The organism is Bacillus sp. WMMC1349 (assembly GCF_013155385.1).
In the GTDB taxonomy this organism is placed as follows: domain Bacteria; phylum Bacillota; class Bacilli; order Bacillales; family Bacillaceae; genus Bacillus.
Window position 1 is genome coordinate 3,110,858 of sequence record NZ_JABJUQ010000007.1, and the last position, 230,686, is coordinate 3,341,543.

The 230,686-nt window shown below is 38.5% G+C and carries 212 protein-coding genes, 1 tRNA gene, 1 other RNA gene, 11 pseudogenes and 1 riboswitch (2 of these 226 cut by a window edge); of the genes and pseudogenes, 40 read left to right on the forward strand and 185 right to left on the reverse strand.

Annotated elements, in window-relative coordinates; translation table 11 throughout:
* A protein-coding gene (locus HOO54_RS18410; protein ID WP_172297825.1) for an amino acid permease crosses the window boundary here: on the reverse strand, positions 1–1,120 show its 5' portion. 275 nt of this gene lie to the left of the window's left edge; the window shows 1,120 of its 1,395 coding nt (coding positions 1–1,120); its start codon is at positions 1,118–1,120; its stop codon lies off the left edge, out of view.
* 107 nt (positions 1,121–1,227) lie between these two features.
* Positions 1,228–1,404: riboswitch (Lysine riboswitch) on the reverse strand.
* A gap of 302 nt (positions 1,405–1,706) precedes the next feature.
* Here HOO54_RS18410 and HOO54_RS18415 point away from each other — a divergent pair.
* Both HOO54_RS18415 and HOO54_RS18420 read left to right on the forward strand, forming a co-directional pair.
* On the forward strand, positions 1,707–3,563 hold the full coding sequence (locus HOO54_RS18415; protein WP_172297827.1) for an LTA synthase family protein: 1,857 nt from the start codon (positions 1,707–1,709) through the stop codon (positions 3,561–3,563).
* A gap of 131 nt (positions 3,564–3,694) precedes the next feature.
* Positions 3,695–5,122: an MDR family MFS transporter gene (locus HOO54_RS18420; RefSeq protein ID WP_172297829.1), complete on the forward strand. Its 1,428-nt coding sequence runs from the start codon at positions 3,695–3,697 to the stop codon at positions 5,120–5,122.
* A gap of 81 nt (positions 5,123–5,203) precedes the next feature.
* On the opposite strand, the gene HOO54_RS18425 is transcribed toward HOO54_RS18420, so the two are convergent.
* Both HOO54_RS18425 and HOO54_RS18430 read right to left on the reverse strand, forming a co-directional pair.
* Positions 5,204–6,043 carry an aldo/keto reductase gene (locus tag HOO54_RS18425; RefSeq protein WP_172297831.1) on the reverse strand — a complete coding sequence of 280 codons (840 nt, stop codon included), beginning with the start codon at positions 6,041–6,043 and terminating at the stop codon, positions 5,204–5,206.
* 25 nt (positions 6,044–6,068) lie between these two features.
* Positions 6,069–6,929, reverse strand: coding sequence for an ROK family protein (locus HOO54_RS18430; protein WP_172297833.1), 861 nt, complete (start codon positions 6,927–6,929; stop codon positions 6,069–6,071).
* Between the two features lie 121 nt (positions 6,930–7,050).
* On the opposite strand from HOO54_RS18430, the gene HOO54_RS18435 reads away from it, so the two are divergent.
* The gene (locus HOO54_RS18435) at positions 7,051–7,497 is read left to right on the forward strand and encodes a DUF5412 domain-containing protein (protein ID WP_216664804.1); all 447 of its coding nucleotides are present in this window, start codon (positions 7,051–7,053) and stop codon (positions 7,495–7,497) included.
* Between the two features lie 5 nt (positions 7,498–7,502).
* Here HOO54_RS18435 and helD read toward each other — a convergent pair whose 3' ends face one another.
* The 6 genes and pseudogenes from helD to HOO54_RS18465 form a co-directional block, all read right to left on the reverse strand.
* A complete protein-coding gene (gene helD, locus HOO54_RS18440) occupies positions 7,503–9,833 on the reverse strand; it encodes an RNA polymerase recycling motor HelD (RefSeq protein WP_172297835.1) in 2,331 nt (776 codons plus the stop codon).
* 177 nt (positions 9,834–10,010) lie between these two features.
* Entirely contained in the window at positions 10,011–10,619 is a 609-nt protein-coding gene (locus HOO54_RS18445; RefSeq protein ID WP_172297837.1) for a trimeric intracellular cation channel family protein, read from the reverse strand.
* Positions 10,620–11,050: 431 nt separating this feature from the next.
* Positions 11,051–11,534: pseudogene (locus tag HOO54_RS18450) on the reverse strand (N-acetyltransferase family protein).
* A gap of 21 nt (positions 11,535–11,555) precedes the next feature.
* Positions 11,556–11,969, reverse strand: a complete 414-nt coding sequence (locus HOO54_RS18455) for a disulfide oxidoreductase (RefSeq protein WP_172297839.1) — start codon at positions 11,967–11,969, stop codon at positions 11,556–11,558.
* Complete coding sequence (locus tag HOO54_RS18460; protein WP_172297841.1) at positions 11,959–12,663, reverse strand: thioredoxin domain-containing protein; 705 nt, start codon at positions 12,661–12,663, stop codon at positions 11,959–11,961. Before HOO54_RS18460 ends, HOO54_RS18455 begins: the two co-directional genes overlap by 11 nt.
* 93 nt (positions 12,664–12,756) lie before the next feature.
* Positions 12,757–14,868, reverse strand: a complete 2,112-nt coding sequence (locus HOO54_RS18465) for a heavy metal translocating P-type ATPase (protein ID WP_172297843.1) — start codon at positions 14,866–14,868, stop codon at positions 12,757–12,759.
* A gap of 549 nt (positions 14,869–15,417) precedes the next feature.
* Here HOO54_RS18465 and HOO54_RS18470 point away from each other — a divergent pair.
* The 3 genes from HOO54_RS18470 to HOO54_RS18480 are packed head-to-tail and all read left to right on the forward strand — an operon-like array spanning position 15,418 to position 17,967.
* Positions 15,418–16,161, forward strand: a complete 744-nt coding sequence (locus HOO54_RS18470) for a metal ABC transporter ATP-binding protein (RefSeq protein ID WP_172297845.1) — start codon at positions 15,418–15,420, stop codon at positions 16,159–16,161.
* Complete coding sequence (locus HOO54_RS18475; protein WP_172297847.1) at positions 16,161–17,021, forward strand: metal ABC transporter permease; 861 nt, start codon at positions 16,161–16,163, stop codon at positions 17,019–17,021. Before HOO54_RS18470 ends, HOO54_RS18475 begins: the two co-directional genes overlap by 1 nt.
* 19 nt (positions 17,022–17,040) lie before the next feature.
* Positions 17,041–17,967, forward strand: a complete 927-nt coding sequence (locus HOO54_RS18480) for a metal ABC transporter substrate-binding protein (RefSeq protein ID WP_172297849.1) — start codon at positions 17,041–17,043, stop codon at positions 17,965–17,967.
* A 209-nt stretch (positions 17,968–18,176) separates the two neighbouring features.
* On the opposite strand, the gene HOO54_RS25250 is transcribed toward HOO54_RS18480, so the two are convergent.
* The 5 genes from HOO54_RS25250 to HOO54_RS18500 form a co-directional block, all read right to left on the reverse strand.
* Entirely contained in the window at positions 18,177–18,446 is a 270-nt protein-coding gene (locus HOO54_RS25250; RefSeq protein ID WP_375335814.1) for a DUF6007 family protein, read from the reverse strand.
* 261 nt (positions 18,447–18,707) lie between these two features.
* On the reverse strand, positions 18,708–21,128 hold the full coding sequence (locus HOO54_RS18485) for a heavy metal translocating P-type ATPase (protein WP_172297851.1): 2,421 nt from the start codon (positions 21,126–21,128) through the stop codon (positions 18,708–18,710).
* A gap of 29 nt (positions 21,129–21,157) precedes the next feature.
* Positions 21,158–21,370, reverse strand: coding sequence for a copper chaperone CopZ (gene copZ / locus HOO54_RS18490; protein WP_172297853.1), 213 nt, complete (start codon positions 21,368–21,370; stop codon positions 21,158–21,160).
* A gap of 62 nt (positions 21,371–21,432) precedes the next feature.
* Positions 21,433–21,732 (reverse strand): metal-sensing transcriptional repressor, encoded by a 300-nt coding sequence (locus HOO54_RS18495; protein WP_172297855.1) that lies wholly within the window; start codon positions 21,730–21,732, stop codon positions 21,433–21,435.
* 234 nt (positions 21,733–21,966) lie between these two features.
* The gene (locus tag HOO54_RS18500; protein WP_172297857.1) at positions 21,967–22,518 is read right to left on the reverse strand and encodes a DJ-1/PfpI family protein; all 552 of its coding nucleotides are present in this window, start codon (positions 22,516–22,518) and stop codon (positions 21,967–21,969) included.
* A gap of 636 nt (positions 22,519–23,154) precedes the next feature.
* Between HOO54_RS18500 and HOO54_RS18505 the strand changes: the two genes are divergently transcribed.
* Positions 23,155–23,676: a hypothetical protein gene (locus HOO54_RS18505; protein WP_172297859.1), complete on the forward strand. Its 522-nt coding sequence runs from the start codon at positions 23,155–23,157 to the stop codon at positions 23,674–23,676.
* Positions 23,677–23,749: 73 nt separating this feature from the next.
* On the opposite strand, the gene HOO54_RS18510 is transcribed toward HOO54_RS18505, so the two are convergent.
* Positions 23,750–24,976 carry an MFS transporter gene (locus tag HOO54_RS18510; RefSeq protein ID WP_172297861.1) on the reverse strand — a complete coding sequence of 409 codons (1,227 nt, stop codon included), beginning with the start codon at positions 24,974–24,976 and terminating at the stop codon, positions 23,750–23,752.
* Between the two features lie 434 nt (positions 24,977–25,410).
* Between HOO54_RS18510 and HOO54_RS18515 the strand changes: the two genes are divergently transcribed.
* The gene (locus HOO54_RS18515; RefSeq protein ID WP_172297863.1) at positions 25,411–26,166 is read left to right on the forward strand and encodes a tRNA-dependent cyclodipeptide synthase; all 756 of its coding nucleotides are present in this window, start codon (positions 25,411–25,413) and stop codon (positions 26,164–26,166) included.
* The gene (gene cypX / locus HOO54_RS18520; protein WP_172297865.1) at positions 26,163–27,380 is read left to right on the forward strand and encodes a pulcherriminic acid synthase; all 1,218 of its coding nucleotides are present in this window, start codon (positions 26,163–26,165) and stop codon (positions 27,378–27,380) included. The genes HOO54_RS18515 and cypX overlap by 4 nt, the downstream gene beginning before the upstream one ends.
* Before the next feature lie 39 nt (positions 27,381–27,419).
* Here cypX and HOO54_RS18525 read toward each other — a convergent pair whose 3' ends face one another.
* The gene (locus HOO54_RS18525; RefSeq protein ID WP_172297867.1) at positions 27,420–27,893 is read right to left on the reverse strand and encodes a MarR family transcriptional regulator; all 474 of its coding nucleotides are present in this window, start codon (positions 27,891–27,893) and stop codon (positions 27,420–27,422) included.
* 154 nt (positions 27,894–28,047) lie between these two features.
* Here HOO54_RS18525 and HOO54_RS18530 point away from each other — a divergent pair, with 154 nt between their 5' ends.
* A complete protein-coding gene (locus HOO54_RS18530) occupies positions 28,048–29,097 on the forward strand; it encodes an oxidoreductase (protein WP_172297869.1) in 1,050 nt (349 codons plus the stop codon).
* A gap of 218 nt (positions 29,098–29,315) precedes the next feature.
* Here the strand turns inward: HOO54_RS18530 and HOO54_RS18535 are convergent, their stop codons facing one another.
* The 4 genes from HOO54_RS18535 to HOO54_RS18550 form a co-directional block, all read right to left on the reverse strand.
* The gene (locus HOO54_RS18535; protein ID WP_172297871.1) at positions 29,316–30,500 is read right to left on the reverse strand and encodes an MFS transporter; all 1,185 of its coding nucleotides are present in this window, start codon (positions 30,498–30,500) and stop codon (positions 29,316–29,318) included.
* Between the two features lie 74 nt (positions 30,501–30,574).
* Positions 30,575–31,621 (reverse strand): Gfo/Idh/MocA family protein, encoded by a 1,047-nt coding sequence (locus tag HOO54_RS18540; protein ID WP_172297873.1) that lies wholly within the window; start codon positions 31,619–31,621, stop codon positions 30,575–30,577.
* 15 nt (positions 31,622–31,636) lie between these two features.
* Positions 31,637–32,482, reverse strand: a complete 846-nt coding sequence (locus tag HOO54_RS18545; RefSeq protein ID WP_172297875.1) for an HAD-IIB family hydrolase — start codon at positions 32,480–32,482, stop codon at positions 31,637–31,639.
* Positions 32,469–33,782, reverse strand: a complete 1,314-nt coding sequence (locus HOO54_RS18550; protein WP_172297877.1) for a DegT/DnrJ/EryC1/StrS family aminotransferase — start codon at positions 33,780–33,782, stop codon at positions 32,469–32,471. The genes HOO54_RS18545 and HOO54_RS18550 overlap by 14 nt, the downstream gene beginning before the upstream one ends.
* Before the next feature lie 100 nt (positions 33,783–33,882).
* On the opposite strand from HOO54_RS18550, the gene HOO54_RS18555 reads away from it, so the two are divergent.
* Entirely contained in the window at positions 33,883–34,872 is a 990-nt protein-coding gene (locus tag HOO54_RS18555; RefSeq protein ID WP_172297879.1) for a LacI family DNA-binding transcriptional regulator, read from the forward strand.
* Between the two features lie 247 nt (positions 34,873–35,119).
* Positions 35,120–35,236, forward strand: a pseudogene (locus tag HOO54_RS18560) (IS3 family transposase); the annotation flags it as partial.
* A 293-nt stretch (positions 35,237–35,529) separates the two neighbouring features.
* Here HOO54_RS18560 and HOO54_RS18565 read toward each other — a convergent pair.
* The 12 genes and pseudogenes from HOO54_RS18565 to HOO54_RS24480 all read right to left on the reverse strand — a co-directional run bounded on the left by HOO54_RS18565 (position 35,530) and on the right by HOO54_RS24480 (position 44,103).
* Positions 35,530–35,856 carry a hypothetical protein gene (locus HOO54_RS18565; protein ID WP_172297881.1) on the reverse strand — a complete coding sequence of 109 codons (327 nt, stop codon included), beginning with the start codon at positions 35,854–35,856 and terminating at the stop codon, positions 35,530–35,532.
* Between the two features lie 69 nt (positions 35,857–35,925).
* Positions 35,926–36,522 (reverse strand): hypothetical protein, encoded by a 597-nt coding sequence (locus HOO54_RS24460; protein ID WP_172297883.1) that lies wholly within the window; start codon positions 36,520–36,522, stop codon positions 35,926–35,928.
* Positions 36,523–36,792: 270 nt separating this feature from the next.
* Positions 36,793–37,092: a contact-dependent growth inhibition system immunity protein gene (locus tag HOO54_RS18575; RefSeq protein ID WP_172297885.1), complete on the reverse strand. Its 300-nt coding sequence runs from the start codon at positions 37,090–37,092 to the stop codon at positions 36,793–36,795.
* A gap of 16 nt (positions 37,093–37,108) precedes the next feature.
* Positions 37,109–37,942, reverse strand: a complete 834-nt coding sequence (locus tag HOO54_RS18580) for an RNase A-like domain-containing protein (protein WP_253907713.1) — start codon at positions 37,940–37,942, stop codon at positions 37,109–37,111.
* A gap of 341 nt (positions 37,943–38,283) precedes the next feature.
* A pseudogene (locus HOO54_RS18585) lies at positions 38,284–38,433 on the reverse strand (hypothetical protein); the annotation flags it as partial.
* A gap of 218 nt (positions 38,434–38,651) precedes the next feature.
* A pseudogene (locus HOO54_RS25405) lies at positions 38,652–38,973 on the reverse strand (T7SS effector LXG polymorphic toxin); the annotation flags it as partial.
* A 101-nt stretch (positions 38,974–39,074) separates the two neighbouring features.
* Positions 39,075–39,617: a T6SS immunity protein Tdi1 domain-containing protein gene (locus HOO54_RS18595; RefSeq protein ID WP_172299701.1), complete on the reverse strand. Its 543-nt coding sequence runs from the start codon at positions 39,615–39,617 to the stop codon at positions 39,075–39,077.
* Between the two features lie 31 nt (positions 39,618–39,648).
* Complete coding sequence (locus HOO54_RS25410; RefSeq protein WP_172297887.1) at positions 39,649–41,829, reverse strand: T7SS effector LXG polymorphic toxin; 2,181 nt, start codon at positions 41,827–41,829, stop codon at positions 39,649–39,651.
* A 20-nt stretch (positions 41,830–41,849) separates the two neighbouring features.
* Positions 41,850–42,110: a DUF5344 family protein gene (locus HOO54_RS18605; protein ID WP_172297889.1), complete on the reverse strand. Its 261-nt coding sequence runs from the start codon at positions 42,108–42,110 to the stop codon at positions 41,850–41,852.
* Positions 42,107–42,547, reverse strand: a complete 441-nt coding sequence (locus tag HOO54_RS18610) for a DUF5082 domain-containing protein (protein ID WP_172297891.1) — start codon at positions 42,545–42,547, stop codon at positions 42,107–42,109. Before HOO54_RS18610 ends, HOO54_RS18605 begins: the two co-directional genes overlap by 4 nt.
* A 414-nt stretch (positions 42,548–42,961) precedes the next feature.
* Complete coding sequence (locus HOO54_RS18615) at positions 42,962–43,840, reverse strand: manganese catalase (RefSeq protein ID WP_172297893.1); 879 nt, start codon at positions 43,838–43,840, stop codon at positions 42,962–42,964.
* 92 nt (positions 43,841–43,932) lie between these two features.
* Positions 43,933–44,103: a hypothetical protein gene (locus HOO54_RS24480; RefSeq protein ID WP_253907714.1), complete on the reverse strand. Its 171-nt coding sequence runs from the start codon at positions 44,101–44,103 to the stop codon at positions 43,933–43,935.
* A gap of 1,396 nt (positions 44,104–45,499) precedes the next feature.
* On the opposite strand from HOO54_RS24480, the gene HOO54_RS18625 reads away from it, so the two are divergent.
* Positions 45,500–46,615 carry a delta-aminolevulinic acid dehydratase gene (locus HOO54_RS18625; protein WP_309244886.1) on the forward strand — a complete coding sequence of 372 codons (1,116 nt, stop codon included), beginning with the start codon at positions 45,500–45,502 and terminating at the stop codon, positions 46,613–46,615.
* A 20-nt stretch (positions 46,616–46,635) separates the two neighbouring features.
* Complete coding sequence (locus tag HOO54_RS18630) at positions 46,636–47,586, forward strand: DMT family transporter (RefSeq protein ID WP_172297895.1); 951 nt, start codon at positions 46,636–46,638, stop codon at positions 47,584–47,586.
* Between the two features lie 30 nt (positions 47,587–47,616).
* Here HOO54_RS18630 and HOO54_RS18635 read toward each other — a convergent pair whose 3' ends face one another.
* Entirely contained in the window at positions 47,617–48,252 is a 636-nt protein-coding gene (locus HOO54_RS18635; protein ID WP_172297897.1) for an FMN-dependent NADH-azoreductase, read from the reverse strand.
* A gap of 194 nt (positions 48,253–48,446) precedes the next feature.
* Between HOO54_RS18635 and HOO54_RS18640 the strand changes: the two are divergent.
* Together HOO54_RS18640 and HOO54_RS18645 are read left to right on the forward strand one after the other, a co-directional pair.
* A pseudogene (locus HOO54_RS18640) lies at positions 48,447–48,728 on the forward strand (cupin domain-containing protein); the annotation flags it as partial.
* 88 nt (positions 48,729–48,816) lie between these two features.
* Positions 48,817–50,256, forward strand: a complete 1,440-nt coding sequence (locus HOO54_RS18645) for an alpha/beta hydrolase family protein (RefSeq protein ID WP_172297899.1) — start codon at positions 48,817–48,819, stop codon at positions 50,254–50,256.
* A gap of 422 nt (positions 50,257–50,678) precedes the next feature.
* Here HOO54_RS18645 and ssrA read toward each other — a convergent pair.
* The 7 genes from ssrA to HOO54_RS18680 all read right to left on the reverse strand — a co-directional run bounded on the left by ssrA (position 50,679) and on the right by HOO54_RS18680 (position 55,833).
* Positions 50,679–51,036: a transfer-messenger RNA gene (gene ssrA, locus HOO54_RS18650) on the reverse strand.
* Positions 51,037–51,146: 110 nt separating this feature from the next.
* Positions 51,147–51,620 (reverse strand): SsrA-binding protein, encoded by a 474-nt coding sequence (gene smpB, locus HOO54_RS18655; protein ID WP_172297901.1) that lies wholly within the window; start codon positions 51,618–51,620, stop codon positions 51,147–51,149.
* A gap of 89 nt (positions 51,621–51,709) precedes the next feature.
* Positions 51,710–54,001 carry a ribonuclease R gene (rnr, locus tag HOO54_RS18660; RefSeq protein WP_172297903.1) on the reverse strand — a complete coding sequence of 764 codons (2,292 nt, stop codon included), beginning with the start codon at positions 53,999–54,001 and terminating at the stop codon, positions 51,710–51,712.
* Positions 54,002–54,014: 13 nt separating this feature from the next.
* Positions 54,015–54,761 (reverse strand): alpha/beta hydrolase, encoded by a 747-nt coding sequence (locus HOO54_RS18665; protein ID WP_172297905.1) that lies wholly within the window; start codon positions 54,759–54,761, stop codon positions 54,015–54,017.
* A gap of 155 nt (positions 54,762–54,916) precedes the next feature.
* Positions 54,917–55,150 carry a preprotein translocase subunit SecG gene (gene secG / locus HOO54_RS18670; protein ID WP_172297907.1) on the reverse strand — a complete coding sequence of 78 codons (234 nt, stop codon included), beginning with the start codon at positions 55,148–55,150 and terminating at the stop codon, positions 54,917–54,919.
* 107 nt (positions 55,151–55,257) lie between these two features.
* A complete protein-coding gene (locus tag HOO54_RS18675; RefSeq protein WP_172297909.1) occupies positions 55,258–55,563 on the reverse strand; it encodes an AbrB/MazE/SpoVT family DNA-binding domain-containing protein in 306 nt (101 codons plus the stop codon).
* Positions 55,564–55,578: 15 nt separating this feature from the next.
* Entirely contained in the window at positions 55,579–55,833 is a 255-nt protein-coding gene (locus HOO54_RS18680; RefSeq protein ID WP_172297911.1) for a helix-turn-helix domain-containing protein, read from the reverse strand.
* A 132-nt stretch (positions 55,834–55,965) separates the two neighbouring features.
* Here HOO54_RS18680 and HOO54_RS18685 point away from each other — a divergent pair, with 132 nt between their 5' ends.
* Positions 55,966–56,370 carry a helix-turn-helix domain-containing protein gene (locus HOO54_RS18685; RefSeq protein WP_172297913.1) on the forward strand — a complete coding sequence of 135 codons (405 nt, stop codon included), beginning with the start codon at positions 55,966–55,968 and terminating at the stop codon, positions 56,368–56,370.
* 500 nt (positions 56,371–56,870) lie between these two features.
* On the forward strand, positions 56,871–57,263 hold the full coding sequence (locus tag HOO54_RS18690) for a helix-turn-helix domain-containing protein (protein WP_172299705.1): 393 nt from the start codon (positions 56,871–56,873) through the stop codon (positions 57,261–57,263).
* A gap of 189 nt (positions 57,264–57,452) precedes the next feature.
* Here HOO54_RS18690 and HOO54_RS18695 read toward each other — a convergent pair whose 3' ends face one another.
* From HOO54_RS18695 to HOO54_RS18705, 3 genes are read right to left on the reverse strand one after another with little or no spacing between them, the layout of a single operon-like run.
* Positions 57,453–58,136 carry a hypothetical protein gene (locus HOO54_RS18695; protein WP_172297915.1) on the reverse strand — a complete coding sequence of 228 codons (684 nt, stop codon included), beginning with the start codon at positions 58,134–58,136 and terminating at the stop codon, positions 57,453–57,455.
* Positions 58,111–59,007 carry an ATP-binding cassette domain-containing protein gene (locus HOO54_RS18700; protein WP_172297917.1) on the reverse strand — a complete coding sequence of 299 codons (897 nt, stop codon included), beginning with the start codon at positions 59,005–59,007 and terminating at the stop codon, positions 58,111–58,113. Before HOO54_RS18700 ends, HOO54_RS18695 begins: the two co-directional genes overlap by 26 nt.
* A complete protein-coding gene (locus HOO54_RS18705; protein ID WP_172297919.1) occupies positions 59,008–59,376 on the reverse strand; it encodes a GntR family transcriptional regulator in 369 nt (122 codons plus the stop codon).
* 231 nt (positions 59,377–59,607) lie between these two features.
* Between HOO54_RS18705 and HOO54_RS18710 the strand changes: the two genes are divergently transcribed.
* A complete protein-coding gene (locus HOO54_RS18710) occupies positions 59,608–60,495 on the forward strand; it encodes a zinc ribbon domain-containing protein (protein WP_172297921.1) in 888 nt (295 codons plus the stop codon).
* Positions 60,496–60,541: 46 nt separating this feature from the next.
* Here the strand turns inward: HOO54_RS18710 and HOO54_RS18715 are convergent, their stop codons facing one another.
* The 5 genes from HOO54_RS18715 to HOO54_RS18735 all read right to left on the reverse strand — a co-directional run bounded on the left by HOO54_RS18715 (position 60,542) and on the right by HOO54_RS18735 (position 66,297).
* On the reverse strand, positions 60,542–61,723 hold the full coding sequence (locus HOO54_RS18715) for an ATP-grasp domain-containing protein (RefSeq protein WP_172297923.1): 1,182 nt from the start codon (positions 61,721–61,723) through the stop codon (positions 60,542–60,544).
* Complete coding sequence (locus tag HOO54_RS18720) at positions 61,689–62,924, reverse strand: MFS transporter (RefSeq protein ID WP_172297925.1); 1,236 nt, start codon at positions 62,922–62,924, stop codon at positions 61,689–61,691. The genes HOO54_RS18715 and HOO54_RS18720 overlap by 35 nt, the downstream gene beginning before the upstream one ends.
* Positions 62,921–64,120 carry an ATP-grasp domain-containing protein gene (locus tag HOO54_RS18725; RefSeq protein ID WP_172297927.1) on the reverse strand — a complete coding sequence of 400 codons (1,200 nt, stop codon included), beginning with the start codon at positions 64,118–64,120 and terminating at the stop codon, positions 62,921–62,923. The genes HOO54_RS18720 and HOO54_RS18725 overlap by 4 nt, the downstream gene beginning before the upstream one ends.
* A gap of 33 nt (positions 64,121–64,153) precedes the next feature.
* Positions 64,154–65,071 carry an ATP-grasp domain-containing protein gene (locus HOO54_RS18730; protein ID WP_172297929.1) on the reverse strand — a complete coding sequence of 306 codons (918 nt, stop codon included), beginning with the start codon at positions 65,069–65,071 and terminating at the stop codon, positions 64,154–64,156.
* Between the two features lie 113 nt (positions 65,072–65,184).
* Positions 65,185–66,297: a PLP-dependent cysteine synthase family protein gene (locus HOO54_RS18735; RefSeq protein ID WP_172297931.1), complete on the reverse strand. Its 1,113-nt coding sequence runs from the start codon at positions 66,295–66,297 to the stop codon at positions 65,185–65,187.
* A 417-nt stretch (positions 66,298–66,714) separates the two neighbouring features.
* On the opposite strand from HOO54_RS18735, the pseudogene HOO54_RS25255 reads away from it, so the two are divergent.
* Together HOO54_RS25255 and HOO54_RS25260 are read left to right on the forward strand one after the other, a co-directional pair.
* A pseudogene (locus tag HOO54_RS25255) lies at positions 66,715–67,680 on the forward strand (PDC sensor domain-containing protein); the annotation flags it as partial.
* Between the two features lie 123 nt (positions 67,681–67,803).
* On the forward strand, positions 67,804–68,622 hold the full coding sequence (locus tag HOO54_RS25260; RefSeq protein WP_375335846.1) for a methyl-accepting chemotaxis protein: 819 nt from the start codon (positions 67,804–67,806) through the stop codon (positions 68,620–68,622).
* 505 nt (positions 68,623–69,127) lie between these two features.
* On the opposite strand, the gene HOO54_RS18745 is transcribed toward HOO54_RS25260, so the two are convergent.
* The 15 genes and pseudogenes from HOO54_RS18745 to lacA form a co-directional block, all read right to left on the reverse strand.
* A complete protein-coding gene (locus HOO54_RS18745; RefSeq protein WP_172297935.1) occupies positions 69,128–69,289 on the reverse strand; it encodes a hypothetical protein in 162 nt (53 codons plus the stop codon).
* Positions 69,290–69,390: 101 nt separating this feature from the next.
* A pseudogene (gene eno / locus HOO54_RS18750) lies at positions 69,391–69,660 on the reverse strand (phosphopyruvate hydratase); the annotation flags it as partial.
* A gap of 186 nt (positions 69,661–69,846) precedes the next feature.
* Entirely contained in the window at positions 69,847–70,983 is a 1,137-nt protein-coding gene (locus HOO54_RS18755; protein ID WP_172297937.1) for an MFS transporter, read from the reverse strand.
* Positions 70,980–71,492, reverse strand: coding sequence for a peptidogalycan biosysnthesis protein (locus HOO54_RS18760; RefSeq protein WP_172297939.1), 513 nt, complete (start codon positions 71,490–71,492; stop codon positions 70,980–70,982). Before HOO54_RS18760 ends, HOO54_RS18755 begins: the two co-directional genes overlap by 4 nt.
* A 730-nt stretch (positions 71,493–72,222) precedes the next feature.
* A complete protein-coding gene (eno, locus tag HOO54_RS18765) occupies positions 72,223–73,515 on the reverse strand; it encodes a phosphopyruvate hydratase (protein ID WP_172297941.1) in 1,293 nt (430 codons plus the stop codon).
* Positions 73,516–73,541: 26 nt separating this feature from the next.
* Positions 73,542–75,077 carry a 2,3-bisphosphoglycerate-independent phosphoglycerate mutase gene (gpmI, locus tag HOO54_RS18770; RefSeq protein WP_172297943.1) on the reverse strand — a complete coding sequence of 512 codons (1,536 nt, stop codon included), beginning with the start codon at positions 75,075–75,077 and terminating at the stop codon, positions 73,542–73,544.
* Complete coding sequence (tpiA, locus tag HOO54_RS18775) at positions 75,070–75,831, reverse strand: triose-phosphate isomerase (RefSeq protein ID WP_172297945.1); 762 nt, start codon at positions 75,829–75,831, stop codon at positions 75,070–75,072. The genes gpmI and tpiA overlap by 8 nt, the downstream gene beginning before the upstream one ends.
* 30 nt (positions 75,832–75,861) lie before the next feature.
* Positions 75,862–77,046, reverse strand: coding sequence for a phosphoglycerate kinase (locus tag HOO54_RS18780; protein WP_172297947.1), 1,185 nt, complete (start codon positions 77,044–77,046; stop codon positions 75,862–75,864).
* Between the two features lie 140 nt (positions 77,047–77,186).
* On the reverse strand, positions 77,187–78,194 hold the full coding sequence (gene gap / locus HOO54_RS18785; RefSeq protein WP_172297949.1) for a type I glyceraldehyde-3-phosphate dehydrogenase: 1,008 nt from the start codon (positions 78,192–78,194) through the stop codon (positions 77,187–77,189).
* 35 nt (positions 78,195–78,229) lie between these two features.
* On the reverse strand, positions 78,230–79,270 hold the full coding sequence (locus tag HOO54_RS18790) for a sugar-binding transcriptional regulator (protein WP_172297951.1): 1,041 nt from the start codon (positions 79,268–79,270) through the stop codon (positions 78,230–78,232).
* Between the two features lie 277 nt (positions 79,271–79,547).
* Complete coding sequence (locus HOO54_RS18795; RefSeq protein WP_216664806.1) at positions 79,548–80,300, reverse strand: DeoR/GlpR family DNA-binding transcription regulator; 753 nt, start codon at positions 80,298–80,300, stop codon at positions 79,548–79,550.
* A gap of 145 nt (positions 80,301–80,445) precedes the next feature.
* Complete coding sequence (gene lacD, locus HOO54_RS18800; RefSeq protein WP_172297953.1) at positions 80,446–81,456, reverse strand: tagatose-bisphosphate aldolase; 1,011 nt, start codon at positions 81,454–81,456, stop codon at positions 80,446–80,448.
* A gap of 14 nt (positions 81,457–81,470) precedes the next feature.
* The gene (locus HOO54_RS18805) at positions 81,471–82,406 is read right to left on the reverse strand and encodes a hexose kinase (protein WP_172297955.1); all 936 of its coding nucleotides are present in this window, start codon (positions 82,404–82,406) and stop codon (positions 81,471–81,473) included.
* A 28-nt stretch (positions 82,407–82,434) separates the two neighbouring features.
* Positions 82,435–82,953, reverse strand: a complete 519-nt coding sequence (gene lacB, locus HOO54_RS18810; RefSeq protein WP_172297957.1) for a galactose-6-phosphate isomerase subunit LacB — start codon at positions 82,951–82,953, stop codon at positions 82,435–82,437.
* Between the two features lie 13 nt (positions 82,954–82,966).
* On the reverse strand, positions 82,967–83,395 hold the full coding sequence (gene lacA / locus HOO54_RS18815; RefSeq protein WP_172297959.1) for a galactose-6-phosphate isomerase subunit LacA: 429 nt from the start codon (positions 83,393–83,395) through the stop codon (positions 82,967–82,969).
* Positions 83,396–84,300: 905 nt separating this feature from the next.
* Here lacA and HOO54_RS18820 point away from each other — a divergent pair.
* Positions 84,301–85,149, forward strand: a complete 849-nt coding sequence (locus tag HOO54_RS18820; protein WP_172297961.1) for a Cof-type HAD-IIB family hydrolase — start codon at positions 84,301–84,303, stop codon at positions 85,147–85,149.
* A gap of 69 nt (positions 85,150–85,218) precedes the next feature.
* Entirely contained in the window at positions 85,219–85,425 is a 207-nt protein-coding gene (locus HOO54_RS18825; protein WP_172297963.1) for a hypothetical protein, read from the forward strand.
* Between the two features lie 333 nt (positions 85,426–85,758).
* Here the strand turns inward: HOO54_RS18825 and HOO54_RS18830 are convergent, their stop codons facing one another.
* From HOO54_RS18830 to lutR, 4 genes are all read right to left on the reverse strand, one after another.
* Entirely contained in the window at positions 85,759–86,481 is a 723-nt protein-coding gene (locus tag HOO54_RS18830; RefSeq protein WP_172297965.1) for a LutC/YkgG family protein, read from the reverse strand.
* Complete coding sequence (locus HOO54_RS18835; RefSeq protein ID WP_172297967.1) at positions 86,478–87,914, reverse strand: LutB/LldF family L-lactate oxidation iron-sulfur protein; 1,437 nt, start codon at positions 87,912–87,914, stop codon at positions 86,478–86,480. The genes HOO54_RS18830 and HOO54_RS18835 overlap by 4 nt, the downstream gene beginning before the upstream one ends.
* A 38-nt stretch (positions 87,915–87,952) precedes the next feature.
* A complete protein-coding gene (locus HOO54_RS18840) occupies positions 87,953–88,669 on the reverse strand; it encodes a (Fe-S)-binding protein (protein WP_172297969.1) in 717 nt (238 codons plus the stop codon).
* A gap of 244 nt (positions 88,670–88,913) precedes the next feature.
* Complete coding sequence (lutR, locus tag HOO54_RS18845) at positions 88,914–89,666, reverse strand: L-lactate utilization/bacilysin biosynthesis transcriptional regulator LutR (protein WP_172297971.1); 753 nt, start codon at positions 89,664–89,666, stop codon at positions 88,914–88,916.
* Positions 89,667–89,832: 166 nt separating this feature from the next.
* Here lutR and HOO54_RS18850 point away from each other — a divergent pair, with 166 nt between their 5' ends.
* A complete protein-coding gene (locus HOO54_RS18850; RefSeq protein ID WP_172297973.1) occupies positions 89,833–91,524 on the forward strand; it encodes an L-lactate permease in 1,692 nt (563 codons plus the stop codon).
* A 127-nt stretch (positions 91,525–91,651) separates the two neighbouring features.
* Here the strand turns inward: HOO54_RS18850 and tnpA are convergent.
* Together tnpA and rpoN are read right to left on the reverse strand one after the other, a co-directional pair.
* A pseudogene (tnpA, locus tag HOO54_RS18855) lies at positions 91,652–91,977 on the reverse strand (IS200/IS605 family transposase).
* 184 nt (positions 91,978–92,161) lie between these two features.
* The gene (gene rpoN / locus HOO54_RS18860) at positions 92,162–93,457 is read right to left on the reverse strand and encodes an RNA polymerase factor sigma-54 (protein WP_172297975.1); all 1,296 of its coding nucleotides are present in this window, start codon (positions 93,455–93,457) and stop codon (positions 92,162–92,164) included.
* 76 nt (positions 93,458–93,533) lie between these two features.
* On the opposite strand from rpoN, the gene yvfG reads away from it, so the two are divergent.
* Positions 93,534–93,740: a protein YvfG gene (yvfG, locus tag HOO54_RS18865; RefSeq protein WP_172297977.1), complete on the forward strand. Its 207-nt coding sequence runs from the start codon at positions 93,534–93,536 to the stop codon at positions 93,738–93,740.
* A 13-nt stretch (positions 93,741–93,753) separates the two neighbouring features.
* Here the strand turns inward: yvfG and HOO54_RS18870 are convergent, their stop codons facing one another.
* From HOO54_RS18870 to HOO54_RS18940, 15 genes are all read right to left on the reverse strand, one after another.
* Positions 93,754–94,722 carry a polysaccharide pyruvyl transferase family protein gene (locus HOO54_RS18870; RefSeq protein ID WP_172297979.1) on the reverse strand — a complete coding sequence of 323 codons (969 nt, stop codon included), beginning with the start codon at positions 94,720–94,722 and terminating at the stop codon, positions 93,754–93,756.
* A 15-nt stretch (positions 94,723–94,737) separates the two neighbouring features.
* Complete coding sequence (locus HOO54_RS18875) at positions 94,738–95,883, reverse strand: DegT/DnrJ/EryC1/StrS family aminotransferase (protein ID WP_172297981.1); 1,146 nt, start codon at positions 95,881–95,883, stop codon at positions 94,738–94,740.
* Positions 95,884–95,888: 5 nt separating this feature from the next.
* Positions 95,889–96,530: an acetyltransferase gene (locus tag HOO54_RS18880; RefSeq protein WP_172297983.1), complete on the reverse strand. Its 642-nt coding sequence runs from the start codon at positions 96,528–96,530 to the stop codon at positions 95,889–95,891.
* Positions 96,531–97,133: a sugar transferase gene (locus HOO54_RS18885; protein ID WP_172297985.1), complete on the reverse strand. Its 603-nt coding sequence runs from the start codon at positions 97,131–97,133 to the stop codon at positions 96,531–96,533.
* A 20-nt stretch (positions 97,134–97,153) separates the two neighbouring features.
* A complete protein-coding gene (locus HOO54_RS18890) occupies positions 97,154–98,710 on the reverse strand; it encodes an MATE family efflux transporter (protein WP_253907715.1) in 1,557 nt (518 codons plus the stop codon).
* A 3-nt stretch (positions 98,711–98,713) separates the two neighbouring features.
* Positions 98,714–99,727: a glycosyltransferase gene (locus tag HOO54_RS18895; protein WP_172297989.1), complete on the reverse strand. Its 1,014-nt coding sequence runs from the start codon at positions 99,725–99,727 to the stop codon at positions 98,714–98,716.
* Positions 99,724–100,803, reverse strand: a complete 1,080-nt coding sequence (locus tag HOO54_RS18900; protein WP_172297991.1) for a polysaccharide pyruvyl transferase family protein — start codon at positions 100,801–100,803, stop codon at positions 99,724–99,726. The genes HOO54_RS18895 and HOO54_RS18900 overlap by 4 nt, the downstream gene beginning before the upstream one ends.
* Positions 100,804–100,814: 11 nt before the next feature.
* Positions 100,815–101,846 carry a glycosyltransferase family 2 protein gene (locus tag HOO54_RS18905; protein ID WP_172297993.1) on the reverse strand — a complete coding sequence of 344 codons (1,032 nt, stop codon included), beginning with the start codon at positions 101,844–101,846 and terminating at the stop codon, positions 100,815–100,817.
* Between the two features lie 25 nt (positions 101,847–101,871).
* Positions 101,872–102,975, reverse strand: a complete 1,104-nt coding sequence (epsG, locus tag HOO54_RS18910) for a biofilm exopolysaccharide biosynthesis protein EpsG (protein ID WP_172297995.1) — start codon at positions 102,973–102,975, stop codon at positions 101,872–101,874.
* A gap of 1 nt (position 102,976) precedes the next feature.
* On the reverse strand, positions 102,977–104,134 hold the full coding sequence (locus HOO54_RS18915) for a glycosyltransferase family 1 protein (protein ID WP_172297997.1): 1,158 nt from the start codon (positions 104,132–104,134) through the stop codon (positions 102,977–102,979).
* Complete coding sequence (gene epsE / locus HOO54_RS18920) at positions 104,127–104,969, reverse strand: glycosyltransferase EpsE (protein ID WP_172297999.1); 843 nt, start codon at positions 104,967–104,969, stop codon at positions 104,127–104,129. Before epsE ends, HOO54_RS18915 begins: the two co-directional genes overlap by 8 nt.
* Positions 104,966–106,117 (reverse strand): glycosyltransferase family 4 protein, encoded by a 1,152-nt coding sequence (locus HOO54_RS18925; RefSeq protein WP_172298001.1) that lies wholly within the window; start codon positions 106,115–106,117, stop codon positions 104,966–104,968. Before HOO54_RS18925 ends, epsE begins: the two co-directional genes overlap by 4 nt.
* A 10-nt stretch (positions 106,118–106,127) precedes the next feature.
* On the reverse strand, positions 106,128–107,945 hold the full coding sequence (locus HOO54_RS18930; RefSeq protein WP_172298003.1) for a polysaccharide biosynthesis protein: 1,818 nt from the start codon (positions 107,943–107,945) through the stop codon (positions 106,128–106,130).
* A gap of 251 nt (positions 107,946–108,196) precedes the next feature.
* Positions 108,197–108,886, reverse strand: coding sequence for a CpsD/CapB family tyrosine-protein kinase (locus HOO54_RS18935; protein ID WP_172298005.1), 690 nt, complete (start codon positions 108,884–108,886; stop codon positions 108,197–108,199).
* Positions 108,876–109,628, reverse strand: coding sequence for a YveK family protein (locus HOO54_RS18940; RefSeq protein WP_172298007.1), 753 nt, complete (start codon positions 109,626–109,628; stop codon positions 108,876–108,878). The genes HOO54_RS18935 and HOO54_RS18940 overlap by 11 nt, the downstream gene beginning before the upstream one ends.
* 233 nt (positions 109,629–109,861) lie before the next feature.
* Between HOO54_RS18940 and slrR the strand changes: the two genes are divergently transcribed.
* Together slrR and HOO54_RS18950 are read left to right on the forward strand one after the other, a co-directional pair.
* Complete coding sequence (gene slrR, locus HOO54_RS18945) at positions 109,862–110,320, forward strand: HTH-type transcriptional regulator SlrR (RefSeq protein ID WP_172298009.1); 459 nt, start codon at positions 109,862–109,864, stop codon at positions 110,318–110,320.
* Positions 110,321–110,499: 179 nt separating this feature from the next.
* Positions 110,500–111,027 (forward strand): NAD(P)H-dependent oxidoreductase, encoded by a 528-nt coding sequence (locus tag HOO54_RS18950; RefSeq protein ID WP_172298011.1) that lies wholly within the window; start codon positions 110,500–110,502, stop codon positions 111,025–111,027.
* Between the two features lie 40 nt (positions 111,028–111,067).
* Here HOO54_RS18950 and arcC read toward each other — a convergent pair whose 3' ends face one another.
* The 4 genes from arcC to arcA all read right to left on the reverse strand — a co-directional run bounded on the left by arcC (position 111,068) and on the right by arcA (position 115,781).
* Positions 111,068–112,012 (reverse strand): carbamate kinase, encoded by a 945-nt coding sequence (gene arcC / locus HOO54_RS18955; protein ID WP_309244914.1) that lies wholly within the window; start codon positions 112,010–112,012, stop codon positions 111,068–111,070.
* 16 nt (positions 112,013–112,028) lie between these two features.
* A complete protein-coding gene (gene arcD, locus HOO54_RS18960) occupies positions 112,029–113,429 on the reverse strand; it encodes an arginine-ornithine antiporter (protein WP_172298015.1) in 1,401 nt (466 codons plus the stop codon).
* A 78-nt stretch (positions 113,430–113,507) separates the two neighbouring features.
* Positions 113,508–114,500, reverse strand: coding sequence for an ornithine carbamoyltransferase (gene argF, locus HOO54_RS18965; protein WP_172298017.1), 993 nt, complete (start codon positions 114,498–114,500; stop codon positions 113,508–113,510).
* 48 nt (positions 114,501–114,548) lie between these two features.
* The gene (gene arcA, locus HOO54_RS18970) at positions 114,549–115,781 is read right to left on the reverse strand and encodes an arginine deiminase (RefSeq protein ID WP_172298019.1); all 1,233 of its coding nucleotides are present in this window, start codon (positions 115,779–115,781) and stop codon (positions 114,549–114,551) included.
* An 838-nt stretch (positions 115,782–116,619) separates the two neighbouring features.
* Between arcA and HOO54_RS24485 the strand changes: the two genes are divergently transcribed.
* A complete protein-coding gene (locus HOO54_RS24485) occupies positions 116,620–116,868 on the forward strand; it encodes a hypothetical protein (protein ID WP_253907716.1) in 249 nt (82 codons plus the stop codon).
* On the forward strand, positions 116,837–117,130 hold the full coding sequence (locus HOO54_RS18980) for a hypothetical protein (protein WP_253907717.1): 294 nt from the start codon (positions 116,837–116,839) through the stop codon (positions 117,128–117,130). The genes HOO54_RS24485 and HOO54_RS18980 overlap by 32 nt, the downstream gene beginning before the upstream one ends.
* 297 nt (positions 117,131–117,427) lie before the next feature.
* On the opposite strand, the pseudogene HOO54_RS18985 reads toward HOO54_RS18980, so the two are convergent.
* Positions 117,428–117,796, reverse strand: a pseudogene (locus tag HOO54_RS18985) (peptidoglycan-binding domain-containing protein); the annotation flags it as partial.
* A 155-nt stretch (positions 117,797–117,951) separates the two neighbouring features.
* Positions 117,952–118,027: transfer RNA gene (locus HOO54_RS18990), tRNA-Arg, on the reverse strand.
* A gap of 252 nt (positions 118,028–118,279) precedes the next feature.
* Here HOO54_RS18990 and clpP point away from each other — a divergent pair.
* Complete coding sequence (clpP, locus tag HOO54_RS18995) at positions 118,280–118,876, forward strand: ATP-dependent Clp endopeptidase proteolytic subunit ClpP (RefSeq protein ID WP_026588863.1); 597 nt, start codon at positions 118,280–118,282, stop codon at positions 118,874–118,876.
* 40 nt (positions 118,877–118,916) lie between these two features.
* On the opposite strand, the gene HOO54_RS19000 is transcribed toward clpP, so the two are convergent.
* The 20 genes from HOO54_RS19000 to HOO54_RS19095 form a co-directional block, all read right to left on the reverse strand.
* Positions 118,917–120,860 carry an FtsX-like permease family protein gene (locus HOO54_RS19000; RefSeq protein ID WP_172298021.1) on the reverse strand — a complete coding sequence of 648 codons (1,944 nt, stop codon included), beginning with the start codon at positions 120,858–120,860 and terminating at the stop codon, positions 118,917–118,919.
* The gene (locus tag HOO54_RS19005) at positions 120,835–121,614 is read right to left on the reverse strand and encodes an ABC transporter ATP-binding protein (RefSeq protein ID WP_172298023.1); all 780 of its coding nucleotides are present in this window, start codon (positions 121,612–121,614) and stop codon (positions 120,835–120,837) included. Before HOO54_RS19005 ends, HOO54_RS19000 begins: the two co-directional genes overlap by 26 nt.
* A gap of 84 nt (positions 121,615–121,698) precedes the next feature.
* Positions 121,699–122,769 carry a sensor histidine kinase gene (locus tag HOO54_RS19010; protein ID WP_172298025.1) on the reverse strand — a complete coding sequence of 357 codons (1,071 nt, stop codon included), beginning with the start codon at positions 122,767–122,769 and terminating at the stop codon, positions 121,699–121,701.
* Positions 122,762–123,478, reverse strand: a complete 717-nt coding sequence (locus HOO54_RS19015; RefSeq protein WP_172298027.1) for a response regulator transcription factor — start codon at positions 123,476–123,478, stop codon at positions 122,762–122,764. The genes HOO54_RS19010 and HOO54_RS19015 overlap by 8 nt, the downstream gene beginning before the upstream one ends.
* Before the next feature lie 2 nt (positions 123,479–123,480).
* Positions 123,481–124,245: an arylamine N-acetyltransferase gene (locus HOO54_RS19020; RefSeq protein ID WP_172298029.1), complete on the reverse strand. Its 765-nt coding sequence runs from the start codon at positions 124,243–124,245 to the stop codon at positions 123,481–123,483.
* Positions 124,246–124,358: 113 nt separating this feature from the next.
* On the reverse strand, positions 124,359–124,616 hold the full coding sequence (locus tag HOO54_RS19025) for an HPr family phosphocarrier protein (protein WP_172298031.1): 258 nt from the start codon (positions 124,614–124,616) through the stop codon (positions 124,359–124,361).
* Between the two features lie 24 nt (positions 124,617–124,640).
* On the reverse strand, positions 124,641–125,591 hold the full coding sequence (gene whiA, locus HOO54_RS19030) for a DNA-binding protein WhiA (RefSeq protein WP_172299709.1): 951 nt from the start codon (positions 125,589–125,591) through the stop codon (positions 124,641–124,643).
* A 26-nt stretch (positions 125,592–125,617) separates the two neighbouring features.
* Entirely contained in the window at positions 125,618–126,571 is a 954-nt protein-coding gene (locus tag HOO54_RS19035) for a gluconeogenesis factor YvcK family protein (RefSeq protein WP_172298033.1), read from the reverse strand.
* A gap of 1 nt (position 126,572) precedes the next feature.
* The gene (gene rapZ / locus HOO54_RS19040; RefSeq protein WP_172298035.1) at positions 126,573–127,460 is read right to left on the reverse strand and encodes an RNase adapter RapZ; all 888 of its coding nucleotides are present in this window, start codon (positions 127,458–127,460) and stop codon (positions 126,573–126,575) included.
* A gap of 18 nt (positions 127,461–127,478) precedes the next feature.
* Complete coding sequence (locus HOO54_RS19045; protein ID WP_172298037.1) at positions 127,479–127,952, reverse strand: 8-oxo-dGTP diphosphatase; 474 nt, start codon at positions 127,950–127,952, stop codon at positions 127,479–127,481.
* Positions 127,953–128,319: 367 nt separating this feature from the next.
* The gene (trxB, locus tag HOO54_RS19050; protein ID WP_172298039.1) at positions 128,320–129,270 is read right to left on the reverse strand and encodes a thioredoxin-disulfide reductase; all 951 of its coding nucleotides are present in this window, start codon (positions 129,268–129,270) and stop codon (positions 128,320–128,322) included.
* A gap of 328 nt (positions 129,271–129,598) precedes the next feature.
* Entirely contained in the window at positions 129,599–131,050 is a 1,452-nt protein-coding gene (locus HOO54_RS19055; protein WP_172298041.1) for a tetratricopeptide repeat protein, read from the reverse strand.
* Positions 131,051–131,223: 173 nt separating this feature from the next.
* Positions 131,224–131,844 carry a bifunctional phosphoribosyl-AMP cyclohydrolase/phosphoribosyl-ATP diphosphatase HisIE gene (hisIE, locus tag HOO54_RS19060; protein ID WP_172298043.1) on the reverse strand — a complete coding sequence of 207 codons (621 nt, stop codon included), beginning with the start codon at positions 131,842–131,844 and terminating at the stop codon, positions 131,224–131,226.
* Positions 131,841–132,599 (reverse strand): imidazole glycerol phosphate synthase subunit HisF, encoded by a 759-nt coding sequence (gene hisF / locus HOO54_RS19065; protein ID WP_172298045.1) that lies wholly within the window; start codon positions 132,597–132,599, stop codon positions 131,841–131,843. The genes hisIE and hisF overlap by 4 nt, the downstream gene beginning before the upstream one ends.
* Positions 132,596–133,333 (reverse strand): 1-(5-phosphoribosyl)-5-[(5-phosphoribosylamino)methylideneamino]imidazole-4-carboxamide isomerase, encoded by a 738-nt coding sequence (gene hisA, locus HOO54_RS19070; protein ID WP_172298047.1) that lies wholly within the window; start codon positions 133,331–133,333, stop codon positions 132,596–132,598. Before hisA ends, hisF begins: the two co-directional genes overlap by 4 nt.
* Positions 133,330–133,968 (reverse strand): imidazole glycerol phosphate synthase subunit HisH, encoded by a 639-nt coding sequence (gene hisH / locus HOO54_RS19075; RefSeq protein WP_172298049.1) that lies wholly within the window; start codon positions 133,966–133,968, stop codon positions 133,330–133,332. The genes hisA and hisH overlap by 4 nt, the downstream gene beginning before the upstream one ends.
* Positions 133,969–134,553: an imidazoleglycerol-phosphate dehydratase HisB gene (gene hisB / locus HOO54_RS19080; RefSeq protein ID WP_172298051.1), complete on the reverse strand. Its 585-nt coding sequence runs from the start codon at positions 134,551–134,553 to the stop codon at positions 133,969–133,971.
* Positions 134,553–135,833, reverse strand: a complete 1,281-nt coding sequence (hisD, locus tag HOO54_RS19085; RefSeq protein ID WP_172298053.1) for a histidinol dehydrogenase — start codon at positions 135,831–135,833, stop codon at positions 134,553–134,555. The genes hisB and hisD overlap by 1 nt, the downstream gene beginning before the upstream one ends.
* The gene (gene hisG, locus HOO54_RS19090; RefSeq protein WP_172298055.1) at positions 135,830–136,468 is read right to left on the reverse strand and encodes an ATP phosphoribosyltransferase; all 639 of its coding nucleotides are present in this window, start codon (positions 136,466–136,468) and stop codon (positions 135,830–135,832) included. The genes hisD and hisG overlap by 4 nt, the downstream gene beginning before the upstream one ends.
* Entirely contained in the window at positions 136,461–137,633 is a 1,173-nt protein-coding gene (locus tag HOO54_RS19095) for an ATP phosphoribosyltransferase regulatory subunit (protein ID WP_172298057.1), read from the reverse strand. Before HOO54_RS19095 ends, hisG begins: the two co-directional genes overlap by 8 nt.
* A 215-nt stretch (positions 137,634–137,848) precedes the next feature.
* Here HOO54_RS19095 and HOO54_RS19100 point away from each other — a divergent pair, with 215 nt between their 5' ends.
* Positions 137,849–138,562: a C39 family peptidase gene (locus tag HOO54_RS19100; protein ID WP_172298059.1), complete on the forward strand. Its 714-nt coding sequence runs from the start codon at positions 137,849–137,851 to the stop codon at positions 138,560–138,562.
* Between the two features lie 26 nt (positions 138,563–138,588).
* Here the strand turns inward: HOO54_RS19100 and HOO54_RS19105 are convergent, their stop codons facing one another.
* From HOO54_RS19105 to HOO54_RS19125, 5 genes and pseudogenes are all read right to left on the reverse strand, one after another.
* Positions 138,589–139,104, reverse strand: a complete 516-nt coding sequence (locus HOO54_RS19105) for an acyltransferase (protein ID WP_172298061.1) — start codon at positions 139,102–139,104, stop codon at positions 138,589–138,591.
* Positions 139,101–139,748, reverse strand: coding sequence for a pyrophosphatase PpaX (ppaX, locus tag HOO54_RS19110; RefSeq protein ID WP_172298063.1), 648 nt, complete (start codon positions 139,746–139,748; stop codon positions 139,101–139,103). The genes HOO54_RS19105 and ppaX overlap by 4 nt, the downstream gene beginning before the upstream one ends.
* Positions 139,749–139,784: 36 nt before the next feature.
* On the reverse strand, positions 139,785–140,597 hold the full coding sequence (gene lgt / locus HOO54_RS19115) for a prolipoprotein diacylglyceryl transferase (protein WP_172298065.1): 813 nt from the start codon (positions 140,595–140,597) through the stop codon (positions 139,785–139,787).
* 11 nt (positions 140,598–140,608) lie between these two features.
* Positions 140,609–141,541 carry an HPr(Ser) kinase/phosphatase gene (gene hprK, locus HOO54_RS19120; RefSeq protein WP_172298067.1) on the reverse strand — a complete coding sequence of 311 codons (933 nt, stop codon included), beginning with the start codon at positions 141,539–141,541 and terminating at the stop codon, positions 140,609–140,611.
* 137 nt (positions 141,542–141,678) lie between these two features.
* Positions 141,679–142,166: pseudogene (locus tag HOO54_RS19125) on the reverse strand (site-specific integrase); the annotation flags it as partial.
* Between the two features lies 1 nt (position 142,167).
* Here HOO54_RS19125 and HOO54_RS24805 point away from each other — a divergent pair.
* Positions 142,168–142,764: pseudogene (locus HOO54_RS24805) on the forward strand (peptidoglycan recognition protein family protein); the annotation flags it as partial.
* Between the two features lie 92 nt (positions 142,765–142,856).
* Here HOO54_RS24805 and HOO54_RS19135 read toward each other — a convergent pair.
* Both HOO54_RS19135 and HOO54_RS19140 read right to left on the reverse strand, forming a co-directional pair.
* Positions 142,857–143,222, reverse strand: a complete 366-nt coding sequence (locus tag HOO54_RS19135) for a hypothetical protein (protein WP_172298069.1) — start codon at positions 143,220–143,222, stop codon at positions 142,857–142,859.
* Positions 143,223–143,233: 11 nt separating this feature from the next.
* Positions 143,234–144,892 (reverse strand): ribonuclease YeeF family protein, encoded by a 1,659-nt coding sequence (locus tag HOO54_RS19140; protein WP_172298071.1) that lies wholly within the window; start codon positions 144,890–144,892, stop codon positions 143,234–143,236.
* Between the two features lie 238 nt (positions 144,893–145,130).
* Between HOO54_RS19140 and HOO54_RS19145 the strand changes: the two genes are divergently transcribed.
* The 3 genes from HOO54_RS19145 to HOO54_RS19155 all read left to right on the forward strand — a co-directional run bounded on the left by HOO54_RS19145 (position 145,131) and on the right by HOO54_RS19155 (position 149,130).
* Positions 145,131–146,246 carry a RapH N-terminal domain-containing protein gene (locus HOO54_RS19145; RefSeq protein WP_172298073.1) on the forward strand — a complete coding sequence of 372 codons (1,116 nt, stop codon included), beginning with the start codon at positions 145,131–145,133 and terminating at the stop codon, positions 146,244–146,246.
* Positions 146,247–146,907: 661 nt separating this feature from the next.
* Positions 146,908–147,390: a MarR family transcriptional regulator gene (locus HOO54_RS19150; RefSeq protein WP_172298075.1), complete on the forward strand. Its 483-nt coding sequence runs from the start codon at positions 146,908–146,910 to the stop codon at positions 147,388–147,390.
* Between the two features lie 228 nt (positions 147,391–147,618).
* Complete coding sequence (locus HOO54_RS19155; RefSeq protein WP_309244887.1) at positions 147,619–149,130, forward strand: MFS transporter; 1,512 nt, start codon at positions 147,619–147,621, stop codon at positions 149,128–149,130.
* Positions 149,131–149,182: 52 nt separating this feature from the next.
* Here the strand turns inward: HOO54_RS19155 and HOO54_RS19160 are convergent, their stop codons facing one another.
* From HOO54_RS19160 to HOO54_RS19175, 4 genes are all read right to left on the reverse strand, one after another.
* Positions 149,183–152,977 (reverse strand): lamin tail domain-containing metallophosphoesterase family protein, encoded by a 3,795-nt coding sequence (locus HOO54_RS19160; protein ID WP_172298077.1) that lies wholly within the window; start codon positions 152,975–152,977, stop codon positions 149,183–149,185.
* Positions 152,978–153,087: 110 nt separating this feature from the next.
* Positions 153,088–153,447 carry a phage holin family protein gene (locus HOO54_RS19165; protein ID WP_172298079.1) on the reverse strand — a complete coding sequence of 120 codons (360 nt, stop codon included), beginning with the start codon at positions 153,445–153,447 and terminating at the stop codon, positions 153,088–153,090.
* Positions 153,448–153,645, reverse strand: coding sequence for a PspC domain-containing protein (locus tag HOO54_RS19170; protein ID WP_172298081.1), 198 nt, complete (start codon positions 153,643–153,645; stop codon positions 153,448–153,450).
* Between the two features lie 4 nt (positions 153,646–153,649).
* Positions 153,650–154,744: a DUF4097 family beta strand repeat-containing protein gene (locus tag HOO54_RS19175; RefSeq protein WP_172299713.1), complete on the reverse strand. Its 1,095-nt coding sequence runs from the start codon at positions 154,742–154,744 to the stop codon at positions 153,650–153,652.
* Between the two features lie 419 nt (positions 154,745–155,163).
* Here HOO54_RS19175 and HOO54_RS19180 point away from each other — a divergent pair, with 419 nt between their 5' ends.
* Positions 155,164–155,385, forward strand: coding sequence for a hypothetical protein (locus HOO54_RS19180; protein WP_172298083.1), 222 nt, complete (start codon positions 155,164–155,166; stop codon positions 155,383–155,385).
* Between the two features lie 28 nt (positions 155,386–155,413).
* Here the strand turns inward: HOO54_RS19180 and uvrA are convergent, their stop codons facing one another.
* The 40 genes from uvrA to degS all read right to left on the reverse strand — a co-directional run bounded on the left by uvrA (position 155,414) and on the right by degS (position 196,069).
* Complete coding sequence (uvrA, locus tag HOO54_RS19185) at positions 155,414–158,311, reverse strand: excinuclease ABC subunit UvrA (protein ID WP_172298085.1); 2,898 nt, start codon at positions 158,309–158,311, stop codon at positions 155,414–155,416.
* A 7-nt stretch (positions 158,312–158,318) separates the two neighbouring features.
* On the reverse strand, positions 158,319–160,304 hold the full coding sequence (gene uvrB, locus HOO54_RS19190; protein ID WP_172298087.1) for an excinuclease ABC subunit UvrB: 1,986 nt from the start codon (positions 160,302–160,304) through the stop codon (positions 158,319–158,321).
* Between the two features lie 147 nt (positions 160,305–160,451).
* Positions 160,452–160,682 carry a CsbA family protein gene (locus HOO54_RS19195; protein ID WP_172298089.1) on the reverse strand — a complete coding sequence of 77 codons (231 nt, stop codon included), beginning with the start codon at positions 160,680–160,682 and terminating at the stop codon, positions 160,452–160,454.
* A 468-nt stretch (positions 160,683–161,150) separates the two neighbouring features.
* Entirely contained in the window at positions 161,151–162,359 is a 1,209-nt protein-coding gene (locus HOO54_RS19200) for a PDZ domain-containing protein (RefSeq protein WP_172298091.1), read from the reverse strand.
* 168 nt (positions 162,360–162,527) lie between these two features.
* Entirely contained in the window at positions 162,528–162,881 is a 354-nt protein-coding gene (locus HOO54_RS19205; protein ID WP_172298093.1) for a swarming motility protein SwrAA, read from the reverse strand.
* 348 nt (positions 162,882–163,229) lie between these two features.
* On the reverse strand, positions 163,230–164,660 hold the full coding sequence (ctpB, locus tag HOO54_RS19210) for a carboxy-terminal processing protease CtpB (protein WP_172298095.1): 1,431 nt from the start codon (positions 164,658–164,660) through the stop codon (positions 163,230–163,232).
* Between the two features lie 195 nt (positions 164,661–164,855).
* Complete coding sequence (locus HOO54_RS19215) at positions 164,856–166,103, reverse strand: murein hydrolase activator EnvC family protein (RefSeq protein WP_172298097.1); 1,248 nt, start codon at positions 166,101–166,103, stop codon at positions 164,856–164,858.
* A 45-nt stretch (positions 166,104–166,148) separates the two neighbouring features.
* Entirely contained in the window at positions 166,149–167,039 is an 891-nt protein-coding gene (gene ftsX / locus HOO54_RS19220) for a permease-like cell division protein FtsX (protein WP_172298099.1), read from the reverse strand.
* The gene (ftsE, locus tag HOO54_RS19225; RefSeq protein WP_172298101.1) at positions 167,032–167,718 is read right to left on the reverse strand and encodes a cell division ATP-binding protein FtsE; all 687 of its coding nucleotides are present in this window, start codon (positions 167,716–167,718) and stop codon (positions 167,032–167,034) included. Before ftsE ends, ftsX begins: the two co-directional genes overlap by 8 nt.
* Positions 167,719–168,050: 332 nt before the next feature.
* Positions 168,051–168,374 carry a cytochrome c551 gene (gene cccB, locus HOO54_RS19230; protein WP_172298103.1) on the reverse strand — a complete coding sequence of 108 codons (324 nt, stop codon included), beginning with the start codon at positions 168,372–168,374 and terminating at the stop codon, positions 168,051–168,053.
* A 45-nt stretch (positions 168,375–168,419) separates the two neighbouring features.
* Positions 168,420–169,262 (reverse strand): YitT family protein, encoded by an 843-nt coding sequence (locus HOO54_RS19235; RefSeq protein ID WP_172298105.1) that lies wholly within the window; start codon positions 169,260–169,262, stop codon positions 168,420–168,422.
* A 169-nt stretch (positions 169,263–169,431) separates the two neighbouring features.
* Positions 169,432–170,533, reverse strand: a protein-coding gene (gene prfB / locus HOO54_RS19240; RefSeq protein ID WP_172298107.1) for a peptide chain release factor 2 whose coding sequence is annotated in 2 segments (ribosomal slippage) — positions 169,432–170,460 and positions 170,462–170,533 — 1,101 coding nt in all. Because the reading frame shifts where the segments join, the coding sequence is not laid out codon by codon here.
* A gap of 60 nt (positions 170,534–170,593) precedes the next feature.
* Positions 170,594–173,119: a preprotein translocase subunit SecA gene (gene secA, locus HOO54_RS19245; protein ID WP_172298109.1), complete on the reverse strand. Its 2,526-nt coding sequence runs from the start codon at positions 173,117–173,119 to the stop codon at positions 170,594–170,596.
* Positions 173,120–173,282: 163 nt separating this feature from the next.
* Positions 173,283–173,837, reverse strand: a complete 555-nt coding sequence (hpf, locus tag HOO54_RS19250) for a ribosome hibernation-promoting factor, HPF/YfiA family (RefSeq protein ID WP_172299715.1) — start codon at positions 173,835–173,837, stop codon at positions 173,283–173,285.
* Between the two features lie 146 nt (positions 173,838–173,983).
* Positions 173,984–174,361: a DUF8042 domain-containing protein gene (locus HOO54_RS19255; RefSeq protein ID WP_172298111.1), complete on the reverse strand. Its 378-nt coding sequence runs from the start codon at positions 174,359–174,361 to the stop codon at positions 173,984–173,986.
* A gap of 9 nt (positions 174,362–174,370) precedes the next feature.
* Complete coding sequence (fliT, locus tag HOO54_RS19260; RefSeq protein WP_172299717.1) at positions 174,371–174,712, reverse strand: flagellar protein FliT; 342 nt, start codon at positions 174,710–174,712, stop codon at positions 174,371–174,373.
* The gene (gene fliS / locus HOO54_RS19265; RefSeq protein WP_172298113.1) at positions 174,712–175,113 is read right to left on the reverse strand and encodes a flagellar export chaperone FliS; all 402 of its coding nucleotides are present in this window, start codon (positions 175,111–175,113) and stop codon (positions 174,712–174,714) included. The genes fliT and fliS overlap by 1 nt, the downstream gene beginning before the upstream one ends.
* A gap of 21 nt (positions 175,114–175,134) precedes the next feature.
* Positions 175,135–176,613: a flagellar hook-associated protein 2 gene (locus HOO54_RS19270; RefSeq protein ID WP_172298115.1), complete on the reverse strand. Its 1,479-nt coding sequence runs from the start codon at positions 176,611–176,613 to the stop codon at positions 175,135–175,137.
* A 19-nt stretch (positions 176,614–176,632) separates the two neighbouring features.
* Positions 176,633–176,974 (reverse strand): flagellar protein FlaG, encoded by a 342-nt coding sequence (gene flaG / locus HOO54_RS19275; RefSeq protein WP_172298117.1) that lies wholly within the window; start codon positions 176,972–176,974, stop codon positions 176,633–176,635.
* A gap of 168 nt (positions 176,975–177,142) precedes the next feature.
* Entirely contained in the window at positions 177,143–177,988 is an 846-nt protein-coding gene (gene hag, locus HOO54_RS19280) for a flagellin Hag (protein ID WP_172298119.1), read from the reverse strand.
* A 245-nt stretch (positions 177,989–178,233) separates the two neighbouring features.
* The gene (hag, locus tag HOO54_RS19285; protein ID WP_172298121.1) at positions 178,234–179,079 is read right to left on the reverse strand and encodes a flagellin Hag; all 846 of its coding nucleotides are present in this window, start codon (positions 179,077–179,079) and stop codon (positions 178,234–178,236) included.
* Between the two features lie 489 nt (positions 179,080–179,568).
* Positions 179,569–180,393, reverse strand: coding sequence for a flagellin Hag (gene hag / locus HOO54_RS19290; RefSeq protein WP_172298124.1), 825 nt, complete (start codon positions 180,391–180,393; stop codon positions 179,569–179,571).
* 246 nt (positions 180,394–180,639) lie between these two features.
* Positions 180,640–181,464: a flagellin Hag gene (hag, locus tag HOO54_RS19295; protein WP_172298126.1), complete on the reverse strand. Its 825-nt coding sequence runs from the start codon at positions 181,462–181,464 to the stop codon at positions 180,640–180,642.
* Positions 181,465–181,814: 350 nt separating this feature from the next.
* On the reverse strand, positions 181,815–182,651 hold the full coding sequence (gene hag, locus HOO54_RS19300) for a flagellin Hag (protein ID WP_172298128.1): 837 nt from the start codon (positions 182,649–182,651) through the stop codon (positions 181,815–181,817).
* A 503-nt stretch (positions 182,652–183,154) separates the two neighbouring features.
* Entirely contained in the window at positions 183,155–184,003 is an 849-nt protein-coding gene (gene hag, locus HOO54_RS19305) for a flagellin Hag (protein WP_172298131.1), read from the reverse strand.
* A gap of 108 nt (positions 184,004–184,111) precedes the next feature.
* Positions 184,112–184,954, reverse strand: a complete 843-nt coding sequence (gene hag, locus HOO54_RS19310) for a flagellin Hag (RefSeq protein ID WP_172298133.1) — start codon at positions 184,952–184,954, stop codon at positions 184,112–184,114.
* 349 nt (positions 184,955–185,303) lie between these two features.
* A complete protein-coding gene (csrA, locus tag HOO54_RS19315; RefSeq protein ID WP_172298135.1) occupies positions 185,304–185,534 on the reverse strand; it encodes a carbon storage regulator CsrA in 231 nt (76 codons plus the stop codon).
* A complete protein-coding gene (gene fliW, locus HOO54_RS19320; protein WP_172298137.1) occupies positions 185,528–185,959 on the reverse strand; it encodes a flagellar assembly protein FliW in 432 nt (143 codons plus the stop codon). Before fliW ends, csrA begins: the two co-directional genes overlap by 7 nt.
* Before the next feature lie 16 nt (positions 185,960–185,975).
* Positions 185,976–186,545, reverse strand: a complete 570-nt coding sequence (locus HOO54_RS19325; protein ID WP_172298139.1) for a DUF6470 family protein — start codon at positions 186,543–186,545, stop codon at positions 185,976–185,978.
* A 51-nt stretch (positions 186,546–186,596) separates the two neighbouring features.
* The gene (gene flgL, locus HOO54_RS19330; RefSeq protein ID WP_172298141.1) at positions 186,597–187,505 is read right to left on the reverse strand and encodes a flagellar hook-associated protein FlgL; all 909 of its coding nucleotides are present in this window, start codon (positions 187,503–187,505) and stop codon (positions 186,597–186,599) included.
* Positions 187,506–187,515: 10 nt separating this feature from the next.
* A complete protein-coding gene (gene flgK / locus HOO54_RS19335) occupies positions 187,516–189,036 on the reverse strand; it encodes a flagellar hook-associated protein FlgK (RefSeq protein ID WP_172298143.1) in 1,521 nt (506 codons plus the stop codon).
* Positions 189,037–189,053: 17 nt separating this feature from the next.
* The gene (locus HOO54_RS19340) at positions 189,054–189,536 is read right to left on the reverse strand and encodes a flagellar protein FlgN (RefSeq protein WP_309244916.1); all 483 of its coding nucleotides are present in this window, start codon (positions 189,534–189,536) and stop codon (positions 189,054–189,056) included.
* Between the two features lie 14 nt (positions 189,537–189,550).
* The gene (gene flgM / locus HOO54_RS19345) at positions 189,551–189,817 is read right to left on the reverse strand and encodes a flagellar biosynthesis anti-sigma factor FlgM (protein WP_172298147.1); all 267 of its coding nucleotides are present in this window, start codon (positions 189,815–189,817) and stop codon (positions 189,551–189,553) included.
* A gap of 80 nt (positions 189,818–189,897) precedes the next feature.
* A complete protein-coding gene (locus HOO54_RS19350; RefSeq protein WP_172298149.1) occupies positions 189,898–190,317 on the reverse strand; it encodes a TIGR03826 family flagellar region protein in 420 nt (139 codons plus the stop codon).
* Positions 190,318–190,377: 60 nt separating this feature from the next.
* Complete coding sequence (locus tag HOO54_RS19355; RefSeq protein WP_172299719.1) at positions 190,378–191,067, reverse strand: double zinc ribbon domain-containing protein; 690 nt, start codon at positions 191,065–191,067, stop codon at positions 190,378–190,380.
* 1 nt (position 191,068) lies between these two features.
* Entirely contained in the window at positions 191,069–191,353 is a 285-nt protein-coding gene (gene comFB, locus HOO54_RS19360) for a late competence protein ComFB (protein WP_172298151.1), read from the reverse strand.
* A 55-nt stretch (positions 191,354–191,408) separates the two neighbouring features.
* Positions 191,409–192,830: an ATP-dependent helicase ComFA gene (locus HOO54_RS19365; RefSeq protein WP_309244888.1), complete on the reverse strand. Its 1,422-nt coding sequence runs from the start codon at positions 192,828–192,830 to the stop codon at positions 191,409–191,411.
* Between the two features lie 121 nt (positions 192,831–192,951).
* Complete coding sequence (locus HOO54_RS19370; protein WP_172298153.1) at positions 192,952–193,794, reverse strand: DegV family protein; 843 nt, start codon at positions 193,792–193,794, stop codon at positions 192,952–192,954.
* 338 nt (positions 193,795–194,132) lie between these two features.
* The gene (gene degU / locus HOO54_RS19375; RefSeq protein WP_172299730.1) at positions 194,133–194,825 is read right to left on the reverse strand and encodes a two-component system response regulator DegU; all 693 of its coding nucleotides are present in this window, start codon (positions 194,823–194,825) and stop codon (positions 194,133–194,135) included.
* Positions 194,826–194,911: 86 nt separating this feature from the next.
* The gene (degS, locus tag HOO54_RS19380) at positions 194,912–196,069 is read right to left on the reverse strand and encodes a two-component sensor histidine kinase DegS (protein ID WP_172299731.1); all 1,158 of its coding nucleotides are present in this window, start codon (positions 196,067–196,069) and stop codon (positions 194,912–194,914) included.
* Between the two features lie 206 nt (positions 196,070–196,275).
* Between degS and HOO54_RS19385 the strand changes: the two genes are divergently transcribed.
* Together HOO54_RS19385 and HOO54_RS19390 are read left to right on the forward strand one after the other, a co-directional pair.
* Positions 196,276–196,914 (forward strand): YigZ family protein, encoded by a 639-nt coding sequence (locus HOO54_RS19385; protein WP_172298155.1) that lies wholly within the window; start codon positions 196,276–196,278, stop codon positions 196,912–196,914.
* A gap of 14 nt (positions 196,915–196,928) precedes the next feature.
* Positions 196,929–198,008 carry an LCP family protein gene (locus HOO54_RS19390; protein WP_172298157.1) on the forward strand — a complete coding sequence of 360 codons (1,080 nt, stop codon included), beginning with the start codon at positions 196,929–196,931 and terminating at the stop codon, positions 198,006–198,008.
* 311 nt (positions 198,009–198,319) lie between these two features.
* Here the strand turns inward: HOO54_RS19390 and HOO54_RS19395 are convergent, their stop codons facing one another.
* The 14 genes from HOO54_RS19395 to HOO54_RS19460 all read right to left on the reverse strand — a co-directional run bounded on the left by HOO54_RS19395 (position 198,320) and on the right by HOO54_RS19460 (position 214,546).
* Positions 198,320–199,384: a glycosyltransferase family 4 protein gene (locus tag HOO54_RS19395; protein WP_172298159.1), complete on the reverse strand. Its 1,065-nt coding sequence runs from the start codon at positions 199,382–199,384 to the stop codon at positions 198,320–198,322.
* A gap of 112 nt (positions 199,385–199,496) precedes the next feature.
* The gene (tuaH, locus tag HOO54_RS19400) at positions 199,497–200,732 is read right to left on the reverse strand and encodes a teichuronic acid biosynthesis protein TuaH (protein WP_375335815.1); all 1,236 of its coding nucleotides are present in this window, start codon (positions 200,730–200,732) and stop codon (positions 199,497–199,499) included.
* Positions 200,701–201,459: a teichuronic acid biosynthesis protein TuaG gene (tuaG, locus tag HOO54_RS19405; protein ID WP_172298161.1), complete on the reverse strand. Its 759-nt coding sequence runs from the start codon at positions 201,457–201,459 to the stop codon at positions 200,701–200,703. Before tuaG ends, tuaH begins: the two co-directional genes overlap by 32 nt.
* Before the next feature lie 27 nt (positions 201,460–201,486).
* Entirely contained in the window at positions 201,487–202,167 is a 681-nt protein-coding gene (tuaF, locus tag HOO54_RS19410; protein WP_172298163.1) for a teichuronic acid biosynthesis protein TuaF, read from the reverse strand.
* The gene (gene tuaE / locus HOO54_RS19415) at positions 202,158–203,651 is read right to left on the reverse strand and encodes a teichuronic acid biosynthesis protein TuaE (RefSeq protein WP_172298165.1); all 1,494 of its coding nucleotides are present in this window, start codon (positions 203,649–203,651) and stop codon (positions 202,158–202,160) included. The genes tuaF and tuaE overlap by 10 nt, the downstream gene beginning before the upstream one ends.
* Before the next feature lie 64 nt (positions 203,652–203,715).
* The gene (locus tag HOO54_RS19420) at positions 203,716–204,645 is read right to left on the reverse strand and encodes an NAD-dependent epimerase/dehydratase family protein (RefSeq protein WP_172298167.1); all 930 of its coding nucleotides are present in this window, start codon (positions 204,643–204,645) and stop codon (positions 203,716–203,718) included.
* Positions 204,646–204,662: 17 nt separating this feature from the next.
* Complete coding sequence (tuaD, locus tag HOO54_RS19425) at positions 204,663–205,994, reverse strand: UDP-glucose 6-dehydrogenase TuaD (protein ID WP_172299733.1); 1,332 nt, start codon at positions 205,992–205,994, stop codon at positions 204,663–204,665.
* Between the two features lie 96 nt (positions 205,995–206,090).
* Complete coding sequence (tuaC, locus tag HOO54_RS19430; RefSeq protein ID WP_172299734.1) at positions 206,091–207,278, reverse strand: teichuronic acid biosynthesis protein TuaC; 1,188 nt, start codon at positions 207,276–207,278, stop codon at positions 206,091–206,093.
* A 20-nt stretch (positions 207,279–207,298) separates the two neighbouring features.
* On the reverse strand, positions 207,299–208,738 hold the full coding sequence (gene tuaB, locus HOO54_RS19435) for a teichuronic acid biosynthesis protein TuaB (protein WP_172298169.1): 1,440 nt from the start codon (positions 208,736–208,738) through the stop codon (positions 207,299–207,301).
* Between the two features lie 22 nt (positions 208,739–208,760).
* A complete protein-coding gene (locus HOO54_RS19440; protein WP_172298171.1) occupies positions 208,761–209,420 on the reverse strand; it encodes a sugar transferase in 660 nt (219 codons plus the stop codon).
* A gap of 221 nt (positions 209,421–209,641) precedes the next feature.
* Entirely contained in the window at positions 209,642–210,190 is a 549-nt protein-coding gene (locus HOO54_RS19445; protein WP_172299735.1) for a GNAT family N-acetyltransferase, read from the reverse strand.
* Between the two features lie 165 nt (positions 210,191–210,355).
* Complete coding sequence (locus HOO54_RS19450) at positions 210,356–211,843, reverse strand: N-acetylmuramoyl-L-alanine amidase (RefSeq protein WP_172298174.1); 1,488 nt, start codon at positions 211,841–211,843, stop codon at positions 210,356–210,358.
* Positions 211,844–211,940: 97 nt separating this feature from the next.
* Entirely contained in the window at positions 211,941–214,079 is a 2,139-nt protein-coding gene (locus HOO54_RS19455) for a SpoIID/LytB domain-containing protein (protein ID WP_172298176.1), read from the reverse strand.
* Positions 214,080–214,108: 29 nt separating this feature from the next.
* Entirely contained in the window at positions 214,109–214,546 is a 438-nt protein-coding gene (locus HOO54_RS19460) for a hypothetical protein (protein WP_172298178.1), read from the reverse strand.
* 202 nt (positions 214,547–214,748) lie between these two features.
* Here HOO54_RS19460 and tagU point away from each other — a divergent pair, with 202 nt between their 5' ends.
* On the forward strand, positions 214,749–215,675 hold the full coding sequence (gene tagU, locus HOO54_RS19465; RefSeq protein WP_172298180.1) for a polyisoprenyl-teichoic acid--peptidoglycan teichoic acid transferase TagU: 927 nt from the start codon (positions 214,749–214,751) through the stop codon (positions 215,673–215,675).
* Between the two features lie 35 nt (positions 215,676–215,710).
* Here the strand turns inward: tagU and wecB are convergent, their stop codons facing one another.
* The 4 genes from wecB to HOO54_RS19485 are packed head-to-tail and all read right to left on the reverse strand — an operon-like array spanning position 215,711 to position 222,371.
* Entirely contained in the window at positions 215,711–216,853 is a 1,143-nt protein-coding gene (gene wecB, locus HOO54_RS19470) for a non-hydrolyzing UDP-N-acetylglucosamine 2-epimerase (RefSeq protein WP_172298182.1), read from the reverse strand.
* A gap of 22 nt (positions 216,854–216,875) precedes the next feature.
* A complete protein-coding gene (locus HOO54_RS19475; protein ID WP_172298184.1) occupies positions 216,876–218,789 on the reverse strand; it encodes a glycosyltransferase in 1,914 nt (637 codons plus the stop codon).
* 28 nt (positions 218,790–218,817) lie between these two features.
* Entirely contained in the window at positions 218,818–220,344 is a 1,527-nt protein-coding gene (locus tag HOO54_RS19480) for a glycosyltransferase (protein WP_172298186.1), read from the reverse strand.
* Positions 220,341–222,371 carry a glycosyltransferase gene (locus tag HOO54_RS19485; protein WP_172298188.1) on the reverse strand — a complete coding sequence of 677 codons (2,031 nt, stop codon included), beginning with the start codon at positions 222,369–222,371 and terminating at the stop codon, positions 220,341–220,343. The genes HOO54_RS19480 and HOO54_RS19485 overlap by 4 nt, the downstream gene beginning before the upstream one ends.
* Before the next feature lie 276 nt (positions 222,372–222,647).
* Between HOO54_RS19485 and galU the strand changes: the two genes are divergently transcribed.
* Entirely contained in the window at positions 222,648–223,526 is an 879-nt protein-coding gene (gene galU / locus HOO54_RS19490) for a UTP--glucose-1-phosphate uridylyltransferase GalU (RefSeq protein ID WP_172298190.1), read from the forward strand.
* Between the two features lie 213 nt (positions 223,527–223,739).
* Here the strand turns inward: galU and tagH are convergent, their stop codons facing one another.
* The 6 genes from tagH to HOO54_RS19520 all read right to left on the reverse strand — a co-directional run.
* Positions 223,740–225,320 (reverse strand): teichoic acids export ABC transporter ATP-binding subunit TagH, encoded by a 1,581-nt coding sequence (tagH, locus tag HOO54_RS19495; protein WP_172298192.1) that lies wholly within the window; start codon positions 225,318–225,320, stop codon positions 223,740–223,742.
* A gap of 19 nt (positions 225,321–225,339) precedes the next feature.
* Entirely contained in the window at positions 225,340–226,167 is an 828-nt protein-coding gene (gene tagG / locus HOO54_RS19500; RefSeq protein ID WP_172298194.1) for a teichoic acids export ABC transporter permease subunit TagG, read from the reverse strand.
* Between the two features lie 184 nt (positions 226,168–226,351).
* Complete coding sequence (locus HOO54_RS19505; protein ID WP_172298196.1) at positions 226,352–228,166, reverse strand: glycosyltransferase family 2 protein; 1,815 nt, start codon at positions 228,164–228,166, stop codon at positions 226,352–226,354.
* A gap of 13 nt (positions 228,167–228,179) precedes the next feature.
* Positions 228,180–229,325 carry a DegT/DnrJ/EryC1/StrS family aminotransferase gene (locus tag HOO54_RS19510; RefSeq protein WP_172298198.1) on the reverse strand — a complete coding sequence of 382 codons (1,146 nt, stop codon included), beginning with the start codon at positions 229,323–229,325 and terminating at the stop codon, positions 228,180–228,182.
* A gap of 3 nt (positions 229,326–229,328) precedes the next feature.
* Positions 229,329–230,612 carry an ATP-grasp domain-containing protein gene (locus HOO54_RS19515; RefSeq protein ID WP_172298200.1) on the reverse strand — a complete coding sequence of 428 codons (1,284 nt, stop codon included), beginning with the start codon at positions 230,610–230,612 and terminating at the stop codon, positions 229,329–229,331.
* Between the two features lie 12 nt (positions 230,613–230,624).
* A protein-coding gene (locus tag HOO54_RS19520) for a CDP-glycerol glycerophosphotransferase family protein (RefSeq protein WP_172298202.1) crosses the window boundary here: on the reverse strand, positions 230,625–230,686 show its 3' portion. 1,933 nt of this gene lie beyond the right edge of the window; 62 of the gene's 1,995 nt are visible here — the last part of the coding sequence; its start codon lies off the right edge, out of view; its stop codon occupies positions 230,625–230,627.

Here is a 230,686-nt window from a genome sequence, read left to right on the forward strand (position 1 = left end):
AGGCTTCACTGATTGTACCTGAAAGCACTGAAAAAATAAACAACTGTGACATCAGATTGGTCAAAATGAGTGAGTTAACAGGGCTGCCTTTTTTATTCGTTTTTGCAAAGAAAACAGGAAAATCACCATCTTTAGCTGCCTGATGGGGAACTTCAGAACCGACCAAAATCCAGCCGAGCATTGAACCAAATAAACAGATGATAGCAAGAATCGCCATAATAATACTTCCGGTATTACCAATAATGACATTTAATACATCAACGAACGGTTTATTAGATTGGGCAAGTTGTTCCTGTGATAAGACTCCCATTGTAATAAAAGTAATAATCATATAAATGCTGAGAGCGATTAAAAGTCCGGTAATTGTAGCTCGTTTTACATCACGCTGTGAAGCGGCGCGCCCTGATAAGATAACAGCTGATTCAATCCCAACAAACGCCCATAACGTTGAAATGGCTGCATTGTACACTTGACCACCGAGTCCGGTTGTTTTTCCATCTACTTCAACTGGAAAATAAAATGAATCAAAAAATGTAGTCTGAAAAACAAATAAACCTGCAACAATAAACAGAACAAATCCGAGTACTTTAGAAAAGGTTGTTAAAAAGTTGAGCTTTCCAGCACCATTTATACTCGTAACAAGAATAGCATGGGTCCCCCACAGAAGGATTGTACAAACGATAAACGTCATCAGCTGTCCTAATGTGACAAAGCGACCTCCAAGTTTAAACAGTTCGCGTCCGTCAGTTAAAATAGGTAGAAATGTGGTCAAATAACCAGCAAGGCTAGTGATGATTGCCACATTGCTAATCCAGCTTGCCAACCAGTAGCCCCATACAACAGTAAAACCTGCTGCATTTCCTTTTTTCCGATCGGTGAATAAAGCTCTAGCATAACTTTGTGGACCTGCTTTAAGATCAGGTCGGCGAATTGATAAATGTCCGAATACAAATGCAATCATTAACACACCACCGCCTGTCAACAACCAAGCCATCGTTACGCCGAGTGGACTTGCCTTTTGTGCAAGCGTACTTGGGAGCATAAATATTCCTGAAGCTATCATATTCCCGACAACGAATGCCGTTAATAGCCAGAAGCCCCATTTTTTTGTCTGTTCCATAGTAGAATACCTCCGAGCATTTTTAAAATATGCCGGACCAGACCGTGAGATCTAAACATAAAAAAGCATGAACAACAGTCCATGCTAAAGTTAACATACACTCTTGATCTCCGGATAGCCCTCCGCGAGAAAACCCGCGGCAGTCCTACACTTCTTCAATGCAGGCCCAGCACAAAGAAGGAATGGCTTCTTTATGCTTCGGCGCTGATGCCTTTTACACATGATCACAGGCTCCATCAACCTCACATATGTGACTCATCATCCACGCAACCTCTACCTCACTAAGAGTTAAGAGTGAGGATTTTTTCATATATATACTTATGGAAGATTACCAAAGAATGTGCATTCTGTCAAAGGGAACAGGTGGAAAAGCTCATTGACAGTTATGTTGCGATGTAACGAATAATGTGAGTATAATCAAATAAGAACAAATATTCGGATTCTTGATGGTCTTAACATCTCCTGTTATCATTTTTAATTATGTAGTAAAGACAAGGAACTCATGATCGCGTGATATTTGCCAGACGAAGTTTTTTTTAGTAGGTTAAACTTAAAGCTGGATTTTAATGTGAGGAGCTATTTTTCAATGAAAGAACATTTTTTTAAAAAGCAGTGGTTTTTATGCTTTTCTGTTTTTTTCATGTGGATGAAAACGTATTTCATCTACAAACTGGGCTTTCATTTACAAATGAACAATGGACTAGAAGAGCTGATACTCTTTATAAACCCGATCAGCTTTCTCATTCCCGTATTTGGCATCAGCCTCTTTTTCCGTGAAAAAACACAGCGACTGTTTTTAATCGGAGCCAATTTTATTCTGACTGGCATCCTCATCTCAAATAGTATTTTTTATGGTTTCTATATTGATTTTATAACGATTCCTGTGCTGTTTCAGGCAAAAAACATCGGTGGACTTGGAAGCAGTTTTCAAGAGCTGTTCAATCCTCTTTATATTGTTCTTTTTTTAGATTTAGGTCTGCTCTTATGGCTTTCAAAAACCTTTAAAAGAACCGCTGTAAAACGATCAGCAAAAGCAATCAAGATCTATTATACGGCTGCTTTTGGAGTTGCACTGTTTAACCTCACATTGTCAGAGTTTCAACAGCCCAAATTGTTAACCTACTCTTTTGACAGGGAAATGCTTGTTAAAAATATTGGTTTATACCCGTTCCATCTCCTTGATGGAATCTCACAGACATTTCTTTTAACACAAAAAGCAATTGCTGATGAAGACAACTTGGCAACGATTAAAAACTACACAGACTCGGATTACAATAAGCCAAACAAAGACATGTTTGGCATTGCAAAAGGGCGCAATGTCATTTTCGTTACGCTTGAATCGACGCAAAACTTTGTCATTCATCAAAAAGTCAATGGAAAAGAAATCACACCGTTTCTTAATCGGTTTATAAAGCAAAGTTATTATTTCGATCATTTTTACCAGCAGACTGAACAAGGAAAAACATCAGATTCCGAGTTTATTATTGCCAACTCGCTTTACCCGTCTTTAAGCGGCTCGGTCTTTTTCACAAAAAGTGAGAACCAGTATCATTCCCTGTACAAAACATTGGCAAAAAACGATTACAATACCTCAGTGTTTCATGCCAACAACAAAAAGTTCTGGAACAGGGATGTCATGTACAAAGCACTTGGAATTGACCGTTTTTTCGATGTCACACATTTTAAAGTGACGGCTGCTCAATCAACAGGTTGGGGACTGAAAGATCGGGAGTTTTTAACTCAATCTGCGGAGATGATGAAACATTTATCAAAACCGTTTTACAGTAACTTGATCACACTGACCAACCACTTTCCGTTTCAAATTGATGACAAGGATAAGCTTATTGATGAATATGATTCAGAAAGTGAAGTATTAAACCGTTATGTGACAACAGTTCGTTATCAAGATGAATCGTTAAAACATTTTATTGAAGAACTGAAACAAAACGGGCTTTATGATGATTCGGTGATTGTTTTTATGGGGGACCATTATGGTATTTCTGAAGCACATCAAGAAGCGCTGGGTCAACTTTTAGGAAAAGCAGAAATGACACCATATGATACGATTCAGCTGCAGAGAGTTCCATTGATCATTCACATTCCTGGTATTACAGATAAAAAACCGCGAATCATTTCTGAACCAAGCGGTCAAATCGATGTCAAGCCAACATTGCTTCATTTACTGGGAATTAACACAAAAGGAATGATTCATTTTGGTCATGATCTTTTTTCAGAAGAAAGAAAACCTTTTGTCGTCCTAAGAAATGGAAATTTCATTACGGATGACTACATCTATACAAAAAATACGCTTTACAATCAAAAAACGGGAGCTATTGAAAATACAAAAAATGAAATCAGCGATTTGAGAGAAAAGGCGAATGAAGAACTCTCCTTATCAGATCAGATTATTAATGGGGACTTACTAAGGTTTTATCAAAAATAATTCAGCTATAAGGTTGTTTAGCGGGTAGCATGGGGTTTTTAAACCTTTGTTACCCTTATGACTTGCATTTTATTTCGGGTCTCGATTATTTCATCAAGTGATATTAAAATTTTAATGAAGAAGGTTTTAGAATGAAACAAACAACAAATCATTTGCCGATCGTCGCTGTTCTGATTACTGGAACTTTTATTGCGATTTTAAATCAGACACTGTTAACAACCGCCATTCCACCAATAATGAGAGATTTGCAGATTACTCCGAATCTCGCTCAATGGTTGACAACCATTTTTATGCTTGTTAATGGGATTATGATTCCAGTGACAGCCTTTTTAATTGAGAAATTTACGACGAGAAAATTATTTATGACAGCGATGGGTTTATTCAGTACTGGAACATTAATCTGCGCTTTGTCAGCGAGCTTTCCATTTTTAATTGTCGGACGAATCGTTCAGGCTGCTGGAGCAGGGATTATGATGCCGCTTATGCAAACCGTTCTTCTTTTAATTTTTCCAAAAGAAAAACGCGGTTCAGCAATGGGGATGGTCGGGCTTGTGATTGCATTTGCTCCAGCACTCGGACCGACTTTGTCAGGCTGGGTAGTTGACCATTATCGATGGGAAGTCTTGTTTTATTTATTACTACCTTTTGCAGTGATAGACATGGTTGTAGCCTATTTTATTTTAAAAAATGTAACAGAACAAACATCACCAAAGCTTGATACACCATCCATTATTCTTTCTTCATTAGGGTTTGGCGGAATTTTGTTTGGTTTCGGCAGTGCAGGTGTTGATGGATGGACCAGTTTTGATGTGTTAGCTAGCTTTGCCTTTGGTAGTGTGGCACTCGTTTGGTTTATTAGAAGACAACTTCGCCTAGAAGAACCGATATTAGAATTCAGGGTATTCAAATACCCGATGTTTACCCTTGCAACAATGATTGGAATGGTCGTTTTTATGGCAATGATCGGAGCGGCTACTATTATTCCAATTTATATGCAAGATATGCGACACTTTTCTGCAATGGAATCAGGCAAAATGCTGTTTCCCGGAGCTGTTGCGATGGGTTTAATGTCACCGATCACCGGAAGAATTTTCGATAAAATCGGCGCACGGATTTTAAGTATCACAGGACTGACAGCGATCTTTATCACGACATTGTTATTAAGCCAACTTTCACAATCGACTCCTTTTGCTTATTTGTCTATCGTTTATGCGATTCGAATGATTGGAATGGGCATGGTGTTAATGCCTGTTACCACTGCAGGGCTGAATCAGCTTCCCCGCCACTTAATTCCACACGGGACAGCAATGAACAATACGATGAGACAAATGGCAGGTTCAATTGGGACAGCTATTTTGATTACGATTATGACGCAGCGGGCTCTTACCGACCCAGCAGGTCCAAGATCTGAAACAGCGATGATCCATGGAGTAAATTTGGCTTTTATGACTGCCGCCGGTTTAGCTGGACTTGGTTTAATTCTTTCATTGTTTATTAAACGAAATCAACGGAGGAGAGAACAACCGAAAAATCATTTGGCATTTGATGAGAATTCTTGAGAATAAACGTGAAAAGGGCGTCCAATCGTCAAAAATCGACTTACTGGACAGCCCTTTTCTTAGTTTTAAGCTTGGTATGTTTTATTCAAAGTCTTTCATCATCGAATCAGGATCTGAACCTACACGCTCATTATTGTTAAGTGCATTGATCTTTTCCATATCATCCTTTGATAATTCAAAGTCGAAAATATCCGCATTTTCAATAATTCTTGGTTCTTTAATAGATTTCGGGATGGTAATGACTTCGTTTTGTAAATCCCAACGTAAAATGACTTGTGCAACAGATTTATTGTATTGATGAGCGATTTTAGACAGTACTTCATGATCAAGCAGTTTTCCCCGCATTAAAGGAGACCAAGCTTCCACTTGAATTCCATGCTTTTTACAATAACTTCTTAATTCAAGCTGGGTCAATCTCGGATGAAATTCGACCTGGTTGACCATCGGTTTGATTTCCGCATCCTCCAATAAACTTTCTAAATGATGGATATTAAAATTACTAACACCGATAGCTCTGACTCTGCCGTCTTTATAAAGTTTCTCTAAGGCACGCCATGTCTCCTTATATTTATCCTTTCCCGGCCAATGAATTAAATATAAATCGAGGTAGTCACACTCAAGTTTTCTTAGACTTTCATCAAAAGCGGCCAATGTTTTCTCATATCCTTGATCACTGTTCCATACTTTTGAAGTGATGAAAAGTTGTTCACGGGAAATGCCTGACTCTTTAATTCCCTTGCCAACACCTTCTTCATTTTGGTAAATGGCAGCCGTGTCAATACTCCGATAGCCATTTTTAATGGCGGCTTTTACAGAATCAATTGCTTCTGAGCCCTCTTCTACTTTAAAAACACCAAGACCAAACCAAGGCATTTTCACACCATTATGTAATTCGACAGTATCCTGCAAACTGCTAACCATTTGAATGACCACCTTTCTTAAAAATTTATTTGGCTGTTTGTGCCAAAATGAGCGCTCCTGTAATACCAGCGTCATCTCCAAGACCTGGTGAGACAATGTATTGTTCAAGATCAGGAAGATCGAGGTATCCATTTAAATATGTTGTGAGTTTTTCACGAATGAGCGGAAATAAGTGCTGTTGCTTCATAACCCCTCCACCCATAATAATTTTTTCTGGGCACAAAATTAAAATATATTGCATGAGCCCTTGTGCTAAATAATCAGCTTCAAGTTCCCATACCTCTTGAACATCCGCTAAGTCTTTACCTTGTTTTCCCCAACGCTTCTCAATCGCGGGACCTGCTGCCATCCCTTCAAGACACTCCCCATGATAAGGGCAGTTACCTTTAAATGAATCACGCTCATGGCGTCTGATTAAAATATGGCCCATTTCAGGATGTGTCACACCTTGAACCAGTTCGCCACCAACAATCGCTCCGGCACCTATCCCTGTTCCAACTGTAATATATAAACAGCTATTTAATCCCTTTGCCGCTCCTTTTTTGATTTCTCCAAGAGCTGCTGCATTCACATCTGTTGTAAAAGAAACAGGAATACCGAGCCTTTTTTCCAGTTCCGGAATAAACGGATAGTTCTTCCATGCCAATTTTGGCGTACTTGTTATGTAACCATATTCAGCGCTTTCCTTATCCACAGATATTGGACCAAACGAACCAACACCTAATGACTCAAGCTTATGTTTTTCAAAAAAAGGAATCAGCCTGTCAATCGTCTCCTCAGGTGTTTCCGTCGGAATTGTCAGTCTGTCAATCATTTCTCCTGTCTCTGTTCCAATTGCACAAACAAATTTTGTGCCCCCTGCCTCAATTGCACCATAGTATTTCATGATTTTACTTACTCCTTTTGATGTGTTTTTAGTCTTTAATTGAATAATAAATGAGTCAAAGATCGAAAGCAACTCAAAAGAGAACATTAAGAGATGACCTTGCGGTGTTTTCAAAAAACTGTTGAAAGTTCACTTTCTTTTAATACTTGTTGAAAGAGAATGGATTTGGAACGATCCTGAATTACGAGCGTTTAAAAAAAGCATTCACCGAAAAATATTATTTATTCTTTTAGCCATTTTACTTGCAGCTGCTGTTCTCAGCAGCTATGTCGTATATACCCATTTCTATTCAATGGATCATTTGCCAGAGGGCAAATGGATTCAATCTTCGACATCTCCAAATCAACAATATAAACTAAACATCTATCTAGTCAATAAAGGCGGAGCAACTGTCGCTTATTCGATCAGAGGCGAATTGCTAAATGTCTCGAATGGTAAACGAAAAAATATTTATTGGGGCTACAGAGAACAGAAAGCGACCATCACCTGGAAAGACAACAACCATGTGTCCATCAATAATAGAGTGCTTGATGTACGTTCAGATACATATGATTGGAGAAGAGAGTAAGCTATTCACTCTCTTCTTGTATACATCTCATTTGGAATATCTTTTAAAAATGGGCTTGCTTCACCACATGAAAAAAGGTGGAGTTCATGCATCGCTCTTGTACAAGCTGTATAAAACAGATTCCGTTCCGTTTCATGCCCATATTGTTTTTTTGATCCGTCATAGATGATGACGGCATCAAACTCGATCCCTTTCGCTAAATAGACAGGTATGACCAACACACCCGATTGAAAAATGCGTGTTTCTTTGTCAATCAGTTTGAAAGTAACATCCTTCTTTAATTGATTTGCTGCTTCATGACATTCTTGCACCGTTTTACAAATAATAGCGATGGTCTTTTGCCCATTTTTTTGCAAATTGGTGATTCGCGAAACGATCTTGTTTCGGTGTACTGAGACATGGTTTGAAATGGTCAATGTTGGCTTTGTACCGCTTCGGTTAAAGGGTTCGATCTCATCGCCTCCCATGATAAGCCGCTTTGTAAATTCGACAATCTCTTTTGTCGACCTGTAACTCCGCCTTAATTGAACGATCTTTGTTTTCTCGACCTCATTTATATCTTTCGAATGAAGGGTTTTTTTGCGTAGTGTATGGGCGAGAATGGCTTGGTTTACATCACCCAAAATCGTCATTTTACTTGAAGGAAACAAACTTTTGAGGAAAGCAAATTGAAAAGGTGAATAATCTTGTGCTTCATCAATAAATAAATGACGAATCATCGTATTTTTTTTCCCGTCTTTCAACTGATTTTTCAGATAAAGAAATGGCATAGCATCTTCATATGGTAATCGGGTGAAACAAAACGTTTGATTCGTATATGAGCAAATCTGGTTCCAATCGTCCCGATTGAGATCTGGAGTAGCCCACCCTGAAAAAAGCTGTAAATAAACTTTCTTAAAATCAAGAAAGTTCAAAGCTTTTACCGCCTGTTTTAGTGGTTTAAACTTTTGGTTGACAATCATGTTAGAGAGCAGGTTTTGTTCTCTTTCATAATCATCAAATGTGTTTTCCGCAAACTGCTGTTCTTCCTGAAGATGTTTATAGGCTTTCAAATAATCCTCTTTATCCAAAAGCTCAATTTCCTCGATGACCCAATCTTTTTTTCTTTGCCGTTTTTCTTGCTCTTTTAATATTTGTAAAAGCCATTTTGCCGTTTGTTCGATCCGATATAGAAGCGGTCTTGAAACATCAAGTGATTGAAAGAAAATAGAAATCTCTTCAGCTGTGACAATTTTCTTCCCTCGAAACGTCAAATTTTTAAATAGCAAATTCCCATTTCCTAAAAAGGTGAGATAATCGTCAATATAACTTTTAAATGCCAGACTTGATTTATATTCAATTGATATCAATCGCTTCTGACCGTTTTTATTTTCTGAAGCTGTCAAACTATATTCCAACTGTTGAAACGGATTTTCACATATGATCTGCTTCCCAAGTTGTTTCTCTAAATATTCCTGAAATGTTGTCTGTTGGATGTTTTCCTCACCAAGCTCAGGTAGAACATTGGCAACATAACTGTTAAATAGAAGGTTCGGAGAAAACAACAGCATTTGATCGGCTGCTATTTTTCCACGTCCTCGATACAACAAATAAGCGGCACGCTGAAGTGCTGCCGAGGTTTTTCCGCTGCCTGCCGCCCCTTGCACAATTAAATAACGGCTTTTTTCATCTCGGATAATCTGATTTTGTTCTTTTTGAATCGTTGCGACAATACTTTTCATTTGAATATTAGCCTGGTGCCCTAGCACTTCCTGCAAAAGTTCGTCTCCAATTGCCATATCTGTATTAAACATCGCTTTCAACCGACCGGCCTTCATAAGAAACTGTCTTTTCAACTCGATCGTTCCGTGAATCGTTTCTTCAGGAACTTCGTACTCAGCCGGTCCAGGGACATAATTGTAATACAAACTGGAGATCGGTGCCCGCCAATCATAGATCAAAAAACGTTCTTCTTTTTCATCCATCAATGAACTAAGTCCAATATAGATAGATTCGGTTTTTTCAGTGACTTCTTCTAAAAAATCGATGCGTCCAAAATAAGGAGATTCTTTTATTTTTAAAAGCTTTTTTACTTGGCTATAAAACTGTTTATGACTCCTTTCTCTTTCTGATAAAAGCTCTGCCTGCTGTTTAATACTTGTAAAGGTTTCAACCGCTTCATTTTCATCGGCTAAATTCAGTGTGACATCATCCCAGAAGTTTTTTCTTAAATCAATGATGTCATGTTTTAATCCGCCAGTCTTTTCCTTTAGAGATTGAAGTTTTTTCTCCAATTCTTTTAACACCATTTTGACTCGGTTTTCTTCTTCAAGCCATTCTCGATCGATTTCCGGCATGTCATTCACTCCTTTAAAAAGATTTGACAAAGAAAATGATTGATGATATAATATAATTGGATATCTTTATAAAAAAACAATTTAATGTTAAAGCAGTCTTTATTTTACCATAAATTTTTGCGTCATACAACGCAAAAAAGCCGATTTTTCAGCTTGAAAAATCGGCTTTTTTCTCATTCAGCTATTTGACCGAATTGAACGGTTCGGCAACTTCCAGTTAAACATATAAGAACAAACTCGGCACACCACAAGGATGGCAAAAAGCATATATAATGTAATAGATTTCTCAGCCCAGCCAAGACCGATAATCAAACCACCTAAAGCAGCCCAAACGGCATAAATCTCCGTTTTAAAGACAAGCGGTTTACGTCCAGCCAAGAGATCTCTAATCATTCCCCCACCGCTTCCTGTCAAAACGGCAGCTACAATGACCGCACTAATCGGATGATTCATGTGAACAGCATATAGTGCTCCTTGAATGGCAAAGGCAGATAAACCGATCGCATCGGAAAAACTCCCCCAAACATTCCAGTGCTTTAACAATAGCATTGGAAACAAGAAGACAATGGTCACGGAAACTAAGGCAATCAGAAAAAGATCCCCTTGTTCCCATAAAGCAGATACCGGCACACCGATTAAAAGATTCCTAATCGCTCCCCCGCCAAACGCTGTAACAATACCTAATATATAAACTCCCAAAATATCATACTCTTCTTCCATCGCAACAATCGCACCGCTGATTGCAAAAGCGATCGTTCCAATGATACTCAGCACTTCCCAAGCCATCTATGTTGTCCTCCACACTCATGTTCAATCTTTTTGATTTTATAATGAGCCTCGTTTATAAATCAAGCTTAAAAAATGAAAATATCATTCCAGATTGTGAGAAAAGCTGGTTGGGATTAAAAAACAAGGGGCTGTCCAATAAGTCGATCTTTGATGATTGGACGCCCTTTTCATGTGTAATAAGAGGGAATAAAAATTGGGGAATTTGCTCGCTTCCCTCAGGATTCGCGCAATTCCACCTGATTTATGTTGAAAAAGGACGTTTTAGACAGCTCCATCTTGCATCATAATTTTTAACTATTTTGCTCTTTTTCGGATAACTTCTTACAATTATAGAAAGGAGTATCCAAAAAGCTCATTTCAATTATGACTACACTAATCATGGCTGTCTTATTATATTACGATGTACAATTTACAAAGTAGACCATAGATTATATGTCTAGAACCATTCTGATCGTTTCGAGGGTATGACCTTCAAAATCTTCCGTAAATTCAGATTCTTCCACAAAGCCTTTTGCCTTGTAAAAATGCTTTCCTATCTGATTGTCTTTTTCAACATGGACCAATACCTTTTTGACACCCTGAAGCCGCTTAATACCCTCTTCTAACAAAGCTGTCCCAATTCCTTTTCCCTGATCATCAGGATATATAAATTGCTACAAGTCCAGCTATTCCTTCATCATTAACAAAAGAAAAGTTGCTGAACCCAACGATTTTTCCCTCAATTTCTGAAACGAGTATTAATGAATATTGCTTCCGTCTTTGCATACGTTCATCGCTATATGCCGATTGCAAAAATTTATTTTGAATGTCTAAGGGAATGATCCCTTCATATGTATGATGCCAGCTAACTTTTGCTACTTCCTGTACTTGAGGGATATCGCGCTTTTCCATTTTCCGAATAATCACTTTTATTGATCAGCCTCCACTTATGCTTTATTTTCCTTTTTCATTCACAAAACACATACAAATGATAATTAACATAAATGCAGTAAGAGCAAGGAATGGAATCGTCATAAAACCGAACCAATTGACGTATTGCCCTGTGCAAGGCACTCCGGTGACACATGGTTTAATGCCGCTAAACCATGGAAGCTTCTGTTGCAAATAGTGTGTCAGGGAAATGATTGCACCGACTGCCGCCAGCGGGATTACGTATTTTTTAACACGCGCATCCCCTTGAAATGTTGCAATTCCAAGAATCAGTACCAGCGGATACATCATGATCCGCTGATACCAACATAGTTCACAAGGAATGAACCGCCGAATTTCACTGAAGTAGAGGCTACCAATTGTCGCTGTTAACGAAACGATCCAGGCACCGTACAGCCAGAGTTGTTTATTTTTCATCTGCCTTTTTACCTTTAAGTTCTTTGTCAATCGTTTCTTTTAGTTGGTCATAGTTAAAAGGTTCTTTCATTTTTACACCGTTTATCACGATCGTCGGTGTTGAATCAACATTGTTCTTCACTATAATCGATTCATCGGCTGCTACCTGTTTTGAATAGGTCTTGTCTTTTAAGCTTTTAATAAGCTTGTCTCCTTTAATTTTTGTTTTCGCTTCGACGATTTCAGCCAACTTTGCCGGAGTCGCCCACTCCGTTTTCATATCATCCCCGTCTGGCTGTGCATGATATAAAGCTTCATGGAAAGCCAAAAAAGAATCAGGGTCTTCTTTCCATACTTGTTCAGATGCTAGGGCGCTTAATTCAGAGCCAAGACCATGCTGCTTATTCACAAGATTAATATATGAAAAATTGGCCTTTCCTTTATCAATATAATCCTTTTTTAATTTCGGAAATATGGTTTTGCTCCATTCTTTACAAGGCGGGCATTTATAATCTCCGAATTCGATAATCTTTACAGCTGCATCCTTTTTACCAATGAGCGGTTGACTTTGATTTTCTGTTAACTGCTTATCATCAAATGTTTGTTGGTTATTTTTGAATTGTTGGTTGATCACAATCAATGCACCGACCAAAAACACGACAATAATTGTCAAAATCACAATTAATCTCATTGGTGACTTCTGGTTTTTTTTCACATAGACACCTCATTATTCTTTAATCATTTTTATTTTAACAAGACTATCTGTCTTCGTGAAGACACGAAAATAGATTTTTCCAGTTTCTTCACATTATTTTCCCTTAATATTTAATACCCGCATTGCATTTAAAACCGCCAAAAGTGTCACACCGACATCTGAAAATACCGCTTCCCACATTGTTGCAATACCAAAAGCACCTAATAGAAGGAAAATACCTTTGATGCCAAGAGCAAAGAAAATATTTTGCCAGACGATAGACTTTGTTCGTTTGGCAATCTGAATCGCTTCGGCAATTTTTGACGGCTGATCTGTCATGATCACAATATCGGCGGCTTCCACAGCTGCGTCTGAACCAAGTCCCCCCATCGCAATCCCAATATCAGCCCTCGCTAATACAGGTGTGTCATTGATTCCATCACCAGCAAACAGTAATTTTTCTCGGGGAAGTTTTTGGCTAGCAAGTTCTTCAATCCGGTCTACTTTATGTTGTGGAAGAAGTTCCGCATGTACTTCATCGATGGCAAGTGCCGCTCCGACAGCTTTGCCCACTTCTTTTGCATCACCTGTCAACATGACCGTTTTTTTAACTCCGGCTTTTTTCAAAGCTGAAATTGCCAGTTTTGCATCTTCTTTTAGATCATCTGCAATTAAAATCGATCCGATAAACTTCCGATCAACCGCTACATAAATAACAGTCCCAATTCCTTTTTCTTCTTGATAGAAAATGTTTTCTTTCTTCATTAGTTTGGCGTTTCCAGCCAATATCTGTTTTCCGTTTACAACAGCCTGAATTCCTAAACCTGATAATTCATTGTAATCGCTGATGTCTTCTGCACTTACCGGTTTTCCGTATGCTTCACGAATCGATTCGGCAATCGGGTGTGCTGAGTGATATTCAGCAAGTGCAGCATATTCAAGCAGTTTTTCCTCTTTGATTTCTTGATGAGCAGGTACAAGTTTGACAACCGCAAATTGGCCTTTTGTCAAAGTTCCTGTTTTATCAAAAACAGCGTATTTCACATCGTTCAGTGCCTCTAAATAATTGCTGCCTTTGACAAGTATACCCGCTTTTGATGCAGCTCCAATCCCCCCGAAAAACCCTAATGGAATGGAGACGACAAGAGCACATGGACAAGAAATCACCAAAAAGACAAGTGCCCGGTAAACCCAATCTGAAACAGTAGCCCCCTCAATCATAAACGGTGGGACAAATGCTAAAAGAAGAGCAGTCATCACCACAAAAGGTGTATAATATTTTGCAAATTTCGTTATGAAATTTTCTGTCTTTGCTTTTCTGCTGCTGGCATTTTCAACTAAGTCAAGAATTTTTGAAACAGTTGATTCATGATATTCTTTGGTGACTTCGACTTCCAGCACACCGTTTTTATTAATAAATCCGCTCATGACCTCTTTTCCAGGTGCAGCTTCCCTTGGCACAGATTCTCCTGTTAATGCTGATGTATCAACGAGTGATTTCCCGTCTAAAACCCGTCCATCTAATGGAATCTTCTCGCCTGGCTTGATGACAATCACATCACCTGTTCGAACCTTTTCAGGCGCCACCTTAACTGTTTCATGTGTCGTTTTCAAATTGGCATAATCAGGACGAATATCCATCAACTCGCTGATTGATTTTCGCGAACGATTGACTGCGGCTCCTTGAAACAGCTCTCCTATTTGATAGAACAGCATAACTGCGACCCCTTCTGGATACTGCTGTATGATAAATGCACCAGCTGTTGCGATCGTCATTAAAAAGTGCTCATCAAAAACACGACCGTGAAAAATGTTTTTGATTGCTCGATATACGACATCACCACCTATGATCAAATATGCTAAGAAAAACAACAGCAATTCCCAAATTTCATTTGCAGAAATCAGAAAACCGCATACCCCAAGAATTGTCCCTATAGTTAGTCTGCCAATCATCTTTTTAGAACGATGATCGTCTTGTTGTTCGTGTGAATTGGTTTGTTTTGGCACAACTTTGACATGTGGTTCAATGGCTTTTACTTTTTTGTTAATGTCTGAAGATATCATTTCGCTGCTACGCTTATTAAATGTTACAGTCAAGGTGCTTGTTGCAAAGTTGACCGAACACATGTCGATGTCTTTCATACTAGCAATTTCGTTTTCAATTTTCCGAGCGCAATTCCCGCAGTCAAGGCCGTTCAAAATATATTCCTGTTTTATCTTTTCCATCTTGCTTCACCTTCCTATCTAGGGCTGGCTTCTTTTTTCTTATATGAGCATGTATGCATATATACTTCTCCTTTATTATATGCACCAGATGAAATAGGTGTCAATCACATATTTAAATATTCCCGTTTTCTCTTTATTAAAATCAACATTTGGCATATTGAACATCATTCTAAGCACACTTGGTTTATCTGTTAAACTAACAAACACGTTCTCTGAGAAATACATTTTTATCTTTGTCTGATCTATTTCACATCCTATCGTAATGGAGATCAAAGTCGAGGATTATTTCAATGGTTAACAGCGAGACCTTGATCACGAGCTTGTTGATCAGATCATCAGTCACAAGACCGTTATCCGACACAGAACACATTTCCTTGCATGTTTTTTTCAGAAGATCTTAGACTTTACAACAAGAGAAAAATATATTAAAATGCAATAAAAGTTGCATTAGGTCAAAAAAATGTCTTTAGGCAATAAAATATTACTTATATAAAAATTTTGGATTTAAGTTAAATTTAAAATAGATCTAGAAAGGGGTTATTGATTACGATGAAACCCGCAATTACAGTAAAGGATTTGTATGTTTCTTATCACGGCTCAGAAGCTCTTCACAACATCAATTTTTCTATTGACCAAGGTAAAATGTACGGGATTATCGGACCGAACGGCGCTGGTAAATCCACACTTTTAAAAGCCGTTCTGGAGTTGATCCCCCGAGATAAAGGCGAAATACGCCTACTAGAAAAACCGCTTAAAGAGATTCGTAAAAAGATTGCCTATGTTCCTCAGCGAAATGACATTGATTGGACATTTCCCATCAATGTTCTCGATACGGTCATTCTCGGAACTTACCCTGAACTCGGTCTTCTTCGCCGTCCAAAAAAACATCATAAAGATTGGGCATTTCACTGTTTAGAAAAAGTCGGAATGGAGTCTTTCTATAAACGACAAATCGGTGAATTGTCAGGTGGACAGCAACAGCGCATTTTTCTCGCCCGGGCACTTGCACAAAAAGCAGAATTATTTTGTCTTGATGAACCGTTTGTCGGTATTGATGTCACAAGTGAAGAAATGATTGTTGCCATACTACAAGAATTACGCAATCAAGGGAAAACGATTCTTGTCGTTCATCATGATTTAAGCAAAGCAGACAGCTATTTCAACGAATTAATGTTATTAAATAAAGAGCTCATTCAAATAGGCTCGGTCTCTGACGTTCTTAAGCCAGATGTGATGATGAAAGCCTATGAATCTCAGCTTCCATTTTTGCAAATGAAACGGGGGGCAATTTAATGGAATTTATAAACGGCTTAATGGAATACTCTTTTTTACAAAAGTCGCTGTTCACCTCAATTATGGTGGGAGTGATCTGCGGAGTGATCGGTTGCTTTATCATTTTACGGGGGATGGCGTTAATGGGTGATGCGATCTCCCACGCTGTCCTCCCAGGTGTCGCGATTTCATATATACTCGGTATTAATTTTTTCTTCGGTGCTGTCTTGACTGGTGTTTTGACTGCTCTTGGCATCGGCTATGTCAGCCAAAATAGCCGGATTAAAAATGACTCGGCTATCGGTATTGTGTTTACCGCTTTTTTTGCAGTCGGCATCATACTGATCACACTTGTGAAAAGCTCAAGTGACCTATACCATATTTTGTTTGGTAATGTTTTGGCTGTTCGCTCATCTGATATGTGGATTACCCTTGTCATCGGAATCATTATTCTCACAGCTGTCGTTTTGTTTTATAAAGAACTATTGATGAGCTCATTTGATCCGACAATGGCTGCCGTTTCCGGTTTACCAAATCGGTTGATTCATTATTTCTTAATGACACTTTTGACAATGGTCACTGTTGCATCACTTCAGACCGTTGGAATTATCCTTGTCGTCGCTATGCTGATCACACCTGCCGCTACCGCTTATTTATTAACAGATCGGCTATGGGTGATGATCTATCTGGCCGCTTTCTTTGGCGCATTGTCTGCAGTTATTGGACTTGGATTAAGCTATACGTACAATCTGTCATCAGGAGCAGCGATTGTGCTTGTGGCAACGATTCTATTTGGTCTTGCTTTTATGTTTTCACCAAAACAAGGCATACTTTGGAGATCATTGAAATCTAGAAGACAAAGAGCTGCACTTCACAATTAATATTTAGGGGGAAACAATCATGAAACGAAAACTAGTTTTTTTTGCTGTCGTCATTCTGCTGCTAACCGCTACCGGTTGTTCTGGAAAAACGAACAGTGAGCAAAATGGAAAAATAAAAGTTGTGACAACCTATTCAATTCTCTATGACATCGTCAAACATGTCGGTGGAGAGCACATTGATCTATACAGTATTGTCCCTGTTGGCAAAGATCCGCATGAACACGATCCATTGCCAAAAGACGTCCAGAAGACTGCTGACGCTGATATTGTCTTTTATAACGGATTGAACTTGGAAGCTGGTAACGGCTGGTTTAACAAGCTACTTGAAACGGCAGAAAAATCTGGTGATGATGCCCCTGTTTATAAGTTAAGCAAAGGGGTTAAAGCAAAACATCTCACCTCTGAAGGAAAAGAAACAGAAGAAGATCCACATGCATGGCTCGATATTCAAAACGGAATTCAATATGCAAAAAACGCACGAGATGCCTTGATCAAACAAGATCCAGATCATAAAGCAGACTATGAAAAAAATACACAAGCCTATATTGAGAAACTGCAAAAACTTCATACTGAAGCAGTTAACCGCTTTAAAGATATTCCGAAAGAACGCCGTATCCTTGTTACAAGTGAAGGTGCCTTTAAATATTTTGCTTCAGCATATGGCGTAGATGCCCGCTATATTTGGGAAATTAATACCGAAAATGAAGGCACTCCAGGCCAAATGAAGAGAATTGTTGATACGGTGAAGAAAAAGAAAGTACCAGCTTTATTTGTAGAGACAAGTGTTGACCCGCGTAGCATGGAAAGTCTGTCAGCAGAAACCGACGTACCAATTAAAGGAAAAGTGTTTACTGATTCTATTGGCAAACCAGGTGAAGCCGGAGATTCATATTATAAGATGATGGAAGAAAATCTTGAGCGAATCCATAAAGGACTTGCTGAATAATGCCAAAACCTGCTGTCCAATTGGACAGCAGGTTTTTTGTATATCTCTACGACTCTTTATTTTATATCTCCTACAATATGACTATAAAAGGAGGTATTAATCATGAAAGACAGTGTATTTCAAGTAAACCTAGATACATATCAGATTTAAGCGGTTCTGTACGACGTGCTTCTCGTTTCATAATTGGACTCGTCATTTGATATAAGCTGTTAATTTTTTGGGGAAATCCACCCTTTCACAACATGATAGAATGTAGCAAATCCTATTACACACAATATGACTATCATTAAGTTTATAAAAATACTCAAAAAATTGGTTACAGGAAGATAGACAAATAAAAATCCGATTGGCAAGAAAAAAAGGACTTCCATCATACTGATGTGTCTGAATATGTCGTATAAGTCATCTTTATCGTTGTTTCTCATAACAGTACCACCTTTATCAATCAGCTTTTCTCCTAACCATTTTTCGTTTATCATACCATAGGATTTAGCTATTTTGTGAAAAAGTGTATGAATGCTGAGCCCCAATTAAAATAGATAAGGGGCTGTCCTGAAAGTCGTGTGGATGAATAAAAATTGGGGAATTTGCTCGCTTTCCGCGGGCGATCCGCGAGCCTCCTCGGAGCTCGTTCCTTGCTCCTCTTGGGTCTCGCCTAGCTCGCTGTTTCCGCAGGAGTCTCGCAATTCCCCCTGATTTATGTTGAAAAAGGACTTTTTAGACAGCTCCTCTTTTATGTCTTAAGTTAGTTTCACCTTTTGCAATCTGAGCGCATTCAGGACAACTGATACTGAGCTGAACGCCATAGCCGCACCTGCTACCCATGGGGCTAATAAACCCAACGCTGCTACAGGTACCCCAATACTATTATAAGCGAATGCCCAGAATAGGTTTTGCTTAATGTTTTTGATGGTCAGCTTGCTCATGACGATTGCATCAGCAATGCTGTTTAAGTCACCGCGGATTAATGTAATATCTGCTGCTTCCATTGCAACATCAGTTCCGGTTCCAATCGCCATCCCTGTATCAGCGGCTGCCAATGCTGGAGCATCATTAATACCATCACCGACCATGGCTACTTTTTTACCTCTTGCCTGAATTTTCTTCACTTCTTCGGCTTTTCCTTCAGGGAGAACTTCAGCGATCACTTCGTCTATCCCCGCTTCTTTCGCAATCGCTTCTGCAGTTTGTTTATTGTCTCCCGTGATCATGACGATTTCCAATCCCATCTCTTTCAACCGCTTAATTGCTGTTTGAGAGGTCGCTTTAATCGTATCTGCCACAGCTATTAACCCCGCAAATCGTCCATCGATTGCCACAATCATTGCTGTTTTCCCTTGTTTTTCTAGCTTTTCCATTTGAACTAAAATTGATTGAATATCAATTTGATGCTGTTCTAACAAACGTCTCGTACCGATCAGGACTTGTTTTTCTTTGACAACAGCTTTAATCCCATATCCCGGGACAGCTTCAAAATCACTACCATCGCTTAGCTCAATCCCTCTCTGTTTAATTCCGTCTACGATCGCTTCTGCAAGTGGATGCTCAGAGTTTTTTTCGGCTGTACCAGCTATTTTGAGAAACTCTGTCTCACTAAGCCATGATGCAGGCTGTATATCTGTCAGCTGTGGTTTTCCGTGTGTAACAGTTCCCGTTTTGTCGAGAATAATCGTGTTTAAACGATGTGCCGTCTCCAAATGCTCTCCGCCTTTAAACAAAATTCCGTACTCAGCAGCTCGTCCTGAACCCGCCATAATCGAGGTCGGTGTTGCTAATCCTAATGCACACGGACATGCGATCACAAGCACAGCAATCATTTTTTCAAGCGCTGTACCAAATTCGCCCGGACTTACGAGCGCATACCAAATAAAAAATGTGATGATGGCAATGGCAACAACAATCGGTACAAACACCCCTGAAATTCGATCTGCAAGGCGTTGAATCGGCGCTTTTGAACCTTGCGCCTCCTCAACTACTTTTATAATTTGTGCTAAAGCAGTTTCTTTGCCTACTTTTTCCGCTCTTATTTTCAAAAACCCGTTTTTATTGATTGTCGCACCAATAACCATATCTCCAACAGTTTTATCGACAGGTATACTTTCACCGGTGATCATCGATTCATCCAATGCTGAACGCCCTTCTACAATCTCACCATCTGCAGGAATTTTTTCTCCAGGTTTGACATACATCATATCTCCGGCCAATACTTCCTCGATCGGAATTGTCATCTCTTCGCCGTTTCTAACGACTGTTGCTGTTTTCGCCTGCAATCCCATTAATTTTTTAATCGCTTCAGATGAGCGGCCTTTTGCTTTAGCTTCAAACAGCTTTCCTAAAATAATCAATGTCAGCAAAATCGCGCTTGTTTCATAATAAAGACCGATGACATGGTGTTTTGTCATAAGACTTTCAATACTAAAATAAAGGCTATAAAAATAGGCGGCTGATGTTCCAAGCGCCACTAAGACATCCATGTTCGCACTTTTATTCCGCAACGCTTTGTACGCACCGATGTAAAACTGTTTTCCGACAATAAACTGAACAGGTGTAGCTAAGGCAAGCTGAACCCACGGATTCATAAATATGTCCGGCACCCAGATAAATGATGTGAACTCGAAATGGCTAACCATTGCCCAAAGTAATGGAAATGATAAAATAGCAGAAAAAATGAATTTTCTCTGCTGCTTATGAATATCTTTTTCTCTTTGTTCCGCTCCCTCATCCCGGTTTCGGTCTGCTTTTAATTCCAGTTGATAGCCCAACTTGTCCACTACCTGTTTCATCTCATCTATTGTTGTAGCACTTGGATTGTACTCAACCGTTACCGTTTCCAGAGCAAAATTGACCGGTGTGCTTTTGACACCGGATAGTTTAGATAACCTTTTTTCAATTCGGTTTGCACATGCCGCACAGGTCATCCCTTTAATCGCAAACTCTGCTTTTTCTGTTGCTACTTGATAACCAAGAGCTTCAATCTTTTCAGTTAATTGGTTGACTTCAATCTGCGCGGGATCATAAATGACTTTTGTGGTTTCCAAGGCAAAATTGACATTAACATCTTCAACACCATCAAGCCTCTTCAACCCTTTTTCAATTCGTGCAGCACATGCTGCACAGGTCATCCCCTTAATTTGAAGAGTGGCTTCTTTCATATTGTTCACTCCTTATACCCTGTATAGGTATATTAGACTCATTGTCCAGCAACATCATATCCCTGATCTTCAATCTCATCAATAATGTCTTTAAGAGCTGTTTTGTCTGAATCAAACGTAACATCCACTTTACCAGATTCTAAATGCACTTTTACAACCTCTACACCCTTTAGCCCCCCAACATTTTCCTCAATTGCTCGAACACAGTGACCACAAGACATTCCGTTTACATGAAGTGATATTTGTTCCATATTTAAAACCTCCTCGTTATTTGTTTTTATACTACCATACCCCTGTAGGGTATTTCAAGTCATTAAGATTTTGAAAACCGTTTAAATACATCAAGCAGTTCTTCAATTGCTTCTTTGCCTTCCCCACTTTTAATCACTGAAGCTACACAATGGTGTGTATGATTTTCCAGCAGATTGAAAGCTACTTTTTGCATTGCCGCCTGAACCGCCGATATTTGCACTAAAATATCAATGCAATAGCGATCATTTTCAATCATATTCTGGATTCCTCTTACTTGACCTTCAATTCTTTTTAAACGGTTTTTCAGTTTTTCTTTTTCCTTTGAACTTTTCGGGTTTAACATTTGTTCATGCTCCGACATTTGAACACCTCTCATCATTTATTCTGTACAAGAATGATGTTTTTATTATGATAAAACGTTAACAGAAACATTAACAAAAGAAAAGGGGTATCCTGAAAGTAGTGTGAATGAATAAAAATGGGGAAATTTGCTCGCTTTCCCCGGGCGATACGCGAGCCTCCTCGGAGCTCGTTCCCGCAGGAGTCTCGCAATTCCCTCTTGTTTATGTTGAAAAAGGACTTTTTAGACAGCTCATTACCCTTTTAAAATTGCGAAAAATTCCCTCATGAACTCAGGGAGGTTAGACCAGTCATGTCCTGAGACGAGGTTTCCCTCAACATGCAACTTCTGATCAATATAAGTCGCACCCGCCGCTTCAACTTCAGGCTTACAGGCAATGTAAGCCGTCAGCTCTCTGCCTTTCAAATGCTCTCTCAAACTTGTAAAAATCAAACTAGCATGACAGATGGCGCCGATTGGCTTGTTTTCTTTAAAAAAGTGGGTCACGATCTTTAATAAACGATCATCCATGCGAATATGCTCAGGTGCTCGTCCTCCTGGAATAATGATGCCATCGTATTCTGATGGATCAACATCAGCGAATGAAGCATGTGCTTCAATTAAATAGCCCGGTTTTTCAGTGTACGTATCCCAATCTAAGAAATCATGAACAACGGTATGAAGTTTTTTCTTTTGCGGTGCAGCAATCACTGCTTCAAAACCTTCTTCAAGACAGCGGAAATATGGATAATAGACTTCCAAAGCTTCCACTGCATCACCGGTCACAATCAATACTTTTTTCGTCATCAAACATCATCCCCTTTCCTTTCTCCCTTAATTTTAATCCACTTCTTGCTTTTTTTAAAATCAAGTGCTCATATGTTTTTCTTAGAGTCAAAAGGAAATATTTTAAGTAATGTAATGATGCACATCCTTGTAGAAAATAAATTTACAACAAGAGAACATTTCATCAATATTTAAAAATGCATCCTGTTACGCCTGAAATTCTCCCCGGTAGTTGCATTCACAGTACACTTTAAATGCTTCAAAAGCGGAGCTGGTCTGTTATAACAAACCTTCTAGGTAAGCACAATTGATGCTGTTTCAGAACTCATGATCAGGGAAATTACACCATTCTTTTTGTTAATGCAAACAGGGGCGGCTCTGTACTGGCAATTCCTCATAACATTGATTTATCTAATTTGGTAAAGAATTGGAATGATTGCGTCTCATGCCGTCTTCCTTCGCTCAAATCCAATCAGGTTGAGACTGTCTGACGACTCCAATCTTTCTATCATCTTGTATAAATTTACGGCTATAATTCATAAAATATTCAAAATTACAATTATTTTACATGTTATTTATTGTAATAAAAGGTTTTTTGATGTAGTCTTGAGGCAACCACACATCCAATGTTGTGTGGAAAAAAAGGAGGTAGTATAAATGAAATTTGCTGTCAGATTACTAGCTTTACTCAGTCTTCTAGGGATCACACTGTTTGGTACTATGAACAGTGGAGCACAGGCTCAAGAAGTTGGTGCAAAAGCCTCTCACTACCAAGTGTATACTCAAGATGAAAATGGAAAACAAATTTCAATTGATTTTGACAACGAGAGGACATTTAACCAATATTTAAAGACGCATCCTGTTAAACCGAAGAGTAAATTCAGTCTGGCAGCTCCTATTTACAGTACACTTTACGAACACACAAACGGCGGGGGTTGGTCTGTCAGAGCATATGCAAATGTCATGACAAACCTTGCTGGAAATGCCAATGATGCCGTATCATCTGTCAGAACCCATCCACATGGAAATTACACCTATGTTTATATACATGCAAACGGAGGCGGTAATGCATTAGCTTTGGCTAATACAGGTGGTCTCTATAATTTACTTGGACCTGTCGGTGATGGTTCAAAAACATGGAATGATGAAGTTTCTTCTGTCTTAGTTCGCTCAAATTAATTTAGGATGGAGGCTGCTTGACAGCAGCCTCCTATCCATTTCTAGGCCAAAAGCAAAAACCGATTTGTTATACCTATGATTTTGCAGCTTTTTTATTTACCACTTTTGGTGCCGCTTTTCGTAATCTATTTCCCATAATGGCAAACATCAGCAGGCTAACGACAGCATATAGCGCTCCAAGACAACTGAAAATCAGAACAGATGATAGTTTTTCTAAGAGATAGCCGGATATAACGGGTCCGCTCGCCATTCCTATATATCTGATAAAGTTAAATACCCCTATTGCACTACCGCGATTTTCTTCAAACTCGTTCGTTATCATTGTTGAGAACATCGGCGGAATAAGCCCCATTGTAATACCAAAAACAATGAGAGCTATGGACATGACAAACAAAGAGAACGTATGTGTGAGTCCAAAAAACACGATGCCGCCTGCAGCTGTTAGATTTCCATAAACGAATAAACGCTGTAATGATATTTTTTTTTGAATCGATTTGAACACCATACTCCCTACAATTGTACTTACTGCTATCGGTAAATAAAGCATCCCGACAATTTTCAAATCAAGATGATAGCTATCCGTCAACAAAATAGGCAAATAAACAATGATTGAAAAATAAACAAAAAAGATGATAAAACTTAAAATTAATATAGCATTCCCGATTTTATTTTTGAACATCTCACCATAGTGGGATAAAAGTCGTTTGGCATTAAAACGGTCTTTTTTCTTTGTTGGTTCTTTTGGAAAACAAATGGCATTTACTAAGAACAAAATGATTGAAATGCCTGTCAAAAACCAGAAAATTCCCCAATAGTTAAAACGTTCTCCAATAAACCCCCCAAGCAATGGAGCAACGGCTGGTGCCAAAGACAGTAACATTTGGTAAGTCCCCATTGCACTGCCCCGTTTTGTTCCTTCAAACAATCCGCCAATTGTGGTCGCCGCGATTAGAGGAAGTGCTGCTGTTCCCAGCGCTTGAAGTACTCTAAAAATGAGAAATACCGTAAAATCCTGTGCAAGAGCACAACCCATGCTAGCGAAAACGGTGATGATCATACTGACTAGCACGACAAACCTCGCACCTTTAAAATCAACAATTGATCCAATAATGATCTGCATAACTGCTGTAATGAAAATAAAAATGGAAACTGATAAGTTCACCATAGTGACAGAAACATGGAAAGAGTCTCTGATTAAAGGAATGATCGGTGAGTAAATGTTTTGATTTAACGAAGCAAAAAATGCACTGAGACATACCAAATACAAAATAAAAGTCGTACTTAGTTTTAAGGTTTTCACGAAAACCGCCTGCCTTAAATTAGTTTATAACACGATTAAATATTGTTAACCAGTTAACAAAAATATTGTAACGCCCCTTTCTTTTTTTGTCAATGTCTCAATTTTAATATTTCTTTACATACATTTTGTTTGTACTGATTTTGTAAGCATACAAATAGCATTTTTATGTATAAACAGACAAAATGTTACTATATTTTTCATATTTTGGACTTTGACCGTGTTGACATCTGGAAAAGTTCGGGATAGAATGACTATTGTTTACTAGTAAACTTTTATTTTTTCATAACCAGTCTTTAAAGCCTGCACTAGTGCGCAAACCACAGTCGTTTTTTATTCGCCACACTCCATTTGAATTCATCTTAGTCTATTCTAAGCTCTACTCACAGTAAGATATTCGCATTGATTGACAAATTGCCCACTGAGGAGTGAAATCAATGACAGAGCTTATGACCAAGAACAAACTCCATTCATTCAAAACAGAAACATTAACACAAAACTGCACTGAACTATTTGAACGCCGCCACCATGTTTTAATTGGGATTAGCCCGTTTAACAGTCAATTTTCCGAAGATTATATTTACCGACTGATCGGCTGGGCAATCAATGAATTCGAAAATGTAGAAGTCCTACTGGCAGGAAAGGAAGCAGCCAATCTGCTTGAAGCACTTGGAACTCCAAGAGGAAAAGCCGAACGCAAAGTTCGAAAAGAAGTCTCTCGAAATAAAAGGTTTGCAGAACGTGCGCTCAAAGCACATGGCGGCAATCCGGAAGCCATTCATACGTTTTCTGATTTTACAGAGCAAACCGCATACTGTCATTTGCGAAATGAGGTTGATGATGCGTTTTTTGAACAGCCCCATTTCCGTAAAGCATGCTTAGAGATGTCTCAAGCAGCAATACTAGGACGAGCCCGAGGCACTCAGACAGCGATTGATGAGGTTAGTGAAGCGATGCTGAATTTGGCCGTTGAGTACGTGATAGCAGAGTTACCGTTTTTTATCGGGGCACCGGATATATTAGGAGTGGAGGAAACACTCCTTGCTTATCACCGCCCCTGGAAGCTCGGAGAACAAATATCCAATCATGAATTTGCGATTAGAATGCGACCAAATCAAGGATACCTCATGGTTACCGAGCAATCCGAGGATGTTTGTGTGGAATCTAAAAACCTGCAGGAGGTCAAAAGATGAACCATTCTCTTAAAAGTTTTAGTGTGTTGTCTGAAAGCTACCATGAGGATCCATATCAATATTTTTCATATCTTCGTGAAACAGATCCAGTTCATTATGAAGAATCCCTTGACAGTTATTTTATTAGTCGTTATCAAGATGTTCGCCATGTTCTTCAGCACTCGGATATCTTTACGACAAAGCCATTGAGCGAACGGGCAGAACCGGTTATGCGCGGACCAGTACTCGCTCAAATGCATGGTAAAGAACACACGGCAAAACGAAGAATCGTTTTACGGCGCTTTGTCGGAAATCCTCTTGAACATCTTACTCCGTTAATCAAAGACAATGCCGAAAGACTTTTGGCACCATATCTTGAAAAAGGGCGCATTGACCTTGTGAATGATTTTGGTAAAACATTTGCTGTCTGTGTAACAATGGATATTTTAGGACTTGACAAAAAAGACCATGAAAAGATCAGATACTGGCACAGTGGTGTTGCTGATTATATTACAAGTTTGAATCAGTCACCTGAAGATCAGGCTCACTCTCTTAAATGCAGTGAACAGCTCGCTAACTATTTAAGCCCAATCATCGCAGAACGCAGAGGAGACCCTGGTCATGATTTAATTTCGATTTTATGCACTTCTGAGTATGAAGGTGTAGCTATGTCAGATCGGGACATTCGAGCACTAATTCTGAACATATTGCTTGCCGCAACAGAACCAGCAGATAAGACACTTGCGTTAATGATCTATCATTTGCTACATCATCCTCAACAAATGAAGGATGTGCTTGAAGATCGTTCACTGCTTTCTCGGGCAATTGCAGAAACACTACGTTATAAACCGCCTGTTCAACTTATTCCACGGCAACTTTCTCAAGATGCCGTCATCAGCAATGTTGAACTGAAAGAAGGTACAATCGTATTTTGCATGATTGGTGCAGCCAACCGTGATCCCGAAGCTTTTGAATGCCCGAATGAGTTTAACATTTACCGCGATGATCTTGATGTCAAAAGTGCATTTAGCGGAGCTGCCCGCCATCTTGCATTCGGCTCAGGTCTTCATAACTGTGTAGGAGCAGGCTTTGCAAAAACAGAGCTTGAAATTGTGGCCAACACCGTACTCGATCATATGCAAAACATCAGATTAGAGAAGGATTTCGTTTATCGCGAAACAGGACTTTATACGCGTGGTCCTGTCTCACTTCGAATCTTATTTGATGCCGTTTAAAAGCCTCCCTCCCCACAAGGGGGGGTTTCTTCATTAAGATTAGATCTGTTTGGACCATTCTTTTAGAAAGCGGGTAACGGTTTCAAGTTCAGATTCTGTGAATTGCTCGAACAGCTTGCTGTAACGTTTTTTGGCAATTTCGTGCATCCGCTCATGGACGATAGCCAACTTTTCGCCTTCTACTGTTAAGGTATAATACAATTCTTTATTGTTGTTTGGTTTTTTATGAGACTCGATCATATGATGGTTGATCAAAACATTAACTGCTTTCGTAATCGCAGCTTTTGACACTTGCAACCGTTCTGCGAGAGAAGTGTTGTTGAGCTGAGCTTCACTATCATGGATTAATGAAACAATATGAAGTTGTGTCAGAGTCCAATGCTTATGCATCATTTCTTCGCTTTTTAAAGCTTCTTTTGCAAATGTCTGTTGTTCATGCTGTGCTCGTTTTTCCCTCTTCACAATAAAATCTTGAACAGCTTGAAATGCCTGTTCATACGTATTGTTGTCCACTTTTCTTGCCTTCCTTTCTGTTAACTGGTTAACTATTTATAGTTTACCAGTTAACGAAATAAAATTCAATGATTCCATTTTATTTTTTTAAATAACCATATAAACAGGTTACAATAAAATAGACATCATTACATATCCAGAGAGGAGTATAGAGATGGATAAAATTCGTACTGGGTTATTAGGCTATGGACTGTCAGGTTCTGTTTTTCATGCCCCGTTATTATCGGTCTTAACAGAATTTGAAATAAAAAAAGTGATGACATCTCGAAAAGAACAAGTGCATCAAGACATTCCTGGGACGAAAACAGTCAGCTCGATTGATGAAATGACGAACGACCCAGACATTGATCTTGTGATTGTGACAACACCTAGTGGGCTTCATTTTGAAATGGCCAAACAATGCCTTCTCGCTGGTAAACATGTTGTTTTGGAGAAACCGATGACAACAAGTGCAGAAGAAGCCAAAACATTAATTGAAATAGCTAAACAACAAAACGTGGTTCTTAGTGTATTTCACAATAGAAGATGGGATAACGACTTTTTAACAATTAAACAGCTCATAAAAGAAGAGCAACTCGGAGAAATCAATACATTCCATGCATCTTTTGACAGGTATAGACCGAATGTCAGACAGCGCTGGAAAGAGCAAAAAGGCGCGGGGTCTGGATCTCTTTATGATCTAGGATCACATTTGATTGATCAAGCCCTTCATTTATTTGGAAAACCTAACGCTGTAACTGCTCAAGTGATCTCTCAGAGAAACAATGCAGAAACAGATGATTATTTTCATGTCGTGCTCAGTTATGACAAACTTCAGGTACTATTGCATTCTGGCTCGATTGTCCCGGCTAATGGTCCCCGCTATCAAGTGCATGGCTCAAAGGGGAGCTTTATTAAGTACGGCATTGATGGACAGGAAGAAGCGCTTAGAGCTGGTCAAAAACCAGTTGATGCTTCATGGGGAGCTGATTCACCTGAATATTATGGAGAATTAACATTAATTGAAGGTGAAAACATCAAGAAAGAAACAGTAAAAACACTCAATGGTTCTTATTTAACCTATTATAAGGAACTAGCTGCATGTATCCTTAAAGGCGGCAAACCGCCTGTTACTGCTGAGGAAGGCTTAGATGTCATCAGTATCATTGAGTCAGCCTGGAAAAGCAACGAATTGAAAAAAACAGTTTTCATCAACAATCTCTAAAACCACCTGAATAACTGCACCCCATTTGTTAGACCCCACCCTAATAATTGAAGGTGCAGTTTTCTTACATAATAGGAATATGGCTTTGTTGGGATCATTCGTTGCCACAATATCAACATGTGCCTGACCTTCTAACTATTTGCATATTGATGCTCCAGAAGTGTTCCTAACTGTTGTATTTACTTGAAGCACCATATTTCCAAACTACCTCTAAAAATTTACATATCCATATGGCTTTGTTTGTTTTTTTTCAAGCTAATGAACAAAATGATGCCGCTGATCACAATAAGCAAGATCCCCATTCCTGTAAATAACGACAATGGCAAAATAACATCTGTGCTAAAATCAATTGCCCAGCCAATTAGAAAAGCTAGAAGTGCTCCGCCTAGACTTGCCGAAGAAATAAAGAAGCTTGTCATTTCTTCTGTAAAAGGTTTTCCAGCTAATGATGTTAATGTAACAGCACAAGGGAAAATACCCGCTGCAGAAAACCCGATACAAAAGATAAGCAAAATCTGTGTTCCATGATGGGGAAGCCATGCCAAAGTAAACAGCAAGACGGTCAATATGCCGGTGCTGAATATGAGAAAGATAGCAGAAGTTAAACGATTGCCAAGCAGACTTAACAAAAATCGTCCGAACACCATCCCCATCCAAAAAAATGAAACACTGATAACGCTGATTTCATCAGCTCCCTTTTCACACATGAGTGCCGGCAGAAAATTGGCGAAATTCGTTTCAATCCCCGCATAGAGAAATGCAAAAATGAGAAAAAAAAGAATATTTTTTTCCTTCTTTCCTTTTTGAAAGATAGCTGTTGCAGTCGGTTTGATTTGACATGTGTTCTGACTTGAAGCAGGGTTATTGCCCTTCCCTTTTAGAAAAATGAACCATAAACCTGTAAGGATTGATACGAACAAAAAAAGAACATAAAGTGGTATATTCCAAGAATATTGCTCTACTAGGATAAAAATCAGAAAAGGAAACAACAAAGCACCTAAGCCAAAGAAAACCTCTAAGATATTCATCCCTTTTGCATTTTTATCTTGTGTAATCACATACGCTCCCATTGTTGTTTCCAAAGTACCAGCTCCAAAGCCCAGCAAGAAGCCCATGATCACAAAATAGAGGAAATTGTCAAAGATAAAAACCCCTAAAAGTGTCACCATAATGAGAAGTAGACCATACGTCAATACAGTGGTATGGGAGCTACGTCTGACAAATATCGGTGCCAACAAAACACCGTTTAAAAAACCAATGAATTGAAAAAAAATCAGGAAGGATAAATCGTGAAGATCCCGATGATATTCATGGATGATATACGGTGATAGGCTCCCCAAAAGTATGTGGATGATGCCGACAATAAAGTAAAATGAACAGCCAAATATAAAAATTTTTTTCACTAAATCCACTCCTTCATTTTCCAGAATAAAACCCTTGCGGCTGAGGTTAGAGCCGACAAGGGTTTTCACAATGCTCAGTTCGCTTGTTTTGAAAAGGATAACTGCTGACCTTTAGCAAAGAATTCATTTAAATAAAACTGTGTTTGATATCCATCTTCAAATGTAGCGAGCCGTGCAAAATTGTGATCTTGAATTCCTTTCATCCATTCGATTAACTGAGATCTAAAGGAATCCGCCCAACCATAAAATTCAGTTTGGGGATCAGTCAAAAAATTGTCTGGCAGAGCAACTCTTTGTTCTGTTAATCCATTCCTAAGCAGAAATTCATTCCCCTGGCTTGAGTGATAGTAAAAGACACCGTTCTGCCCATTAACCTCTATACTGAAACCGCAATCTTCCGTTTTTGTACATTTTGATGTGACCATTTTCACAAATACTTTATTCTCAAGCTGTCCGTATACTTCAGAATGATCATCGACATGTACCTGTTTTTGTTCTTTTTCTTTGACAACTGTCATCATTTTGACTTTTAAATGATCTAACTTAAATGGACTATTGAACAAATGTAGGATGAGATCAATTAAATGCACACCTAAATCTCCTAAGGCTCCACTTGTATTATTGCTTGTTGAGTGATCACGCCAAGTATATTTTTTTCTTCTAAGCGCACTGTTTTTCTTAAAATCGATTTTGACAGATAAAATGTCACCAAGCTCATTCTTGGACAACATCTCTTTTAACTGCTGAACAAACTTGAGATGCCGGTAATTAAAGCCCATAATCGGAATATAAGCAGATCGAACCGCTCTGTTTCTCATCTCCTCAGCTTCTTCCATAGAAACAGCCATAGGTTTTTCACATAACACATACTTTTCCGCAGCGAGCGCTTCTAGTGCATGTTCTTTATGACAGAAGTTAGGTGATGAAATGATAACTGCTGATGATGCACTCAGCAAATCCTGCATACTTTCAAATGCAGTACCTCCATATTCAAATGCAATTTTACGCGAGGTAAGCAAGTTAATATCAAAAAACCCTGATAGTTCTGCACCTTTAACTGTGGAGATCGCTTTTGCATGAGCCTTTGCAATGCCTCCTGCTCCAATAATTCCGATTTTCATATTAAACACTCCTTATCATTGGATATGAGCTTTTAATACTTCTAAAATGCCGGTCGTATATGAACCTTGCGTGATACGAGAATGGAGCAACTTCGCTTCAGCTGTCGCATTCCCTACCAGATATCCATGGTCTACCTTTTTAAGCATCTCCACATCATTACCGCTGTCACCGAATGCAAATGAATGTTCTTTTCTAATTTTAAATTGTTCTAAAATAAAATCGACAATATATGGTTTACCTGTCTGCAAAGGAATAAAATCCACATCATAGCTGTTTTCAGGATCTCCCGCTAAAGGATTGCAACGGTTTATATTCACCCCGATTTGATGCTCTGCGGCAAGATCTCTAATGACATCCAGAGCTCTTTGATCAGCACTTTCATTCACAGATGTATAATAATAATTCACTTTGTATCCAGAATAACCATGCTGTGTTTGCGGAATAAGGGTAATCCCGTACTTCTCATCTAGAATGTTCTTTAGTTGTTTGACCGTCTCATACGTGAAACCAGATTGACGCAAACGCTCTTCCCATTCATTGTCAGGTATCTGACCTTCCTTCGAAAAAAATGTGATTTCCGTTCCAAGATTACTGGCGATAAAGTGCGGAAGATATCGAAATCCTCCACGCTTCATTTTTGTAAGAACAGCTGACAGGCTGCTGCCGGTTACCCACCCAAGTAATATTTTTTTATCGAGATGATGCGAATGAATAAATGTTTCCAGATCGATCAATGCTTTTCTCGATTCATCAGTGATGCTGTGAGCGAAGTACGTCTCATCAAAGTCACAAAATACGGCATATTTTGGTTTGTCTACTTGCTCTAAATTGTGGAAAGAAAGGGTTTCATGATATGACATCAATTAAAGCCTCCATTACTTTGTCTTGTTCTTCTATCGTCAGATGCGGATAAAGAGGAAGCTGAAGCATTTGTTTATGCACGGATTCGGTTACAGGAAGTACTGTATCCTGATAGTGAGTTTTCACAAGTGATGTTTTCTGCTGATGCGATAAAATCGGATAATACACATCTGTTTCAACATGATGAAGATTGTACAACTTTTCTTTGACTTGATCTCGATTTCCGTTTATTATTTTAATTGTAAACAAATGCCACGCGTGGTCTTCAGCCATTTTTGGCAGTTTAATCTGACCTTTTTCTTCATACAGTTGCAAATGTTTAATATAACGATCTGCTAATGATAATCGTTTCAGATTATTTAATGATAGATATTTCATTCTAGCCAGTCCGATTGCCGCTTGAAGATTATCAATTTTTGAATTAAAGCCGTAATCTGCGGTCTTTTTATTTTTCTGATTCAACTCAAACCCATGATACATATATTCCATACATGAAGTGGCAAATGTTTGCTGATCTGTTACAATTGCACCGGCTTTTCCGCATGTGCCAAGATTTTTATACGGATTGAAGCTGAGAATCGCGCAAAGACTGTATTCTCCTAAGCCGGTAACACCAATTGATTGACAGGCATCCTCTATAATAGGAATCCGATATTGGTCAGCAATTTCTGCAATAGCTTTCATATCAGGCTGCTTTCCATAAAGGTGGACAGGTAAAATGCATTTTGTTTTACTAGAAATCCTGTTTTCAATATTAGAAGCCGTCATGCAAAAGGTGTCAGGGTCAATATCGCAAAAAACTGGCATACCGCCTACCGCAAGCACAGCATTTTCTGTAGCAGCAAAGCTGTTTGCTGGCATAATGACTTCATCACCTTGTCCGACACCTGCCGCCTTTAACGCAACAATCATCGCGTCAGTTCCACTTGAAGAAGCAAAACAGTACTTCTTGTTAAGGAAAGCTGCGATTTCAGACTCAAAAACACGAACTTGAGGACCACTCGTAAATTGTCCGGTTGGAAGTACATCTTTGACCCCGCTTAAAACATCTTCGATTTCTTCTTCTGTAATCAGGCGATGAAGCGGCATGAAATCAACTCTTAAAGGAGGGGAATCCATCTTGTTTAACAAATTGAAATTGATGTCGAAATTGCGCTTCTGTAAAGTTTGTTTGAGCTTTTGATTGATCAGGCTGTCTTCAATACGGCTGGCATCTACCGGCTTTCCATCCTTCAAATCATTGAAAAGGATCAATAAGTCTTTACTTGTGCAAGTCATTTTGCAGCTTGCGGTTTTCATCAATTTCACCCCATTTTTATTAAGAACTGTCATATTTCATCACAAATTTTAAATGATGGAATCGATACCATAACAACTCTTTTTTTCAGGAAGTGACTTTATGCCTACTATTGACGAAATTGCAAAGTTAAGTAATGTGTCGAAAACAACAGTTTCCAGAGTACTAAACAACCATCCCTATGTGTCTGAAGAAAAAAGGCAACGGGTTTTAGAAGTGATTAAAAAAATGGACTACATTCCGAATACCTCTGCACGAAAACTCAGATCGAATAAAACAATGTTCATAGCAGTGTCTATTCCCCATGCAGACCATCCTTTTTTTGCTCGACTGATGAAAAATATGTCTGCTGAAGCCCTGCAATATCAATATAAAGTGATTGTTTTTCAGACGTTTTATGAAAAGCAAAATGAACTGAAAGTGATGGATCTGCTGAAAAGGAAAGAAGTCGATGGTATCATCTTGTGCAGCCTTGAAAACGACTGGGAAGATATCAAAGGATACCTCAAATACGGTCCGATCGTGATGGCAAACGAGCTTCACGCTGAAGCAGAAGTCCCGGTGATTTGCTATGACGAGTTTGAAGCCGGATATAAAGGCACAGAGCTGTTTATTAAAAAAGGGCATCATTCAATTGCTTTTTGCTGTGACAACCTATACAGCAAAGCTCAGATGATGAGAAAAAAGGGCTTTATGAAGGCTTTATCTGATGCAGGCTTACGTTTTCACGATCAATGGATATTTAGTCAAGCTTTTACCATCCAAGATGGTTTCAGGATTATGGATCAAATTCATAACATGACAGAAAAACCAACCGCTATTTTTACAGGAAATGACCAAGTAGCCGCAGGGATGATTAAGAGAGCCTCCCATTATCAATACAAAATCCCGCAGCAACTAGCTGTTCTTGGATATGATAATCAATCAATCTGTGAAGTAACGAATCCTGAAATTACAACAATTGATATCCCTGTTGAAGATCTTGCCAAAAAAGCGATAGAGGCCATCATTCATATATTGGATAACAAAAACGTTTTAAAAAGAGAAGTTGTCACAATGTCATCATCAATCATTACAAGACAATCTGTTTAGTATACTTACATTAGGAGTGCTACTGTTGTGAAGGAAGATAAATCCCCCTGGAATCTTGGTATGACTTGTTTTTCTGGGGGGCTGTCTTAAGGGTAACTCAGCATATATTGAAGTCGGTGTCGGTTTGTCATTTCATTAACTCTAAAGCCGTCATGATTTCAGGTTTCATCTCAAAATCTATATTCCAACGTGCATCTGGATGCTTGGTATAATCCGTTTGAAGTGACTGTTAAACACTACACTTTTTAATAAGCTAAAGCAAATAATTGATGAATATGTGGAGTATTATAACACATGCAGAAAGCAATGGAACCTAAAAAAGATGACTCCGGAGGATTACCGAAGTCATTTAATCGCTGTATAACCAGCATCTTCTTTTATTTAAATATCTACTTTAAAGTGCACAATTCAAGTCGATCTTGGCACCCTTTTCACTTTCAACAATCTCTGATATATCAGCAATCTTGAATCATAACTTTTCACAATTTTGCTCTTTTCGAACAGCTCCTAGGTAAAATCCTGAGCATGTTGCTTTGTGAGTGGCAGAAGACTCAAAAAAATAGAAAATCCTTATTAATTTTTCCTCTGCCACTTTCTAGCTTAACATACCTAGAATTTGGATTTTGTTTTAACAATCTATCTTGTTCTTTAAAAATTTTAATCTTCATTCATCTGCTCGTCAACTTCTTCTAGATACCTTTCTGTATCTAAATAAGATTCTATAAGATTATCTAAAAACTCAATGCTAACCTCTCTATTATCTTCATATATTTGGATTTTAGCACCATCCTCTAATAATGAACTTACTATTTTTTTCATTTCTAACAATTCATCAATATCTAATAGATTATGCGATAAGACGAAATCATTATTATTAAGTAATTCTCTTATTTCAGATATACTTTTATCAGTGTTTTTTCTTAAAATAGAGATGTAATTGTTTTTATTGGCATCTTTTTCCAATTTCATATTCATTTTAGCCATTCAAATATCCCCTTTCCTGAATTAAAAATCATCATTAGGATTTATTGGTTTACCTGGCAGACTATTTTTTCAATTACCGCCATGCCAACCGTTAAAATGCTCATTCGGTGTAGCTGGATATATAATTTCTCCTTTATTCGCTAAATGCGGATATTGTGAAGCACTGTAAGAATGGTGTCCTTGTACTTTTTTTCCATCTACTTTAGGTTTCTTACCATTCAGAATATCATTTAATTGTCTCTGATCCCAGTTTCTTGTTGGAGTTTCGTTATTCAAAATTCTTTGGCGTTCTTGATACCAGAAATCGTTTACACCAGAATTTCTATGTTTAGCAAATTTTTTATTCCATGTATATTGTTCATATTCAGCTTTTGTAATAGTCCTGTTCCCTATTTTCGCTTTTAGTTCTTTCATCTTCTTGACACGTAATTGTTTTTGCTGAGTAGGATGTGCGCTTAAATCTAATCCTTTTGTTCTATCCGCTATAACTTGCTCTGCTGTTTTAGATCCACTAGCTCCCTTACTAACATCCTTCTCAACCTTCGGAATAGCCTTATGCGACTCCCCTTCAGAAAATTTAGCTACACTCTTGGCAGTACCCTTACCACCAGCAATCTTAGCAATTCTATGCCCAATATCTCCTAAAGACCGTTTTTCAACATTCAAGGGGGAAAACGAAGGGAAAGGACTTGAGGATGTAAATGGTGGTAACTGATGATTTTATAATTACTTTTATAAGGTAGAATACATTAAATAGGTCATACGTTTTAAAGGTGTGTGCGCACTTTATAATTCGTTAAAACATCATATAGGGCTTATATGGGTTATCTATATTCTATAAATAACTGGCGGTTCATTTGGCACTAGGTCGCCCCATAAAAAAAGAAACCTTGAAAGGCATTAGCCAATCAAGGTTATCTTTAAATTTTTTTATTTTTATTTTGTTTTCACTCCTTCTTTCATTTTCTCTACTAACTTATTTAGCCACTGTAGAGGGTTTAATTCAATAGCTGGAAAATAAACTTCGGCATTATTTTGAATAATATTTTCTTTCTCCTGTTTTGTTAAATTACTATTCAAAAACTTCTCACAATCCTTTATTGTAGACAGCAGACATTCTATGCTAGCTTCGTTTATAAACTCGTCTAATGCTTGTTCTGGAGAACTGATGTCTTGATGAAATGTTCCTCCTAAAAAATCTTCCAGCTCCTCTAAGTAATCATAAGTTTCATCCATAAACTATCCCTTCTTTCTATTTAACAGGATATCCTGTTAAAATAAAACTATCATTATTATCCTTTTTAAGTATTATTTTTGCGTTTGTAACATTCTCGATTACTTCTGAATTTCTAGTAGCACTTCTACCAATTATTTCCCCATCACCTTTGAATTTTAAAGGTAAGGTAGGTCTACTATTTGGGTCAGTTATCCACTTTTGGATTTTCTCGATATTCTTAGGATCTCTAAGAACTGTATCAGCAACTTTTTCAGCTGTCATTCTATCCTTAAAAATAGAAGAACCAGTAATTTTTGGATTATTTTTCAATCTCCCCAATAATTCTTCATCCGTTTTTCCGACATGCCTATCTATTAAATGCCCACCCTTTGCCTCATGTGCAGCTAATCCACCACCAGGGGCTAGAGAACTTTTATCTCCTTCCATAACATTCTCTATATCGCTACCACGAGCAAACTTCATAATGCCATGGCCGATTTCACCCAAAGTCTTTTTCTCAACATGCACATAATAGTTTTTAACGCTATGACCGGTTGTGGCGACAAATTCTTCTGCATGCAATCTTGGTACAGGGACTTTGATCCGTTTCACTTTATCAAGAATTTTCTTTGCTGTTTTCATGATAACAGCTTTCGGTGATTTCGAAAGCGGGTATTTTTTAGTTGCTGCTTTAATCAGATGGGTCATGCGCTGACTTGGTTTGGCTACGTTTCTTGTCCTGGCTGCGGCTCTGGTTGTCCCACTTACAGCTCTTGTTCCAGCTGCGGCTTTTGCCCCGACCATACTTAATGTTGCGTCAATAAGGCCTTGTGCTTGTTTTTCCGATTTAAAGATAACAAAACAGGTCAATCATGGTGGTATACCAGCATGATCGACCTGTGGTTAAAAAGAATATTATTCCAGATATTTAATTGCGTATACTTTATATTTGAAAACTTCCTAAAGGTAAAAAGGTGATGTTGATAATGGTAAGATAAGGTGTTTCGATTGCTTCTGGGTAGCCCATGTGAAAATTAACTAATCATTATTTTTTTTCAAATGCTCATAAACCAATTTGAATTTACCGTCTTCAAGAACATATCTTCTCGATGAAACCTTTGCATCAACTTCATCCATATACAATAGAAAAATATAAGGAAGGTTTTCACAAAGAAAGTACAACATCTTTTCAGGTTCGTTTATCCGATTTAGTTCAATTTTTGACCAAACATATCTTTACCTGTGAAGGTTTCACTAAAACCGTTTGAAGCGACAAGGCCGTATGCGCCCATTTCCGTCATTTTCAGGACTTGCATGCCTTTTGTCGTTTTATAGGCTGATAGTGCATGTTCAGCGGTGCTAAAGGTTTTTGCTGTGTATTCATAGTTTAAAAATAATTTGATACGTCCTACATGTTTAAGCATTTTCTTTGTTTGTTTCATAATAACATCTATCGGTGATTTCGCAAGCGGGTATTTCTTAGTTGCTGCTTTAATCAGATTGGTCATGCGCTGACTTGGTTTGACTACGTTTTTCGTCCTGGTTGCGGCTCTTGTTGTCCCGCTTACAGCTCTTGTTCCAGCTGCGGCTTTTGCCCCGACCATACTTAATGTTGCGTCAATAAAGCCTTGTGCTTGTTTTTCCTTTGACACTTTTTGACCAAACATATCTTTACCTGTGAAGGTTTCACTAAAACCGTTTGAAGCGACAAGGCCGTAGGCACCCATTTCCGTCATTTTCAGGACTTGCATGCCTTTCGTCGTTTTATAGGCTGATAGTGCGTGTTCAGTGGCACTAAAGGTTTTTGCTGTTTTATAGATAGCCTTTCCGCCTTTTGCGGCACGACCAGCCCAACCGACAACTGGAATGAATCCAGCTGTGGCCATTGCTCCGGCTGCTAGGGGTATTATTCAAGCCCTTTTCTAAGGGAAATAGGTATTATCTAAAATAAAAGAGATTACCTTTAAGTAATCTCTGGTCTACAATCATTTATTCTTTCTATTTATTCAATCGGTCCCATAAACTGAGTAATCAAATAAATATGTTCAATCAATTTAACTTTATGCAGATTCTCTACTTTTTCTGTCCCTCCTAATCCAAGAAGAGGAACATATCCAAAACACTCATTATAAGCTGGTATTCCGTAGTTTTGGATAGCCACTGAATAAGGATTCCATTCCATGTCTTCTTCTAAATATTCTTCTTCCTCAAGAAACCTTAAAAATAGCTCAAATTTAGAAGCGATGACTTTTGATTTCCCTTTACGATAATTTAATTGAATAATATATGATTTATCACCATATTTCTCAAGCAAAAGGATATCCCCCATACTTGTTGTAAATAATGGTACTGTATTTTGGTTTCTAATATATGTTTCCTTGACAATTTCAAAATAATCTTCAGGATTAATTAACCTAAGAAATCCATTTAAGATCGTTCCAAATCCATACTCTTTCCAAATATCAGTTAATGATTCAGGAAGTGTATTAGAATATTTTTCAATTATACTTTCAGGAACTTTTTGTTCCAGTTTAAATTCATTCATTATTTTTAATTTATGCAAATTTTTTCCTCCTTTAATGTGTTAACTTGACATTCAAATAAGTATTTTTTAATTGTTCTGGTGTCATATTTTTTGCTATTTCTTCGATTTGTTTATCAACAATTTTGATTCTAGACCTCCATTGACTACCTATAGAGAAATTAACTCTCTTATCTCCCATACCGCCAATTTTCTCAGGTCTTCCTCCCGCTACCTGATCTGGATTATGAAGTGCTGCTTGAGTTTTCATCCATTCATTCGCTTGCGTCTTTGCTTCTTTAAGTGTTAATCCTTGTTCAAATAACTCATCAATTTTATCTCTTAATGCTCTTTCTCTTGCTGCCTGTTGGTATGCATTTCCTTCTTTTGCTCTACCTTTATCAATAAATCGCTTTCGATTTTCCCGATATTCATATACAGTTAATTCATTCATAGCTTTTTCTTGATCTTTTAACTGTCTTGCGAATTCTTTTGAATCGAATTTAGTTTTGTAGTTAAATTTCACTTCAATTTCTTTTGTTTTAGGTATATCATCTAAATGCTTGACTTCACCTGTACCCTTAGTCCCTTTACCAACATCCTTCTCAACAGCCTTAGTACCACTACCACGAGCAAACTTCATAATGCCATGGCCGATTTCACCTAAAGTCTTTTTCTCAACATGCATATGGATGCTCGGTATACCGATGTGATGCCCTGTTGCGGCAACCGGCTGATGTACATGCAATCTTGGCTTTACGGGAACTTTGATACGTCCTACATGTTTAAGCATTTTCTTTGTTTGTTTCATAATAACATCTATCGGTGATTTCGCAAGCGGGTATTTTTTAGTTGCTGCTTTAATCAGATGGGTCATTCTCTGACTTGGTTTGACTACGTTTTTCGTCCTGGTTGCGGCTCTTGTTGTCCCGCTTACAGCTCTTGTTCCAGCTGCGGCTTTTGCCCCGACCATATTTAATGTTGCGTCAATAAGACCTTGTGCTTGTTTTTCTTTTGACACTTTCTGACCAAACATATCTTTACCCGTAAGAGCTTCACTAAAGCCGTTTGAAGCGGCAAGGCCGTAGGCGCCCATTTCCGTCATTTTCAGGACTTGCATGCCTTTTGTCGTTTTATAGGCTGATAGTGCATGTTCAGCGGCACTAAAGGTTTTTGCTGTTTTATAAATGGCTCTTCCACCTTTAGCGGCACGACCAGCCCACCCGACAACCGGAATGAATCCAGCTGTGGCCATTGCTGCGGCTGCTACACGTTCAGCGGGTGTCAGTTTTTCACCTGTGACTGGGTCAACGCCATCTTTCGCTCTCTTATAATCATAATACCCACTCATTTCCCCGACAAATGTTTTGGTCCCTTCCCACGTTTTTTGATACCATGGCTTATTCTCTTCTTCTTCTTGCAGTTTCTTCAGGCGTTCCATTTCTTCTTCTTGTTTTGCTTGCAGTTCTCTTGCTTCTGCTTGCTCTTTTTTCGCTTTAATATATGTAGTCGCCTGTTTGTCGGTTTTGATTGCCTCTTTATATAACTTATTCGAGTGAAAAGCTTTCTTATCAAAATACATGGGTGAGGCGGTTTTTCCATTACTTGTAGCCTGCATCAATGCTTTGAATTTTTTGGAGACACTTTCGGCTTCAGCCACTGCTTGTGTGTATTCACCTGTCATAAATTTATCCAAATCGTCTACTGCATCAATTGCATTTTCCCGAGTTGTTTGTGCCTTTGACATCTCCACTGTATAATTGTGATCCGTCCACTTATCCAGATCAACGATATCATTTACTCGATTGATGATCGCATCCATATTATTTTTTAGATCCAAGACAATTTCATCCGAACTTTTATCTGCATTTTTCAATTCAGTCTTTAAAAAAGACATTTCAATGTACGAATCGGTCAGTTTTTTGTCTTTGATATCACCAGAAACCCCATTAAAAAACGAAATCTGCATATCAGCTAGTGCGATCCAACTGTCTACAATCTCAGCCTGTCCTCTAAAAAACTCTTTAATGTTATCTGCGCCTTTTCCTGTGAAATCATCGCCTAAATTGGCTACTCCAAGACAGGCTGTTTTTAGTGTCTGAAGTTTCTCTTTCAGGTTTTCATAATCTTTTTTTCGTTGATCGGCTCTTTCAATTAAAGTACTGGCTTCGAAGACTTTAACTGAACTATCTAACTCATTATTTTTTCCTTTATCATTCTTTTTATTTTTTGCCATCGAATTTCCCTTTCTCCCGTTTATTTTCTGGCAATTGCCTCGTCTTGTTCTTTTAGTAGATCAACATTACCTTTTACATCCTTGATATTTTGTTGAACAATTTGTTTGTAGCCGTCAAGCATATTGATAAAGGAGTCTTCTTGGCTTTTATATGTTGTTGTGTAGGACAATTTGTTTTTGCCGTGAGAGCCCTTTTTTGCCAACTCTAAATCTTCTACTGCTTTCTTGACAGTATTTAATTTTTTCATCACAATGCCATGTTTCAGTTTAATCTTCGTCATGAGAACCTTTTCCCCAATTCGCTTTTAAGATAGTCTATTTTATTGTTCAGCTTATCAGCTGCTTCTTCTCCTTTTTCAACTAAAGCATCTGCTCCGGCTGCTAGAACTCCTAATCCATCAAAGAATCCCTTGTCAATCTTTAAACTGTTAATCTTGCTTTCAATAGTGGAGATATAATCTAAGTATTTCTCGTTTACAATATCATGCATCTTTGTATGTGCCACATCTCGTTCCTCATCAAAGTCAGTGGCGAATTCGCCTGTCCACTGTTTATCAAGGTGCGGGTTTAGGATCTGCCTAATCTGGACAATACCCTCTTCATGTTCTTTTTCTATATCTTTTTTTGCGGCTTTTAACTTTTCAATCTTGCCTTCTAAATCTTCCGAATGTCCGCTAATTGCCCCTTTTATGTCATTCAATAGACCTGATTGACTCATTTGTTTCACCTCAACAATAGGAATTATGCAGATTTATCCACTAGATTAGTGTATATCTCTTCAATTTTAGAACAGTTATGAATAGATCTGAATAGATCCTTAGGCCTTTCTTTTGTGAAGATTGCCTAAATAAGAGAGTAAAAAAGACCTATTTTTCTGGTGATATTCTTAAAAACCATGACAGTTAATAATCAAATCTTTAAAAAACACGAACAAATTTTTGTATAACCATTGAAACGGAACATACGTTTGTGTATAATAAAAAAAGAGGGAGGACAGTTTAAGAGATGAAATCAGCCAAGTAAAAACCCAGTAATTTAAAACCGCTTGAAAATTAAACGTAAAATGATGTAGGGGTACTGATGGATGTGGATGTAGAAATCTCCCCCAAATACCTTTAGGGGAGCATGTTTGTTATTGGATATATGGTTGATGATTATGTTCCACTTTTCTCGCATTTTGCATGATTCGCATATCAAGTGGGGGAGTACCATGAATATACTCTGGTCCTGGTGCTAATTGTGGGTTTTGTCCCATAGCTTGTGGGTTTTGGATATATTCAAAATTTGCTTGTCCATCAAGAGATGGTCCACTAGCCCAACGTCCTTTGCTACTATCTTCACCTTCTGAAAAGTTCATAAACGAATAAGAAACTTCTTGTTTTTCATATTCTTGATTAAAAGTGCTTGGTACTACTGCCCCTTGCGTTTGTTCTAATTCTTCAATAGCAGCCATCCATTGGTTTTGATGCATCGTATCCCTAGCGATTAAAAATGAAAGCATATCCCTTACACCAGGATCAGTGGTCATTTCATAAAGTCGGCAAACTTGCAGTCGTCCCTGTGATTCTGCATTCAAGTTGGCACGGAAATCTGCTAAGAGGTTTCCACTTGCAATTGTATAACGTGCGGTCCATGGGAATCCAACGCTATCATTTGGCTGAGCGCCTAGTCCATTTACAATGGTATGCTGAGGATTCATACCACCCAAAATAGCTTTAACAGCGGGATCTTGAGCTCCTTGTTCTTGGTCATGGGCTGGTGCTCCATCTAATAATTGGGCAATCATTGTTGCAATCATTTCAACATGAGCGATTTCTTCTGTAGCAATATCTAAGATCATATCTCTATATTTACTTTCTGCACGACAATTCCAACCTTGGAATAAATATTGCATCATGACCGACATTTCACCATATTGGCCGCCAAGTATCTCTTGAAGTTTTTTAGCATAAACGGGATCTGGTTGAGACGGCTTAGCATTGTACTGTAATTCTTTTACATGATAGAACATGTAGCACATACCTCCTTAACACGATTATGATTAATATTTCTGTTCTTCACATGACAACAAAGTAATTTATCACTACTAGAGTCCAAATCAATTTATTGGTGCATTTGATTGCTTTCTCCTGCAATAGGATTTTGTCCTTGATATTTATTTAAAGCCTGCTGAATCATTTCTTGGTTTTCTGGTACAACTTGATACATTGCTCCAATTTTGCTGATCATTGTTTGGTCAGCAGGTTCTAATGGATAATATCCTTTTTGAACCATATACTGCCACATATCATATACATGTCTTCAGCTCATCATAAATGCAGTCTGAAGAAAAGAACGCAATTCTGGATTTGCAGCTTCCAGCGCGTTTTAATGTTAATAAATAGGCAGTAGCCATTTCACGATCATTGAAATCTTGAATGGAAGTACGCGGTTAAACCGGTGGATATTGACTAACTGGTCAATAAGTGTAATCAGACAGTTTTCCTTGTTCTTTAAATAATGGAAATTCCATTTTTTTTGCACCTTCTGCTTGATTTAAGAATTCTACTTTCATGTTATAGTCACTGGTAATGTCTTTCAAGGATGCTCTTAAATTCGGAGTCTTGAATGTGTTGATACATGTATGAACTATTCACAGCTCATTTTCAATTCATGTAGTTCATGTGCAGCTAATTTCATTCTATTTTACCTCCTGTCATCATGATGACTTTCGATATTAATCTCCCCGAAGCAAGTCAGAAAAATCATTACAAATAAAGTAAATATAACTGTCATTATTTCGATTACACCTATTTCACTCTCGGTTTTTTTACGTTTTTGTTGTCAGGTTGAGTTTATGGGTTTGTTCTTCTAATGTTTAATGTGAGGATTGTACAGACTGACCTTTTTGAAGAAAAAGCCTCCACCTTTCATGACGAAAAGACAAAGCAGAAAGCTTTTTGCGAATTTTTGACGCTTCTTTCCGAGTAAGCGAAGAGAAGTGGAGAAACACACCGCTGTTTCTTCACCTGCCAGTTCCTTTTCATAAATCAAATGTCCTGACTTGTGTTAGGGTATAGGATTTTCTTCACTTTCTTCTTGCTTTTTTTCATCTAATAAAGAACATGGTTTATTCTTTTAAAACAATCAAATGTATATTCTTTTTGTGTGCAGCCCGCAAAAAATTGACCTTTATATCCGTTCAGTCCTCTCATTCTGTCAACAATCGTTTCTCGTTCAATCATCCAATAAAACGTAAAAAGTGGTTTTTAAGTAGTGATTTGTGAAAAGAATCCTTTCATCATTCATATTGTGTTTAATTCAGAATCAATTACTACAGCCTCGAACCATGCAAAGTGACTTCTTTCGTGATACAATAGACTCTTTTTTATACTCGGTCAAACAGTTCTACATCCGCTTATTCATGCTAAAACTAAAACAAATTGCAATATCTTTTTCATGAAGAACCACCAAGGATCTATCATTTAGTTCAATGGGATTTAGTCTAGTTAGGAACAAAAAATTCATGATATAAGTACAAAAAACAAAGGAAAAAGGAGTTCTTTAAATACATAATCAAAAAATGGTTCTTTTTAACCTTTTTGGAACATTTAAAAGGTTCCGCTATCTTTAACAGCGAATTCTAGTCTTAACTTACGAACATAAATTTTAATTTAGAGGGGTGTTTTTTGTGCCAAATTCATTAAAGGACGTTAGTCAATTACAGATGGGGATGACTTCGAGAAGGCTTACCCAAGAATATGAAGTCAGTATAAATCCAGCTAAACTGTCTCAACCGATCGATGTCGATATTTATTTAGATGGCAATACCACTAGACAAATGAAAAACATGAATGGCTATCCATTTCGTTCTGTTGAAAATACGATTGAATTTATTAAAGAGTTAAAGTCTTATGGGATTCATTCTATCACCTTACGTCTTATCGGGAAACTCTCAGAAGGTATATATCAAATATTGAATGACCATATTCAAGCCTTTAAAACGATAAGAGACAACTATCCTATAGGAACTCTCCATATTACCGTTGATCCTTTTCATATTGGTTTAAATGAAGATGGAACTTGGGGGATTAAAAACAGCACCGGTCAGTTGGATTATCAAGCAACAATTGAACTCATCTCTACTATAGCCAGCCACTTCGCTAAAGAGGGAGCAGACTCGATTTTAACTTTAGGGAGAATTGATGCTGAAGTAGAAGTCACAAAAAAGGAATTAGAAAAAATCGGCTCAAACACCACAATCACATCCTTCTCACAAAACACAGAAACAAAAAATGCCTATATGTATTTAGAACATACACCAGCACACCTTGATACAGGACAAAAAATTCTAGTTGGAAATGTCACAGAAATGAACTTATACACATTGATTGATATTTATGATGGGACAGATACCATCATTGTAAAACCAATTGAAAATTTCCATTTGCTAACAAATACCTCTCTCTTCTTAAAAGACAAATACAACATCATTGATTTCCTTACATCTGACAAAGTCAAACATACATTAACCCATCACCCTTGTTTAAAAGAAAAAGTGCTGAATATCTTATTCAATATTGATGAATTTTTTGACAAATGTAAGTTGGTGAAAATCGGCGGTTATACAGTCTCAGGAACCTATTATCTTCAAAAAAACTTCGAAAAGACGAAAGGACAAGACTTCACTTTCTGTGTAATTGATGAGCTGCTGAAAAATGCAATATCTGCTTCAAATTTCTCTATATCTACAATTATAGATCGAAATGCGTTATGGTATGTCAAACAGAGGGCAAGACAGAATTAAAAAAAGAAAGGTGCCATCATATGGGAAAGCTTGAAGTGAATCATCAATTAAAATATCATGATCAGTTTATTATTGGGATGTTGTTAATGGTTGTCGGCACCGTATGTTTTGCTTCAAAATCAATTATCATCAAGTGGGCTTATTCCTACGGTGCCACTGCTGAATCGACATTATTGTTTCGACAACTCATTGCAACACCTCTCTTTTACGTGATTTTACTTATGTATTACAAAAAATTACCCGCCAAACCGCCTAAAAAAGACATGATGAAAGCTGGAATAACTGGTTTACTTGTGTTTTTTCTATCTCCATTATTGGATTTTATCGGGTTGCATTATGTTTCAGCTATTGTCGAACGGATGCTTGTGATGAGTTATCCAATTTTTGTACTCATCCTTTCTTTTTTGAGTAGAAAAGAGAGAGTTTCCATTTTAGATGTGATCGCTATGGGTGTCGTTAGTTTTGGGGTGTTTTTTTCGATTGGCGGCTGGAATCTTCATGAGTTACATGCAAACTTTTTTGGTGCTGTACTTATCTTGCTTTCTTCAGCGGTTTATGCTTGCTACCTTGTCATTTCCGGTCAGATGGTCCATAGGATTGGAAGCATTCGGATGAATGTATATGGTATGTCACTAGCCAGTATCGCAATGATTATTTTTTTATTCATTAGAAACGGTTTTGGGTATGAAACAAAACTGTTTTCATTCCAGCCCACTGTCTATCTTTTATTTTTCATGATTGCTGTGATCACAACAGTAGCTCCTTTTATTCTTATGTTAGAAGGAATTAAACGGATTGGAGCTGTTAGAGGATCTTTGATTTCAATGGTAGGTCCAATCATTACAATCATTTTCGGTGCATGTTTTTTAGGGGAGCGGCTTACACTTCTTCAGTGGATTGGCTGTTTTATTGTCCTTGGGATGATCTCGTTTGTAGAAGGGAAAAAAATCAGATTAAAAATGAAAAACTGAAGCCTCCCCTGATCAGGAAGGTTTCAGTTTCTAAAATGTCCGACCCAATTCAGCAGCACGGGCGATCGCATTTTTCTTGATTTCTTCTGCTTTGTCCGGTTCTGCATTATGACCCTCGATAAAAAATCCTTCAAATGATGGAACACCGAAAAATTGCATCATCACGGTCATATACCGATGACCCATTTCTAATTCAGCAGCAGGTCCTTCTGAATAATAGCCACCTCTTGCCTGAATATGAAGTGCTTTTTTATCAGTTAACAAGCCAACAGGTCCCTGCTCTGTATATTTGAAAGTCTTGCCCGCAACAGCAATTGAATCAAAATATGCTTTCATCACCGGTGGAAATGAAAAGTTCCAGAACGGTGTGACAAATACATATTGATCAGCCTCAACAAATTGATCACTTAGCTCGTTCAGCCGACCCACTTTTGCTTTTTCCTGGGCAGAGAGCTGTTCAAACTCGGTTCCTGATTGCAGTTTCCCCCAGCCATTAAATACATCTGCATCAATTTGCGGAATGTTTTCCTGATAAAGATCAAGATGAACGACTTCATCCTGGGGATGCGCTTCTTTGTAAGAATCGATAAATGCCTTCCCCGCCGCCATACTGTAAGATGTTTTTTCATCATGAGGATGAGCGGTAATATAAAGGGTCTTTGTCATTTTTGAAACCTGCCTTTTCTATGTTTTACACTAGTATGAGAAAAAATAAAAAAGAATATTCGGTGGATCTAAGTTATTGACGTGCCCGACCTTTCCAAATGTTCAAGCTAGACACGTCTAAATATTTTTACTATCTAAAAAATCGGTAATAAAAGCCCAAAGCCCCGATAAAAAAGCATGTCCGCTGTTTCATAAACCTTCATTCTCAGCTCTTGCTCATTTCAGGCGAAGCATTGATGACGGTCTTTGCAGCAGATGGACGTGCCCAAACATTCAACTATCAAATGTACCGTTTGCAATGGGATACTATGTCAAAAATACAGGAGATACATCTCTTCGTTTTCAAAGATGATCATTATGCAGATGTTTCTTTATATCAATGGCTTGCCCTAGTTCCTAAGAATTTTGTCCGAGACAATCTTGATGTTGACAAGACGTTTAAAGAAAAACATCCAGTCGATAAATTTGCTGGATAATAAGCACTAAAGCTTACAGAAACTTGAGAACCAATCAGCCCTAACATTCGTTATGTTTAAGAACAAATCTTAAAACGGAGGGACCAAGATGAGAATATTAGAAATATTATTAGCTTTGTCATCTTTTGTATTGCTATTTCACTTTAAAATGCCGAGAAAGGTGGCATTGGTGATTGACTTTTTAAATATTGTTTTATTGACAGGACACTTCTTTTTGGAAGGTTACAGATGGCAAATGTTTTTTGTCTATCTCGTTTCTTCCATCCTCACCATCTATATAATATTTCGGATGAGACTCCGTATTAAGGTAGGCAAGCCTTTAGCTTATAGTTTATCTTTTCTCATGTTAATGATGCTCATTCTCTCAACTTTTGCTAGTATATATATTCCTGTTTTTGATTTACCAAAACCTGATGGTCAACACACAGTCGGTACTAAGACGTTTCATCTCGTTGATCAAGACAGGGATGAAGTGCTGACCAAAGATCCACATGACAAAAGAGAATTGATGATTCAGGTCTGGTATCCTGCCCATCACACAAATCTTCAAAAGCCAAAACCGCTTTTCCCAGAAGATAAACAGATATTTAAAAAATATATTGAGAAATATGCAAGCGGATGGCAACTTCCCGAATTTGTTTTCGATTATTGGCGCTATATTCAAACTAATTCATATGAAAATGCTAAGATATTATCGTCTAAAAAACCTTACCCTTTAGTGCTGATTAGTCATGGATATGGTACTGGTCGGATGATGCATACTGCTCAAGCAGAGAATTTAGCCAGTCACGGATTTATCGTTGTGGCGATCGATCATACATACAGTACAACAGCGACGGTATTTCCTGATGGAAGAATCACAGGATTAACAACTGATCTGGACGGTTCACCAGAAAAAAGCAAAAAGTTGGGGGGAATTTGGACGAAAGACACCGAATTTATTATTTCTCAAATGAAAAAAATGAATAATACTGTTTTCAATGGAAAAATCGATCTCAATCATATCGGCATCATGGGGCATTCCTTTGGAGGCGCGACCGCTTTCAATGCGGCCTATACAAATCCAAAGATTAAAGCTGGAATCAATATGGACGGTTCACTCTATAACTTAGATAAAAAACATGCTATCTCAAAGCCGTTTCTGTTTATCGAGTCAGATGATTTTATTAAAACCAAAAAGAAAGTTGAGAAAAATTCTATTTCTGATAAAGAAATAAAAGATTCAGGTTTAACAAGAGAGGAATTTATGATGATGATGGAAACAAGAAAAAAAGAATTTCATATCATTGATCAAGCATCCTTGATTCACATCGATGGTACAGAGCACTTTAATTTTACCGATTTCCAACTTTTTTCAAATATTTTAAATCAATTGGGCATGACGGGTGAAATTGATCATAAACGGTCTGCATTTATCGTAAATCAGTATGTGTTAGACTTTTTTAACAAGCATTTAAAAGGAGTCGGCGGTGATTTAATTAGCAAACCGAATCCGGATTATCCAGAAGTGAAATTTCCGAATAAATGAATTGTTACAAATGGGCGGTCTGTGACCAGATCGTCTTTTTTTCCCTTGAATCTTATTAGACGTTGTTAGGAAAGATAGCTTAAATGCAGAATAAATCAGTTGCTTCAGAAGTAAGTTGGCCAACGACCAGAAGAAAGGATGAATAGTATCCTGAAGAAGGCGAAGAGGGCATATATGAATATAGTCGATAATAAAAGTAAGTATATGATTTAGAACTTGGAGTAAAAGAAGATTTACCACTCTTGCTACTGCCAATGACTTCACCTGCTGGTAAAAGAATTAGACTCAAAAACAACTCCACTGCCTTCTGAGATGACAATGTGCTTGTAGTTATTAAATTAAATACACTCAGGTCTTTTGGCAGGCATACCGATCCTAAATTAAAAACCCCAATACCTTGATCGTATTAGGGTTTCAAATATGTATGGAGACGGTGGGAGTCGAACCCACGTCCAGAAACGTCGATTGCTTCAGCGTCTACGAGCGTAGCCTGCATATTTTGATTCGCTCATCTTCGTGCCTGCGGGCGGGCCTTCGGAGAGCTAGTCTGAAAAGTCTCTTCTTGCACACTCAGACGGGAGTGCAAACGTAGCCTACTTAGTTATGGGCTCTGTACCGGCACATAGGCGATGCGGGCAAGAGCTCGCTGCACTTATTAGGCAGCTAATGCTAAGTTCTGGTTATTAGATTTGCCAGTTATATTTAGGTGCGTTTTTACGAGATCGCCTCTCGGCTCGCAACTCAAGCTCGATCCATCCCTGTCGAATCCGTAACGTCCCCTTAGAAAGGAATACGGAAACTGGCTATATGACTATTATAACAAGATCACATCGATATTCAAATGGTAATTTTTGTGATCACGTCTTTATAGAATAACATACGATCAGGCTTTAAATCAATCCTTTTTGACGATCGCGAAATGCTTTTTCAATTTCACGTTTTGCGTCTTTACGTTTTAAATCTTCGCGTTTATCATATTTCTTTTTGCCTTTTCCAAGACCTAAGAGGACTTTGGCAAAACCGTTCTTTAAATAAAGTTTTAGTGGAACGAGCGAATATCCTTGTTCTTTGGTCAGACCGATCAATTTGTTAATCTGCTTTCTTTGCATCAATAGCTTTCTCGTCCGCAAAGGATCATGATTATAACGATTCCCTTGTTCATACGGGCTGACATGCATATTATGGAGGAACACTTCTCCCCTCTCAATTTTAGCGAACGAATCTTTTAAATTCACCCGTCCCGCACGAATTGATTTGATTTCAGTACCTTGGAGAACAATGCCTGTTTCATATGTTTCTTCTATAAAGTAATCGTGACGGGCTTTTTTATTTTGGGAAATAACCTTCCCTTCTCCCTTTGGCATTTGACGACCTCCTCTCGCCTTCGAAAAGGCGGCGAATACGTCTTATTCTACCAAATCTTTATCGCTCTTACAATTCGCAGCCTTTTCTATTACTTCTTTTTCTTTCTTTTTTGTTTCGGGGCATTTTGAAAACCGCGTTTTTTCTTGCCATTTTTCTTTTTTGGTCTTGTAAACCATTCACCTTTATCTTCTGAAGAAACAGGCTTTTTTTGTTTGACTTCAGTTTTTGGAGGTCGACGGCGTGATCCTTTCATGCCAACGATTTCAAAATCGATATTCCGTTCATCTTTATTAACATCAACCACTCGAACCGTAATCTCATCACCGATCCGGTAAACATTTCCGGTTCTCTCACCGATCATAGCATAATGCTGTTCATCAAAACGATAAAAATCATCTGTCATAAAGCTGACATGGACAAGCCCTTCAATCGTATTCGGAAGTTCAACAAACATACCAAAGTTTGTCACTGAACTGATCATCCCATCAAATTCTTCACCGATCTTATCCATCATATATTCCGCTTTTTTCAGATCATCTGTTTCCCGTTCCGCATCTACTGCATTGCGCTCCATGTTAGACGTATGCTCTGCAATATCCGGTAAAAGATTGGACCACTTCTCTCTCGTCACTTCATCTGTCTTCCCTTTAATTAAATACGTTCTGATCAACCTGTGAACAATCAAATCGGGATAACGGCGAATCGGTGATGTAAAATGAGTGTAAAACTCAGTTGATAAGCCGAAATGACCAATGCTTTGCGGATCATATTTCGCCTGTTTCATCGATCTCAGCATGACCGTTGAAATAACAGCTTCTTCTGGACGGTCCCTGACCGCATCAAGAACATTTTGCAATGCTTTTGGATGAATATTTCCCGCAGTGCCTTTGACGACATAGCCAAATGTTGTGACAAACTCTAAAAACCGTTGCAGTTTTTCTTGATCAGGCTCTTCATGAATCCGATAAATAAACGGAACATTCATCCAATGAAAGTGTTCAGCAACCGTTTCATTTGCAACAAGCATAAACTCTTCAATTAACTTTTCGGCTGTTGAACGTTCTCGAATGATAACGTCTTTTGCTGTTCCTTCCTCATCAACTAAAACTTTAGCTTCTTTAAAATCAAAATCGACCGCCCCTCGCTCCATTCGCTTTTCACGCAAAACAGACGCTAGCTCTTCCATATCTTTAAACATCGGGACAAGTGGTTCATATTTTTGTTTAAGCTCTTGATCATCTTCGACAAGAATTTTATTCACATCTGAATATGTCATCCGTTCTGTCGTTTTGATGACACTTTGGAAAATCTCATGCTCTATGACTTGTCCCTGGCTATTGATTACCATTTCACAAGACATGGTCAGCCGATCAACCTTCGGATTCAGAGAACAAATGCCATTGGACAATCTGTGCGGGATCATTGGAATCACCCGGTCAACCAAATAGACGCTAGTTCCCCTTTCAAACGCTTCTTTATCAATGGCTGAACCTTCTGTGACATACCAACTGACATCAGCAATGTGGACACCCAGTTTATATTGTCCATCGTTAAGTTTTGTGACAGTAACAGCATCATCCAAATCTTTGGCATCTGCCCCATCGATTGTGACAATCGTTTGTTCTCGCAAATCCCGTCTATCATGGAGATCTTTTTCATCGATCGTTTCCGGTGTGGCATTTGCCTGTTCCATTGCCTCAGCTGGAAATTCTCCCGGTAGACCGTGTTTATGAATAATCGAGAGAATATCAATCCCCGGGTCATTTTTATGACCGAGAATTTGAACAACTTCCCCTTCTGCACTCATTCGCCCTTCAGGATAACTCGTCAAGCGAACGACAACTTTATGCCCCTCAACAGCACCATTTTTAGCGTGCTTTGGGATAAAAATATCATTGGTTATTTTTTTATCATCAGGAATGACAAAACCGAAACTTTTCGTTTCTGTATATGTCCCAACGACCTGTTGGATATTCCGCTCAATGATCCGGATCACTGTTCCTTCTTTTTTTGTACCGCCGGTTTGTGTACTTAAACGCACAAGTACAATATCACCATTCATCGCTGTTTTCAGTTCAGATGGCGGAATAAAGATATCATCAAGTTCAGAATCTTCCGGCAGAACAAATGCGAAACCTTTCGCATGGGCGGAAACTTTTCCTTTAATCAAGTTCATTTTTTCAGGCAACCCGTAACGATTGCTTCTTGTTCTGACGACAATCCCTTTATCTTCAAGACTGACTAACGTTTTCACAAGCTCTTTATATTCTTCAGAATCAGTAATCTCAAGCATCTCTTCTAGTTCTTGAACTGTAAGAGGTTTATATGCTTCCTCCTTCATAAAGGCTAGAAGCTTATCCATAAATTCTTGCTTTTCCACTCAACAGACCTCCTTATGACTGCCAATTCAATGTTTCTAAAAACCGGTAAATATCCTCGTGTAATGTTTCCCGTTCTTGATCTAAGGTGATGGCATGTCCTGACTTCTCATACCATTTCAATTTTTTATCATCTGTTTCAACTGCATGATAAATGATGTTTGCACTATCTGGATTAATCATATCATCATGGCGAGCCTGAACCACAAATGTCGGTGTATAGATCATATCCACATGCTCTCTAACATCGGTAATCAGCTCCTGCAAAGCCTTCAAAGTATTCATCGGCTTTCCCTTGAAGTCTTCCATTTCTGCCTCTATCAATGATTGTGACTTTCCTTCAAATTTTTTATAGTTACGAGCATATTCAAGCACACCTTGATACATTGTCTCTTCACTTTTGATATACACCGGCGCACACATTGGAATAATTCCCTTTACGGGTACAGTGTAACCCAATTTTAATGAAAAAACTCCTCCCAGTGACAGACCGCATACCGCAATCTGTTTATATCCTTCAGACTTTAAGTATTCATAACCGCTAATCACATCTTTCCACCAATCTTCGGGTCCTGTATGTATGAGTTCTTCAGGGGGCACTCCATGACCTTGATACTGTGGAGCATGACAAGTATAACCCCTTTCATTTAAATACCTTCCGAGCATTCTCACATCTGCTGTGTTCCCCGTAAAGCCGTGTAAAAGAAGAACAGCTTTTTTTCCCGCTTTAAATGTGAAAGGTTGTGGTTTAACAATTTTCATCAGTCCATGATCCCCTTTTCATCTTTATGTTTCCACATTTTTTCTTAAAACAAACTTATAAAAAGAAAGTGCTAACGCTAAATCCGCAGCACAGCAAAATCAAGTAAATGCGAAAGAGGCCTGACTTTAACAATCAGACCTCATACTTCCTCGTCTTATACATCCAGATAGGCAAGCGCAATTGTTAAGAGAAAGAAAAGCACTGTCAAAACAACCGTGATCCGGTGAAGAATTAAGTCCAGCCCTCTCGCTTTCTGTTTCCCAAACAATTGTTCAGCTCCCCCAGAAATTGCACCTGATAATCCCGCACTCTTGCTCGATTGTAGCAAAACAACGATAATAAGTGTGATGCTGACAATCACTAATAAAACCATTAAAAGTGTGTGCATTTCTTCTTACACCTCCAGACAAACTGGCTGACAATAGTTTCATTTTACATGAAAAGCAAACGTATGTCACGAGGCGATTTCAGTGTTTTGTTTTTTAGTGCTTAAGCTCAGAGATTTTTATGTATGTGTTGGTTTTTTCTTGTTAATGCTTCCACCATATCTTCCAAAAGTATCTCTGCACCGCGTGGACTGAGGATGATTTTACCGCCAGCATATGTTTTATTTTGTGTTGTGATTTCACCAGTCATGATACATGCCATATTCGCGGCGTATTTGGTGAGTATAATGTTTTCACCGTCAGTATGGATCTCCAGTGGGTCTTTCTCATTGATATTCAGTATTTTTCGCATTTCAACCGGTAGAACCACTCTGCCAAGCTCATCAATTCTGCGAACGATTCCTGTATTTTTCACTTTGAAACCCTCCTTTTATTGACTTTTGTCAACATCTTTATAGTAAAAGAGATCTTCAAATTTTTTATCAAAGTAGAGAATCATTTTACCGATAACAAGTTGTCCAGGCCTCCTTTCACCATTTAAAACTCTGCTCAATGTCGCCGGTGATACACCGATTTCGAGAGCAAGCTGGTTTAAGGAAAGATTGTGTTCGACCATATACTGAAGGACAAAATCTCTTTTGATATGAATCTTTTTAACCAAATTCCTTCTCACCTTTCCATTCATATAATTCTTTTTTTCTACCTATGAACATATATGATTCGTTAACTTTTGTCAACACTTTTTACATCCAGATGTTTCCTGTAGTCAACGTTCGTAATAAAATATTGTTTAGTAATAGATTGCGAGGTTTTAATCATGACAAAATTCGGAAATCATTTGAGACAATTGCGAGAGCGGAAAAAGTTAACTGTGAATCAGCTTGCCATGTATTCTGGTGTCAGTTCTGCAGGCATTTCAAGAATTGAAAATGGGAAGCGCGGGGTACCGAAGCCAGCAACGATCCGTAAGCTTGCTGACGCTTTAAAAATTCCGTATGAGGAATTGATGGCCTCAGCAGGTTACATTAGCGCATCCACAATAAAGGAATCAAACAGCAGCTATGATTCCATTTATGACATTGCTTCTCAACATGGCTTAAAAGACCTAGCCTTGTTTGAAAGTGAAAAATGGAAGATACTTACTAAAGAGGATATTGAAATCTTGGACAAATATTTTAATTTTTTGGTGCAAGAAGCAAGTAAACGAAACAGAGACTCCTAATCGAACATTCCGCCAGTGAACGATCAAGACTTATGTTTCGATTAGGAGGCACCTTTCAAACAGAAGACGACGACTAACAGCGGTTTCTCATATATCAATTGATCCTAAAGAACTGTTATTTGATCCAATCACCTGAGCATAAGGTTATGGAAACTTCTAAATCGTTCTACAAGACTCACCCTATTTTTTTCTTGCTGAATACTATTGAAACAATAGCAGTTGTCAAGATATTACGGCTAAGTTATATGAGTACTTCTCAACAAACGTTTTTTGTGTATTTAAATAGGGCCTGATTTGATCAAAACCAAAAGAATAGGCGATTCATCACACCACCTATCGCAGCGGGCAATTTTTCGCCGATTAAGTTCAAATGAAATCACTTATCTGGTTGCTATTTTACTCCTTTCATTAACTTTTGTCAATATTTTTCCCTTCTTACTATTTCCTTTAGTCAATATTTATATTAAAATGTGAATAGAGAAGATTGTGAGGTGAAGGAAATGACTGTGTTTGGGAAAAAGCTCAAACAACTGCGAGAACAAAAAAGACTATCGATTAATCAGCTTGCCCTGTCTGCAGATGTGAGTGCTGCAACGATCTCTAGAATTGAAAATGGTCATCGTGGCGTCCCAAAGCCAGCGACGATTAGAAAATTGGCAGACGCCCTAAACATATCCTATGAACAGTTAATGGAGATCGCTGGCTATATGACTATAGATAAAATTCATGAACCATCTGAACGATATCAAACAATGAATGACATTGTTGCAAAATATGATACAGAAAATTTGTGGTTGTTTGATCCAAGCAAATGGGAGTTATTGTCTAACAACGACATTTTGAATTTGGAGCAGTATTTCAAATTTTTGGTGAGTGAAGCGGAGAAACGTTAAAAAGCCGAATTTCTTTTGAGAGATATTCGGCTTTTTAAGGAATTACTGTCGACACTTCTTAAGAAAAAACTTCTATAACCGATCCCCGTCGTTCCTTGATCATAGTCACTCTTAAATATGGAGCGGTTCTTTGCCACAGCTTCACCCAATCTAGCCCATTCAGATAAATCTATGACTTTCTATTCCAAATTAGATCTGTCTTTGTTTAACAAATAGTTTCCAACTACATAAAAATATCATGAGTGTTAGTGCTATCTCACATACAACACTTATCCATAAAACTCGATTATATAAGAGAAATCCCACTATTTCTGTTGTCATTCCTCTCAATTGCCCAATTGACATACTTACAGCAATAACGGTAGCTGTCCCCATCCACAACACAATCCCTTTTTTACACCAGAAAGCAGAAAACAATAAAAATAAAAAAGAGATAACCAGTAAGTAGGCAGAAAATTGATAAAGAAACATACCTGAAACTCCAAATTGATTCCAATCAAAAATATCAATTAGATTAAAATAATCCTTATATTCAATCAAAACATGTTTCTCAAAAAAATACCAAACAATATTAAAAATAGAATAGATACATGTTGATACAATAAATAAATACACGATTCCTAAAAAATATGATTTTCGGGAAGCTCCTAAATAAAGGACATACTTAAAAACAAATAACGGTAAAAAAATAGGTATGATAAAAAGAAATGCTGTAAAGACATTAGCATGCGACACTTCTATATGATTGTTTATTCCTGCTGCTGCAAGAATGATATTAATAAAAAAATGAATAAACTCCAATGCTAAAAAAATATATAAATAAGGTTTGATAAATGTAAAACTTCCTTTACATACACTTCGTATCGGGTTCACGATCGTTTCCCCTTTCAAGTAGTCGAGTTACAAGTTTTTGTATAGACAAATTTTCAACTGATATATTTAATTTCTCCAATAAGTCAGCATCTTTCGTATTAAAATCGTGAATGACTTCTACCACTTTAGAATGGCCAATATCTTCACTATACAAGACAGATTTGCCTTCAATAAACAAATCAATGTTTTCTTTTTTTCCACACAATAAAACCATTTTACTTCTAAGATTTTCTATGTCTTCTTCAACAAGAATCTCGCCCGAATGAATGACATAGATCTTTTCAAGTACTTTTGATATTTCATCTACTAAATGTGTTGAAATAATCATAGTCCGAGGAAATTCAGTGTATTCTTTTAATAAACAATCATAAAATTTTTCTCTTGTAACAGAATCTAATCCAAGGTCTGGTTCATCAAATATTGTGATAGGTGCTCTACTTGAAAGACCGATGATGATCCCTAAAATAGTTTCCATTCCTCTTGAAAGTTTTCGACACTTCCAATTCGGATGGATATCGAATTCATCCAGTAAGTCATAGACAACTGTCCAACTCCAGTTTTTATGAAAACCAGCAGAGGTCTTTAATATGTCTAATACAGAGCTATTCCATAAAAATTTGCTTCGATCTCTTACATAACAAATATCAGAGGAACTTTCTCCCTTTTGTTGGAGGACTCCATTTACATAGATATCCCCACTATCATGAAACGTAAGCCCGCTTATCATGTTCAAAATCGTTGTTTTTCCAGATCCATTTTTTCCAATTAATCCGTAGATGGTGTTTTTTTGAAACTTTAAATTGATGTTGCGAATGACGAGATGGTTTTTAAAATATTTCTTTATGTTATGACAAACCAATACTTCTTCCAATTAATCCCTCTCACTTTCTCTTTTAATGAATGAGATGATATCTTCATTAGACAGTTCTAACTTTTGAGCCTCTTTTAATAATTTCACAATAAAACTTTCATAAAATTCTTTTCTCCTTTTTTCTAGAATTTGCGCTCTTGCTCCAGTTTGAACAAACATTCCGATTCCTCTTTTTTTATAAAGAATTCCTTCATCGACAAGTACATTAATACCCTTCACAGCAGTTGCGGGATTTACTTGAAAAGCTTTTGATATCTGGGTGGTCGAAATGATTTGCTCGCCTTCTTGATAAACATGAGTCAAGATATCATCTTCAATAATTTTAGATATTTGTTCATAAATAGGCTGTTTATCATTTAAATTTGGCATTCTCACCGCCCCTTATATCCATTGTAATAATACTTTTATGGTTAATTACTTGTGTAACTAACCGTATAACATAAATAAACTAATGTCAACTTTGTTCTTTACTAAAAATTTAAATTTCGCTTAAGTTCAATACTTTGTGATTTTTCAAAAAACTAAAATCTATTTTACTTTCAATATCAGTTTCATTTATAATAGATTCTTGATGTATTACTTTAAAGGAGACTCTATATTATGACATGTTCAAAGTGTGGTCACCAAACAGGTGGCGGAAAATTTTGTGAGAATTGTGGAACAAGCCTACTAGAAGCTGGGGACAGTAGCAATTCTTCAATGGAAAATAAACAAGCTGGGGACAGCAGCAATTCTTCAATGGAAAATAAACAAGCTGGGGACAGCAGCAATTCTTCAATGGAAAATAAACAAGCTGGGGACAGCAGCAATTCTTCAATGGAAAATAAACAAACTGAGGTGCAAAAGCATTTAAAAACAACTCAAAAAGCTTTGTCTGCCTATTTTTCATTTTTTATGAGAGTATTAAAGCGACCATATGAAGAATTTAAACATGCAGGCGAGCAACAAGTACTGTATAGTCTGATAACAATGGCACTATTTGTTTTAGTTATTCCATTGATATTTTATTTTGCTCTAACGGCTCGGTTCAGTGAATTGGTAGAATTTACCAATGTAGTTACACCTTCATTTTTTGATATTATGATGAGATCTGCTATCACGATCGCTATTTATATTTTCTTAATATTTATCTTTACATACGCGGGTTTACGAATTCAAAAAATTCAAGCCTCGTTTAAGGCAGTTCTAGGGCGTTTCGGAACTCTGGTCATTCCTTTCTTACCACCACTACTGATTGCTTTGATTGCATCTATGGCTAAAAGCGATCTATTTGATATATTTTTATACTTTAGTGTTGGCGCTATCGCGTTTGTGATTCCACCAGCAGTATTATACATTTATCGTGAAAAAGTTAAAGGTGCTGTCGATTTTATATACGCAATACTTATCGTTTACTTGCTGTCATTTATTTCTTACGAGGTGTTTGATTACGTAATTAGAAAATACATTGTAAATATAGTGACATCTGCAATCGATTCACTATATTAGAAGAAAAGCCTTTTTCCAAATGGGGAAAAAGGCTTTTTATGCATTTTTATTTTTTTGTCGTAATCTTTAGAGTTGATTTCACTTTTGAAATCAGACGGTCTAGCTCTTCTTGTGTCTTGGCGTATAATATAATATTACCATGTCTGTTTGTAGAATCAGTCGGTGTTTGAAGTACATCCCCTTCTTTAACCGGTAGCTGAAAGTTCTCGATATTTGTCATCTGTTTGAGTTCCTCCACACCATCGATTTGTGTCACTTTTCCTTCGGGGAAAAAGAAAAACTGGTTGGATGCCATAAATTGATAGTTTATCTTTTCTTGATATAGATCGATTTTATACAAATCATAGAGAAACAAAGCATAAAACATACTTGTTCCAGTTGCAATCCGTACGAGGTCAGTAATCCCGTCTCCGCCTGGTCTGACATGTGTTTCAACGATTTTAGGTCCCGATTTCGTCAAGATGACTTCCGTATGGGACAAGCCGGTTTCAAATTCAACAATATTTAGTACTGACTGGACAATCTCAACAATTTTAGCTTGTTGATCTGGAACATATGGGACGATGTGAGCTGTTTCAATAAAATGCGGACTGCCTGTTGTATACTTTTCTGTCATAGCGATTATTTTATGTTTCCCTGCAAAGCTGACCGCTTCTACACTGATTTCTTTTCCTTCCAAAAATTCTTCGCAAATATAGACATCCTCACCAGTGAACTGCTGTCGTACCGCCTCTAAATCTTGTTTGGAAGTGATTTTTGAGACATTCATGCTAGCGGCTCCACTTACAGGTTTGATAATAAATGGATAGTTTGAATGTTCAGCTGCTTTCAGCAGTTCTTCAAAAGAAGTGACCGTATCAAAAAAGACGTAGTGCTGATCATGCTGATTCAATATGTTTCGCATCGTTTGTTTATTTGTTGCCTTCTCAACTGCGCTCAATCCGACCCCTTCAATATTCAGTGAAGCCGACAAAAACGATGCCAGTTTCACAGAATATTCACCAAATCCGTAAATTCGGAAGAGTGGTGTTTGCTCATGAATACTTTTTGTATAATGAAGAGATTTAGCATAATTCGTCCAATCAAATACAAACACTTCATCAGCCAGCTCTGCTATTCGATCTGTCATTTGATTTTTAGTCATATAGACAATAATCGATTGGTAGCCGGCTTTACGCGCATCTTCTATGACATTAATTCTCGGACTTATGAACAGTGCTGTTCTCATAAACTTCCCCCACATTTGTTTGTTTTGTCATTTTTTTCATAGGCCATATTAATGCTATGCCTAGTGCTGCGATACTTACATAAATGAACCATAACCAGTGAATTCCATTGGCCACTCCCCAGTCATATCCATATCCGCCTAGAATACTTCCTAAACCGCCTCCGATCATAAAGCTGAACACAACAAAACCGAGATAGCTTCCTAACAGGTTCTGTGGTGCCAGCAATGATGCTATATTATCAATCATCGGCGGTATTAATATTTCCCCTAGAGTTAATAGAAAAGTAAAGATCATGAGCATATACAGCTCATTTGCTAGGGTGAGAGAGGTAAAGGCAAGCGCCATAAAAAACATACCTAACATTAAAACTTGATATTCCTTAAATTTATTTTGGAAAAATACCATAATAGGATATTGTAAAAAAATCATCAGTACGCCATTAAAAGAAAAAATCAGGCTGACATATTCAGGTTGACCAAGAAAGTCTTTTGTGTACAGTGGAATACTCAAATTAAATTGCATGTACAAAAAATAAAACAAGCTAACAGCAAACGTTAAATAGACAATCTGTTTGTCACGAAAAATGTTTAACACATTTGTAAAAGAAACACTGGCTTGCGTTTTTTCCTTCAGCTGAACACCCATTGTTTTTTTCATGATGATTAAGACCATGAGATGAGAAACAGCGGCAAAAATAAAAATGATTTGAATATTTAACAGATAAAGCATACCGCCAATTAAAGGTCCAAGCGCCCCGCCAAAATTGACAGCAGTATTTCGCAAAGCAAAAACAGCACTTCTAATTGATTCGTTTCCAAAAGCCAACACCACTTTTAATGAGGGGGTGATAAGTGCTCCGCCAAAGCCAACTAAGATTGTCGAAAAGATAATGAGCGGTTTGTTAAAGGAAAAAATGAACAGCCCGTATCCCAGACTTCTGATCACAAGTCCGATCATACAGATCATTTTTGTACCGAAACGATCGCCTAAAAATCCGCCAAAAAACGTAAAGCCCTGCTGACTGAAAGAAAACAGCAACAGGACATATCCAATAAAAGCTGTTGAATAGCCTAAATCAGATAAATAAATCGAAATGTAAGGCATAAACATAAACGTACCTAAACTGCTAATGATAATACCAAGTAAAGCGGTTTTCGATAATGAGGTCATCTGTTTGTATGTGTGAATGAGCGATTTCAATGATGCTCACTGCTCCCGGCTGACCATTTGAACTGGCTTCTCATCCAAGCATCCAGTTTATTCAGCCTATACTGTAAAACCTGTTCATTATCACCTTCAATCATAAATCCTGCCGCTTTATCTATACTTCTGCGCGGATTGGTAAAGTCCGCTCCCAGTTCACTTTTGTCATAAATCTTGACCCAGTCAAAAGGAACTTTCTCAGGTCTATCAAGCAGTTTTCCCTGATAAGGTGGTATGAGTAAGAAGCCGTGTAAAAGGGTTTCAGCTTTCAACTCTCCTCTCATATTCAAACCACACTGACTTCTAAGCCATTCGGTTTTGAGATTGATCCCGTAGGTTGCTTCTACAGCTTGAAGAATGTAACCTCCTCCATATCTTGAAGCAATTTCGCAAAATACGAGTTCCCCGCTGTCATGTTCTCTGAATACTTCGCCATGATAAACGACATGTTCTGGACAATCAAAAGAGGTCAACAGCTTTTGAAAAAACGAGTAAACTTCTTGAAACTCACCGCTTTTTTGAGAAAGCTGATAGCTTCCTAAACTTGCATTTGTTTTAAATGCCATACATCCATTCCAATATTTCGAGATGCTAATCAACACTTCCTTGCCATCTACGTACAATCCATCAATATGGTACATCTCACCATCAATAAACGTTTCAACTTCATATGAATATTTTAATTTTTGTCTTGAAAATTCTTTAATATCATTTTCATTCCGAATGACAAAAATATCTCTTGAAGCCCCTTGGTCAACAGGTTTCACAATGAGTGGATAACCGTGCTCATCCGCAAATTCATAAACATCAAAAATCGATTGAACCTCTTGAAACAAAGGAGTGCGAACAGATTGTCTCGCATGCTCTTTCATGATTGTTTTATGGCGAAAAGATAACGAACTCTGTTCAGTTTGTCCAGGAATTCCGAAGCGATCCCTCATTCTTCCGGCTCTGACCATGTCATACTCATCATGGGCAATCAGCGAATCAAATTGATAATACTTTGTTAACTCTCTGATCCGGCTTTCAGCGCATTCATTTTCACTGATCGATTCAATTTCTTCATAGTATTGAAATTTGTGATTGTTGTTTAACTTTGGTGTTGTCAATACAACCATTTCGCTTAATTTCTCTGGAACGATTTCTTCTAAATTTAAATGTTGATCATATGAATTCAAAACCAAAATTGACATTTCTTCACCCCATCAAATTTCCCTTTCTTTCTATTATATGACATGTTTTGTTTTTTTCATTTCTTTTATCATCATTTTGGCAATTGCTTTTTCATTTACATCAGTTGCTTCAGGCATAAACTGTCGCAAATTGAAATTCGGGCATGTGTTAACTTCCAATACTTTATATCCTTCTGAAGGATCTTCTAAAATATCAATTCCGGCAATTCTCGCCCCCATCGCTTTTGCCGCCCTTTCTGCCAACTGCGCTAGTTCGGGATCGATATTGTGAATAAGAACCGGTTTACCTCCTCTAACAACATTTGTCACCCACTCTCCTTCAGGTGTATATTTGTAAAACGCAGAAGTTGTTTGGAAATCGATGCATATCACTCGAATATCCCTGTCAGGTTTTTCTGTATAGGGCTGTGCATAATAATGTTCATTGTACTGCGCAAATGTTCTTGCCAAATCTTTTAAGAGTCCGGGTGAATCTACTTTAATGACAGCCTGTCCCCCTGCACTGACAATTTGTTTATGAACGAGCGGAAAAGAAAGTTTGTCTGTCCAATGCCCTACATCTCTTTCAGAGAATCCGCTGATCACCGGAAAGTGGGGAATATCTTCTCGATGAAGCGCTTCAGAGTTTAAATATTTATTTTGTCCGCAAAAAAGTGTTTCAGCCGTATTAATCACTGGGATACCACTTCTTTCAAATGCATACAGCAAATTCATACCCATTTTTAAAATATCTTCAAATACCCAGCCCAATACGAGAGCCGGTTTGATTTCTTGTTGTCCAATGAAAAAGCGATTTTCTTTTTCTTGAAAAATAGATGTGATTTCTTTAGGATTTGCCCTTACTGTTTCGACACCATATTCTTTTAAAGCAACAGCTAAAGCCTCATGATCCTTATCATCTTCTTCATTACCTAGAATAAGTACAAACTGATCTAATAATGTAGTTGACATCGAAATCTCTCCTTTTCTAGTAAACGTTTACAGCTTTTCCGAACGAGAAATCCCACTTCTGTACATGCGCGGTGAGAGTTCGTCCAGACAAGGAGGGGGTAGCTTCTACCACCTTAAACGTACTCTTTTATATGGTCAATACTGCCGCGTTCAAAAAGCAGCTGTTTACTTGGGGATTCAAGCGTATCGATTAAATACGGCTTATAATTAGCGACTTTTCTGGGCTGTTGGGAATATACTGTCAGTTGCTTCACTTCTTTCAGCAACGTTTCCGGGTCAGCTTTTAGGTTCAAGTGTTGAGAGTTCATCCAATCATCATTGTAAATTGTGTTTAAATAACGTTCCCCACTGTCAGATGCAAGACAGAGCACATTCTTCATTTCTTCAGTCTCTGCAACCTTTAATGCAGCAACAAGTGATGCACCGGTACTGCCGCCGACCAAAATACCTTCATGTTTTGCCAATGTCCGGCAAGCAATAAAAGCAGACTCATCAGGAACTTTATATATTTCATCAATTAAATTAATATTTTCAATGTTTGTGGGTGTCCAGCTCAGCCCCATCCCTGGTAATAAATAACCATGTTCATCACCACTGAAAATCGATGATCCGATGGCATCAACCACAACAATTTTCGTCTGGGGATAGTGTTCCTTGAAGTAGCGTGAAATTCCACCAGTCTGTCCACCTGTTGAAACAGCAAGAACGATTGCATCCAGACCGTCAGGGAATTGGCCAGCAATTTCCGGGGCCGTGATATGGTAATGGGCATCCGCATTGGTCGGATTGAAGCATTGGTCAGGACGAAATGAATTTGGAATTTCTCGGTGCAACTCATTCGCCAATTTGATCCGAGTTTTATGATATGAACCACTATCATCTTTTTCTTGAACAACGATGACCTCTGCTCCATATGCTTTTAACATATTCAGATTAGCCTGTGTCGTTTTCGGATCGACTAAAATCAGCACGTGATATCCTTTGGCAGCTCCAATCATCGCAAGGGATATTCCAAAATTGCCTGAAGATGACTCAATGATCGTGTCTCCGGGTTTCAACTTTCCCATTTTTTCAGCCTGTTCAATCATATAAAGTGCAGGACGGTCTTTAATACTGCCAGCAGGATTTCCTCTTTCAATTTTGAGATGTAGATTTGCATGCTTTCCACTAATATTCTGCAGTGTAATACAAGGTGTATTTCCCACTAAATCTGTAACATGTGCCATTTTTAAGCCTCCGTTTCTTATTGAAATCCAGATCAAATAGCTCGTTAAATGATTGAACACATGCTTCTTTTCTTCAAGAAACCACTCCTTTCAGCAATTTATTCAATTATATAACATTTTTCTTTTAAAAAAGACCAACCTTGTCAATTTTGAACATAATTTCCTAGTAAAATTATATATACCACATAAACCCTCTCGGGGGGTTTATTATCCAGTTAATATATTACAATTGGCGACGATAATTATCTTAACAAGTGTTAAGGAGGATTAAAATTGAAGATTATGTCTTATAAAAACTGGCCTATACTTTGGAAAATCATGATTTTAATTCCTATTATTATAGTTCTATTAGCTACAATGATGGTGATTAACTATAAAGATTCATCCGAACAATTGAATACTATGATTACAAAGCAGATGCAAGAAACACTTTCTAAAACAATCGAGCAGATTGATACAAACCTTACAACACATGAGCGAAATCTTACAGCAGTCAAAGCAATGGCAGAGGCAAAAAAAACACCGTTAAGCCGAAAAGAGTATAGTCAATTCTTTCAAAATATGCTACCTGCCAATAAACAAACTTATGGGATAGGTATTTGGTATGAACCTTACACATATAACAAGAAAGAAAAGTTTGTTGCCCCTTATGTATATAAAGATGGTGACCAGCTCGTTTTTACACGAGATTATGAAAAGGCTTCCTATGATTATTTCAGCCAGGATTGGTATAAAAATTCGATCAATATAGATCAAACCGTTTGGTCAGCCCCATATTATGATGAAACATTGAAACAAACTTTCATTACGACATCTTTATCATTTAAAGATCCTAAAGGAAATACTAGCGGTGTTGTGACAAGTGACTTTGTTTTAGAATCCATTCAGGAACTAGTCTTAGACATTAAAGTTCAACAAACTGGCTATGCAGTTTTAGTAGATGAAAACGGAACATATTTATCAAATCCTGATAAAGAGAAAAGATTAAAAGAAACGATTTCATCAGACCTTGTCACATCTGAACAATGGGAAAAAATGAAGAATGGACAACAAGAAAAGATACAGACTGACATTGATGGAAAGACATTTGAACTATATTACGACAAACTGCCAAAAACTAATTGGAAACTCGTTCTCATCGCTCCGTATGATGAGCTTTACAGTTCACTTCATTCATTGATCAAACAGCTTATTGTGCTTAGTCTAGTTGCCATTGTTGTGATAATCGCTGTAATATTCTTTTTGGGAAGAAAGGTATCAAAAGATACAAAAGTGATCAACGGCTATTTGAAACACTTATCAACAGGTGATTTGACGCATCGTGCAGAGGTAAATTCAAAAGATGAATTCGGTCAAATGGCAGAATATTATAATCAATCTGCAACTGCATTGCAAACGATGATGACTGACGTTGCTTCAAGCTCAGAAACAGTTGCTTCAACAGCAGAAGAGTTGTCCGCTAGCTCTGAAGAAATTTCTTCAGCAATTCACGAAACAGCAAATGCAATGCAAGAGGTGGCAAATGATGCTGGCTCGCAAAGATCACTTTCACTGGAAATGTCAACAACAAGTGAAACACTGCTAAATGAAATGAGCAAAATGTCTGATGCAATTATTCAAGTAAGCAAAAAAGCCGCTCACTCAACAGAGCTTGCAAATGAAGGTAGTGCAACAGTTAAAGAAGTTGTTCAAGATATATCTAACTTGCATACGAAAATTACTGAAACAGCAGAAAAAATTCAATTGCTTGAACAAAAATCAGCTGACATTAACCAAATGGCCAGCTTGATCTCAAGTATTTCTGAACAAACGAATTTGCTCGCCTTAAACGCAGCAATTGAAGCTGCCAGAGCAGGTGAATCTGGAAAAGGTTTCGCCGTCGTTGCCGAGGAAGTGCGTAAACTAGCAGAAGAAACAAAAATGGCTTCCACAGAAATTACAACTACCATCCAGTCGATCAAGGATGAGATATCCGACTCAGTGGACTCGATGAAAGAAAGCCAGCAAGCAGCACATACTGGTATTGCTAAAGTTAGACAAACAGGTGAATCATTTACAAGTATTTATCAGTCGATTCATGATGTGACAGCTAATATACAGAATGTGACAAATGACATTCAAAAAGTCTCGCTCAATACAAAACAGATGCGTGATATCGCTCAACAGGTGGAAGACTTCTCGACCAAAACAAGTGAGCGGATCAATCACTCATCAGCATTATCAGAAGAACAATCATCAATTACAACAGAAATCGCCAAAGCATCTGAAGACTTGGCCTACATGGCACAAAATCTTCAAGAAAAAATCACACAGTTTAACGTGTAATTTAAACAAACACTCGCTTTTCAACAAAAAAAGTGAGTGTTTTTCTGTTTATAAATAATGAATGGTTTTAAAAAAGCTTCCATTCAGATCGATATGATTATTATCATCACTTACGATTTGGGCTTATCTATTAGCCGTTATAGTTATTTCACTATTTACAGAGTGAAAGCAACCGTTGTAAAACCGATCAAAAATTGGAGAATGGAATTCATCAGACCAGCGAATTCGAGCGGATAATGAATGAATAAAAGATAAAAATCCCTGATCTTGAAGAATCAATACCAGAACAACCAATAGAGAAAATGGTTTTACGAAAGCGGGTTACATAAGAAGATCTTAAATCTAATTAAAGCATCAAAATACGCACAAGTTTTTTGTCAATCATAATAATCAGCATACAAATTCGTGCTAAAAAAGAAGAGGAACGGGATCATATACAATATAAAAAAAGAGGATGGTGGATACGTATGACAGAATCGAACCTCTTCAATAACTTAAAAAACAGCTAATCTTTAGTTTTAGAGAATTTTGTTGAATAACCAGCTGCCAATAAAAAAAGAATTGCGAGAATATAGGCTACTATCCCTTGATTAAAAATAAAAATGGCAATTAAATGAGATGCTATTGCTAAAATGAGAAAGAGAAAGGTATAGATATTGAAAAGCATTAGAAAACCTCTCCTTTTATTGAGTGTATTTACCATTTTAACATCTGTGTCAACATAAAAAAAAGCTTGACTGCCATTATGCAGCCAAGCTTTTTCTTATATTACTTGCTCAAGTTGTAGAAAGAGTTGATTCCGTTGAATTGAGCAGTTTCTCCCAATTGATCTTCGATGCGAAGTAATTGGTTGTATTTTGCCACACGGTCTGTACGTGATGGCGCACCAGTTTTGATTTGACCAGCGTTTGTTGCAACTGCGATATCAGCGATTGTGCTGTCTTCTGTTTCACCTGAACGGTGAGAGATGACTGCAGTGTAGCCTGCGCGTTTTGCCATTTCGATTGCATCGAATGTTTCAGTCAATGTACCGATATGGTGCTCTGAAAAAAGAGTATCTAAAAAGAAAAAACTTTTCTAAAAGTGGAGAACGTCTAATAGATCTTTTATCAAAGACGATAATTCAATATATCTCCCATTTGTTATATATCCCAACATTACCTACAATACAAATTAAAATTCCCATATTTATTTTTGAACGAGACTAAAATCTATATCCAATAGTTATCGTATCGTTTTTTTATCAAGAGATTTCTTTTCATGATTACTGAAAAGGAAGAAAACTACTGCGGATATTAAAGAAAACAACGGCGTAATGATAAATGGTAACTTAATGCTGTAATTGACAACTGGTGAAAAAATAAATCCACTTAATCCAACTGCCAAATACGACATTAAACTAAAAATGGAGAAGGCGCTTGTATGAAGTTTCTCTTCGATGTTTATCGCAATTATTCTTTGCAGGAATATAGTTATGAAACCAAAGGAAAAACCAAAAAATGAAGAACATAGAACAAACAAGATCAAAAAATTTGCAAACCATAATCCTGCAGATCCAAAAAACATGAGTGTAAAACAAATAAGTAGATTTATTTGTTCTGAATAAATGTATTGATTTACCTTTTGAATTATAAATTGAGAGATCACAAAAAAGAGCCAAAATAAAAGATAAAACAAACCAATACTACTGCCTTCACCTGTAAGTAGTATCGGACCATAAGCAATGGCACAGCCATAACTCAATGAACCTAAAAGATAAAAGAAACAGTATTTCCAAAAACCTCTGTCTTTTAAAAGAAATTTCACATCACTTTTATTACCAATCCCTATATCACGGCTTTCAGGGGAATGAGCAAAACAAGCGAGTATCAAAATGGTGAGACTCATAACCAAGAAAATCTGTAGCAATAGCACAAGGCTAAACTGTTTATAAATCATTTCGGCAAGTAAAGGGGCGAATGCGGAGCCTATAGCCTGTGAAATGTTGATCCAAGATAAGCTTTTTTCCACCTCTTCTTTTTTAAGTCCTAAAGCAAATATGATTAATAACGGAGGAATAATCCCCACACTAATCCCTAAAATAATCCCTACTAAAAAATAAACAAAAAGAGCATGATAGAAAAATAGCCAAAGTAAAGTACCGATTAAAAACAATAAGCATCCTAATAACAGCATTTTTTTAGATGGTTTAAGAAACATAAGAAAAATTCTCGTAAGAAAAAGAGCAACCATGAATATACCAATGACATTTCCGGACATACCACTTGCTGCTCCTGTCATAAGGATAGATAATGGTAATATTGCGGTCAATGCTCCGAATAGAAACGAGAAGAGCATATTGATCGTAAAAATTTGTTTCATAGTGCCCCACCTACTCTTTTAGTGAGATAATAATTTAATTTTCCTAATCCTGAAGGTCTGAAATTGATTAGTGCTTTGTTATGTATTAATTCACATCCTATATCCTTTTTTACATCATAAGTGGTTGATCCAAAGTAAATTTTCTTATACCTATTTTCAATTGCAAACTGAATGGTTAAATAAAAAATATTAAAATAAGCATAAGAAGGAACAGAATGAACATAATCCATTCCTACGTGTTTCAAGGTTATTTCGTTTTCGTTATGAACAACGATCAGTCCAAATGCTACCGGTTCTCCTTTATATTCAAATAATATGAATTTATAGTTAGAACACATATTTCTCAAACATCTAAAAGATTCAAAATTATAGTTTATTGGACTAGGGACTGCATTACTTTTATTTTTTGTATTTAAATATAACCTGTATATATTAACGTAGTATTCTTCAGATATTTCATTTGCTAACTGGAATTGAAACTCAATCCCATACTCCTTCATTTTTTTCATTTAGTCAAACTATTTATTCCAGCTTTTGAAGCTGAAGAATTTGCTTGTCCAATTAATGCTTTTAATGAAGAAATAGAAGAAATATCAATAATACATCCACATCATTTTTCATTACTTGTAAAGATTTTTTAACCTCCTTTTTGTAACAAATTTAAACATTTATGGTCTTGTGTGTCAACTTGTTTTTCCTGAAATAGTTGGGACTTTTATTTCATCATTAAGCTTTTCTTGAACATTCCGCCACATATTTGTCTTAGACTGCTTAGAATAAAATGGATAGTTCAGCACCTGATATTGTTACTACAAGTTCGTCTTTTGCTATAATGCATATTTGAGCCATATTAGTGAAAGTTATAAAGTAAACACGTCCTCTAGTATTCTTAAATGAAGTGATCTGAAAAGTGATCGTCGATAAACTTCATCTGATCACAGAAATCATGTAAAAATATAAAAGATGTGGTCTTTATCTAGGAACATTAATGAATAAACAAAATACGGCTAACATTGATTATTAAGTAGATATTTTAGATGGAGAGGATTTAATGTGGATCCTATATTTTTTAGGATTTGCCACGCTAAGCAGATAGTCAATTTCGTTATGATAGATCATTGAGGAAGGGCAGGTACTTTTTCTACTTTGCGAATACTATTCATGATTATTATAAATCAAGCCTGTTGACTGACACTAAAAAAGCTTGACTGCCATTATGCAGCCAAGCTTTTTCTTATATTACTTGCTCAAGTTGTAGAAAGAGTTGATTCCGTTGAATTGAGCAGTTTCTCCCAATTGATCTTCGATGCGAAGTAATTGGTTGTATTTTGCCACACGGTCTGTACGTGATGGCGCACCAGTTTTGATTTGACCAGCGTTTGTTGCAACTGCGATATCAGCGATTGTGCTGTCTTCTGTTTCACCTGAACGGTGAGAGATGACTGCAGTGTAGCCTGCGCGTTTTGCCATTTCGATTGCATCGAATGTTTCAGTCAATGTACCGATTTGGTTCACTTTGATCAGGATAGAGTTGCCAACTCCGTTTTTGATACCTTCAGCAAGCTTTTTCGTGTTTGTTACGAAAAGGTCGTCACCGACAAGCTGAACTTTTGAACCAAGACGTTCAGTTAGAAGTTTGTGACCTTCCCAGTCGTTTTCATCAAGACCATCTTCAATAGAGATGATTGGGTATTTAGAAACCATTTCTTCATACCAGTCAACCATTTCAGCAGAAGTTTTCACAACGCCTTCGCCAGAAAGGTGGTATTTACCGTCTTCTTTGTTGTAGAACTCAGAAGATGCTGCATCCATTGCTAATTTTACTTGTTCACCAGGTTTGAATCCTGCTTTTTCAATTGCTTCAACAATTGTTTGAAGAGCTTCTTCGTTTGAACCAAGGTTTGGAGCGAATCCGCCTTCATCACCTACAGCTGTGTTCATACCTTTAGAAGAAAGAACTGATTTCAAGCTGTGGAAAATTTGTGCTCCCATACGAAGCGCTTCACGGAAGTTTTCAGCTCCAACAGGCATGATCATGAATTCTTGAATGTCAACGTTGTTATCTGCATGCTCCCCACCGTTAACGATGTTCATCATTGGTACAGGAAGTGTTTTAGCGTTGAATCCTCCAAGATATTGATAAAGAGGAACTTGTAAGAAATCAGCAGCAGCGCGAGCACAAGCCATTGATACGCCAAGAATTGCGTTAGCACCTAGTTTTCCTTTGTTTTCAGTTCCATCAAGTTCGATTAACAATTTATCGATCGCTACTTGTTCAGTAACATCAAAGCCAAGAAGCTCAGGAGAAATCATTTCGTTTACATTATTAACAGCCGTTAACACACCTTTTCCAAGGTAACGATCTTTATCACCATCACGAAGCTCAACTGCTTCATATTCACCAGTAGAAGCACCGCTTGGAACAAGTGCGCGGCCGAAAGCTCCTGATTCAGTGTAAACTTCAACTTCAACGGTTGGATTACCGCGGGAATCTAATACTTCACGTGCATATACATCAACAATATGTGGCATGTTTGTTTCTCTCCTTTTAATGAACATTATTTTTGAATTAATGAAGTTCCTGTCATTTCTTTCGGTTTCGCAACTTCTAGTAAATCTAAAAGAGTTGGTGCTAAATCTCCAAGGATTCCGCCTTCTCTAAGTGTTACATTTTCTTTAGTCACGATAACCGGAACAGGATTTGTTGTATGTGCAGTATGCGGTTCTCCTTCTTCTGTAATCAGGACGTCCGCATTACCATGGTCAGCCGTAATAATCGCATATCCGCCTTTAGCAAGAATCGCATCAACGACTTCACCCAGACATTCATCAACGGCTTCAATCGCTTTGATCGTCGGCTCCACTTTACCGGAATGACCAACCATATCAGGGTTGGCAAAGTTCAAGATGATCGCGTTATGTTTTTCATCCTCAATTTCTTTTACAAGTGCGTCTTTTACTTCATAAGCACTCATTTCAGGTTTTAAGTCATATGTCGCGACCTTCGGTGAATCAATTAAAATTCGCTCTTCACCAGGGAATTTCTCTTCACGTCCGCCACTCATAAAGAATGTAACGTGCGGATATTTTTCAGTTTCAGCAATTCTAAGCTGCTTTAAGTCGTTTTGTGATAACACTTCACCGATCGTATTATCGAGATTTACCGGCTTAAATGCAACATAGCCGTCAACCGTTTCACTAAAATGAGTTAAGCAGACGAAATGAAGGTTTTTCGGATGCTTGTCACCGCGATCAAAGTCACGGAAATCTTTATTTGTGAACGTATTGGAAATTTGAATTGCACGGTCAGGTCTGAAATTATAGAAAATCACTGCATCATTGTCTTGAATAGTGGCAACAGGCTTACCATTTTCTTTTGTAATAACAGATGGGATGACGAACTCATCGTGAATTCCGTTTGCATATGAATCCTTTACAACATCAAGCGGATTTTGATAAGAAGGACCTTCTCCATATGCCATCGCACGGTACGCTTTTTCAACGCGATCCCAACGTTTGTCGCGATCCATTGAGTAGTAGCGGCCAGAAATTGTGGCAATTTCGCCTACACCGATCTCTTCAATTTGTTCTTGCAGTGCTTTAATATATTTCTCAGCTGTTTGCGGACCAACATCACGTCCGTCAAGAAAACCGTGAATATAGACATTTTGTACGCCTTCTTTTTTGGCTAGCTTTAAGAGTGCATACAAATGCTGAATATGACTGTGAACACCGCCATCAGACAACAGTCCGAAAAGGTGAAGGTTTGTGCCGTTTTCCTTCGCATGTTTCATCGCTTCAAGAAACGTTTCATTTTTCTCGAATTCACCTTCACGAATGGCTACGTTCACGCGTGTCAAACTTTGATAAACGATCCGGCCGGCACCGATGTTTAAGTGACCCACTTCTGAATTCCCCATTTGACCTTCAGGAAGACCAACCGCTTCTCCTGAAGCTGTCAACATTTGATGCGGGTATTTGTTCCAATAGCGGTCAAAGTTTGGTTTATTCGCTTGGGCAACTGCGTTTCCGACTGTTTCGTTTCTTAATCCAAACCCATCTAAAATGATGAGTGCGGCTAGTTTTTTACTCATATTGACCTGCCTCCAGTAATTGAACGAAAGACTGCGGGTCTAAGCTTGCGCCGCCAACCAAAGCACCATCGATATCAGACTGTGCCATGTACTCTTTAATGTTTGCAGGTTTTACGCTGCCACCATACTGGATTCGGACATTGTCAGCAGTAGCTTGATCGAATTCAGCAGAAACGGTTTGACGGATGTGAGCACATACTTCATTTGCATCTTGAGCTGTTGAAGATTTGCCTGTTCCGATCGCCCAGATTGGCTCATATGCGATAACTGATGCAGAAACTTGTTCTTTCGTTAAACCAGCGAGCGCTTTTTTGACTTGATCTGCTACAAGCTCGTTTGTTTTGTTTGCTTCGCGTTCTTCAAGTGTTTCACCAACACAGATGATTGGCACAATGCCATATTTGAATGCAGCATGCGCTTTTTTGTTAACTGTTTCATCTGTTTCAGCAAACATTTCGCGACGCTCAGAGTGACCGATCACACAATAGTCAACTCCAAGATCTTTCAAAGCAGCAGGACTGATTTCTCCAGTGAAGGCGCCGCTTTCCTCGAAGTGCATGTTTTGCGCGCCGACTTTCAAGTCAGTGCCCTTTACAGCTGATGTAAGCTTTTCAAGGAATAATGCTGGTGCACAGACAACAGCTTCCGCTTTATCTGCTGCAGGAATAGCAGATTTTACTTCTTCGACAAAGCTGACAGCTTCAGAAAGCAATTTATTCATCTTCCAGTTTCCAGCTATAATTGGTTTTCTCATGTGCTCCACTCCTTATGCAGTGTTTTTTGCTTATTTATCGTTTAATGCTTTGACACCTGGAAGTACTTTACCTTCCATGAATTCTAGTGAAGCTCCTCCACCTGTTGAAATATGGCTCATTTTATCAGCAAGACCAAATTTTTCAACGGCAGCCGCAGAGTCTCCTCCACCGATCACAGAGTATGTATCTGTCGCCTCTGCTAAAGCTTCAGCTACCGCTTTTGTTCCCTTAGCAAATGCATCGATTTCAAAGACACCCATCGGTCCGTTCCAAACAACAAGCTTACTGTTTTTAATGACATCTGCATATGTTTTGCTTGTTTCTGTTCCGATGTCAAGACCTTCCCAATCACTTGGAATATCACTGACTGGTACAATTTTCGTATTGGCATCAGCTGCGAATTTATCAGCAACTAAAGTATCTGTTGGCATATAGAAGTTTACACCTTTTTCTTTTGCACGCTCCATGAAAGATTTAGCCAACTCGATTTTGTCTTCTTCAAGCAAAGAGTTTCCAATTTCATGTCCTTGTGCTTTGACGAAAGTATAAGCAAGACCACCGCCGATAATGAGATTGTCTACTATATCAAGAAGACTTTCGATTACACCGATTTTGTCTTTTACTTTCGCTCCGCCGATAATTGCTGTAAATGGACGTTCAGGGTTTGACAATGCTTTACCAAGTACTTCAAGCTCTTTTTCCATCAGGAAGCCCGCTACAGCTGGAAGATGCTCAGCAATGCCTGCAGTAGAAGCATGGGCACGGTGAGCCGCTCCAAATGCATCATTCACATAAACATCCGCTAAATCAGCAAATGCTTTTGCAAGTTCAGGGTCATTTTTTTCTTCTCCCGCGTAGAAACGGACATTTTCCAAAACAAGAATGTCTCCATCTTTCATTTCGGAAATTTGCGCTTTTACAGCGTCACCATAAGCTTCATCCGCTTTTTTCACTTCTTTGCCAAGCAATTCTCCAAGACGCGCTGCAACAGGTGTTAAGCGCAGTTCTTCAGAAACTTGGCCTTTTGGACGGCCTAAGTGACTCGCAAGAAGGACTTTTGCTCCCTGCTCTGTTAAATATTGAATGGTCGGAATTGCAGCACGGATTCTTGTCTCATCTGTCACCTTACCATCTTTCATTGGCACGTTAAAGTCAACACGACAAAAAACAACACGGCCTTTTACATCAATGTCTTTTACTGATTTTTTATTCATGACTTCAGGAGATCCTCCTTTAATTGCTTTTGATGATGCTATACGTTGAAAAAAGGGAAAGGGAGTGTGTATCCCCTTCCCCTGTCCGCTTTTATTATAGCGTTTCTCTTACTTTTAGAACCAAATCTGATCCTTTTGAATTAAAGACCTTTTTTAGCAATGTATGCAGCAAGGTCAACGACACGGTGAGAATATCCGCTTTCGTTGTCATACCAAGAGATAACTTTAACCATGTTGCCTTCCATAACCATTGTAGAAAGTGCATCAATAGTTGAAGAGTTTGCATTGCCATTATAATCTTTAGAAACTAAAGGCTCTTCACTGTATCCAAGAACACCGTTCAATTCGCCTTGAGCTGCTTCTTTAAGTGCTGCATTTACTTCTTCAACAGTTGTGTTTTTGTCAAGTTCTGCAACTAAGTCAACAAGTGATACGTTTGGTGTTGGAACACGCATAGCTCCACCGTTTAATTTACCTTTAAGTTCAGGTAATACAAGAGAAACGGCTTTCGCTGCACCTGTTGTTGTTGGAATGATGCTTTCAGCTGCTGCACGTGCACGACGGTAATCTTTGTGTGGAAGATCAAGGATTTGTTGGTCGTTTGTGTAAGAGTGAACTGTTGTCATCATACCGCGTTTAATTCCGAATTTATCGTTAAGTACTTTTGCAAACGGTGCAAGACAGTTTGTTGTACAAGATGCGTTAGAGATAACTTGATGGTTTGCTGCATCATATTTATCTTCGTTAACACCCATAACGATTGTGATATCTTCTTCACTTGCAGGAGCTGAAATGATAACTTTTTTCGCACCAGCTTCTAAGTGTTTTGCTGCATCTGCACGTTTTGTGAAGAAACCAGTTGATTCAACAACGATTTCAACACCTTGTTTTCCCCAGCTTAATTTAGAAGGGTCGCGTTCAGCTGTCACTTCGATAGTGTGACCGTTAACGACAAGGTTATTACCGTCTACAGATACTTTTGCATCTAATTTTCCATGTACTGAATCATATTGTAATAGGTGAGCAAGCATTTTAGCGTCTGTTAAATCGTTAACTGCTACTACCTCAACTTCAGGATTATTTAACGCTGCACGGAATACGTTGCGTCCAATACGTCCAAAACCATTAATACCGACTTTTACTGCCATGATGATTTCCTCCTTTAAGTAAATGAAAGAATTTTTTATTTTATATTGAGGGAAGAATCTTCCCTTAATAACTGTTTTGCGGCTCCCTCGTCAGTGACAAGAACCGTGTTGCGGGGTTTTTTAAAGTAGGCTTCTATCGCTTCCGCTTTTGATGAGCCACCAGCCACTGCAATGATATTTGGGATCGAATCAAGATCCTCAAGCTGAATACCGACACTGTGCACTTTATGAACAACCTCTCCATTGCTATCAAAGTAATAGCCGAATGCCTCTGCAACAGCCTCTTTTTCTTCTATCTTCTTTAAACCTTCCTCTGGTGTATTTCTTCGTTTCGCCATAGTTGTAGCATCTCCGATACCGTGGATCACCATACTGGACGATTGAATAATTTCTAATAGTTCTTTTATGGAAGGCTCTACAATGATAGATGAATATGCTTCTTTGCTCAACTCACCCGGCACAAATAACAGTTTGTATGTACCGGAAGCTTTTTCAGCCATATGCGCACAAATCGTATTCGCCTGATTCCTGACATTTTCACCAAGTCCGCCCCTTGCAGGAACAAACAGAAATTTACGGTTTTTTGAGTCAGGCGTCATCATGTCAGCGACGGCTTCGAGAGTAGTCCCACCTGTTACAGCGACGATATTTTCCCCTTGAAACCTTTTTTTCATACATGCGACAGCTGCTCTTCCCATTTCTTTTTTAACTAATGGTGAATGATCGCTGTCTCCAGATACAATGATGACTTGTTCTAGATTTAATCTCTTTCTTAATGTATTTTCCAAAACAGTTAAACCTAAAACATCTTTCATTGTCTCTTCTAAAATCTTCAGCAGGTCAGATCCTTCTGTCGTGAGTGTCATACCAGTTGTTTTAATCTCTAAAAGATTTTGTTGTTTTAAAAACTGAACCTCCGCCCTTAAAATACGCTCGCTTATTCCAAGACTGGCGGCCAAACTTCTTCTGCCGATCGGTTCAGTCAGCCTTATGTACTGCAAAATTTCATATCTTTTTTGCATGACATCAAGAAGATCTGGCAATAATTTTTTTTGAGCCTGTATTAGTTGATTCATACTAAAACGGTCCTTCCATCTCGTAGTGGACTAATAACGTCCCACCGTGACTGAAAACGTCCCACTTCAGCCAAAAAAAATTACTCCTGCTTTCACCTATTATTGTAACAGGGGCATATTTTTTATTCAACTATTTACCCGCCCATTTTTTGAAATATTGACGATCAAGTGTACTTTTTCAGAGAACTTCTATAACTCTTTTATATCAAACAAGTCAGAATGCCCAAAGAAAGCGCTAACACAAAAAACGATGATTGCCTTATCTATTAATAGACAATCATCCTTTTATGATTTTCGTATAATTACTATAATAGTCTTCAACATGGGGATTCAATTGATGGTCTGTAACGAGTGCTGTAATGTCTCTTACATCGTAAAAGGTAAAAAATGCCTCTATTGAGAACTTTGAACTGTCTGCTAGGATATAACGATCAATTGTATGATTCAAAACAAGCTGTAATCCGTAACCTTCTTCTTCATTAGCTGTTGTGATATTTGTTCCAGAAATCCCATTCGTACCAATAAAAGCTTTCTTCACTTTAATTTCTGTTAATAACTTATTTGCAAAATATCCGTAAAAAGTTCCGGTTTTTTTACGGTAACGACCACCGGTCAGTATCACTTCAATATTAGGCATATTTTGAACGCGTTGAAAAACATTAATAGAATTTGTCACAATATTCACATGTTTCTCACCTAAATAATGAAAGATGAAATCACTAGTCGTTCCAGAACCGATAAAAACGGTATCATGATCGGAAATGAGATCAGCACAAATCTTACCGATGTGTTTTTTTAATTCAACATTGATATCTTGCTTTTGATTGTGAGATAATTCGATATAATGTGCATCTCTTTTTTTTGCTCCTCCGTGAACACGAATCAACAGCCCGTCATTTTCTAACGCCTGTAAATCTCTGCGAATTGTCATATCTGTTACAGCAAGTTGTTTTGCCAGTTCTGTAACTTCAACCGTCTGATTTTTCTCGAGCATAGCAAGAATCGCTCGGTATCTCTCTTCTTTAATCATTTAGACACCTACATTTATTAGCATTGTTAATTGCAATGTACAATAACTGGTATAGTGATGTCAACCTACTAGAGATCACATTGTAAGCGTTTTAATCAAGGTAGAGCAAAAGACTTCCCCATTCAGCAGTCTTTGTCGTCTATTTTTATTTTACAACAACAGATTCTTGTGTTCCATACTGTGACCACCATGGAGAAGCGGTTTCTTTCAAAACATGATTCAAATTCGTAATATTTTCACGACCGGAATTTCTTAACCAGTCTAGCGCTTTTTCATTGCCAAATTTCGCAAACGGTTCAACACCATTTTTCCATGTGGCACGACCGCACAATACACCATTAAATGTTGACCCTGCTTCTTTAGCAAATACAAGTGTTTTTTGAAATAACTCTGCTGAAACACCGGCACTTAAGAAAATAAATGGCAGTGTGGAAGCATCTGATTGTTCTTTAAAATAATGTTTTGCTTCTTCCTTTGTATAGACAACTTCACCATTGCTAAACCCTTCGACATAGTTCATGTTGACAGGCACTTCTACTTTTAACACATCAACGGCATAACGCGGGTTGCTAAATTTACGAACGGCCTCATTCACTTTATGAGGTTTGACCTTCGCATACTCGATGCCTTTCACATCATTGTTTTTAGCATCATAAGAGACAATTTCTAAAAAATACGGAATGTCTTCAGCCACACATTCTGATCCGATCCGTTCAACAAATGCATGTTTTTGATCATTTGTTTGTTGAGATTCATCTACATCATAATAAAGAAGTAATTTAACGGCATCTGCGCCTTTTTCTTTTAAACGTTTAACAGACCAGTTTGCCAGAAGATCAGGGAGACGCCCTTCAACAGAAGCATCATAGCCTGTTTTTTCATAAGCGACAAGCAACCCCGCATTCCGGTCTCTGTTTTCAGCTGCAGTCCAGCCGAATTCTGGATCTAATAGAATAGAAGAAGCGTATGGTGTTAGTTCTTTTGAAACAAGTACTTTAAAATGTTCTAAGCTAGAAGGAGCATGATTCCCTTCATTGTATGAGGTAATCATTTTTTGCAATGATCCGCGCTGATCAATTGCTAATGCCCCGATAATTCCATTTTCATCAGAAAGTTTCTTTAATCCTTCATATTTACCCTTTGATATAGTTAACATGCCAGTCACTCCATTCAAAGTTTTTGAACTTTCACTAGACTTGCATAATGATCAAATTTTGCTTGATCCACATAACCCGTTTGTGCCTCCATTGCATTGAGAAGTCCAGCAGCCATACCGCTTTTCAAAACATCCTCATCATTGAGATTCATTTCGATCGCTTTGGCTAATCCGGCCACAGTTGCATCTCCTGAGCCGACTGGACTGACAACGTTAATTCTCGGAATTTCGACATTATAAAAAAGGTCTTCATGTTTCACGAAAGCTCCCTCTGCACCTTGTGAGACAACAATCCATGGGATACCAGCAAACATCTGATGTTTCAATACTTTTTTCCATTCATTTTGGTCATTCCTAATGGAACAACCCAAGATTTGTCTTAACTCATTTACATTCGGCTTAATTAAATATGGTAGAGCGTTTTTATTCCGCAATGATTCTGATAGTGATTCACCAGAAGTATCTAAAATAACTGGAATATGATTCTCTCGAGCGATTTCAATCATTTCAGAATAGACATTTTTTGTGAATCCATTCACAATACTGCCTGAAATCGTGACCACTGATGGATTGTTCAACAGCTGACGAAAATGGTTTAAAAACAGCTCCTGGTCATCTTTGGTTAATGTCGGACCAGATTCCAGGATTTCTGTTTGCATCTGCTCATGTAAAATAGCAATACAATTTCTAGCTTCTTGATTTGTATGAAGAAACTGATGTTTCATTTGATCTTGATCTAGCAACCTTTCAATCAATTGACCTAAAGATCCGCCTAGTACACCGGTGGATTTGACATCCATCCCCAATAAGTGAGCAACTCTAGCAACATTTAATCCTTTTCCGCCTGCTGTTTTCCTAATGTTAATCACTCGATTAACATCATCGAGCTTGAGTTGATCAAGGTGATAAGAAATATCCACAGATGGATTTAAGGTGACGGCTAACAGCATGAACAGCTCTCCTTTATACCAATCTCACTTAATCGTGATATTCTCCGCGATCCCATTTTGCAAGCAGCTCATCAAAAAAATGATGATTTCCTATTTGATTTTCCGCCGCATGTTCTAAATCATTTAATTTTTTAATCAACTTTTGATTGTCAGGAGTTTCTTTGTATTCGCTTTCAATGAAAGTATCAATAATGGATTGAATGACATGCAATCCGGTAATTTTTCCACCAACTCCAATCACATTGGCATTTAATTGTTCTTTTGCATATTTTGCTGTTGTTAAATCTCGGACAAGTGCCACACGAGTGCCAGGTACTTTACAAGCAGAAGTCGAAATACCAACACCTGTTCCACATAAAACTACACCTAAGTCTGCTTGACCGGTAACAACTTCTTCAGCCACTTTTTTCCCGAATATCGGGTAATGCGTTCTTGTCATATCATAAGTACCAACATCAATCACTTCATACCCTTGACTTTTCAGATATTCTGAGACTTGCATTTTTATATCTGTTACAATATGGTCACAACCTAGAGCAATCTTCATATTGTTTTCCTCCTTAGCACATTTTATTTAGCATATCTACACGAATTTGATGACGTCCTGTAGCATATTCAGATTTCAAATATGCATCAACACAAGCTTTTGCTAATTCTTCACCAACAATGCCTGACCCTAGAGCAATCGCCATTGCATTATTATGATTGCGGGTCATTTTAGCGGAATGTTCATCAGAAACTTCTGCACAAATCATCCCTTTACATTTATTGGCTACCATAAATGAACCGGCACCAAACCGATCAATTAAAATACCTCGATCACCTTTATTGTCAAGGAGTGCTTGGACAACGCGGGTAGTGGAGTCAACAAAATCTAAATTTGTTTCTGGTGTTTGATCGATCACTTCATACCCCTGTTTGGTCAAGTAATCTTTTAATACTTCTTTTAAATGTATCCCTTCTTGATCTGCACCAATCAGCACTTTCATCTTTTGCTCCTCTTTTCTTTATTTTTTAATTAACAACACTTGCACTTCGAACATTATCGATATCATCTCAACAATTATTCATAGTATATATTGTTCGAAAATGTTTTTAAATGTTAGATTATCATGTTCATTTATAGCTGTCAACGATCTGAATAACAGATGACATTTCCTTTAAAAGACTAAGTTAATCATTGATAGTTATGACTTCTCATGATAAGTTGACAAAAAAACGATTTCGATTTATGCTTAATTTACAAAACGAACAATAACAAACAAATTAGGAGGCTTTAGAACAGAAGTTCACGATAAAAGAAGATCGATTTCATCTCATACTAGATTCAAATCTAAGTGATCTAAAGCATTGAAGGTGACAGAAATCTCAACTAGAAGAACGCGGGTTATTTTTTGAGAAGTCATGGGCGTGCAACGGTTATAACTTATGCTGAATGAATAGTAAAATCAATATTAGTTCAGGTACAACGAATGACTTTATGTTGGAATATGATTAGTACATTCAGTTTTCCAACTTTGACATTGGATTAGCGGTTATATTGCTAATCCATGATTAAAGAAATCAAAGTGCCGAAATTTGTTGGAACAAAAACGGTGTCCGGAAAGTAGTGTACATGAATGAAGATTGGGGTATTTTCACCTGGCTCGCCTGGCTCACTGTTCTCCCTGCTCCACGTTTGTTTGTAAAGGACTTTTTAACTGCAAACGAAGAAGGAAATGGATTACGAGTGATTAGATCATGCACATGAACGCTATGCTTTCGCTAATATCTAGGATTGCTGATATATCAGCGTTTGTTAAACGTGAAAAGGGCGTCCAATTGTCAAAAATCGACTGACTGGACAGCCCCCTATTAGCGCTTTTGACTCATATATGAAGGATTGGAGGTTTCCATGAAATTAATCGCAATTGATATGGATGGAACATTATTGTCTGAAGATGGAACGATTAGTGATACTAACATCGAATCGTTGTTAGCAGCCGAGAAAAAAGGGCACCGAATTGCGATCTGTTCTGGAAGATCCCATCATGATATTTTACAAATTCTCGAACATTATCGGCTGAAGGCTTCGATTATTAGTGGGAATGGCGCAGTAATTTATCATAATAGATTATTAAAACAATTGCTTCTGCCTCATGAGACAGTTGAAGAATTAATTGAAATCATTCAGAATGAGTGCTTGCTTTGTGAATTATATACTGACAAAGGCATCCTCATCAAAAAAAATGATCGGCAGATTCTTGAAGATGACTTAGCTGAGCAAGAACGATTAAATCCCGTCACAGCTTCTATTTATAAACGGGAGATGAAGAATTTGTTTGCTCAAAAACAAATTCACTTTGTGAACCACTTTCACGAGGCGGATCTATTCACATTACCCATTTATAAAATAAACGCCATTTCTTATCGAAAAGAGAAACGAGACACCTTACTTACCAAACTTAACAAACGTCATGATATATCGATGACATCAGGAAGCCTAGGAGCGATAGAAATCGGTCATGCACAAACAAATAAAGGATTTGGCTTAACCTTTTTGGCAAACTTTTTCACTATACCACTTAAACATACGGTTGCAATTGGCGACAATTTCAATGATATCCCAATGTTCGAAGCAGCAGGGATCAGTATTGCAATGGGTAATGCTCATGAAAGTGTTAAAGCATGTGCGACATATGTAACGGATGGTCACCATCATAACGGTGTGGCAAAAGCTTTAAAAGATTACGTGTTATTTTAATTTTTTATTGATTCTTGTCCTACCTTGATTTACAGTAGAAACAGCATGTACAGCTGAGGTGATCTATAAATGAAATCTACTAATCAGATTCCTGCCGCCCTTTTCATTATTATTGCTTTATTTGCATCCATTTTCCTTAGTTTCCGACCGGAGTTATTATTGCCTTCCGGTTATTCACTGACAGGTGATGGAATATTAATTGCCCGAACATTGCTGGTCGTTTCTACATTGTTTTTCATCACTAAATTAGGATACTTCCTTTTAAGAAGCAAATAAAAAAGATCGACCATGGTTCATTCAACAACTTAGAAGCCATGGTTTTTTCTATTATGTTGACTGCATACAATCAATACAGTAAATGGTTGAGAGGGTGTCCTGAAATTAGTGTGCATGAATGAAAATCAGGGAATTTGCTCGCTTTCTGCGGGCGATCCGCGAGCTCGTACTCTGCTCCTGCGGGGTCTCGCAATTTCCTCTGATTCATGTTGTATAGGACTTAAGACAGCCTCTATTGATGCTCAATCCTCAAATTTTCACTATATATGATATCTAAGACAAGCTAAACAAAAAAGCCTGCCGAACACAAGTGACTCGACAAGCTTCTGATTTCTATTGATCTGTCACCACAATATAAGCCGCTCGAATAGGTCCATGGACACCGACAACTAAATCCATTTCAATATCAGCTGAATTACTTGGTCCTGTAATATAGTTGATGCAAGACGGAATGACACTGCCGTCCGCAATCTTTTGCTGAATGATCTCGCTTGCCTGTGTCATTCTTGGTACGATTGTGCTTTTCGGAACGATCGCAATATATGTCGTTGGCAATAGACTAACTGAACGCCCTTTGTCCTTTGAACTAAACAGGACAACAGTACCTGATTCGGCAAGAGTGATTTCACTAAAGGTGATCCCAATGTTTGCCTGTTCAGCTTGCCCGATATTTTTCTCTCCTGCAGCAGCGTCCCATTCCCACACCTTTGTGCCTGCTTGCGGCCAGCTGTCCATCAACAGATCAGACAGCCCAAACTGTTTAAAACGAGCATCTTTTGGAACAATGACAGGCCCGCCGCCGAATCGTGCTACTTGTTCATCTAAAGCTCTATCCAAACCGCTGCTGTCTGTTTCAATGAATTCGGTATGAATCTTCCGGCATTGATCTTTTAATACAACGAGAAGATCATCTGCGGAATAACCTCGGTACACCTTGTACTGTGGTTGATAACTGTAATCTGGAACAGTAACACCTGCTGTTCTTCGTTCACGACCAAGTTGATGTGCAATCCGATTTAAAAAACGTTCTTGATGTTGGATGGTTCCTTTTGTCATCGATCTTCCCCCTTATTGCCGGTTTGCCTATCTTGAAACCAATCACGAAACCTTGAACGATTCGGTGCAGGAAAATCACGAATTTGCGTCCATTGTTTTAATGGACCCGGTCCTTTCGTCAGTTTTTCTCCCTCTTGAAATGGCTTCATCGCCGCAGGTGCCCATTTCGATCCCATTTTATAAAGTGCTGGTGTTGATGTACCCAATCCGAATGCTTTCATGGCCAACTTTTCAGAAATAGGCGCCCGTCCTTCTTTTTCAACAATTTGCTGCCGGTGTTTTAAGAGCAACTCATGAAGAGGAATTTTGACAGGACAAGCTTCGGTACACGCTGCACACAATGATGAGGCATAAGGAAGCTCTTTGTAATCATCATATCCTCCGAGAAGCGGCGATAATACAGCACCGATCGGACCTGGATAGATCGAACCGTATGAATGTCCGCCAACATGCCGGTAAACCGGACAAACATTGATGCAAGCTGCACAGCGAATACATTGTAGAACAGATTGAAATTCGCTGCCAAGAATTTTTGACCGTCCATTATCAACGATAACAAGATGGAATTCTTCAGGACCATCAGCTTCTTCAGGCAGTCTAGGACCTGAAAGCGCTGTAATATAACTTGTCAGCCGCTGTCCGACCGCACTTCTTGTCAACATTCCGACAAGTACCTCAAATTCATGGAAAGATGGAACAATTCGTTCCATGCCCATTACGGTAATCTGTGTTTTCGGAATCGTGGACACTAAGCGACCGTTCCCCTCATTTGTCACAAGACTGACAGAACCGGTATCAGCAATAGCAAAATTACAGCCGGTTATCCCAATATCTGCTTGCAAAAATTTCTTTCTAAGTATGGCTCTGGCATGCATAACAAGTTCTTCGGGCTTTTCTGTTTGATGATAACCGATCCGTTCTTTAAAAAGGTCGCGAATTTGTTGTTTATTTTTATGAAGTGCTGGTGCAACGATATGTGACGGTGGATCTTGATGATCAATTTGCAGAATGTACTCACCTAAGTCGGTTTCAACAACTTCACATCCCTCTTGTTCAAGTACTTCATTCATATTAATTTCTTCTGTGACCATCGATTTGGATTTAACGATTTTTTTACCGTTTTTCTGTTTCACAATATCACGTATGTAGGAGGATGCTTCTTCAGCTGTCTCCGCAAAAAAAACATGCCCGCCTTTTTTGGCGACATTCTCGGCAAGCTGTTCCAAATAAAAGTCAAGATTCTCTAGCACATGCTGTCTAATTTCTTCAGCGAGTGACCGCCATTCTTCCCAGTTTCCTAGTTCTTCAGCTGCTTCCAGCCGCCGCGCTCTTAACCGTTCTTGAGCACTTGAGACTGCCCCTCTCATGAAATCGTTTTCAATACCATTTGCGACACGTTCTTTAAATTTATCTGTTCCAATCTTCATTGCCATGACCATTTTCCCCCTTAACTGTACATGACCTTGATGTGTTATCTGCTGTTTAAAACCTCCGCAATGTGCATCACTTGGATAGGCTTACCTTTTCTTTCGATCCGGCCTCCGATATTCAACAGACAGCCGCAATCTGCCCCTATTAAAACATCAGCAGCGGTTTCTTCTATACATGCCACTTTTTCATCGACCATTTGCTCAGAAATTTGCGCCATTTTCACAGAAAAAGTGCCCCCAAATCCACAACAGTTATATTTATTTGGTAATGGTATGAATTCCAACCCTTTGACATGGCTGAGCAGTTTCATTGGTGCATCTGATACCCCAAGCAATCTTGTCATATGGCATGAAGTATGATAAGTCGCCTTTTTTTCAAGATGCGCTCCGACATCCTCTATTTTCAATACATGAACGATAAAATCTGTTAATTCATATGTTTTATTAGCCAACTTCTGGGCTTTTTCCACCCAGTCAGGTTCATCTTGAAAGATGTGCGGGTATTCTTTAAACATAAACGCGCATGACCCCGATGGACTGACAACATAATCGCTCTGTTCAAATGCTTCAATCATTTGTTTCATCGCCTTTTTAGCGTCTTTAACATACCCGCTATTATATGCTGGTTGCCCACAGCAAGTTTGCCTTTCCGGAAAATCAACTTCACAACCGAGCCGTTCCAGCAGTTCAACAGTTGCTTTTCCGACATTTGTCTGAAACATGTCAACCAAACATGTGACAAACAGTGACACTTTCATATGAATCCCCTCTCCCCATGTTGAAATAAATCAGGTCATCTGATGATTAAAACCTTCTTCTTCCATCTTACACCTTGTTCATTTTTTTGGAAAGGGGGTTATTGGAAGTTTGCTAATTTAAAAGGCTCTGTCTAATAAGCCCTTATCAACATGAAGAGGGATTTGCGAGACCCCGCAGGAGCAAGGAACGAGCTCTGAGGAGGCTCGCGGATCGCCCGCGGAAAGCGAGCAAATTCCCTCATTTTTATTCATCCACACTACTTTCAGGATACCCGCTTCGACCTGTTTCTTCAAAATAAGCGACCAGCACTTTTTCAACATTTGTCAGGTGCTCTATCATCGCTTTTTCCGCTTTTTTAGGGTTCTGTTCTTTCACAGCCATATAGATGGCTTCATGTTCTTCATAAAGGCGTTTCATCGTTGTTTTTTTAGAAAACAGCCAAATTTTACGTGTTTCTTTCATCGTTTCTAATAAAAGAGATGAGACATGATTCATTAAGCTTTTTAACAAACCATTTTGTGAAGCACCGGCAAGCGCTAAGTGAAATGCAAAATCGGCTTTTTCACCTAGTTCATCATTTCCATCTGCCATTTTCATATCGATAAGCGCCTCCTCCATTCGCCTTAAATCGGCTTCAGTCCGCTTTTGTACTGCTCCAGAGACAGCACCAATCTCAAGAATTTTCCGGACTTCAAGTAAATCACGGACATCGTTCTTTTTCATGAGCAAAGCGGCAGAAAGCGGGATTGAGATCTGTTCAGGCTGAAATGTTTTCACATATGTGCCTTCTCCTTGCTTCATCTCGACGATTCCCATTGCTTTTAAAGCGGACAGAGCCTCTCTGACTGCAGAGCGACTCACTTCAAAGCTTTCTGCTAGCGATTGAACGGAGTCCAGTTTATCACCTGGTTGAAGATCTCCAGTCTTAATCATTTCAAGCAATGTTTCAGCCACTTCTTCATAGATTTTTTTCGTCTTGATTTGCTTGTACTTCATTTTTTTCACCTCAGGCTCGTGCTTCATTTTTCATATTATACCGTTCTTTCCAACATGAAAAAAGGATTGTATTTTATGGCAATTATTAATATAATGCTAAATGATTGGTCTTGTGATCATGTCATCTGATGATTAAAGACCATGATCAACAAAGGGGGAATTAAATATGGGATGGACACAAGTTTATACGCCATTGGGGAACAATTTGTTGCTTTCTTCACTCGCAGCGCTGATACCGATCTTGTATTTTTTTTGGGCTTTGGCTTTCAAAAGAATGAAAGGGCATACAGCAGGGATCACAACTTTGCTGATCACAGTGGTTTTAGCCATTTTCATCTATGGTATGCCAGCAGAAAAAGCTGTCATGTCAGCGACTCAAGGGGCGATATATGGACTGTTGCCAATCGGCTGGATTATAGTTACATCAGTGTTTTTGTACAAGCTTACAGTTAAAACCGGACAGTTTAAAGTGATTCGCAGCTCTGTTCTATCGATTACTGATGACCGTCGATTGCAAGCACTTTTGATAGCGTTTTCATTTGGCGCTTTTTTAGAAGGAGCGGCAGGTTTTGGAGCTCCTGTTGCGATTTCCGCTGCATTACTTGTAGGACTTGGATTTAACCCTTTATATGCGGCAGGAATCTGCTTAATTGCTAATACGGCACCAGTTGCCTTCGGTGCGATTGGGATTCCAATTATCGCAGTCGAGGGACCGACCGGGATTCCAGCGTTAGAGATTTCAAAAATGGTTGGTCGGCAATTGCCGTTTTTATCTATTTTTATTCCGTTTTATTTAATTGTGATGATGAGTGGTTTTCGAAGATCTTTAGAGGTCTTACCAGCCATTTTAGTGTCAGGTATTTCCTTTGCCATCACACAGTATCTCAGTTCAAATTTCTTAGGACCTGAACTGCCCGATATATTATCAGCGATCATATCACTTGTTGCGCTTGCTATTTTCTTAAAATTCTGGAAACCAAAAAGAATATTTAAGTTTGCTCATGAAAAAGAAACAGCAGCAGGACAAGAAGCTAGACAATTCAACAGTGATAAACAAACACATTCAGGCGGACAAATTTTTAAAGCATGGTTGCCGTTTTTAATGCTTACAGCACTTGTCTCTATTTGGGGAATACCCTCCATGAAAAATGCATTGACTGGACATTATACAGGGGACAACCCATTTCTGCTGTTCATGAATGAAATTGGGGGACGGTTATCATTTGCTCCTCGTGTGCCTTTTCTGGACAATCAAATCATTGATTCTAGCGGAAAACCGATTGAGGCCCTTTATAAAGTCGATTTGCTTGGTTCAGCAGGGACCGCAATCTTGCTCGCCGCAGTGCTTGCAAAATTTGTAACAGCCGTTTCTTGGACAGAGTGGGGAGCTGTATTGAAAGACACGCTGCAGGAACTGAAAAAACCGGTTCTGACTATTGCCACAGTTGTCGGCTTTGCTTATGTGGTTAACTCTTCTGGGATGAGCACAACACTTGGCATGTCATTGGCGATGACTGGTACAATGTTTTCATTTTTTTCACCTGTTCTTGGCTGGCTTGGTGTGTTTATTACAGGGTCTGACACCTCTGCAAATCTCCTGTTTGGCAGTCTGCAAAAAGTAACGGCATCATCGGTCGGAATGGATCCTGTTTTAGCAGTGGCATCCAATTCTTCAGGCGGGGTCACTGGAAAAATGATCTCTCCACAATCGATCGCAGTCGCCTGTGCCGCTGTCGGACTGACAGGAAAAGAATCTGATTTGCTCCGCTTTACACTGAAACATAGTTTATTTCTCTTGTTTCTCGTCTGTTTGATCACATTTTTGCAACATCATTTGTTTTCATGGATGATTCCTTGAACTACCCCCACTTATCGACCTTGCTGTTTGATTGAAGTGGGAGATTCTTGGGAACAGAGCGTACTTGTTGACGTATTTCTTTGCTAACAGAGGTTTCTCTTATTGACCAAGCTATCCCCGTAGATTCCTACGGTTCTATATTTAAGCCAAAACTTCTTGACCAAAACATTTCTTTCCACAGCTTTTTCCTAACTTGCGGAAAACCTTTTTTGATTCATCGTGAACTAGCACTTTAGCATTGATGAACTTTGATAATTCAGTGTTAGGATGTGCTTTGAACAGGATGTGAACATGGTCTTTATCATGATTCCACTCAACTAGAGAGATATTGTATTTCTCGCCTAACTTTACAAACATATCCTTAGCATAGTCAGATACTTTGTCATCAAAGACTTCTCTACGATATTGATAATACATTGAGAATACTGAATGATTATTACTGTCTAATTTCATTGTAATATCAGCCTTTATCTTATAAGACTATATCCTTAAGGTAAACAAAATAGCCTTTAGGACATTCATCTCCCACCTATCGTTTGGTTTCACCCTTCACACGACTGAGGAGGGAGTCTTCTGTCGGAAAACGATAAAAGGCAGATAAATAGTCCGTGGAGAAAGACCGCGGACTTTAGCTTTGTTAATATCGTTTTCTGATAGATGAAGGCAAAATATTGAGCTGATCCCGATACTTGGCGACCGTTCGTCTTGAAATCACAATACCGTACCTTTCTTTTAATAAATCAGCTAGTTTTTGATCTGAAAGCGGTTTCATTTTATTTTCTTCTTCAACTAGAGAAAGGAGTTTTGCTTTAGCTGTCTGGTTGGAAGTATGACCGACACTTGCATCTTTAACTTTTGCTGAAAAAAAGCGTTTAAGTTCGCAAAGTTCATAAGGTGTCTGCACAAATTTCCCCTTTACCGCTCGGCTGACCGTTGATTCATGAACCCCAACAACATCAGCAACTTCTTTTAATGTTAATGGTTGAAGGTCGTTTTTTCCTTTTAGAAAATAATTCTGTTGGCAAGCAATAATTTCTTCCATCACTTTAGTCATTGTTTCTCTTCTTTGTCTGAGTGCCTGATCAAGCCATTTCCACTGTTTATATTTATCAGCTAAAAAGATGGATGTATCATCTTTTACTCCTTGATTCAAGAATGGTTCATAAAATGAATGTAATTGAATGTCCGGAAATGAACGGCTGTTAAGCTCAAACATGACGATACCGTCTCGAATAAAAATCAGCACATCCGGTTCGATATAAACACTTCGTTCATCAGCTTCATATGCCAAACCGGGTCGCGGTGAAAGCTCTGTGATCAGATCTTGAATATGCTGCAGCTCTGATAGGGAAAGTCCTGTTCTCACAGAGAGTTCTTTCCAAGTCTTGTTTGCAAACAATTCAAAATAACCGGAGATGACTTCTTCTGCTGCAGCTGCTGTTTCCTTTGGTAGACGTTGCAATTGGATGAGAATACACTCTTGCAGCGAACGGGCGCCGATTCCTGCTGGTTCAAGAGATTGCAATTTTACGAGAACTTTTTCAATCTCTTCATTCGTCTCCGACAAATCAGCAGCGATATCGAAAAGATTTTCTCTTAAATAACCGTTTGTATCAAGCGAATTGACCAAGTATTTAAAAATTCGTGTTTCTCGTTTTGATAGTTGTAAATCGAGCGCTTGGCGTTTTAGAGCGGTTTGTAAATCTTCCTGAGATTTTGCTGTTTCAGGTCTTTGTAAAACCTGATCTGTTTTATGGTAAAATGATCGAGGAATATCAGAATCTTTTCGGTCAATAAGAGGGTTTTCCAGTGAAAGTTCATCAATCTGATTGTTTAGTTCGGCTGAGGTATACTGCAGAATTTGAATAGCTTGTGTCAGGTTTTGGGTTATATGAAGCTTTATCGTTTGTTGTTGCTGAACATGCAAGTTCATGAGCTTTCCCCCCTCTCTTCATTAGTTTACACGATTCATTCCATACCGTATAGACTTTTAAAGGAGTGTTTTTTTAATGACAGAACTTTTTTCAGTACCATATTTCATAGAAAATTTACGGGCACATATTGAAATGAATCCAAACGAGGATAAGATTCATGCGATGAACAGCTATTATCGTTCGGTCGTCTCAACGCTTGTTCAAGATCAATTGACAAAAAATGCAGTGGTTTTAAAACGGATTCAGCATTTAGATGAAGCTTATAACAAAGTAAAGGATTGATGAAAACCGGCTGTTATCTTTGAACAGCCGGTTCTTTTTCTGTTTGATGCTGGATGAGCTTTGTGTAAGGAATATCCTTCATCCATGTATTGTAATAGTTTGCATTTTTTCCGTATGAATTATCAATCACGACATTTTCCTTTTGCAACAAACATGACAAAATATGACCGTGTAACCTTGATGTTACAACAGATTCATAGCGGCTGAAAAAGCCGATCGATTTTGTGACAAGATAATCGGAGTAACGTTTCCAATAAGACGCGACTGGCAGCAAGTTTCCCGCCTTTTTATTGAGCATGTTTAATGTCTGTAATCGTTTAATTCCCCGTTTATCACGATCTGATAAGATCACGTTCCAGTCATATGTGTCTTGTTCAGTTTCTTTTTGTAAACTGCTGTTTGCTTCTTTATCTGTTCTGATTAATCGTAAAACAGGTGCCGATGGGGTTTCAGTTGGTTCAATCGGCCAAAGCTGATGAGCCATATCAGGCATCATCCTAATATGTTTTATTTCTTGGAAATGTTCATTTGCAAATTGGAATGATGCTAATTCCCTTGTGAATAAATACAGGTCGGGATGAGATTCTAATATATCCTTAGAAATCTTGATATGTTCTTCATTTTCATAATAAATCGATTGCGGCAGAATGACGATTCGATTTTCGGGATAATGCTTGATGACACGTTCTCTAAACTGCTGGAAATGCGGATATAAATCGCCAAAATTTCCGCCGCCTTGACAAACTATGATCACATCTTTAGCAATCTTTCGACCCGGATTGAAATTTTCAGCGTTCCACCTTTCACACACTTTGATCCCATAGTTTTGAAAGAACGCTTCCGTACCTTTCATAATCAGGAGATCCCCTACATTCCCGTACAGAGGATAATCTAAATAAACAACTGATGAACCCTTCGGTATAGCATCTAACAATTCTCCAAGCTTTTCTTTTAAACTGTCCATAGAATAGGTTTTAGCCATGTATACGCCTACCTCTCATTGATATTGAATTCGCTGAACAAGCATTTGAATAATTCGGTCTTGTTCTTCTTTTGTCAAACTGGAACCTGAAGGCAGACAGAGACCTCTGGCAAATAAATCATCACAAACAGAATCATCTTCATGATGTGGATAAAAAACGGCATCTTGAAAGAGCGGTTGTCTATGCAATGGCTTCCACAATGGTCGTGCTTCAATGTTTTCGTTGGCAAGTGCTTCAATGATTTCTCCTGGTGTCGTTTTAATCTTTTTCGGATCAACAGTTAAGGTCGTTAACCAACGGTTTGACATTCCTTGTTCAGGCATAAACTCGATTCCATCGATTTCAGAAAGCGCTTCTTGATATCGTTGAAAAACAGTGCGCCGGGCGTTTACTCTGTCATCCAAAACGGCAAGCTGAGCGACCCCAATTCCAGCCAGAACATTACTCATCCGATAATTGTAGCCGGCTTTTTCATGCTGATAGTGAACCGCTGGCTCACGGGCTTGTGTTGCTAAAAACCGAGCCTTTTTCAAGGCATCTTCATCATCACTAACAAGCATTCCCCCGCCTGAAGTCGTAATAATTTTATTACCGTTAAATGAATAAATGCCAAACCGACCAAAAGTTCCACTCTTTTTGCCTTTGTAGACAGAACCAAGCGATTCGGCCGCATCTTCAATCACAGGCACAGCATATTGATCACAAACGGCAAGGATCTCGTCCATTTTCGCACTTTGACCATATAAATTGACAACAATGACGGCTTTCGGAAGGTTTCTGTTTCGTTCAGCTTCGTCCAATGCGCGCTCAAGTGCTTGTGGAGACATGTTCCAAGTATGTCTTTCAGAATCGATAAAAACCGGTCTTGCTTGTTCATATAAGACAGGATTTGCACTAGCTACAAATGTAAAAGCAGAACAAAATACTGTGTCACCTTTTGTGACTCCCAATAGTTTGAGTGCAAGGTGGATCGCAGCAGTCCCTGAGCTGACGGCGGCTGCTCCAGCTGTTCCCACATAATCAGCCAGTTTTTCTTCAAATGTATTAACAAGTGGACCAAGGGGAGCAATCCAGTTTGACCGAAATGCTTCGGCAACATAACGCTCTTCCTCTCCGCTCATATGTGGCGGTGATAAAAAAATTCGCTTCTTTTGACTCATTGTTTTCACCCTTTTATGCTGTTTTTAATGATTCTGGCAGGTATTCCGACAGCCGTCGTATCATCTGGAATATCATCGATGACCGTTGCTCCTGCCCCCGTTATGCTCCGGCAACCAATCGTTTTTCCTGGAATCACGACTGTTCCTGCACCAACATGTGCACCTGCCTTCACTATAACCCCTCCGGTTAAAACCGTTCCTGGTGAAAGGTGAACATAGTCACCAATTTGATTGTCATGTTCAACAATAACACCGGTATTGATGATACTGTGAGCACCAATATGGGTATCAGCTTGGACAACGCTCCTAGCCATCACGACTGTTCCGTTTTGAAGCTGGGCCGATTTGCTGATCACCGCAGATGGATGAACAAGTATCGTATAACTTTCCAGTGGAAGACCGAGACATTCAAACAGCTGTTTTCTCACATTGTTTGCACCGACACCTAGAATAAATTGAACATCTGGAAGAGCTTGAGAGAGCTCTACTGCGGCACTTGAAGGTCCTTTATAAAGATTGTTTTCAACATGGAGGTTGACAAACTTGTCATCAAGAATTCCGACAAGCTCAGTGTCCTGCAGTTCTTCAATGATTTCCCGAATCACCTTGCCATGACCACCGTCTCCGATCACCACCACTTTTCGCATTTAAGCATTCCTTCTCCCTGTAAATTTTTCAACTGTCACATGCTGATCTTGGCTGATACCATCAGACTTCAGCACTTTTACTACAGTTAAAAACAGAATTTTAAGATCTAGAAAAAAAGACCGGTGATCAACATACCAGACATCGAGTTCAAACTTTTCCTCCCATGTCACTTTATTTCTTCCATTAATTTGTGCCCAACCCGTAATACCTGGTCTAACCTCGTGCCGCCTCCATTGTTTTTCTGTATAAAGAGGAACATACTCCATTAAAAGCGGGCGCGGACCAACAAGACTTAAATCACCTTTAATGACGTTTATCAACTGCGGCAGTTCATCCAGGCTTGTTTTTCTGATCAGCTTACCCGTTCTTGTCATCCGTTTTTCATCACTAAGCAGATTTCCCGCCCTGTCTTTTTCATCAGTCATGGTTCTAAATTTATATAAGGTAAACGGTTTACCATTCAAACCGGGACGAACTTGGCGAAAAAAGACAGGAGAACCGATTTTCCATTTGATAAGACAAGCTGTTAACATCATCGCAGGACTGAGAACAACTAGAAGAACTACCGCTGATAAAAGATCAAAAAACCGTTTAACTTTCACAAAAACCGGACCCCTTTCTGCTATTTAAAAAAACCTTTCTGAAAAGGAACTGATGCCGAAGACCAAAGCTTTTGCAACAAGACGAAGATCTCCTGCCGCTCTTCTTTTGTACAAATGACACCATACACAAACAATATATACGCAATGGACACGATCAATGCCGTTAACAATAGAGTAAACATGCTGTTAACCGTAAAGAAGAATTCGATTGTGTAACAAATAGCTAAAGCAAATGAAGCTCCAGCAAGCGGTGCATATATCCCTTTATAAAAAACTCGTTTTCTCTCACCCGTTATTTTTGCTGTATAGATTGGGGTAAAAACCACGTTTTTCAACATTAAAGCAATAGCGCCGCTAATAGCTATCCCATAGAGCCCAAGACCCGCAGGACCGCTCAAGACAATGGCGAGCAACAAATTGACAACACCGAATGCTACTGTTACCAGTGCCGGAGTTCTCAGTTTGTTGTAAGATGTAAAAATATAAAATAGCGGGGACGGGCTTAAACAAAGAACTAAATAGCCGGCATGTATCAATAAAAGCCATTTTAGATGCTCAAATGATGGTCCAAGCCAGATGTTCAAAAATGGACCTGCCAAACCACCTAGCAGTGCTGCTGGCAAAGCGAGCATCATTCCGTTAAATCTGACCGCCTGATTGGCATAACGGACAAGCCCCTCTTTGTTACCCTTTGAATAATAGAGAGTAATCGTCGGCGAGAATACGGCAGCCAGTGTACTTGACAGTGTCCGTAATAACAGTGGAAACTGAATAATTGCCGCATACATTCCAGATTGTGAGACACCCAGCATGACATTAGCTACCATCAAATCAATCTGCAAAAATAGCAGAATCCCGACTTGGTTCACTGAGCTCCATCCCCCTAAGCGGAGCAGTTTTTTGCATTTTGTTAAAGACATATCCTTCATACGAAACGTATACCATGGTATCAACTTTTTAAAGAAAAAGATCGACAACATACATGCTGAAGCAACAGCGATCAATGTAGCAAACTGAATGTACCAAATTCTCGGTGTAAACCAAGAAAATATGCAGAAAACACATAACACGCGAATCATCATTTGTATAGCTTGGATTGTGCTTGTAATATAAATTTTATTGGCAAAAAACGGGCCTGCGGAAAAACCAGACATAAAAAAAGTTAACAAAAAGAGCAGCGTCCCAATGATTAATGCAATTTGTACATCTCCTAAGAGATCAGCAGGGACTTGAATGATCTGATCGACAAACCCAACCATCGCCAAAATGGGCAAAAGTAATATCAGTGAAAGGATAAAAGATGAAATCATAAAGGTATTCATATATCCTCTTGCTTCCTCAAACTCCCCTCTGTGTGCCGAAACGGAAAAAAATCTGACGACAACCGCACTAAGGGCGACCGTAATCACCGAAAAGTAGTTGATCATATTTTGCGTTAACGTAACAAATCCAAATGCTTCAACCCCAAGGTGTTGAATAACAAACGGCGTCAGCCACATTGAGAAAAGCACCGATAATAAAAACGACACCATATTGGCGCCTAGATTTAAGACAAATTTCTTATTCAAGAGGCTCATCCCTTACTGGGCAATTTTTCGTTTAAAAAACAATTCAAGCATAATCGGAACATTTAGTTTGCATAACAATAAAACAAGCCGTTGGCCAGATAAAAGCTTATCATTGTGAATAGACGTCTTTTTCAATGATGACTGTACCATCGGATAAGTCAAAATTTCTTTAATATGGCGCCTTATTTGTTTTGATGGCTTCTGTCCAGCACAGGCATTGGCGATTAACATTGGAATTTGATGCTTGCAGATGTAGGTTTGCAAGTCTTCCTCACATTCCTCTACCAACTGGAATGTCTCGTAAAATCTCTTTTTCGCACGATACTGTCTGATCAGGTTTTCGTCCATATACGGTTTATAAGGAACCTCTGTTAAGCTTTGCGGATTCCATCTGTACATGTAATAGCCTGCATCAATCGCCTTGACCCGTGTTGCTGCATAGAATGCATACAAATTAAATGGTGAATCCTCAGCAAAACGAATATCCTCACAAAAATAGAGCTCATTGTCGCGCAAAAGCTCACGTCTGTATAAATTACGCCAAACATACCAGATAAACTGGGTTTCATGAGCTCTTTTCAGTTCTTGCTTTAAGTCTTGTCTCAACAATACGCGATCTTTCGGCAAAGTTGGCGGAAAATACTGACCGCCTTTGTCAGAATGCTTATAATAGCCGCACATCACGATATCGAGATCATCTTGTTTCGCATTGATGTACATCTCGTTAAACATTGCATCAGCAACAAAATCATCACCATCAACAAAACCGATATAATCTCCTGTGGCCGCCTTAAGACCGGCATTTCTAGCTGAGCTGAGCCCGCCATTTTTCTTATGAATCACTTTGACTCTTTTGTCCTTCTCACAGTACTGCCTGGCGATTTCTCCGGATCGATCTGGAGATCCATCATCAACAAGAATGATCTCAATATTTTTTAATGTCTGTTTAAGCAACGAATCGACACATTCTTCAATATAATTCTCGACATTGTACATCGGGACAATAATGCTGACAAACGGCTTCATTCAGCATCACCCAAAATCTTTCGTTTCAAATCTTTGAAATAATGCTCCCTTGACGGGATTTCTTCATAATTTGATTCGTTTTTCATGAGTTCATGAATAGCATTGATCACTTCTGATGTTTCTGGGTTTTCAACCATTTTGATCATAGGGTTATCTTTTAACCAGTTAAACCCTTCAAGTACTTTATGATCAAAGGAACGGATAACAACACACGGTGTACCTGTAATAGCACAAAAAATCATGCCATGAAGTCTATCGGTAATGACAACCTCTGCATTTCTCAGCTTATCCCAGAGCTTATTTAGCTCCTTCTCGCGTGAAAAACGGCTGACTCTTTTCCCAATCGTCGTTGTAAAGGTTGACACCTCACGATATTCAGCACGAATGATTGTTTGCAATAGTTGCCGCTCTTCCTTTTTAAGAAAACTCTCTTTATCATCTCTTAAACAAACCAATACACCCGTTCTCTCACATTGTTGCTCTTTTTTTAAATACAGCACCATATCAGGTTGCTTGATGATCGTTTTGTTTGGAAAGTTCTTCTCCATAAACTGATAGGTTGTCTCATCTCGTGCCATTAACAACAGCTGCGGGTGAGCATTGTATATTTTTTTCGCTTTTTTTAATTCTTTTTGTCCTTTATGTGTCTCTGAAAAGTGGGCAGTAGCAGGCAGCTGTACTATTTTATAATGCTTAAACTTCTTCATAATAAAACGCCGCGTCCATTCTTCATTTCTATACAAATCACCCATATTTCCGCCGCCGATGATAAATACCATATCCTCTGGATGGCGGATACGACGCAATGCTTTTGCATGTTTATAAATATCATTAATCGTAATCTCAATGATTTCAAAATCAGGAAACTCTGTTTCTGCAAATGTTTTGCTAGCCAATGCAATGGCATGATCTCCTAAATTATCATGAGAAGGGATCAATGTCAGAATGATTTTCTTCTTGTCTTTATACTGATCAAAACGGTTTAAACCAGGTGTTCCCATCATATATTCAGACGGATATTTGACCTTTAACAAAAGCCATTCGACAAGATTGATTTTTAATTCCTTAAAGCTCATTTTTTCACCGCCTATTTCTTCATTCTGTACTCTATCATTTTTTGATAAATCGCCGCGAACCCATATACAGCTGGGGTGAAGCGCAACCGTATCAGCATCAGAAGCAGCCTTTTCTTCGCATCAAAATTTGTCGGCTGGGTTGTTGGAATCTTCCTTCTGAATTCTGTGCAGGCACAAATACGGCTAATATTTTTATATTTTTCTGATAAAGGGCTTTTGTTTTGACTTTTACACTCATTCAAAATGCTGTTGCAACCATGATTGATCATAAAAACTTGCAATGCCTCATGAAAAGGTGATAGTTTTCCATGCTTTGTCAAACAATCAAAGTTTGCTTCATAAAGAGTCAATCCGTTTTGAAACAGCCCTTTCTGATATTTTTGGACAATCGATGATAAATGAACTCTATAATGGTAGAGTGGTTTTGTTACAAATGCCACATGATTGGCAAAAAGCAAGCATCTAAAACTGAAATACTGATCTTCAATATTTTCCAATTCATCCCTGAGTGGAAATGTGAGGTGATGTCGCTTAATTAAGTCTCTACTGTAAAGCTTATTCCAGGAAAAACCGCTGACCTTACCTTTCAACAAATCAGCAATTAATTCAGCTGTTGGTTTTTCCTTATATGCTTTTCCAACTTCCGGATAAACTGTTTTATCTGTATCCTCAATTTCAACAGCATAGTCACATAGGACAAGGTCGGCTTTACCTAGCTGGGCTTTCTCATACATCGCTTCACAATAATCCGCTTCAATCCAGTCATCGGAATCAATAAATGCGACGTATTCACCTGAGGCAGCCTCTATTCCTTTATTCCGTACAGCACCTAAACCTTGATTTTCCTGAACGATTGTTTTTATTCGGCTGTCTTTTTTAGCAAAATCATCGATAACCTCTTGACTTCCGTCAGTAGAACCGTCATTCACAATGATAATTTCAATATTTTTCAAAGTCTGATTGAGCAAAGACCGTAAACAGTTCGGCAAAAAAGCTTCTGTATTATATACTGCAACCAGTAAACTAACTGCTGGGTTTTCCACTAAGATTACTCCTTTGTCGACATTTTTACCGTTCAAAAATGGTTCGGTATGGTAGCACTGCAGAATCAAATGGTATGAGACTAAAACTGTAAAAGAAATAACAAATCACGATTAAAACGTATAAAAGCGCATTCGATTTCGGTTCATATATTCGAACAAAATAAGGAACGAGAATCATTTGAAAAAGTCCAAAATAAATATTGAACCTTGCAAAAATCACATCCTTTGTCGCTAGCAAACCGAACAAAAAGCCGATGAGACAAAGGTTAACAATATAATCAATCTCAGGCCAGCGCTGCCGCAACTGATGTCTGGAGAAAAAAGCAAGCAAAAGCGGCAGGAAAAGAACAGCAATTTTAATGATATTCATCCCATTTGTACCTTTCGCCAGCCAATTTTCATAGTGTCCGTATGAACTGTTCTCCAGAACGACCAGAAAAACCGAGAGGAATTTTTGATACAAAAATGTTCCCCCTAGAAATAAAAAAGTGAGAAACCAGAGAACTGGTGACCATGCTTTTCTTCTGACAACGAAATAGATCGGAATCATAATTAAAGCTGACGAATGAAACAGTGAACAAATCAGGACAATGACTGTGTAACGCAGGAAATTGCCGTTGATAATATAACGAACCGCCCAAAACAGGATAGCTGCCACCATATACTGACGAATTCCATTGAATGATGCATAATAGTGAAACATCCCAATAAACAAAAACATACTTAATTCAAATGGTCTTCCGTAATCATAAAGCGTCTTGACAATGAAAATATATGTAATACAAGCTACAGAAGCAAACATGATTTGCGGATCAGCAGTCATTTTGTTTAAGATCCATAAAAACGCAGTAAATCCAGGATCTGTTGTTGCTTTAGCTGAACCGAAACCAAAAATTCCCCAAATACTCTCGTGTTTACCAGCCAATTCATAAAGCAACATGTACGTATGATAATCTGTACCGACTTTGTATCTGAGTCCGGCAACAATCATCAAGGAAGCTAGCGGGACAACGGTTAAAAGCGGATTCGGCCGATAGCCTGTTGGCACTGATAAATCTTCTCTTCCATACATTTTTGCAAACCATGACCAAACAAAAACGACACCTAAATTCACGATATATATAGTCATCTTATTGTCCTTCTGCACCAGAAATCGAATAAATATTCATAAGTCTTGTTAAGTTGGTCTTGGCATCATAGCCTCTATTTGTTAGTGTAGCTTGAATCTTTGACCATGCCGGTCTTTCCTGATCACTAGCATGGTTCATTTCTTCGACCCAGCGTTCTACTCCTGCTTCAAGACTGATGCGGCTCACTAGCCCAAGACCTAAATCTGTTTCCTGTGTGATTCTGTCTGAGATGACACAAGGGAGACCTGAAGCCTGTGCTTCAACAAGAACAAGCGGGAGTCCTTCAAACAAAGATGGCATCACAAATACGTCAAAAGCCTGCATGAGAGCAGGTATATCTTCAACAACGCCGAGAAAAATGATTTCGTTTGTTAATCCAAGATTACGTGCTTTTTCTTCTATCTGTTGACGCAGTGGTCCATCACCCGCAAACACAAGCTGAAAGGATCTACCTGTCTTCTTTAAACAAGCGGCGAGTTCAAGCAAAAAAGTGTGATTTTTTTGTTCAAAAAAACGACCAACATGTCCGATAATTAATGAATCTTCTTGAATAGCAAACTTCTTTTTAATATCTGTCTTTATACAGTCGTTCGCCTCTTTGAACCGTTGAAGGTCAATCCCGTTTTGTAAAAGATGTACTCCGTTTTCATTCATCTTTTTTTTACCGAATAAAAAACGTCCTGCTTCTTCACCACAAGCACATAGTGTTGTTGAATATGCAAGAATAAGACGGCGAAACACATGGAGCTGTATCGTATCCAAAAAACGCGGATTCGGCTTCCATGCTGTGTTGTGGGAATGGCAAATACGAACCGGAACACCCGCAAGTTTGGCAGCCAAAGCTGCAAAACCGGTCTGAAAATCGGTATGAGCATGAACAGCTGAAAATGGACCTTTCTCAATGAAAATGTTCTTTAAGTTTTTAATGTAAGCCCTGATCCCTGCTTGACCGATGCTTGGCACAAAAAATACGCGGCCTCCAAGGGAAATGATTTCCGGGTCATAATCACATGTGTCTTCCCGATGGGATATAAAGTCAAATTGAACATGGCGCCGATCTGTGTGACGATACATATTCATAATCATCGTTTCTGCTCCGCCGCGGTTCATTCCACTGACGATGTGAAGTACCCGTTTTGGTCTCCCGCTGTCATTCATGTTTTACGACCCCTCCACCTTGATTCATCAATCTCTTTTTATGATATTTGTTCATGATAAAATGAGGCATGAACCCTCTGATAATCGGTTTCATCATATATACGTAGTGATAGAGTGGCAATTTTAATCGTCTGCAAGCCTGAAAGACTAGTAAAGCATTATCAATCGAATAGCTGAACTTCCGCCGTTTAAATGCTGATTCATCTTCCCTTACTTTATATAAAGCTTCTTGGAGGTTATAACCCCTAAAACCAGCTTCAAAAAACCGGAGCCACAAATCGATATCTTCCATTCTCCTTGTCCTCCGGCATACACGGTAACCTTCCAGTTTTTGATAAGCTTCCGCTCTCATCATAATCGTCGCATGGCAAAAAGGTGTTCCTTTTGCCATAATGGCTGGACTTGGTGAAGAAGGCAGCATCCTGACACCTCTGACCCCATTTTCATCAAAGGCAATCATTCCACTTCCGACAACTTGGTAATGGGGCTGTGACTCCAGAAACGCGACTTGTTTTTCAAAACGTTTGGCTAATGAAAGATCATCACCATCTTGACGCGCAATATATGTTCCATCTGCATACTTGAGACAGTGATTTAATGAAGCAGCAAGCCGCATGTTTTTTTTATTTCGGATCAGCTTAATTTTGTCCCGATATTGGTAAGCATACCGACTGGCAATTTGATATGTTTGATCTGTTGAAGCATCATCACATATGATCAATTCCCAGTTATGATAGGTTTGTTTCAAAATGGATTCAATGCTTTCAGCAAGCGTGTCTTCACAATTGAAGACCCCCATAATGACAGAAACCTTTGGTTTTTGTCTGCCTGTCATCCTTCCAGCCTCCTTTTTGCAGTTGCTTCTTCATTCATGAAAGATGTGTAGATATGGGCCATCTCTTTTACTGTACATGACTCAGAAAAGATTGCCGCTATGCTTCGTCCCGCTTCGCCCATTTGTTTCCGCAATTGAAGAGAATGATAGAGACTCAAAAGCCGCTCGCTAAAAAGTTTAGTATCTCCCTGTGGAATAAGAAAACCATTTACTCCATCTTCAATCACTTCGCGATGACCACGGTTGTCTGTTGCTACAGCCGGTTTACCAGCTGACATACCTTCCAGCAGATTCATCCCCAGACCTTCCCTAATACTTGAAGCAACAGATACATCAGCAAGTTTGATCCATTCATGAATCTCTTTTTGAAATCCTGCAAACAGGACATGTGAAGCGATTCCTTTTTGTTCTGTCAAGCGGCGGTAGTCTTCTTCCATCAGCCCTTTTCCAGCCAAGACAAGCTTTATATTTGGCATATCTTTGTGCAACCGTGCAACTGTTTCAATTAAAAGCACTTGGTTTTTGTTGGTATTCAGTTCTGCTGGATAGATGAGAATGAAATCCTTGTCTTTAAGGTTATATTTCTTTCTAAGCCGGGCTTTTTCTTCTTCATCAACTGGCTGAAACTGCTTGGTATCCACTCCAATACCATGTATTTTTTCGGTTCGCATCTTTTTTCGCAAAACTTTACCAAGCTGATAATCTTCTTCATTAATTGTAATCAGACAGTCAGTTAAAAAAGACAGCACTTTTTCAATCGGGTAGTATAACAGCCAATTTTTCACTGGTGCACCTTGGCAAAAATGAAAACCATGAGCGGTATACATCACTTTTGTCCCTCGTCTTCTTTGTTTACGGGCAGCAAGACGAGCCAAAACCCCGCCCATTGGTGTATGGCAATGGATGATGTCGTAATGATTTTCATTGATAATACGCAACAGATCGCGATATGCCGTTATATTGTTAGGATGAAAAGGAGAGCGTTCTATTGCAATATCAAATTTTCGATCGACAAAAGGAAGAGGCATATTGCCTTGAGCTGCCACATGAACATTCCAGCCCTGATCTTTAAACCATTTTAAATATGGTAGATGAAACGCTTTAAAATGATAGTCTACTGTTGCGCAAAACAAAACTGTTTTTGTCATGCTCATCCCCCTAGTGCGCTGTCACCAATTTTTTCTCTTGATGTCCGATTGTCCTGAATAAACGCTCTCTTAATTCGTGTTCTGGAAATTCCATAAATTCTTCCATGAATGTCTTTAAAGTCGTCCATTCAGTGTCTATCGCCTTACCAATATGGATTTTTGGAAAAACTTGTTCTGCGAGAATTTCATTTTGATTTAGCAGTTCTTCATACATTTTTTCACCAGGTCGAATACCCGTAAATTCTATTTTGATTTGATCTACCGTATAACCTGACAACTGAATAAGATTTTTGGCAAGATCAACGATTTTAACTGGCTCTCCCATATCAAGCACAAAAATCTGTCTCCCTTTTGCAAGCGCCCCTGCTTGAATAACCAGTCTAGAAGCTTCCGGAATGGTCATAAAATAGCGGGTCATATCTTGATGTGTGACTGTTACTGGACCACCTTTTGCGATTTGCTTTTTAAAAATTGGAATAACGCTCCCCCTGCTACCGAGAACATTTCCAAATCGAACAGCGACAAACTTGGTATTGCTTGTTTTACCAAGATTCATAATCAGCATTTCGGCAAATCGTTTTGTCGCTCCCATAATATTGGCTGGATTAACCGCTTTATCTGATGAAATAAGCACAAATGTTTCCACTCCGTTTTCATCAGCAGCTTCCGCGACATTTCTAGTACCGACAATATTATTTTTGATGGCTTCCCGCGGACATTTTTCCATTAATGGAACATGCTTATGTGCAGCTGCATGATAAATGACATTCGGTCTATAACGTTCCATTAGTAAAAACATTTTCTTTCTATCTTGAATGTCCGCAATTTCTGGATAATAGTTTATATTTTTCCCAAACTTATCTTTCAGTTCAAGTAAAATGGAGTGAATGCTGTTTTCGCCGTGACCTACGAGAATAATAGATTTGGGTTTAAATTTGCTAATTTGCCGACAGATTTCCGAACCAATTGAACCACCGGCACCTGTAACAAGAACAACACGGTCTTTAACAGTATTCGAAATTTCGCTCGTATCAAGCTGTACGGGCTCTCTTCCAAGAAGATCCTCTGCTTTGACATCGCGGAGCTGACCAACTGACTGTCTGCCAAGCAAAATCTCATCAATTTTTGGCATAATTTGCGTTTTTATACCCGTTTCCGCACAAGCTTTGTACATCTCTTGAAGTTGAGCAACGCTCAAGGATGGAATAGCAATAATGATCATATCGATATTCAATTGTTTGACGACTTGAGTAATCTTCTCCTTCCCGCCAAAAACGGGAACCCCCATGATTTCAAGCCGATGTTTCGTTTTGTCATCATCAATAAAGGCAACTGGTTCAATATCCAATTCGTGTTTCTGTAATAACTGCTTAACAATTAAACTACCGGCTGCTCCTGCCCCAATGATCAGTGCTCTAGTCGCTTCCTTGTTTCTTTTGTTCACGTGTTCCCTGATGATTCTCCACATCATCCGTGACCCGCCAATCAACATAAGTTGGAAAAGCCAGCTTACACATAAAAGGCGGACCGGCACGTTTTGAAAGATACATAGCTCAATAATAACTGTTACGAGATGTGATAAAGTGATCGATTTTAATAAAACGAATAATTCCCCAACACTCGCATATTCCCACACTTTTTTGTAAAGGTGAAACAAATGGGCAAATACATGCTGTCCAAACAATAAAATAAATGAGGTTACCAGTATCATTTCAGAAGGGTATAATGCGTATGATGGCAAGATTAACTGGTAGCCAATAAAAATAGACAGCAAAATCAAGTATGAATCGAGTGCGGTTATCATGGATAGTCTTCTTCGATATGTCATTGTTCTAACCTCCTATGTATCTTTCTAGCTAATAGGATTTTTCCGGCAAAATCCCATAAGCTAAAAAGATACGACCATTGAGTACCCGATGTTAGAAAACACATGGATAAAGAGGGCATCTAACCCTTCCTCACACTCCACCAACGACGACTTTGCATCTAAGGCTGTCAAACAAAACTACCCACAGTAGAGCCGAGTGCCTCTATTGATAAAGGTAAAGAGACATCACCATTTGTGCTTGTCCAGTTGCACTATTTATAGCTATTATATTGGCGAGCTTTCTTCACTTTCCGTCCATTTAATACAGCTCCCAACAGCTCGCTTTTAGATGAACTTAAAATCTCTCTTGATTTGAGCGCATTGTCCAACTTTGTCTTTCCGCTTAAGATGACAAGAATACTTCCATCAACATAATTTGCCAAAATTTGCGTATCCGCAACTGGCAAAAGTGGTGGAGAATCTAAAAGCACAAGATCATATTGTTCGTTCGCCTCTTTTAAAAGTTCTTCCATTGCATGTGAAGAAAGAAGCTCTGCTGGGTTTGGCGGGATTGGGCCGCTTGTTAAAACATCGAGATTTTCCGCCTCACTATGCTGTACAACATGGTCTAAACAAGATTTCCCCATCAAGATATTTGTTACACCAAATCGATTATCAAGATGAAAAATTTTATGTGTTGCAGGTTTTCTTAAATCAGCATCGATAAGCAAAACCTTTTTCTCCTGTTGTGAGAAAACAACTGCCAAATTCGCAGCAGAAAACGATTTTCCTTCCCCTGGTAGACCTGAAGTAATGAGCAATGATCTGAAAGGCTTTTCAAAAGAAGAGAATTCAATGTTTGTCCGAATCGTCCGATATTGCTCAACAATTGGTGAATGAGGCTGATGTAAAGCGACAAGTGCTGAATCATATTCTCGAGAACGCTTTTTTCTATGACCCAAAAGGCTCACTCCTTCCCGATTTCATACGCATGTTCGAATTGTGATCATCGCCGAAACCGCTGTTATTATTTTTCAATTGTTCTATACTGCCTAAGTAAATGAAGCCGGCTTCCTTCTCAACTTGTGAAGGCCTTGCCACCGTATCATCGATAAAGTCAAGGAAAAATGCTAAGGCTATACCAGTCATCAATGCAGCTCCAAATGACAGTAATAAATTCAATTTATAGTTTGGTTTAATCGGAGTTGGTGCTTCAACAACATTTGCTTTTGAAAGAACGGTAATCCGATCGGTTTTCATAATTTGTTTAATCTCTTTTTTTAGGACAGCTGTTAGCGTGTTCGCAATTTCAGCCGCTTTTTTCTGGTTTTCATCCTGAACCGAGATATTAATAATCTCTGACTCACTTTCAGTGCTTGTCATAATTTTCCCGCTCAAACTGCCAATTGATTCTTTTAAATCAAGTTCATCCCTTACCCGTTCCAAGATGACAGGGTTTTTCATAAGCGCTTGGAACGTTCTCGTATACTGGAGGTTAATTTGAATATCACTAAATGTGGCATTCCCCTTTTTCTCGCCCACTTGGTGTACTAAAATTTGGGTTGAAGCCTGATAGATTGGTGTCAGCATAAAGAACTGAATGATTCCGCTAATCAATGTTACACCTATCGTCAAAACAAGAATAAGAACGGTTCTTTTTCTTAATATTGCAACCAATTCTCTAAAGTTGAAATTTTCTTTCATGACTGCCTCCTCAGGAAAATGCCGCTTGTTAATGATTGGATTATAAAAGAATTTTGTCGGCTTGAAAAATGCTGAAATATGCTATATGGTTCTCTTTAACGAACAAAATCGTTCGTTTCCTTTCATTTTCTGTTCCTATCTTACATTTTTGAATTTTATAAAGAACGATATATTTCTTATAATGAACAAGAAAGCGTTTAAATTCGACTAGCAGGGGGAAGGGGAGGATAAGCATGATCGGCAAAGTGATTCGAATGTACCGAAAAAGAAACGGATACTCCATAAACCAGCTTGCTGATATAGCAGGCGTCTCAAAATCTTATCTAAGTAAAATTGAACGTGGGGTCCACAAAAACCCTTCTATCGAGTTTCTCAAAAAAATTTCTCGAGCGCTTAAAATAGATTTAAAAGAACTGTTTGATACTGAGGTGATTCTTTATAAGCGGTCTGAACATGAAGATGAATGGAGAACCCATCTATTGCAGGCCGTTCAAGCCGGAATGAATCAGGAAGAACTTTTCCAATTTACACATCGACTTAAACAAAAAAGAAAAGAACGGATTCTTTATCGGAGCAGAGAACTAACCCAAGCAAATATTGGCGAGTGGAGATCATTGATGAACGAAGCAAAAGAACTAGGACTATCTATTCAAGAAGTAAAAGATTTTCTACATAAGACAAAAAACACATAAAAACGATTAATTCCAGTCTTTAACGCAACTGCGGATAAAGACTTTTTATTTCTGGGTATATATAATTGAAGAAACTCGACAAAAACTCTCCGCCTCTCACCTTTTAATACAAGCTTTTTTATTGATTCAATCACAATGTATCATTTAAAATTGGAGAAAATGGAAAGCAGGTGATTCAAGTGAAAATATTGGTATCCGCCTTTCACCCTCATATGGAACAGTCCGTTGTCAACAAATATTTTGCAGAGAAGTTGAAAGACAAACCTGATATCACATTTCGTGACATGTATAAAAAGTACCCGGACGAGATTATTGATGTAGAAAAAGAACAACAGCTTTGTGAAGAACATGACAGACTTGTCTTTCAATTCCCTCTTTACTGGTACAGTTCACCACCACTCTTAAAAAAATGGTTTGATCATGTTCTCCTTTACGATTGGGCATACGGAACAAACGGAACAGCACTTCGCGGCAAAGATTTTATGGTTGCTATTTCTACAGGTGGTCCTGCAGAAGTCTATCAAGCCGGTGGGTCCAATCATTTTCCCATCAGTGAACTGTTAAAACCCTTTCAGGCTACAAGCAACTTTATTGGAACGAATTACCGACCGCCATTTGTTTTTTACAATACAAATGCAGCCGGAGAAGAGCAATTAGCTCAAGGTGCAGAACAGTACAAACAACATATTTTCAAAACAGATTTTTGAAAAAAAATCCGGGTCTTTTTTACGACCCGGTCCATTCGTCCTATGTCTCAATCACTGTTCCTTTTTTACCTTGTATGGCTTCATAAGCATGCTCTAAAGAAGTAACGATTGATTTGCGTTCATTTTTTGATTCTACAAATTGTAAAGCTGCTTTTACTTTTGGAAGCATACTTCCTGGAGCAAAATGCCCTTCTTCCATATATTGTTTCGCTTCAGCTGCCGAAATATGAGCTAATCTTTTTTCATTCTCTTTTCCAAAGTTAATTGCGATGTTTTCAACACCAGTTAAAATTAACAGCATATCTGCATCTATCATTTCCGCTAATTTTTCAGATGCAAAATCTTTGTCGATGACAGCTTCGATCCCTTCAAGTTGATTCCCTTTTTGAGAGACTGGAATTCCACCGCCGCCTCCTGCAATAATAAGGTGATCCTTCGCCAACAAATCATTGATCGCTTCTTTTTCTAGAATATCAATCGGCTGAGGTGATGGAACGACACGACGATAACCGCGGCCCGAATCTTCTATCATCTTATAACCATTTGCTTTTGCTAAGCGATCAGCCTCTTCTTTTGTGTAAAAAGAGCCAATGGGCTTTGTGGGATTTTCAAATGCGGGGTCATGGCTGTCCACAAGCACTTGTGTGACCAATGATACAACATTTTTCTCTATATTGTTTTCTTTTAGGACCTCATAAATGGCGTTTTGTAACCAATAGCCAATCATCCCTTGACTCATTGCACCACACGTATCAAGTGGCATAGCCGGAAGAGTCTCACTCTGACTCATTTGCTGCTGAAGCACAATATTTCCGACTTGCGGTCCATTTCCGTGGGTAAGTACAAGTCGATGCCCTTCTTTGATCAATTCTACAAGCTGTTTTGCTGTTTGAGAACAAGCTCGTTTTTGATCTTCTGCAGTTGCTCCATTCCCTGTTTGAATTGCATTTCCGCCTAGTGCTAAGACAATTGTTTTTGTCACGATATATCCTCCTTGATTTCTATATGCTGATATTTCCTGTTGACAACATAAAAATAGCGACTACTGCAGTGATGAGGAAAATGACTGCCCATGTCATCTCAAGTCCATTAAATGCCTTCCGATTATTTTCTCTTTGGGCATAAGCATAGACAAAAATACCTAAAGAATATAAAACAGATGTCAATACTAAATAACTAAGTCCAGCAGCATACAATAACCAAACCCCATAAATAGCTGCAATTAATCCAATGACAACATGCTTCGTTTCTTTATTCTGTATACTATATTTCATCTGATAGAGGGCGGAAAATAAATATGGAATGAGAATGGTCGAGCTTGCCATTGAAAAAGCAAAATTATACGGTTCTTCTGAAACTAAAAATGTGAGCAAAAATATTTGAATCAATACATTTGTCATGATTAATGAGTTGACAGGTGCATTATTTTTGTTCTCCTTCGCAAACATTTTTGGAAGTATACCATCTTTAGCAGCGATATATGGTAATTCTGCAGCGAGGAGTGTCCAGCCTAACCAAGCTCCAAGTACGGAAATCACTAATCCTAAATTAACAAGGGTTGCTCCCCATTTACCGACAACCTCTTCTAACACATAAGCCATTGATGGACTATTTAATCCAGCCAATTCATCACGAGGCATGATGCCGATTGATAACAGTGAAATAAGAACGTAAATGATTAATGTCGACAATAGACCAATCATTGTCGCTTTACCTACATCACTTTTTTCTTTAGCGCGACTTGAGAGAACAACTGCACCTTCTATCCCGATAAATACCCATAATGTCACTAACATCGTACTTTTTGTCTGATTCAATACATCTGAAAAATCAAATCCTTTTTCACCCCAGAATTCAAAGGTGAATTGATCGATATTAAAAGCAAAAATTCCAAGGATAATAAACAGGAATATCGGTACCAATTTAGCAATGGTGACAACTAAGTTCACTAAGGCAGCTGATTGCACGCCGCGCAGTAATAAGAAATGAACGACCCATAAAAGAATCGAGGCACCAATAATCGATTGTACATTTCCGCCATTAAAGACCGGAATGAAATAGCCAAGAGCACTAAATAATAATGTGGCATATGCTACATTTCCAAGCCATGCAGATAACCAATAACCCCAAGCAGAATTAAAACCCCAATAATTTCCGAATCCAGCTTTCGCATAACTAAAAATTCCGCCTTCTAAATCGGGTCGTTTATTCGTTAAGTTTTGAAATGAAAAACCTAAGGCAATCATTCCGATTCCCGTAATAATCCAGCCAATGATAATCGCACCTGCTCCGGCGCCACCCGCCATATCTGTTGCTATATTAAAAGCTCCTCCACCAATCATGGAGCCTACAACTAAAGCGATTAAGGCAGCTAACCCAAGTTTTTTTTCGTTTTCTGCCATGATGTATGACCTCCCTTATGAATATAAATGTCAGACTGCCTTTAGAGACAGAGCTGACATTTACAATTTCTCATGCTGTTATGAAAGTGTTGCTGCCATAACAGCTTTGATCGTATGCATCCGATTTTCAGCTTCATCAAAGACCACACTGTTTTTTGATTGAAAAACTTCATCAGTCACTTCCATTGCATCCAATCCGAATTTTTCATGGATTTCTCTACCGACCTGTGTTTCTAAATCATGAAAGGCTGGTAAACAGTGCATAAATAATGTATGGTCTTTCCCTGTCATATTCATCATTTGCTGATTGACTTGATATTTTTTCAACAAATCAATTCTTTCTTTAAATTGGTCTTCTTCTCCCATAGAAACCCAAACATCTGTATAGATCACATCTACGTCTTTTACACCTTCGGCAACATCATCGGTTATCGTAATAGCGGCACCAGTTTCACGCGCTACACCCTTTGCATAGTCAACAAGTTCCTGATTCGGGAACAGTTCTTTAGGACTAACAGCGCGGAAATCGATTCCCATTTTAGCCGAGCCTATCATGAGTGAGTTCCCCATGTTGTTCCTTGCATCACCAACATATGCAAACTTAATCCCTTTCAGATAACCAAGCTTTTCTTTAATGGTCATAAAATCAGCTAAAATTTGTGTTGGATGGAACATATCTGTTAACCCATTCCATACAGGAACACCTGCATACTTTGCTAAAGCCTCTACAGTCTCATGCTTAAACCCGCGGAATTCAATACCATCAAACATTCTCCCTAATACGATGGCGGTATCACGATTTGATTCCTTTTTGCCAAATTGAATATCGCCTTTTCCTAAATATTCTGGATGTGCACCCAAATCGATACATGCCACTGTAAAAGCGCAACGTGTCCGTGTTGAAGGTTTCTCAAATAATAGGGCAATGTTTTTTCCTGCCAACACTTGATGTGGAATACCTGCGTATTTTAATCGTTTAAATTCAATCGACTGCTCAATTAAAAAATCGATTTCCTGCGGTGTAAAATCCTTTAGAGTTAAAAAATGCCGGTTTTTTAAATTAAATGCCATCTTCCTAAACCTCCCAGATTATGATAGTTACTACATTCAGACAAAAAATTATAAATCATTTCGATAAAGCGGCATACTCATACAACGAGGACCGCCCCGCCCACGTGCAAGCTCACTACTTAATACCTCAATCACTTCAACCCCATGTTGTCGCATTAGGTCATTTGAGACATAGTTTCGGTCATAGGTGATGACCACTCCTGGAGAGATTGCCAATGTATTGCTTCCATCATTCCATTGCTCCCGCGCCGCTGTGATACTGTCACCACCACCACATGGAATTAAGGTGACTTCTTTTAAGTTCAGTACTTCTTTTAATGTCTCAACGATATTTGAGCGGCGATGAATCGTTAACTCACCTTCTTGTTTTCCTCTTTCCAAAATAAACGTATTCATTTCACCTTCAGGACCTAAAATTCCTGGATGAACAGTAAATTTATCATGGTCTACCATAGTAAATACGGTATCAAGGTGCATAAATGCACGTGATTTATGGATTTCCACAGCTACGATTTTTTTATAATGTTGATTTCCGGCAAATAATTTCAATGCTAAGCTTTCAATAGCCTGTGCAGTTGTTCTGGCACTAATACCAATAGCTACTGTATCATGACTAAGAACAAGCTCATCCCCACCTTCAATAGAATAAGCACCTTCTCGATTAAACCAAAACGGAATATCATGAGCCGCAAACCGCGGGTGATGATTCATAATATACTTCATAAATAAAGACTCTCTTCTTCTCGCTCTTCTGTTCATTCTATTTAAAGACACGCCATTACCAATGATAGCTGCGGGATCGCGTGTAAAGTAGAGATTTGGCATAGGGTGTAAATAAAATGGTTCATGGTCAGCTAACAATTCATGCAAAAATTTCTTTGATTCATTTGGCAGTTCTGTTTTTCGCAGACCTTCCATCATCACCTTCACTAACTTATCCTTAGGCAAACTTGTTAAATATTCTTTTATAATGTCAAATGACCCAGTTTCGTTTACCCTGCTTTCCGCTAAAAAATCTTCGATCATCTGTTTTCGAACTTCATCTTTTGCTAATGATTCCGTGACAAGCGTATCTAAATAAACAACCTCAACTCCTCTATTTCTAAGAGCATTGGCAAAATAATCGTGTTCTTGCTGAATAGCCGGCAAATACGGGATATCATCAAACAGCAGCACTTCTAATGTATCAGGTGTTAAATTTTCAAGTTCGCCACCTGGACGTTTAAGCAAGACCGTTTTTAATTCCCCAATTTCAGAAGTAACATTTAAAGGGTATTGCATTTTAACACTCCTTTTTTGGATTAAAATACATGGTGTTATGACATATTTTTTACAGGGATTTTTGAAATATACATAATAAAATACAAAGGTTGGGAAAATAAAAAAGCATAAGCCCTGTTATATAGGAACTCATGCTTAAAATAGGAAACTTGATCTTTTTAATGAACGATTTTGGCTACTGTTACTTATTCAGCTCTATGCTTGGGATAACATTCAGCGGCACAAGAAGGTAGCTGAGGTTCTAGCTGTGGCAAAATAAAACACTGAATCACCTTTGTTTACAGCACATGGGAATGTGGAGAGGCGTGCAACACAGTACCACACGTTTTCACAGATTAATTGTTACCCTGTGCATCGTTCTCATTTGAAATTCGCGAACAATTATTATTTTCGGACTCAATGCGTTTCCTTTTATAATTGAAGATTAGTAAGACGATAATTTACATACAGCCCATTGGATCAATCATATCTATCTTCATTATTCAACACGCTTTAATTCCTGCGTAATTTCTTTCCATTCGTTCTTGCCTTTTTATTTTTTCCATCCCGATACTTCATTAAAAATCCTCCACTGATATAATGATTAAAATGGCTTATATACTTTAAATCTTAGGTAGGATGACAACATTGAAAGCGGTTAGACGATGCTAATATACAATTAAAAAACGGGCTTACGGGGCAGTCCTTTTTCAACGGGCAGGGGGGTTTGCGAGACTCCTGGGGGAACAGCGCGCCAGGCTCGCGGATCGCCCGCGGAAAGCGAGCAAATTCCCCCATTTTTATTCATCCACACGACTTTCAGGACAGCCACCTCAGCACATAATCATGATATAAAAAAATGTATACAAAGATTGTTTCCAAAACGACTAATGACTTTACAACAAATGACATTTTGGCTATTTATGGTACAAATGATATTTTAGAACGAATTGAGACTTGGGAAGTATATGAGTATACAAAAGGTTTTGTTGCCATTGGTAATGATGGCGGTGTTAATGTATTTGTAATGTCTCAAGAAGAAAAGGAGGTTGGGATCAAGAGACCTCCCTTATACATTGGTAGAGAATTTTCCATGGTGGGGGTATAATCTTTATTTTGACTGTAATGAAACAAGAACACTGTATCAATCATTTAAAGCAGGGGGTGGAGCATCCACTGGTCTTGCTGCAATATCAAGGTTTATACCCGTACCACCTACACAATTAGCAAGTGCAATTGCCGGAGTAATTGGAGGCGGACTCGTAGGTTTTGGTCAAATGATTCAAGACGAACATAAAGGGCATGGTGTCAGAATACGTTTTACTGGACTTGGATATGCAGCTATTCCAACTGGGGTTTTTCCACAATAAAAATGAAAGAAGGGAAACTATGACTTTCTTTGTTTTAATGGCAGGGCTATTTCTTATGATTTACATGAAAGAACCATTCAGCAAAAAAGTGTACGGTTATGTTTACTTGGCTTTTTATTTAATGGTTTTAGCCCTATATATAATTAACACTACATTTGTAAATCTGATATCTAGCAAACTCTTATTAATTGTTGCAGTAATTGTCATTTCACCATTGTTCATTGGTTTCCTAAAATCCTCAACTGAATCCCAATAGAAAAAAGATAGAAGGAGCAGGCATAGCCCCTGCTCTTTTTGTTACTTCAATAATGCTTCCAATTTCGCTTTCGTCTTCGGTCCATAAATACCGTCCGCAGCTAGTCCATGCATCAATTGGAACCGTCTAACCGCATCTTTTGTCTTAGGACCGTAATAACCATCAATCCCATTGTTTTTTGCGCCTTTATCTGGATAAAAATAAAGGGCTGCCAGTGCTTCTTGAATTTGTCGGGCTGCTGTACCTTTCATCATCAGGCTTTTTAGTTTATAAACACCGAAAGGCAATGAATATCTGGATTTCTTATTATTACTTGAAGATGAGTCTGTTTTAGATCCGGTTTTATTTCCAAGCAGACGATCAACTTTTTTCCGAAATGCTGATAGTTGACTTGAATCACTCACCCAAGGAGCAAAGTAATGTGCAAAATGAAATAAAAAAATACCGTTTTTTTTCGCTTTCTTAGGTATTGGATAAGTCCGCTGAAATAAAGAAAAACCCTTGCGTGGCAAGGATTTTCAAATTATTTAGACTTTATTAATCTAAATCTATCTAATACTTATAACGCGCTCGGAGGGATTCGAACCCCCGGCAGACGTGGTACCGGAAACCACCGCTCTATCCAACTGAGCTACGAGCGCATAATCATAATTTTAACGTCAGCAATTTATATTATAAAGGGTGTTCCTTAAAAAGTCAATTCATAAATTACGTTGGTCAGTCATATGAAGAATAAAACCATGTATTTCACGTATTTTACAGCTTCTGTTTGAAGTGCTTTGAAAATGGGAAAGATAAACCTTAGCAAAGAGATTGCTTTTTGTTTGACCTTTATTGACCAAAAATGTATGATTAAATTACATACTTACCTTTTAAGGTGAAGGAGGAGTATTATGAATTTAATACCTACAGTCATTGAACAGACGAATCGCGGGGAAAGAGCGTATGACATTTATTCCCGCTTATTGAAAGACCGTATTATCATGCTCGGATCGGCAATTGATGACAATGTTGCGAACTCCATTGTATCACAACTGTTGTTCCTTGAAGCGGAAGACCCTGAAAAGGATATTAGCATTTACATTAACAGTCCAGGCGGTTCGATTACAGCTGGTATGGCAATTTATGATACGATGCAGTTTATTAAGCCGCAAGTCTCTACGATCTGTACTGGCATGGCAGCATCCATGGGTGCATTCCTGTTGGCTGCTGGTGAAAAAGGCAAACGTTATGCCCTTCCAAACAGTGAAGTGATGATTCACCAACCGCTTGGTGGTGCTCAAGGGCAAGCAACTGAAATTGAAATTGCTGCAAAACGCATCCTGTCATTACGTGACAAGCTGAATAAGATTCTTGCGGAGCGTACAGGACAGCCGCTTGAAGTGATTGAACGCGATACGGACCGTGATAACTTCAAAACAGCAGAAGAAGCAAAAGAATATGGCTTAATCGACAAAGTCTTGACACGCAATGTTGATTCACAAAAGTAACATTGTAAGGAGCTGCCCGATATCGGGCAGCTCTTTTTTGTTACATATCTATATTTCTTAATACAGCCCGCTCATATATTTTCCTTGTCAATAGGTAGTAAACGGCCTGAAAGGCAAAATAGATGCCAATGACGATGACAGCACTGAACAATAGGTTGGAATTGAGCATATTGCTAAGCGCTTTATAGGCAAATCCGGCATGAATCGTTCCGACGACAAACGGAATAAAAAACAAAAAGCCCATTTGTTTTCCGAGAATTGCGCGAATTTCTTTTTTAGTCATGCCAATTCTTCGTAATGCAAATACTTGAATTCTCGTATCTTCAATTTCAGTAAAGAGCCGCAAGTACATCAAACTTCCTTGAACAACGAAAAATACAAGACTGATAAACAACCCGATAAACAATGTCAATGATGTTGCCTGCTTCATAATCTGATAGCCAGGTGCTCTTACTTGAAAAGAATTTTTCAGCTTTTCTGGTACCATGTTTTCTAGTTTTTTTGACACTTGAATTTCATTTTCCCAATGATGAAGCTCATAGCCGATGACTCTCGTCTGTTTATTTAAAGGCACATGTTTAGCCTGCTCATCATATGTGCTCTGATCAACAATAACTAATTTACTTGTGTTACCCATACTAAAAAGGATGCCTTGATTGCGCTCTTTCCCCATTATGAATGTAAGAGGTTTCCCGGCTTTAGTCTTGATTGTTGCCGTCTCTCCAGATTCAAAAAGCGGACGGCCCATACTGAACGGATAACTAATGAATGCCTCTCCTTTTTTTAAATGTGCAAGTGGAAGATTCTTTTTTTCTGCTGCTTTATTAAAAGATTCTTCCGAAATCATTAACCCATTGATTTTCACTTTCTTTCTCATTACAGAGTCTTTCGCTTGAAATGAAACGGGAAGACCCGTTACTTCAATCTGATAGGAAATCTCAGCTTTGGCATCTTTAAGTGCTGTTTCAACCTCATCAGGTTTGATCACATGATATGTTGAGGCATCTTTTTCTACCCAGCCAATAGCCTGAGGAGTACTGGTTTCCCCCTGTTTTTTCAAATCAGCATAAAACATATAAATGACTCCTGTTGCCGTTAAAATGACGGCTGTGATAATAGAAGTCAAAAACAGCATCCGCGCATAATCCTTCAAGTGAAACAGAATATTGGAACGTGTGATGAGGTTCGTTCCCCTGTAAAAGCTTGTTTTATGCTTATACAGATTCCGAAAAATCGCCACACTGCTTTGTGTAAATAGAAAATATGTTCCAATTAAAACAAGAATTAAAATGGGGAATACACGAAAAATAATATCAATAATATTAGCCGTTGCCGCAAGCGTATAACAACCTGCCAGACAAATAAGTGAAAGTGCTGTCAGCCATTTGGAATAGACAGGCATACCTTTTGGCTGTTTTGCCGCTTTTAACAGATCAATGATCTCCAGTTTACGAATTCTTGTTAAAGATAAAATGGTCAATGTCTGAAACAGAATGAAAAAGCCGACTGCCGTAATGATCAAAGCTTTTGGTACAACCGCAAACGAAATCGGTGCTTTTACATCCATCATGGCCGTCATCGCCATGAAAAACAGCTTAGAAAATAACAGACCAATGCCAATTCCTGTTGCAATTGAAAGAACAGAAATGATCGTCTGTTCATAGTAAATCATTTTCTTTAATTGGCGTTTTGATGTTCCAAATAAACTTAATAAACCAAATTCTTTTTTTCTTGCCTGTAAAAAGGCGGAATTTGAGTACAAAATAAAAAAAATCGCAAAGACAATAATGATCACTTCAGCTGCATAAAGACATATTTTTACAGCTCCTCCTCCGTAGATTTTATCCTCTGTTACATCAGGATGATAAATAAATGAGGAAAAAATAAAAAACACGGACACTGTAAAGACACAGCTTAAAAAATAAGCTAAATATCGCTGAAGATTCCCCTGAACATTTTTACGAGCGATAACTTTCATGTTCATGAAAATCACCTCCCAAAACACTTACCGTGTCAAGGATGCTCTGATAAAAATCTTGTCTGTTTGCGCCTTTGCGAATTTCAGAGAAAAATTTCCCGTCTTTAATAAAAATAATTCGTTCGCAAAAACTTGCGGAAGTCGGATCATGGGTGACCATCAAAATAGTCGCTCGTTTTTCACGGTTTAGTTTTGTCAGAGAGTCCATGACTTGTTTAGCAGATTTTGAATCAAGGTTTCCTGTCGGTTCATCCGCTAGAATAAGAGCAGGTTCATGAATCATTGCACGGGCACATGCCGCTCTTTGCTGCTGACCGCCGGAAACTTCATAAGTCCGGTGCTCAAGAATATGATCAATCTCCAATGTTTTCGCCAAATCAATAAGCTTTGACTCCATTTCTTTCGGTCGCACCTTATCAAGAGCAAGCGGCAACAGAATATTTTCCCTAATTGTCAATGTTTCAAGCAGGTTAAAATCTTGAAAGATAAAGCCGAGCTCACGCCTCCGAAATAACGCCAGTTTTTGATCTTTCAGTTTAGCAGGGTTTGTTCCATTAATCATTAATTCTCCATTTGTCGGCTGATCAATTGTTGCGAGAAGGTTGAGAAGCGTCGTTTTTCCACTGCCTGAAGGCCCCATTACCCCGACAAACTCACCTTGTTCAACCGAGATATTAAAGTTGTTCAAAGCATCGTGTGAGAAACCGCCTTTTTTAGAAAAATATGTTTTAGATAAGTGTTTAGTTTCAAGTACGTTCATTGGTTTCCTCTCCTTTTCCTCTTTATTATAAAAAGGAGTGAAAACTTCTCCCATCGAATTACCTTGCAAAGCAGACAGCCAATCTTACAGTTTTGTCACATTTCCATGAAGAGTGTTGCTTGAAAACGTCACCGTCATCACTGTTCCTTTTCCTTGCTCTGATGATGCGCGAAGTTCATGACCTAAGTGACGGCAAATTTCTTTTGATAAATAAAGTCCCATCCCTGTCGCTTCTTGTTGTCTTCTTCCATTTTCCCCGGTGAAAAATGGAAGAAAGATTCGCGGGAGATCTTGAGCTGGAATGCCGACGCCATGATCAATGATGGACACAGCAGTCTGATTGCCTGTTTGCTCTACCTTCATCACAATATCTTCTCCTTTGTTTTGCGGCGAATATTTTAAGGCATTATGAAGGATTTGCTGAAAGACGACAGACAGCCATTTTTTATCACTGTAGATCAATAGACAATCATCTGAAATGACTAGCTTTGGAAAAAGTCTTCGTTTAATAAACTGACGTTTCTCCTCATTAATGATTTCTCTGAGTAAACTGATGACATCGATTTGTTCGGCTTTTAAATCGATAGCAAAGTGATCAAGCCTAGCCATATGAAGCATCATATCTAAACCATAGCGAAACCGGTCATTCTCTTCTTCAATCTCAGTAAGCAAGGACCTGATTGACCTGATCTCTGACTGTTTCTTCCCTTCTTGAATGAGGAGTGAAATGACAGATACAGGAGTTTTCATATGGTGGATCCATTGATTTGTAAAATCGAGATGCTGTTGCCGCTCTCTAGAATAACAGGAAAGCTTTTCACGGTATTCTTTATTGAGTTTAGCAACTAGTTCAGTCCACATTTTCTGTTCTTTTGTTGTTGGCTGATAGGCTTTTAATACTTCTCCAGTTTGCATGGATACTTCAACATATTGGTTATTTAATTGAGAAAGAAACGAACGTTGTCTGCCATAGTCAATGATCAAACCGATGCTGAGAAAAAAGATCATCAAAATAAACATGTAAAAAATATTAGTCCTTGAAATACCTGACCCTTTTTCAACGATACCAAGAGCTGCAACAATGGTGACGAATCCTGTACCTAGTATAGAAAATAGAATGATCCAAGCGCGATCCCGCAAATATGCTTTAAACATCCTCTTGCTCATCCTTCCAATCGATACAAAACCGGTACCCTTGTCCCCTGACAGTTTTAATGGCATCATCGATTCCAAGTTCACCAAGTTTCTTTCTTAAACGATTAACATTGACCGTTAACGTATTGTCATCAACAAAATGGACTTCATCCCATAATGCTTCAAGCAGTTCTTCCCTTGTGACAATTCGATCATACTCTTTGACAAACATTGATAAAAGCTGAAATTCTTTTTGTGAAAGAGACATTCGGTGATCTTCCCTTTGCATTTCAAAACGCTCTGGATAAATATACAGACCTCCAACTTCTAGTACTTGTGTTTCTTGATGAAGAGCTGATGAGTATTCACCGTATGTACGCCGCAGTACACTTTTGATTTTGGCGAGCACAACATCGAGATGAAATGGTTTTGTGATATAATCATCACCTCCATGTTCAATCGCCATCACCTGATTCAATTCATCCGTGCGAGCAGAAATAAAAATAATGGGTACATTTGATACAGTACGGATTTGTCTGCACCAATAAAAACCATCAAAATAAGGAAGGTTAATGTCCAAGAGGACCAAATCAGCGGTTTTTTCGATAAATTCTTGTTTGATTTGAGAAAATGTTTGAACAGTACTGACTTCATAACCATACTTTCGTAAATGATTTTGCAGAATAGAAGCAATTCGTTCATCATCTTCAATAAGTAAAATGTTATACATGTTTAATCATCCTCAAAAAAATACTTGTTAAACATTGTAGTAAATTCCCCTTGTTTCACATTTTGTTTGGAAAGATTATGACTGGTCCGTTTTGTGAAATGATCTTTCTTCAAAACGATTGTTCCGTTCCTTGTCAATTTACAAGCAAGTGGGTCTTGATTAAAAGGTGATTCAGGATGATCTTGGATGAGCCCACGGACATCAGCAAGCACCACTTCATTGATTGGTTCAATTGAAAATGCGTAACCTGTCTGCCAGCCTTCACCTTTATCCATTTCAAGAAGATAGTCTCCTTTGTCAGTATTCGTTTTTTGAACACGATAATGTCCTGTTTTTGAAGTCATCACTTCTCCTGATAGTGGAACTGGAGCAAGAGGCAGATTCAGTCCAAACCCGGTATCAATGAGGAAAGCCTCGTTTTCTTCCCGCAAAACAATGGCAACATGTGTACCTGTTAGTGACCATTGTTGATTTTTTTCATTGTAGACTGTTCCTTGAATCATATGGACTGAAAAACCGAGATCTTGCAACACATAATATAGGAATGCGTTCAAATGATAGCATAAACCGCCACGCTGATCATTCAGCAGGGATTCAGTCAGACTTTTCTTTGTCATTGGAATACGTTCTTTTTTTAAAACAGAACTATTTTCAAATGGAAACTGATAGGCTATCCGTTCTAAAAATTCCGGCAAGTCAGCAAATGAGATCACATGATGAGAATCATATCCGATTCTCTTATATAGCAAGTCAAGCAAAACGGTCATGATTCTCTCCTTTGGATTCTTATTCAATACTGCCTGGCATAAAATGAATAAAAAGTACCCTTATAGTAGGCTATATACTAAGATCCCACTATATAGGGTACATGTTGTAATGGTTAGTTTTGTTCCAGAACATATGCAGTCAATGCATCAATTGCGTCTTGTTCATCAGCTCCATCTGCAATCAGTGTGACTTCAGATCCCGAACTGACAGCCAGACTCATTAATCCCATGATGCTTTTTGCATTCACTTTTTTATCTCCCTTTTCCAAAAAGATGTCTGATTGAAAGCGGTTGGCTTCCTGAACAAACAATGCGGCTGGACGTGCTTGCAGTCCTGTTTTTAAACGAATTTCGACTTTTTGTTGAACCATAAGATCTCCCCATTCCCTTGTCCATTATTTTAAAGAGACAAATTGCCCTAAACGTAATTGTTCAGCAATCTCATCTAATTTGCGAAGTCGATGGTTAATCCCCGATTTACTGATTTTTCCGCTGGTGACCATTTCACCAAGTTCTTTTAAGGTTACTTCTTGATAATCAATACGGAGCTGTGCAATTTCTCTCAGTTTCTCCGGCAAAGCATCAAGACCGATTTTTTCATCGATATATTTAATGTTTTCCACCTGTCTGAGCGAAGCGCCAATTGTCTTGTTTAAGTTGGCGGTTTCACAATTGACCAGTCTGTTAACCGAGTTTCTCATATCCCGTACAATCCGGACGTCTTCGAATCGGAGCAGTGAATGGTGTGCACCAATTACATTTAAAAACTCGGTGATTTTCTCCGCTTCTTTCAAATAAGTAATATACCCTTTCTTCCGCTCCAATGTTTTGCTGTTTAAATGAAACTGATTCATCAGTTCTGATAATGAATCGTTATGCTCTTTGTACATCGAAGAAATTTCTAAATGATAAGAAGAAGTTTCGGGATTGTTGACAGAACCACCAGCTAAAAAAGCTCCCCTTATATAAGAACGTTTACAACATCTTTTTTTCACTAGTTCTTCTGATATGTTTCTTGCAATAACAAAATTTTCTCCAAGTATCTTTAAGTCTTCAAGGATGGTCTTTGCATTTTCGAACAGACGTACAATGTAGACATTATTTTTTTTCAGTCTCATTTTTTTTCGAACGAGCAGTTCGACGGACACCTCATATTGCATTTTAAGCAATGTATAAATTCTTCTGGCAATGGCCGCATTCTCGGTTTGAACATCTAGAACCACTTTTCGGTTTGAGAAGGACAGTGAACCATTCATTCGAATGAGGGCAGAAAGTTCCGCTTTCGAGCAGCAATCCTTCACTTCCAAGTTTGTAAGTTCCTTTTTCGTTTCAGACGCAAATGACAATTTAGACAACCCCATTCCAAAGCCTGCTATTCTTTTAATAAATCAACAAGCAACGAAGCAACTTTATGTGTATCATGGCGAATGACGCCATTCTCATACGTTACAATCTGATCTTTTATGACTTCAAGCCCCATGAGCGTCAGACTCTCAATATTAAACTGCACAGGCTGGGCAAGTTCTTGGGCATATCTTGCTCGAATATCGTCCGGGATCTCCTCATTATTAACAAGAATCGTCTCAATAAAAGGAGTACCCATATGTTGGTTCAATGCTTCAACATGGTCTGCAGCACTGTAATACAAGGTTTCTCCTGGCTGAGTCATCACATTGCATATATAAACCTTTTTGGCAGAAGCATTCAAAATTTCTTCCCTTATTTTTGGAACAAGTAGATTGGGTAAAATACTTGTGTATAGGCTACCTGGACCAAGAATAATCAAATCAGCCTTCCGAATGACATCGATCGTTTCTGGTAATGGTTCAATTTTTTCAGGGGTTAGAAATACTCTTTTAATGCGGCGCCCATAGGATGGGATCACCGACTCCCCTGAAATAATCTGACCATCATCCATTTCTGCATGTAACACAACACTAGTATTTGCAGCTGGCAGCACCTTTCCACGAACATTTAATACTTTACTCATTTCAGTGACGGCATGAAAGAAATCACCGGTTATGTTTGTCATTGCCGCCAACATTAAATTCCCCAATGAATGGCCGATTAAATCGCCACCCTTGTTAAAGCGGTGCTGGAACAGGTTTTCCACGAGCGGCTCCACATCAGATAACGCAGCCAGTACATTCCGTACATCACCAGGAGGAGGAATTTTCAATTCATTTCTTAATCTCCCTGAACTTCCCCCATCATCTGCAACTGTTACAACAGCTGTAATGTCCACAGAATGATGCTTTAAACCTCTCAACAATACAGATAGACCCGTTCCTCCACCGAAGATTGCAATTTTTTTCTGCTTGGTCATTTTATTTTCTGCTTTTCTTCTCAATGTCCCGGTGAGTAACATGAGTATAGTAGTCTTTTTTAAAATAATCAGCAACATATTCAGTAAGCGTCACAGACCGGTGTTGTCCTCCCGTACATCCAATGGCAATAACAAGCTGGCTTTTGCCTTCACGTTTATAGGAAGGTAGCATAAAGCCCAACAAATCGGTCAACTTTTCAAGGAATTTTTGTGTTTCACTCCATTTCATCACATAGGATGATACTTCATGGTCTTTGCCGGTCAATGGTCTCATACTATCAATGTAGTATGGGTTTGGAAGAAATCTCACATCGAAAACGAGATCAGCATCAATCGGAAGCCCGTATTTAAATCCAAATGACATGACATTGACAGTGAAAGTGTGACCTTCATCTGTCACAAAATGCTGAATAATTTTTTCACGCAATTCTTTTGGTTTCATGTCAGATGTATCGTAAATAATTTGGGAGCGACCTTTCAATTCTTCTAAAAGCTGACGCTCCATTTCAATTCCTTCAAGTGGAAGCCCTGTTGTTGCAAGCGGGTGGGAACGTCTTGTTTCTTTATATCTTGAAACTAACACCGAATCTTTTGCATCCAAAAACAAAATACGCGGGGTTATCCACGATGTTTCTCCAATTCCATCAAGAGCTTCAATCAGCCGATCAAAAAATTGGCGACCGCGCAAATCCATGACAAGCGCAACTTTGCTCATCTTTGAACTTGATTCCTTCATCAGCTCCAAAAATTTCGGGAGTAAAGACGGCGGCAAATTGTCCACGCAGAAAAACCCGAGATCTTCAAAACTTTGAATCGCAACTGTTTTTCCTGCTCCAGACATTCCGGTTATAATGACAAGCTGAATTTCATGGCCTCCATTTGCACTCATATGTTTCCCCCCTTATGGTTAGTCGCCTTGTGGATCTAAGCGATAAGACAGTAATTTAAAGTCAGGCGTATAGGTAAAGGTCCCGTGAAGAAGACCGCTGCCTTTTAGCATAAAGTCAAGAATGTGTACATCACCCGGTGCCATTGGTAAATGTTCTATATCTCTAGCCGAATGCCATTCGATGATTCCTTCTTCAGACTCTTTTACAGGTTTGCCTGTATAATGATCGGCGACAAACGTGAACATCATCCATTCTGAGACAACCTGTTCATTTTCTTTTATGATAAAGGTAAATATGCCTTTTAATTGTGGATTTAACACATATATACCTGTCTCTTCGCGGTATTCTCTGATGACGGCATCTCTGACTGTTTCCCCGCACTCCATTTTACCGCCGGGAGCTACCCACCAGCCTCTACGAGGTTTTTTTAGCAACAGAACTTTATCATCCGACATCAGCACACAATTGGTCACTCTTTGCAAGTTTGTCACCCATCCTTTAATTCCTTCAATTCTTTACTCTATTATACCGCTTCCTAGTGCCTCCCACAATGAACATGGCGTCAAACTGGGAAAAACGTCTTTTTCCAAACAGGAGACCATTGAAAGCGCATACTAAAACTGTTTTATATATTATTTTACAGCAAAACCGGTTTTTTCATGAAGTAAATATGAACAAAATATGAAAATGATGATATGGTTTTCTTTAGAAATGATATCCATAAAAAAAGACACGGATATGTAAATCCGTGCCAAAAGAATTCATTATAAAAGGGGGTCAATTACTAAAGTAATCATATCAAATGATTGTTTCACTGGTGTTACAGTGCGGTTAAAACATGATGACTTTTACATTTTGTTACTTTACAGATTTTTCTTTTTCATTCAGTTCTTCAACGTATTGTTGAACACTCTGAGCTGCGATACTTCCATCACCTGTCGCTGTTACTATTTGACGGAGGCTTTTTTCGCGTATGTCTCCCGCCGCAAATATACCGTCAACCTTTGTTTCCATCCGCTCATTCGTTAAGATATAACCCTCTTCATTTGTAATGCCAAGATTTTGAAATGGTGCTGACAGCGGTAGCATACCAATATAAATAAAGACACCATCAGTAGGAAATTCTTTTTCTTCACCTGTGATTGTATCAACAAGTGTCACTTTACCAACTTTCCCATCCTTTTCATGGATTTCCTTCACTGTCTTGTTCCAAATGAAATCGATTTTTTCATTGGCAAATGCTCGTTCCTGAAGAATACTTTGTGCCCGCAGCTTATCACGACGGTGTACGATTGTGACTTTTGAAGCAAAGCGAGTTAAGTAAACACCTTCTTCTACAGCTGAATCACCACCACCAACAACGACGAGCTCTTTGTTCTTAAAGAAAGCACCGTCACACACCGCACAATAAGATACACCCCGGCCGCCGAGTTCTTTTTCACCAGGAACATTTAATTTTTTATATTCAGCACCTGCAGTGATGATTACAGACCGTCCTTTATATTCTTTTGATCCAGCTTTAACAATCTTGTATTCTTTCCCATCAACAACTTCTTTAATATCACCATACGCATATTCTGCTCCGAACTTTTTTGCATGTTCAAACATCTTATTTGATAGTTCAGGACCGAGAATACTTTCAAATCCTGGATAGTTTTCAACATCCTCGGTATTGGCCATTTGTCCGCCAGGCACACCTCTTTCAATCATTAAAGTTGACATGTTTGCCCTAGATGTATAGACAGCCGCTGTCATTCCCGCAGGACCTGCTCCAATAATAATACAGTCATAAATTTTTTCTTCTGACACAATGTTCACTCCTTCACGAGTCCTTCTGCTACTTTAGCCTAGCAGTCAGTTTCTCTAAGTAAATATTCCCTAGTTGCTTCTTCCTTACCCATATCCTATAAAATATCTTGCGTCTGTGCTATTGATTTGCTCAGAAAGCCAAAAACAGATTTGGATTTGACAATTAAACATGAGCAGGCAGGGAGCTGTTCAAAAAGCTAACTAAAAATGTGAAAAGACTGTCTAAGCGTCAAACAGCAACATTGTTTAAATCTGTCTTTAAAAGCATAAAAAAACTTGCCGATGAAGCCGTGTTTTCGACTTTATCGGCAAGCCTATACTACTGCTTTTAAAGGTGTTCTTTTAATACACGCTCATATTTTGTAAGTGTTGCAGATGAGATGTTAAACAGCTTCGCTGTTTCGGTCTTGGTAAGCCGTTCATGCTGTTCCGTTTTCCAAATATAATAGATGGTTGCAGCCAAGCCGTTAGGATTTCGCAACTGGACCCCTGAAGCTCTCATTTGCTGGATCACATGAAAGATCCAAAAGCACATTGCATCTTCCTCGATGACAGAACAATCCGCTTTTTCTATTGCTTTTACTGTTCGATAAGCAAACAGTGCATCTTTTGAAATGACTGTTTTTTTGTTTTCACCGTAAAGTAAAAGCCTGACAAAGTGGTCTTCAAACTCTGTTTTTGCCATTTTTGAGTCGAGTACAGCTTGAAGTTGGTTTTTTTCTCCTTTTCTTTCGCTTACGTAATATGCAGCAAGGCGTTCCTCAAGCGAGGGCTGTTTTTCCAATCGTTCTTTCCAAGGCTCAATGCGGGCATGACCTGGGTATTCCGTCTCCATTTTCCCCCATATTCGTTCAGCGAATGGGATACGGTCAGTAAAATAAGCTGAACATGCAAGCCAGTAATAAAAAGTTACATCTCCTTCAAACCCTGTGCGATAAAGCGACTTTAGCCATCTATAGCCAAGATCATACATGCCGATAAGCGAAAAAGTTGCACCGAGCTTATACCTTTGCTCACTCAACATGGGATAAATATTGGAAAGTTGTTCAGAAAGAATTCTCACTTGTTCATCTTTTCTTTCATAATGGAAGAAGATCAACAAGTTGCATAAGGCATGCAAATTCCCATCATTTTTTTCTAACACGGTCATGACTGTCAGCTTCGCTTTATGAATATCGCCAGCATAAAAATAGGCAAGGGCCAGGTTGTTATAAGCCGACCAAAATTCCGGATAATCGTTGATGATCTCTTCAAGAATCTCAATCGATTCTTGCAGCTGCCCATTTTCCAAAAATGATTTTGCTTGATCTTGCTTTAAAATTAAATCATCCTGATCATACTCTGAGTAATGATCGCTTTCTTCTCCCATATCTAACAAGTCAAGCAGCTCCATATTTTCCGTCATGAATTCACCGTTTGGATCTTCATTTAAATAGGTTTCGGCTGCTTTATAAGCCTCTTGAAAAAGACCAAGATGAGCATAGTTATTTGCCTTAAAATAATGGCATTCAGTCATTTTTTCATTCATATTTTTTAAAATAAAGTCCAAAAGCTCATTTGATTGCTGATAAAAACCCATTTCCGTATAAATGACGGCAAGCTGAGAAAGCATACCCGTATTATCCGGTTCAAGAAAAATTGCTCTTTGAATGAGCTTGCTTGCACGGGATAGATTCCGTTCTCGGTATGCTTTGAGTCCTTTATGATAGAGATATTGTCCATCTTGAAACAATTGAACAATTCTTTCGTTATGATGATGTTCAGAAGTGTACTTACTCACAGCTACCCTCCATTTCAAACTGTATACCGTCAGTAGTATAACATAATTTCCAGCCAGCTTATAGACCAAAAACAAGTTTCTAGAAAATTCTCTTCATTTTCCACCTTTGGCAGCACCTCTTCCACTATAAAAACCAGCGGCCAACGTTTCTCCACTGGTTTTTGAGTAAGATTCTAACTTCGTTCTTGACGTTTCCTGAGTTCATTTAACACCTCAGCAAATGGCAGAGACTGTTCTTTTAATAAAACAAACAGGTGATAAATAAGATCAGCCACTTCCCATCTTAATTCTTCAAGATTGCGATTTTTTGCAGCAATGATCACCTCGGCAGCTTCTTCACCAACTTTTTTTAAGATTTTATCAATACCTTTGTCAAATAAATAAGTCGTATAAGCCCCTTCCGGCATATCAACATATCGTCTGGCAATGGTAGATTCGAGCTCACTTAAAATTGTAAAACGCCCCCTGACTGCTGTTTTTTGCATTGATGAGAAACAGCTATCATTTCCTTGATGACATGCCGGTCCAGTCGGTTCGACAAGAATAACAAGAGCATCATGATCACAATCAAGGCGAATCTCTTTAACATATTGAACATTGCCAGATGTTGCTCCTTTATGCCACAGTTCTCCGCGGGAGCGACTGAAAAACCATGTTTCTTTTGTTTCCAACGTTTTTTCAAATGATTCTTTATTCATATAAGCCAATGTTAGCACTTCTTTTGTGATCTCATCCTGAACGATCGCGGGAATTAACCCCGCTTCATTAAAATTCAGTTCGTCAACAGTGATCATCGTACATTCACCCCGCACTCTTTTAAGTAAGTTTTGACTTCCTTAATCGAAGTTTCTTGGTAATGAAAGATGGACGCAGCAAGTGCCGCATCAGCTTGCCCTTTTTCAAATACTTCATACATGTGTTCAGCATTCCCAGCACCGCCTGAGGCAATGACAGGAACAGAGACAGCTTCTGAAACAAGCTTTGTCAGTTTGAGATCAAACCCGGTTTTTTCACCATCAGAGTCCATACCTGTCAGCAAGATTTCACCTGCACCTCTTTGAACGGCTTCCTGTGCCCATTCTAAAACCTCAAGTTCTGTTCTCTGCCGACCACCATGTGTATATACAACGTATTTGCCTTTGTTTAAATCAAATTTTGCGTCAATCGCCACAACAATACATTGAGAGCCAAAAAAAGCTGCTCCTTCAGTGATAAGTTCGGGTCGAAGAACGGCTGCAGTATTGACTGAAACTTTGTCTGCTCCCGCCCGCAAAATGGTTTTTATATCTTCAAGATGATTGATACCGCCGCCAACAGTAAAGGGAATAGCCAACATTGCGGCAACTTTTTCGACAACATCAACAATGGTTTTTCTTCCTTCATGTGATGCAGAAATATCGAGAAAGACGAGTTCATCAGCCCCTTCATTGTCATACGTTTTAGCAAGTTCAACAGGATCTCCAGCGTCCTTCAATCCGAGAAATTGAATCCCTTTCACAACACGGCCATCTTTCACATCAAGACATGGAATAATTCGCTTTGTTATCATTTGCTGTTAATCCTTTCAAGTGCTTCCTTCATGGTAAATTGCTTTGTGTAAAACGCTTTTCCAACGATAGCACCGCTAATGCCGTCTGACTGTCGGTTAGCTAGTTCTTCAAGGTCGGCAATACAGCTGATACCACCTGAAGCGATCACTTGTTTGCCGGTTGCTTTGGCAAGCTCAACTGTGCGGTTCACGTTCGGTCCAGATAACATTCCATCTGTTGCAATATCAGTAAAAATAAACACTTCAGCCCCTTCATTTGCAAGCTCAAAACCAAGCTCTTCCACTTTAACAGTTGATGTTTTAAGCCAACCTTCTGTGGAAACAAATCCATTTCTTGCATCAAGTCCTATTGCAATATGATTGCCGTAAATTTTGAGCATCTTTTTGACAAAAACCGGATTGGAAATAGCTACACTACCTAAGATGACTCTCTCTATACCTTGTGATAGATAGTTTTCAAGATCTTTTTCTGTTCTAATCCCACCGCCGATCTGTACCTTTACTTTCAGTTGCTTGGCAATTTTGATGACTTGGTTGTGATTCACAGTCTTGCCTTCCTTAGCGCCATCCAAATCGACAAGGTGAATCCATTCTGCTCCCTCTCCAACGAACGATGATGCCATTTCAAACGGAGAATCTCCATATATCGTTTCTTTTGCATAATCACCCTGAATCAGCCTTACACATTTGCCATTTCTAATATCAATGGCTGGATATAATGTAAATGCGCTCATTTTTTCACCTTCTGTTCTTCTGAAAGCTGTTTAAACCGTTTTAAAATTGACATCCCGACTGGACCGCTTTTTTCTGGATGAAACTGAACACCATACACATTATCAATACCGACAACAGCCGGAATGTTGACACCATAATCAACACTGGCAAGCAATGCTTTTTCATCCATTTCACTGACATAGTAAGAATGAACAAAATAAGCGTATCCTTGTTCACCATCGGTCAAAATTGGTGAGTAATTGTGAATGGAAAGATGGTTCCACCCCATGTGAGGCACTTTCAGGCGATTTCCTTCTTGATCCTGTTCTGCCAGTTTAACAACTTTTCCTTTCAATAAGCCAAGCCCTTTTGAAATGCCCTGTTCTGCACTTTCTTCAAATAAAAGCTGCATGCCAAGACAAATCCCAAGCAATAGCTTACCTTCAGATACAGCAGTCTGAATAAAGGTTTTCAAGTTCATGTTATCTAATATAGCTGAAGCATCCCGGAATGCGCCGACTCCTGGGAGGATATAGCTATCAGCTTTTTGCAATTCCTCGATTTTTTCTGAGATGACATATGGCGCTTCAATTCGTTCCAGGGCTTTAGAAACACTGTACAGATTGCCCATCCCATAATCAATGACACCGATCATTCACAGCATTCCTTTCGTTGAGGGGATACCTTTTATACGAGGGTCGATCATTGTTGCTTCATCAAGGGCACGTCCGAGTGCTTTAAAAATCGCTTCAATCATGTGATGAGTATTTTTTCCGTGATGGACAATGACATGAAGATTCATTCTTGCTTCAAGTGCCAACTTCCATAAAAACTCATTGACAAGTTCTGTATCAAATGTGCCAACTTTTTGACTAGGGAATTCTCCCTTGAATTCAAAGTGCGGCCTGTTACTCAAATCAACGGCAACTTGGGCGAGTGCTTCATCCATCGGTACTAAGCTGGAACCATAGCGTTTTATCCCTTTTTTGTCTCCAAGTGCTTCCAAAAGTGCTTGCCCAAGACAAATCCCGATGTCTTCTGTTGTGTGATGATCATCAATTTCGACATCACCATTCGCCTGAATGAAAAGGTCAAACTGACCATGTTTTGTAAATAGATCAAGCATATGTGTCATAAACGGTACATCTGTTTGAATATCAGCCTGACCTTGGCCATCAATAATAAATGATAGGGTGATATCTGTTTCATTGGTTTTCCTTACCCGTTCCGCTTTTCTCATCATTCTTCCTCCCAGCTTCTCGATTCAATTGCTCTGGCATGCGCTTCAAGCCCCTCCAACCTAGCAAAAGCTGCGATTTTTTTCGCATTTTCCTCAAAAGCTTGTTTACTGTAAGAAATGATGCTTGATTTTTTTTGAAAGTCGGTTACCTGAAGCGGACTTGAAAATTTGGCTGTTCCATTTGTCGGAAGCACATGGTTCGGACCTGCAAAATAATCTCCTACAGCTTCAGAACTGTACGCTCCTAAAAAAATCGCACCGGCATGTTTGATCTTTCCCAGTAGTTCGTCAGGCCGTTCTGTTAAAATCTCTAAGTGTTCAGGGGCAAGTTCGTTGATCATCGAAACAGCTTCAGTTAAAGTTTCTGTCACATAGATCATTCCATGGTTTTCTATCGACTGACTAGCGATCTCTTTTCTTGGCAAATCTTTAAGCTGGCGTTCAACCTCTTTGTCAACAGCTTTTGCAAGCTCATAAGAATTTGTAACAAGTATGCTTGATGCCATGATATCGTGTTCAGCCTGTGACAACAGATCAGCGGCAATTTCACGGGGATTTGCCATTTTGTCAGCAAGAATGGCGATTTCACTTGGTCCGGCAATCATATCGATGTCAACCTGTCCGAACACTTCTCGTTTAGCAAGAGCGACATATATATTACCAGGACCAGTAATTTTATCGACCGATGAAATGGTCTCCGTTCCGTATGCTAGTGCCGCTATTGCTTGGGCACCTCCAATTTTATAGATTTCTCTTACCCCAAGCTCTGCTGCAGCAACTAAGACACCAGCAGGAAGATAGCCGTCTTTTCCCGGGGGTGTGGTGAGAACGATCCGTTCAACCCCTGCGACAAGGGCTGGAATGACATTCATTAAGACTGATGAAGGATATGCTGCAGTCCCCCCTGGCACATAAACTCCGACCGAATCAAGCGGTGTTATTTTTTGTCCAAGCATTGTGCCATCATTCCGATGATAAAACCATGATGATGTCAGCTGTCGTTCGTGATATTCTTTTATATTAAAGATGGCTGACCGCAAAATTTCAATATCATCTTGATTAAGCCTACTGTATGCTTGTTGGATTTCAAATTCAGAAACGAGAAAATCAAAGATGTCGACTCCATCGAATTGCTTAGTAAAAGCAGAAATAGCACTATTGCCAACTTTTTTCACTTCATCAATCATGAAGCGAACAGTTTTTCGTTGTTCTTCTGTTCCAGAATCAATAGACCGTTTTAAGGATATAGCAGCATTTCCGTTAGTGAAGGTCAGCTTCATGTTGTTCCTCCTTCGACAATCAGTGAGAGTTGAGAAGCCATTTCATCAATAACCGCATCTTTCAAACGGTAACTGACAGGGTTTACGATAAACCTTGAGGTAATATCACAAATGGTTTCTGTTTCAATCAAACCATTTTCTCTTAACGTCTGTCCTGTTGAGACAATATCAACAATCCGATCGGTAAGACCGATCAGTGGAGCTAATTCAATTGAACCGTTAAGTTTAATGATTTCCACTTGTTCTCCCTGTTCCTTAAAATACTTTGATGCAACATTCGGATATTTCGTCGCGACTCTTTGAACAACACCGCTTGCTACTGTTTGCGGTAAACTGGCTATAGCTAAATGGCATTTACTCAATTTCAAATCAAGAACTTCGTATACATCCGGCTCTTTTTCAAGTATGACGTCTTTTCCTGCAATGCCGACATCAGCTACTCCATGCTCGACATAGGTTGTGACATCGAGCGGTTTGGCGAGGATGAAGCGGAGATTTCCTTTAGGTGTATCAATCATTAGTTTTCTTGTATCATCGAACTCCTCAGGAAGTTTGTATCCGGCCTGACGCAGTAGCTCGCAAGTTTCAGCAAAGGTTCGTCCTTTTGGCAGTGCGATTGTTAATGGGTTACCCATGTCGTTCGTCCTTTCTGGAACCGATAAAATAGGTTACTTTTTGAAACGATTTTGTCATCTGATCGATGTTTTTGATTCCAGCCAAATCTTGTAGAACGACTTTTTTTCCTTGTCTCCGTTCTTTCTCAGCAAATTTGATTGCCTCTTCTCGCTGTTCTGTGCTAAAAATAACTGCATCAATTTTCATTTGCACATCGTTCAATTTCAAGGCTTCTAGTAAGCGGTCAAGCCGAATCCCAAATCCAGTGGCTGGAGCGTTGAAGTTAAAGCGATTAAGAAGCTCATCATAGCGGCCCCCATTTCCAATCGGAAAGCCAATATTTTCCGCATAAATTTCAAATAAAATTCCGTTATAGTAACTCATATGACGAACCATACTGAGATCGATTGTTACATCTTCCGCACAACCATAGTCAACAAGTGTTTCCCAAAGTGTTTCCAATTGGAGAATTGCATTTTTTCCTGATTCAGAACCGATGATTGCTTTTGCTTGATCACAAATTTCAACTCCACCTTTCAGGTTGAGCAGTTTTAACAATCTTTGTTGATCAATTGTTGATAAACTTAACGATTTTACATGCTCACGGAAACCAACATAATTTTTATCATATAAAAAGCGTTGAAGAACACGGACTCTATTTTGATTTCCTAGAATATCCATAAACAAAGCATCAGCAATACCAACGTGTCCGACAGAAATTTTAAATGTGGATAAACCTGCTTTCTTCAATGAAAAAATCACAAGGGCGATCACTTCAGCATCAGCGCTTGTTGAACCATCTCCAATTAGTTCAACACCGACTTGTTCAAATTCAGCGGGGCGACCACCTTCCTGTTCCTGGGCTCTGAAAACATTTGCCGCATACCCAATCCGAAGAGGATGATGTTTATCGAGGTTTGCAGCGGCGATCCTGGCAATTGGTCCTGTCATATCTGGTCTTAAAACAAGCGTTTGCCCCTTTTGATCAAGCAGCTTAAAAAGTTGCTGGTCTAAAATAGCCGATTGTACACCGACCGTATCATAAAATTCTAATGTCGGTGTTTCCATAAACTGATATCCCCATAGCTCTATCAGTTCTGTTAATGAAGTGCGCGTCTCTTTCATTGTTTGATAAAGGCCTGGCAGTATATCTCTCATTCCATCGGGTTTTTCAAACATAAACATGGTGTTTTGACACCTCCCAGTATCAAAAAATTAAAAATCCTTTAGTTCGCTAATATGATAATATGTTAACAAATTAAAGTTTGGAAATCAACCAATTTTGGAAAGTTTGTTTGTCCAGACTTCATAAAATAATCATTTTATTTCTTAAACATTTGAATGATATAATACTTAAAAACGCATAGTATAGACATCATAGAGAGAACAGGAGATCGAATATGAAATTTCTTAAATCATTACTTGTTGCTTTGATCTTAGCAACTATTGTTATCTTTATACTGTTTTCTAAAGAAATCAAAACCTCGTTGATTGAAACATTTGCAGCAACTAAACAAACATCAGCTGAAATGGAACGTAAACCGTTAGATGTCCCGCTATTGAAACAAATGGACCGTCCAAAGCTTTATAATGGCTGTGAAGTCACGAGCTTGGCGATGATTTTAAACTACAGTGGATATGATGTGACAAAAAATGAATTGGCTCAAAAAGTCAAAAGGGTGCCTTTACAATATAAAAACGGTTTAAAAGGAAACCCAAATGATGGCTTTGTTGGGGATATGGAAAAAGGGCCAGGTCTTAGTGTTTATCATGGTCCAATCTATGAATTAGCAACATCTTATGCAGGTGACAAAGTCCTTGATTTAACAGGAAGCAAACTAGAAAAAATCTATGAGCAGCTCAATCACAGCAGACCGGTTTGGGTGATCACGACTGTCAACTTCAGCCCTGTGAAAAGTATGAAAACATGGAACACACCGACAGGCAAAGTCGATGTGACATATAAAGTACATAGTGTTGCGATCACAGGATATGATCAAAAATATGTTTATGTAAATGACCCCTATGGTTATAAAAACAGAAGAACCGACAGAACAAAATTTGAAAAATCGTGGAAACAGATGGGGAGGCAAGCGATTGTGATTGCTGATTAAAAAGGGCAACAAAGCCCCCGTTTTAGTCAACGAGGGCTTTGTGAGCGTTGTTCCATTTCTTCTTTTGTATAAATGATGCGCATCGGATTACCACCGACCAAAACACCTGGAGGAACATCTTTATGAACAAGAGTACCTGCGGAAACGACAGCACCTTGGCCGATCTCAACACCTGGAAGTATTGTTGAATTAGCTCCGATCATCACTTCATCACCAATGATCACTTCACCAAGACGATATTCTTTAATTAAATATTCATGAGCTAAAATCGTCGTATTGTAGCCGATCACACAATTGCGTCCAACAGAAATCTTTTCCGGGAACATCGTATCAGGCATGACCATCAGCGCAAATGCGGTTTGCTTTCCAACTTTCATTCGCAAAAATGTCCGATACATCCAGTTTTTCAATCCTAAAAAAGGTGTATAACGCGCAATCTGAATGACAATAAAGTTTTTAACAACTTTCAGAAATGGAACGGTTCCATAGATTTGCCATAAAGCATTAGCACCTGACACAGGATAACGCTTTGTTTTCCTCAATCTAGCGCCACTTCCAAAACGTGAAGCAGGTCTCTCATCTCAACTAACATATAATCAGGATGATACTTCTCTAAGTTCTTTTCACCTTTAATTGACCAAGCCACTCCAGCCGTTTTTGTACCTGCATTTTGCCCAGCTAAAATATCGTGGTAATTATCACCGATCATGATCGCCTCTTCAGGTAAACTGTCAAGCTCTGATAACGCTAAGAGAACAGGCTCTGGATCCGGTTTAGCTCGTTTAACATCATCAAGTGTCACGACAGTTTCAAAAAAACGATCGAGACCTGTCCATTTGAGGCCCATATTGACAGTATCACGTAGCTTTGTTGTCACAATACCAAGCTTATACCCGTTATATGCCAAGTGCTCAAGTGTCTCATAAACCGTATCATACTCTGTCACGAGCTGATCATGCATTTTATGGTTGTATTCACGATACATCATGATCATTTCATTGGCGTTCTCCTGATTGATCCTGCTAAACGTTTCATAAAGAGATGGTCCAATAAAGTTCAGCACATCTTCACGTTTATACTGCCCTGGATGATAATGACCGAGTGTATGTAAGAAAGAAGCAATAATCAGCTCATTTGTATTGATTAACGTTCCATCCAAATCAAACAGCACAGTATTGATTTTCATAAAAAATTTCCTTTCTTTGCGGCCTTTTTGAAAAACTTACATTTCTTGATACCGTTTAATCTCGCCGCCTTTAAACCTCCTGAATAATATAACACCAACCGCACAGACGATCAGGACAATGGAAATAACTTGAGCGATTCGAAGCGTATCCGTCAGCATCAGACTGTCTGTCCGAAGTCCTTCAATATAGTAACGCCCGATCGAATACCAAATGACATACGTTAAAAACAGTTCGCCCCGCTTTAAATTAGCTTTTCTTAAAAGAATCAAAATCAGAACACCTGTTAAACTCCATAATGATTCATATAAAAAAGTAGGATGATAATATTGCCCATTCACATACATTTGATTAATGATGAAGTCTGGCAGATGCAGGTTTTCTAAAAATTGTCTTGAGACAGAGCCACCGTGTGCTTCCTGATTCATAAAATTACCCCAGCGACCGATCGCTTGACCTAATAGAATGCTGGGAGCCGCAATGTCGGCAAGCTTCCAGAAAGAAAGTCCTTTTTTCTTGGCAAAAATGATTCCAGTTAAAATTGCACCAATTAAACCGCCATGAATGGCAAGGCCTCCATTCCAGATTTGAATGATTTGATCAGGATGTTCACTATAATAATCCCATTTAAACAGAACATAGTACGCTCTCGCACAAAGAATCGCAATCGGAATAGCAAAAAGGACCAGATCAACAAAGGTATCTTTATGAAGCCCTCTGCGCTCACCTTCTCTGACCGCCATCCATAATCCCAGTAAAGCACCGACACCGATAATAATGCCGTACCAGTGCACAGCAATGGGACCCAATTGAAAAGCGATCGGGTTTAGTGGTTCAAAAGTTTCATTCATCATGACAACTCCTAATCATCAATTTCACCATCTTCAATCACATCCGCTAGTTTATTCGTAAATTGTTCGGCTGCATTCAAACCCATTCGTTTCAATCTAAAGTTCATGGCAGCCACTTCAATAATAACAGCGAGATTTCTTCCCGGACGGACTGGGATGGTCAGCTTTGGTATTTCAGTATCAATAATTTTCATCTTTTCTTCGTCAAGTCCTAAACGATCATACTGTTTCCCCTGTTCCCAGAGTTCAAGACTCATAACAAGGGTGATCCGTTTAAAACTTCTCACAGCACCTGCACCAAATAAAGTCATCACATTGATAATACCGAGACCTCTAATTTCGAGGAGATGTTCAATTAAATCAGGTGCGCTTCCAATCAATGTATCCTGATCTTCCTGTCTAATCTCTACACAGTCATCCGCAACAAGGCGATGACCTCTTTTTACAAGCTCCAAGGCGGTCTCACTTTTACCAACACCGCTCTTTCCAATGATCAACACCCCGACACCGTAAATATCTACGAGTACACCATGTATGGCGGTTGTTGGCGCAAGTTGACTTTCAAGAAAATTTGTCAGGCGGCTGGAAAGACGAGTTGTCTTCAATGGGGAGCGAAGGACAGGCACACCTTTTTCTTCAGAAGCTTCAATAAGTTCAGGCGGAATTGGCAAATCACGCGATAGAATAATCGCCGGGGTCACCTCAGTACATAATGAAAACATTCGTTGCTTTTTGTCTGCTTCAGGAAGCTTCTCAAAAAAGGTAATTTCTGTTTTCCCTAGCAGCTGAACTCTCTCTCTTGGATAATATGTAAAATACCCCGCCATTTCAAGGCCTGGTCTAGATAAATCACTCATTGTAATCGGGCGATTGATCCCCTCTTCTCCACTGATTAATTCCATTTTGAACTTGTCTATCATATCTTTTGTGCGAACTTTTGCCACGATGTTAACCTCCTCTTCTAAAGGTGAAAGCTATACACATTTAGCTTTATTCTACCACTTTGAGAATAAAAACCCTAGTATTTAAAGAAATTGAGAGGTCTTTTTAAAAACCTCCCCCAGTTGAAGTCATAGCATACTCAAGCTTGAACAGATTCTTCTTCTAAGTCTTTGAAAGTATGCCCGTAAATATCCAGTATCATTTGTGGAGTGTTTCCCAACCGATCAGCAACCACTTTAATAGGAATTCGCTGGCTTAGCAAAATTGTACCATGAGTATGTCGTAGACCATGAGCCGTAATTTTCTTACACTTCGTTTTTTGTACGATTCGATCAATGCTGTATTTAGTAGTGCTATGAGCAATGGGTTTACGTGTTTTGTGAGAGATAAAAATGTAATTTGAGTCAGAGAAACCAAAGCCAAAAGAGAATAAAACTTCTTTACACCAAGCATGGTAAACTTTTAATTGATTTAATAGTGCTTTATCAATTAGAATTGTTCGATAGCTTTTTTTGTTTTTGGAGTCCTTACATCTTTATCATCACGAGTACGCTCGACAGTTATAGTTCCTTCCTTGAAACTTAGACTTCCCCAAGTTAACCCGAGAGCCTCACCTTTTCGCAATCCAAACGAAATGGCTTATCATGCCCATGATGGGAACCGTTGTTATGTAAGCTTCTTAAAGCCGAATGCCAACCAAACAGCAATTAGTGTGGAAATGTGTGTGGAAAAGGACGGGTACATCCACAGTGAAACTGTTGAAAATGCGGCTGAATTAGTTGCAAAACATGGACTATCCACGAGCAGAATCGTTCGTCATTATGATGTCACACGAAAAAACGGTCCGGCTCCTTGGGTAAGTGATTCAAGTCAACTATCAGCATTTCGGAAAAAAGTTGATCGTCTGCTTGGAAATAAAACGGGATCTAAAACAGACTCATCTTCAAGTCATAACAAGAAATCAAGGTATCCATTGCCTTCCGGTGTTTATAAACTAAAAAGCCCGATGATGAAGGGTACAGCAGTAAGACAGATTCAAGAAGCACTGGCAGCACTTTATTTCTATCCAGATAAAGGCGCGAAGAATAACGGGATTGACGGATATTATGGGACTAAAACAAAAGATGCGGTTAGACGATTCCAATTGATGCATGGACTAGCTACGGACGGTATTTATGGACCGAAGACGAAGGCGAAGGCGAAACTTGAGGAACTATTGAAGTAATATAAAAAGGGCAGGCGCTATGCCTGCTCCCTTTTTTATAAGATCGTTAAAAAACCTTGAAAGGCATTTAGCCAAGGTTTTTAAAAATTTATTTACTTAACCTGATAAATTTCACCATCATGATTGCATACAATTATTGTTTCATAATCCTTTGAAGAGATTATTAAATCTAGTCCTTCTCCTCTATCAGGGTCAATTCTATCCTTTAAAAACTTAATTAAATCATCATAGGATGTAAAAAACAATTTATCAAGATAATCGTGTATCGGATGTGTATAGTATAAATAAAAATCTTCGTATTTCTCTAACACACCACTAGAGTAAATTTTTTTGTCTAATTTTACCCAATTTAGTATATTATTTATTGGATTAATATTCTGCGGATTAATTTTATAATTTAGTTCCTTTTTTATTTCATCTTCATTTTTGATTACTTTAGTTCCAGGAAATATATTCATGTCTTTAACTCCTAATTTGGTTTATTGTAGAAAATATGCCCCTTACCTGAATTTTCTGAATGCCAATCTTTCCATTTGATGTGCGGGAGATTATTATGAGGTGCATTTTTAGTATGACTTTCGTTTGGATGCCTTTCATAACCCTTATTATACCTTTTTGTACTGTACTGTTTGTACCTATTCATATTACCTCTTCCTTCTTGTAGTAATATTCTAGCATCCGTTGCAGAATTAACCCTAAAGTTTGAATTTCCACCACTCTGTAATATCTTTACGGCATCATCCCACTCTTTTGTTCCTTTAGTTAAGACGTTTATTTCCGTAGCCTTTACAACATTACCCTTAGCAACGTTATTTGTTGCTTTTGCATTCAACTTCCCACTAACCCCACGCAAGCCAAACGCTCCAAGTGCCGATAAAGCATGGTTAAGACTTTGCTGTTTTTGTTCAGCAGAAACTTTATTCCCAAACACATCTCGGCCAGTGAGTGCTTCGCTAAAGCCGTTTGTTGAAGCAAGCCCATATAGACCTTTTTGAACATTTTGTAAGTTGTTGAATGTTGCGGTTGTTTTATAGGCAGTTAGTGCTTTGTCTGCGGTTGAGATGGCTTTTCCGGCTTTATATGCACCATATACGCCCTTCGCTCCTTTAGCAGCACGACCAGCCCATCCGACAACTGGAATAAATCCAGCTGCGGCCATTGCTGCGGCTGCGGCGCGTTGCCCGGCTGTCAGCTTTTCACCTGTAACCGGATCAACGCCGTCCTTCGCTCTCTTATAATCATAATACCCACTGGCTTCCCCGACAAATGTTTTTGTTCCATCCAAGGCTTTTTGATACCATGGCTTGTTCTCTTCTTCTTCTTGCAATTTTCTCAGGCGTTCCATTTCTTCTTCCTGTTTGGCTTGCAGTTCTCTGGCTTCAGCTTGCTCTTTTTTCGCATTAATATATGTAGTCGCCTGTTTGTCGGTTTTGATTGCTTCTTTATATGACTTATTCGAGTGAAAAGCCTTCTTATCAAAATACATAGGAGAAGCGCTTTTTCCATTACTTGTGGCTTCCATCAATGCAGAATATTTTTTGAAGACACTTTCGGCTTCTGCTACTGCCCGTGTATATTCGCCTGTCAAAGATTCATCGAGATCGTCTACTGCATCAATTGCATTTTTCCGAGTTGTTTGTGCTTTTGACATCTCTACTGTATAATTGTGGTCAGTCCACTTATCCAGATCAACGATATCATTCACTCGGTCTATGATCCGATCCATGTCACTCTTTAGGGAGTCAACGATTTGATCGGATTTTTTATCTGCATTTTTCAATTCAGTCTTTAAAAAAGACATTTCGATGTACGAATCGGTTAGCTTCTTCTCTTTGACATCACCTGCGACCCCATTAAAAAAAGAAATCTGCATATCAGCAAGTTTGATCCAACTGTCGACAACCTCAGCCTGTCCTCTAAAAAACTCTTTAATGTTATCTGCGCCTTTTCCTGTGAAATCATCGCCTAAATCCGCCACACCAAGACAGGCTGTTTTTAATGTCTGAAGTTTCTCTTTCAGGTTCTCATAATCTTTTTTTCGTTGATCAGCTCTTTCAATTAAAGTACTGGCTTCAAAAACTTTAGCTGAACTGTCTAACTCATTGTTTTTCTTTTTCTTGTCTGCCATCACATTTTCCTTTCAATCATATTTTCCATATATCTAATAATAGAGCAGGTAAAAGATAGATCGTTTTTCCCTTTTTCTGTGTATTAACTCCCTAATAAAAGAAGTTAAATAGACCTGTTTTTTTGGATTTTCGGTATCACGCAACTTTTTTTATGAAAAAAATTTTCGCTTTATATTTGAAATATTTGTGATATTCTTAACAAAAAAGGTATTTTTGAACAGAAAGGAATGAGGGGTTATGGAAACAATACCATCTTCGTTAGTGGGAATGAAAATTAATGAATGGTATAACGAGATACAAAAGTTAGATGTAATTGAGGCAGAACGGCTAAAAGAAGAAGTTCGTCAAGAAATAGAAAACATGGAAGAGGATCAGGATGCGCTATTGTATTTTCAACTGATGGACTTAAGACACCAGCTGATGTTAGACTATTTGTTCCCGAAAGAAAATGATATGACACTTGCTGATTATCTTAGAGAGATAGAAGGACAGGGTAAGAAATTTTCTGGGTTACTAGAGTATTATTTTTCGTTGTTTTCGGGAATGTATTATTTTTCAGAAGGGAAATACATAACAGCGATTAGATACTATAGAATGGCAGAGAAAAAATTGACTAAAGTTTCAGATAAAATAGAAAAGGCTGAATTTTACTTTAAAATAGCTGAAGTCTATTATCATATGAAGCAAAATCATATGTCTATGTATTATATTTCTCTTGCAGATGAAATTTATAAAAAACACTCTACATATAAAGTTCGTCAGATTCAATGTCATTTTGTTATTGCAGGAAATTATGATGATTTGCAGGCACATGATAAGGCATTACCTCATTTGCATAAAGCTTTGGCTCTTGCTAAAGAGATTAAAAATTCATCTATGATTACTAAAGCTTTATTAAATATGGGTCACTGTTACAATAATGTAGAGAGTTTTCATGCTGTACCTTTTTATCTTGAAGCTATTAAAGCTGCTGAGAAGACAAAGGCAAAAGAAATTACAATTCCATATTATGATTTGACTCTGATCCATTTTAGTAAAAACGAAAACGCTAAAGGATTAGAATATTTTCAAAAGGCTAGAGAAAGTGCTCAACTATTCCAAGATGATTTGTTTATGTATTTGTTAAATGTTGTGGAGGAGTTGTTTATTAAACAAACGGACCGGGAAAAAGTGTTACAATATTTTGAACCACTTAGGGACAGTAGAGGTTATCCTTATATAGAAGAACTGGCAATAATTGCGACCGAATTTTATAATAAGAATGAGCGGCTGGCAGATTCTGTGGTTTTTTATAAGCAGTTGTTGGAGGCTCAAAAACAAATTCGGAGGGGAGAATTTCAAAATGAAATGTAAAAGCTTTTTTTCAGCGGTCATCATTTTGGGGGTATTAACGTTAGGGCTTACCGGTTTTTCTCATGCAGATCACAGTGATATGCAGGCTTCATCAAGATATTCTACTTGAAGCTTGATGTAAAAACAATTGAAAGTATAAGATCAACGAAGCCCACCTCTAAAATGAGAAGGGCTTTTTCTTCGTACCTATTTAAACAACTTACCTAACAATTTCCCCGTTGTTTCACCAGCAGCACGACGGGCGATGCGTTTACCCACTTTGCCGCATTGACATCACCTAAGATTTTAGCCGACTTGTACATGGCTGATCTGATTTTGTTGATGCTCATTTTTACACGTCCCTTTTGTGTTGTTGGTTTAATTATATCAAAAATTGAGGTAAGCGCCTGTCCACTTGGTTTAATATGTCCCCTCAAACCTCCCCCAAATCGATGGGGGAGAATACAAATATCTACAAAACAGAAAGTAAACAAAAAAGTTAAATCATTGATATATCAGTGCTTCTAGGTTTTTATCAATGCACTTTACAAAGCGACTATTCTACCACTTTCAAGATAACCTAAAAACATTTTTTTGAAAGCAGGACATTTATTGCCTTTCTTTCAGCAAGAAAAATCAGTAGTATGAAGGAGAAAGTTATATTAAAGGAAGTGAATAGTGCGTGAAATACAATATTCACGATACAACTGTGTTAAATGAGGACATCCTTTCTCCAGAGGAAAAAGAAACCTGGGTTCTATATATGAAAGTGCTGACTGCAGCCGGACTAGGAGATGTTTCTGAATGGATGAAGCTTGATATCAGTATGCCACAAATGAAAGTCTTAATGCTTCTAAACACCCACGAAAAACTGAAAGTCTCGGAGATCGCTGAGAGAATGGGTGCTTCCCTGTCAAACATGACTGGGCTGCTCAGCCGGCTTGAGGATGCAAATTTTATTATAAGAACCCATTCTAAAGAGGATAGGCGAACAATCGTTGTTGAATTGACAGAAGAGGCGAAAGATATTTTTCGCGGCTTGTATCAAAAAGGACATGAAAAATTAAAGAAAGCCCTGCAAAGCCTCAATGAACAAGAAAAGAAAAAAGTAAATGACGGTCTATCCATTCTTGAAAAAGCACTAAAATTAAATGCTGAAGATTAATGGAGCTGTCTAAAAAGTCCTTTATCAACAAGAAGTCAGAGAGAATTGCGAGACCCCATAGTGGAAAGTAGGCAAATTCCCCGATTTTTATTGATTCACACTACTTTCAGGACACCCCCTTTTCGAAAAAAACTTTTGACAAAATTAGTATTTTCGCGGATGATAAAATTAATTCACTTTAAGTTAACTATTTATTTGAAGTGAATTAATGAAAAGGGGGAACAAAGGGTGACGAAAAAAGGTTTAAACCAAAAGTGGGCAATTGCCTTATTTACCGTTGGCGTGTTTATGGCCGCATTAGACAATGGCATTATTTCAGCTGCACTTACGACAATCAATGATTTTTTCGAAGTGTCTCCGTCATGGGGTGCGTGGGGAATCACACTGTATACACTCGGTTTGGCAGTCAGTGTCCCAATCGTCGGGAAACTGTCTGATCGATACGGACGAAAAAAACTGTTTATCACCGAAGTGATCCTGTTTGGAATCGGTTCGTTATTGGTTGCCTTAAGCCAAAGTTTCCCAATGTTTTTATGTGCGCGGCTCATCCAATCACTTGGCGGAGGTGGGATATTTATTATTGGGAGTTCTCACATTCTTTCAACAGTTCATAAGGATAAACAAGGCTCAGCACTGGGGCTTTTAGGAGCAATGAATGGTATTGCAGCTGTGCTGGGACCAAATATCGGCAGTTTCATTCTCGATTTAACCGGGAGCTGGCATTGGCTATTTTTAATTAATTTACCGATAGCTTTATCACTTGTGCTGTTAAGCTTGCCATTCATCATCGAAACAAAAGAAGATCACATCAAACCACTTGATATAACAGGAACGATTATTTTATCTTTCGCCATATTATCTGTGATGTATGGGATTACAAATTTAAATGGTGAACACTTCCTTACCGGATTACTAGATCCACATGTATATGCTTTTTTGCTTATCGGTCTCATTTTATTGACAGGATTGTTTTTTTATGAAAAAAGAGTAGAACATAGCGGGGGTGACCCAATACTTGCCTACAGTTTATTAAAAAATAAAGTGTTTCAGTGGACACTGTTTATCGGTTTTATTTCTGGCGGGCTCTTAGCTGCCGTAATCTTTATCCCTTCATACGCCGAACAATATTTACACATTGCCACGGAGAAGTCAGGATATTGGATGACACCGCTCGCACTTGCTTCAGGTATAGGTGCTGGGCTAGGGGGGATGTTAGCAGATCAAAAAGGACCTATTAAAACAGCATGCTTATCAGCCATTGTTTCATGTAGCGGATTTTTATTATTATCCGTATGGGTCGTAGAAAAATGGGAATTTGTCATTGCCAGTATCATTGCCGGCATTGGTTTTGGCATCCTTTTAGGCGCCCCCTTAAACATGCTCGTCTCTGAGGCTGCAAACACCCGTTATGGGACAGCACTTGGAACACTGTCTCTTGTTAGACAAATGGGACTGACATTAGCCCCCACTCTTTATGCAGGTTTTATTTCAGCTGGATATGAAAATATCGGCAGTCACATCACGAATAAACTGAAAGATGCTGGTATTCCAACAAGCAACATCCCGAATCCAAAAGTAAAATCCATCATTTCAGAAGCAATTGATGAAAGTATTGGAAAAGGGTTTGGAAATCTTTACTTGACGGCTGCACTGCTGTCTTTCATCATCATTTTCGCAGTTATCGTATTATCGATCTACAGAAAAAATAGTCACAGTCAGGAAATGTCTATGTCTAAGTAAACATTTATAGCTCCGGAGACACTCTGCCATCCGGAGCTATTCTGGAACCGTTCTAATCTTTTGTCGTAAATCTCCAAAGGATAGAACGGATTTTTCCACCGTATTGATCTAACACTGTCGTATACCAATAATATCTCGTATTAGGCTTTAAACCCTTCCAAATAACTGAGGCTTTTTTTCCACTCTTCGTTTTCCTCACTTTGCCGATTTGTTTATCAGTATAAACATTCATTTTAAAATGATTTGTTCGCACTTTTTTTAACTGTGGCGAAAGATCTGTCTTCATACTGAATTCATCTTTTCTCCCAAATTGATGTGGATCATAAAAATTGTAGTCATCAAGATAAGGTGAATATGTTTTGACATGTATGGTGTCATGTTTCAGATCAATATGAAATATTCTTAAATAGCCTTGACCACCTTCAGGTCCTCCCTGATAATCAGCAACCATTTGATATACATTGCGATCTGATTGTCCATCACCATCATCATCTAATTGATCAATCTTCAAATTAGAACTGTGATAATGACCACTTAACACAGCCATAACATTACGATTCGGTTTAATGACATGCTCAAATATTTTTTCACCAAGCGGACTTCTGCTCCCGCTCACAAGCAAAAATTCATGAAATGCCAAAATCGCTTTTCGATCAGGATATTGCCTAAGCACATGATTGATCCATTCCAATTCTTTTTCTCCGATTCCCCAGCCCATCGAAATCATCACATAATCATGACCACCGCTCGATATTAAGTCATAATGACCTTTATTATGATGGTTATATGCACCTCCATAATAAGGTTTATTTTTAAAGCGCTTTTCACCAAAGTATTTACTAAATGTTTGATAAGAATTGGATTTATGGTCGACATCGTGATTACCTGCTAATACACCGTATGGGATCTGGTTGTCATCTAGGACTTTCATATACCGATCAGCACGCTTCCATTGGATCAACTGGTCTGCATCATCTACCACATCCCCTGTGTGAAAGACATATTGAATGTTTAGCTTGTCTTTTTGACTGGCTATCCAATTGACTTGCTTTTCAAAAATATGCGGATAACTCTCTGCATAGTATTGCGTATCTGTCATCCAAATGAACGAATAATCATTAGGTAATAGTTGAATCCGATCCTGAATGATGACACTAATCTGCGAATTTCTGAGATAATCTTTTGCCTTCATACGACCTTTTAGTGTAAAAGTCTTTTCATCTTTTGCAATCTGATAAACAAGTGTCTCCCATATCTGTTTCGCATGATTCCAAACGAACATTGACACCTTTCGTCCTGGAAGAGAGCTTCCTCTCCATTTCACTTCCACCTTGTCAGTTTCTTGCACTTGTTGATCAACTTTCACATCAAAACGGTGATAAGGAAAACCATTTATCGAAGTTGTTTCAAAACCTTGTCGAGTGATTTTGTCTCGCTCTGCTTTTGTTAATGATGATTCACCATTTACCGTAAAACGGTGTGGTGGCTCTGTATCACTTCGATTCACAGATATTTTCACATGTGCATCGTCTTTTGTTGTATATTGATACCCTTGGAAAAAGGAAACATTCAATTTATCCTTTGTTGGATCTTTGACTCTTACAGTTAGTGTGGCGTGTTTGCTGCCAGGGACTGTGTTTAGTTTTTTAGGGTCATCAGGTGTTTCTTTTTTTGTGAAAAACGCTCTTTTTAAAGTAGAGCGATTTCCTGCACTGTCATCGGCAATGATTTCAATAATATGCTTTCCCGGATTCAAATCTGCAGAAGACATCGTATACGGTAAAGAAATTTCCTTACCATCAACAAGTGCTGTCACTTTTTCTACTTCACTCCATTTATCACGGCATATCGCTTTAAATGTAAATGTCCCTTTATATGTCTTCCCGTTTTTTAAAGAAGTTTTAATTTTAGGACCGCTATTATCAACGGTAACCTCTCGCACCACCCTATCCTCTTTATTGACTGCTTCAATTGTATGTCTCCCTTGCTTGTAAGCTTTCGTATCCCAATTGTAAGCTAGTGATTGAAAGCTTTGATCTGAAAGACTGAACCGAAAGTCATACGCATTTTTGGCATTGGGCTGATCTCCAACAGGGAGCTCAATTTTCGGGTTGGAATGATGTTCATCATGTAAGACTGTGCCATCAGCCAAAATGAGCCGCGGATTTTTCAACAGAAAATCATCCCGGTTTTCTGAAGAAGAATGATTGAATGTCGATGATTTAGAACCAGCTTTGACTGTGATGACAAACGGCATTCCTTTTGTAAACTCTTCAGGTGAAATTGGAACAGTCATTGTTGTATAACGGTGATATGTGTCATCAAAGATCTTTTGAACCCGCCTACCAATTGTTACAGCATTTTTAAAATGGAGGTTAGTTTTTTTAATATCAAAAGCAAAATACGCTTTTTTCTCAATCATCCGTTTTCCTAGCGGTTGCTCTTGTCCATCAATTCTTATATTGATCTCATCTGGCGGCCGTTCTGATGTTGCTTTCAACAATATGTTTCCAGACACAGTATCACCATTTTTCACATTAAGCCTAAGCCCTTTTAAAACGCTTTGTTTCATGGTAATCGTTGTCTTCTTAGTACTCGTCATATGAGACCCATCACTTGCTGTCATATAATACTGCAGACTTTCTTTACCAATTAATTCTGCAAAAAAAATCTGATGATGATAAAAACCGTCATTTTTACTTTTCTCTACATTGACACTGGTAAACGTGTCACTTTCAGCTGTCCGATAAAAAAATTGAACTTTTTTAAGCTGTTGATTGTCTTTAACATCTGCCAATAATTCGATTGCCCCTCCAGGGTTGACTGAATGACAATCTGTTAGGTCTTGTATTTTTGGTTTTTCACGATCTGGAACAACCTTGACACTCTTTGATGGTGTCTGATTTCTTAAAAGCAAACCTGGGGTTGGCTTTTGGTCTCCACTCGATATTTTCGACAGTTGTTTTGTTCCATCAAGTGGATATTGATATAAAATAGCTTTGTTTTTGACCACATCACTTTGTCCTGACTGATGTTGGTAATGGGCAGTTACAATTTCTTCGCCGCTGTTCGTACTTATGACAAGATCTCTTGTTTTCCTATTTTCCATACCACTTCCATTTAGTGAAGAAAGGGTTTTTCCTTCTTCAAGATGGACACCGTAATGGCGGTTAAAATGGCTAGCTGTTAAATGTTGATTTGCTTCATTTTTTATCCAAAGTACATGTGTATTCCCAGAAGGTACCTTGATTTGCTCTTGGCCAAAAGTCCAAAGTAAATCAGAATCCTTACCTTCAGAGGGATTTCTATATCTGATTTTGTAACTGTTTAAATGAATCGGTTTATTTGTATTATTATAAACTTCGATAAACTCATAACCATCTTTCCCACCAACATTAGTCGAATCAACCACTATTTCAGTTATTAAAAGCTGCGGCAGTTTCCTTTCATCTACATGAAAACCTTTTATATCGATTGTGTACACATCCGTTTTGACAGAGCGATAACCGCTTTTTGCTTCAATATAATAAACCAATTGCTGAGAAGACAGTTCTTCACTTTTTATTTTTGCAATGTATTGATCATCTGTTCCTGGCTCCAGCTCCATCATAATAGAGCGAAACGGCAGTTTATCATGTTGTTTATAGTGCAGAATAACACTTTCAGCCGGCACCTTTGCATGAAATAACAAATCATTTCCCTTTTTAGCGTTTTCTACAGGTGAATGTTTGATCATAAGGGGGACCTGTTTTTGAGATTGAACCGCTTCCGCACCAATAATTGGAATAATCAAATAGGACGCCAAAATGAGCAGAAATAAGGTTTGACGGTTTATGTAATGTTGCATTGTCCACCTCCCTTTTTTATGTTGCCTGTTTATCCCTTTTTTATGAAACCGATCGATTAAAGTATCCGTCCCTAGACAAAAAAAGAAGCCTGACACATGTCAGACTTCAGTTATTTTTTCGAAATGGGTTCAATGATCGCTTTTTGAATTAACACATGGAAAAATGACAAAACAATTGATGCGAGAATGGCTGTCCCGAATCCATCTAGATTAAATCTGTCCCCCATGAGCGAAGCTGTCATATAAAGTGTGATGGCATTGATCACAAATAAAAATAAACCAAGTGTTACAACTGTGACTGGTAATGTCAAAATGATGAGTATCGGCTTCACGAACACATTTAAAACAGACAAGATCAGACTTGCCGTAATAGCGGCCCAAATACCTTCAATATGAACCGCATCAAAATATCCAGCAATAACAATTAATAATAAAGCATTAACAAGAACACTTGTTATCCATTTCATCATCTATTTAACGTCTCCTTCGTTTGGAACAACAAATATCCAGACGATATATATGAGACCGACGGGTATCCCCGTTGAACAAATAAATAATATGACCGTAATGATTCGCAATAATGATGCATCCATATTTAAATATTCAGCGAGTCCACCGACCACACCAGCGACCTTTCTATCTGTTTCTGATCGAAAAAGTTTTTTCATGATATCACTCCTGCGTATGATTTAAATGAATCGAGCCCGTTTTTGTTTCTAGAAACACTGTCATTTGATGATCATGATTTTGATTGGCTTTTACATACATCTCTTTTTGGATGGTTTCATTTTTCTCTTTTAATATTTCTGCATCTAAAAGGTTGTTTGTCAGAGAACCCAGATTACTTTTAAGTTCTGCAGTGACAGCACAGTCAAAAGGGACATTTAATTCAATACTGCCTGTGGTCGTTTTAACATAAGCTGAGCGACAGTGTGGATGATTGACAGTTGCAACAATATTTCCATTAAAGCTCTGTAAATCAATCATCTCACAAGTTCCTTTTAAGTCAATTAGACCGTTAATCGTTTCCGCCTCGATTTCACCACAATCAAGATCAGCCATTTTGATCTGGCCATTTGCAGTTTCAAGTGTAGCTTTGTCAGCAGAAAGTCCAGCAAAAGATAAAACACCATTGGTTGTTTTGGCAAACAGTTCTTTTACGTTTAAATGTTCCCCCCTAATAGGACCATTAAACAGCTTGAAACGGATCTTGCTATACTCTTTCTCAGGAATATAGATCACTAAATTGGTCTTCATCGTTTTTTTCTCTGTACGGACAGTAAATTTATCCCCGTCAATACCGCAGTCAATATGCTGAAGAAATGCCTGTCTTGCTTCATCTTGATGATCCATTCGGTAAACTTTTGCCTGGCACTCAACCCGTATATCTGAATCGCTCCATGGTATAAGATTAACACTGCCGTTTGCTAGCTGAATATCAAGGATTGAGAAATCCGCATCTTTAAATTGAAAAATATGTTGGATATCAAACGATTGCCCAAAATTTAAATCTAAGTCGGCTTCTTTTACTTTTTTTACTGCCGTGTCAATCCAATCAAACAGCTTCGAACCGATTGAAGGTTTTGCTTCTTGCTTCTTCTCACTGTAAAACTGTTCTGAATCCAATACATGCTCAGATAATGCTGTCACTTTTTGTTCTTTTTGTTTATCATCTTCGTCAAGTTTCTCTATCAAAATGAGTGCTTCTTTTGCTGACAATTTCCCGGTTTCAACAAGTTTTAATATTCTTTCTTTTTCACTCATTATTAAAACGCCTCCTTAGTCTGAATTAAAACTATCATCCATTGAACCATGTTTCTTACCTACTAACAAAGAAATCATCGTAATTATTCGCTATCACAAGGTATAACAATATTAAACGGAAAGTGAACATTTTTGTTACATGATCATCGTTATAACATACAAAGCAATAGACAAAATAAGCGGGGCAAAAACACACTAAAATAACAAACGGCTAAAATTAATATATTGCTACGACTCATCTCTATCTCTACCATTAACCTAATGATTATGTTTACGTATATCATAACCGTTTAGTTTCATCATCAGCCAAAAGACATGAGTCAATCTTCGCAAATTGATTTTTCTAGATTTTATGAATAGATTCTTTTTTTATAACCCTTTAAAATATGGGAAAGGGCTATTAATAAAAAAGGAGGCGCGTTATGAGAGAATACCCGCTATCTGCTCCACAGCTTCTTGAACTGATTGAGGAACAAAAAAGAGTGAATCAGGAAATTGTCAAGCGATTGGAAGCGGTTAATACTGCGCCTTCACTGACCGGTGAGATTCGCTACTTAAAAGTTCTACTGAACAGCAGTAGCGTTCATATATTAAACAGTTTAACTGAAGTGACGAAACAAATCAGCAAGTATGAAGAAGAATAGATCTCTTGTCATAAAAAAACTGTCGGCATCAAGATGTCGACAGTTTTTTTTCTAAGGCTACGGCTTCTTCTTTTTCCTGAAGTCGTTTTTTCATTCTGATCCGATCACGCTCAATGATCGGTTTTAAATAATGTCCTGTGTAAGAACCTTCAACATTGATAACCTCTTCAGGTGCCCCGGTGGCAATAATTTTTCCGCCGTTATCCCCTCCTTCAGGACCTAAATCAATCAAATAATCAGCAGCCTTAATAATATCAAGATTATGCTCGATCACAAGAACAGTATCACCGTTTTCAACCAGACGTTGAAGGACGGTCAACAGCCTTGCAATATCATCGACATGCAGTCCTGTTGTTGGTTCATCCAAGATATACAGCGATCTTCCCGTTGACCTCCGGTGTAGTTCTGATGCCAATTTAACACGTTGGGCTTCACCGCCAGAAAGGGTTGTAGCTGGCTGACCAAGCGTTATATAACCTAGTCCGACATCATAAAGGGTCTGTAGCTTCCGCTTTATTTTAGGAATATTTTCAAAAAACTGTACTGCATTCTCAACTGTCATTTCAAGCACATCGGCAATGTTTTTACCTTTATACGTCACTTGAAGCGTTTCACGGTTGTACCGCTTCCCATGGCAAACTTCACAAGGTACATACACATCAGGTAGAAAATGCATCTCAATTTTGATAATACCATCACCACGGCAGGCTTCACAGCGACCGCCCTTCACATTAAAACTAAAGCGCCCTTTTTTGTAGCCTCTGACTTTGGCCTCATTTGTCTGCGCAAAAACGTCGCGAATATCGTCAAACACACCTGTATAAGTTGCTGGATTTGATCTTGGTGTTCTGCCGATCGGAGACTGATCAATATCAATGACCTTTTCAAGCTGTTCAATGCCTTTGATCTCCTTGTATTCTCCGGGCTTTGTCTTGGCATTGTGCAATTTTTGTGCAAGTGTTTTATGCAAAATTTCATTGACAAGCGTACTTTTTCCTGAACCGGATACACCGGTTACAGCAGTAAACACACCTAGCGGAAACTTTACTGATGTATTTTTCAAATTGTTTTCTTTTGCCCCTTTGACTTCGATAAAACGACCGTCAGGTTTTCGCCTCTCTATTGGAAGAGGAATAAATTTTTTCCCTGCGAGATATTGTCCAGTCAATGATCTGTCATCATTCATGACGTCTTCAGGAGTTCCCGCAGAAATCACTTCCCCGCCGTGAACCCCTGCCCCAGGACCGATGTCGATTAAATAATCAGCAGCAAGCATTGTATCCTCATCATGTTCAACAACAATTAATGTGTTTCCGAGATCGCGCATGTTTTTCAATGTCTCAATCAGCCGATCATTATCACGTTGATGAAGACCAATTGACGGTTCATCAAGAATATAAAGCACCCCTGTCAATCTTGAACCGATTTGTGTAGCAAGCCGGATACGTTGCGCTTCACCACCTGAGAGTGTACCAGCTGCCCTGCTGAGTGTTAAATAATCAAGACCGACATTGTTTAAAAAGCCAAGCCGTTCTTCAATCTCCCGTAAGATTAAATGGGCAATCTTCAAATCCTTTTCAGAAAGTTGTAATGTGCGGAAAAACTGGAGCCCATCCGCCACAGACATATCTGTGATCTTTCCAACATGAAGACCGTTAATCAGCACAGCCAAAGACTCTTTTTTTAGACGGTAGCCTTTACAGGTTGGACAAGTCTGGTTGGCCATATATTTTTCCATCTGTTCACGGATATAGTCAGAACTCGTTTCTTTATAACGCCTTTCAATATTGCGGATAACACCTTCAAATTCAATATAACCTTCACGAATTTTCCCAAAATCATTTTCATATTTAAAATAAATTTGTTCACCATCGCTACCATAAAGGACTTTATCAAGATGATGTTTTGGCAGATCCTTGACTGGTACATCCATATCAATACCGTAATGACTGCAAACCGCTTCCAACAACTTCGGATAATATTGAGAGCTCTGTGGCTCCCAAGGCGCAACCGCATGCTCCTTAAGTGCCAGTTCAAGATTTGGGATCACCAGGTCCACATCAACTTCAAGTTTCGTTCCTAGACCATCACAGCTTGGACAAGCACCGAACGGACTATTAAAGGAAAACATCCTAGGTTCAAGTTCCCCGATCGAAAAACCGCAATGCGGGCAAGCATGATGTTCACTAAACAACAACTCTTCTTGACCTATTACATCAATCATGACCCGTCCTTCACCAAGACGCAACGCGGTTTCAAGCGAATCTGTAAGGCGGGCGTTGACACCTTCCTTGACAACGATCCGGTCAATCACAACTTCGATCGAGTGTTTTTTATTTTTTTCCAACGCAACATCTTCGGAAAGATCGTGCATTTCACCATTGATTCGGACCCGGACATATCCTTGCTTCCTGATCTGATCCAATACTTTAACATGCGTTCCTTTTCGTCCTGAGACAATCGGAGCAAGAACTTGAATTTTTGTACGATCAGGGTATTCTAAAATACGGTCTGCCATTTGTTCAATCGTTTGTGAAGTAATTTCAATTCCGTGAACCGGGCAGACTGGTTTTCCAACCCTTGCGAATAACAGGCGAAGATAATCATATATTTCCGTAACAGTTCCGACAGTTGAACGGGGATTCCGGCTGGTCGTTTTTTGGTCAATACTGATCGCTGGAGAAAGACCTTCGATTGCATCTACATCGGGTTTGTCCATCTGGCCTAAAAACTGGCGGGCATAGGCAGACAGTGACTCAACATAACGCCTTTGTCCTTCAGCATAAATGGTGTCAAATGCAAGAGAAGATTTCCCCGATCCAGAAAGACCTGTCAACACAACAAGCTGATCACGGGGAATTGTAACATCGATATTTTTCAGGTTATGGGCCCTTGCCCCCTTCACCTCAATTCGTTCCATTGCCATCGTCTATTCATCCTTCCGATTTTAGCTCTAACAGTAAGTCGCGAAGCTCTGCAGCGCGCTCAAAATCAAGCGCTTTCGCCGCTTCCTTCATATCGTGTTCCATCTGAGCAATGACTTTGTCGCGCTCTTTCTTCGTCAATTTTGAAAGCTTCGGTTCTACTTTTGCTTTGTATTCTTCTTGATCCTCAGCCACATGTGTTGCCCGGATGACATCGCGGATCTTCTTATTAATGGTTTGTGGTGTAATGCCATGTTTTTGGTTAAATTCTTCTTGTTGCTCGCGTCTTCGCTTCGTTTCATTGATCGCAATTTCCATGGAGTTTGTGATTTTGTCGGCATACATGATGACCCGTCCCTCAGCATTTCTGGCAGCCCGTCCGATCGTTTGAATTAAAGACCGCTCAGAGCGGAGAAAACCTTCTTTATCAGCATCCAAAATCGCGACAAGTGACACTTCAGGAATATCCAATCCCTCTCTTAACAGATTGATACCAATGAGAACATCGTGCTTGCCAAGGCGCAAGTCACGGATGATCTCAATACGTTCAAGCGTCTTAATCTCAGAATGCAAATATGTGACTTTAATGCCGAGTTCCTTTAAATAATCTGTCAAATCTTCGGACATTTTTTTCGTCAAAGTGGTCACAAGTACCCGTTCATTCCGTTCGATTCTTTGCCTGATTTCACCGATCAGGTCATCGATTTGCCCTTCAATCGGTCTGACATCAATCAGCGGATCAAGCAACCCTGTCGGACGGATGATCTGTTCAACCATGTCAGGGGTATGATCAAGTTCATATGCACCAGGTGTTGCTGATACAAAGACAATGTTATGAATATGTCTTTCAAACTCTTCAAACCTGAGCGGACGGTTGTCTAAAGCAGAAGGCAGTCTGAACCCGTGATCGACAAGCACTTGTTTTCTCGCTTGGTCACCATTATACATACCTCTGACCTGCGGGATGGTAACATGTGACTCATCAATGACAATCAAGAAATCATCGGGAAAATAATCGAGCAACGTATATGGGGTTGAGCCTGCCGGACGAAGCGTTAAATGCCTTGAATAGTTTTCGATTCCCGAACAAAAACCCATTTCACGCATCATTTCCAGATCATATCTCGTCCTTTGCTCCAAACGCTGTGCTTCAAGAAGTTTGCCTTCTTCGTGCAGGACCTTAAGCCGCTCTTCAAGTTCGCCCTCGATATTGGTAATCGCTTTTTTCATCTTTTCTTCTCGGGTGACGAAGTGGGAAGCAGGATAAATCGCAACATGATCACGGTCTCCCAAAATTTCGCCTGTCAGTGCATCCACTTCCCTGATCCGTTCAATTTCATCCCCGAAAAGCTCCACCCGAATACAGTGCTCATCTCTTGAAGCCGGAAAGATTTCAACGACATCTCCACGCACTCTAAATGTACCGCGCTGAAAATCAATGTCATTTCGAGCATATTGGATATCGACGAGTTTTCTAAGAAGCTCATTTCGGTCAATTTCCATTTCAGTTCTTAGTGAAAGCACCAATTCTTTGTATTCCTCAGGGGAACCTAAACCGTAAATACAAGAAACACTCGCCACAATAATGACATCTTTACGTTCAAAAAGAGCCGATGTGGCTGAGTGTCTCAGTTTATCTATCTCATCATTAATGCTAGCGTCTTTTTCAATAAACGTATCCGTCTGAGGAACATATGCCTCCGGCTGATAATAATCATAATAAGAGACAAAATACTCAACTGCGTTCTGAGGAAAAAACTCTTTAAACTCACTGTACAGCTGTCCTGCTAACGTTTTGTTATGGGCGATGACGAGCGTTGGTTTATGAACCTCTTTAATGACATTAGAGATCGTAAATGTTTTTCCCGTACCAGTTGCGCCCAAAAGAGTTTGATGTTTTCTTCCTTCATGAATGCCTTTGACAAGCTGTTCAATCGCTTTTGGCTGGTCTCCTTGGGGCTGATAATTTGATACTAATTCAAAACGGTCCTTCACAAAAAAGCCTCCGTTTCATTACGAATTCATTTGTTTTCTTATTTTAACACAATCGCACAAAAAATACGAACTAAAGTTCGGTTTTCTTAAAAATATATTGAAAAAACCCCTCCTTTTATCAAAAGCAGGGTTATAACAAACATTCTTCTATAACTCTTTCCTTTCACCCGCTCTTTTTGCGGCATACAGCGCTCCTGTCACAAGCGATACAACATCAAGTCCCACAATTAAATAAGTTTGTGTATACCCTTTTAAATAAGACGCAAATAATAATGCTGCAGTAAGTGCAATGCCAACATAATGGTTATAAGTCACTCTTGTAAAAAACATCACAAGTAAGAAAGGAAAAAATATTGCAAAAACGGCTTTTGTAAACACAAAAACCCCCCTCACGTTTCTGTTCTTCCTTGATTATATTAAAGAACAAAGAAACGGACAAATTTTATTTTTCCCAGAATAAAGAAAGATTATTCTTAACCTGAGTTGTTTAAAAGCCAAAAACAACGAGAAAAAAGGTGAAATGATTCATTTTCACCTGAACGATCAGCTCTCAGCATTTGGAAAGTGCTTCCTGAAAAATTTAAAAGAAAAGCTCCGGGCTTTCGTAAGGTTTTAAGCTGCTAGAAAACAAATATACCCTATATAAATTAGTCTATTTTACCTATATAATAACAGTCCTTTATCAACGTGGAGACTCCTGCGGGACCAGACGGAAGCAAGGAACGAACTCCGAGGAGGCTAACGGATCGTCCACGGAAAGCGAGCAAATCCTCACCACTTTCAGTTTGTTAAACGTGAAGAGGGCGTCCAATAGTCAAAAATCGACTTACTGGACAGCCCTCTTGCCTAAGGCTTTTCTGTGGATGCAGCTACCTCAGAATCATTATATTCCACTTGTTCTTCCACAAACAAAATCCCTAGTTCGTGATGTTCGCCTTCGTAAGAAGCCCTTTGTTCAAACCGTACTTGCTGATTCAAGCCAATGATTTCAAGTTTAAAAAAGGCACGATTTTTTTGCAATGCTTCATAAAAATCGGTTGTATTTTTAACTTCACACCCATTGACTTTTGTAATAATTTCACCAATCTGCAAGCCGAGATCTGCTGCTGGTGTGTTCGGAATGATCCCGAGAACCATCAGTCCCTGATCTCTTTTCGAAAAATAGAAAGGTGCGGAGTTGTCGTTCACTCGCTGCTTCCATGAAATAAAAAACCTACCTATGATAGCCATTCCAGGTACTACCATAGTGAGCGGTGACCACCAGATACCGGCTGCGGCAACTAGCAGAGTGAAAATTCCAAGAATGCTTATGCGCCGTCCTGTCACCTTAATACTTTCTATTGGCAAGGAACCTTGCACTCTTTGATGAAATCCGAAGATATACGGTATCCATAATAATTGAAATGTATCGCTATGAATCGGCAGAACAGGCCACCAAGATACAGAAGCTTCAATCGCATGTCCAGGTATGAGAATAAACAACGGCAGCAGCCATACACGACGAGCAACTTGTTGTCCAATAGGTTGACCTCTCTTACTCGTTACAATTGCCGGAGACGTCTTAATGTGTGCCGTTTTATAAATCAATATCCCTTCAGCTGTTAAAACTAAGCCAAGCAAAATAGCAAGTGCAGACCAACTAACATAAGACATTTGCGGAAGAGCAAAAGCTGTTTTTGATCCAAATGTCATGAGACAAAAACCAAGAACCATGCTCACCCCAAGTGTATATGCTGAAGAAAGGGTACTTTGTCTGCAAGTTAAAGCGGCAATTGCAGTTAATATCGCTATAAGTAGCAACATTCCAACTGGAACAACCAGCCCTATACCAAGTGAGACGAGCGAAAGTAAGATCCCTGGCAAAATCCCTTTTGAATATGTAAATTTTAATTCATTATAAACATCCTCAATCCGTGTATGAAAGGTTTTTCTTTCGCGTTTAACCCGAGCATAACCGTATAGAAGACTCATAGCGATCATCAGATAGAAAAGCGGATGCAAAAAAAATATCCCCACACCCTTTAAAAGTTCAATTAAGCTATCTTCAACAGACAAGGAAACGTTCACCGCCTTCAAAACTGCCGGCAAACGACAGTCACTTTTTGGTCGTTTAGAAAAACGGCTTTGTCTAAAAGAGTTAAATTTACGTTTTAGACAAAGCAATCACTTTTACATACTATTTTAACAAATAAAAAATAGCTTTGGTATAACAAAATAAATGGTTTATTTTTCCTGACTCATCCAAAGTGTCACATTTGACAGAGAAAAGTCCTTTAAATAATGATTCATCTCAACATTTAAAATATCTCCTATCAACTGCATTGACCGTTTAATATCTGTTAAATTAATGCCCAAGCGTTTGTGATTGTCCATTAAGTAATTGAAATAAAGATCAGCGCACTCCTCATCAATGTCATCGACACTCTCCACTGAAGTGTAGTTCACGAGATATCTGCTGAACAACATCAGCAACCCTACTGCCTTTGTAGCGGAAAACGTAACGTCTTGTGATCGAACTTTTAACTGCTCCACTAATTCATAGTATTTTTTCTCTCTCACAATACTTGCCCTTTTCAATCGTGTACCTCCATTTGTTTATGAAATATAAGAAAAGCGCAAGCGTTAGACGACTCCACTAACTAGAGACGAAGAACGCAAACAGCGCTAACATTCTCCGCATTAAATGCTATATTTTCATGCATTATTGCCTTATCCTTATTGTAAAAAGTTTTTGTATCATAAACAACTTGCAAAAGTTACATTTTCGCTATTGTTTTGTATCATAATAAAGTCTCCCCTATATTTATCTTATCGGGTTATTTCTATTCAATATAAATGTTTTTTTTGTGAATTAACAGGAGTTTTGGGTAAAAAGTTTCAGAATTTATTTTTCGAATATAAAAAAGTGAGGAAATAGAACGGTCCTCACTTTTTAGAAAACAATACTTTTAGTGCTGTTTGTAATTGTAGATCACTTTTTTCATTTCGTTTTTTTTCTTCAATTTGCTGATTAATTGTATTTGCTGTCAATTGATCAATAACCCCTGACTGTTTCAGTTGATGATCTGACTGAAATGTTGTGACAGCTTGTTTAGTCCCAGCATGATAGTAGCCATCATACCGACCGCAATCATATCCTAAGCCTTTTAGTAACAACTGTGCTCGTTTCACTTCGTTATGATTCATATCAAGTTTAAGTGGTTTGTTCAATTGAATAGGTCCAACAGAAAAATAAGCTGGCTGTGAGACAGGAACAGTCGGCTGAATCCCTTTTTTATGAATCCAATTTCCATTTGGTGTCAGCCATTTATACAATGTCAATTTAATATTACTTCCGTCTCCCATTGGAACGGCTTGTTGAACTGTACCTTTACCAAAAGAAGGATCACCTACGACGTGATAACCTGATGCTTCTTTTAAAGCACCGGCGAGAATCTCAGATGCTGAAGCGCTCCCTTTATCTGTTATCACAGTGACAGGATACGGTTTTGTTTTTTTCAATTTAGAAAAATACCGTTTTTTATGACCATTTCTTTCTTGAATTTGAATATATGGATGCTTTTTTGTCACAAAATGTTTTAAAATATCTTCAACACTTTGTAAATATCCACCTGGATTTCCTCTTACATCAATGACAAGACCGGCAATCTTTTTTTTCTCCAACTTCTTCAATGCCGCAGCAAAGTCTTTTGCTGTATGTTCGGAAAAAGAAGAAATTGCAATCAGTCCAACTTGCTTGTCTTGTACGTTTTTTAGTGAAGCAAACACAGTCTCAAGCGGAATTTCATCACGTTTAATTGTAAAAGTCAGTTGATCCTTTATACCTGGACGGTGAACTTTTAATGTCACTGTTGATCCTTTTTTTCCTCTTATTTTTAATACGGCATCATTGAGACCCATTCCTGTCATCTGTTTATTGTCAATACTGATGATTTCGTCATTTGGCTTTAGTCCCGCTTTTTCAGCTGGAGATTGTTTAAATGGGGAAACGACAATAATCTTATTGTCTTCCATACCTATTTCTGCCCCGATTCCTTCGAAAGAGGAATCAAGCGAATCGGAAAACCGCTTTGCAGTCTGCTTGTCCATATAAACAGAATAAGGATCATTTAATGTTGAAAGCATGCCCTGAATGGCTCCTTCCAACAGTTTTTCTTTATCTACCTGTTCAACGTATTCATTCGAAATCAGATCGTATGCCTTCTCAATCTTCTCCATTACGTTGCGGTTTTTGGCACTGTCTCTTGCTTCAGTTGACACAGCTGCCGCTTTCGGAATAGACGTATCTAAAGGTCCTCCAAATAAACCGCACAATAGACTGACAGCAATGATGAGTGACGCAATCTTCTGATTCATCATATACCTCCTCTTCTGGCTGCACTATAGATTATGTTACTTTGTGTAGTCTATGTAATATTCTCCGTTTCATGTAATTGATTTTTGTCATGAATCATGATGCAGTGGTTTATGGATAGAGAGTGAAGGTATTTTGGAATTTAAAACATAAAAAACCGGCTTGGTCAACAAAACCAAGTCGGCTCATCCATGTTTTTAAAGTGGTATATAGTCGGCTGGATCAACAGCGTTTGACTTACTGTTGTTCCAAAGACCTTTGTGAATTTCAAAATGCAAATGCTGACCGTAAGACCTTCCAGTATTGCCCATTGTCCCGATCACTTGACCTTGCTTTACACGTTGACCTGACCGTACTTTAAGAGAAGACATGTGAGCGTATACGGTCTGATAAGTTTGCCCATTCATATGATGGGTAATGAAAACAACATTACCATAACTCGATGAGTAGCGAGCATTATAAACCGTTCCCGCAGCTGCTGCGTAAATTGGAACACCTGAACCGCGATTAGCAATATCTATACCATAGTGGTTCCCCAGAGAACGCCCCCCAAATCCGGAAGTAAACCTGCCTGAAGCAGGACGGATAAATCCTTCACTGCTAGGAACTGACGGATGAGATAATGAGGAATCTTCAATGTCGCTAGATGATGATCCGCTTTTAGCTTGTACTTGTTGCTGGTAGTTTTCTTCAGCTTTAATTGCTTTCTCTTGCTCTTTTAACACTTCAGCTTCATTTTCAAGTGAACCAAGTTCTTCATGAGCATGATCTTTATCACGTTTGACTTGATTCATTACTTTCGTTTTTTTCTTTTGCTGTTTATCTAACTTCGTCATTAACTCTTTCAAATCTTTATGAGCTTTTTGAAGGTTTTCTAGATTTTTATTCAGCGATGTTTCTTTATTCTGAATCTCCTGAAGATCTTTCTTCTGTTCTTCCAATAGATTGTTATCGGCATCGACAATTTTTGATAGTGCTCCGGCTCGAGTTATGAAATCACCAAAACTTTTTGCCCCAAGAAGAACATCGATATACTGAACAGAACCCCCGTTTTCTTGAATTGAGCGCATACGATCTTTTAAAATCTCATTGCGTTTTTTCGTTTTTTCTTTTAAACTTTTAATCTGTTTTTTCAGTTTTGCAATGCTTGTCTTTGTTTTATTGATTTCTTCTTTTTTCTTTTCTAACTTTTCATTAGTATTCGTCATTTGACGATCGATTTTTTCTATATCACTTTTTAAGTTTGTTTCCTTTGTTTCAAGTTCGGAGAGTTCTTGCTTCTTTTTTTTCAGCTCTTCCCGGTTTTTTGACTGCTTATTCTGAACGTTGCTTTTCTTTTTCTCCAAATCTTGATAAGCCAGTGCATCATCGCTTGTCAAAGGAAGCAAGATCGCCGCTGTCACAAGCGCGGCAGTTAAACCCACAGACATAAGCATTCTTTTCAACAATAGTTCCTCCTCTATCGTAAAACATTATGGCCGGAAAATCGCCTATACTTTTAAGAATTTGCGGACAGACATCAAGCTTCCCCATACACCAATGATTGCGCCGAGCAACACCAAAACGGCGGAAATCTGAAAAACAAACGGATGGTATGGTAATACCTTGACAATCGTCCCTTGAAGTTTTGGCGCAACCCATTGGATGGCATTTTGATAGGTTCCTAGTAAGATTGAAATTGGAAGGATAGAACCACAAATACCTAACAATAGCCCTTCAATGAAAAATGGCCAGCGAACAAACCAGTTCGTTGCTCCAACTAGTTTCATAATTTCAATTTCTTTACGTCTTGCAAAAATTGTAATCTTAATCGTGTTTGAGATTAAGAACATTGCGGTAAACAATAAACCTATGATTAATACAATCCCAACCCATTTAGCATAGCCAACTATCTCAAATAAACGGCTTACTTTCTCTTTCCCATAGGCTACTTTGTGGGCATGGTCAAGTTTCTCAATTTTTTTGGCGACTTTAGGAGTATCGTGTGGGTCAGACGTTTTGACAATAAACGCATCATTTAACGGATTCTCCTGTTCAAACATAGAGAAGACATCACCGTCTTCACCAAAGCCTTTTTTCAAGTTTTTAAGTTCTTGATCTTTTGAAGAGAACTTCACACTGCTAATATCTGATATTTTTTTAATTTCTTTTTCAAGCTGATTTTTTTGATCTTTATTTGCAGTTACATCAATTAATACTTTGATTTCGACTTCTTTTTCAGCGCTTGATGCCATATGGTACAAGTTAAGAATGATCACCAATGAGACACCAACTAAAATAAGTGTAACTGTTACAGCACTGATGGATGCAAAAGTCATCCAAGTGTTTCTTGCAAGAGATTTTAAACTCTCGCGTACATGCCGTCCGAGAGTTCTAATCATATGAACCATACTCCCCTCTAGACTCATCACGAACAATCAGTCCTTCTTCGATTGCGATGACCCGTTTCTTCATGTTGTTTACAATATCTTTATTATGAGTCGCCATAACGACTGTCGTTCCACGATTATTAATTTTTTCCAATGTCTTCATGATTTCCCAAGATGTTTCAGGGTCTAAGTTTCCTGTCGGCTCATCGGCAATGACAACATCAGGGTTATTGACGATTGACCTTGCAATTGAAACCCTTTGCTGCTCCCCACCTGACAGCTGTTCTGGAAATTGTCTCGCTTTATGCTTAAGTTGAACAAGGTCTAGCACTTCAAGCACTTTTTTTCTAATGATCTCTGAACGCTCTCCGATGACTTCTAAAGCAAAAGCGACATTTTCAAAAACGGTCAGTTTTGGCAACAATTTGAAATCTTGGAATACAACGCCGATTTTTCTTCGGACATATGGAATGTCTTTCTCTTTTACTGTCGCCAAATCTTTATTATTGATAATGACCTTTCCTTTGGATGGCTTTTCCTCGCGATAGATCATTTTAATAAAGGTTGATTTTCCCGCTCCACTGGGACCGACAACATAGACAAATTCACCCGGGTATATCGAGACGCTGATACCGTTCAATGCTAAAATACCATTGGAATAAGTCTTATACACATCTTTCATTTCGATCATGTAATCACCTAGTCTTTTATGTTTGTCAAACATACACTTCGAAAAGGTATGTCGTTTTCTGTCTTTAAATATCACGCCAATCATTGTTTGTGTTTTTCAACAATATCCATTATACGTCATGTTTAGACATAATAATATTACAGTTTTATTTCAATACTGCCATAAGTTACAGGAAAAACGTAAAATCAACCAAAAACAGTCTACTTTAGACCTTTTTCAATACGAAAGAACTTGATGCACAGACTTTTTTAATAGTCAAAAAGTCCTTTTAAATATCCAAAAAAGACCTTTTCACCCAAAAGTGAACAAGGTCCTTTGATTTTTCTAATCTATTATTTTTTCTCCGCAAGCCATTTGGCTATTGCTTCAGCCTGGTCTTCTTTCACGAGTCCTCCAGGCATATTCCCTCTGCCATTGACAACAATATCTTTAATGTCATTTTCATCATACTTGCCGCCAACTTCTTTCAAGCTTGGTGCAGATCCGCCGGCTAAATCCTTTCCATGACAGCCAGTGCAATTCTGTTGATAGACTTCTTCACCGTTAGCCGCAGACGTTTGCCCACCAGTACTTTTGTTTTCGCTTTCTTTATTTCCTCCACAGCCAACGAGGACAACAGAAATCGCCAAAAACAGAGTAAATACTTTTGCCTTCATTTTGAGTCAACTCCTCCTGACAGATCAATCCTATTATACCGATTATTACCCTCGTTTAAAACCCTCTCCAAGGACTTCTGAAGCATCCATTGCAATGACAAATGCTGATTCATCAATATGTTTTACCAGTTGTTTCAGCTTTGTGAATTCAGTTTGACCGACAACACACATCAAAATCGGACGTTCATCATCTGTATAACCGCCGACAGCAGAAATTTTTGTCATCCCTCTGTCGATCTTCGCCAAAATGGCTTTTTTGATTTCTTCTTCACGATTTGTAATAATCATTGCCATTTTAGAACGGTTAAGACCAAGTTGAATGACATCGATGGTTTTGCTTGATATGTAAACACCAAGAATCGCATATAGTCCCTGTTCAATATTAAAAACAAATATAGCTGCTAAAACAATGGTTCCATCGATCAGTGCCAAACATTTCCCATGGGAGAGCCCTGAGAACTTGTGGATGATCTGCGCAGCCAGTGCTGTCCCTCCTGTAGATCCCCGACCAAGAAAAACAATCCCGATCCCCACTCCAATCCCCACTCCGCCAAATATGGCAGCCAATAGAGCTTGATGTGTTGCCGGACTGATGTCCCGTGTTAGATAAACGACAAACGGAAGAAAAATCGATCCTACAAGCGTCTTTATCCCAAATTTTCCGCCGAGAATAAGTACTCCAGCTACAAATAAGGGGATATTCAAGCCCCATTGTACATATGCCGCTTCAAAACCGAACGACTGTAAGATTGTGCTGATTCCACTGACTCCACCTGCTGCAATTTGGTTGGGAAGCAAAAACATATTAAATGTAACAGCAACGATTGCTGAACCTATTAGAATGTATAAGTACTCACGCAAACCTAAGACAACTTTATCCCATGACATTGTTGATCATCTCCCACCCAAATCTTTACCAATCGAGAGTATAGCATTTTGCGAGTCTTTAGTAAATGACAGCCTAATAACGTATTACTCAAATAAAGCATGAACCACACCTTCAAAAATGAAGCCAGTGAAGAAAACTCCACTGGCTTTAAACAGTTCATTTGTCTGTTTAAGATAGTTTTGAACGTAAATAAGCATCAATAAAGGTATCAATATCTCCATCCATTACAGCTTGTACGTTCCCCATTTCCGTATTCGTTCTATGGTCTTTGACAAGAGAATATGGATGGAAAACATATGAACGGATCTGGCTTCCCCAACCGATTTCTTTTTGTTCTCCGCGAATTTCATCAAGTTGTGCCTGTTGCTCTTCAATGCGCCGTTGATACAGTTTTGATTTCAGCATTTTCATCGCATGTTCACGGTTTTTAATTTGCGAACGTTCTGTTTGACAAGTGACGATGACACCTGTCGGCAGGTGGGTAATTCGGACCGCCGAGTCTGTCGTATTGACATGCTGTCCCCCGGCTCCACTGGCCCGGTATGTGTCTACCTTAATATCTTCTGTTCGAATTTCAATATCAATTTCTTCATTGAATTCTGGCATCACATCACATGAAACAAATGAAGTATGCCTGCGTCCAGACGAATCAAACGGAGAAATTCGCACAAGACGGTGGACACCTTTTTCAGCTTTTAAATAACCGTAAGCATTATGCCCTTTAATGAGAAGTGTTACAGACTTGATTCCCGCTTCATCACCCGGAAGATAATCAAGTGTCTCCACTTTAAAACCGCGACGCTCAGACCATCTTGTATACATTCTGAGAAGCATTGAACCCCAATCTTGTGATTCGGTACCGCCGGCTCCCGGATGAAGTTCCAAAATAGCATTGTTTTTGTCATATGGTTCACTTAACAATAATTGAAGTTCAAACTCATTAAATTGCTTCGTCAAATTTTTTAACTCCGTTATGAGCTCAGCTTGCAATTCATCATCAGGATCTTCTTTTAACAAATCATGTGTCATCTGTAATTCTTCATGTGATTCGCTTAAGCTTTTATATGTGTTAACATAATCCTTTAATGCATTCGCTTCATTGATGATGGTCTGGGCTTTTTGCTGATCTCCCCAAAAATTAGGGTCAGCCATCTGTTCTTCAAGTTCGCTAATTTTTGCTTCCTTTGCTTCGAGGTCAAAGAGACCCCCTAAAATCAGCTAATCGAGAAGCCATATTTTCAAGTTCTTGCCTAATTTCAGTTAATTCCATTGATCTTCACCTCATTCAATATTAAAACAACTCAAAATAAAAAGAGGCACTCACCTCTTTTTATTCTGTTCTTCCACAGCAATTTTTGAATTTTTTTCCGCTTCCACAATAACAAAGGTCATTTCGTCCAATATCGATGACTTTACGCACAGGTTTTTTCTTAGCTTGTTTAGTCTCTTCGCCTTCTGTTGGCTGATGGGCTGTTGTTTGTCCTTTCACAACCTCTTCACGTTCAAGATTGGTTTCAATTTCAGCCTTCATCACATATTTTGCGACATCATCTTCAATGGCAGCGATCATGTTTTCAAACATTGCAAAGCCTTCCAGCTGATATTCACGTAACGGATTTGTTTGAGCATAGGCACGTAAATGGATCCCTTGGCGAAGTTGATCCATTGCATCAATGTGGTCCATCCATTTCGTATCCACTTCACGAAGAACGATGACTTTTTCAAATTCACGCATCTGCTCAGGGCCATATCTTTCTTCTTTTTTGTCATATTTTGTTTTGATTCGATCAAAGATAAGCTCTGTCATTTCATCTGGTTCTTTACCGTAAATATCGCTTTTTTCAAGTTCGCCTTCATCAAGGAAGTTCGCATTGATCCATTCGACAAGACCTTCCAGATTCCAGTCTTCAGGTAATTCTTCTTTCGGTGTGAATGAAGCAACAGCCCGGTCAAGAGAGGACTGGATCATTCCTTCAACAATGGAGCGAAGGTTCTCTGAATCAATCACTTCAAAGCGCTGTTTATAGATGACTTCCCGTTGTTGGCGGAGTACATCATCATATTGTAAAAGCTGTTTACGAGCATCAAAGTTGTTTCCTTCGACACGTTTCTGTGAAGATTCAACCGCTTTTGAGACCATTTTACTCTGAATTGGTGTAGAATCATCCATTCCAAAGCGGTCGAGCATCCCCATCGTCCGTTCTGCTCCAAACCGTTTCATTAATTCATCTTCCATTGAAAGATAAAATTGAGTAATACCAGGGTCACCTTGACGTCCTGAACGTCCGCGCAACTGGTTATCGATCCGACGTGATTCATGGCGCTCAGTACCGATTACAGCAAGACCACCGAGCTCTTTCACGCCTTCTCCAAGCTTGATATCTGTTCCCCGTCCGGCCATGTTTGTCGCGATCGTCACCGCACCTTTTTGACCGGCGTTTTCGATGATCTGTGCCTCACGTTCATGGTTTTTAGCGTTTAAAACTTGATGAGGAACCCCTTTATTTTTAAGTAGTTTTGAAATTAATTCAGATGTCTCAACCGCAACTGTCCCGACAAGAACAGGCTGTCCTGTCATATATCGTTGAGCGACATCTTCTGCCACAGCTTTAAATTTGCCTTCCATACTGCGGTAGATTAAATCAGGGCGGTCATCACGGACAATCGGCATATTGGTTGGAATTGTCACAACCTGCATGTTATAAATGTTGCGGAATTCTTCCTCTTCTGTTTTCGCTGTACCGGTCATACCAGCAAGTTTTTCATACATGCGGAAATAGTTTTGGAATGTAATCGTTGCAAGTGTCATGCTTTCATTTTGAACTTCCAGACCTTCCTTCGCTTCAATCGCTTGATGAAGTCCGTCACTGTAGCGCCGACCTTTCATCAGACGACCTGTAAAGGAATCGACGATAACAACTTGTCCGTCTTCCACAACATAATCAACATCATTGTGCATTGCCGCATGTGCTTTAAGTGCCTGAGCAATGTGATGGTTTAATGCCACATGGCGCACATCAAATAGGTTTTCAATTCCAAACGCTTTTTCAGCCTTTGTCATTCCTTCTTCAGTCAGCTGAACGCCTTTTGTTTTAATATCATATGTGTAGTCTTGTTCTTGTTTTAATGTACGAACAAACGCATTAGCCTGGACATAGAGTTTGGTCGATTTTGCCGCTTGTCCCGAAATGATCAGCGGTGTTCGCGCTTCATCGACTAAGATGGAGTCAACTTCATCAATGACAGCAAAATGAAGTGGGCGCTGAACCATTTCCTCTTGATAAAGAACCATGTTATCCCGTAAATAATCAAAACCTAGTTCATTGTTAGTGGAATACGTAATATCAGCAGCATATGCTTCACGTTTCTCATCTTTAGAAAGACTGTTTAAATTTAAGCCAACCGTTAAACCGAGAAATTGAAAGATCTGACCCATTTCTTCAGCATCACGACTCGCCAAATATTCATTGACTGTGACAATATGTACACCTTTACCGGAAAGGGCATTTAAATAAACAGGCATTGTCGAAGTCAATGTTTTACCTTCACCTGTTTTCATTTCTGCAATGTTTCCCTCATGGAGTGCAATACCACCCATCAGCTGAACTTTAAATGGAAACATTCCTGTTACACGCTGAGAGGCTTCTCTGACAACTGCAAAGGCTTCAACTAAAAGCTCGTCTACTGTTTCGCCATTTTCAAGCCGCTCTTTAAACTCAGCGGTTTTCTTCTTGAGCTCCTCATCAGAAAGTTGCTCCATCTTCTGCTTAAGTCCGTCAATTTCATTTGCCTTCTTTTCATAACGGCTGAGTGTGCGTTTTGTCGGATCAAACACTTTATTTAAAATTCCAAGCATAGAATAACGCTCCTCTGTTAATATCCTTGTTTAACATAGTAAACAGTAAATTTATATATCCTCTATCATATCACACCTTTTGTTAATTCCAAACAATTTGCCATATGAGGAATTAAAAAACCTCTCCCGAAAAATCCGAGAAGAGGTGTCGTGGGCTTATCTTTTATTCATTCGGTTCAATCAAACCGTATTTTCCGTCATTTCTCCGGTAAACGACATTGGTTAGATTGGTTTCGGCGTTCGTAAATACAAAGAAGTTGTGGCCTAGCATATTCATCTGTAAAACCGCTTCTTCATTGTCCATCGGTTTTAAATTAAACCGTTTTTGCCGGACAATCTGAGGTGCCTCATCGGTCTCCTCATCAGCTATTGCAACGCCTGTTTCTTCCGTAAACAAATGCTTAGGAAAACCATTTTCTCGAAATTTTCGGTTTACTTTTGTTTTGTGTTTGCGGATTTGACGTTCCAATCTGCTTGTTGCAAGATCGACTGCATTGTACATATCTTCATGATGAACTTCTGCACGGAGAGAGAGGTCTGTCATTGGAATTGTCACTTCGACCTTTGATTCCTGATCATTATAGAACTTTAAGTTGACGTGAACATTCGCATCAACGTTATTTTCAAAATAACGTTCTAGCTTTCCAAGTTTTTTCTCGACGTGTTCTCTTAACGCTGTTGTTACCTCAATGTTTTCTCCTCTGACGTTGTACCTCATCAAAAGAACGCCTCCTTTATATTAAGGATATGTTAATACATTTCGCCTTATCCCTCTAAACTCCTGCTTAAGACGTAAAAATAATGTGAAAAAAACATGAATTTTAGCGAAATTTGTTTCATTCCAAGGTCACGACTGCCTGAATTTTAATGAATGACATACGGCTTCATAGATTGATGAACCTTCTCCATCCATTGTTGATACAGTGGTAAAAAGCGGGTTTGCAAATAATCTTGAAATTCGGAAGAAGGAAAAGAGCAATCAATCAAGCTGTCGAAATCACTGAAAACTCTGTCAAATGAACGGATAGAGGCTTGTATACTGTTCCCCTGCATAATCGCAAGAAGAACAGAATGTGATGAATCGAGATGAAAAAACGCATAGATGAGATCATTAAAAATCCGTTCACCTTCCGTTTTTGACAAATTCCGATCTGCCTCAATTAAATAGTAAAGCCCTTCCTCAATTGTAAAAAGAAGCTGATAATAAGTGGACAAGAGCAAATAATCTTCAGTTTTTGTCAAAGATATCACCTATTTGCGCTTGTCATAATATGTGCCGTCAATCGTCACATTTTGGTATGGCGTTAGGTACGTTTGATGCAAAGCACGCTTCTTCTTTACTTGAATCAGCTCTTTTTTAATATCCTCCTTCAGTCTTTTCAGTTCAGTCATGATCAATGGCTCCATTTTAACGACTTGCTCCAGCTGCAGTTTTTCTTCATGAGAAAGCGGCGGCTTGATCTCATCAATCAAGCCTTCACGTTTCTCAAGATAATCTTCAATCCTCTGAAGCAGCTCATCACTTTCAGGAATATCCTTTATTTCGGACAGTATGTTCTCGGTCTCACTTAATAACAGCTTTATTCTGTTCATCATGCTTGCCCGCCTGATCCGAAGCGCCCTTGTCGTTCAATTTGCAAAGCCTGTTTCCAAGCATCGCGTAAGTCTTTTACATAACCTTCGACTTCCGTCAAGATGTCTTTATCATTTTGAATATTTGCTTCAATTAGACGGCGATGAATATAGTCGTACATCGCACCCATTGACCCAGCCATTTCAACCTTTCTGTTTAAGGTCAAATTTAACTCTTGGATAATGTTTTGTGCTTTAATCAGATTTGTATTTTTTTTCTCGATATCCTTTTGTTCAATCGCCTGTTTCGCCAGTTTCATAAATTTAAGACAACCGTCATATAACATGAGCGTCAATTCACCAGGGCTTGCCATGGTAATAGAATTTTGCTGATAAGCTGCATATGGATTGTTTAAAGCCATTGTTAATCCTCCAGGTTACGATTATTGTCCAAGCAATTGTGACAGATAAGCCGATCGCTCATTCATCTTTTGAATCGCTTTTTCCATCGCCGTGAATTTCGCATAATAGCGATTTTCAATCTTTGTCAAACGATTTTGTAAAGATGACATATCAGATTCAACATGTCTTATATTTTTTCCGATTGAAGATTGAGTATTTGGCATGAGTGTGTTTCCAGCTTTCTCTTCAATCAATTTCTTTGTATCTGTTAATGAGGACTGAAGACGCCACAAGATCCCTTTGTCATCATAGTTGGAAGTACTTGTTCCTGCTGTAAAGAGGCTTGCCACTTTTTCGGGATCTTCTTGAATTTTCGCTTTCAGTTTTTCTTCATCTATCTCTAAATGACCGCGCTGATTATACAATTTTGAAGTGTTAATCCCAAACTGTGTCAGCTGAAGGGATTCTCCATTTACAGAGACATTTGAGTAAAAGTCTGTCCGCATTTTGTTCGTACCACTGCTTAAAATCGAGTCATTTCTTAACAATCCGCTTTTTGCTTTTTCTTCCCAAAGTTCGATCTCTTTTTCTTTCATTGTCTCTTTTTGCTCAGCTGTCAGCGGTTGAAAATCTCTGTATTTTTTTTCTTGCAATTTACCGGTTACTGTATCGACAAGATCATTATACTTTGTAACAAACTCTTTAATTTTATTATATACCCCATCAACATCTGTAGAAACATCAATCGATACAGCAGTTGATGTTGTATTTTTCAGTGAGTAAGTGACATTGTTGACTGTAAAGTTGTTGGATGTTTTTTCCATTTGCAAGCCATTAATCACAACTTCTGCATTTTGCCCTGTTTGACTAGCAACCATTTTGTTATCAGCATCCAGCGCAAATCCGAGCTGGCTTGTCATAAAGTTGGCTGTTGCAGCATCACCTGCTTGAATACTGCCGCCTGCTCCTGTCGTTTTCGAAGTGAAGGCAATCGTTTCGACATATTCCGTTCCATTAAATATTTTATCTTTAATAGCGGTTACACCTAAACCTGATGTATTGATTTTAGAAACGATATTATCCAATGTATCTGTACTAGCAACAGTAATATTCACTGCTTTAGCGGTAGATTCTCCAGGAGCAGTCACATTAAAAGTTAATGTTTGATCACTGCCTGTGTAACCTGAAATATCAGCTGACTTATATGTTGCTGCAGTTGCTAATCGATTAATCTTGATGGTGCTTGAAGCGGAGCTCGTTGTAGCTGTTGCTGTCACTGCTGATTCATCAGAGCTTGTCACTTTTTTTGCACCATATGTGCTCGGACGGAGCATCGAGTAGATTGAATCCTGAAGTTCTTTCACTTTCTTATTCACATCACGATAGCTGTCACGCTGCCATTCTAACATTTGTTTCTTTTGTGCCAATTTATCAAGTGGGACACGTTCCGTTTGCATTAATTTGCTGACGATATCATCGATATCCATTCCTGTAGCTAACCCTGAAATCCTCATGACCATTTTATCAATCACTCCTGTTCTATGTTGATTTATCGACAATTAACCCCATAAACTCTGCCATGGCCGCATAAAAATCAAGCCAATGTTTAGGAGGAATCTCTCGAACGACTTCTTCTGTTTGATTGTCGACAACTTTCACATAATATTCACCAAGTTTTTCATGAAGTTCAAACTTAAGGTGAACTTGTGAAGGTTCCATTAGTTTATTTGCCCCTTGCACAGTCTTTTCAAGCTGCTCATATGAGACTTTGTTTGAAGCAGGTTGCTGTACCTGTTTCATTTCATCTCGTTGCTGATTCATGATTTGTGTCTTATAAGCATCAATAATAGGTTGAAAAGATGTTAGCCTTCCGATCGACAATTTTTACCATCTCCTATCCTATGATCTAAAATTTATATCGGCAAAATACCAACTATATTGAATATATTTTAAAGACTTGTTTTTGATCAGAAAACAGATCTTCAGTATAAATTGTAACGAAACATAAAAAAAGACCTTGGCAAAACGCCAAAGTCTTTATAAAGCCCATTAACGTAACAATTGAAGAACGCTTTGCGGCTGTTGGTTTGCTTGTGCAAGCATTGCTTGAGATGCTTGAGAAAGAATGTTGTTCTTTGTGAACTCACTCATTTCTTTCGCCATATCTACGTCACGAATACGAGATTCAGCTGCTGTTAAGTTCTCAGATGCTGCACCAAGATTGTTGATTGTATGCTCGAGACGGTTTTGTACCGCACCAAGTTTTGCACGTTGAGTAGATACTTTACTAATCGCTTCATCAATACCTGTAAGTTGGTCATCAAAAGAAGTCCCAGCAAAGTTTGTTACGTTAAGTGCACTAACTGCTACAGTCGTACCTAAATCTGCTGCTGCCATACTGTCAATATTCACTGTCAATTGTTGTCCAGCATTTGCACCAATTTGGAAGATAAGATCTCCTGTTCCAGAGGCAAAGCTACCATCTAACAACTTTTTACCATTGAACTCAGTACGCGTTGAAATGCCATTAATTTCACTTACTAATGCATCCATTTCTGCATCGATCGCAGTTAGATCTTCAGCTTGTTGTGTACCTGTATTTCCCGCTTGAACCATAAGTTCACGCATACGTTGAAGGATTGCATGTGTTTCAGTCAATGCACCTTCAGCTGTTTGGATTAAAGAGATACCATCTTGAGAGTTTTTAGACGCCATTTCTAAACCTCTGATTTGCCCTCTCATTTTTTCAGAGATTGCTAGACCTGCTGCATCATCTCCAGCACGGTTGATACGTAAACCTGAAGACAATTTCTCCATGTTCTTTTGGCTAGCACCGTTGTTTGAAGACAAACGATTTAGCGTGTTAAGCGCCGCAATGTTGTGGTTAATTCTCATTATGTAATTCCTCCTTGAGTGTTTGCTTGCACGTCCATGTGCATGGTCTGTAACAGCCAGGTGGACAGTTACATCTGTTATATCGGAATTGAACAGGAAATGTTTAGCTAGAAACTTAAAAAACGCTATTTTTTTTCTAACATTTAGCTGACTTACCAATAGAATATTTTTACGACTTGTTTTAAAAGTTAAGAACGGCATAAAAAAAGACCTTGGCAAAACGCCAAGATCTTTTCCAGTATTGATTAACGCAATAATTGCAGAACGCTTTGTGGCTGTTGGTTTGCTTGTGCAAGCATTGCTTGAGACGCTTGAGAAAGAATGTTATTCTTTGTGAACTCGCTCATTTCTTTCGCCATGTCTACGTCGCGAATACGAGATTCAGCTGCTGTTAAGTTCTCAGATGCTGCACCAAGGTTGTTGATTGTGTGTTCAAGACGGTTTTGTACCGCACCAAGTTGAGCACGTTGCGTAGAAACTTGGGTAATTGCTTCATCAATACCTGTAAGTTGGTTATCAAAAGAAGTCCCAGCAAAGTTTGTTACGTCAAGTGCACTAATTGCTACAGTCGTACCTAAATCTGCTGCTGCCATACTGCTAATATTCACTGTCAATTGTTGTCCAGCATTTGCACCAATTTGGAAGATAAGATCTCCTGTTCCAGAGGCAAAGCTACCATCTAACAATTTTTTACCGTTGAACTCAGTACGGCTTGAAATGCCATTTACTTCGCCGATCAACGCATCCATCTCTGCTTTAATCGCAGTCAAATCTTCAGTTTGCTGTGTACCTGTGTTTCCTGCTTGAACAGTTAGTTCACGCATACGTTGAAGGATCGCATGTGTTTCAGTTAATGCACCTTCAGCTGTTTGGATTAAAGAGATGCCATCTTGAGAGTTTTTAGAAGCCATTTCTAAACCTCTGATTTGGCCTCTCATTTTTTCAGAGATTGCCAGACCTGCTGCATCATCTCCAGCACGGTTGATGCGTAGACCTGAAGATAATTTCTCCATGTTCTTTTGGCTAGCTGCGCTGTTTGAAGACAAACGGTTCAGCGTGTTAAGCGCTGCAATATTATGGTTGATTCTCATATTAAATTCCTCCTTGAAATGTGTTTATTTGCACATCCATGTGCATGTTTTAAGCATTCCGGTTGGCCGCCTTCCTGCCCGTTACATTCTTTATATCGGAGTAATAATAACCTCTTCCATGCTAAAAACCTTCCTAGCTTGGAAGGAAGTACCGATGGAAAAACACATTGGCATTGCAGGTAATGAAAGGGGGATTAGAGGTGAAGTCATACATGCATTTTAGTTAATAGACTCATCCAGACTTTAAACATTGTCGGCAAATAGGAGCTGTCTAAAAAGTCCTTTTTCAAGATAAATCGGGGGGAATTGCCTGCGGAAAGCGAGCTAGGCGAGACCCAAGAGGAGCAAGGAACGAGCTCCGAGGAGGCTCGCGGATCGCCCGCGGAAAGCGAGCAAATTCCCAATTTTTATTCATCCACACGACTTTCAGGACAGCCCCGACATAAATAAAAGACCTTGGTAATATACCAAGATCTTTTAAAGTATTGATTAACGCAATAATTGAAGAACACTTTGCGGCTGTTGGTTTGCTTGCGCAAGCATTGCTTGAGATGCTTGAGAAAGAATGTTGTTCTTTGTAAACTGGCTCATTTCTTTCGCCATATCTACGTCACGGATACGGGATTCTGCTGCTGTTAAGTTCTCAGATGCTGCACCAAGGTTGTTGATTGTATGCTCAAGACGGTTTTGTACTGCACCAAGTTGAGCACGCTGATTAGATACATTTGTAATCGCAGTGTCAAGAAGTGCGATTTGCGTGTCAAAAGCACCTGCTGCTGTGAAACCAGTTACATCAATAGCGTTAACTCCAAGAGCAGTTGCACCCATATTACCAATTGTAACGTTCAGTTGTTGGGTTGCGTTTGCACCAATTTGGAATGTAAAACTTGGTTCAGATGCATTTAACAATTTTTTACCGTTGAATTCTGTACGCGTTGAAATACCATCAATTTCATTGATGAGTGCGGTCACTTCTTCTTGGATGGCAGTACGGTCTTCGGCTTGTTCTGTTCCTGTATTTCCTGCTTGAACTGCAAGCTCGCGCATACGTTGAAGGATTGCATGTGTTTCAGTCAATGCACCTTCAGCTGTTTGGATTAAAGAAATACCATCTTGAGAGTTTTTAGAAGCCATTTCTAAACCTCTGATTTGGCCTCTCATTTTTTCTGAGATCGCTAGACCTGCTGCGTCATCTCCAGCACGGTTGATACGTAATCCTGAAGACAATTTCTCCATGTTCTTTTGGCTGGCACTGTTGTTTGAAGACAAACGATTTAGCGTGTTAAGCGCCGCAATGTTGTGGTTAATTCTCATTATGTAATTCCTCCTTGAGTGTTTGTTTGCACGTCCATGTGCATGTTTTGTCACAGTCAGGTTGATTGTGACAACTGTTATATCGGAATTGAACAGGAAATGTTTAGCTAGAAACTTAAAAAAAGCTAATTTTTTTCTAAAGTTTAGCTAACTTCCCAATAGAATATTTTTACGACCTTGTTTTAAAAGTCAAGAACGGCAAAAAAAAAGACCTTGGCAAAGCGCCAAGATCTTTTCCAGTATTGATTAACGCAATAATTGCAGAACGCTTTGCGGTTGTTGGTTTGCTTGCGCAAGCATTGCTTGAGATGCTTGGGAAAGAATGTTGTTCTTTGTAAACTGGCTCATTTCTTTCGCCATGTCAACGTCACGGATACGAGATTCAGCTGCTGTTAAGTTCTCAGATGCTGCACCAAGGTTGTTGATTGTATGCTCAAGACGGTTTTGTACCGCACCAAGGTTTGCACGTTGAGTAGATACAGTTGTAATCGCAGTGTCAATAAGCGCAATTTGTGTATCAAAGGCACCTGCAGCTGTGAAACCAGTTACATCAATAGCGTTAACTCCAAGAGCAGTGGCATCCATATCATTAATCGTGACATTCAGTTGTTGGGTTGCGTTCGCACCAATTTGGAATGTGAAACTTGGTACAGATCCATTTAACAATTTTTTACCGTTGAATTCTGTACGCGTTGAAATACCATCAATTTCATTGATAAGTGCAGTTACTTCCGCTTGGATGGCAGTACGGTCTTCGTTTTGTTCTGTTCCTGTGTTTCCTGCTTGAACTGCAAGTTCACGAACACGTTGCAGGATTGCATGTGTTTCAGTCAATGCACCCTCAGCTGTTTGAATTAAAGAGATACCATCTTGAGCGTTTTTAGAAGACATTTCTAGACCTCTAATTTGGCCTCTCATTTTTTCTGAGATCGCTAGACCTGCTGCATCATCTCCAGCACGGTTGATACGTAAACCTGAAGACAATTTCTCCATGCTCTTTTGGCTAGCAGCATTATTTGAAGACAAACGGTTCAACGTGTTAAGCGCTGCAATATTGTGATTAATTCTCATTTGTATTTCCTCCTTGAAATATGTTTGTTTGCACGTCCTTGTGCATGTTTTATAACATTCAGGGTTGCTACCCTAACTGTTACAATATTTATATCGGATCGAAAATGACTTCTTATATGATAAAAACTTTCCTGCACAGGAATGTACTACCTTAGTTTTCAAGTGGAAGATTCATAGATTCCTTCTCATGACCTATGATGTACATTTGCTCTCCATCACTTATTGGATATGTCTTTAGAAAATATTTCATTACTAATTTTTTAAATTGTCGAGCAAGCTGCGACTTAAACAAAAACCAAGAAAAATATAAAAAAAGACCTTGGCAAAACACCAAGATCTTTCTATATTGATTAACGCAACAGTTGAAGAACACTTTGCGGTTGTTGGTTTGCTTGTGCAAGCATTGCTTGAGATGCTTGAGAAAGGATGTTGTTCTTTGTGAACTCGCTCATTTCTTTCGCCATATCAACGTCACGGATACGAGACTCAGCAGCTGTTAAGTTCTCAGATGCTGCACCAAGGTTGTTGATTGTATGTTCAAGACGGTTTTGTACCGCACCAAGGTTTGCACGTTGAGTAGATACAGTTGTAATAGCCGTATCAATAGCAGCAACATAAGTGTTAAAGTTAGCCGGAGTTGCTGTCAAAGTTGTTACATCGATTGTTGCAGAATCGACTCCAAGAGCAGTCGCTCCCATATTACCAATTGTGACATTCAGTTGTTGGGTCGCGTTTGCACCAATTTGAAATGTGAAACCTCCAACTACAGAAGCATCTAACAACTTTTTACCGTTGAATTCTGTACGCGTTGAAATTCCATTAATTTCATTTACTAGTGCATCCATCTCTGCATCGATTGCAGTTAGATCTTCAGCTTGCTGTGTACCTGTGTTTCCTGCTTGAACAGTTAGTTCACGCATACGTTGAAGGATCGCATGTGTTTCAGTTAATGCACCTTCAGCTGTTTGGATTAAAGAAATACCATCTTGAGCGTTTTTAGACGCCATTTCTAAACCTCTAATTTGGCCTCTCATTTTTTCTGAGATCGCTAGACCTGCTGCATCATCTCCAGCACGGTTAATGCGTAAACCTGAAGATAATTTCTCCATGTTCTTTTGGCTAGCTGCGCTGTTTGAAGACAAACGGTTCAGCGTGTTAAGTGCTGCGATATTGTGGTTAATTCTCATTTGTATTTCCTCCTTGAAATATGTTTGATCGCACGTCCTTGTGCATATTTTGTAGCATTCAGGTCGGTTGTCCTTCCTGCCTGTTACACCTTTTATATCGGAGGTGAAAACAATCTTTTACACGATAAAAACTTTCCTGAATTGGAAGGTGTTGTTGGCTAAAAACCAGTCAGAAATGGCGATCAGCTTTACAGACGTTTCCAGTAATCCATTTAAAAAATAAAAAATAATAACTGACAATATCCTAGATTCATTAAAAAATCTCCTGCACAAACCCCTGTAAATAAAACAAGACTAATTGAATATTTAGATATGCTTGTCGGTAAGAAAGCTATCTGAAAAAGCCTTTATAAACTGCATCAGAAGGCATCGCGAGACCCCTGTCGAAACAACGAGCTTTGAGGAGACTCGCGGATCGCCCGCGGAAAGCGAGCAAAACTACTTTCCGGACAACTCCTAAAAAAAGATCTTGGCAAAATACCAAGATCTTTTCCTAATTTCTATTAACGCAATAATTGAAGAACACTTTGCGGTTGTTGGTTTGCTTGCGCAAGCATCGCTTGAGACGCTTGAGAAAGAATGTTGTTCTTTGTGAACTCACTCATTTCTTTCGCCATATCAACATCACGAATACGAGACTCTGCTGCTGTTAAGTTTTCAGATGCTGCACCAAGGTTGTTGATTGTGTGTTCAAGACGGTTTTGTACTGCACCTAGGCTGGCACGTTGTTTTGAAACAGTGTTGATCGCTGCATCAATACCTTTAAGTTGGTCATCAAAAGAAGTAGTAGCAAATTTTGTGACGTCTAGATCATTCACTTTTACCGTTGCACTTCCTAAAGCTGTTGATGCCATGCTATCAATATTTACTTTTAATTGTTGTCCAGCATTTGCACCAATTTGCAGAACAAGATCTTCTGTTCCAGATGCAAAGCTACCATTTAACAATTTTTTACCGTTGAATTCGGTACGGGTTGAAATACCGTCTACTTCAGATTTGAGCGCATCCATTTCTGCTTTGATTGCCTCAAGGTCTTCAGTTTGTTGTGTACCTGTGTTTCCAGCTTGAACAGTTAGTTCACGCATACGTTGAAGGATCGCATGTGTTTCAGTTAATGCACCTTCAGCTGTTTGGATTAAAGAGATACCGTCTTGAGAGTTTTTAGATGCCATTTCTAACCCTCTGATTTGACCTCTCATTTTTTCAGAGATTGCCAGACCTGCTGCATCATCTCCAGCACGGTTAATGCGTAAACCTGAAGACAGTTTTTCCATGTTCTTTTGGCTAGCACCATTATTTGAACCTAAACGGTTCAGTGTGTTAAGTGCTGCAATATTATGGTTAATTCTCATTCTGAATTTCCTCCTTGATAGGTCATCATATATAACTAAATTGAATATATATTTAAGTAAAAATACACTTTGTTAACTATAGTACCGCAAAAAGTAAGCATTAAGTAATTAACGTAACAATTGAAGCACACTTTGCGGTTGTTGGTTTGCTTGCGCAAGCATCGCTTGAGACGCTTGAGAAAGAATATTGTTCTTTGTGAACTCGCTCATTTCTTTCGCCATATCAACATCACGAATACGAGATTCAGCAGCTGTTAAGTTTTCAGATGCTGCACCAAGGTTGTTGATTGTGTGTTCAAGACGGTTTTGTACTGCACCTAGGCTGGCACGTTGTTTTGAAACAGTGTTGATCGCTTCATCAATACCTTTTAGTTGGTTATCAAATGAATTAGTTGTAAAGTCTGCTGCATTAAGGTCACTAACTTTTACAGTTGTACCTAATGATCCTGCCGCCATACTAGCAATCGAAACGTTTAATTGTTGACCAGCATTCGCACCGATTTGGAATGTAAATCCTCCTGCTGTTGCTACAGTGCCATCCAACAATTTCTTACCATTGAATTCAGTACGTGTTGAAATCCCATTCACTTCGTCGATCAACGCAGTTATTTCAGATTGGATGGCAGTACGATCTTCAGTTTGTTGCGTCCCTGTGTTTCCCGCTTGAACCATAAGTTCACGCATACGTTGAAGGATCGCGTGTGTTTCAGTTAATGCACCTTCAGCTGTTTGGATCAAAGAGATACCATCTTGAGAGTTTTTAGACGCCATTTCTAACCCTCTGATTTGACCTCTCATTTTTTCTGAGATCGCTAGACCTGCTGCATCATCTCCAGCACGGTTAATGCGTAAACCTGAAGACAGTTTTTCCATGTTCTTTTGGCTTGCACCATTATTTGAACCTAAACGATTCAGTGTGTTAAGTGCTGCAATATTGTGGTTAATTCTCATTCTGAATTTCCTCCTTGATAGGAAAATGTGTCTAATTGCACTTCCATGTGCAGTTTGTAGCATTCAGTGAGCTCTTTCTGACTGTTACATATTTCTATATCGGAGTGAAGAAGGAAATGTTTAGAATAAAAATAGAAAATCTTCTCTTTTTATGTTAAATTATTGTTTTGTGTGAATCGAGGATTTGCTAAGAACTGATAAATATTCAAAAACCTGCTGTTTAAGTCCCTTTATTTGTCTGGCAACGATATTAACATTCAATACGACCCAAAATTAAAAAAAGCCGGCAAATTGGTCCTTTAACAAAGACCAAACTGCCAGCTTTCTAATCGAAAACGAAAGCCCTATTTTATTCCTCACCTTTTTGTAAAGATAACTTCGTCAAGAGATCACTTGAAAAAGATGCGGCCCGGTTGTTTTCTTCCTGAATGGCCAAATAAATTTCTTTGCGATGAATATCAATTCGCTTCGGAGCATCAATACCTATCTTCACCTGATCTCCTTCAACAGCAATAATTTTGACTTCAATATCGTCACCAATTTTAATCGCTTCATTAAGCTTACGAGATAAGACTAGCATGCTCCCCCTCCTATCACATGTTTCGTTTGATATGGAGAGTTTGGCAAAATCACTTGTTTAGCCAGCATTTGTTTACGGTTGACAATGATCGGCGCCAATAAATTTGCTGTTGTTTTTTCAAAAGGATCTTCAATTGTTAAAATTGCCATCACTTCAACATCTTCAGAAGCTTCAATGTTGAGAGACTCTACTGTCGAATCATCAAGATCAAAAGCATAATCTTTAAAAAAGATGAACGGACTTGTCACGATAAAAGCGAGCTCTTCCATCTCAGTCGATTGGAGAACAAGAAATGGTGAATCTTCTGAGAGCGGTAAAATAACAAACTTTTTTTCATCTACAAATCCGGGCAGTCCACTTTCAAAGACAATGATTTGGTTTTCATTAATATTTGTTTCACCATGATACTTCGTTTTAATGATCATCATTCACGATCCTTTACTATTGTTTTGGCTTTGGATATTCCACATTTATTTTTAACTCGGGATATTGAAGCATGTCAACCTTCACACTACCTGGTGTATAGTCGACCACTGGTTTATGTGGTGTAAATTTAATCACTGGTTTATGTGGTGTTGCCTTAATATCTACTTCTGATGGTGTATACTCAATTTTAACCCTTGAAAAAGCAGGTGAAGAATGAATACCAATTTGAATAGGCTCTGGTTCACTGTTTCTTCTCGCTTGTTCTGCAATCGGGTCGCCACCATTTTCAATTCTCATCAATTCGTCACCTTGTTCGGCAGTGCGCGCGATTCCGTCAATACAATCTTGCTGACCTTGTTGAGCAGCTTCTTCAATTCTTTTAAAAATATGCTTCCTATCTAAGTCTTCCCAGGCTTTTGTCTGATCAATCGTCAGTTTTGAAGGTTTAACAGATATGTCCAGTTCAGCATGGGGCTGCTCAATTTCCATATCAGCACGAGGCTGTTCCATCCCTAGTTTTGCCGGAGTAGTTGTTAGTCCAATTCGTGCTTGTACGCTTTCCATTATCAGCCTTGGCAGCTGCATTTTGGTTACCTCCTTTTGTTGAAAAAAAAGCAACTCACGAAAGAGTCGCTTTTATCTTAAAAAGTCAATTAATGTCGGCTGAACAATTTTTGCATTGACAGACAGTGATGCTCTGTGAACACTTTGCTGTGTTACAAATTCTGAAATCACTTTTTCAAGCTCAACATCTTCATTATCTGATAACACTTTTGTTGCTGTCTCTTCCTGCACATTTAACCGAGTATTGATTAATTCAAGGCGATTATAGCGCGCACCGACATCTGAGCGCTCTGCACTCATCGTGTTCGTGAACTGATCAATATCAGATAAAATGGTCGTCATTCCGCCCAAAGACCCTGATTTCAAAGCCGTTTCTAAGGAATCAATCATTTCAAAAACATTTTGTCCGCTTCCTGATTGACCGCCAAAAGCTGAGATTGGGTTTGAATTCACTTTTAATGTTGCATTACTGGAAACATTGACATTTACATCAGATGTGCTTGTATAACTTTCAAAGTTATACGTATAAACACCACCGCTTTCTACGATCGGGGCAACATCCGAGTTTGTTCCGCTAAAAATGTAACGCCCATTTACTTGCGTATTGGCAATTTGAATCAGCTGTTCCTTCAGTTGGCCGACTTCAACTCCAATTGCCTGTAATTCCGCATCACCATTTGTGCTATTTTCAGCTTTAACAGCAAGTTCTCTGATTTTCCCCATGACATCGGTGGCTTCTGTAATGTTTGTCTCCGTATTTTCAAGCCAAGTAAAAGCTTGTGAAGCATTGCTTTGATATTGCTTTACTTGGGATAATTGTGTATTGTATTTCAAACTTTTCATCGCAACAATCGGATCGTCTGATGCTTTTGTAATCTTTTTGCCTGAAGCAATCTGAGATTGAAGCTGGTCCAATTTTCCATAGCTGGAACTGATATAACGCAAAGAGTTTTTTGCGATCATCCCTTGGGTTATCCGCATTAAGCCTTACCTACCTTCCCACGACACCCATGCCGTTAATAATCTTATCAAGAATTTCATCCTGCAGCGTGATCATCCGTGCCGCTGCATTATAAGCATGCTGAAATTGAATCATGTTTGCCATTTCTTCATCAAGAGAAACAGCACTCGTTGACTGGCGGTTCAACTCAGCTGAATTGAGAAGTGTTTCTGTGTTTTTCGCCATCCGGTTCATTTCTTGAGCTTGAACGCCCATCTCTCCGACAACACCAGCGTAATAATCCAAAACACTCGCCGTTTTTCCTCCAATTGTCATTTTGCTTGTGAAAACAGCCGCCAAATGGGTTGCATTTGAGTTATCGCTTGTTTCACCATTAAGTGAAGCAGCGATATTTCCCCCTTTAGAACTGAGGATATCATCAGCCACTTTGATCTTAGCTGCAGCTCCTTTTGTCGGTATACCTCCACCGGCAAACTCAAAGAAAGCGCCACCCGGAGCACCTGTAGAAGTCACTCCATTTTGATGAACAGTATTAAATGCGTCAGCGAAAGCAAGCGCTATTTCATCAAGGTTTGCAAGCATTTGTGGATATGTTCCTTTTTCATTACCACCAGACATGTAACCGAATGATTCGACTAAACCCAACAAAGACCCTTTACTTGTAAAAGCATCGGCAGCAACGTTGGTCGCCCCTAGTGATATGCTTGTAACAAGACCTGTCGTGCTATCATAGTTCGCTTTGACATTTTCGGCTGTAAAAGTGGGACCGTCAAGAATCTTCCCAAGGGGCAAACCGTTACTTCCTAGAACTTCAACTGAAACAAGCCCTTCCGCAATTGGAAGTGAATGACCACCTGTTTTCGTATAGCTGACTTTAATACTAACCTTTGAAGAAAGCTGGTCAAGTAACAAATCACGCTTATCATACAAATCATTTGGCAGATAACCGTTTGGCTCAACCTTGGCAATTTGTTCGTTCAAACCATTCAATTGAGACAGCAATGAATTGATCGTCATAACATCCTGTTCAAGCTGATCACCTAAATTGGTTTTCACAATGTTTAATGAATCTGATAAATGATTAAACGTCTCAGCAACTGCCTGTCCTTTTTGCGCAACAACAGAACGGGCACTTGACTCATTAGCGTTATTTGTCAACTCTTGGATAGAATTCCAAAATGAATTAAGGACGCTGTTTAAACCGGTGTTATCCAGATCATTCATAATGCCTTCCATTTGTGAAAAAGCATCGACTTTCGTGTTATAGTAACCCGCATTCGTGCCTTGCAATCGATATTGATAATCAAGAAAACCGTCTCTTACTCGTTCAACAGAACCGATTTCAACACCTGTTCCCATTTGCCCTGCAAGTTCGACAGCATTCCTTGATACCGTTGGATAAGGGGATGTCGCTTTAAAACCAACACGTTGTCTTGTATACCCTTCAGTGTTGGCATTTGAAATGTTATTTGATGTAACACTTAAAGCAGCCTGTTGGGCGGACAGTCCTCTTTTGGCAATTTCCAATCCCATAAAAGTTGGTATTGTCATAATTCTTTCCCTCCGTTCTAAGCCTTTGAATCGAAAAGAGAAAGCCGGCTTGAACCGCCCGTTGGGACTGGCTCTTGCGGTTTTCCATAATTCGTATTTCCTTCTTTCGGAAGAAGCATATCAAATGTCAGAGATATGAATTGCAGTGATTGAAAAGTCAGCTGCTTATTCAAAGCATTGACATCTTTTAAACGGATGAGTAGCTGTGAAAGTTTAGTAAACAGCTGTTCTAACACCGGTTTTTCACTGTCTTCCGCTTCACTGATGCAATTGTTAATGGTAGCATCGGAGTGACCAAGACATGCAGCTGTTGCTTCAATACGCATCCTTTCTGTCTCTTCAATCGCCTGAACATACTTTTGTTCTTTTGTCACAATCTCTGAAAGCAACTTAATTTCATTGTTCTTCAGTGCTTCCGTTTTTTGTTCAGACAATGTTAACAGATGCTCATGTAATTTACAAAGACGTTCCAGCTCTCTAATCACCTGTTTCACTAATATGCCTCCTTCTTCCCTTATTGCTGTTTATAGAAATTAACCATTTTTTCAGCTATACTTGCACGATCTATTTTGTATGTGCCGTTTTCAATGGCTGCTTTTAACTGAGCAATTTTTTCTTGGCGTTCTCGCATTAAATCAGGACTTTTCAGCAGCTCTTTTGCTTTTGCAGAAATTTCAACTTTATCCTCCTGCTGAGTTGCTGACTGAGCTGGTGATGTTTGTTTTTCAAAAGATTTATGATAAGGATTAATTGATTGTGTTCCATATTGGTTAATCTTCACTGGGATTCCTCTCGCTTTCCATCATAGTCATCTATGATCATACTCATTTTATCGACTGAGCTGCAAGTTAGTTTAGGGAATCATTTATTTTTAGGATTAAAGTTATAGTACGTGCCTTTAGACCTATCTCTGATCTCTTTTTCAAGTTGTTCCATATGGTCCATTTGACTCATCTGCCCTGCTATATCTTGTTCACAGGCTGCACAATACCGACCGTCCCTGATAGAATCTCCGCATCTGTCACATGGGTATCCGAGATTGGGAAGATGAGAAATTTGAATTCTCTTTTGCTTAATGAATTTGAGAATTAATTCTTCATCAACACCCGTTTTTTCAACAATCTGCATCATTGTAGACTTGCGATTTTTTTGGTTCTTAATAAATTTATATACTTTTTCAAAACAAAGCTCTTCTTCTTTGAGGCATTTGTGGCAAACAGTTTGAAAACTACTTTTCATAAACAACGCATCACATCGTGGACAATTCGCCAATTGACTCATAAATTCTGACTCCTATCATTAAAAATTCTACCTATTATATCGGCTGAAATAAGAAATGATTTAACTCCGTATCAACGTGTAAGAAAATACCAATTTAGCCTCTCCACACAATGTCAGACATTCTGCTGCATGGTGAAGGGTTGATCCTGTCGTATACAGATCATCAATCAGCATAATGTTCAACCCTTTGACAGAACCCTTTTCTGTTTGAAAAGCGGCTGTTCGTTTTAGGCGTTCTATCCTGCTTTTTTTTGATTGTTTTTCAGACTCAATTCTAGTTAATGGATGAATGACAGGTTTTTTTAATAAGGCTGCAAGCCGTTCTGCCTGGTTAAATCCTCTTTCTGTTTTTCGTTCTTCACTAAGAGGAATCGGGACTAAAGTAAGATGCAACTGACGGTAGTACCGTTGAAAAGTGTTGATGAACGAAGGTTCAAAAGCGTAAACCAACTCAGCATCACCTCTGAACTTAAATTGGGCAAGGACTTCTTTCATAAAGGAGTTGTATTGAAAAACGGAGCGGTTTTGCTGAAGGAGAGCGCGAGTTTTAGGATTGACTTCCCATTGTAAACAGTCATCGCAAAGTTTTTCACTGTCTTGGGGACGACCGCATTTGTGACATACTGTTCCTGTTATCTCCAGAAAGCCTCCTGCACATCCTTTACATATTCTTTCTTCCCTTTGTAAACAGAATAAAGAATGCCATGTTAAAGAATGTGAAAGAGGAGCTTGGCAAATTAAACAAATCAGGCTATTCCCTTCCTTTCAACCTATTTTCACACAGCGGATGATCATTGACTTTTCTTGCTGCTTCAGCCAATGTAACAAGCATGGTTGTATTTTTTTGCTTATCGATGAGCTCTGCTTTAATGTAAGCGAGCTTGGACTCGTCGGTGACATATTGTGGCTTCACTGAATTTAAAGCAAGTGCCAGCACATCCTCTTTACACCTTTTGCATATGCATTTCATTTGTAACTGGTCGATGTACTGATGAAACAACTCTTCCATAACAGCTTCTTTGGCATTGACTAACATTGGGATAACGCTCCTCTTTTTGATGTAATGAGTATATTTTACCATGAACATATGACTAGTCAATCCACTTTTTCTTCCTAGCTATTGTATTCATATGCTGAATATGGTTAAAAGCTGCTGTCATAGACCTAGTTATTCCAAAGTGAAAAAAATAAACTTCTCCATTTGTAAAGTACGGATGCCTGCCGGCTCTTCCTGCCATTTGCACAAGGGCACTTTCACTAAAAACAGCAACTTCCGCACCAAGAACTCCGACCTGGGCATTTTTTACTGTCACTCCCCTTTCTAAGATCGTTGTTGTGACCATAATATGGAATGAATCTTCTCGAAACCGCTTCACTTTTCCTTTTCTATTTTTGTCATTAGCATGTACACCTTCAACAAGAAATCGATTTTCTTGAAGTATATTAACCACTGATTCAAGTACTGGAATCGAAGGAACGAATAAAAAAACAGGTTGGTTCTGATTTTGATGTTTGAAGAGCCACTTTTTGACTGCAAAAGGGATTTTCCCACGAAAGAGGCTTCTCTTCCAGTTTCCACACCATTTAAATACAGGTTCTGGCAGTGGCTGACGATGATATCTGGCGGGAATCCGTACGACAGGTAACTGACTTTTTTTAGCATGCCGCTTCATCTTTGAAGAAGGTGTAGCTGTTAAATAAATTCGGGCACTTTCTTGTCTTCCTGCTTTTTTCGTAGCATATTGCAATGTTCGATCAAAAGAATACGGAAAAGCATCGACTTCATCAATGATGATGACATCAAACGCTTCTTTATAACGCATCAGCTGATGAGTTGTGGAAATCACAAGTGGTGAAAGTTTTCTTCTATCTTGACTACCTCCATACAAAACAGTTATTTCCTCACCTTTAAAAGCTTTTTTTAATCTCGGGGCAAGTTCGAGAACGACATCCGTTCTCGGAGTAGCAATACATAGCCGCAGTCCTTGGCGTAAGGCATATTCGATTCCTCGAAAAAGAAGTTCTGTTTTCCCTGAACCACAAACTGCCCAAATCAATAGCTCTTTTCTTTGACGAATCGCTTCTACAACAGCGACAGCTGCTTTTTCCTGGCCAACCGAAAGACGGCCTTCCCAGGTCATCTCGACAGACGGGCATTTGGAAAGAGCTTTACCTTGCCAACTCAATAGAGGTATACATTCACTTACTCTTCCCATCATCACACATGAACGACAATAGACACAGTTTTTTTTACCGCAAATTTCACATGGGAATTGTGCAAACAAGTCATGATGATGTTGACCGCAACGCCGGCAAATCCAAGCTGTTTTTGTTGTAACAAGCGATTTTTCCGCTTTTATGTACCCTTTTTTAATATGCCAATTAATGACATCATCAGGAAAAGGAAGTTCGTTTTGAAGAAGATGCCGGAATTCTAGAAAAGAGCGAAGTTTTTCGGAATATGACGAGGGGCTGTTACCATTGTACTGATCAGATTGTTTGATATATTTCACCTCCGATGGTTATCAGTATGGATCATTTTTGTTTTAAAGTAAAATAAGCAAAATCAAAAAATAGTGTTAAAAAACAGACTAAAAAAAGAAAATCCCCGCTTTGCAAAACGGAGACTTTCTATTATGCTATATACCAGGCAATACCCATGGCACCTTCACCGAGGTGCGTACCGATGACAGGACCGAAATAGCTTTTATAGAATTCTACATATGGATATAACTCTGATAGCTCTTTAATAATCTGATCAGCCTCTTCTTCTCGATTTGCATGAATCACTACTGCTTTCAATGGCTTTCCTTTTTTGGCATCTTCACCAAAAAGCTCATACAGACGGTTGAGTGCTTTTTTCCTTGTCCGAATTTTTTCAAACGGGACAATTAGCTTATTCTCAAAGTGTAAAATCGGCTTTACTTTTAAAAGGCTCCCAACAAAAGCTTGCGCACCAGTCAATCGACCGCCTCTTTGCAGATGAGAGAGATCATCAACCATGAAATAAGCTCGCATTGTCGTCTTCATATCGTTCAAATGGCTAAGAATTTCTTCAGGCAATGCACCATTTGCCGCTAATTCCGCTGCTCTGAGCGCATAAAAACCTTGCGCCATACAACTGATTTCTGAATCAAATGGATATACTTTGATGTCTTCCAGTATACTGTTTGCTGACACGGCACTGTTGAACGTCCCGCTAATTCCGCTGGAAAGATGAATACTGATGACTGCATCATAACTGTTCGCTAGCTTCTCATATAGAGCGATCAATTCGCCGTAAGCAGGCTGTGACGTTTTTGGAAGAGTTTCATGAGCTTTGATTTTTTGATAATAGTCCTGCCAGCTCATATCAATTTCTTCTTTATAAGAATCCTCTCCAAATATCACGTTAAGCGGTATCATATAAATATGGTAGCGTTCGCGAAGTTCTGGAGGTATATATGCCGTACTGTCTGTTACTACTGCTGTTTTCATAAATAAACCTTCCTCTTATGAAAGATACTTTTATCTCTATTTTAAAAGAAAAACAGTTGTTTTTCATTAAATTTTTATAAATCAACAAAAAGTCACCCACCGATAGAGATGGTTTGATCATGTTCTCTTAGTCTATCCTTGTCATCAGTTGTAAAATCATCAAAATAGACATATCCGTCAAGATATGGATTGAAGATCTACAATTAGTCAAACTGTAGAATTACGGGGACGCTTAGTGTAGAAGAGTAAACCTCTATTTGTCATGCATAACAAGTCCGCTAAAAAATCCTTTTCTGAGCGGCTCATAAGAATAGACTTGCCACTTGGCAAGTCCAACTTTATCGCATTTCTACCCAGCCGTTTTTAATAGCAACTACAACAGCTTGAGTCCTATCATTCACATTCATTTTTTGGAGGATGTTGCTGACATGGTTTTTAACTGTTTTTTCACTAATGAATAAAGATTCACCAATTCCACGGTTACTCTTTCCGTCTGCAAGCATCTGTAAAACTTCACATTCACGTCTGGTAAGTATATGCAGAGGTCTGCGGATTTCAGGATAAACTTCATGTTGTGCCGCATGCACTGTCACACCGCTCGTTGCGAGACGGCGAAATTCGTTAACAAGATTATGTGTCACTTTAGGATGTAAATAAGATCCGCCTTCAGCTACTACTTTTACGGCTTCAATCAGTGTATCAGCGTCCATTTCTTTCAGCAGATATCCGCGTGCTCCAGTTTTTAATGCATGTGTCACATAGTTTTCATCATCATGGATTGACAAAATAATAACCTTTGATTCCGGGAATAGATCGACCAGTTGTTTTGTCGCTTCTACACCGTTCACATTAGGCATATTAATATCCATGATTACAACATCAGGATGGTAGTGCTCGACAATACGAGCCGCCTCATCACCATCGTCTCCTTCAGCTACGACCTCAAAAGTAGGTTCAAAATCCAAGATCCGTTTAACACCTTCACGGAATAGCTGATGATCATCAATAATAACAATATTTACTTTGTTCATCACACGCAACGCCTCCCCATTATCATTGTTCTATATACCGCTTTTATGGTCAATATGTCTTTTGTCTCTATTTTACAATTTTTTATTTACAAAGAAAGCGGAACTTTGATCATAATAAATGTCCCGAGACCTATTTTTGAATCTATTGTCATGGTTCCTTCAAGCAGATCGACCCGCTCCTTCATGCCGAGCAATCCGAACGATTTGTTTCGCTTACTTTTGGTTTCCTTTAAATCAAAACCAGTTCCATTATCTCTGATGATCATCATAACAAAATCTTTTGTCACTTCTACTTTAACATGAATCTCATCAGATTCGGAATGTTTTAATGCATTTGTGACAGCTTCTTGGGCAAGTCGGAAAAGCGCAACCTCAAATCGAGGTGCTATCCGCCGATCTTCCGATTCTCCGATACATTGAAAATGAATCTTGGCTTTACCATGGTAATCTTCGATCGTATTCAAGTATTTTCTTAATGTCGGGATTAAACCTAAATCATCCAAAGCCATTGGTCTTAAGTCATAAATAATTCGTCTGACTTCATAAAGAGCATTTCGAACATTTTGACGGAGGTTTTTAATTTCTTGAAATCCTTCCTCTGTTCCCTTTTCTCTGAAAATCCTCTCGATTAATTCGGACCTCATCATCACGTTTGCCAGCATTTGCGCGGGACCATCATGGATTTCACGGGAAACCCGTTTTCGTTCTTCCTCTTGTGCTTCGATAATTCTGAGCCCAAAATCCTGTTTTGCCTGTGCATCCTCTAAAAGAACACCAACTTGGCGCAAATCTTGATTTAAATAGTTTAAAACAACAGAGATTTGACTGACAAGCCCTTCCGAGCGCTCGATAATTTCCTGAAGTCCAAGAAGACGTCGTTCTAGGTCATCTCGCTTTTCTCTTAGCTGCTTTTCCCGCTGTTGGATCATTGTCAGTTCTACTTGAAGTTCATGCGCTTTTTCATAAGCTTCACGAATTTCGTCTTCACTGAATTTGTGAAAATTTCTGCTGACCTCTGACAACCGGTTTCTGGCATGTCTTGCATAAACCTCTAACCTGTCTCCAAGATCGATGACTTCGTTGACCTGTTGTTTAATTTGCTTTAACTCTTCTACAAGGCCTTCATATTGCTGTCGGGACTGCTCACCGATCTGAAATACTTCGTCTTTACTTCCATCGACAGTTTTTAACATTTTCATAATAATTGAATCTAAGACTTTGGAGTCCATTTTGGTTTTAGACATGCTCACCCATTTTCCCTCCGTAATAGCATTGTCATTTACTTTTTATGATAATTTTCATTGATCTGAAATTCGTGTCGAATTATAATGAAAGAATGCGTATTGTATTTTTTATGCTTTCCCATCTATCTCTTTAATCATAACAAAATACGCAACAAAATTCTAAGCCTGTTCGTTTTTTTTTGAACTGTCAGGGGGGAAACAGGCAAATGCTACAAAGCTATCTTACAGTCTCCGGAGAAGGTATATATGAAATTGTGATCGAAAAGTCACGGTTCATCTGTCATTTAAACCGCGCAAACTCCGAAGAAGAGGCACAGCATTTTATTCAGAAGATTAAAAAACAACATTGGAATGCAACTCATAACTGTTCTGCATATCTCATCGGAGAAAATGATCAAATTCAAAAAGCAAACGATGATGGGGAACCGAGTGGTACAGCTGGAATTCCAATGCTTGAAGTGTTAAAAAAACGCAAACTGAAGGATACTTGCGCTGTTGTGACACGGTACTTTGGCGGGATTAAATTAGGTGCCGGCGGATTGATAAGGGCTTATGGTAAATCTGTATCAGAAGGGCTAAATCATGTCGGCATCACAGAACGCAAACTGATGCGAGTCATGCACACAAAAATCAACTATACTTGGCTCGGGAAACTGGAAAATGAACTACGTACATCCCCTTACAAATTGAAAAACATCCATTATGCCGATGAAGTTGAATTCGAAATTTATGTGAAGGAAAGTGAAAAACAGTCCTTTACACAATGGATAACTGAACTGACGAATGGTAAAAGTGAGAATAAAGAAGGTATTCAAATCTACTTAGAAGAAGCTTTTAATAATTAAAGGAGAATAAACATATGGCTGAACGTATAAGAGTGAAAGTTCGTAAAAAAAAGAATAAGAGGAGGAAAATCGTTAAGCGGTTTATTGTCCTTATGCTACTGGCCATTCTTGTGGTTATTGGAGTAGGAATTTACAAGATTGTCAACACAATTTCTGCGGCTGACAGTACTTATGAAGAATTAAAACGTGGCGAGAAGTCAGAGCTCCGTAATGAAATTGTTGATATTCAAGAAAAACCTTTCTCAATTCTAATTATGGGAATTGAAGATTATGCAACAAATGGTGATCACGGCCGCGCTGACTCACTGATTGTTGTGACACTTGATCCTAAGAAGAAGACGATGAAAATGTTAAGTATACCGAGGGATACAAGAGTTCAATTAGCGAGTAACACAACCGGAGAAAAAAAGAAAATCAATGCCTCCTATGCTAAAGGAGGTAAAGATGAGACAATTAGTACCGTTGAAAACCTTTTAGGAATTCCAATTGATAAATACGCAACAGTTGATTTTAAAGGATTTAAAGAAGTCGTTGATGAAATCGGCGGAATTGATGTTGATGTACCATTTGATTTTAACGAAAAGAGCGATGTATCTAAAAAGAAAAAAATCTATTTCACAAAAGGTCATATGCATTTAAATGGTGAAGAAGCCCTTGCATATGCGCGGATGAGAAAACAGGATAAGCGTGGGGACTTTGGTCGTAATGACCGACAAAAACAAATTCTAAAAGCAGCGCTTGACCAAATAGCAAAACCGGAAAATTTGATGAAAATTGATGCGATTGCGCAAAAAGCAAGTAAAAATGTTAAAACTAACATAAAAATTACAGAAGCATTGGCCCTGCAAAAAGTATACAGCGGCTTTTCAGGTAAAGATATCGAGACTTTAAGCATAAAGGGAAAAGATTTGTATATTAACCGTGAATACTTTTTTGAAGCAGACAAACAAAACTTAGCAAAAGTCCATGATGAACTAAATCAACATCTCTATCCTGATTCAACCGCTTCAAATTCTCATGAAACATCCCCTGAAAGCTCGACTAATGACAATGTACCAGACAATTCAACCGAATTATCTGAGCCTACTCATTAATTCGATCATTGTAGACACCTCCTGATGGTTATCAAGAGGTGTTTTGTTTTTGGGAGTGTCCTGAAAGTGCTCTGGATGAATATTGCTTTCCACGGACGATCCACGAGCCTCCTCAGAGCTCGTTCCTTGCTCCTGTGGGTCTCACCTGGCTCGCTGTTCCCGCGGGAGTCTCGCAATTCCCATGATTCATGTTGATAAAGGACTTTTTAGACAGCGCCCTTTTTTGACCTCTTCATATGTACTTTTTTCCATAACAACAAACCCTGACTCCAAATTGAAATCAGGGTTTGTTGGTTTATTTTCTAAAAGCCTTAATTCCTTTTTACCATTCGCCTATAAAACTTAGTAAATGGTTTATATCTCTCATTCACCAATCCAGTTACTTCAGCGATGATCTGCATAAAAAAGATCAAGCCAAAGATAATAAAGATCGACATCCAGAGTGTCGCAGTTTTCAGCACAATCGCACTCAGGCTAAAAACACAGCCAATTAAGTATATCACGATAACGGCCTTTCTGTGAGATAATCCAAACGCCATCAGCCTGTGATGGATATGGGATTTATCAGGAGCTGATATTGGCTGCTTGTTCAATATTCTTCTAATAATGGCAAACGTCGTGTCAAATATTGGTACCCCTAAAATAATGATAGGAACAACAACACTGAATAATGTGACACTCTTGTATAGCCCTAACAGCGACAGAACGGAGATCACATAGCCGAGAAAAAGCGAGCCTGTATCCCCCATAAAGATTTTTGCTGGGTGAAAATTATAGAAAAGGAATCCGAGTGTACTACCAATGACAACCAATGATAAAGAGAAAATTAAAATTTTGTCGGCTGAAAAAGCCATCACAGCAATGGTTGACAAGCCGATAACGGAAATCCCTGCAGCCAAGCCGTCCAACCCGTCAATTAAATTAATGGCATTTGTAATCCCAACAATCCATAAAATGGTCAAGGGGTATGCCATCCAACCTAAATCATAGCGAAAATCTGCAAATGGAATCGATAAAAACTCCATTTTCAATCCCGTACTGACAATCATACACGCAACTAATATTTGAACAATAAATTTAATTTTTGGACTTAAATTATATTTGTCATCGACAACTCCCAAAATGACAATCATAAAAGCACCGAGGGTAATTGCTGTTACTCTGTTTTCATATAGACCTCCGGCTAATGAACCGGTCAATACTCCTATAAAAATGGCTAAACCGCCCATTCTAGGCATGACTTTATCATGTATTTTTCGAAAGTCCGGCTGATCGACAATACCGGATTTGATCGCTAAACGTTTAATAAATGGAGTGATGATTAATACAGTTAACAGAGAGACAAAAAACGCAATAATCGTGCGTTCATAAGACATAAAAAAGTCTCCTTTTTATTGAATTCTGGGTTGTTTATAATGTTCCGATCCTATCTATTATACAATTTCATTAGTTATTATAACAAGCTTCTGCAAAAAGAAACATCATAAATTAAATAATCTGCTTTTGATCAAGCTTTATTTTGTTGTAAATTTCCTGCAATAATTTCTGCCAATCTTTCTCTCGTGCCATGTCTTTGCGATCTTTCATATGGATTGGATTATGATGGGAACGTTCTAACTCTTCACAAACAGCCGTAAAATGAGTTGGATCGCTTTCTGAAAGATGTCGGTAAATATGTTTTTTCTCTACCTTTTTTGTCGAAGGTAAGTTAACACCGACCACAGGTTTTCCCGAAGCTAGAAACTCAAACAGTTTTAACGGAAATACGGCATTATTGTATGGTGAAGGTTTATAGGGCATGATTCCGATATCAATTACATTCATATAGGCGGGAACATCTGCCGGCGCCACTGGGCCTGTCCAAATGACATTATCCAGCTGAAGCAGTTCTTTAAAATCAGGATCTCCATTTGTTCCGTCAGGACCGACAAATAAAAATATCCAGTCTTTGTTGGTCTCTGCTGTTTCTTTGACAAGTTTAAAATCAAGTTTTGGTTTAATCCCTCCGATAAAGCCTAAAACAGTTCCATCTCTGCCGTTTAAGATGTCCGCTTTTTCATCGTTCAGAGCGAAAACATCGTATTCCACCCCATTTTCTATCGTGAAAACGGGCTTCTCTTCGCCTTTAAGACGGTTCATGATGTTATCGTACAAATAATCAGAGGTGCAAAAAACCGTGTTTGCAGCCTTGATAATGCGATTTTCTGCTTCAAAAATAATTTTTTGTCGAAATTGTAACAAAAGACTTTGTTTTCCACTAATCGGTGCTGTCCAAAGATCGCTACAATCGTAAATGACTTGATCCCAATGATAAAGTGATGACAGCCCAGGAAAGCCGGGAAAAGTGTACCATAGACAAACTTTATTATCTTGTGCATTTGTATTTAACCATTGAAGCAAAGGAATCAGCTTTTTTTGATAAAAAAAATCTTGATAGCGGGCAAACCTAAAGATTTTTTTCTTTAAAAAATCTTTTACCGCAAACTGCTTAATACCATTTCCCAATTGTGTAAATGAATCTGAAGAAACGTTTTCAGATGGATAGACCCAAATCACTTGTTTAGTAGCTTTTTGCTTTGCTAAAAACTCCGCAAGACGATGTCTTCGATATCTCAATTGGTCTTGTCCCCATTCACCTGTCGCCACCACAATGTGGATTACTTTGTCTGCTTTCACATTCATCACCTTGCCATTATAATCTTTTCTTAACTGCGTTCTTTGCATAATGAACAAAACACCATGTTGCTTTGACCAAGTGAAGACGTTCGATTTCTCGGTACACATACCAAGTTTTTTGAGCTGCCTTCCATTTGTTTCTCGAAATTGAATTGTTAACAATTCGGTATTCGGCTAAAGGTTTATTCAGTCCATATGCCTTAAATCCCCTTTTTAAAATAGACAGCCATGTTGCTAAATCTTGACGAGTCCTGATGTTTGGCATTTCTATAGGTCCTGTTTGCTCAGTGTCAATCATTACTGTTAAACAGCCGATAATCGTGTTCTTTAAGACATCATCATATGTCAAGCTTTCTGGTGCCTGAATCGTTTTTTGAAGTGGTTCTCCGTTTTGACTGATCAATTCGTAAGCTGTAAATGTAAAAGCATATTGATGATCTCTCATAAATGCGAGTTGTTTTTCTAGCTTCTCTTTTTTCCAGACATCATCACTATCCAAAAAAGCCAAATAGCGACCCTTCGCTTGTTTCAATGCCGCGTTTCGGGCTACAGCAGCTCCCCCGTTTTCTTTTAAATTAATAAGACGTATTCGGCTGTCCTTTTGTTCATACGATTGAATAATGTCTCTTGTTCGATCAGTTGAGTGATCATTGGCAATAATCATTTCCCAATCGAGAAAGGTTTGATTTAACAAAGATTCAATTGTCTTCCCAATAAAATTCTCGGCATTATAGGCAGGTGTTATCACAGATATGAGTGGTTTTTTACTTGTCATCGTTCTGCTTCACATCCCAATTCAAATTTAGGCTTCACGAAAAACTTCAGGAACAACAATGATAAAAAATGACAGTGCTAACCCGATCAAAACGCCTAACACCGCTCTTTTTTTAGGTGTCATTCCAACGCCGCCGCTATCTAAAGCAGTTAATGGTTCGACTTCCTCTGCGGCTTTTATTTCCAGTTTTCTTGTTTCAAGATCGTACAAAAACCGCTGTTTATCTACTTTTGAATCGTGACTGACCGATTCGTTTTTAAGAGCTTTTATGTTTTTATCGATCACTTGCTCTCTTTTTAAAAACCGATTTTTGTCTTTTTTAAAAAAGGTATCTCTAATTTTTTCTAAAACAGTGAAGGTCTCCTTTTGGTCAGCTCCTAAATAGCTAAGATTGAAAACAGTGTCTGAGCGAATTTCGACCAACAGTTTGTCTTTCATGTCTGTCAATTCCTCTTCATCCATTTCTGGAAAAACCTCTTTTAAAAATGGCTCACTTTTGAATAAAACAGAAACTTCTTTCGTTTTGGTGTAAAGCGGGTCTCCATAATTACCTGTCGAGATTGTGACAGAGGCTTTGTAATTAGACGGTGAATTCCCTTTCGGAAAAATATATCCTAACAACCCAAGAACAAGCGGTAGTGCCAAAATTGGCACAATGTACTTTTTGGTTCTTCCTACAATACGTTTCATAAAATTGTTCACAGCCATTTCTCCCTGTTCATTAATTTTTCCCCTGAACGAGCTAACATACTAACTTCAAGACGTTCCGCTTTAAAGGTGTTCACAGTTGCAATCACAAGAGCAAGAAACACCCAATGAAAATATAAGTTCGAGACAGAACTAGGACTGATGCTTGAGACAAGAAAGCTGACTAGCGCTGTAATCAATCCTTCTAACAGAAGCTTATAGCGTCTTTCCAGTTTTCTCTGATGAAAACGGAAAAGCATTGTTATCAAATAGATATACATGGTTAAATAACTGAGCATCATGATCACCCCGAAGTTTGCCATGATCTCAATGAGCCAATTATGAACCTCAACGACTTGGTCAGTATCAAATAGCGGCTGATGTTCTAAGTAGTATGAGACATTTCCAGCACCTACGCCAAATCCATATGTATCCAACAAATAATGCCCGGCGTTTTTCAAAAGGTTCGCCCTGGCAATGTTTGAAGGCAATGGTTCACTAAAATCATGTGTAGCTTGCGGTGCTAAAAATAATGTATAAACAATATTTGAGATCTTGCCAGCATATAGAGTGGCAAAAGCGATGAATCCGGCAAAACCGATGGTGATGGCCCACTTTTTTAAATAGCGAGGCAGTAATAGGAATACATAAAGTGCAAGACCTGCCATAATTCCCAATAGACTGGCCCTTGAACCTGTTAAAAAAATTAAATAGAACGAACATAGAGCCAGGAGAAAACCGAGAACCTTCAGAAATACGTTTTTAATGTTTTTGAAATAGGCTAAATATAAGAAAAAACTAATGGATAGAAAGGTTGCAAAATCATTTTGATTAAAAAAAACGGATGTTGGGTAATGTTGCTTATAATGCGGTCCCTCATAAAGTGTGGAGCTTGGAAGATGGTTTAATGTAAAATGATTGTAAAAGCCGAGTACCATTAAAAAGATGGTCATGACCATCCATATGTAGTAAAATGCCAACAACCGCTTCATTTTCTGAACATACATCACGATCAAAAAAACAAAAAATATCCCCATCCCCATAAGTGATAAATATTTGATCCCATTTGTAACAGACTTGACCCAAAGCAACGAAATCATTCCATAACAAAACCAAAAACTGAAAAATAGGAGAATCCCCTTAACATGGACCTGTTTCCACTGTTCTAGATGATGATTACTTTTTATCAGTTCAAGTAGAAATAAACCAGCAGCAATCATCAGAAGTATTCTGTATGGAAACAGACTGAAAAATCCCAATTTAATTGTAAAAAACGCATTATTTGCAAAAGTTGCAGCAATCAAAAGATAAATGACAGAAATTTTCAACTTATCATATGACAAGTATGGTTTGAGCAACAAAACCACTGCAAAAACGCTCAACATGAGAAATACAAATAAAATCATTTTTGTACTTTTTTGAGCCAATATTTGAGTTAATCCAAAGCCAGCGGTGAGAGCAGTAAACCATATGAGCACACCAGCCGCCGAACGTTTCAAACTCATCATTTCCCCTCCTTTTTGCGAATTTTAGGAGTGGGCTGCTGGCATAAACCAGCAGCCAGCTGTGTTAAGCATTCATTTCTTTTTTATAAAAGGAAATGGTCTTTTTCAACCCTTCATCAAGTGGCATTTCCGCTTCCCAGTTTAGTAATTTTTTTGTTTCCTCATTGCTTAGTGTACTGTGGCGAATGTCTCCCGGTCTTTCAGCCTCATAAATTGGAGAAAGTGTAGAATTTGTCGCCTTTTTCATTTCTGTAAACAGTTCATTGACTGTAATGGAAAAGCCGTTTGAAACATTTAAACAAACGTTTGATTGAGCTTTAAGGGCTTTAATATTTGCCGATGCCACATCACCAACATAAATAAAGTCTCGAGACTGCTCACCGTCTCCAAAAATGACTGGTGATGTTCCGCTTGTTAACAAATCGGAAAAAATAGAGACTACACCACCCTCACCTTTTGCATCTTGCCGAGGTCCATAAACATTGCTGTATCTTAAAATGCAGTACTCAACCCCATAAAGGTCATAGGCTATTTTTAAATAGTTTTCAACTGTAAGCTTTGTCAATCCATAAGGAGAACCTGGATTTGTCTTGTGACGGGTGTCGACAGGCAGATAGTCGGGATTCCCGTATACAGCAGCAGTCGAAGCAAAAATAATTTTGTTCACGCTGCATTCACTGGCAGCTTTGATGATATGCAATGAACCTCTTATATTGATGTTTTCATCTTTTAAAAAATCGCTGACAGATTCTGCAACACTCACTTGTGCTGCCAAATGAATGATATAATCGGGATTAATGCGTTTGATCAGTTCGATAACATCCGGTGCTGTTACATCATGCTCATAAAAATCGATAGGAAGTCCCTCAATATTTGAGAGATGCCCTGTTGTCAAATCGTCTATGATTGCTACTTGATAGTTTTCTTGCAATAACTGTTCTGCAATATGGGAACCGATAAATCCGCATCCGCCTGTCACTAATACTTTTTCCATTGTTAACACCCCGCGTTTTATACTTTTGTTAAAATCTTCTCTCCCTGGATTTCAGGGCGGCCAATTGAATGATAAATAAATCCTTCTCTTTTCATATCTTCTAGTCTAAATAAATTTCGTCCATCAACTAAAATAGGTTGTTTTAAACATGTTTTCAGTTTTGTTATATTCATATGCTGAACTTGCGGCCATTCTGTCAAAATTAGGCATGCATCTGTTTCTTTAGCTGTTTCAAACAAATCCTCACTATAAACAACTTGGTCACCAAGAAGTCGTTTTGCTTCAGGGATTGCGATCGGATCATATGCTTTCACTTGTGCTCCAAGGTTGTGAAGCATTGGAATGACATCCAAAGCTGGAGATGAACGCATATCATTTGTATTTGGCTTAAATGCCAGACCAAGGACCGAAATTGTTTTGCCTTGAAGATCCCCGAACACATGAAGCAGTTTTTGAACAATATGAGCACGCTGTTTTTGGTTTGTCTCAATGACAGCTTCAATCATTTTAAACGGATAACCGACTGATTTGGCAATTTGCAGTAAAGCCATCGTGTCTTTTGGAAAACATGAGCCACCAAAACCAATTCCCGCATGTAAAAATTTTTTACCGATTCGGCTGTCTAGTCCGACACCTTCAGCAACTTTTTCAACATCTGCTCCTACTCTTTCACAAATATTTGCAATATCATTAATAAAAGAAATCTTTGTTGCCAAAAATGCATTGGCTGCATATTTAATCATTTCCGCACTTTCAAGGTTTGTTTTCACAATTGTGGTTTCGAACGGTTGATGTAATTCTTCAATGATCGTTGCAGCTTTTTCACTAGTTGCACCAATGACGGCTCTTTCCATATTCATCGTATCAGCAATAGCCGTTCCTTCACGGAGAAATTCTGGGTTTGAGACTACATCAAACGGATGTCTGCCTTTTGAAACCTGCTGAATGATTGATTGAACGAGTTTCCCCGTTCCAACAGGGACAGTACTTTTATTTACGATAATTTTATAGCCGTTTAAGTTGGCACCGATGATGTTTGCTACTGCTTTGACATGACGTAAATCGGCTTCCCCATTTTCCGACATTGGTGTTCCAACTGCTATATAGATAATATCAGCCTTTCTGATTGACTCTGGAATGTCTGTTGAAAAGAATAAACGGTTTTCTTTCGTATTTTTATCAACCAGTTCTTTTAGTCCGCTTTCATAAATTGGGATGATACCTGCTTTTAGACTGCTTATTTTTTCAATGTCTATATCACAGCAGACAACTGAATGTCCTACCTCAGCAAAACAAGTTCCAGACACCAGTCCAACATACCCTGTTCCAATAACAGCGATTCTTTTCAAAATGATCATTCCCTCCATTTAAGCTAACCCTTCAATCCAATAGCTTTGTATAGGCAATGATGTTTTCTCTGTTTATTTATCAGCATGGACTTAATTTTACTGCTTTAAACGATGATTTTTTCGGATAACACCTTCATATCTTTTGATCAATGTTTCGGCATTTTGCCTAGCATTATATTGTGAACAGACCTTATGATACAGCTCCTCTGTCATCTCCTTTCGCCAAATGCCACCTTCTGTATAGTTGAAGATTGCTTCTTTTAAAGCAGGGGCTGAGCGCGGTTTAATGAGCAAATCTTGATACTTGCCAAATAAAGATGGGACTCCCCCAACTGCTGTACATAAAACCGGAATCTTTAAAGCAAGCGCCTCAATCACAACGGTTGGCATGCCCTCTGAGTATGAAGGAAGAACAAACAGATCAGATGCTGTCAAATACTCAGAAATGTGCTGATTGGCAATTTGCCCTAACAAAAGTACTTTTCTTCCTGCTGTTTGATGAATGACTTGTTTTTCAGGACCATCACCGATAAAAACCGCGACATACCGATCATCTAACTGACTGACAGCCTCAGCAAGTTCTCTGACACCTTTTTCTTTCACAAGGCGCCCGACAAAAGTGATCAGCCTTTTTCCTTTGGGAAGATTGAGTTTCTCTCTTAGTTGATCTTTTGAAACCGCTGGCTTTTGAAAATGGTCAAGGCTAACGCCAATCGGCAGCACTGAACTGTCAATTCTTATCATTTCCCTCGTTTTTTGCTGAAGTACTTCACTGACTGCCAAAACAGCTGATGCTGATTGTACCGCTGTTTTAAATGCTTGAAAAGCACTTTTGCTATAATGAGGATAGATATTGACATCACTGCCGTGTAATGTCAACACATAAGGTTTCTCCAGCTTTGTTGAAACAACAGCTCCAGCACCTCCAGAAGGCATGGCAAAATGCGCATGGATCAAGTCTGGATTGAGCCTGTTTTTCGTCATCGTCTGCAGAACGCTCTTCGCCACGCGGTGATGCGGCTGGGCCCATTTTAACTGACCGGGTAATGCCATATAAGGCGGTCTGTAGATGGTGATCCCTTTTCGTTCTTGATGATCAGGGGGCCGACTTTGCCGATATTTCTTTTTAAAAACCCGTAAAGGTGCTGGGTTGACAGGGAAAGGACAAATGACTGATACATCAATGCCATGCATCTTCAATGCCTGTACTTGTGTCTCATGAAAAACACCTTCCCCAGGCTTTGCTTCACTTGGATAAACACTGGTAAGCCAAAGAACTTTCAACATTAAACGCCCTCTCTGAGTCAATTTCGGTACCGGACTTTGAGTGCCTTTTGATACACTTTACTGATGAGAAAGCCGTAAAAAACGGCACTGATTCCGACTGAGATGGTCAACTGCAGCCATGATTCAGTCGTAAGCTGTCTGCTGAAAACATTTAGAATCAGAGAAAGGCAAGCCATCATCACGGTCAAGATGAACGGTTTCATGATTGTTCTAAAATAGTCTTTCAGCTTCAACTGAATAACAAATTGCAACAGCCACCTGCCAATAAAAAAGTTGAGTAAGCTGACAGCAGCGTAGGTCCAAGCAAAAACCGATAAATCTTTTGTTAAAACTGCTGCATATAGTAAAAGACCATAGAGAATCATAACACCACTATCCCAATAAAATGCCAGATCTGCTCTCCCTTTTGCCAATAAGATTGACCCGTTCGGATTCATCAGCACCCTGAGCAAACCGACAATAGCCAAAATATTGAGAATCGGAATAGCTGCAAGCCATTTTTCACTGAACATGACTTTAATAAATAAATCAGAAACAGTTGGCAGTCCGATCAAAAGTGGGAATGAAACGAGTGCGAGAAGTTTTGTAACATTTAAAAAACCCTCTCTTAACGTTTCATTATCTCTTTGGTTTTTGGAGAAAACCGGAAAAGCAACTCTTGTAATAATCGGATTAATTTTCAGAACAGGGATTGTGATGATTTGATATGCTAAACTATAAATTCCTAAAGCCTCTGCTCCAAGAAAACGACCGATCAAAATCATATCCATATTGGCACCCACTCTGTTCACCAACCGTGAAGCTAACTGGAATGCACCAAAAGCAAAAAAACTTTTTACTTCTCGTAGTGCAAACACAAATGAAGGACGCCATTTTTTAAAATATACAGCAAAGAACAAGATTCCTTTAAAAGAATTTAGAAAAACTTGTGACAAAACATAGGCAACGATTGGATCCATCAGAAATACCAAGCCGATGAGCATGATAAATGATGAAACATTTGCTCCGGTTTCAATTTTACTTAAAACCTGAAATTTCAAGTCTTTTTGAAGCATATATTGATATTGCTGTCCAATCGGTGCAACTAAAAACATCATCGCCAATATTCGAATGAGTGACACAAGTTCATCACGCTGATAAAAGTCGGCAATGACAGGACTCAAGAAAAAAATACAGATAAATAACAGAATGCCTGTGATGATATTAAGCCAATACAAAGTAGATAATTGACGTTCATTTACTTTTTCCTTTTGAATTAAGGCCGCCCCAAAACCCATATCAAGTACAATTTGTGTAAAAATCGTCACTGTTGTCAGCATTCCGACTAAACCGAATTCAGCGATTGTCATGATATGACCTAGTAATACAAATTGCGCAATTTGAATAAACGTAATGATGATGGTAGAAGCGCTTGTCCACTTCGCACCATGTAATATTTGTTTTGTAATCGTTGACATAGCACATTTTCCTTACTTTGTATTATCTGGCTCCATCACCAGTCAATACAACTTTAAACGTTTTAATGATCACCTTCAAATCGAGGAGAAACGTCATATTTCGAATATAATATAGATCATGCACCAATTTTTCTCGCGGACTGATATCATAGCCTCCGTTGACCTGCGCTAGACCTGTTAATCCTGGCTTGACAACTAAACGGTTTTGAAATCCTGGAATGTCATGCTGAAATTTGGCAGTGAATATTGGTCGTTCCGGCCTCGGTCCGACAAGGCTCATATCTCCGATTAAAACATTCACCAGCTGTGGAAGTTCGTCAATTCTTGTCTTTCTGATGAATGCCCCGATCGACGTAATTCGCGGATCATTTTTTCTCGCCCATGTCGCTCCAGATTTTTCAGCATCCATCCTCATTGATCTCAACTTATACAGCTTAAAGTGTTTACCGTCTTTCCCGACCCGCTCTTGACGGTAAAAAGGCGAACCAGGAGTTTCTATAGAAATGATAACACAGAAGACGAGGATCACCGGCAATGTAACAGCGAGTCCAATAAGAGAGAGGACGATATCCATTGCCCGTTTCACATACAAATAATATTCTGCTTTTTCAGACAGAGTACAAGAATAGGTTTGCTGTGTTGAGTATTCATTATACACCCTTAAGCTTTTGTCCATACTCACTGACATACACCTCACGATTTGGATTGGTACTTTGTGATCTCTGCGTCAGTTTAGCATATGGACGTAAATTGAATGTAAAAGACCTGTTAAAGAGTGTTAATCATATTATTTTTTCTTAAAAATGATATGACTCCATGTTCTTAAAACAGTGGAATCATCATACTATATTTCCAAACAGAACGAAAATGAAAAAAGACACAAAAAAAAGCCCAAAATGGCTTTTACTTCATTGCGTATTGTTTTTCCCACTCTTCTCTTAAAATGCCCATTCGAATGGAGTCATAATAAACACCTTGATAAAGTCGACATTTTCTTAACCTTCCTTCTAATGTCATCCCCAATTTTTCTCCTAATCGCATCATCCGGAGATTTCCTGACCATGTCGTAAAACCGACTCTGACCAAAGGTAATGTTTTAAACAAATGATCGATCCAATGTTTTAAAAAAAGGGTTCCATATCCACCATTCCAATAGTTAGAGTCATAAATAGCAATTCCAGCTTCAAGCCAATTAGATTCCTGATGCTCCCAGTAATATGATACTGCACCAATCAGCTGATTATGAATGAACAACCCCCAGCGGTTATCTTTATGAATAAGAGAAGAAGCTTTGTCTTGAAGAAAATCATTGTAAGATAATATCTCATGTGGATAATATGGAGCATCCCATTTTTTCCATTCTGGATGAGGTTGTTTATACACCAATTCCCAGTAGGTTTGTAAATCTTCTTTATGTAATGGTCTCATGTGAAGATCTTTATTGATTTCAATTCCCAAATCTTACACCACCTAGATTTAAGTTCTGTTTTATAATGAAAGTTGAACAGCGAATCATGCCAATACTTGATGAAGTAAAATGGATAATATTATCATCTTAACAAAAAAGCTTGTCGACATAAAGCCGGTTTTTCACGACTTTGTCGACAAGCTGTATTCTTAATAATAAGCGACAATTCCATTATAAATTGCGCTTGCAGCCCTGTCTTGATAGTAGCCGCTGTTTAGCTTGTTTGCATCACTTTTATTGGTAATAAATCCAAGTTCAACTAAACAGCTAGGCATTGTTGATTCACGAATAACATGGAAATTTCCAGTTTTAACTTTACGGTTATTTGTATTCATCGCCTTATAAAGTCGGGTTTGAATTTCTGTTGCCAACCGTTTACTGTTTGTTGCTTGGTATTTTGTATAATAATACGTTTCTGTACCTGTAGCAGCTGGAGTAGCTGAATTAGAATGGATGCTGACAAAAATGTCGGCATGATTGGCTTTCGCTTTTGCTACCCGCTGAGAAAGAGTTAAATAAACATCAGTTGATCTCGCCATAATCGGGAGTGCGCCACCGCTGGATAGTTTACTATAAACTTTTTTTGAAAAAGCAAGGTTGACATCCTTTTCCTTAAGTCCATTAGCAGACGCGCCAGGATCACTTCCTCCATGACCGGCATCAATAAAGATTTTTTTACCAACAATCGGATTTTTCAACTGTGAGATGACATTGGATTTCACCGAAATGGTTCCACCAAGAACAGTAAATGTTGTCATTCGATTTGAACCGATTGCTTCTCGTGTAGGTTTTGGTAAAGAACCTGCATCTGTGAACAGTACCGGTCGACCTTGTTTTGCCGCAAGCACTGAACCGGCAAGTGCATCGGCATATGTATAGCCATTACCGATAACTGCACTTTTTGTTGATGAGTAATATTTTTTGGCAATATTTCGGGCTACTTCAAAGCGGCTGTTTCCCCCAATTCGTGTTGGAGAAGCTAGCTGGCGATAAACACTGTTCGTGACACTAATTTCACCGCCGACAACAATTGTTGATCTTGTCCCTTTACTTTTCATTGCATCTTTCGTTGGGCTTGGAATCGAATTTGATGTCGTTAATAGAATGGGAATCCCTTTTCTAGCAGCATAAGCACCGATTGCCATACTATCAGCATATGCTGTTCCATTGGCAATGACTGCTTTTGAATTGGCTGGAAGTTTTTTCGCAATGCGTTCCGCCACTTCATAGCGGCTCACTCCACCGATTCGCTCTACTGTAGAAACACCAAGTTTTTTAATTTCACTCACAACTTTGTTGCTAACACTAATCGTTCCTCCGATGACAATCACTTTTCTCGGTTTTAATTGACTGATTCTGTTTTTAGTAGGTGTTGTCAGTTTTGACGATTCTGTTAAGAGAATGGGTGCATTGTTTTTATATGCAAGTGGTGTAGCTGAAAGAACATCAGCATATGCTTTTCCATTTGCGACAACAACTGTGCTTGCACTGCTCCACCCTTGTTTTGAAACATTGACTGCCACTTCATAACGGCTGACACCATCTAATCTAGTGGCAGATTGTGCTGCAAGTGCATTTGGTACAAACATGATCAGCCCCAATACAATGATTGGTATACTTCTTAATAAACCCCGCAAATAAATCTCCTCCAAAATAACATTTATGGTAACAATCCCCTAAAAATGAATATAGGAGGCTCAAAACGGCCTCCCTTTGTCTCTTTATCTATCAATATTAATAATTTGATAGCGTTGTTCCCGGGTAATAAAAGCTTAAGATCGTTCGATAGCTTTGTCCAGCTGCAGCTCTATAGTTTGCACCATACTGGCTCATTCCGATACCATGTCCAAAGCCCTTACCTTTAATCGTAAAAGCGCTTGATTCGTCTGTTACTGACGCGTATGTGCTCTTCATATTCATGCCGCCAAGCATCGATCTTAATTGGGTTGTCGTCACGGAAATCGTTGCCGTTTTTTCTGTTAGACTTCCGCTTGAAGTAATATAACCTTTTGATTTTTCTTTTACGAAATACGAAAAACGAATCTCTGCTGTTTTTGGTCGATGACCCTTCGTTTTCGTGCTGCTAAGTTTTACACTTGATATTTTCGTAATTTTAATTGAATCAGCACTGCTGTATTTATTTTTAATAAACCATTTTTTCAAGCCAGATAAATAGGAAGCACTTTTTTCATTTGTTTTGCTCCACCATGAACTTGGTTTTTTAAGATCTAAGCTGCTTTTGCTAAGCTGTGTTTTATCAAGTGACACCGACCAGCTTCTCTTCGGATCATATTTATCTTCTTTAGCTGGCAAATATGGAACTTGACCACTCCATACCTCACCATTGGCTTCGGTATAGCCGCCATTGCTTGATGAGTAAACAGCTGAAATTAACCGCCCATTATATTTTAAGACTTTACCTTTTGTGGCGTTTACAATCTCAGATGTTCTTGAGTTCCAATCATAACCACCATATACCTGAAAGGCTTGGGAATCTGCTACTGTTTTTCCGGTCGAATTAGCAGAATACGTTCTGGCTGCTACAGCTTGGGCTTTTAATGCTTCTTTTTGCCAGCTAGCAGGCATTTCATGCGGTACAACACCTTTTAAATAATCTTCGAACGGAATATTTACATTAATCGGACGAACATACTTATTCGATTCTACAGTGAACTGCATGTTCCCCATATATTTTCTTCCGTTTATACTAATCGTATTTGAAGTCGAATACGATTTTGCTGCTGCAGTAAACGAAGACCCGAGGGATTTAATGGTTTTCCCATTTTGATAGAGTACTAGTTTCCCACTTTTTACTGCGACAGAATAGCCTTTTCCTGAAAGAGTACCTGTCAATTTATTTTTCAACGTATCTGTTATTGAAATGTTTCCACCAAGCAATGCATAACTCCGGGTACCTTTTGCTGCTAGTACATCAGCAACCGGTGATGGCAGGCTCTTTGATTCGACAAGCAAGAGAGGGCTTCCTTGCTTTGCGGCGAGAACTGATCCCGCTAAGGCATCCGCAAATGTTGTCCCATTTGACAAAAATACTTTTGAAGCGTTCATGTTAAGTTGCTTAACAATATTTGCGGATACCTGATATCTGGAGACGCCACTAATCCGTTGGACAGACGCCTTTTTCTTCAAAGTTCCCTCGACACCAGTACTGACACTCAATGGACCGCCAACAATTGTTACTTTACTTGGGATTTTATAATCTTTGCGAATATTGTTATCACCTGCTAGGAGGATCGGATAACCATTCGCTGCTGCATATGGTGCAATTGATAATGCGTCTGTAAAGACCATTCCTGTTGCCACAACAGCTTGACTGTAGTTCCCCATGCGGTTGGCAATGTTTTTCGATACTTCATAACGTGTTGTTCCACCAATACGGTCAATAGATCCATATTTTCTTAGTGTTTTTTCAACGTTTTTGGAAACACTAATCGTTCCTCCGATTATTAAAATATATTTCGGCTTTAATTTAGCAATCTGGTTTTCTGTCTTTGGTGTTAATGATTTTGCATCTGTTAATAGAATTGGCGCATCATACTTTTTAGCTAATGGTGTTGCAGAAAGTGCATCTGCAAATGCATCGCGATTAACAACAACAACGGTATTAGCATTTGTCCAGCCAGCCGAAGCTACACTGTTTGCAACATCAAAACGTGTCGTTCCTCCATACCGAGCGGCTGAGGCGATTCCCGGAATCTGATAAGAACCGGAAATATCAACACTAATACTAGACTTATTGCCAAGATAGTTACTGAGTTTCACCGAAATCTTTTTTTCAGCAGCATGTGCTGACTGAGTAAACAGCAAGGCTGTCGCAGTTACAGACGACAGAAGCAATAGCTTCAATTTTTTCAAAACGTATTCGTCACCCCTAACAATTCTTGTTATTTAGTCTCAATACTTTCAAGATTTAAAACTCCGTGTTCACCTTTTGAATATTTAATTGTCACTTTTTGTCCTTCTTTAATCGTTGCGACTTTTTCCTGAAGTTCTGTGCCGACTTGAATTGGTGTTTCTTTTCCATCAATATTGACTGCAACCGTGTGACTATCAGCCAAACCGGCAAAAGAGCCTTCTTTCGTGATGATGTCTTTGCTTTCAGCGCTTTTTTTGCTTTCTGCATTTTCTTTGTTTTCAGCGCTCTCTTTGCTTTCTGCATTTTCTTCGTTTTTAGCGCTCTCTTTGCTTTCTGCATTTTCTTTGTTTTCTGTTTTCTGCTGGTCAGATTTTGGTTGGTCTCCGCTGGACTTTGACTGTTCTGCGGTTCCGCAAGCCGACAATACAATCAGCAGCGAAAACATCAAGATTGTGAGTTTTTTCATTTTTTTCACCTCTCCCTATGTATCGACAAATTCAAACAGACTTTTTAATTATAACGCAAATTTTTGTATAATCACGTATTTTTATGAAACATTTTCTAAAAAAAATCGTCTTCTTAAAAAATATATCTAGTATTTTCTTGTTGTATTCGAAGCGAAAAAACTTATAATCAAAGTTGTAGACTATTAAAAAGGTGAGGGCTATATGAGAGCTGAAAAAAGGAAGAAAAAGAAGAAAATATTGATTACAATCATTGCTATAGTTGCTGTCTTTGTTTTTACTACAGGCGGATATGCATATTATTTATGGCAAAAGGCTGCTTCGACTGTGGCGAACATTCATCAACCAATCAAAAAGTCGGACAAGCGCCATTCTGATGTTGACATTAATAACCAAGACCCTTTTTCCGTTCTGATCTTGGGTGTTGATGAACGTAAAAATGATAAAGGCCGGGCAGACTCCCTCATCTATATGACAGTCAATCCCAAAACAAAAACGACCGAAATGGTCAGCATTCCGCGTGATACGTATACTGAAATTATCGGTAAAGGAAAAACTGATAAAATTAACCACTCTTATGCATTTGGCGGTGTCCAAATGACGGTGGATACAGTGGAAAATTTACTTGATGTTCCAGTTGATTATTTCGTTAAGGTCAATATGGAAAGCTTTAGAGATACCGTCGATACCCTTGGTGGTGTGACAGTAAACAGTAAATTTGCTTTTAATTTTGAAGGGCATTCATTCGCTAAAGGAAGTATTACCTTAAATGGTGATGAAGCACTCGCATACACAAGAATGAGAAAACAAGATCCAAACGGTGATTTTGGTCGTCAAGACAGACAGCGCCAAGTGATTGAAGGGATTATTAATAAAGGTGCTAGCATTTCTTCAATTACAAAGTTTAGTGACATGTTCAATGTCATTGAGAAAAACGTCAAAACAAACTTAACCTTTGATGATATGTGGGATATCCAATCAGGCTACAAAGATGCTCGATCAAACATCATTCAGCATCAGCTTAAAGGCAATGGCACGAAAATAGGCGGTATTTACTATTACAAGGTTGATGACAGTTCTCTGGCTAAGATAACCGCAAAATTAAAACAAAATCTTGACTTAAATAAGTAAACAAAAAAGAAGCCTCCTGCGGGAAGCTTCTTTTTTTAGATACCTTGAACCAAATCCGGCAGTTCGCTTCGGTATCCATAGTGATAAAGTAGCAATTCTGCAATCCGACGAGATGCCTGACCATCACCATAGGGATTTGAGGCACGGGACATTTTAGCATATTCAGCTTCATCAGTTAACAACTGTTTTGTCAGTTGATAGACTGTTTCCTCATCTGTTCCCGCCAGCTTCAATGTGCCCGCTTTCACTCCTTCAGGACGCTCGGTCGTATCACGAAGGACAAGTACCGGTTTCCCGAGTGATGGGGCCTCTTCTTGAACTCCCCCTGAATCGGTCAAAATCAAATGAGCTCTGGCGGCAAAATTATGAAAATCCACAACTTCTAACGGCTCAATTAAATGGACACGGTCAATGCCACCAAGTTGCTTCGAAGCCGCTTCCCGTACAACCGGATTAAGATGGACTGGATAAACAACCTGAACATCGTTAAATTCCTCGACAATATGACGAATCGCCTTAAAGATATTTTCCATTGGCTGCCCCAAGTTCTCGCGGCGATGGGCGGTTAGTAAGACCATTCTATCCCCATTTAGTTTATCGAGTACAGGATGTGAATAGCTGTCTTTGACCGTCGTATTGAGAGCATCAATTGCTGTATTCCCAGTCACAAAAATCGTGTCTGAATTCTTATTTTCCTGCAGCAAATTTTGTTTTGCTTGGCTTGTTGGCGCAAAATGCAAATCAGCAATCGATCCTGTTAACTGCCGATTTAACTCTTCCGGAAATGGAGAATATTTGTTTTTCGTCCGAAGCCCTGCCTCTACATGTCCGACAGATATTTGATGATAGAATGCGGCAAGACTTCCAGCAAAAGTCGTTGTTGTATCACCATGCACAAGGACAATATCAGGCTTCACTTTTTGAAACAATTGATCAAGCTTAACTAGTACATTGGATGTCAGTTCCGCCAATGTCTGTCTGTCTTTCATAATATTTAAATCGAAATCAGGTTTAATATGAAAGGCTTCGAGAACTTGATCAAGCATTTGCCTGTGCTGGGCTGTGACCGTTACAAATGATTCTATTTCCGGATGTCTCCTTAATTCGAGTACGAGCGGCGCCATTTTAATCGCCTCAGGACGAGTGCCAAAGACTGTCATCACTTTTAATGTTTTCATTTTATGTCACCTGTTTTCTGTATTAGCGGCTTGTTAAATAAAATGTTGAGTGATTTGCTTTAAGTTGAACATCAACTTTCCGCTCGCTTTTTAAGAACCATCGTTTCTTATGAATAATGTAACTACAAAGCAAGGCTGAAAAGTCATGTTGTATTGGATCTAGCCTAGTTTGATACGAGTTGAGAAATATGTCAACATCACCTTTAAATATTTGACCAGAAGCCATTTTATCAGCAATTAAATGCCGCGAAATGTTTATCTCTGTTTGCTCCGGTTTTGTCATGACTTCTTTTATCGGTACTAACAGTTCTTGATTGTTTATTTTAAACAACAGGATTGATTTTTGCGGAAAAAACAGTTGTTGTTTAGGGATCGTAATCGTCAGGTAAGAACTTGGATCATCTTCTGAAATTTCAACCTTTAACGCGGTATTATGTGCCTTGAATTCCAAAGAAAGATTGTCAAAGTCCTTTGTAAAATAAGGTCTTACAGTATAGGTGCTGAAACCGTTATTACCGAGAAACTTTGCATGGCTCTTGTATTGATATGGTTGTCTGTTTCTGCCAATGCGGCCGCGTCTGCGATAGCCATCAATGTAAGAATCGATAAATAAATCCCACACCCCGATATCTAAGTCTGTTTCAGCAATTTCATTAAAAGGGAAACGAAAAACAAACTGCTCTCCCTCTGAAACATCAGGCTTAAACCGCTTTTCTAATTTCGTTTGCCGATTCACCCACACACCTACAATATTTTGTCGTTCTGATTGATGTGTAAGTGCAGTATGATGGACTGACCCTTTCACTAATAAATGATAATTTTCAAAAGCAATGTCCTCTACAAAATGAATCAGCTGATTTTTGTGGTTCATTTTAAGCGCTTCTTTTGGCACCTCATAGCGAGAAAGACTTGGAAAGTTGGCAAAAATATTTCCTTGCTCAACATATGCAAAATCTTGAAGATGCTCTTCCTCATGTTCAAACTGTTTAAAACCGGTCAGATCGTTATGGCGAATAAAGTATAGGCGGAGCCGAAAATGATTTTTTAGCAAAGTGTCGACTTCAGCAGGAATGTTTTTTTGTACAAATAAATGGAGCTCATTCATCCACTCTCTTTGTTCATCTTCCGTTTGAAGCACTGTCGTAAAATCGGTTGTTCTAGAAAATTCAAAATGTCTATTTAAAAATTTTGCCATCAGCTTCTCTATTCGAGTTTCTGACAATCGGCTTGTTTTGATCATTTCAATAATGACTTTCATTGCATCATAATAATCTTGAGGTGAAACATAGGCAAATGTCATATGATCACCTTCACGCAAGACTGCGTAATAACAATCATAATCAGCTAAAACTGAAATAACACTCGCATGGAGAAAAGCGTTCATCACAAATACTTGATCTTCAGTTGCCTTAATATTCGTAGGAAACCAAATGTTGTTTTCTTTTAGCATTGATACACGAAACATTTTCGTAGGTCCAAGCGCATAGACAAGAACTGAATCAACCAAATCGACATTCGGGTTTGTTTCTTTAAAAATGGCCTTTGGAACACCTCGTCCATTAACACCCTGCATTTTACCAAGGATCACATCTGAATCATGTTCTTCAGCAAAATTGTACATTCTTTCCAAAGCTTCCGTACCTAAGTAATCATCTGAATCAACAAAAAAGATATACTTACCTTTTGCCGCTTCAATCGCTTGATTTCTTGGTTCTCCTGGTCCGCCTGAATTTGTCTCTCTTTCGATGACTTTCACCTGATGATAGCGGCTCTGATACTCATGTAGAACTTCGACTGTTCTGTCTGTTGACCGATCATCAACACAGATAATTTCATATTCATCGTCTGCCATTGATTGGTTAACAAGGCTGTCCATGCACCTTGAGATAAACTGTTCAGAATGATAACATGGCACAGCTACAGTGATTTTTAACATAAATTCTATCAATCCCTTATGTGTTTGACTATATTAAATTGAAAACTTGCTCCCATCTTTCAATGAGACGCTCCTCACTATAATGAGTGTCTATTTTTTGCTTTGCATTTTTTCCATACTGTATAGCTTTTTCTGGATGTTCATATAAATAGATGATACTGTTTGCCAATTCGGCAATATCCTCATGTTCGACAAGAATCCCTGTTTTATGTTGATCTATGAGTTCGCTTGGACTGTATTTTACATCAAAACTAATCACTGGTGTACTACATGAAAATGACTCACAAATCGCTAAACAAAACCCTTCAAATTTAGAAGTCAATAAAGTCGCCAGTGCTTGTTGATAAAGTCGGGCTGGATCAGGCGCATAGCCACACAAATGTACATTGTTCAAACCAAGTTTGTTGATCAGTTGTTCATATTTCGGTTGATGTGGACCGCTTCCGTAAATATTTAAGACGATATCAGGGTGTGTCCGTCCGACAATTTCCATCGCCTGGATCGCTTTATCAATCCCTTTTTCTTCATGGTATCTAGCAATCATGACGAATTCATTTTTTTTCTTTTCTACATCTTCTTGAATGTTTAATTTTCTCGGTGCATGAGGAATCACATGAATATTGTTGTTCGCCTCGAAATCTTGAAGAATATCCTTTTTTTGTTCTTGTGTTAAAACAATTAGACCATCATAATCTTTAATATGTTCCAGTACATATTGATGGTTTTTCCGAACAGGGCTTCCCAATGTATGCGGATAATCCAAATGATTGGAATGAACGCAATAAAGCCTTTTCGCTAAACCCGGTTTCATTGCATTTACTTTAGAAGCACTCCCAACACCATCACAGATTAAAATGGGTGATTCTTCTTTTTCACACAATGTTTCAAGCCAATATGTATGAAAACCATGATTATCGTTAAATATCTTCACCTGGGAGTCTGTTCGCTCAAACAAAGAGATCCCTTCTAGTTTGCCTGAATCTAAGTGATACCATTCTGTCAAATAACAAAAACCATCTGGTGCCAGATAGCGAACTTGACTCGGTTTGTTTGTTTTCCAATGAAACAGCGTTTCCTTTGCAATAAATCCTTTTTCATGGAAATTTTCTCGTTTTTCCCTGTATCTATTCTCATTAAAATAGTCAATATGTAATAGACGTTTATCTTGATTCCATTTTTTTCGTTTTACATACAGCCCATTACAAAAATAATCGGCTTCACCACGCTCATCATACCGCGAAAGTTCGACAGTCAATCCTGGCTCTTTTAATGCCGAAGACTTTTCGTAGTGTTCAATTTGCTGTTCATCAGGAGAGTACTGCATGTGCAGATCTTGATATGACTGATAAACATTTAAAATACACACATCAGGATGCAATCTGCCCTGCTCTTTCAACTTCAGTTCAATTTCAGCGTAATGATCTTTTTTATCTAATGTTACTAAATCAACATGGTGCCCTCTCTCAGTTAGAGCATAAGAGCGGGATAACATCGAACTTGTAATCCCGCCTTTATCCACATCAATTTCATAAAGCAATGAAAATATCCGCCTCATGATTTGCCTCGCTTTCTCTTGCTAAATAACCTAAACCCTTCAGATGGTTTTACTTGAAAACTTAGATTACCATGATTCTCCGTGAAGTATGGTTGAACTTTAAAACCGTTTATTTTCCGAGATGGTAATGTTTTTAACTCTGTTTTTGCATATCCGATCCGCTTTTCAAAATAACTGTTATCCCATTCAATGCCTAAAGATACATCTAAGACAGCCTCTTTGTTGACCAATGAATCAAGCTGAAATTCACCTTTCACAAGTAAGCGATTTTGTTCGTCTCGCTCTGTTTCAGCTTGGACAATCGTAAATGATTTTGTATCGCGATTATATACTTTCCAATACGTATGGTAATGATCCAAAGCAGCCGTTGGAACCTCTCCAGTTAATGACACTTGACCAGTGACCACAAATTGTTTTTTACCGCTCCAATCATAATGATCAAGGTGAAGTTCCATATTTGACAATGTATTTCTAAGCGGTCTATTTTTAATGATCGTAAAAAACATGCTGCTCCATCGTTCCATAAATGCTAACTCACTGAATTTATCGACACTTTGATATGCATGTTCACTCATCGTTTTGATCAGCTCAGGTTTTTGCAAGAGCTCTGTTATTTTTTCACCAAGCTCATTGATGTTCTTATTCTCCACCAAAAAGCCATTTTCACCATTGTTGATCATATCGCTTGGACCATATTTTAGATCATAAGAAACAACTGGACATCCGTTGGCAAGGCTTTCAAGTACAACAAGACCGAACCCTTCATATTCACTTGATAAAACAGAAAAAGCCGCTGTACGGAATTCTCCATCTGGATCTTTAGTAAAACCTTTTAAAAATACGTGGTCTTGAAGGTTTAATTGATCGATCAAGTTTTGCAGTTCTTTTTCTTGTTCTCCGAAACCAAAAATCTCAAGTCTTGCCTGTGGTACTTGTTTTACAGTATGAGCAAACGCTTGAATGGCATGCGTCAAATTTTTTTGCTGATGATATCTGGCTAAAATAATCACACGTTTTAGATCGCGCTTGGAGAAATCAGCCAATGTTTCAGGTTTTTGATGAGCATGGGGAATCACAAAATAATTGGTGCGGTTGCCAAACCGTTTCACGATATCTGTTTTCTGCTTTTCTGTCAGAAAAACAACTGCATCTGGATGGCCCATATTTTCCATTACTGGTCTGTTTCCTAATCTAAGCACAGAACGATAGTGATAAGGCTCTCTCACATGAATATTGTGGGTGATATAAACTTTGTAAATATGATCATGTTGATAAGACATTGTGATGGGGTCTGTCCCTCTTTCCTCACCAATCAGAAAGGTTGTCTCATTTCCGATTAAACAATCGAGAAAATAATGCTGAAGTTCAATCGTTGAGGAAAATACAGCGCGAACATCACCATTTCTTTCAAACAAATTGATTTTTTCAGCCCTCACAGCTTTCTTATCCTTGGTCATCGTCAGCCACTTACTCATATAACAGGAACCATCATTTCTGAAAAACAATTCTTGCCGAGGCTTGTTATATTCCAAATCCATATATGTAATCCGATGGATATAACCTTCCTCCGTGTATTCTTCACGTTTCACTCGCTTTCGCTGTTTATTAAAATAATCAGCTACCACAAGTTTGCCATCGTCAGTAAACCGCTTATAATAAACGTACAATCCATTGTCATAGTAACGATAAGCATTGAGTTTCGGATCTTTGTGAAATTTTAACCCCTCTTGATCAATCACATGTTTTACAACAGGCAGACTCGCTTCCTCACCTTTAAAATATTCGTACAGATTGACAATCTTTATGTCCTGATTTATTTTTTGTCTAGTCAGCAAACTACTAATGATCTTTGGATATGTTGGATCATAATTAAAAGTAACAACCGTTGTCTTTTGACCAGCGAACTCTGAAAAAAGCCTGCCGCGTTGCAGCATTGCCTCGGTTAAACCGCCAAACGTTTCCTTGACTGAAGATGTCGTAAAAAAATAATGTGCATCAGGAAGCCTGATCTTTTTTTCCGGTAGCATTTGTTCCCTCCAATAAAATAAGTTCATATGAACTATTATAGCGAATTTTCTTGTTTATACGAAGATGTTTTTCATCTATCCATTGTTTACCTTAACAATTCTGCCTTTACAATTTCAAGGTTTAACACCTCTTTATTTAACTTGTTCAAAACGGGTTTTTCTTATATGATTAAAATTGGTGTTAACATTAAAAACTGAGTATGATCTTGACGATATTAAAACGATCTATTTTCAATACTGAAAATGAGACATGAATAAGGATGGTGTATAATCAATATGAAAAAAGTACGCAAAGCAATTATTCCTGCAGCAGGTCTTGGTACACGCTTCTTGCCAGCCACCAAAGCAATGCCTAAAGAAATGCTGCCGATCGTTGATAAACCAACAATTCAATACATTATTGAAGAAGCTGTAGAATCTGGTATTGAAGACATTATTATTGTAACCGGAAAAAGTAAAAGAGCGATTGAAGATCATTTTGACTTCTCACCTGAGCTCGAAAGAAACCTTGAAGAAAAAGGAAAATCAGAGCTGCTTGAAAAAGTCAAAAAAGCGTCTAATCTCGCGGATATTCATTACATTCGCCAAAAAGAGCCTAAAGGTCTCGGACATGCCGTTTGGTGCGCACGCAACTTTATCGGTGATGAGCCATTCGCAGTACTTCTGGGCGATGATATTGTCCAGGCAGAAAAACCAGGTCTACGCCAACTAATGGATGAGTATGAAAAAACCCTCTCCTCAGTGATCGGTGTCCAACATGTACCTGAAGAAGAAACACATCGTTATGGGATTATTGATCCTTTGACCAGTGAAGACCGTCTTTATCAAGTTAGAAGTTTTGTTGAAAAACCTAAACCGGGAACAGCACCGTCAAACTTAGCAATTTTAGGGCGTTATATCTTTACACCTGAAATCTTTATGTACTTGGATAAACAGCAAATCGGTGCCGGCGGAGAAATTCAGTTGACAGATGCCATCGGCCAATTAAACGAAATCCAACGTGTATTTGCTTACGATTTTGAAGGCAAGCGTTATGATGTTGGAGAAAAACTTGGCTTTATCCAAACCACTATGGAATTTGCGATGCAGGATCCTGAATTAAAAGGTTCCTTGATTCCGTTTATTCAAGACCTGTTGAAGAAAGAAGAAATTTAAATTTTAAAAAAGCTATTGGACAATAAAATCCAATAGCTTTTTTTGTTGAGGGTTACCTTGAAAGTAGTGTGCATGAAATCAGGAAATTTGCTCGCTTTCCGCGGGCGATCCGCGAGCCTCCTCGGAGTCCATTCCTGGCTCACTGTTTCCGCTGGAGTCTCGCAATTCCCTCTGATTCATGTTGTAAAAGACTTTTGAAGACAGCCCTTCTTGTTATTTTGCCATAATGGTCAGTGTCTGTTTTTCATTATCAACAACAAAAGTACGCTCATTTGTTTTAACGATAAAACGGTTCCCATCTTTCTTTAATACATCATGATCTTGTAAAGCTAGCGAAGCAGGCGTAATCTGAGATACCGTCTGGAATACCACTTGAGACACTTTACCTTCTTCTATGACATAACGAACCTTTTCATAGTTGAGTGCCAATATTTCACGCCCGTCTGCAGTTGCACTCTCCTCAATTCCTTTTAACTTTAGTTCTAGTTGATCTCTATCAGCACCAAGGAAAGACAAAAAATATTGATATGAAGCAGCTGCTTTTTCATAGACAAATGGAGTAATCAGATTATCCTTTACAGTGCTTTTTTTGACGCCTGTTGAAACAAGTTTTTGATCGACAAAGTAAGGAAGCCCAGCCAACTCTATTTTAGCAGTGAGATTATTTTTAGATATCACCTTAACTCTCGTCCCGAAAGACAGTGCTCCCATATGTTTATGTTTAAGGTGTTGATCATTGTATAAGGCTGTTTGTTCTTTGATGATAAATCCAGGTTTATTCACCTTTTTAAAACTTGTAGCATGTCCTTTGACAACATGGTCCTTTTTCGTCTCTCCTTGAGGAATTGCCCCTAATGAAACGATCGTTCGCAGCGGCGCTTTCACAAACATCGTCCCTGCCATTAAAATAAGCAAGATCGACAATATCGTTATTTGAACAATATTTGCTATAGACCTCGGCTTTTTCTTGTCTTTTCGAAAGCGTGCAAATGCTTGATCTTCAGGCAAAGCCTGTTTTCTGATTGCAATTTGCTCATTTTTATATGTTTCTTTTTCTTGTTTAGAAAGTTTATTAAACCAGTCAATAAATGTTTTATACTCTTTAACAACTTTTTTTGTTTCATCAAACATCTTAAGTTCGCCATAATGCATCCATGCGACACGGTCACACATTTTTTCAATCTGACCGATGGAATGGCTGACGAAGAAAATCGTTTTCCCCTGTTTTTTAAACTCGGAAATACGATCCACACATTTTTGATAGAAGGTCTGATCCCCTACTGATAGAGCTTCATCAATAATTAAAATATCTGGATCAATATGGACAGATATCGCAAAGCCGAGCCGTGATTTCATACCGCTTGAATAGCTTTTAACCGGCTGATTGATAAAATCACCGATCTCAGCAAATTCAACAATGCTGTCATACATCTGATCGATTTCTTTATTAGTCATCCCCATCATTAAACACTTCAGTCTAATGTTGTCTTTTCCTGTTAGTGCATTATTCAAACCAGCGGAAATCGCAATAAGTGATGGCTGACCATCCATTTCAATTTCACCGCTAGTCGGCGGAATGATTTTTGCCAATAAATTTGACATCGTTGATTTTCCTGAACCATTAATCCCAACAAAACCGATCGTTTCTCCTTCGTATACGTCAAAGGAGACATTCCGCACAGCAAAAAAACCTTTGTCCTGACTCGGGAAAAACAATCCTTTCATTTTATCGGACTGCTTCTCATACAAATGATACTGTTTTGAAACGTTTCGAAACGAAACTTTTAGTTTCATCGTTCTATCTCCTTACGTATTAAAGAAAGTCAACAAACTTATCTCTGAATTTCATATGCAACAGCGAACCTGCTGTTAACAATAACAATGTGAAGATCCAGAAATACAATGTGTATTTCATATCCTCAAAAAACCAAGTTCCACCCATAAAACTGTGTCTAAAACCATCAATAATATAAAAAAGCGGGTTCAATTTAATAGCTGCCAACATGTTTGGATGGTTTTTCCCGAGCTGGTGGCTAATATCCCAAAAAACAGGGAGCAGGAAAAACAGTAGTCTTGTGACAGATTGCAGCAGAAACTGATAGTCTCTAACTAAAACGCTGATTGTTGAGTTAAACAAACTGAAAGAAAACATGAAAACAATCATACAAAACAAATAGTAAACATATTCTATCCAATGAACACTAGGATAAATCCCAAATGCTAATAATGCAATCACATAGATCCCCATCATCACAAAATAACTAAACAGGTTGGCCGCAATCGCAACTGATGGAAGGGCACTGATTGGAAAGTTCATTTTGGCGACCATATTGATCCGTTTAAACACACTATTTGAACCATCAAGAATGGTCGGACTGATGAAAAACCATGGAATCAAACCGGCCAGCATCCAGATAATGAAAGGAACTTCCCCGATACCAGTAGATACGGCCCCGCTTTTTCTAATTCCCATCCCAAATACAAACCAATAAGCCAGCATCTGAATGAGCGGATTCAAAAACTGCCATAATACGCCTAAATAATTCATTTGGTATTTGGACTTTGTTTCATAAGCCGCCAATCGCAATATTAAAGGAAACGATGTTACTTGCTCTTTCACTATTCTCACTAATGCATTCATTCTAATCTTCCTTAAGATAAAAGTTTTGGGCCTTAAAGAACTAAAATTTAAAAGCACCGCTCTATATTGTAACAGAATTCGGTTTTTTTTTCACTTTTGAAAAGACCAAACATGATGTAAAAAAACTGCCGGTAAACCGACAGTTAAGTGTTTATAGAGGTTTTAAGACCTTTTATTAACGAGTCTAACCCCCATGAATTGACAAATTATTTTTTTTCGTCTTGTATAATTGAATCAATTGTCTGTCTCTTTTAACTTTCAAACCAAAATCACCGGCATATTTTTCTTCGCTTAACCTGTAATGCTTGTTGCGTAATACAAAATAAAAGTCGTATGTCATATATTCATCAAAAAAATGATCCCAGAGAATTTCATATTCACATGAAGATTTTTGTACCAAAAAGATCTTTTCTTTCGTTAATCTGTTTTTCAAATAAAAAACAGCACCGCTATCTAAAGGTTTATTTGTCAATAATGTTAATTGATTTTGTTCAAAGTGAATAGATGAAACTGAAAAGTTCATCAACTTTAAAGAAAAATGTCCTTTTGGCGTAAAATAAAATTTAAAATCCTCTTTAAAACTCATCTCAGATTTTTTATAAGAGATTAAGTTCTTTTTTGATATTCTAAATTTTTCTTGTTTATTTTTGTAATTGAAAATCAAATAAATATCATAAAGACCAGTAGATTCGTTTTCAAAACAGGTAAGAGGAATTGTCACACTAAAATAACCATGATCATTTTTCATTAAATCAAACGACTTTTTTTTGTCCGTATCATGACGTGATTCAAACGAAATTTCAATTGTCACATCATCTTTAAAGATTTCCGGAAGATCTAAATCTTCGATATGAACACCATCTTGATCAACCGATATGTTCTCTATTTTAATAAAATCTTTTTTTAGGACCTTGATTTCAAATAGCTCATCAGGGATCAACAGCTCTTCATTTCTGAAAAGCGGCAGTGCCCAAAAATATCGGTTATTTTCTTCAATAATTTCCCCTTTTGGATTTGCTGCCACAACATACATTAATTCTTCTCTTAAGTCATTCAATATCAAGTAGATATATAGATTATTCAATATCCCTATATCGTTTTCATAAACATCTTCTATCCTTAATAAAAACTCTTTCGTTTTTTCATAGTAAACATCTCTGAATTTTTTACTGAATGCAATATTCTGAATCGGGAAAAAGATCCTTTCGATATTTCTCTTTAAAAACTCATTTGTCAGCTCTGGATCTCCAAACTCTTCAAAATAACCAAGCTGATAATCAACGGACTCCATTCTGTCGAGAAAATTATTGAGATCGCCATTTAACTGAGTAATTGACTTTTGAGTTGCTTCTTCACCTCTTTTTCTCCACAAATAGACTAAATCAGTAATGATTGCAATTCGATTTGCATGTAAGAAAGCTTTGTGAACCATCGGCCTATCTGCATAAAGCATTTTCGGCGGCATAAAACAATCGTGTTTAAACATCAGGCTTCTTTTGAAGATTTTATTCCAATAAAACCCATCATAAAAAATGTCCAAAAACTCTTTTATATCATCAATGATTCTGTTCTCTTTCCAAACTTCGCGTTCTTTTTTATAAAGAATTTCTTTTTGCACACCATCAATCAAAATATTTGGTCTGCCGATGACAATATCAGCCTCTGTTTTTTTAGCTTCATTATACATTTTTTCATATGCGTTTAATGGCACGATATCATCTGAGTCCATGACCGTCACAAATTCTCCGCTTGCGTGGTGCAACCCGTTATTACCGGCAATCGCACCCCCGCTGTTTTTTTGATTGATGACTTTTACATTGTGATAACATTTGTATTCGTCGATAATCAGATGACTATCATCAGGACTTTCATCATTTACAATGATGATCTCTATTTCTTTAAGTGTTTGATTAACTAAAGAGTCCAAACATTCTCTTAAATAGTTTTCTGTATTATAGACTAAGACAACAACACTTAATTTATATTTATCATTTGACAATGTTTTCACCTTACTAACTTAATTTTTTACCTGAGCTAGTCAGACTAATGTTTTTTGTCAGCGTCTTAATGATTTCACAAATTTGCTCGATCGTATTCTCATCTAGATCTGCATACATTGGCAAAGCTAACATTCGATTACTAACATCTAACGCGTTTAAAGTATTTCCTTTATCCAATTCACAAAAAGTAAATTCATTGCACAAAGGATAAAAATATTTTCTAGTATATAAATTATATTTTTTTGCCTCATGAAAAACGTAATCTCGAATTTCTTTTTTCTCAAATAACACCGGAAAATACGAGTAGTTATGAGACACACCTTCTAGTTCCGCTAACATTTTAATATCCGGGAACCCTGCAAAATATTTTTTGTAATTCAAATAAACTTGTTTTCTTTTCATGATATCGAGGTCAAACGTCTCTAAATTGACAATCCCCATTGCGGCTTGGAATTCATTCATTTTGGCATTCACACCTGGCATATCAACAGAGTCTTCGGCTGATATACCGAAATTTTTCATGGTTTTTAGCTTAGTTTCTAAGGCAGCATCTTTAAATGTAAGAAGGCCGCCTTCGATTGAATGAAACACTTTAGTCGCATGCATACTGAACATCGAAATGTCACCGAACTCAGCTATACTTTTGCCATCAATTGTGACACCAAAAGCATGTGCCGCATCATAAATGACTTTTAAATTGTACTGTTTGGCGATTCTTTCAATCTCATACACATCACAAGGGTTCCCATAAACATGGACAGCTATAATAGCAGAAGTCTTTTCATTAATAAGCTTCTCAATTTGCCTTGTATCAATATTGTAAGTTTGAGTTTCGATATCACAGAACACTGGTTTTAGCCCTGTATTTAAAATGGCTTGCACTGTTGAGGCAAATGTAAATGGCGTTGTGATTACCTCTCCGCTTAAATTCAGACTTTTCAAGGCTAATTCTAAAGCAGAGTGTCCGTTCACAAACAATTCCAAATGCTTTACATTTAAAAAATTCTTCAAAGCTGTTTTAAATTCCTCATGAAGCGGACCATTGTTACTTAGCCAATGATTGTCCCAGATCTTTTGAATTTTTGCAGTATAGGCTTCAATAGGCGGCAACTTGGGCTTTGTTACATTGATTCGTTCAGCAAATTTTAAGTGATTCATCTTTTAATATCTCCAGTCAATTAAAGCTTCAACAGAATCGACATCAAACACAGGAATATTCAAACGTCCAATATCTGACCGTTCTTGAAAAGAGTCATCTATAAAAATAGCCGGAACATCTTTGTCAATAAAAGCTGATTTCTTTTCATCTTTACTTATATGAATGATCTCATCAAACAGCTCAATGCTAATTTTTAATTTTTTTAAAGTCGTTTTAATATCGTGAATATGTTTCGTAATTAAAATCAGTTGTTTTTCATCTCTTACACATTGATATAAAAACTGCATCAGCAGTGGATTGACCCGCTCATGATGTGTCACCGTATCGTCAAAATCGACATACACTTTTTGATATTCATAATTGAGATGAAACCGATTGATTAAAGCTCTATCAACTTCTACTTCAAAATCATTGTCTGAAACATCCAGTTTGTAACCCAGTCTGTCATAAAGGCTGAGAAGCGAAAAATTCACACCTTTGTTTCTATACAAACTCATCGTTCCAGCAATACGGGGAGCGATTTCAAGCAGTTTAAACTGACCGTTCACATCTATTTTCAACTGAAAAAACCAAGCTCCGCGGAATTCCAGTTTTTGATTGATTCGGTGAGCAATTTCTTTTGTTGACGAATCTAATGGCATAGTAACTGAGTTAACGCTTATTCCACTTTTAATCCTTTTTCGTTCTCTTTTCCCAATGAATTTTAATTCACCATTTTTGTCGGTAAAGCAGTCAATCGTGTACTCTTCACCTGGCAAATATTCTAAAATCAATAAATCTTTCGCTTTATCCAGATGAAACTTTAATTCTTCCTTATTGCGAGCTAAAGCGATTCCTTTGGAACCTTGTCCGACATCAGGTTTTAAAAACACCGGAAATTCACTTATTTCATCGATACTTTCAAACATTTCCGGGACAAAATCTTCGTCTGAAAAGAATTCATAAGTTCTCTTTTTTGACCTTGCAATTTCACAAGTTTCAGCAGAAGAAGTCATAATCTCTGCATTCAAATTGTTTCTCTCTTGGGCAAGCTTTAAGACCACACTATCATGCGCAGGGAAGATAAAATCGATTTGATATTGAGCGATGATCTCATTTAACCGAATCAAAAAGTTGGGATCATCAACATGCGGAAGATTTTCAATATAGTTTTTATATACGTATCTTCCATGATCAGCTACACTTGATGCCCCAAAAAGTTTAATATTTTTAGCGAATCTTAATGAATTGTGAATCTCTAAACCAATTTCAGACCCGCACGGAAATACTAAAATATTTTTATTCAACGATTTCCCTCCTTACTGTTCAAATACAGTCTTGATAACCTGTGCAGAAGAGTCGCCTTTTTCCAAATAGCAAT

What these genes read in the sequence shown, in the direction of transcription:
- HOO54_RS18595 (WP_172299701.1), bottom strand. Translation starts at nt 39,617, where the DNA reads ATGAATGAATTTAAACTGGAACAAAAAGTTCCTGAAAGTATAATTGAA.
- HOO54_RS18915 (WP_172297997.1), bottom strand. Translation starts at nt 104,134, where the DNA reads ATGAATGACAGCGGGAGACCAAAACGGGTACTTCACATCGTCAGTGGA.
- HOO54_RS19350 (WP_172298149.1), bottom strand. Translation starts at nt 190,317, where the DNA reads ATGAGTCAATTGGCGAATTGTCCACGATGTGATGCGTTGTTTATGAAA.
- lacA (WP_172297959.1), bottom strand. Translation starts at nt 83,395, where the DNA reads ATGAAAGTGCTGATTGGTGCAGATCAAGAAGGGATACATTTAAAAGAA.
- HOO54_RS18930 (WP_172298003.1), bottom strand. Translation starts at nt 107,945, where the DNA reads ATGACATATCGAAGAAGACTATCCATGATAACCGCACTCGATTCATAC.
- HOO54_RS18685 (WP_172297913.1), top strand. Translation starts at nt 55,966, where the DNA reads ATGACAAAATTCGGAAATCATTTGAGACAATTGCGAGAGCGGAAAAAG.
- degS (WP_172299731.1), bottom strand. Translation starts at nt 196,069, where the DNA reads ATGTCTAAAACCAAAATGGACTCCAAAGTCTTAGATTCAATTATTATG.
- HOO54_RS19475 (WP_172298184.1), bottom strand. Translation starts at nt 218,789, where the DNA reads ATGTTAAAAATCACTGTAGCTGTGCCATGTTATCATTCTGAACAGTTT.
- argF (WP_172298017.1), bottom strand. Translation starts at nt 114,500, where the DNA reads ATGGCATTTAATTTAAAAAACCGGCATTTTTTAACTCTAAAGGATTTT.
- hisF (WP_172298045.1), bottom strand. Translation starts at nt 132,599, where the DNA reads ATGATAACAAAGCGAATTATTCCATGTCTTGATGTGAAAGATGGCCGT.
- HOO54_RS18900 (WP_172297991.1), bottom strand. Translation starts at nt 100,803, where the DNA reads ATGAGCTTTAAGGAATTAAAAATCAATCTTGTCGAATGGCTTTTGTTA.
- cypX (WP_172297865.1), top strand. Translation starts at nt 26,163, where the DNA reads ATGAACCATTCTCTTAAAAGTTTTAGTGTGTTGTCTGAAAGCTACCAT.
- hag (WP_172298131.1), bottom strand. Translation starts at nt 184,003, where the DNA reads ATGAGAATTAACCATAATATTGCAGCACTTAACACACTGAACCGTTTA.
- HOO54_RS19100 (WP_172298059.1), top strand. Translation starts at nt 137,849, where the DNA reads ATGAAATTTCTTAAATCATTACTTGTTGCTTTGATCTTAGCAACTATT.
- HOO54_RS18645 (WP_172297899.1), top strand. Translation starts at nt 48,817, where the DNA reads ATGAGAATATTAGAAATATTATTAGCTTTGTCATCTTTTGTATTGCTA.
- HOO54_RS18610 (WP_172297891.1), bottom strand. Translation starts at nt 42,547, where the DNA reads ATGAGTCAATCAGGTCTATTGAATGACATAAAAGGGGCAATTAGCGGA.
- HOO54_RS19095 (WP_172298057.1), bottom strand. Translation starts at nt 137,633, where the DNA reads ATGTTTATGTTTGAAAAACCCGATGGAATGAGAGATATACTGCCAGGC.
- HOO54_RS18925 (WP_172298001.1), bottom strand. Translation starts at nt 106,117, where the DNA reads ATGACAAAAACAGTTTTGTTTTGCGCAACAGTAGACTATCATTTTAAA.
- arcA (WP_172298019.1), bottom strand. Translation starts at nt 115,781, where the DNA reads ATGCAATACCCTTTAAATGTTACTTCTGAAATTGGGGAATTAAAAACG.
- tagU (WP_172298180.1), top strand. Translation starts at nt 214,749, where the DNA reads ATGAGAGCTGAAAAAAGGAAGAAAAAGAAGAAAATATTGATTACAATC.
- hisB (WP_172298051.1), bottom strand. Translation starts at nt 134,553, where the DNA reads ATGAGAAAAGCGGAACGGGTAAGGAAAACCAATGAAACAGATATCACC.
- HOO54_RS19270 (WP_172298115.1), bottom strand. Translation starts at nt 176,613, where the DNA reads ATGGTCATGAGGATTTCAGGGTTAGCTACAGGAATGGATATCGATGAT.
- hag (WP_172298128.1), bottom strand. Translation starts at nt 182,651, where the DNA reads ATGAGAATTAACCACAATATCGCAGCACTTAACACGCTGAACCGTTTG.
- fliS (WP_172298113.1), bottom strand. Translation starts at nt 175,113, where the DNA reads ATGGCTTTAAACAATCCATATGCAGCTTATCAGCAAAATTCTATTACC.
- HOO54_RS18690 (WP_172299705.1), top strand. Translation starts at nt 56,871, where the DNA reads ATGACTGTGTTTGGGAAAAAGCTCAAACAACTGCGAGAACAAAAAAGA.
- HOO54_RS18495 (WP_172297855.1), bottom strand. Translation starts at nt 21,732, where the DNA reads ATGTCGGAGCATGAACAAATGTTAAACCCGAAAAGTTCAAAGGAAAAA.
- HOO54_RS18830 (WP_172297965.1), bottom strand. Translation starts at nt 86,481, where the DNA reads ATGACAAAAGGAACCATCCAACATCAAGAACGTTTTTTAAATCGGATT.
- HOO54_RS19000 (WP_172298021.1), bottom strand. Translation starts at nt 120,860, where the DNA reads ATGAACATGAAAGTTATCGCTCGTAAAAATGTTCAGGGGAATCTTCAG.
- HOO54_RS18745 (WP_172297935.1), bottom strand. Translation starts at nt 69,289, where the DNA reads ATGCTTTTCAATATCTATACCTTTCTCTTTCTCATTTTAGCAATAGCA.
- HOO54_RS18710 (WP_172297921.1), top strand. Translation starts at nt 59,608, where the DNA reads ATGACATGTTCAAAGTGTGGTCACCAAACAGGTGGCGGAAAATTTTGT.
- HOO54_RS19510 (WP_172298198.1), bottom strand. Translation starts at nt 229,325, where the DNA reads ATGAATCACTTAAAATTTGCTGAACGAATCAATGTAACAAAGCCCAAG.
- flgK (WP_172298143.1), bottom strand. Translation starts at nt 189,036, where the DNA reads ATGACAATACCAACTTTTATGGGATTGGAAATTGCCAAAAGAGGACTG.
- HOO54_RS18565 (WP_172297881.1), bottom strand. Translation starts at nt 35,856, where the DNA reads ATGGCTAAAATGAATATGAAATTGGAAAAAGATGCCAATAAAAACAAT.
- helD (WP_172297835.1), bottom strand. Translation starts at nt 9,833, where the DNA reads ATGCCGGAAATCGATCGAGAATGGCTTGAAGAAGAAAACCGAGTCAAA.
- lgt (WP_172298065.1), bottom strand. Translation starts at nt 140,597, where the DNA reads ATGAATGAAACTTTTGAACCACTAAACCCGATCGCTTTTCAATTGGGT.
- tagH (WP_172298192.1), bottom strand. Translation starts at nt 225,320, where the DNA reads ATGAAACTAAAAGTTTCGTTTCGAAACGTTTCAAAACAGTATCATTTG.
- cccB (WP_172298103.1), bottom strand. Translation starts at nt 168,374, where the DNA reads ATGAAGGCAAAAGTATTTACTCTGTTTTTGGCGATTTCTGTTGTCCTC.
- gpmI (WP_172297943.1), bottom strand. Translation starts at nt 75,077, where the DNA reads ATGAGTAAAAAACTAGCCGCACTCATCATTTTAGATGGGTTTGGATTA.
- secA (WP_172298109.1), bottom strand. Translation starts at nt 173,119, where the DNA reads ATGCTTGGAATTTTAAATAAAGTGTTTGATCCGACAAAACGCACACTC.
- ftsE (WP_172298101.1), bottom strand. Translation starts at nt 167,718, where the DNA reads ATGATCGAAATGAAAGATGTGTATAAGACTTATTCCAATGGTATTTTA.
- slrR (WP_172298009.1), top strand. Translation starts at nt 109,862, where the DNA reads ATGATCGGCAAAGTGATTCGAATGTACCGAAAAAGAAACGGATACTCC.
- secG (WP_172297907.1), bottom strand. Translation starts at nt 55,150, where the DNA reads ATGCACACACTTTTAATGGTTTTATTAGTGATTGTCAGCATCACACTT.
- HOO54_RS18940 (WP_172298007.1), bottom strand. Translation starts at nt 109,628, where the DNA reads ATGAAAGAAAATTTCAACTTTAGAGAATTGGTTGCAATATTAAGAAAA.
- hisG (WP_172298055.1), bottom strand. Translation starts at nt 136,468, where the DNA reads ATGGGTAACCCATTAACAATCGCACTGCCAAAAGGACGAACCTTTGCT.
- HOO54_RS18465 (WP_172297843.1), bottom strand. Translation starts at nt 14,868, where the DNA reads ATGGAAAAGATAAAACAGGAATATATTTTGAACGGCCTTGACTGCGGG.
- HOO54_RS19010 (WP_172298025.1), bottom strand. Translation starts at nt 122,769, where the DNA reads ATGTTTAAAGCATATTTGCGGGATCGCGCTTGGATCATTCTATTTTCT.
- HOO54_RS18840 (WP_172297969.1), bottom strand. Translation starts at nt 88,669, where the DNA reads ATGAAAGTGTCACTGTTTGTCACATGTTTGGTTGACATGTTTCAGACA.
- hpf (WP_172299715.1), bottom strand. Translation starts at nt 173,837, where the DNA reads ATGAGGTACAACGTCAGAGGAGAAAACATTGAGGTAACAACAGCGTTA.
- hag (WP_172298121.1), bottom strand. Translation starts at nt 179,079, where the DNA reads ATGAGAATCAACCATAATATTGCAGCGCTTAACACGCTGAACCGTTTG.
- eno (WP_172297941.1), bottom strand. Translation starts at nt 73,515, where the DNA reads ATGCCACATATTGTTGATGTATATGCACGTGAAGTATTAGATTCCCGC.
- HOO54_RS24480 (WP_253907714.1), bottom strand. Translation starts at nt 44,103, where the DNA reads ATGGTTCAAAAAGGATATTATCCATTAGAACCTGCTGACCAAACAATG.
- HOO54_RS18505 (WP_172297859.1), top strand. Translation starts at nt 23,155, where the DNA reads ATGAAATTTGCTGTCAGATTACTAGCTTTACTCAGTCTTCTAGGGATC.
- HOO54_RS18500 (WP_172297857.1), bottom strand. Translation starts at nt 22,518, where the DNA reads ATGACGAAAAAAGTATTGATTGTGACCGGTGATGCAGTGGAAGCTTTG.
- HOO54_RS18730 (WP_172297929.1), bottom strand. Translation starts at nt 65,071, where the DNA reads ATGTCAACTACATTATTAGATCAGTTTGTACTTATTCTAGGTAATGAA.
- HOO54_RS18605 (WP_172297889.1), bottom strand. Translation starts at nt 42,110, where the DNA reads ATGACGAAGATTAAACTGAAACATGGCATTGTGATGAAAAAATTAAAT.
- HOO54_RS18630 (WP_172297895.1), top strand. Translation starts at nt 46,636, where the DNA reads ATGGGAAAGCTTGAAGTGAATCATCAATTAAAATATCATGATCAGTTT.
- HOO54_RS19025 (WP_172298031.1), bottom strand. Translation starts at nt 124,616, where the DNA reads ATGGTTCAACAAAAAGTCGAAATTCGTTTAAAAACAGGACTGCAAGCA.
- tuaG (WP_172298161.1), bottom strand. Translation starts at nt 201,459, where the DNA reads ATGACAAGTAAAAAACCACTCATATCTGTGATAACACCTGCCTATAAT.
- HOO54_RS19180 (WP_172298083.1), top strand. Translation starts at nt 155,164, where the DNA reads ATGAGAGAATACCCGCTATCTGCTCCACAGCTTCTTGAACTGATTGAG.
- HOO54_RS19420 (WP_172298167.1), bottom strand. Translation starts at nt 204,645, where the DNA reads ATGGAAAAAGTATTAGTGACAGGCGGATGCGGATTTATCGGTTCCCAT.
- hag (WP_172298119.1), bottom strand. Translation starts at nt 177,988, where the DNA reads ATGAGAATTAACCACAACATTGCGGCGCTTAACACGCTAAATCGTTTG.
- HOO54_RS18530 (WP_172297869.1), top strand. Translation starts at nt 28,048, where the DNA reads ATGGATAAAATTCGTACTGGGTTATTAGGCTATGGACTGTCAGGTTCT.
- lacB (WP_172297957.1), bottom strand. Translation starts at nt 82,953, where the DNA reads ATGAAGATTGCTCTAGGTTGTGACCATATTGTAACAGATATAAAAATG.
- wecB (WP_172298182.1), bottom strand. Translation starts at nt 216,853, where the DNA reads ATGAAAACATTAAAAGTGATGACAGTCTTTGGCACTCGTCCTGAGGCG.
- ppaX (WP_172298063.1), bottom strand. Translation starts at nt 139,748, where the DNA reads ATGAAAATCAATACTGTGCTGTTTGATTTGGATGGAACGTTAATCAAT.
- flgL (WP_172298141.1), bottom strand. Translation starts at nt 187,505, where the DNA reads ATGCGGATAACCCAAGGGATGATCGCAAAAAACTCTTTGCGTTATATC.
- HOO54_RS18430 (WP_172297833.1), bottom strand. Translation starts at nt 6,929, where the DNA reads ATGAAATACTATGGTGCAATTGAGGCAGGGGGCACAAAATTTGTTTGT.
- HOO54_RS18850 (WP_172297973.1), top strand. Translation starts at nt 89,833, where the DNA reads ATGGGATGGACACAAGTTTATACGCCATTGGGGAACAATTTGTTGCTT.
- HOO54_RS19485 (WP_172298188.1), bottom strand. Translation starts at nt 222,371, where the DNA reads ATGCTACCGGAAAAAAAGATCAGGCTTCCTGATGCACATTATTTTTTT.
- HOO54_RS18480 (WP_172297849.1), top strand. Translation starts at nt 17,041, where the DNA reads ATGAAACGAAAACTAGTTTTTTTTGCTGTCGTCATTCTGCTGCTAACC.
- HOO54_RS25410 (WP_172297887.1), bottom strand. Translation starts at nt 41,829, where the DNA reads ATGGCAAAAAATAAAAAGAATGATAAAGGAAAAAATAATGAGTTAGAT.
- comFB (WP_172298151.1), bottom strand. Translation starts at nt 191,353, where the DNA reads ATGTTAGTCAATGCCAAAGAAGCTGTTATGGAAGAGTTGTTTCATCAG.
- HOO54_RS18880 (WP_172297983.1), bottom strand. Translation starts at nt 96,530, where the DNA reads ATGCGAAAAGTGGTGGTGATCGGAGACGGTGGTCATGGCAAGGTGATT.
- yvfG (WP_172297977.1), top strand. Translation starts at nt 93,534, where the DNA reads ATGACAGAACTTTTTTCAGTACCATATTTCATAGAAAATTTACGGGCA.
- HOO54_RS18825 (WP_172297963.1), top strand. Translation starts at nt 85,219, where the DNA reads ATGAAATCTACTAATCAGATTCCTGCCGCCCTTTTCATTATTATTGCT.
- HOO54_RS19460 (WP_172298178.1), bottom strand. Translation starts at nt 214,546, where the DNA reads ATGAAAAAACTCACAATCTTGATGTTTTCGCTGCTGATTGTATTGTCG.
- HOO54_RS18790 (WP_172297951.1), bottom strand. Translation starts at nt 79,270, where the DNA reads ATGAATCAACTAATACAGGCTCAAAAAAAATTATTGCCAGATCTTCTT.
- HOO54_RS18705 (WP_172297919.1), bottom strand. Translation starts at nt 59,376, where the DNA reads ATGCCAAATTTAAATGATAAACAGCCTATTTATGAACAAATATCTAAA.
- fliT (WP_172299717.1), bottom strand. Translation starts at nt 174,712, where the DNA reads ATGAACAGAATAAAGCTGTTATTAAGTGAGACCGAGAACATACTGTCC.
- HOO54_RS18820 (WP_172297961.1), top strand. Translation starts at nt 84,301, where the DNA reads ATGAAATTAATCGCAATTGATATGGATGGAACATTATTGTCTGAAGAT.
- HOO54_RS18470 (WP_172297845.1), top strand. Translation starts at nt 15,418, where the DNA reads ATGAAACCCGCAATTACAGTAAAGGATTTGTATGTTTCTTATCACGGC.
- HOO54_RS19005 (WP_172298023.1), bottom strand. Translation starts at nt 121,614, where the DNA reads ATGAACGTACTTGAAACTAAACACTTATCTAAAACATATTTTTCTAAA.
- tuaH (WP_375335815.1), bottom strand. Translation starts at nt 200,732, where the DNA reads ATGCAAAGAACGCAGTTAAGAAAAGATTATAATGGCAAGGTGATGAAT.
- tuaF (WP_172298163.1), bottom strand. Translation starts at nt 202,167, where the DNA reads ATGGCTGTGAACAATTTTATGAAACGTATTGTAGGAAGAACCAAAAAG.
- HOO54_RS18445 (WP_172297837.1), bottom strand. Translation starts at nt 10,619, where the DNA reads ATGGCTTGGGAAGTGCTGAGTATCATTGGAACGATCGCTTTTGCAATC.
- hag (WP_172298124.1), bottom strand. Translation starts at nt 180,393, where the DNA reads ATGAGAATTAACCACAACATTGCGGCGCTTAACACGCTAAATCGTTTG.
- HOO54_RS18735 (WP_172297931.1), bottom strand. Translation starts at nt 66,297, where the DNA reads ATGGCACATGTTACAGATTTAGTGGGAAATACACCTTGTATTACACTG.
- HOO54_RS19385 (WP_172298155.1), top strand. Translation starts at nt 196,276, where the DNA reads ATGCTACAAAGCTATCTTACAGTCTCCGGAGAAGGTATATATGAAATT.
- hag (WP_172298126.1), bottom strand. Translation starts at nt 181,464, where the DNA reads ATGAGAATTAATCACAATATTGCAGCGCTTAACACGTTGAACCGTTTG.
- HOO54_RS18755 (WP_172297937.1), bottom strand. Translation starts at nt 70,983, where the DNA reads ATGAAACAAATTTTTACGATCAATATGCTCTTCTCGTTTCTATTCGGA.
- HOO54_RS19020 (WP_172298029.1), bottom strand. Translation starts at nt 124,245, where the DNA reads ATGACCGTTTTGCTTGACTTGCTATATAAGAGAATCGGATATGATTCT.
- HOO54_RS18415 (WP_172297827.1), top strand. Translation starts at nt 1,707, where the DNA reads ATGAAAGAACATTTTTTTAAAAAGCAGTGGTTTTTATGCTTTTCTGTT.
- degU (WP_172299730.1), bottom strand. Translation starts at nt 194,825, where the DNA reads ATGAACAAAGTAAATATTGTTATTATTGATGATCATCAGCTATTCCGT.
- hisD (WP_172298053.1), bottom strand. Translation starts at nt 135,833, where the DNA reads ATGAAGCTGACCTTCACTAACGGAAATGCTGCTATATCCTTAAAACGG.
- arcD (WP_172298015.1), bottom strand. Translation starts at nt 113,429, where the DNA reads ATGGCAGAAAACGAAAAAAAACTTGGGTTAGCTGCCTTAATCGCTTTA.
- HOO54_RS18870 (WP_172297979.1), bottom strand. Translation starts at nt 94,722, where the DNA reads ATGGCTAAAACCTATTCTATGGACAGTTTAAAAGAAAAGCTTGGAGAA.
- HOO54_RS18420 (WP_172297829.1), top strand. Translation starts at nt 3,695, where the DNA reads ATGAAACAAACAACAAATCATTTGCCGATCGTCGCTGTTCTGATTACT.
- HOO54_RS19015 (WP_172298027.1), bottom strand. Translation starts at nt 123,478, where the DNA reads ATGTATAACATTTTACTTATTGAAGATGATGAACGAATTGCTTCTATT.
- fliW (WP_172298137.1), bottom strand. Translation starts at nt 185,959, where the DNA reads ATGATCATTAAAACGAAGTATCATGGTGAAACAAATATTAATGAAAAC.
- HOO54_RS19170 (WP_172298081.1), bottom strand. Translation starts at nt 153,645, where the DNA reads ATGAAAAAACTTTTTCGATCAGAAACAGATAGAAAGGTCGCTGGTGTG.
- HOO54_RS18805 (WP_172297955.1), bottom strand. Translation starts at nt 82,406, where the DNA reads ATGCTGTTAGCCGTCACCTTAAATCCATCTGTGGATATTTCTTATCAC.
- HOO54_RS18545 (WP_172297875.1), bottom strand. Translation starts at nt 32,482, where the DNA reads ATGTCATATCATGAAACCCTTTCTTTCCACAATTTAGAGCAAGTAGAC.
- HOO54_RS18615 (WP_172297893.1), bottom strand. Translation starts at nt 43,840, where the DNA reads ATGTTCTATCATGTAAAAGAATTACAGTACAATGCTAAGCCGTCTCAA.
- hisA (WP_172298047.1), bottom strand. Translation starts at nt 133,333, where the DNA reads ATGAGCGCATTTACATTATATCCAGCCATTGATATTAGAAATGGCAAA.
- HOO54_RS19160 (WP_172298077.1), bottom strand. Translation starts at nt 152,977, where the DNA reads ATGCAACATTACATAAACCGTCAAACCTTATTTCTGCTCATTTTGGCG.
- HOO54_RS19135 (WP_172298069.1), bottom strand. Translation starts at nt 143,222, where the DNA reads ATGAATATATTTCCTGGAACTAAAGTAATCAAAAATGAAGATGAAATA.
- epsE (WP_172297999.1), bottom strand. Translation starts at nt 104,969, where the DNA reads ATGACAGGCAGACAAAAACCAAAGGTTTCTGTCATTATGGGGGTCTTC.
- rapZ (WP_172298035.1), bottom strand. Translation starts at nt 127,460, where the DNA reads ATGAGTGCAAATGGAGGCCATGAAATTCAGCTTGTCATTATAACCGGA.
- HOO54_RS24485 (WP_253907716.1), top strand. Translation starts at nt 116,620, where the DNA reads ATGTATACAAAGATTGTTTCCAAAACGACTAATGACTTTACAACAAAT.
- hisIE (WP_172298043.1), bottom strand. Translation starts at nt 131,844, where the DNA reads ATGATCACTGTTGACGAACTGAATTTTAATGAAGCGGGGTTAATTCCC.
- hag (WP_172298133.1), bottom strand. Translation starts at nt 184,954, where the DNA reads ATGAGAATTAACCACAATATTGCAGCACTTAACACACTGAATCGTTTA.
- HOO54_RS18680 (WP_172297911.1), bottom strand. Translation starts at nt 55,833, where the DNA reads ATGAATGGAAAGGTGAGAAGGAATTTGGTTAAAAAGATTCATATCAAA.
- lacD (WP_172297953.1), bottom strand. Translation starts at nt 81,456, where the DNA reads ATGTTAACTATATCAAAGGGTAAATATGAAGGATTAAAGAAACTTTCT.
- lutR (WP_172297971.1), bottom strand. Translation starts at nt 89,666, where the DNA reads ATGAAGTACAAGCAAATCAAGACGAAAAAAATCTATGAAGAAGTGGCT.
- HOO54_RS19145 (WP_172298073.1), top strand. Translation starts at nt 145,131, where the DNA reads ATGGAAACAATACCATCTTCGTTAGTGGGAATGAAAATTAATGAATGG.
- HOO54_RS19325 (WP_172298139.1), bottom strand. Translation starts at nt 186,545, where the DNA reads ATGCAGCTGCCAAGGCTGATAATGGAAAGCGTACAAGCACGAATTGGA.
- gap (WP_172297949.1), bottom strand. Translation starts at nt 78,194, where the DNA reads ATGGCAGTAAAAGTCGGTATTAATGGTTTTGGACGTATTGGACGCAAC.
- HOO54_RS19395 (WP_172298159.1), bottom strand. Translation starts at nt 199,384, where the DNA reads ATGTCTTATGAACGCACGATTATTGCGTTTTTTGTCTCTCTGTTAACT.
- HOO54_RS19480 (WP_172298186.1), bottom strand. Translation starts at nt 220,344, where the DNA reads ATGAGGCGGATATTTTCATTGCTTTATGAAATTGATGTGGATAAAGGC.
- HOO54_RS18715 (WP_172297923.1), bottom strand. Translation starts at nt 61,723, where the DNA reads ATGAGAACAGCACTGTTCATAAGTCCGAGAATTAATGTCATAGAAGAT.
- HOO54_RS18725 (WP_172297927.1), bottom strand. Translation starts at nt 64,120, where the DNA reads ATGTCAATTTTGGTTTTGAATTCATATGATCAACATTTAAATTTAGAA.
- HOO54_RS18795 (WP_216664806.1), bottom strand. Translation starts at nt 80,300, where the DNA reads ATGATTAAAGAAGAGAGATACCGAGCGATTCTTGCTATGCTCGAGAAA.
- HOO54_RS18760 (WP_172297939.1), bottom strand. Translation starts at nt 71,492, where the DNA reads ATGAAAAAAATGAAGGAGTATGGGATTGAGTTTCAATTCCAGTTAGCA.
- HOO54_RS18835 (WP_172297967.1), bottom strand. Translation starts at nt 87,914, where the DNA reads ATGGCAATGAAGATTGGAACAGATAAATTTAAAGAACGTGTCGCAAAT.
- tuaB (WP_172298169.1), bottom strand. Translation starts at nt 208,738, where the DNA reads ATGTCAACGATTACAAAACAAATATTACATGGTGCGAAGTGGACAAGC.
- galU (WP_172298190.1), top strand. Translation starts at nt 222,648, where the DNA reads ATGAAAAAAGTACGCAAAGCAATTATTCCTGCAGCAGGTCTTGGTACA.
- HOO54_RS18540 (WP_172297873.1), bottom strand. Translation starts at nt 31,621, where the DNA reads ATGAAAATCGGAATTATTGGAGCAGGAGGCATTGCAAAGGCTCATGCA.
- HOO54_RS19035 (WP_172298033.1), bottom strand. Translation starts at nt 126,571, where the DNA reads ATGACCAAGCAGAAAAAAATTGCAATCTTCGGTGGAGGAACGGGTCTA.
- HOO54_RS19235 (WP_172298105.1), bottom strand. Translation starts at nt 169,262, where the DNA reads ATGTCATGGGATAAAGTTGTCTTAGGTTTGCGTGAGTACTTATACATT.
- csrA (WP_172298135.1), bottom strand. Translation starts at nt 185,534, where the DNA reads ATGCTAGTCTTATCTCGTAAGCTTAATGAAGCGATTAAAATTGGTGAC.
- HOO54_RS18550 (WP_172297877.1), bottom strand. Translation starts at nt 33,782, where the DNA reads ATGAAAACCGCAAGCTGCAAAATGACTTGCACAAGTAAAGACTTATTG.
- tagG (WP_172298194.1), bottom strand. Translation starts at nt 226,167, where the DNA reads ATGAATGCATTAGTGAGAATAGTGAAAGAGCAAGTAACATCGTTTCCT.
- ctpB (WP_172298095.1), bottom strand. Translation starts at nt 164,660, where the DNA reads ATGAATCAGAAGATTGCGTCACTCATCATTGCTGTCAGTCTATTGTGC.
- HOO54_RS19140 (WP_172298071.1), bottom strand. Translation starts at nt 144,892, where the DNA reads ATGGCAGACAAGAAAAAGAAAAACAATGAGTTAGACAGTTCAGCTAAA.
- copZ (WP_172297853.1), bottom strand. Translation starts at nt 21,370, where the DNA reads ATGGAACAAATATCACTTCATGTAAACGGAATGTCTTGTGGTCACTGT.
- HOO54_RS25260 (WP_375335846.1), top strand. Translation starts at nt 67,804, where the DNA reads ATGCAAGAGGTGGCAAATGATGCTGGCTCGCAAAGATCACTTTCACTG.
- HOO54_RS18875 (WP_172297981.1), bottom strand. Translation starts at nt 95,883, where the DNA reads ATGAGTCAAAAGAAGCGAATTTTTTTATCACCGCCACATATGAGCGGA.
- HOO54_RS19370 (WP_172298153.1), bottom strand. Translation starts at nt 193,794, where the DNA reads ATGAAAACAGCAGTAGTAACAGACAGTACGGCATATATACCTCCAGAA.
- HOO54_RS18890 (WP_253907715.1), bottom strand. Translation starts at nt 98,710, where the DNA reads ATGAGCCTCTTGAATAAGAAATTTGTCTTAAATCTAGGCGCCAATATG.
- HOO54_RS18780 (WP_172297947.1), bottom strand. Translation starts at nt 77,046, where the DNA reads ATGAATAAAAAATCAGTAAAAGACATTGATGTAAAAGGCCGTGTTGTT.
- HOO54_RS18665 (WP_172297905.1), bottom strand. Translation starts at nt 54,761, where the DNA reads ATGAAAATTGTTAAACCACAACCTTTCACATTTAAAGCGGGAAAAAAA.
- smpB (WP_172297901.1), bottom strand. Translation starts at nt 51,620, where the DNA reads ATGCCAAAGGGAGAAGGGAAGGTTATTTCCCAAAATAAAAAAGCCCGT.
- ftsX (WP_172298099.1), bottom strand. Translation starts at nt 167,039, where the DNA reads ATGATTAGAACTCTCGGACGGCATGTACGCGAGAGTTTAAAATCTCTT.
- uvrA (WP_172298085.1), bottom strand. Translation starts at nt 158,311, where the DNA reads ATGGCAATGGAACGAATTGAGGTGAAGGGGGCAAGGGCCCATAACCTG.
- HOO54_RS18515 (WP_172297863.1), top strand. Translation starts at nt 25,411, where the DNA reads ATGACAGAGCTTATGACCAAGAACAAACTCCATTCATTCAAAACAGAA.
- HOO54_RS19390 (WP_172298157.1), top strand. Translation starts at nt 196,929, where the DNA reads ATGGCTGAACGTATAAGAGTGAAAGTTCGTAAAAAAAAGAATAAGAGG.
- HOO54_RS18575 (WP_172297885.1), bottom strand. Translation starts at nt 37,092, where the DNA reads ATGGATGAAACTTATGATTACTTAGAGGAGCTGGAAGATTTTTTAGGA.
- clpP (WP_026588863.1), top strand. Translation starts at nt 118,280, where the DNA reads ATGAATTTAATACCTACAGTCATTGAACAGACGAATCGCGGGGAAAGA.
- HOO54_RS25250 (WP_375335814.1), bottom strand. Translation starts at nt 18,446, where the DNA reads ATGATAAACGAAAAATGGTTAGGAGAAAAGCTGATTGATAAAGGTGGT.
- tuaE (WP_172298165.1), bottom strand. Translation starts at nt 203,651, where the DNA reads ATGAGTTTGAAACGTTCGGCGGCTGGTGTGCTCATATGGTTTACTGCT.
- HOO54_RS18455 (WP_172297839.1), bottom strand. Translation starts at nt 11,969, where the DNA reads ATGAAAAATAAACAACTCTGGCTGTACGGTGCCTGGATCGTTTCGTTA.
- HOO54_RS18475 (WP_172297847.1), top strand. Translation starts at nt 16,161, where the DNA reads ATGGAATTTATAAACGGCTTAATGGAATACTCTTTTTTACAAAAGTCG.
- HOO54_RS18425 (WP_172297831.1), bottom strand. Translation starts at nt 6,043, where the DNA reads ATGGTTAGCAGTTTGCAGGATACTGTCGAATTACATAATGGTGTGAAA.
- HOO54_RS18895 (WP_172297989.1), bottom strand. Translation starts at nt 99,727, where the DNA reads ATGAAGCCGTTTGTCAGCATTATTGTCCCGATGTACAATGTCGAGAAT.
- HOO54_RS18635 (WP_172297897.1), bottom strand. Translation starts at nt 48,252, where the DNA reads ATGACAAAGACCCTTTATATTACCGCTCATCCTCATGATGAAAAAACA.
- tpiA (WP_172297945.1), bottom strand. Translation starts at nt 75,831, where the DNA reads ATGAGAAAACCAATTATAGCTGGAAACTGGAAGATGAATAAATTGCTT.
- epsG (WP_172297995.1), bottom strand. Translation starts at nt 102,975, where the DNA reads ATGACTATATATATCGTGAATTTAGGTGTCGTTTTTGTTTGGTCATGG.
- HOO54_RS18555 (WP_172297879.1), top strand. Translation starts at nt 33,883, where the DNA reads ATGCCTACTATTGACGAAATTGCAAAGTTAAGTAATGTGTCGAAAACA.
- rpoN (WP_172297975.1), bottom strand. Translation starts at nt 93,457, where the DNA reads ATGAACTTGCATGTTCAGCAACAACAAACGATAAAGCTTCATATAACC.
- HOO54_RS19165 (WP_172298079.1), bottom strand. Translation starts at nt 153,447, where the DNA reads ATGATGAAATGGATAACAAGTGTTCTTGTTAATGCTTTATTATTAATT.
- hisH (WP_172298049.1), bottom strand. Translation starts at nt 133,968, where the DNA reads ATGATCGGTGTCATTGATTATGGGATGGGCAATCTGTACAGTGTTTCT.